This window comes from Streptomyces sp. NBRC 110028 (assembly GCF_001417735.1).
GTDB lineage: Bacteria > Actinomycetota > Actinomycetes > Streptomycetales > Streptomycetaceae > Streptomyces.
Map to the genome: position 1 here is coordinate 57,672 of NZ_BBUZ01000030.1, position 205,525 is coordinate 263,196.

175 protein-coding genes and 9 pseudogenes (1 of these 184 running past the window's edge) are annotated in these 205,525 nt (G+C 72.4%); 87 read left to right on the forward strand and 97 right to left on the reverse strand.

All coding sequences use genetic code 11. The features are described 5' to 3' along the window. Together ASC60_RS22155 and ASC60_RS22160 are read right to left on the reverse strand one after the other, a co-directional pair. On the reverse strand, positions 1-485 hold the start of the coding sequence (locus tag ASC60_RS22155; RefSeq protein WP_055553667.1) for an ABC transporter substrate-binding protein. The gene continues 1,030 nt to the left of window position 1, outside the view; only the first 485 of its 1,515 coding nucleotides appear in the window; its start codon is at positions 483-485; its stop codon lies beyond the left edge, outside the window. A gap of 5 nt (positions 486-490) precedes the next feature. Then, a complete protein-coding gene (locus ASC60_RS22160) occupies positions 491-1,564 on the reverse strand; it encodes an isocitrate/isopropylmalate dehydrogenase family protein (RefSeq protein ID WP_055553669.1) in 1,074 nt (357 codons plus the stop codon). A 123-nt stretch (positions 1,565-1,687) separates the two neighbouring features. Here ASC60_RS22160 and ASC60_RS22165 point away from each other — a divergent pair, with 123 nt between their 5' ends. Together ASC60_RS22165 and ASC60_RS22170 are read left to right on the forward strand one after the other, a co-directional pair. Next, positions 1,688-3,151 (forward strand): amidase, encoded by a 1,464-nt coding sequence (locus tag ASC60_RS22165; RefSeq protein ID WP_063787183.1) that lies wholly within the window; start codon positions 1,688-1,690, stop codon positions 3,149-3,151. Next, on the forward strand, positions 3,148-3,915 hold the full coding sequence (locus tag ASC60_RS22170; protein ID WP_055553671.1) for a FadR/GntR family transcriptional regulator: 768 nt from the start codon (positions 3,148-3,150) through the stop codon (positions 3,913-3,915). The genes ASC60_RS22165 and ASC60_RS22170 overlap by 4 nt, the downstream gene beginning before the upstream one ends. A 27-nt stretch (positions 3,916-3,942) precedes the next feature. Here ASC60_RS22170 and ASC60_RS22175 read toward each other — a convergent pair whose 3' ends face one another. Beyond that, on the reverse strand, positions 3,943-4,404 hold the full coding sequence (locus ASC60_RS22175) for an Lrp/AsnC family transcriptional regulator (protein WP_055553673.1): 462 nt from the start codon (positions 4,402-4,404) through the stop codon (positions 3,943-3,945). Between the two features lie 141 nt (positions 4,405-4,545). Here ASC60_RS22175 and ASC60_RS22180 point away from each other — a divergent pair, with 141 nt between their 5' ends. Further along, on the forward strand, positions 4,546-4,788 hold the full coding sequence (locus tag ASC60_RS22180) for an ACT domain-containing protein (RefSeq protein WP_055553675.1): 243 nt from the start codon (positions 4,546-4,548) through the stop codon (positions 4,786-4,788). 79 nt (positions 4,789-4,867) lie between these two features. Here the strand turns inward: ASC60_RS22180 and ASC60_RS22185 are convergent, their stop codons facing one another. From ASC60_RS22185 to ASC60_RS22200, 4 genes are all read right to left on the reverse strand, one after another. Further along, on the reverse strand, positions 4,868-5,419 hold the full coding sequence (locus tag ASC60_RS22185) for a hypothetical protein (RefSeq protein WP_055553962.1): 552 nt from the start codon (positions 5,417-5,419) through the stop codon (positions 4,868-4,870). 118 nt (positions 5,420-5,537) lie between these two features. Further along, the gene (locus tag ASC60_RS22190) at positions 5,538-6,095 is read right to left on the reverse strand and encodes a DoxX family protein (protein ID WP_234357074.1); all 558 of its coding nucleotides are present in this window, start codon (positions 6,093-6,095) and stop codon (positions 5,538-5,540) included. Between the two features lie 107 nt (positions 6,096-6,202). Continuing rightward, the gene (locus ASC60_RS22195; protein WP_063787184.1) at positions 6,203-7,528 is read right to left on the reverse strand and encodes an MFS transporter; all 1,326 of its coding nucleotides are present in this window, start codon (positions 7,526-7,528) and stop codon (positions 6,203-6,205) included. Positions 7,529-7,647: 119 nt separating this feature from the next. After that, positions 7,648-8,154 carry a metallophosphoesterase gene (locus tag ASC60_RS22200; RefSeq protein ID WP_055553677.1) on the reverse strand — a complete coding sequence of 169 codons (507 nt, stop codon included), beginning with the start codon at positions 8,152-8,154 and terminating at the stop codon, positions 7,648-7,650. 55 nt (positions 8,155-8,209) lie between these two features. Here ASC60_RS22200 and ASC60_RS39510 point away from each other — a divergent pair. Beyond that, positions 8,210-8,335: pseudogene (locus tag ASC60_RS39510) on the forward strand (DUF1348 family protein); the annotation flags it as partial. 82 nt (positions 8,336-8,417) lie between these two features. Next, entirely contained in the window at positions 8,418-8,978 is a 561-nt protein-coding gene (locus tag ASC60_RS22205) for a tyrosine-type recombinase/integrase (protein ID WP_055553680.1), read from the forward strand. Between the two features lie 51 nt (positions 8,979-9,029). On the opposite strand, the gene ASC60_RS22210 is transcribed toward ASC60_RS22205, so the two are convergent. The 5 genes from ASC60_RS22210 to manD form a co-directional block, all read right to left on the reverse strand. Next, the gene (locus tag ASC60_RS22210) at positions 9,030-12,548 is read right to left on the reverse strand and encodes a phosphodiester glycosidase family protein (RefSeq protein WP_055553682.1); all 3,519 of its coding nucleotides are present in this window, start codon (positions 12,546-12,548) and stop codon (positions 9,030-9,032) included. A gap of 140 nt (positions 12,549-12,688) precedes the next feature. Next, positions 12,689-13,096 (reverse strand): YchJ family protein, encoded by a 408-nt coding sequence (locus ASC60_RS22215; protein ID WP_055553683.1) that lies wholly within the window; start codon positions 13,094-13,096, stop codon positions 12,689-12,691. 47 nt (positions 13,097-13,143) lie between these two features. After that, complete coding sequence (locus ASC60_RS22220) at positions 13,144-14,538, reverse strand: MFS transporter (protein WP_079038544.1); 1,395 nt, start codon at positions 14,536-14,538, stop codon at positions 13,144-13,146. Positions 14,539-14,582: 44 nt separating this feature from the next. Continuing rightward, positions 14,583-16,007: a mannitol dehydrogenase family protein gene (locus tag ASC60_RS22225; RefSeq protein WP_055553685.1), complete on the reverse strand. Its 1,425-nt coding sequence runs from the start codon at positions 16,005-16,007 to the stop codon at positions 14,583-14,585. After that, positions 16,004-17,221: a D-mannonate dehydratase ManD gene (gene manD / locus ASC60_RS22230; RefSeq protein ID WP_055553687.1), complete on the reverse strand. Its 1,218-nt coding sequence runs from the start codon at positions 17,219-17,221 to the stop codon at positions 16,004-16,006. Before manD ends, ASC60_RS22225 begins: the two co-directional genes overlap by 4 nt. A gap of 106 nt (positions 17,222-17,327) precedes the next feature. Here manD and ASC60_RS22235 point away from each other — a divergent pair, with 106 nt between their 5' ends. After that, entirely contained in the window at positions 17,328-18,083 is a 756-nt protein-coding gene (locus ASC60_RS22235; protein WP_055553688.1) for a GntR family transcriptional regulator, read from the forward strand. A gap of 53 nt (positions 18,084-18,136) precedes the next feature. Here the strand turns inward: ASC60_RS22235 and ASC60_RS42290 are convergent, their stop codons facing one another. The 3 genes and pseudogenes from ASC60_RS42290 to ASC60_RS22250 form a co-directional block, all read right to left on the reverse strand. Then, a complete protein-coding gene (locus ASC60_RS42290) occupies positions 18,137-19,327 on the reverse strand; it encodes an alpha-L-arabinofuranosidase C-terminal domain-containing protein (RefSeq protein WP_267892817.1) in 1,191 nt (396 codons plus the stop codon). Positions 19,328-19,393: 66 nt separating this feature from the next. Beyond that, positions 19,394-20,354, reverse strand: a pseudogene (locus ASC60_RS42295) (molybdopterin-dependent oxidoreductase); the annotation flags it as partial. Positions 20,355-20,458: 104 nt separating this feature from the next. Then, positions 20,459-21,055, reverse strand: a complete 597-nt coding sequence (locus ASC60_RS22250) for a DUF4291 domain-containing protein (RefSeq protein ID WP_055553967.1) — start codon at positions 21,053-21,055, stop codon at positions 20,459-20,461. Between the two features lie 121 nt (positions 21,056-21,176). Between ASC60_RS22250 and ASC60_RS22255 the strand changes: the two genes are divergently transcribed. After that, a complete protein-coding gene (locus ASC60_RS22255; protein WP_055553690.1) occupies positions 21,177-21,905 on the forward strand; it encodes a DUF429 domain-containing protein in 729 nt (242 codons plus the stop codon). An 84-nt stretch (positions 21,906-21,989) separates the two neighbouring features. Here ASC60_RS22255 and ASC60_RS22260 read toward each other — a convergent pair whose 3' ends face one another. Then, entirely contained in the window at positions 21,990-23,165 is a 1,176-nt protein-coding gene (locus tag ASC60_RS22260; protein WP_055553692.1) for a transglycosylase family protein, read from the reverse strand. 1,443 nt (positions 23,166-24,608) lie between these two features. Continuing rightward, positions 24,609-25,607, reverse strand: a complete 999-nt coding sequence (locus ASC60_RS22265; protein ID WP_055553694.1) for an Lrp/AsnC family transcriptional regulator — start codon at positions 25,605-25,607, stop codon at positions 24,609-24,611. Positions 25,608-25,744: 137 nt separating this feature from the next. On the opposite strand from ASC60_RS22265, the gene ASC60_RS22270 reads away from it, so the two are divergent. Beyond that, entirely contained in the window at positions 25,745-27,343 is a 1,599-nt protein-coding gene (locus ASC60_RS22270) for an AbgT family transporter (protein WP_234357075.1), read from the forward strand. Between the two features lie 32 nt (positions 27,344-27,375). Continuing rightward, positions 27,376-28,530 carry a M20 family metallopeptidase gene (locus ASC60_RS22275; RefSeq protein ID WP_055553695.1) on the forward strand — a complete coding sequence of 385 codons (1,155 nt, stop codon included), beginning with the start codon at positions 27,376-27,378 and terminating at the stop codon, positions 28,528-28,530. Between the two features lie 80 nt (positions 28,531-28,610). Here ASC60_RS22275 and ASC60_RS22280 read toward each other — a convergent pair whose 3' ends face one another. From ASC60_RS22280 to ASC60_RS22295, 4 genes are all read right to left on the reverse strand, one after another. Then, a complete protein-coding gene (locus tag ASC60_RS22280) occupies positions 28,611-28,847 on the reverse strand; it encodes a DUF397 domain-containing protein (protein ID WP_055553697.1) in 237 nt (78 codons plus the stop codon). 5 nt (positions 28,848-28,852) lie between these two features. Next, positions 28,853-29,713 carry a helix-turn-helix transcriptional regulator gene (locus ASC60_RS22285; protein WP_055553699.1) on the reverse strand — a complete coding sequence of 287 codons (861 nt, stop codon included), beginning with the start codon at positions 29,711-29,713 and terminating at the stop codon, positions 28,853-28,855. A gap of 291 nt (positions 29,714-30,004) precedes the next feature. Further along, positions 30,005-32,167, reverse strand: a complete 2,163-nt coding sequence (locus ASC60_RS44105; RefSeq protein ID WP_370592953.1) for a histidinol-phosphate transaminase — start codon at positions 32,165-32,167, stop codon at positions 30,005-30,007. 213 nt (positions 32,168-32,380) lie between these two features. Further along, positions 32,381-34,684 (reverse strand): LuxR C-terminal-related transcriptional regulator, encoded by a 2,304-nt coding sequence (locus ASC60_RS22295; RefSeq protein ID WP_079038545.1) that lies wholly within the window; start codon positions 34,682-34,684, stop codon positions 32,381-32,383. Positions 34,685-35,027: 343 nt separating this feature from the next. On the opposite strand from ASC60_RS22295, the gene ASC60_RS22300 reads away from it, so the two are divergent. The 5 genes from ASC60_RS22300 to ASC60_RS22320 all read left to right on the forward strand — a co-directional run bounded on the left by ASC60_RS22300 (position 35,028) and on the right by ASC60_RS22320 (position 45,020). Next, complete coding sequence (locus ASC60_RS22300; protein WP_009720665.1) at positions 35,028-35,222, forward strand: DUF5999 family protein; 195 nt, start codon at positions 35,028-35,030, stop codon at positions 35,220-35,222. 287 nt (positions 35,223-35,509) lie between these two features. After that, entirely contained in the window at positions 35,510-38,377 is a 2,868-nt protein-coding gene (locus ASC60_RS22305) for a LuxR family transcriptional regulator (RefSeq protein ID WP_055553972.1), read from the forward strand. Positions 38,378-38,435: 58 nt separating this feature from the next. After that, a complete protein-coding gene (locus ASC60_RS22310) occupies positions 38,436-41,192 on the forward strand; it encodes a LuxR family transcriptional regulator (RefSeq protein WP_063787186.1) in 2,757 nt (918 codons plus the stop codon). Next, positions 41,182-43,995 (forward strand): AAA family ATPase, encoded by a 2,814-nt coding sequence (locus tag ASC60_RS22315; protein WP_055553708.1) that lies wholly within the window; start codon positions 41,182-41,184, stop codon positions 43,993-43,995. Before ASC60_RS22310 ends, ASC60_RS22315 begins: the two co-directional genes overlap by 11 nt. 416 nt (positions 43,996-44,411) lie before the next feature. After that, positions 44,412-45,020 (forward strand): helix-turn-helix transcriptional regulator, encoded by a 609-nt coding sequence (locus ASC60_RS22320; protein WP_055553974.1) that lies wholly within the window; start codon positions 44,412-44,414, stop codon positions 45,018-45,020. A 97-nt stretch (positions 45,021-45,117) separates the two neighbouring features. Here ASC60_RS22320 and ASC60_RS22325 read toward each other — a convergent pair whose 3' ends face one another. Beyond that, a complete protein-coding gene (locus ASC60_RS22325) occupies positions 45,118-46,737 on the reverse strand; it encodes a PucR family transcriptional regulator (protein ID WP_055553976.1) in 1,620 nt (539 codons plus the stop codon). Between the two features lie 190 nt (positions 46,738-46,927). Between ASC60_RS22325 and ASC60_RS22330 the strand changes: the two genes are divergently transcribed. The 3 genes from ASC60_RS22330 to ASC60_RS22340 all read left to right on the forward strand — a co-directional run bounded on the left by ASC60_RS22330 (position 46,928) and on the right by ASC60_RS22340 (position 51,354). Further along, entirely contained in the window at positions 46,928-48,190 is a 1,263-nt protein-coding gene (locus tag ASC60_RS22330) for an aspartate aminotransferase family protein (RefSeq protein WP_055553709.1), read from the forward strand. An 80-nt stretch (positions 48,191-48,270) separates the two neighbouring features. After that, the gene (locus ASC60_RS22335) at positions 48,271-49,752 is read left to right on the forward strand and encodes an NAD-dependent succinate-semialdehyde dehydrogenase (RefSeq protein WP_234357076.1); all 1,482 of its coding nucleotides are present in this window, start codon (positions 48,271-48,273) and stop codon (positions 49,750-49,752) included. Between the two features lie 303 nt (positions 49,753-50,055). Then, positions 50,056-51,354, forward strand: a complete 1,299-nt coding sequence (locus tag ASC60_RS22340; RefSeq protein WP_055553711.1) for a CAP domain-containing protein — start codon at positions 50,056-50,058, stop codon at positions 51,352-51,354. 15 nt (positions 51,355-51,369) lie between these two features. Here ASC60_RS22340 and ASC60_RS43055 read toward each other — a convergent pair whose 3' ends face one another. Further along, on the reverse strand, positions 51,370-52,104 hold the full coding sequence (locus tag ASC60_RS43055) for a peptidoglycan-binding protein (protein WP_234357077.1): 735 nt from the start codon (positions 52,102-52,104) through the stop codon (positions 51,370-51,372). Positions 52,105-52,286: 182 nt separating this feature from the next. On the opposite strand from ASC60_RS43055, the gene ASC60_RS22350 reads away from it, so the two are divergent. Then, entirely contained in the window at positions 52,287-53,528 is a 1,242-nt protein-coding gene (locus tag ASC60_RS22350) for an FAD-dependent oxidoreductase (protein WP_055553713.1), read from the forward strand. A gap of 104 nt (positions 53,529-53,632) precedes the next feature. Here ASC60_RS22350 and ASC60_RS22355 read toward each other — a convergent pair whose 3' ends face one another. Both ASC60_RS22355 and ASC60_RS22360 read right to left on the reverse strand, forming a co-directional pair. Further along, positions 53,633-55,153, reverse strand: coding sequence for an amino acid permease (locus ASC60_RS22355; RefSeq protein ID WP_055553715.1), 1,521 nt, complete (start codon positions 55,151-55,153; stop codon positions 53,633-53,635). Positions 55,154-55,236: 83 nt separating this feature from the next. Continuing rightward, complete coding sequence (locus ASC60_RS22360) at positions 55,237-56,244, reverse strand: hypothetical protein (protein ID WP_055553716.1); 1,008 nt, start codon at positions 56,242-56,244, stop codon at positions 55,237-55,239. Between the two features lie 299 nt (positions 56,245-56,543). Between ASC60_RS22360 and ASC60_RS22365 the strand changes: the two genes are divergently transcribed. Genes ASC60_RS22365 through ASC60_RS22375 form a run of 3 tightly spaced genes read left to right on the forward strand, consistent with a single transcriptional unit; the run spans position 56,544 to position 60,740 of the window. Then, positions 56,544-58,019, forward strand: coding sequence for an FGGY family carbohydrate kinase (locus ASC60_RS22365; protein ID WP_055553718.1), 1,476 nt, complete (start codon positions 56,544-56,546; stop codon positions 58,017-58,019). Positions 58,020-58,050: 31 nt separating this feature from the next. Further along, a complete protein-coding gene (locus tag ASC60_RS22370; RefSeq protein WP_055553720.1) occupies positions 58,051-59,490 on the forward strand; it encodes an NAD(P)/FAD-dependent oxidoreductase in 1,440 nt (479 codons plus the stop codon). Next, on the forward strand, positions 59,487-60,740 hold the full coding sequence (locus ASC60_RS22375) for an NAD(P)/FAD-dependent oxidoreductase (protein WP_055553721.1): 1,254 nt from the start codon (positions 59,487-59,489) through the stop codon (positions 60,738-60,740). Before ASC60_RS22370 ends, ASC60_RS22375 begins: the two co-directional genes overlap by 4 nt. A gap of 30 nt (positions 60,741-60,770) precedes the next feature. On the opposite strand, the gene ASC60_RS22380 is transcribed toward ASC60_RS22375, so the two are convergent. Continuing rightward, positions 60,771-61,145 carry an RNA-binding S4 domain-containing protein gene (locus ASC60_RS22380; RefSeq protein WP_055553723.1) on the reverse strand — a complete coding sequence of 125 codons (375 nt, stop codon included), beginning with the start codon at positions 61,143-61,145 and terminating at the stop codon, positions 60,771-60,773. Positions 61,146-61,175: 30 nt separating this feature from the next. On the opposite strand from ASC60_RS22380, the gene lpdA reads away from it, so the two are divergent. Continuing rightward, positions 61,176-62,576 (forward strand): dihydrolipoyl dehydrogenase, encoded by a 1,401-nt coding sequence (lpdA, locus tag ASC60_RS22385; protein WP_055553725.1) that lies wholly within the window; start codon positions 61,176-61,178, stop codon positions 62,574-62,576. Between the two features lie 87 nt (positions 62,577-62,663). Here lpdA and ASC60_RS22390 read toward each other — a convergent pair whose 3' ends face one another. The 9 genes from ASC60_RS22390 to ASC60_RS22430 all read right to left on the reverse strand — a co-directional run bounded on the left by ASC60_RS22390 (position 62,664) and on the right by ASC60_RS22430 (position 75,010). Further along, the gene (locus ASC60_RS22390) at positions 62,664-65,276 is read right to left on the reverse strand and encodes a hypothetical protein (protein ID WP_055553727.1); all 2,613 of its coding nucleotides are present in this window, start codon (positions 65,274-65,276) and stop codon (positions 62,664-62,666) included. A 72-nt stretch (positions 65,277-65,348) separates the two neighbouring features. Continuing rightward, complete coding sequence (locus ASC60_RS22395; RefSeq protein ID WP_107097141.1) at positions 65,349-67,109, reverse strand: ATP-binding protein; 1,761 nt, start codon at positions 67,107-67,109, stop codon at positions 65,349-65,351. Between the two features lie 231 nt (positions 67,110-67,340). Then, entirely contained in the window at positions 67,341-68,765 is a 1,425-nt protein-coding gene (locus ASC60_RS22400; protein ID WP_199831028.1) for a hypothetical protein, read from the reverse strand. Positions 68,766-68,953: 188 nt separating this feature from the next. Then, on the reverse strand, positions 68,954-69,934 hold the full coding sequence (locus ASC60_RS22405; RefSeq protein WP_055553733.1) for an MBL fold metallo-hydrolase: 981 nt from the start codon (positions 69,932-69,934) through the stop codon (positions 68,954-68,956). A gap of 69 nt (positions 69,935-70,003) precedes the next feature. Beyond that, positions 70,004-71,518: a glutamate synthase subunit beta gene (locus tag ASC60_RS22410; RefSeq protein ID WP_055553735.1), complete on the reverse strand. Its 1,515-nt coding sequence runs from the start codon at positions 71,516-71,518 to the stop codon at positions 70,004-70,006. 36 nt (positions 71,519-71,554) lie between these two features. Further along, entirely contained in the window at positions 71,555-72,613 is a 1,059-nt protein-coding gene (locus ASC60_RS22415; RefSeq protein WP_055553738.1) for a nitronate monooxygenase family protein, read from the reverse strand. After that, positions 72,613-73,347: a CoA-transferase subunit beta gene (locus ASC60_RS22420; protein WP_055553740.1), complete on the reverse strand. Its 735-nt coding sequence runs from the start codon at positions 73,345-73,347 to the stop codon at positions 72,613-72,615. The genes ASC60_RS22415 and ASC60_RS22420 overlap by 1 nt, the downstream gene beginning before the upstream one ends. After that, positions 73,344-74,213, reverse strand: a complete 870-nt coding sequence (locus ASC60_RS22425) for a CoA transferase subunit A (protein WP_370592954.1) — start codon at positions 74,211-74,213, stop codon at positions 73,344-73,346. Before ASC60_RS22425 ends, ASC60_RS22420 begins: the two co-directional genes overlap by 4 nt. Then, positions 74,210-75,010: an enoyl-CoA hydratase family protein gene (locus ASC60_RS22430; RefSeq protein ID WP_055553742.1), complete on the reverse strand. Its 801-nt coding sequence runs from the start codon at positions 75,008-75,010 to the stop codon at positions 74,210-74,212. Before ASC60_RS22430 ends, ASC60_RS22425 begins: the two co-directional genes overlap by 4 nt. 86 nt (positions 75,011-75,096) lie before the next feature. On the opposite strand from ASC60_RS22430, the gene ASC60_RS22435 reads away from it, so the two are divergent. Together ASC60_RS22435 and ASC60_RS22440 are read left to right on the forward strand one after the other, a co-directional pair. After that, the gene (locus ASC60_RS22435; protein WP_055553744.1) at positions 75,097-75,903 is read left to right on the forward strand and encodes an SDR family oxidoreductase; all 807 of its coding nucleotides are present in this window, start codon (positions 75,097-75,099) and stop codon (positions 75,901-75,903) included. Continuing rightward, positions 75,900-76,814 carry an SDR family oxidoreductase gene (locus ASC60_RS22440; RefSeq protein ID WP_055553746.1) on the forward strand — a complete coding sequence of 305 codons (915 nt, stop codon included), beginning with the start codon at positions 75,900-75,902 and terminating at the stop codon, positions 76,812-76,814. Before ASC60_RS22435 ends, ASC60_RS22440 begins: the two co-directional genes overlap by 4 nt. 12 nt (positions 76,815-76,826) lie before the next feature. Here ASC60_RS22440 and ASC60_RS22445 read toward each other — a convergent pair whose 3' ends face one another. The 6 genes from ASC60_RS22445 to egtA form a co-directional block, all read right to left on the reverse strand. Continuing rightward, on the reverse strand, positions 76,827-77,900 hold the full coding sequence (locus ASC60_RS22445; protein WP_063787187.1) for a GDSL-type esterase/lipase family protein: 1,074 nt from the start codon (positions 77,898-77,900) through the stop codon (positions 76,827-76,829). A gap of 52 nt (positions 77,901-77,952) precedes the next feature. Continuing rightward, on the reverse strand, positions 77,953-79,155 hold the full coding sequence (locus ASC60_RS22450; protein ID WP_055553748.1) for a transglycosylase family protein: 1,203 nt from the start codon (positions 79,153-79,155) through the stop codon (positions 77,953-77,955). 242 nt (positions 79,156-79,397) lie between these two features. Further along, positions 79,398-80,363 carry an L-histidine N(alpha)-methyltransferase gene (egtD, locus tag ASC60_RS22455; protein WP_055553750.1) on the reverse strand — a complete coding sequence of 322 codons (966 nt, stop codon included), beginning with the start codon at positions 80,361-80,363 and terminating at the stop codon, positions 79,398-79,400. Then, complete coding sequence (gene egtC / locus ASC60_RS22460; protein ID WP_055553752.1) at positions 80,360-81,115, reverse strand: ergothioneine biosynthesis protein EgtC; 756 nt, start codon at positions 81,113-81,115, stop codon at positions 80,360-80,362. Before egtC ends, egtD begins: the two co-directional genes overlap by 4 nt. A gap of 66 nt (positions 81,116-81,181) precedes the next feature. After that, positions 81,182-82,516, reverse strand: coding sequence for an ergothioneine biosynthesis protein EgtB (egtB, locus tag ASC60_RS22465; RefSeq protein ID WP_055553753.1), 1,335 nt, complete (start codon positions 82,514-82,516; stop codon positions 81,182-81,184). Further along, positions 82,513-83,799 (reverse strand): ergothioneine biosynthesis glutamate--cysteine ligase EgtA, encoded by a 1,287-nt coding sequence (egtA, locus tag ASC60_RS22470; protein ID WP_055553755.1) that lies wholly within the window; start codon positions 83,797-83,799, stop codon positions 82,513-82,515. Before egtA ends, egtB begins: the two co-directional genes overlap by 4 nt. Positions 83,800-84,045: 246 nt before the next feature. Between egtA and ASC60_RS22475 the strand changes: the two genes are divergently transcribed. The 4 genes from ASC60_RS22475 (at position 84,046) to ASC60_RS22490 (ending at position 87,768) form a co-directional block, all read left to right on the forward strand. Further along, on the forward strand, positions 84,046-85,050 hold the full coding sequence (locus ASC60_RS22475) for an NADPH:quinone oxidoreductase family protein (RefSeq protein WP_055553757.1): 1,005 nt from the start codon (positions 84,046-84,048) through the stop codon (positions 85,048-85,050). Then, on the forward strand, positions 85,047-86,258 hold the full coding sequence (locus ASC60_RS22480; RefSeq protein WP_055553759.1) for an acyl-CoA dehydrogenase family protein: 1,212 nt from the start codon (positions 85,047-85,049) through the stop codon (positions 86,256-86,258). Before ASC60_RS22475 ends, ASC60_RS22480 begins: the two co-directional genes overlap by 4 nt. After that, on the forward strand, positions 86,255-87,391 hold the full coding sequence (locus tag ASC60_RS22485; protein ID WP_055553761.1) for an acyl-CoA dehydrogenase family protein: 1,137 nt from the start codon (positions 86,255-86,257) through the stop codon (positions 87,389-87,391). Before ASC60_RS22480 ends, ASC60_RS22485 begins: the two co-directional genes overlap by 4 nt. Before the next feature lie 182 nt (positions 87,392-87,573). Next, positions 87,574-87,768 carry a hypothetical protein gene (locus tag ASC60_RS22490; RefSeq protein ID WP_009720740.1) on the forward strand — a complete coding sequence of 65 codons (195 nt, stop codon included), beginning with the start codon at positions 87,574-87,576 and terminating at the stop codon, positions 87,766-87,768. A gap of 31 nt (positions 87,769-87,799) precedes the next feature. Here ASC60_RS22490 and ASC60_RS22495 read toward each other — a convergent pair whose 3' ends face one another. Together ASC60_RS22495 and ASC60_RS22500 are read right to left on the reverse strand one after the other, a co-directional pair. Further along, positions 87,800-89,188: a family 2B encapsulin nanocompartment shell protein gene (locus ASC60_RS22495; RefSeq protein ID WP_055553763.1), complete on the reverse strand. Its 1,389-nt coding sequence runs from the start codon at positions 89,186-89,188 to the stop codon at positions 87,800-87,802. 83 nt (positions 89,189-89,271) lie between these two features. Then, positions 89,272-90,684, reverse strand: coding sequence for a family 2B encapsulin nanocompartment shell protein (locus ASC60_RS22500; RefSeq protein WP_055553765.1), 1,413 nt, complete (start codon positions 90,682-90,684; stop codon positions 89,272-89,274). A gap of 462 nt (positions 90,685-91,146) precedes the next feature. Here ASC60_RS22500 and ASC60_RS22505 point away from each other — a divergent pair, with 462 nt between their 5' ends. Further along, on the forward strand, positions 91,147-92,007 hold the full coding sequence (locus ASC60_RS22505) for a phosphatidylinositol-specific phospholipase C/glycerophosphodiester phosphodiesterase family protein (protein WP_055553767.1): 861 nt from the start codon (positions 91,147-91,149) through the stop codon (positions 92,005-92,007). 88 nt (positions 92,008-92,095) lie between these two features. Further along, complete coding sequence (locus ASC60_RS22510; RefSeq protein ID WP_370592955.1) at positions 92,096-92,584, forward strand: N-acetyltransferase family protein; 489 nt, start codon at positions 92,096-92,098, stop codon at positions 92,582-92,584. Here ASC60_RS22510 and ASC60_RS22515 read toward each other — a convergent pair. Together ASC60_RS22515 and xylB are read right to left on the reverse strand one after the other, a co-directional pair. Then, entirely contained in the window at positions 92,565-93,812 is a 1,248-nt protein-coding gene (locus ASC60_RS22515; RefSeq protein ID WP_055553770.1) for an ROK family transcriptional regulator, read from the reverse strand. The two genes, ASC60_RS22510 and ASC60_RS22515, sit on opposite strands and share 20 nt — an antisense overlap. 75 nt (positions 93,813-93,887) lie before the next feature. Next, complete coding sequence (gene xylB, locus ASC60_RS22520; RefSeq protein WP_055553771.1) at positions 93,888-95,345, reverse strand: xylulokinase; 1,458 nt, start codon at positions 95,343-95,345, stop codon at positions 93,888-93,890. Between the two features lie 125 nt (positions 95,346-95,470). Here xylB and xylA point away from each other — a divergent pair, with 125 nt between their 5' ends. After that, on the forward strand, positions 95,471-96,643 hold the full coding sequence (xylA, locus tag ASC60_RS22525; protein ID WP_055553774.1) for a xylose isomerase: 1,173 nt from the start codon (positions 95,471-95,473) through the stop codon (positions 96,641-96,643). Positions 96,644-96,774: 131 nt separating this feature from the next. On the opposite strand, the gene ASC60_RS22530 is transcribed toward xylA, so the two are convergent. Together ASC60_RS22530 and ASC60_RS22535 are read right to left on the reverse strand one after the other, a co-directional pair. Next, positions 96,775-97,872, reverse strand: coding sequence for a pectinesterase family protein (locus tag ASC60_RS22530; RefSeq protein WP_055553777.1), 1,098 nt, complete (start codon positions 97,870-97,872; stop codon positions 96,775-96,777). A gap of 132 nt (positions 97,873-98,004) precedes the next feature. Beyond that, positions 98,005-98,784, reverse strand: a pseudogene (locus ASC60_RS22535) (SWF or SNF family helicase); the annotation flags it as partial. A 6-nt stretch (positions 98,785-98,790) separates the two neighbouring features. Between ASC60_RS22535 and ASC60_RS41740 the strand changes: the two are divergent. Both ASC60_RS41740 and ASC60_RS22540 read left to right on the forward strand, forming a co-directional pair. Further along, complete coding sequence (locus ASC60_RS41740) at positions 98,791-99,258, forward strand: hypothetical protein (RefSeq protein WP_159043299.1); 468 nt, start codon at positions 98,791-98,793, stop codon at positions 99,256-99,258. Positions 99,259-99,286: 28 nt separating this feature from the next. Then, a complete protein-coding gene (locus ASC60_RS22540) occupies positions 99,287-100,219 on the forward strand; it encodes a hypothetical protein (protein ID WP_055553780.1) in 933 nt (310 codons plus the stop codon). On the opposite strand, the gene ASC60_RS22545 is transcribed toward ASC60_RS22540, so the two are convergent. Both ASC60_RS22545 and ASC60_RS22550 read right to left on the reverse strand, forming a co-directional pair. Next, a complete protein-coding gene (locus ASC60_RS22545) occupies positions 100,209-100,421 on the reverse strand; it encodes a hypothetical protein (RefSeq protein ID WP_055553782.1) in 213 nt (70 codons plus the stop codon). The two genes, ASC60_RS22540 and ASC60_RS22545, sit on opposite strands and share 11 nt — an antisense overlap. A 241-nt stretch (positions 100,422-100,662) precedes the next feature. Beyond that, a complete protein-coding gene (locus tag ASC60_RS22550) occupies positions 100,663-101,247 on the reverse strand; it encodes an ABATE domain-containing protein (protein WP_055553783.1) in 585 nt (194 codons plus the stop codon). 165 nt (positions 101,248-101,412) lie between these two features. Between ASC60_RS22550 and ASC60_RS22555 the strand changes: the two genes are divergently transcribed. Both ASC60_RS22555 and ASC60_RS22560 read left to right on the forward strand, forming a co-directional pair. Further along, positions 101,413-102,744 (forward strand): MFS transporter, encoded by a 1,332-nt coding sequence (locus tag ASC60_RS22555; RefSeq protein WP_234357079.1) that lies wholly within the window; start codon positions 101,413-101,415, stop codon positions 102,742-102,744. Between the two features lie 52 nt (positions 102,745-102,796). Beyond that, on the forward strand, positions 102,797-103,918 hold the full coding sequence (locus ASC60_RS22560; protein WP_055553787.1) for an epoxide hydrolase family protein: 1,122 nt from the start codon (positions 102,797-102,799) through the stop codon (positions 103,916-103,918). A 259-nt stretch (positions 103,919-104,177) separates the two neighbouring features. Here the strand turns inward: ASC60_RS22560 and ASC60_RS40925 are convergent, their stop codons facing one another. The 4 genes and pseudogenes from ASC60_RS40925 to ASC60_RS22580 all read right to left on the reverse strand — a co-directional run. Beyond that, positions 104,178-104,537 (reverse strand): DUF4158 domain-containing protein, encoded by a 360-nt coding sequence (locus ASC60_RS40925; RefSeq protein ID WP_063787188.1) that lies wholly within the window; start codon positions 104,535-104,537, stop codon positions 104,178-104,180. Positions 104,538-104,823: 286 nt separating this feature from the next. Continuing rightward, the gene (locus ASC60_RS22570) at positions 104,824-105,561 is read right to left on the reverse strand and encodes a dienelactone hydrolase family protein (protein ID WP_055553789.1); all 738 of its coding nucleotides are present in this window, start codon (positions 105,559-105,561) and stop codon (positions 104,824-104,826) included. 206 nt (positions 105,562-105,767) lie between these two features. After that, the gene (locus ASC60_RS22575) at positions 105,768-107,795 is read right to left on the reverse strand and encodes an AAA family ATPase (protein WP_055553791.1); all 2,028 of its coding nucleotides are present in this window, start codon (positions 107,793-107,795) and stop codon (positions 105,768-105,770) included. A gap of 407 nt (positions 107,796-108,202) precedes the next feature. Then, positions 108,203-109,255, reverse strand: a pseudogene (locus ASC60_RS22580) (SNF2 helicase-associated domain-containing protein); the annotation flags it as partial. A gap of 143 nt (positions 109,256-109,398) precedes the next feature. Here ASC60_RS22580 and ASC60_RS22585 point away from each other — a divergent pair. Beyond that, positions 109,399-109,581, forward strand: a complete 183-nt coding sequence (locus tag ASC60_RS22585; RefSeq protein ID WP_055553795.1) for a hypothetical protein — start codon at positions 109,399-109,401, stop codon at positions 109,579-109,581. 203 nt (positions 109,582-109,784) lie between these two features. Here ASC60_RS22585 and ASC60_RS22590 read toward each other — a convergent pair whose 3' ends face one another. The 3 genes from ASC60_RS22590 to ASC60_RS22600 all read right to left on the reverse strand — a co-directional run bounded on the left by ASC60_RS22590 (position 109,785) and on the right by ASC60_RS22600 (position 111,913). Beyond that, positions 109,785-110,573: a hypothetical protein gene (locus ASC60_RS22590; protein WP_055553797.1), complete on the reverse strand. Its 789-nt coding sequence runs from the start codon at positions 110,571-110,573 to the stop codon at positions 109,785-109,787. 85 nt (positions 110,574-110,658) lie between these two features. Further along, positions 110,659-111,195: a PadR family transcriptional regulator gene (locus ASC60_RS22595; RefSeq protein ID WP_055553799.1), complete on the reverse strand. Its 537-nt coding sequence runs from the start codon at positions 111,193-111,195 to the stop codon at positions 110,659-110,661. Positions 111,196-111,286: 91 nt separating this feature from the next. Next, on the reverse strand, positions 111,287-111,913 hold the full coding sequence (locus ASC60_RS22600) for a class I SAM-dependent methyltransferase (protein ID WP_055553800.1): 627 nt from the start codon (positions 111,911-111,913) through the stop codon (positions 111,287-111,289). Between the two features lie 226 nt (positions 111,914-112,139). On the opposite strand from ASC60_RS22600, the gene ASC60_RS22605 reads away from it, so the two are divergent. After that, the gene (locus ASC60_RS22605) at positions 112,140-112,589 is read left to right on the forward strand and encodes a roadblock/LC7 domain-containing protein (RefSeq protein ID WP_079038546.1); all 450 of its coding nucleotides are present in this window, start codon (positions 112,140-112,142) and stop codon (positions 112,587-112,589) included. Positions 112,590-112,685: 96 nt separating this feature from the next. Further along, a complete protein-coding gene (locus ASC60_RS22610) occupies positions 112,686-113,876 on the forward strand; it encodes an alcohol dehydrogenase catalytic domain-containing protein (protein ID WP_055553802.1) in 1,191 nt (396 codons plus the stop codon). A gap of 225 nt (positions 113,877-114,101) precedes the next feature. On the opposite strand, the gene ASC60_RS22615 is transcribed toward ASC60_RS22610, so the two are convergent. Further along, positions 114,102-114,530 carry a PPOX class F420-dependent oxidoreductase gene (locus ASC60_RS22615; RefSeq protein ID WP_055553803.1) on the reverse strand — a complete coding sequence of 143 codons (429 nt, stop codon included), beginning with the start codon at positions 114,528-114,530 and terminating at the stop codon, positions 114,102-114,104. 119 nt (positions 114,531-114,649) lie between these two features. Here ASC60_RS22615 and ASC60_RS22620 point away from each other — a divergent pair, with 119 nt between their 5' ends. Beyond that, entirely contained in the window at positions 114,650-115,054 is a 405-nt protein-coding gene (locus ASC60_RS22620; protein WP_055553804.1) for a roadblock/LC7 domain-containing protein, read from the forward strand. Positions 115,055-115,193: 139 nt separating this feature from the next. After that, a complete protein-coding gene (locus ASC60_RS22625) occupies positions 115,194-116,159 on the forward strand; it encodes a DUF6397 family protein (RefSeq protein WP_063787189.1) in 966 nt (321 codons plus the stop codon). A gap of 28 nt (positions 116,160-116,187) precedes the next feature. On the opposite strand, the gene ASC60_RS22630 is transcribed toward ASC60_RS22625, so the two are convergent. Beyond that, a complete protein-coding gene (locus tag ASC60_RS22630; RefSeq protein WP_055553805.1) occupies positions 116,188-117,078 on the reverse strand; it encodes an acyl-CoA thioesterase II in 891 nt (296 codons plus the stop codon). 52 nt (positions 117,079-117,130) lie between these two features. After that, positions 117,131-119,644 (reverse strand): RNA helicase, encoded by a 2,514-nt coding sequence (locus tag ASC60_RS22635; RefSeq protein ID WP_055553806.1) that lies wholly within the window; start codon positions 119,642-119,644, stop codon positions 117,131-117,133. A 136-nt stretch (positions 119,645-119,780) separates the two neighbouring features. On the opposite strand from ASC60_RS22635, the gene ASC60_RS22640 reads away from it, so the two are divergent. Then, positions 119,781-120,572 carry a metal-dependent hydrolase gene (locus tag ASC60_RS22640; protein ID WP_055553807.1) on the forward strand — a complete coding sequence of 264 codons (792 nt, stop codon included), beginning with the start codon at positions 119,781-119,783 and terminating at the stop codon, positions 120,570-120,572. Positions 120,573-120,658: 86 nt separating this feature from the next. Here the strand turns inward: ASC60_RS22640 and ASC60_RS22645 are convergent, their stop codons facing one another. Both ASC60_RS22645 and ASC60_RS22650 read right to left on the reverse strand, forming a co-directional pair. Continuing rightward, positions 120,659-122,440, reverse strand: a complete 1,782-nt coding sequence (locus ASC60_RS22645) for an ABC transporter ATP-binding protein (protein ID WP_055553808.1) — start codon at positions 122,438-122,440, stop codon at positions 120,659-120,661. Then, entirely contained in the window at positions 122,437-124,344 is a 1,908-nt protein-coding gene (locus tag ASC60_RS22650) for an ABC transporter ATP-binding protein (protein ID WP_055553809.1), read from the reverse strand. Before ASC60_RS22650 ends, ASC60_RS22645 begins: the two co-directional genes overlap by 4 nt. Positions 124,345-124,490: 146 nt before the next feature. Here ASC60_RS22650 and ASC60_RS22655 point away from each other — a divergent pair, with 146 nt between their 5' ends. Then, on the forward strand, positions 124,491-125,237 hold the full coding sequence (locus ASC60_RS22655; RefSeq protein WP_370592956.1) for a L,D-transpeptidase family protein: 747 nt from the start codon (positions 124,491-124,493) through the stop codon (positions 125,235-125,237). Positions 125,238-125,271: 34 nt separating this feature from the next. Here ASC60_RS22655 and ASC60_RS22660 read toward each other — a convergent pair whose 3' ends face one another. Further along, positions 125,272-125,709: a MarR family winged helix-turn-helix transcriptional regulator gene (locus ASC60_RS22660; protein WP_055553811.1), complete on the reverse strand. Its 438-nt coding sequence runs from the start codon at positions 125,707-125,709 to the stop codon at positions 125,272-125,274. Between the two features lie 92 nt (positions 125,710-125,801). On the opposite strand from ASC60_RS22660, the gene ASC60_RS22665 reads away from it, so the two are divergent. After that, positions 125,802-127,622 carry an ABC transporter ATP-binding protein gene (locus ASC60_RS22665; protein ID WP_055553813.1) on the forward strand — a complete coding sequence of 607 codons (1,821 nt, stop codon included), beginning with the start codon at positions 125,802-125,804 and terminating at the stop codon, positions 127,620-127,622. Between the two features lie 29 nt (positions 127,623-127,651). Here the strand turns inward: ASC60_RS22665 and ASC60_RS22670 are convergent, their stop codons facing one another. The 10 genes and pseudogenes from ASC60_RS22670 to ASC60_RS22715 form a co-directional block, all read right to left on the reverse strand. Then, a complete protein-coding gene (locus tag ASC60_RS22670) occupies positions 127,652-128,791 on the reverse strand; it encodes a CaiB/BaiF CoA-transferase family protein (RefSeq protein ID WP_055553815.1) in 1,140 nt (379 codons plus the stop codon). Positions 128,792-128,888: 97 nt separating this feature from the next. Beyond that, the gene (locus ASC60_RS22675; RefSeq protein ID WP_055553816.1) at positions 128,889-129,857 is read right to left on the reverse strand and encodes an alpha/beta fold hydrolase; all 969 of its coding nucleotides are present in this window, start codon (positions 129,855-129,857) and stop codon (positions 128,889-128,891) included. A gap of 112 nt (positions 129,858-129,969) precedes the next feature. Continuing rightward, positions 129,970-131,013 (reverse strand): LacI family DNA-binding transcriptional regulator, encoded by a 1,044-nt coding sequence (locus tag ASC60_RS22680; protein ID WP_055553818.1) that lies wholly within the window; start codon positions 131,011-131,013, stop codon positions 129,970-129,972. 141 nt (positions 131,014-131,154) lie between these two features. After that, positions 131,155-132,009, reverse strand: a complete 855-nt coding sequence (locus ASC60_RS22685) for a hypothetical protein (protein ID WP_055553820.1) — start codon at positions 132,007-132,009, stop codon at positions 131,155-131,157. Positions 132,010-132,162: 153 nt separating this feature from the next. Then, entirely contained in the window at positions 132,163-132,945 is a 783-nt protein-coding gene (locus tag ASC60_RS22690; protein WP_055553822.1) for an amino acid ABC transporter ATP-binding protein, read from the reverse strand. A gap of 6 nt (positions 132,946-132,951) precedes the next feature. Continuing rightward, positions 132,952-133,731 (reverse strand): amino acid ABC transporter permease, encoded by a 780-nt coding sequence (locus ASC60_RS22695; RefSeq protein WP_199831029.1) that lies wholly within the window; start codon positions 133,729-133,731, stop codon positions 132,952-132,954. 9 nt (positions 133,732-133,740) lie between these two features. Then, positions 133,741-134,535, reverse strand: a complete 795-nt coding sequence (locus ASC60_RS22700; RefSeq protein ID WP_055553825.1) for an ABC transporter substrate-binding protein — start codon at positions 134,533-134,535, stop codon at positions 133,741-133,743. Positions 134,536-134,682: 147 nt separating this feature from the next. Next, entirely contained in the window at positions 134,683-134,928 is a 246-nt protein-coding gene (locus tag ASC60_RS22705) for a hypothetical protein (RefSeq protein ID WP_055553828.1), read from the reverse strand. 94 nt (positions 134,929-135,022) lie between these two features. After that, positions 135,023-136,945 carry a glycoside hydrolase family 127 protein gene (locus ASC60_RS22710; protein WP_055553830.1) on the reverse strand — a complete coding sequence of 641 codons (1,923 nt, stop codon included), beginning with the start codon at positions 136,943-136,945 and terminating at the stop codon, positions 135,023-135,025. A 147-nt stretch (positions 136,946-137,092) separates the two neighbouring features. After that, a pseudogene (locus tag ASC60_RS22715) lies at positions 137,093-138,188 on the reverse strand (MerR family transcriptional regulator). Positions 138,189-138,444: 256 nt separating this feature from the next. Between ASC60_RS22715 and ASC60_RS22720 the strand changes: the two are divergent. The 5 genes from ASC60_RS22720 to ASC60_RS22740 all read left to right on the forward strand — a co-directional run bounded on the left by ASC60_RS22720 (position 138,445) and on the right by ASC60_RS22740 (position 146,700). Further along, a complete protein-coding gene (locus ASC60_RS22720; RefSeq protein WP_055553832.1) occupies positions 138,445-139,476 on the forward strand; it encodes a hypothetical protein in 1,032 nt (343 codons plus the stop codon). 139 nt (positions 139,477-139,615) lie between these two features. Further along, positions 139,616-141,523 carry a family 43 glycosylhydrolase gene (locus tag ASC60_RS44110; protein WP_370592957.1) on the forward strand — a complete coding sequence of 636 codons (1,908 nt, stop codon included), beginning with the start codon at positions 139,616-139,618 and terminating at the stop codon, positions 141,521-141,523. After that, positions 141,523-142,953, forward strand: coding sequence for an RICIN domain-containing protein (locus tag ASC60_RS22730; RefSeq protein WP_055553836.1), 1,431 nt, complete (start codon positions 141,523-141,525; stop codon positions 142,951-142,953). The genes ASC60_RS44110 and ASC60_RS22730 overlap by 1 nt, the downstream gene beginning before the upstream one ends. Positions 142,954-143,075: 122 nt before the next feature. After that, positions 143,076-145,625 (forward strand): beta-L-arabinofuranosidase domain-containing protein, encoded by a 2,550-nt coding sequence (locus ASC60_RS22735; RefSeq protein ID WP_055553838.1) that lies wholly within the window; start codon positions 143,076-143,078, stop codon positions 145,623-145,625. Positions 145,626-145,692: 67 nt separating this feature from the next. Continuing rightward, positions 145,693-146,700 carry an aldo/keto reductase gene (locus tag ASC60_RS22740; protein ID WP_055553840.1) on the forward strand — a complete coding sequence of 336 codons (1,008 nt, stop codon included), beginning with the start codon at positions 145,693-145,695 and terminating at the stop codon, positions 146,698-146,700. Positions 146,701-146,757: 57 nt separating this feature from the next. Here the strand turns inward: ASC60_RS22740 and ASC60_RS22745 are convergent, their stop codons facing one another. The 3 genes from ASC60_RS22745 to ASC60_RS22755 are packed head-to-tail and all read right to left on the reverse strand — an operon-like array spanning position 146,758 to position 150,475. After that, positions 146,758-147,525, reverse strand: coding sequence for an enoyl-CoA hydratase-related protein (locus tag ASC60_RS22745; protein ID WP_055553842.1), 768 nt, complete (start codon positions 147,523-147,525; stop codon positions 146,758-146,760). Between the two features lie 26 nt (positions 147,526-147,551). Continuing rightward, positions 147,552-148,871, reverse strand: coding sequence for a hypothetical protein (locus ASC60_RS22750; RefSeq protein WP_055553843.1), 1,320 nt, complete (start codon positions 148,869-148,871; stop codon positions 147,552-147,554). Then, on the reverse strand, positions 148,868-150,475 hold the full coding sequence (locus ASC60_RS22755) for an amino acid adenylation domain-containing protein (RefSeq protein ID WP_055553991.1): 1,608 nt from the start codon (positions 150,473-150,475) through the stop codon (positions 148,868-148,870). The genes ASC60_RS22750 and ASC60_RS22755 overlap by 4 nt, the downstream gene beginning before the upstream one ends. Before the next feature lie 495 nt (positions 150,476-150,970). Here ASC60_RS22755 and ASC60_RS22760 point away from each other — a divergent pair, with 495 nt between their 5' ends. Beyond that, positions 150,971-152,005 (forward strand): GTP-binding protein, encoded by a 1,035-nt coding sequence (locus ASC60_RS22760; RefSeq protein WP_055553845.1) that lies wholly within the window; start codon positions 150,971-150,973, stop codon positions 152,003-152,005. A 10-nt stretch (positions 152,006-152,015) separates the two neighbouring features. Here ASC60_RS22760 and ASC60_RS22765 read toward each other — a convergent pair. Then, positions 152,016-152,705: pseudogene (locus ASC60_RS22765) on the reverse strand (IS5 family transposase); the annotation flags it as partial. A 15-nt stretch (positions 152,706-152,720) separates the two neighbouring features. Next, positions 152,721-153,248: a DapH/DapD/GlmU-related protein gene (locus ASC60_RS22770; RefSeq protein WP_055553995.1), complete on the reverse strand. Its 528-nt coding sequence runs from the start codon at positions 153,246-153,248 to the stop codon at positions 152,721-152,723. A 114-nt stretch (positions 153,249-153,362) separates the two neighbouring features. On the opposite strand from ASC60_RS22770, the gene ASC60_RS22775 reads away from it, so the two are divergent. From ASC60_RS22775 to ASC60_RS22785, 3 genes are all read left to right on the forward strand, one after another. Then, positions 153,363-154,292 (forward strand): LysR family transcriptional regulator, encoded by a 930-nt coding sequence (locus tag ASC60_RS22775; RefSeq protein WP_055553847.1) that lies wholly within the window; start codon positions 153,363-153,365, stop codon positions 154,290-154,292. A 181-nt stretch (positions 154,293-154,473) separates the two neighbouring features. Beyond that, positions 154,474-155,880, forward strand: coding sequence for an FG-GAP and VCBS repeat-containing protein (locus ASC60_RS22780; RefSeq protein WP_234357080.1), 1,407 nt, complete (start codon positions 154,474-154,476; stop codon positions 155,878-155,880). A gap of 187 nt (positions 155,881-156,067) precedes the next feature. Continuing rightward, a complete protein-coding gene (locus tag ASC60_RS22785) occupies positions 156,068-157,924 on the forward strand; it encodes a cellulase family glycosylhydrolase (protein WP_234357081.1) in 1,857 nt (618 codons plus the stop codon). An 18-nt stretch (positions 157,925-157,942) separates the two neighbouring features. On the opposite strand, the gene ASC60_RS22790 is transcribed toward ASC60_RS22785, so the two are convergent. Further along, positions 157,943-158,926: an aldo/keto reductase gene (locus ASC60_RS22790; protein WP_055553851.1), complete on the reverse strand. Its 984-nt coding sequence runs from the start codon at positions 158,924-158,926 to the stop codon at positions 157,943-157,945. Between the two features lie 206 nt (positions 158,927-159,132). Here ASC60_RS22790 and ASC60_RS22795 point away from each other — a divergent pair, with 206 nt between their 5' ends. The 3 genes from ASC60_RS22795 to ASC60_RS22805 are packed head-to-tail and all read left to right on the forward strand — an operon-like array spanning position 159,133 to position 160,797. Beyond that, on the forward strand, positions 159,133-160,140 hold the full coding sequence (locus tag ASC60_RS22795) for a carbon-nitrogen hydrolase family protein (RefSeq protein ID WP_055553853.1): 1,008 nt from the start codon (positions 159,133-159,135) through the stop codon (positions 160,138-160,140). Between the two features lie 46 nt (positions 160,141-160,186). Then, positions 160,187-160,420, forward strand: a complete 234-nt coding sequence (locus ASC60_RS22800) for a hypothetical protein (protein WP_055553855.1) — start codon at positions 160,187-160,189, stop codon at positions 160,418-160,420. A gap of 2 nt (positions 160,421-160,422) precedes the next feature. Continuing rightward, complete coding sequence (locus ASC60_RS22805) at positions 160,423-160,797, forward strand: hypothetical protein (protein WP_055553857.1); 375 nt, start codon at positions 160,423-160,425, stop codon at positions 160,795-160,797. Between the two features lie 15 nt (positions 160,798-160,812). Here ASC60_RS22805 and ASC60_RS22810 read toward each other — a convergent pair whose 3' ends face one another. Together ASC60_RS22810 and ASC60_RS22815 are read right to left on the reverse strand one after the other, a co-directional pair. Then, positions 160,813-161,334 carry a MarR family transcriptional regulator gene (locus tag ASC60_RS22810; RefSeq protein WP_079038549.1) on the reverse strand — a complete coding sequence of 174 codons (522 nt, stop codon included), beginning with the start codon at positions 161,332-161,334 and terminating at the stop codon, positions 160,813-160,815. Positions 161,335-161,400: 66 nt separating this feature from the next. After that, positions 161,401-162,660 carry a beta-propeller fold lactonase family protein gene (locus ASC60_RS22815; RefSeq protein WP_063787190.1) on the reverse strand — a complete coding sequence of 420 codons (1,260 nt, stop codon included), beginning with the start codon at positions 162,658-162,660 and terminating at the stop codon, positions 161,401-161,403. A 17-nt stretch (positions 162,661-162,677) separates the two neighbouring features. Here ASC60_RS22815 and ASC60_RS43070 point away from each other — a divergent pair, with 17 nt between their 5' ends. The 4 genes from ASC60_RS43070 (at position 162,678) to ASC60_RS22835 (ending at position 167,233) form a co-directional block, all read left to right on the forward strand. Next, a complete protein-coding gene (locus tag ASC60_RS43070) occupies positions 162,678-163,004 on the forward strand; it encodes a hypothetical protein (protein ID WP_234357082.1) in 327 nt (108 codons plus the stop codon). Positions 163,005-163,079: 75 nt separating this feature from the next. Further along, on the forward strand, positions 163,080-163,823 hold the full coding sequence (locus ASC60_RS22825; protein ID WP_055553863.1) for an HAD family phosphatase: 744 nt from the start codon (positions 163,080-163,082) through the stop codon (positions 163,821-163,823). Continuing rightward, a complete protein-coding gene (locus ASC60_RS22830; RefSeq protein ID WP_055553865.1) occupies positions 163,820-166,165 on the forward strand; it encodes a glycoside hydrolase family 65 protein in 2,346 nt (781 codons plus the stop codon). The genes ASC60_RS22825 and ASC60_RS22830 overlap by 4 nt, the downstream gene beginning before the upstream one ends. Before the next feature lie 15 nt (positions 166,166-166,180). Continuing rightward, entirely contained in the window at positions 166,181-167,233 is a 1,053-nt protein-coding gene (locus tag ASC60_RS22835) for a PHP domain-containing protein (protein ID WP_199831023.1), read from the forward strand. A 12-nt stretch (positions 167,234-167,245) separates the two neighbouring features. On the opposite strand, the gene ASC60_RS22840 is transcribed toward ASC60_RS22835, so the two are convergent. From ASC60_RS22840 to ASC60_RS43080, 3 genes are all read right to left on the reverse strand, one after another. Further along, positions 167,246-167,818 (reverse strand): YceI family protein, encoded by a 573-nt coding sequence (locus ASC60_RS22840; protein WP_055553867.1) that lies wholly within the window; start codon positions 167,816-167,818, stop codon positions 167,246-167,248. 123 nt (positions 167,819-167,941) lie between these two features. Further along, a complete protein-coding gene (locus ASC60_RS43075; RefSeq protein ID WP_234357083.1) occupies positions 167,942-168,109 on the reverse strand; it encodes a hypothetical protein in 168 nt (55 codons plus the stop codon). Further along, positions 168,106-168,300: a glycoside hydrolase family 97 C-terminal domain-containing protein gene (locus tag ASC60_RS43080; protein ID WP_055553869.1), complete on the reverse strand. Its 195-nt coding sequence runs from the start codon at positions 168,298-168,300 to the stop codon at positions 168,106-168,108. Before ASC60_RS43080 ends, ASC60_RS43075 begins: the two co-directional genes overlap by 4 nt. Before the next feature lie 98 nt (positions 168,301-168,398). Here ASC60_RS43080 and ASC60_RS42300 point away from each other — a divergent pair, with 98 nt between their 5' ends. Beyond that, complete coding sequence (locus tag ASC60_RS42300; protein WP_199831024.1) at positions 168,399-168,566, forward strand: hypothetical protein; 168 nt, start codon at positions 168,399-168,401, stop codon at positions 168,564-168,566. A gap of 1 nt (position 168,567) precedes the next feature. Here ASC60_RS42300 and ASC60_RS22850 read toward each other — a convergent pair. From ASC60_RS22850 to ASC60_RS22865, 4 genes and pseudogenes are all read right to left on the reverse strand, one after another. Beyond that, positions 168,568-169,051, reverse strand: a pseudogene (locus ASC60_RS22850) (nuclear transport factor 2 family protein). 48 nt (positions 169,052-169,099) lie between these two features. Further along, positions 169,100-169,387 (reverse strand): hypothetical protein, encoded by a 288-nt coding sequence (locus ASC60_RS22855; protein ID WP_055553871.1) that lies wholly within the window; start codon positions 169,385-169,387, stop codon positions 169,100-169,102. A gap of 70 nt (positions 169,388-169,457) precedes the next feature. Beyond that, positions 169,458-170,156: a response regulator transcription factor gene (locus ASC60_RS22860; protein ID WP_055553873.1), complete on the reverse strand. Its 699-nt coding sequence runs from the start codon at positions 170,154-170,156 to the stop codon at positions 169,458-169,460. Beyond that, on the reverse strand, positions 170,153-171,406 hold the full coding sequence (locus ASC60_RS22865) for a sensor histidine kinase (protein ID WP_063787192.1): 1,254 nt from the start codon (positions 171,404-171,406) through the stop codon (positions 170,153-170,155). Before ASC60_RS22865 ends, ASC60_RS22860 begins: the two co-directional genes overlap by 4 nt. A gap of 220 nt (positions 171,407-171,626) precedes the next feature. Here ASC60_RS22865 and ASC60_RS22870 point away from each other — a divergent pair, with 220 nt between their 5' ends. Next, a complete protein-coding gene (locus tag ASC60_RS22870; RefSeq protein WP_234357084.1) occupies positions 171,627-172,430 on the forward strand; it encodes a CPBP family intramembrane glutamic endopeptidase in 804 nt (267 codons plus the stop codon). A 161-nt stretch (positions 172,431-172,591) separates the two neighbouring features. Here the strand turns inward: ASC60_RS22870 and ASC60_RS22875 are convergent, their stop codons facing one another. The 4 genes from ASC60_RS22875 to ASC60_RS22890 form a co-directional block, all read right to left on the reverse strand. Then, the gene (locus ASC60_RS22875; protein WP_055554004.1) at positions 172,592-173,410 is read right to left on the reverse strand and encodes a class I SAM-dependent methyltransferase; all 819 of its coding nucleotides are present in this window, start codon (positions 173,408-173,410) and stop codon (positions 172,592-172,594) included. Between the two features lie 199 nt (positions 173,411-173,609). After that, a complete protein-coding gene (locus tag ASC60_RS22880; protein WP_055553877.1) occupies positions 173,610-174,806 on the reverse strand; it encodes a globin domain-containing protein in 1,197 nt (398 codons plus the stop codon). Positions 174,807-174,917: 111 nt separating this feature from the next. Continuing rightward, positions 174,918-175,367, reverse strand: coding sequence for an Rrf2 family transcriptional regulator (locus tag ASC60_RS22885; protein WP_055553879.1), 450 nt, complete (start codon positions 175,365-175,367; stop codon positions 174,918-174,920). Between the two features lie 36 nt (positions 175,368-175,403). Continuing rightward, a complete protein-coding gene (locus ASC60_RS22890; protein WP_199831025.1) occupies positions 175,404-176,621 on the reverse strand; it encodes an AI-2E family transporter in 1,218 nt (405 codons plus the stop codon). Positions 176,622-176,934: 313 nt separating this feature from the next. Between ASC60_RS22890 and ASC60_RS22895 the strand changes: the two genes are divergently transcribed. The 3 genes from ASC60_RS22895 to ASC60_RS22905 all read left to right on the forward strand — a co-directional run bounded on the left by ASC60_RS22895 (position 176,935) and on the right by ASC60_RS22905 (position 179,664). Further along, complete coding sequence (locus tag ASC60_RS22895; RefSeq protein WP_055553881.1) at positions 176,935-178,137, forward strand: cysteine desulfurase-like protein; 1,203 nt, start codon at positions 176,935-176,937, stop codon at positions 178,135-178,137. 136 nt (positions 178,138-178,273) lie between these two features. Next, on the forward strand, positions 178,274-178,813 hold the full coding sequence (locus tag ASC60_RS22900) for a hypothetical protein (protein ID WP_055553883.1): 540 nt from the start codon (positions 178,274-178,276) through the stop codon (positions 178,811-178,813). Between the two features lie 140 nt (positions 178,814-178,953). Next, positions 178,954-179,664: a TetR/AcrR family transcriptional regulator gene (locus ASC60_RS22905; protein WP_159043300.1), complete on the forward strand. Its 711-nt coding sequence runs from the start codon at positions 178,954-178,956 to the stop codon at positions 179,662-179,664. Between the two features lie 58 nt (positions 179,665-179,722). Here the strand turns inward: ASC60_RS22905 and ASC60_RS22910 are convergent, their stop codons facing one another. Beyond that, positions 179,723-180,829, reverse strand: coding sequence for an amidase domain-containing protein (locus ASC60_RS22910; protein WP_055553886.1), 1,107 nt, complete (start codon positions 180,827-180,829; stop codon positions 179,723-179,725). Between the two features lie 320 nt (positions 180,830-181,149). Here ASC60_RS22910 and ASC60_RS22915 point away from each other — a divergent pair, with 320 nt between their 5' ends. The 4 genes from ASC60_RS22915 to ASC60_RS22925 all read left to right on the forward strand — a co-directional run bounded on the left by ASC60_RS22915 (position 181,150) and on the right by ASC60_RS22925 (position 184,717). Beyond that, a complete protein-coding gene (locus ASC60_RS22915) occupies positions 181,150-182,169 on the forward strand; it encodes a glutathione S-transferase family protein (RefSeq protein WP_055553888.1) in 1,020 nt (339 codons plus the stop codon). 22 nt (positions 182,170-182,191) lie between these two features. After that, positions 182,192-182,338: a hypothetical protein gene (locus ASC60_RS41745; RefSeq protein WP_159043301.1), complete on the forward strand. Its 147-nt coding sequence runs from the start codon at positions 182,192-182,194 to the stop codon at positions 182,336-182,338. A gap of 187 nt (positions 182,339-182,525) precedes the next feature. Beyond that, entirely contained in the window at positions 182,526-183,245 is a 720-nt protein-coding gene (locus ASC60_RS22920) for an SDR family NAD(P)-dependent oxidoreductase (protein ID WP_234357085.1), read from the forward strand. A gap of 170 nt (positions 183,246-183,415) precedes the next feature. Continuing rightward, positions 183,416-184,717, forward strand: a complete 1,302-nt coding sequence (locus ASC60_RS22925; RefSeq protein ID WP_055553892.1) for an MFS transporter — start codon at positions 183,416-183,418, stop codon at positions 184,715-184,717. 80 nt (positions 184,718-184,797) lie between these two features. Here ASC60_RS22925 and ASC60_RS22930 read toward each other — a convergent pair whose 3' ends face one another. Together ASC60_RS22930 and ASC60_RS22935 are read right to left on the reverse strand one after the other, a co-directional pair. Next, positions 184,798-185,550 carry an SDR family oxidoreductase gene (locus ASC60_RS22930; protein ID WP_055553895.1) on the reverse strand — a complete coding sequence of 251 codons (753 nt, stop codon included), beginning with the start codon at positions 185,548-185,550 and terminating at the stop codon, positions 184,798-184,800. 76 nt (positions 185,551-185,626) lie between these two features. Then, on the reverse strand, positions 185,627-186,667 hold the full coding sequence (locus ASC60_RS22935) for an NAD(P)-dependent alcohol dehydrogenase (RefSeq protein WP_055553896.1): 1,041 nt from the start codon (positions 186,665-186,667) through the stop codon (positions 185,627-185,629). 187 nt (positions 186,668-186,854) lie between these two features. Between ASC60_RS22935 and ASC60_RS22940 the strand changes: the two genes are divergently transcribed. From ASC60_RS22940 to ASC60_RS43085, 18 genes and pseudogenes are all read left to right on the forward strand, one after another. Continuing rightward, entirely contained in the window at positions 186,855-187,994 is a 1,140-nt protein-coding gene (locus ASC60_RS22940) for an acyl-CoA dehydrogenase family protein (RefSeq protein WP_055553898.1), read from the forward strand. A 93-nt stretch (positions 187,995-188,087) separates the two neighbouring features. Beyond that, complete coding sequence (locus ASC60_RS22945) at positions 188,088-188,876, forward strand: enoyl-CoA hydratase/isomerase family protein (protein WP_055553900.1); 789 nt, start codon at positions 188,088-188,090, stop codon at positions 188,874-188,876. Between the two features lie 5 nt (positions 188,877-188,881). Beyond that, positions 188,882-189,262: a Zn-ribbon domain-containing OB-fold protein gene (locus tag ASC60_RS22950; RefSeq protein ID WP_055554007.1), complete on the forward strand. Its 381-nt coding sequence runs from the start codon at positions 188,882-188,884 to the stop codon at positions 189,260-189,262. After that, the gene (locus ASC60_RS22955) at positions 189,259-190,404 is read left to right on the forward strand and encodes a thiolase family protein (RefSeq protein WP_055553902.1); all 1,146 of its coding nucleotides are present in this window, start codon (positions 189,259-189,261) and stop codon (positions 190,402-190,404) included. The genes ASC60_RS22950 and ASC60_RS22955 overlap by 4 nt, the downstream gene beginning before the upstream one ends. Positions 190,405-190,446: 42 nt before the next feature. After that, positions 190,447-191,649 (forward strand): acyl-CoA dehydrogenase family protein, encoded by a 1,203-nt coding sequence (locus tag ASC60_RS22960; protein ID WP_055553904.1) that lies wholly within the window; start codon positions 190,447-190,449, stop codon positions 191,647-191,649. Continuing rightward, positions 191,646-192,620 carry a phosphotransferase family protein gene (locus tag ASC60_RS22965; protein ID WP_055553906.1) on the forward strand — a complete coding sequence of 325 codons (975 nt, stop codon included), beginning with the start codon at positions 191,646-191,648 and terminating at the stop codon, positions 192,618-192,620. Before ASC60_RS22960 ends, ASC60_RS22965 begins: the two co-directional genes overlap by 4 nt. Positions 192,621-192,645: 25 nt before the next feature. Next, the gene (locus ASC60_RS22970) at positions 192,646-193,878 is read left to right on the forward strand and encodes an acyl-CoA dehydrogenase family protein (RefSeq protein WP_055553908.1); all 1,233 of its coding nucleotides are present in this window, start codon (positions 192,646-192,648) and stop codon (positions 193,876-193,878) included. Further along, positions 193,875-194,651 carry an SDR family oxidoreductase gene (locus ASC60_RS22975; RefSeq protein WP_055553910.1) on the forward strand — a complete coding sequence of 259 codons (777 nt, stop codon included), beginning with the start codon at positions 193,875-193,877 and terminating at the stop codon, positions 194,649-194,651. The genes ASC60_RS22970 and ASC60_RS22975 overlap by 4 nt, the downstream gene beginning before the upstream one ends. Then, on the forward strand, positions 194,648-195,427 hold the full coding sequence (locus tag ASC60_RS22980) for an SDR family NAD(P)-dependent oxidoreductase (RefSeq protein WP_055553912.1): 780 nt from the start codon (positions 194,648-194,650) through the stop codon (positions 195,425-195,427). Before ASC60_RS22975 ends, ASC60_RS22980 begins: the two co-directional genes overlap by 4 nt. After that, positions 195,424-196,215, forward strand: coding sequence for an enoyl-CoA hydratase/isomerase family protein (locus ASC60_RS22985; RefSeq protein ID WP_234357086.1), 792 nt, complete (start codon positions 195,424-195,426; stop codon positions 196,213-196,215). Before ASC60_RS22980 ends, ASC60_RS22985 begins: the two co-directional genes overlap by 4 nt. Before the next feature lie 23 nt (positions 196,216-196,238). Continuing rightward, positions 196,239-197,387 (forward strand): acetyl-CoA C-acetyltransferase, encoded by a 1,149-nt coding sequence (locus ASC60_RS22990; RefSeq protein WP_055553916.1) that lies wholly within the window; start codon positions 196,239-196,241, stop codon positions 197,385-197,387. 111 nt (positions 197,388-197,498) lie between these two features. Further along, a complete protein-coding gene (locus ASC60_RS22995) occupies positions 197,499-198,119 on the forward strand; it encodes a TetR/AcrR family transcriptional regulator (RefSeq protein WP_055553917.1) in 621 nt (206 codons plus the stop codon). Between the two features lie 243 nt (positions 198,120-198,362). Then, positions 198,363-198,719 carry a nuclear transport factor 2 family protein gene (locus ASC60_RS23000; RefSeq protein ID WP_055553919.1) on the forward strand — a complete coding sequence of 119 codons (357 nt, stop codon included), beginning with the start codon at positions 198,363-198,365 and terminating at the stop codon, positions 198,717-198,719. Then, entirely contained in the window at positions 198,716-199,093 is a 378-nt protein-coding gene (locus tag ASC60_RS23005; RefSeq protein ID WP_055553921.1) for a hypothetical protein, read from the forward strand. Before ASC60_RS23000 ends, ASC60_RS23005 begins: the two co-directional genes overlap by 4 nt. A gap of 43 nt (positions 199,094-199,136) precedes the next feature. After that, positions 199,137-199,457, forward strand: coding sequence for an EthD family reductase (locus tag ASC60_RS23010; RefSeq protein WP_055553923.1), 321 nt, complete (start codon positions 199,137-199,139; stop codon positions 199,455-199,457). Between the two features lie 50 nt (positions 199,458-199,507). Beyond that, positions 199,508-201,025, forward strand: a complete 1,518-nt coding sequence (locus ASC60_RS23015; RefSeq protein ID WP_055553925.1) for a class I adenylate-forming enzyme family protein — start codon at positions 199,508-199,510, stop codon at positions 201,023-201,025. Positions 201,026-201,106: 81 nt separating this feature from the next. Continuing rightward, positions 201,107-202,147 (forward strand): MBL fold metallo-hydrolase, encoded by a 1,041-nt coding sequence (locus ASC60_RS23020; protein WP_055553927.1) that lies wholly within the window; start codon positions 201,107-201,109, stop codon positions 202,145-202,147. Between the two features lie 67 nt (positions 202,148-202,214). After that, positions 202,215-202,397, forward strand: a pseudogene (locus ASC60_RS43085) (serine/threonine protein kinase); the annotation flags it as partial. Between the two features lie 351 nt (positions 202,398-202,748). Here the strand turns inward: ASC60_RS43085 and ASC60_RS39535 are convergent. Beyond that, positions 202,749-202,961 (reverse strand): annotated as a pseudogene (locus ASC60_RS39535) (serine/threonine protein kinase); the annotation flags it as partial. 165 nt (positions 202,962-203,126) lie between these two features. Further along, the gene (locus tag ASC60_RS23030; protein ID WP_055553930.1) at positions 203,127-204,221 is read right to left on the reverse strand and encodes a non-reducing end alpha-L-arabinofuranosidase family hydrolase; all 1,095 of its coding nucleotides are present in this window, start codon (positions 204,219-204,221) and stop codon (positions 203,127-203,129) included. A gap of 445 nt (positions 204,222-204,666) precedes the next feature. On the opposite strand from ASC60_RS23030, the gene ASC60_RS23035 reads away from it, so the two are divergent. Next, positions 204,667-205,185, forward strand: a complete 519-nt coding sequence (locus ASC60_RS23035; RefSeq protein ID WP_055553932.1) for a hypothetical protein — start codon at positions 204,667-204,669, stop codon at positions 205,183-205,185. A gap of 13 nt (positions 205,186-205,198) precedes the next feature. On the opposite strand, the gene ASC60_RS23040 is transcribed toward ASC60_RS23035, so the two are convergent. Then, the coding region (locus tag ASC60_RS23040) for a bacterial transcriptional activator domain-containing protein (protein ID WP_199831026.1) at positions 205,199-205,525 on the reverse strand (327 nt) is incomplete at its 5' end.

The following is a 205,525-nucleotide window of genomic DNA, read 5'->3' on the forward strand; positions in this document are numbered from 1 at the left end:
CTCGGCCTCTTCAGGGTGACCTTGAGTTCAGTGGGCGACACCGCCCGCGCCGAGTCCACGACATCCATCTGGGTCTTCTGCACCAGCGTCCAGTCGGTCTTGACGCGTTCGATGGAGAACCTGGCGTCCTCGGCGCTGAACCGTGCGCCGTTGCTGAACGTGGCGTTCTTCACCAGGTGGAACGTGTACGTCCTGCGGTCCTTGGACAGGCTCCAGGACGTGGCCAGTTGGGGCCGGATCTTCCCGGACTGGTCCAGCTTCACCAGGTTCTCGTAGACATTGTTCAGCAGTGCCTGCGGAATGGCGGCACCTTCGGTCTTGGTGAAGTCGAAGTTGGCCGGCTCGGCGGTGAGGCCGATGTTCAGGGAGTTCTTCCCCGCGCTGCCGGTTGCCGTGGATCCGGCGGAGCAGGCTGCCAGCGGCAGGCATGCGAGCGTGGCCGCTATCGCCCCGGGGCGCCGCGCCAGCCGCTTGTGAAGTCTCATCCGTGCTACTCCTGGCCTTCCATCGCGTGCAGAACGGCTGTTGCGACGTCCGCCGTGGTGGCGTTGCCACCGAGGTCGGCCGTGTGATGCCTGGTGTCTCGCAAGGTGTCCGCCACCGCCTCCCGGATGCGGCGCGCCGCGGTGGTGTGCCCGAGGTCGTCGAGCAGCATCGCGCCGGAGAGCATGCAGGCCACCGGATTCGCCACGCCCTTCCCGGCGATGTCGGGCGCGGAGCCGTGGACCGGTTCGTAGATGCCCGGCACATCCGCGCCCGGAAGGACGTTGGCGCTGGGAGCCATGCCCATACCGCCGGCGAGCACCGCGGCGAGATCGGAGAGGATGTCGCCGAACAGGTTGCTCGCGAGCAGCACGTCGAGGGAGCGCGGCGCCTGGATCATACGGGCGGCCATCGCGTCGACCAGCACGGTTTCCAGCTCGACGTGCGGATACTGCTCGCCGACCTCGCGCACCACCCGGTCCCACAGCGGATAGCCGTAACGCATCGCGTTGGACTTGGTCACCAGGCACAGGCGGCCCGACCGCCGGCCGGCCAGGCCGAACGCCTGGTGCGCGGCCCGCTCGATGACCCGGCGGGAGTGCACGGCGACCTCGATGCCGAGGTCGTGTCCGCTGCCGGCGTGGGCCACCCCGCCGGCGCCGGCGTATTCGCCCTCGGTGTTCTCGCGCACGATCACCAGGTCCACGCCATCGGTGTCGCGCACCTTGGTGGGGACGCCGGGGAACGCGCGCACCGGGCGCAGGTTCACGGCGAGGTCGAGCTGCTGCCGCAGGCCGATGATCAGGCCCCAGACCAGTTCGTGCTCGGGCACGTCGGGCCGTCCGACGGCGCCGAACAGCACGGCGTCCGCCTTCTTGACCTGGTCGGCCGCGTCGGCCGGCATCGCCGCGCCCTGCCGGAGGAACCGCTCGCCTCCCCAGTCCAGCGGGGTCACATCGAGCCGGTGGCCGTCGGCCTCCAGGGCGGCCCGGATCGCGGGCACGGTCGCCGCGACGACCTCCGGGCCGATTCCGTCGCCCGGAATGACCGCGAGCGTGACGACTGTGGTGTCCCGCGTCATCGACGCCACCTTCCGCTATGACTGGCCTGACCAGTAAGCTCACTTGTCAGGTACCGTCGCGACTGAAGCTGTTCCTGTCAAGGGTTCGAACGCCCCGGGTATCGCGACCGAAGGAGAGTGCGGGTGCTCACGGAACAGAACCTTGCCGCCATACCGGCCGTCGAGATGGTCGCCGGATTCGCCGACCGCACGCTGTCGCCGGTCGAGGTGCACGACGCCGTCCAGTCGGTGATCGAGGCGCGGGAGGGTGTGCTCAACGCGTTCTGGGTGCGCGATCCGGACGAGTCCCGCAAGGCGGCCCAGGCCAGCGAGGCCCGATGGGCCGCGGGCGAACCGCTCGGGCTCATCGACGGCGTGCCGGTGACCCTGAAGGAGAACGTCGCCCGCAGGGGCGTGCCCATGCCCTCGGGCAACGCGGGCACCGAGCCGGCCCTCCCCGAGGCGGACGCGCCCATCACCGCGCGGGTCCTCGAATCCGGCGGGGTGATCCTCGGCTCGACCGTGATGCCGGACTGGGGCATGCTCTCCTCCGGGGTCTCCAGCCGCCACGGCATCTCGCGCAGCCCCTGGAACCCCGACTGGACCACCGGCGGGTCCAGCTCCGGCGCGGGGGCGGCGGCCGCCGGGGGATACGGCCCGCTCCACGTCGGCACCGACATCGGAGGGTCGATCCGGCTGCCGGGCACCTGGCTGGGCCTCGCCACGCTCAAGCCCAGCTACGGGCGGATCCCGCTGGACGCCCCGTACCTGGGGCGCGCGGCCGGTCCCCTGACCCGCACCGTGGCGGACGCGGCCCTGTTCATGCGGGTCCTGAGCCAGCCGGATCCCCGGGACTGGTCGAGCCTGCCGCCGCAGGACATCGACTGGCCGGCGCTGGACGGTGAGGTGCGCGGACTGCGGGTGGGGGTCCACCTGGAGGCGGGCTGCGGGGAGCCGTGCGACGCCGAGATCCTGGCCGCGGTGAACCACGCGGCCGAGGTCTTCGAGGCGGCGGGGGCCGTCGTGGAGCCCGTCGAGCGGTTCATGACCCAAGACCTCCTGGACGACCTGGACCTGTTCTGGCGGGTGCGGTCCTGGAACGACTTCCGCGAGCTGGCCCCCGAGGCCCGGATGCGCGTCCACCCCCACATCATCCGATGGTGTCAGGGCGGCGCGGACATCCCCGGCACGAAGGTCCTCCAGTGCTACCAGCAGATCATGCGCATCCAGGCGCGGACCGTGGCGGCGACGCTCCCCTACGATCTGGTGCTCTCGCCGGTGGCCCCGGTGGCGGCGTTCCCCGCCGAGCGGCCCATGCCGTTCCCGGGGGACGCGAAGACCATGGCCCACATCGGCTTCACCGCGCCGTACAACATGTCGGGACAGCCCGCGGCCACCGTCAACTGCGGTTTCACAACCGACCGCCGGCCCATCGGGGTGCAGATCTCGGGCCGCCGTTTCGATGATCTCGGCGTCCTGCGGGCGGCGGCATGGTACGAACGGAACCGGCCTGCCGACGCGATCCCGCGCTGGCCGGATCACGCCCTCGGGGCGCCCACGGGGAAGAAGAAGACGACATCGACCACGCCCGAAGGGGAGAAGCCTTGAGCGACGGGGCACAGTTCCGGCAGGTCTCGCCGGTACGGCTCTACCAGCGCATCGTCGAGCAGATCGAACAGGCGATCGCGCGAGGTGACCTGAAGCCCGGTCAGCGGCTGCCGAGCGAGCGGGTGTTGGTGACACAGTTCGGGGCGAGCCGGCCCACCGTGCGGGAGGCCCTGCGCGTACTGGAGAGCAACGGCCTCGTCCGCTCGCGCCCGGGGGACCCCCACGGCCCGGAGATCCTGCCGTTCTCACCGGCCGGGCTGACCAAGGAGATGACCCGGCTCGTCCAGTTCGAGAACATGTCGATGGCCGAGCTGATCTCGTTCCGCATGATCCTCGACGGGTCGGCGAGCCTGCTGGCGGCCCGGCTGCGCTCCGAGGAGGAGCTGTCCGCCATGGAACGGACGCTCGCCGTCATGTCGGACGCGATCGAGACCGGGTACGAGGAGTTCAGCAAGGCGGACATCGCCTTCCACGAGGCGGTGGCCGTGGCCAGCCGCAACTCCCTCATCGAGGTCTGCAACCAGGTGGTCCGGGGCGCCGTCCTCACCCTGATCTCGGACAAGGTCGTCCACGCGCACAACAGCACGGCGCTCATGCGCGAGTCGCTCCAGCACCACCAGGAGGTGCTGGAGGCGATCCGGCAGGGGGACGGCCCGGCGGCGGCCCGCATCTCGCGGCGCAAGCTCTACGAGTACTACGCCGTCTACGTCCCCGAGGACGAGCGGGAGCCGCTGCTCGCGCTCATGGACGACGAAGAGGCCTGAGCGGTCCCGCGCCGTGCCCTGACCCGCTCAGGGCACGGGCGTGCCGCGTTGCCAGGAGTCGATGACGATCAGCGTCTTCGTCTGCAGCACACCGGCGCCCTTACGGCGCAGCCGGTTGACCACCTTCTGCAGGTCGTCGACGCTGTCGACGTGCAGCCGGACGAGTGCGTCCACATCGCCGGTGAGCGTCAGCACCTCGTCGACCTCCGGCAGCGTCGACGCGAACTCCACGATGTCGTGGATGTCCGTGTCGCCCGTGAAACGCAGCTCGGTGACCGCCTGGAGGCCCTGGCCGAGCTTGGCCTGATCCGTGGTGACCGTGTAGCCGGTGATGACCCCCGACTCCTCCAGGCGCGCGATGCGCCGCCGGACCGGCGCCGGGGAGAGCCGCACCAGGCGTGCGATGTCGCGAACGGTGCGCCGCCCGTCGGCTCGCAACAACTCCAGGATCCGCAGATCGACCGAGTCGAGATGTACGGGTGCCGACATGCCGCAAGTGTAAGCGGCGCTTGCCGCAACGGTCACTCCCCGCCCCGGTGGACTTCCCGCAAAGAGCGTCCGTCCATCGCTGTGCGCACTTTTGTTGTGCGCGTGTTGTGCCCGGCCCGGCCCCCTTGAAACCGTGTCCTCATGCCAGCCGCACCACACTCCGCAACGCTCCTGCGCCTCGATGTCGCCGCCGTGCCCCTGGCGGTGGCCCGGGTCGCCTCGATCCTGGCGCATCGCCGGTTCGACGTGCTCACCATGGACGTCGCCGCGCCCGTCGACGGGCTGCGGAGGATCACCATCGAGGTGGACACGGCGGACGAGACCAGGGTGCGGCAGCTCGTCGATTTCCTGAACCGGTCGCTCGACGTCGTCAAGGTCGTCTGAGGGGCGGCTGCCGTATGCGTGAGGGTGCCGTCCCGGCGCGGACGGCACCCTCACGCATACGGCGGCTACGCCGTGGTGCTCATCTCGGCATCTCGGTGGCCGTGCCGTTCAGCGACCCCGGGCCGTGCCCGGTGCCGTTCACCGGGCCGGTGGCCCGGGCGGGGCGTTCCAGGATTCCGCGGTCGCCGGGCGGAGTGTCCGCGGCGGTGGCGCCGGGCGGCGGACCGGAGGCCTCGGTGCCGCTCTGCGAGCCGCCCTGACCGGCCCCGCCGTGCGTGGCCCCGTTCTGACCGCCGTTGGGGGAGGGGGCGGAACCGTTGATCTTGTCGATGGCCTGGCGGGCCTGTTCGCCGGGGGAGCGGGGCGCGGGCTGCGCCGAGGGGGCCGGCGTGGGCGCGGGCTGGTTCCGCTCCAGCTGGGGCGGCTTGGTGTGGGTCGCGCCCATGGCCTGGGTGCGCAGCCGGTGGCTGACCGCCTCGTCCAGGCTCACCGGCCGGTGCGTCTGGGCGGCCAGCCGCCCGGCCTCCTGACCCAGTGCGGACACCACGTCCCACGGCAGATGGAGCACCAGACGGACTTCGGCATCCCCGTCCGGAAGGGCTTGGATGGGAGGAGTGAACCGTTCACTCATGAGCTGGTCCTCCATAGGGTTCTTCGCGTCCGCGCCCCGCCTGCCAGGGCGCGTACAGAGCCATACGGACAACCGCCGCGCCCCGTTCACCGGAAGCCGGACGGATCGGGGCGCCGCGTCAGGTGCGCAGCAGGATCGTGACCGTCGCCAGGATCGCCGCGAGGACGAGCGCTGCCACACCGTAGCCGATCCGCTGCGACCGCAGGCCCGGAATGAGCGCGTCGACGGCGATCCGGCCCGACCCGGTCAGCGCGAGCCCGGCCGCGCAGACGCCGATGAGCAGCGGAAGCTCGAATCCACCGAAGAGTCCGAGTTTCCAGGTGGCGGCGACCGCGTTGGCCATCGTGCCCGCCACGGCGGCTCCGGCCAGCGGCGTGAGCAGCCCCACGGCGAGCCCCAGCCCGCCCAGGGTTTCGACGAGCCCCGCGCAGACGGCCATCGCCCGGGGTGCCGGGTAGCCGAAGTGGGCGAATTCCACCGCGGTCCGGGAGATCCCGAGCCCGTCCCACCAGCCGAACAGATGCTGCGCCCCTCGCGCGGCGACGATCAGCCCGACCCCGAGCCGCACCACCAGCAGGCCGACGTCATGGGCGCGCAGGACGCCCGGCGCGCTCCTGGGGGAGGCGTGGACGGGCGTACCCATCGGGGGAGTGTTCTCGTCGCCGTAGTACGACATGGCGCCCTCGTCGGGTCGGGGTTCGGTGCGCGGCCACCGAGCCGGATAAGGGATATGGGCCTTATATTCACTTTGCCGTCATCACGCCATGGCTTCAATCGGTGCGCTCACCGGAGGCGCGTCAGGCCGCGGCGCGCCCCGGCGGCGAGCGGCAGGGCGGTGGCCAGACAGCTCACACCGGCCAGGGTCAGGGACGTCCCGGGGGCGGGAGCGCACAGGGCCACACCGAGACCGGCCGCGGTCGTGATGGCCGTCTTGGTCACGCCGGACGCCTCGCCCGCCAGCTCCGGGCCCGCGGCCGCCTGGGTGGCGATGAGCGTCAGCGCACCGGCCACCCCGAGCGCGGCCCCGCAGCCCGTGGCCACCAGCACATAGCCCGTCAGCGAGGTCGCCGCCTGCGCCGCGCACAGCCCCGCCCCGCCCAGGCCCAGACATCCGGCCATCGCCCCGACCGCCCTCGCCGGACCGATCCGCCCGGCCAGCGGACCGGCCACGGACATCGCCACGGCGGGGGCGAGGAAGGCCGCCCCGGCGGCCGCCGCCGACAGCCGCCACGGCCCCTGCAGTGACATCGGCACCACGAAGAGGAACACCACGGTCGCGGCATTGGCCACCGCGCCCGCCGCCGTGAGCGCCACGAAGGGCCGGTTGCGCAGGAGGGCCGGGCTCACCAGCGGGCTCGGTGCCGCCCGTTCGCACCGCAGAAAGACCATGAACAGGCCGGCGGCCAGGGTCAGGGCGGCGGCCGTACGGCCCGACGCCCAGCCCCACACCGGCCCGCGGCCGATGCCCGCCGCGAGCGCCGTCACCGCCGCGGTCGCCGCGACCAGGCCCCTCCCGTCCACCGGGCGCGGCGTGCCGGAGTCCCGGGGCTCCGCCGCCCGCGCCGCGCAGCCCGCCGCGAGCGCGGCGACCGGCACATTGAGCCAGAACACCGCACGCCAGGACACGGCCTCGGTCAGCACCCCGCCCACGAACGGGCCGCACGCCGTCGCGACACCCCCGACGCCCATCGCCCACCCCAGGGCCCGCCCGCGCAGCGCGGGCGGATAGGTGTGCGTCAGCAGGGCGAGCCCCACCGGCATGGCCAGCGCGCCGCCCGCTCCCTGGACGACCCGGGCGCCCACCAGCACCGGCAGCGAGGGGCTGAGCGCGCACACCAGCGAGGCGCCCCCGAACACGGCGAGGCCCGCCGTCAGCAGCGCGCGCCGCCCCAGCACATCGCCCAGCCGCCCGGCGCCCAGCATCAGCGAGGCCGCCGCCAGCAGATAGCCGCTGACCACCCACGACAGCCCGCCGCCGGTCCCCAGATCCCGGCCGATCCGGGGCAGCGCCGGGTTCAGCGCGAAGGCGTCCAGCTGGACGCAGAACATGGCCAGCGACACGGCGGCCAGCGCCGGGCGCCGTACGGAAGCAGCGCTCCGTACCGTCATCGGTAACTCCTCATCAGCACCACGGAAGGGGGACGGGACAGGGGCTGATGAAAGAAGTGAGAACTCGACGGGAGGTGAGGGGAACGGGCGGACGGGTCACGCCCGGGGGAACGGCGGCTTCAGCGGCGGGGCGGCAGCCGGTGCAGCTCCACGGCGGTCAGCCGCCCGGCCTCGATCGTGGCCGTCAGATACGTACAGTACGGCTGCCGGCGCCGGTCGGTGGGGGAGCCGGGGTTGAGCAGCCGGAGCCGCCCGTCGGCCGATGTGGAGTCCCACGGGATGTGGCTGTGGCCGAACACCAGCACGTCCAGCTCCGGGAACCGCTCCGCGCAGCGCCGCTCACGCCCTTGGGCCGCGCCTGTCTCGTGCACCACCCCGAGGCGCAGCCCGCCCAGCTCCGCGTACGCCACCTCCGGCAGCCGCGACCGCAGTTCGGGCCCGTCGTTGTTGCCGTACACGCCGATCAGCCGGTGCGAGCGCGCCTCCAGCAGATCGAGGGTGGCGGTGTCGACCCAGTCGCCCGCGTGGATGACCACATCGGCGCGGGCCACCTGGTCCAGCAGCTCCCTGGGCAGTTCCTTGGCCCGGCGAGGGAGATGGGTGTCCGACATCAGCAGGAGACGCACGCGTCGACCGTACCGTGTGGATCGGCGTCCATTGACCGTCGCACAGGGAGAGAATGTGACCGAGCGCCCGCCGCTTCCGCCGTTCACCCGGGAAACCGCGATCCAGAAGGTCCGTCAGGCGGAGGACGCCTGGAATTCCCGCGACCCCGAAAGGGCGGCCCTGGCCTGCTCCGTCGACTCCCGGGGTCTGAGCGATCCGGGGTTGTGAGCCGCCCGATGACATAAATAATGTGCCAAGCGGACGATCGGAAGAGGGTGACGGTGTGACGGCGCGAGCGGGCGGGACGGCTGAGACGGCGAAGGACCGGTATCCGCGTCCGGTGGTGTCGGCCGCGGAGGCGGAGTGGGTCTGGCGGCTGCTGTCGGTGCAGGCCCTGGAGAACGGGGCGAAGCCGGAGACGGTGCGGCTCGCGGTGATCGTGGGCCTGGCCCGGGCCAGCGGCGCCCGCTACGGCGGTCTGCTGCGCTGCACCATGTCCTCGCTCGACCTGGACGCGGGATGGGTGACCATCGAACACGGCAAGCACCGGATCCCCCGGCGGCACGGTCTGGACGCGGGGACGATCCTGGTCCTGCGCCGCTGGCTGCTGGTGCGCGAGGAACTGTGCACCGAACTGGAGGGATCCGTCCCGGACGCGCTGCTGCTCACGGTGCACCACACCCATGACAACGGGGTGACCGTCGCCGCCGGGCTGCCCATCACCCGGCAGGGGCTGGTGCTCTCGTGGCGCCGCTTCGTCCACCGTACGAACGCCCGGTACGCCGCGCGCCGTCCGCCGCTGCCGACCCGCTTCGAACAGGTCCGCCGGGTCTGGGACACCTGATGCCGCTGGTGGGGGGCGGGGCCACGGCGGACCCCGCCCCCACCGGCCCGTTCACGCCGCGGGAGCCTCGTCCCTGGCCGCCGCCGTGACCGAGAAGCGCGCCCGCGCCGTCGCACCGTTCACGGTCACCGTGAGGGTCGCCGTACCCGGGCGCAGCGCGGTGATCTTGCCGGTCGCCGGGTCGAACGCGGCGACATAGCGGGCCGGGGGCCGGGCGTGGGTCACGTCGCCGACGTAGACGCGCGGCGAACCGGTCCAGTCCGCGCTGAGCGGCCAGCCGACCGGCACCGTGCGGGCATCGAAGCCCTCGCCCTGGATCACCGACGCCGTGACGTCCGCGTCCTGCCCGGTGCGCACCTCGGCCGGCGCGGTGACCGTCAGCCCGTCCACATGGGCCCGGGTCTGCACCGACACCCAGTCGGGCCCGCCCCTCCACGGGGCGTGGCGCGCCGCCGCCCGCTGCCGGGGCGAGACGGGATCGACGCCCACCATCGACCAGCCGGTGAAGCCGCCCCGCGCGGCCGGAGTGGCCGGGTTCTTGCCCGCGTTGCCGTTGATCAGATACGGGACGCCGTCCACCCGCGAGGCGTGGAAGGTGCCCACATGGCCGCCGATGAACGCGGCGCCCTTGCCCGTCGTACGGCGGAAGTCGGCCAGCCAGTTCTCCAGCAGCGCGGCCTCCTTGCGGTCGCCGAGCCGACTGCCCTGCTGCGGGGTGGGATCACGCGGCGGGACGTGCTCGATCACCATGACCGAGCCGATGGCGGGATCGGCGGCGGCCGCGTCCAGCCGCTCGCGCAACTCCTTGATCTGGTCGAAGCCGCCGCCCCGGAGCCGCAGACTCGATGTGTCGAGGGTGATGAAGCGGGTGCCCCGGTGGTCGAACGCGCGGTGCGCGGGGCCGAATTCGGCCGTGAAGTTCTCGATCGAGCCGCCCATCACCTCGTGGTTGCCCGGTACGTAGGTCCAGGGCACGTCATCGCCCAGCTCCTCCGTCAGCACCCGGCGGGCGAAAGCGAGATCGGCGGGTGACCCCTCGTCGACCAGGTCGCCGTTGATGACCAGGAAGTCGGGCTTCGCCGCCTTGATCTCGCGCAGGGTGCGGCGGGCCCGGGCCACGATCGGACTGTCCGGGGCGCGGGCCACGAACTGGGCGTCCGACATCACCGCGAACCGCCAGTCCCGGCCCTCGGTGCGCGCGGCCGTGGCGATGAGCGGATCGGGGCGTACGTCCTCCTTCGGCAGATCGACGGCGGGCGGCACCCGCGCGGTGAGGTCGTCGAGGGTGACACCGCCGGTGTACTGGCGGCCGGCGGCCGTCTCCGCGAGGTAGAAGCGGCTCACCTTCAGCGGATACGCGATCCCGGCCGGAACCTCGAAGTCGACATGTCGCCAGCCGGTCCAGGTGATGTACGGGCCGCGCAGCAACTGGTCCGAGCCCGCGGCGTCCTTGAGGTGGAGGGTGGGCCACGCCCCCTTGCCGTCGCCCTTGATCCACAGGCCGAACGACTGCGGCTGGCCGTCCACCGCGATCGGCTCCGGCGGGGTGACATAGGCGGCGCGGGTGGCGGTGGACTGGCCGAAGTCGTAGGTCAGCTCCAGTCCGGTGCCGCTGCGGCCGTCGGGCGTGGCCCGCGCCGAGCCGGAGGCGCGGGCCTGGCTGAACGTCCACCGCCCGGCGTCGTCGAAGGACGCCTCCGGCTGGTCGGTCAGGCCCACGGTGACGGCGAGCACGGTGACGGCGCCGCCGACCGCGACCTCGACCTGCCCCGCGGCCCGGTCGCCGCGGGCCTTGACGGTGAAGTTCCCGGTCGCCGGTTCCGGGGCGATGTCGAACAGCGCGTGGTCGTAACTCAGCCGGACGTCGGACGGCTCGATGGGTGCGCTGGTGCCGTGCGCGTCCAGGCCGACGATCCCGAAACGGCCGGTGGCCCCGGCGCCGGCGAGCCCGATCAGCCGGCTGGTGGGCCGGATCCGGTCCAGCTCGTCCAGCACGCTCAGCCGGAGCGAGCCACGGGCGGTCCCGCGCCGGGCGACGACCGCCGTGCCGCCGCCGTGGCGCGCGGTGAACGTACCGTCGGCGCCGACCCGGCCGACCCGGGGGTCGGCCGTCTGCCAGTGCGGCGCGCCCTCGGCCGGGCCGTAGGTCTCGTCGTAGCCCGCGGCGGTGAGACGGCGGGTCAGCCCCGGGAACACCCGCTCCGGGTGGCCGCCCCGGACCGGATCGACGGTGGGCGCGTCGGCCGCGCCGGTCGCCGTCTCCACCCAGAAGCCCCGGAGCCGGCCGCTGCCGTCGGGGGCGGTGAAGGCGAGCCCGTTGGGCACGGGCCGCTCGCTGCCGTCGGACGGGCTGTTCTCCACCCGGCCCGTGTCGCTGCCGGGTTCGCGCGCCAGAAGCGTGGAGGAGCCGCCCCCGTCGAGGTTGAGCGCGCTGTAGGAGCCCGCGTCCTTCATCATCCGGCCCAGCTCGGTCAGGGTGACCCCGCCGCTGTCCGCCTGCCGTCCGTCCACGGTGAGGACCTGCATCGTCCGCCCGTCCCGGGAGAAGCCGACGGCGGTGCGCGGCGCCGCGGTGTTGTTGCCCTCGCCCTCGTGGCCGACCGGTGCGCCGTCCACGACGAGGAGTTCACGGCCGCTGACCGCCGTGCGCGGGGTGTCGCCGCTGTCGGTACGGGGCCGGTACTCCCACGACACCGCGTCCCCGACCGCCAGCCGGCCGAGGGCGTCCGCCCCGGCGTCGCGGCCGACCAGCACGGTGGCCCCCTCCGGGATCGCCCCCTTGCCGGGCGCTGTGGCCGCCGCGGTGACCTTGCCGTCCGCGACCGTGACCTCGGCGGCGCGCCGCGCCCCGTCCACGGTCTGCGCCCGGTCCGCCTCGCCCCACCGGGCGTTGTACGCGCCGATGCCGCCCGCCGGGACGTCGGCGGCGTTGATCGCCGCGAGCGGACGCCGACCGTCCGGGAGGGTCAGCGTGCCGTCGAAGTACAGCTGGAGGATGCGCCCCGCGGCGTCCGGACCGATGCCGACCGCGTTGCCGGAGCCGGACGCGGCGGAGTTGACGATGCGGCCGTCGCCGATGCCCGTGCCCTCGGGGGCGCCGGTCTGGTTGATGTCGAAGAAGTCGCCGTTGATCGCGGCGACCGTGCGGCGCCCCGGCCCGGCGTCGTGTTCCTGGGCCAGTTGGGAGACGGGCTCGCGCCGGGAGACCTTGTCCGGGTGCAGATAGTCGACCTTCGTCGCGCCGGTGAGGTCCACCGACAGCGCGTCGGCGCGCAGCCACTTGTCCGACTCCAGCCGGTCGTACGAGGTCAGCCGCACCCCCGGGGCCACCGGCCGCGACGAGCCGGCGGTCCGGATGCCGTCGCCGTCGGCGATCGACCGCGCGCCGGGAGCGGGGTTGACGGCGGCCGGCGGGGCGACCGGCCGCAGCATCTCCGACGAGGAGCGGGGGAGGGGTTCGGGCGCCGGGGCCGGGGTGCCCTCGGCGGCGGCCTGGTCTACGGCACCCAGCACGAGGGCACAGGCGGCGGCCAGCGCCGCCACGGGTCTGGTGAACGCGACAGGGGGCATGGCAACTCCATGGGGCCATGGGACGCGCGTGGTTCCCACGCACAGCGCCCCAGCATCGCCATGGAGGTGACGGCGCGCCAGAAGGCGTGGGCGACATCATGGAGAACAAACGCCGTTCGGCCGCCGCCGATGGGGGCGCGTCAGGGCAGGGACACCCCGTCCACGTACACCCACGCGCCCCCTTCACGGGTGAAGCGGCTGTTCTCGTGCTGCTCGCCCGTGCGCCCACCGTCCACGTAGTGCGCGCGGAACTCCACCGTGCCCGTCGAATGGAACGCGCTGCCGTCCGTCGTCCCGAGGATCTCCAGCCGCACCCACCGCGGCCCCGGGTCGAGTTCGAGCCGGGGCGGCCGGGTCGTCGAGTGCCAGCTGCGGAGCAGATACGCCTCGTCCCCTACCGCGAAGGCGCTGTACCGGGACCGCATCAGCTGCTCGGCCGTGGCCGCCCCGGCCTCCCCCCGGTGCAGGCGGCCGCAGCAGTCGGCGTACGGCGCGGGCAGTCCGCAGGGGCAGGTCACGGGGGCGGTACGGCGCGTGCGTCGGGACATGGACCCATTGTGACGTCCTCGGCGGAGCCCTCGGCGACGGCCCGGGCTCAGGCGGCGGACATCCGCAGGGGTTCGACCCGCTTGATGACCAGGCCGTAGGTGAGGGCGCCGACCACGCACAGCGCGCCGGACAGCATCAGCGGGGCGACGAACGAGTGGTTGAAGAAGCCCAGCAGCAGTCCGGTGGTGGTCGAGCCGAGCACACCGGCCAGGTTGGACGCGAAGTTCTGGATGCCGCCGAGCGAGGCCACATGGCGCGGGGTGGGCGCGACGTCGGCGGGCAGGCTGGCCACCGAGGCGGCGGAGAAGGCGAGGCTGGCGTAGCTGACGGACAGCAGCGTCAGGGCCCACATGGCGCTGGGGACGAGCACGGCGAAGGCGATGACGGAGGAGAAGAGCATTCCGCACACCAGGCAGGTCTTACGGGCCCGGGTCACCGACCAGCCGCGGCGCAGCAGGGTGTCGCTGGTCCAGCCGCCGAGCAGACTGCCGCCGATGGCGACGACGCCGGGCAGGGCGCCGTAGAAGCCGAGCTTCAGCAGGTCGAAGCCGCGGGCGTCGACGAGGTAGCTGGGGAACCAGGTGATGAAGAAGTAGATGACGTAGTTGAGGCAGAAGAAGCCGATCATCATGCCCCAGACCGTGCGATACCGGAACAGATCCCGCCAGCGCACCGCGGGCTCTTCCGGCGCCGTGTCCTCGGGCCCCTCGGCCGTGTCCTCGGCGGAGGCCTCCTCCAGCCGGGCGCCGCCCGCCGCGACGTAGGCGCGCTCCTCGGCGCTGATCCCGCCGGCCGCCGAGGGCTCCCGGTACGCCTTCAGCCACAGCGCGACCCACAGCAGGGCGACCGCGCCGGTGACCCAGAACGCCATCCGCCAGCCCTGCCAGGCGATCAGCGCGGTCACCACCGGGGCGGCGACCGCGGTACCGGCCCGGGCGCCGTTGTCCCAGACGCTGTTGGCCAGCGCCCGTTCGCGGACCGGGAACCAGCGGGAGACGGACTTGGCGCACGAGGGGTACGCCGGTGCCTCGCCCGCGCCGAGCGCCAGCCGCGCGACGAGCAGGCTGCCGATGCCCCGGACGAATCCGGTGGCGATGGTGACCACCGACCAGATCAGCCCGCCGATCGCGAGCATCTTCTTCTCGCCGTACCGGTCGATCAGCGCCCCGGCGGGCAGCTGGCCCAGCGCGTAGGTCACGAAGAACATGCTGAGGATGACGCCCTGCCACTCGGGGCCGATGTGCAGGTCATCGGTCATGTAGGGCAGGGAGATGGAGATGGTGGCGCGGTCGACGTAGTTGACGGTCATGCCGAGGAAGCAGAGGAAGACCATCAGCCAGCGGGTGTTGTGCCGCAGGCCGCGCGGGCGCGGTGGCGCGGTGGCGGACTCGTCCTGGGACGGCGGGCCGGTGGGGGTGGTGGCGACTCTGGGGGTCTTCAAGGCGGCTCTCCTTTGAAGGTCCTTCGAAGGGGTGGTACGTGAGGTCAGCGCGTCCGGGCGCCGGAGGGCAGCTCCGCCGCCACGGAGGCGATCAGGGAGGTGTCGTCCGCCAGGTCCCCGGCGCCCAGCAGGCTCAGCAGACGGCGGAGGGCGTCGCGCGGGGGCCGGGCGTCCCAGGCCCGGCGCAGCGCTTCGGCCTCGGGGTCGTCCAGGGGGCCGTCGCGGGTGACGCGGGCCCAGGCGGCGAGGGCCGAGACCAGTTCCGGGGTGTCCCGTCCGGCGGCGCGCAACTCGCGCAGCGGGGCCAGCCACCGTTCGGGGATCTTGCAAGATCCGTCCATGGCGATCTGCCGGATCCGGTGGTGCATGGCGGGGTTGGCGAAGCGGACGACGAGGCTGTCGATGTACCCGGCCAGGTCCAGGCCCTCGGCCGGCGGCAGGCTCTGCGCCGCCTCCGCGCAGTAGGCGCGCACGGCCGCCTCGCCCCAGGGCGTGGCGAGGACGTCGGCCACGGTCTCGCAGCCCTCGGCGAGGCCGCGGTAGGCCAGAGCCGAGTGCGCGCCGTTGAGCAGCCGGAGCTTGGCGGACTGGTACGGGGCCACATCGGCGACGAACCGGGCGCCCGCCTCCTCCCAGCGCGGGCGGTCGGTGGCGAAGATGTCCTGCAGCACCCACTGGGTGAACGGTTCGCCGGTCACCGCGCCCTCGTCCGCCACGCCGAGCGCACGGGCCGCGGTCTCGCGGTCGGCGTCGGTGGTGGCGGGCACGATGCGGTCGACGACGGTGGCGGGGAAGGCCACCGAACCGGTCATCCAGTCCAGGAGGCGATCGCGCTCGTCCCACGCGCTCGCCGCCACGAAGTCCCGTACCAGCCGCCGCAGGACCGCGCCGTTGCCCGCCATGTTGTCGCAGGACACCACCGACAGCGGCGCACCGTTCGCCCGCAGCCGGGCGCGCAGCCCCGCGGCGAGCCGCCCGACGACGGTCGCGGGGGCGGCGCCTTCGAGGTCGGCCCGTACGAGCGGGTCCTCCAGCGCCAGACCGCCGCCGGCCGGGTCGCGCCGGTAGCCCTTCTCGGTGACGGTGAGGGTCACCACGGTGACGTCCGCCGAGGCCAGGAGCCCGATCAGCCGGGCGCTGTCGTCTGCGGCGTGCAGCACCTCGGTCACCGCGCCGACCACGCCGGTGGCCGGGCCCTCGGGCCGCCGCTCGGTGAACGAGTACAGCCCGTCCTGCGGGCGCAGCGCGTCCACCACCGCACGGCTGCGCTGGGTGACCCCGGCGATGCCCCATCCGCCGCCGTGCGCCGCCTCGGCGGTCTGGGTGGCGAGCGCCTGGTGGGCGCGGTGGAAGGCGCCGATGCCCAGGTGCACGATCCGCGGGCGCAGCGCGCGCGGATCGACCGGCGGGCGCAGGTCGGCCGGCACGGCGGGCAGGGTGGCCAGGGACAGCCGCTGTGTCGCGCTCACCAGTCGTGCACCGACCCGTCGGTACGGCGGCTCACCGGCAGGTACTTCGGGTCGTACGGGAAGCGGGCGGCCGCCTCCTCGTCCAGTTCGATGCCGAGGCCGGGTGCCTCGGAGGGGTGCAGCGCGCCGTCGCGCAGCTCGTACGTCGGCCGGAACACCTCATGGGTGAGCGGATCGTGCGCCATGTACTCCTGGATGCCGAAGTTGGGCACGGTGACGTCCAGATGGACGGCGGCGGCCATGCTCACCGGCGACAGGTCGGTGGCGCCGTGCGAACCGGTGCGCACCTGGTACAGCTCGGCGAGGTGGAAGATCCGCCGCAGATGGGTGATGCCACCGGCGTGCACGACCGAGGCGCGGATGTAGTCGATGAGCCGTTCGGTGATGAGCTGCTGGCAGTCCCAGATGGAGTTGAACACCTCGCCGACCGCGATCGGGGTGGTCGTCGACTGGCGGATCTGCCGGAAGGAGTCCTGGAGTTCGGCGGGGGTGGGGTCCTCCATCCAGAACAGCCGCAGGTCCTCCACGTCGCGGCCGAGCCGCCCCGCCTCGGTGGGGCTGAGCCGGTGGTGCACATCGTGCAGCAGGTGGAATCCGAATCCGAAGCGCTCGCGGACCGCCTCCAGATAGCGCGGCGCGAAGTCCAGGTACGCCTCGGTCGACCACGGCTGCTCCTCGGGGAGGGCGCCGGTGGCGGGCTCGTAGACCGTGGCGACCGTGCCGTGGCGGATGCCGTAGGTCCCGGGTGAACCGGGGACGGCCGCCTGGGCGCGGATCGCGCGGTAGCCCATCTCCTGGAACTGGGCGACGTCGTCCAGCAGCTCGGGGATGTCGCCGCCGCTGGCGTGGCCGTAGACCATGGCCCCGTCGCGGGCCTTGCCGCCCAGCAGGTCGTACACCGGCATCCCGGCGACCTTGCCCTTGATGTCCCACAGCGCGGTGTCGACCGCCGAGATCGCGGTCATGGTCACCGGGCCGCGGCGCCAGTACGCCCCTTTGTAGAGGTACTGCCACATGTCCTCGATGCGGGCGGGGTCGCGGCCGATCAGCAGCGGTACGAGATGGTCCTCCAGATAGGAGGCGACCGCCAGCTCGCGCCCGTTGAGCGTCGCGTCACCGAGACCGGTCACACCGTCGGACGTGGTCACCTTCAGGGTCACGAAGTTGCGACCGGGAGAGGTGACGATGACCGTCGCCTCCGTGATCGTGGCCATGCGTGTCTGCTCCTCACTGCGCCGGCTCCGGGGTGGAGCCCGGGCTGCTGGTCGGCTACCATACAAGTACGTCAGCGAGTTCGGTCAAGGGTTCGGAAGGGGTCGGATGGCATCGGCGGAGGGACTGAACGCGGCACGCTCCCGGGGGCGCAACACCCGGCAGCTCGTCCACGAGGTGCTGCGCGCGCGCATCGTCGGCCTGGAGCTGGCCCCCGGCTCGGCCGTATCGGAGAACGACCTCGCGGCCGAGCTGGGGGTCAGCCGCACCCCGGTCCGCGAGAGCCTGATCCTCCTCGCCGACGAGGGGCTGGTCGACATCTATCCGCAGATGGGGACGTTCATCTCGCGCATCCGTGAGCGCGATGTGGCCTCCGCCCAGTTCATCCGGGAGGCCCTGGAGTGCGCGGCGCTGCGCGACGCCGTCGGCAGGGCCACCACGCGCGACGTGGCGGAGCTGCGGGTGCTGCTCATCGCGCAGGAGGAAGCCGACGCGCGGTCCGACATGGCGGGCTTCTTCCAGCTGGACGAGCAGTTCCACCAGCGGTTGATGGCGGTGAGCGGACACGGCTCGGCATGGCCGGTGGTCAGCCAGGCCAAGGCCCAGCTGGACCGGGCCCGCCGTCTCTCGCTGCCCATGACCCAGCAGATGTCGCTGCTCATCGGCCAGCACCGGGAGGTGGTCGACCTGCTGGAGGGGGGCGATCTGGAGCGGGCCGACGGGGCGCTGCGCTCGCATCTGCGGCTGGTCTTCAGCGATGTGGAGAAGATCCGCGCCAAGCACCCGGAGCTGTTCAGCGACCAGGACGCCCCGCTCAAACCGCGCCGCGACAGCGCCCGGCGCGCCGCCGCCCGCGAGGACTGAGCGCATGACAGCGGGGCGGGCCCGTGGTGGGCCCGCCCCGTGACCTGCTCGTATCAGCGCTTGGTCTTGATCCTCATGAACGTGACCGAGTCCGCCGGGAAGGTGTACGTGAAGGTGTTCGCCACCCCGTCCAGCTTCGACCGGACCGGTGTGACCGGCTGCTCGGAAGCGGTGTTGACCGCGTCCGGCGCGCCCTGGAGCGTGGTCAGCCGCGCCGTCCGCGCCACCGTGCCCCCGCCCAGGTCGATACGGGTGCGGGCGGCCGCGCTCTGTGCGTTGACGACCTTGACGATCAGCTCACCGGTGGCCTTGTCCCGCGTCACCACGTGGCGGAACGGCTCGGCCACCTTGTCGTCGGTGAAGCCGCCCCACTTCTTGCCGTCCAGGTACCGCGTCACCTGACGGCCGCGCACCTCGACGCGGGCGTCGTAGGCGCGCCCGGTCTCGATCTTCGTGCCGTCCTCGGTCATCGTCTGCTTGGCCCCGCCGACGGCCTTCTCCACGGCGGAGCGGGTGTTGCCCCAGCCGCCGAGGTTCCACCAGGAGTAGTTGCCGGTGTCCTTGACCCCGAAGGCGATGAGGAAGCCCTCCTTGCCGGACTTCTTCGTCGCCTTCACCCGCAGGTCGTAGTCGCGCCACGCCTTGTCGCCCGCCGTGACCATGGGGTTCTCGGCGGCGGTGTCGGACTGGACGTACGCACCGTCCCGGACCGTCCACGAGCCGGTGCCGGTGCCGGTGGCCTTGGTCCACTGCCCGTCATCGCCCGAGAAGTCGTCGCTGAGCAGCGTCGAACCGTCCGCGGCGGTCACCTTGACGTCGTCGTACGCCGCGCTCGTGGCCCACGTCGACAGGCCCACCGCGCCGCTGATCGGCTCGTTCGGGGCGGGGGTGGCGGACGCCCTGCTCGGCACCACCTCGTCACCGACGTTGTTCATGAACAGCTTCTGCGACTCGTAACTGGTCGAGCCCCAGGAGGAGGAGTTGTCGAACCAGATCATGTCGGGCCGCCACTGCACCGCGTTCTCGTTCGCCAGCAGCGGCGCGTACGACGCCAGCTCGACCACGTCGGCGTTGCGCTCCAGGCCCGTCATGTACGCCGCTTCGGTGAGCGAGTTGTACCACTTGTTGTCCTGCGAGGCGTACTCACCGAGGAACACCTTCGGGCCCGAGCGGTCGTAGGTGTCGTAGCGCTGGTTGTTCTCCAGGAACCACTGCGGGCTGTTGTAGTAGTGCTCGTCGACCATGTCGACGCCCGCCGCCCGGTTCAGCGCCCAGGCGCGGTCGAAGGTCTGCCCGCTGTCGTCGGGACAGAGACCGGAGAAGATGCCGGCGAGATCCTCGGTGGCGCGGAATTCCTCCCCGACGAGGGTCGCGGCGTTGGTGTACTCCAGCACGTATTCGCGGAAGTCCAGCTCGTTGGACAGGACGTGGTTGATGACGCCGCCGAGGAAGCCGATGTCGGAGCCCGCCCGGATCGGTACGTGCAGATCGGCCAGCGCGCTGGTGCGGGTGAAGCGCGGATCCACGTGGATGACCTTGGCGCCCCGGGCCTTGGCCTCCATCACCCACTGGAAACCCACGGGATGGGCCTCGGCGAAGTTGGAGCCCTCGATGACGATGCAGTCGCAGTGCTGCAGGTCCTGCAGAAAGGTGGTGGCGCCGCCGCGGCCGAAGGAGGTGCCGAGCCCGGCGACGGTGGAGCTGTGGCAGACCCGGGCCTGGTTCTCCACCTGGACCACACCGAGGGCCGTGAACCGCTTCTTGATGAGGTAGTTCTCCTCGTTGTCCAAGGTGGCGCCGCCGAGGCTGGCCGGCCCCAGGGTGCGGTTGACGCGGATGCCGTCCTGCTCCCACTGCCAGGTTTCGCGGCGGGTGCGGATGACCCGTTCGGTGACCATGTCCAGCGCGGTGTCCAGGTCCAGCGGCTCCCAATCCGTGCCGTACGGACGGCGGTAGAGCACCTGGTGGCGGCGGGACTCACCGGTGGTCAGCTGGAGGTGGCCGACCCCTTGGGCACAACCGGCCACGGCTGATGGGTGAGTCGGGGTCGCCCTCGATCTGCACCACCCGGCCGTCCTTGACGTACACGTTCTGGGCGCAGCCCACCGCGCAGTAGGGGCACACCGACTTCACCACCCGGTCCGCGGTGGCGGTGCGGGGCCGCAGCTCACGGGTGGCGGCCGAGGCGGCGGCGGCTCCGCGGCCGAGCGGATCGGTTCCGGTCAGCTGCCGGTAGACGGGCCACTCCTGGACCCAGGTACGCACGCCCATCGCCTGTCCTTCCCACCGCCCGGACCCACTGGCATGGCCGGGTACGGCGCATGGGTTCCCGTCGCGACGGTTTTCACGCCCCGCCTGCCGCCGAGATGCGTCCGCTACGCGACCCGAAGGTGGGAGAGAAGATCATCGGCCGCCGGGTAGGGGCGCTCCTCGGGCAGACGCCCGGCCGCCGCGTCGAGGTCTCCCGCCCGGACGAGGGCATGGACCTCGCGGGCCAGCGGCGTGACATCGGTGATGGACACCGTCCACTCGTCCGCGTACCGGCGGGCCGCCTCGCCCGCCAGGCCGAGCTGGAGGGAGCGGTACGGCAGCGGCCGCAGGTGGAGGTCGCGTTCCGGGTCCCACTGGACCCGGGTGGGGGACCGGTGCAGCCGGCGCTTCCAGGCCGCCTGGTCGGGGTGGAGGCCGCGTACGTAATGGGAGAGGCAGGCGTTGCGCAGCGCCCAGACGAAGCCCTCGTGGGTGATCTCGACGGCCAGGACCGTCTCCTGGCCCTCCTTCAGCCCCCAGCCGCAGCGGTACATCATCCACAGGAACGACGGTTTGATCCAGGTCATCCGGTCCCGCTTCCAGGCGGCGGGGAACCGGCCGTCGCGGGCCGCGGGCAGGCCGATGTGCGGGCCGTACGCCTGGTAGACGGTGACCGTGGTGGAGGTGTGCTGTGCGCGGATCTGGTGTGACGGGTGTTCCATGACCAGCAAGCGTGGCGGGGCGGGCGGTGTCCGGCCACCGGATTTCCCGGCGGGCGTGCCTGGCCGGCCGACGGCGGCCGCACCACCCTACGGTCGTCAGCGACTGTGTACGGTGGGCCCCATGTCCGACGCGTCGCGCCACCCCGAGCCGTTCCGCCACCCGGTTCCGTGCCCGGCCGTCGTCGGGGTGGACGCCTGCCGCTCCGGCTGGGTCGCGGTGACCCTGCGCGGTGGCGCGTTCGCCGGTGCCGAGACGGCCGGCGGGCTGAGCGATCTGCTGGCCCGGGTGGGGGACGTGGCCGTGGTCGCGGTCGACATGCCGCTGGGGCTGCCGCGGTCCGGGCGGCGCCGTGCGGAGGAGCTGGCCGCCGAGCGGCTGGGGGCGCACCGCTCGCGGGTCTTCCCGGTGCCGCCGCGGGAGGTCTGGGAGCAGCCCGGCTACGACGCGGCGAACGCCTGCTGCCGCCGGCTGACCGGCGCCGGGCTGAGCCGCCAGTCGTGGGGGCTGGCGGCGAAGCTGCGCGAGGCCAACGCCTGCCGGGACGGTGGCGACCACCGGCTCCACGAGGTCCATCCCGAGGTCTCCTTCGCCGCCATGCGGGATGACGCGCCGGTCGCCTGGAGCAAGAAGGGCTGGAACGGCCAGGCCGTACGCCGCCGTCTGCTCGAAGGCCAGGGCATCGTCCTGCCCGACGACCTCGGCCCGGCCGGGCGGGTGCCGTCCGACGATGTGCTGGACGCCGCGGCGGCGGCCTGGAGCGCACACCGCGTCGCGCTCGGCACGGCCATGAGCCTGCCCGCCCCGCCCGAGGTGTCCGACACGGGGCTTCCCATCGCCATCTGGTACTGACCACGCCCTCGGTGAAAGACGGCGGGAGGCCGCCCGAGCCGTGCCTCGGGCGACCCCCCTTTCCCCCACCCCCGGAAATGGTCCTCAGGCACCGATGCCGTACGGGCGCAGATGGTCCAGCGGGTCGACGTCCGACCCGTAGCGCGAGGTGGTGCGCACCTCGAAGTGCAGATGCGGACCGGTGGTGTTGCCGGTGTTGCCGGACCGGGCGATCCGGCGGCCCGCCTCGACGGTCTGCCCGCTGCGCACCGTCAGCGCCGACAGGTGCGCGTACTGGGTGTACAGCCCCTCGGCGTGGCGGATGATCACCTGGCAGCCGAAGGCACCGGCCCAGCCCGCGGCCACCACGGTGCCCGGGGCGACCGCGTGCACCGGGGTCCCGACGGGCACCGCGTAGTCCACGCCGGTGTGGTGGCCGCTCGCCCAGCGCGGGCCGCGCACCCCGTACGCCGCCGTGATCGGGCCGCTGACCGGCGCCACGAGCCGATGGGCCGCGGACTTCCGCGCGGCGGACCGCCGGGCGGTGTGGCGGGCGGCGGCGGCCGCGCGCTGGGCGGCGGCCCGGTGGGGCTGCCGCGTGACCGGGCGGGCCTTGCCCGAGGCCAGGGTGAGCCGCTGTCCCGGGTGGATCAGGTCCGGATTGGCGCCGATGGTCCGGCGGTTGGCGTGGTACAGCGCCTTCCAGCCGCCGCTGACGGAGCCGCGGGTCGCGATGCCGGACAACGTGTCGCCGCCGCGCACCGTGTACGACCCGGACCCGGCCGCTCGCCGGGGGCTGTGTTTACCGGATGGCTTGACCGTGCGCTTCGGCTGGTGCTTGGCGGGCGGCTTGGCGCTGCGCGTGGCGCCGCGGTTCGCCGCCCCGGCGGCGGGCGGGCCGGACCGGGACAGCCGGCCACGCACCGAGCAGACCGGCCAGGCGCCCGGGCCCTGGGCGCGGAGCACCGCCTCGGCCACGGCGATCTGCTGGCCCTTGGTGGCGAGGTCGGCCCGCTGGGCGTACCGGGTGCCGCCGTACGCGGCCCAGGTGTGCTGCGAGAACTGCAGCCCGCCGTAGTAGCCGTTGCCCGTGTTGATGCGCCAGTTGCCGCCGCTCTCACATGCGGCGACCTTGTCCCAGCTGCCGACCGGGGCCGCCTGGGCGGCCCCGGCGTTGAGGAACGGCAGGACGATACCGACGCTGCCCACGGTCAGGACCGCGCACAGCGGGGAGACCCGGCTGGGCGATGCGGGGCGGCGGTGACTTCCTCGTACGGCCATGAGGCTGGTTCCTCTCCACAACGGCTCTCGACGTCGCCCCCGGAGGTCCCGGCGGGCTGTACGAGTACCGCAGCCGGGGGCGGCCGGTCACAAGGCGCAGGGGTGGTCACGGGCCGCCGCGCGCTCCCGGGATCCGCCCCCCGGTCGGGTGACGCTCCATCAGCTGTGCGAGGCAAGGCGCGTGGAGGGCCGGGGGGCGCACGGACAGGCCCGGGGCTGACGGGACGGCCGGGGCACGCGGCCCGAGATCACTTTCCGCCGCCTGCCGCGTGCGGACCCCCGGCGGCGGAAAATGATTCGTCGGGCGGCCCCCCCGATGGGACGTCGCTTTTCCGGCGGATCGGTTTCCTGTTGGGCCAACGGCCGATCATCTTCGCGAGGGCGGCCGAATTCCGTGCCGGGGAGCGTCGGTTCGGCCCGGACCGGTCCATGGGCGGTCCAATGCGGGGGAGCGCGGCCGTTGGGCGCGCCGGGCGGATCTTGTGGTGCGGTAATGCGCCCGCCACCGGGCCAAGATCGGTTTCTTGGCGGTACGGGGGGCCGGACGAGGAACAGCGCGTACCGGCCCGGGTCCATCACCGGGCCCGGCGAAAGCGGTGAAGGGCGGGAGAAGGGATATGGAGGCAGGGCCGATGAAGCCGGCGAAGAGGGGAGGACGGCAATACGGGAGGAGAACGGCGGTCGCGGCGAACCCGGGACCAGGCCCCGCTGCCGGGGTGCCGGGACGGCCGCGGGGGAGGGGCCCGTGGACATCGGCCTCGACGTCGTCCTGGGAGCCGGCCCGGACATCGACCGGGCACCGCGGCTGCCCATCGGCGCGGGATACGGTACGCGGCGGCCGAAGAACCCCCGGCCGTAACGGCCCAGGCACTCGCCCGGCTTTGCTCCGGCCGGTTCCGGTGCCGGACAACCCGACACTTCACAAGCGGACTTGACGCGACCCTTGCCGAATCTCCCGCCGCTCATCGCCTCCCGGACGGCCCGCGTACCGCTCCGGTTCTCCGAAAAGCGAGCTGTCCCGAGGCGCCCGGGAACTGGCGGAGAATCACGCGGCCTCTGTATAGCGGGAAGCGCGCGGACAGGCATACCATTGTCTTACATCGACTTCATCACGGTAGATCGCTCGCAGGAGCGGTTCCGAATAGTCACCTCTTGGCCCCGGATCGCCAGGAGCCCCCGCGACGCCGACGCCGTCATTTCCGTACGGCATCGCCCGCCGCGTCGGGGGAATCGGTCGCGCGGCGGTCCGTAACCCAGGATGTGCGGCGCGCCTACGGCGTGTGCGGGTCGTCACCGCCCGTGCGCCGTCGGCCTTCTGGCGTATCCGCCGCTGGTCCATGCCGCTGGACGTCCGGCCGGGGGCGCACGCCGCCGCGGGGCGTGCCCTCGGACGCCGGTCGGCCCCCTCGGCCCTCGGCCCCAGGCGCCGCTGGTTCTCGGGCGTCAGTCCGCGACGACGAGCCGTCCGTCCTCGCGGCCGATCCAGTAGCGGCGCAGCACGTCGAGCATCACGGACACCTCGCAGGCGGTGATGCCGGGGAGCGCGGCCAGGTCGTGGGTGAGGAAGGCGGCCAGCCCCTCCTCGTCGCGGAACACCCCGTGGTGGATCACCGATGAGGTGCCCGCGACGATCGACACGTACCGTGCGGAGGGATGCCGGGCGAGGGCATCGGCCACCTGCTGGATGGCTCCGGGGGCCGCGTGCAGTTCGACCACCACCTCCAGTGCGTACCCCAGCAGCGCGGGCTCGATTTCCACTCGGGGCCGTACGAGCCCGCGCCGCAGGAGCGACTGGGTGAGCCGGTAGGCGGTGGAGCGGTTGATGCCGAGCGCGCGGGCCACTTCGGCGGCGCTGGCCCGCCCGTCGTGGCGCAGCAGTTCGACCGCGCCCAGCTCCTCGGCGCTGAAGCCGGCCGCGGTGGCGGGTTCGTCCAGCGGATCGGCCACCTCGCCCAGCGCCCGCAACTGGTCCTCGCCGAGCCTGCGCAACCGCCAGGAGTCGGACTTGGCCGAGGCCCGCAGCACCAGTTCGGTGTGGGCCGACCGGACGCCGGGGACGGTCGGGATCCGGTGCATCAGCAGCTCCCGCGCCCCGGTGCGGCGCGTGGCGTGCAGGGAACAGTAGACGTCGGCGCGTCCCGTGGTCGTCGCCACGAACGGGATCTCGGGTAGTTCGGCGAGCCGGCGGGCCACCTGCCGTGCCTGCCCCGGGACGGTCGCCACCCAGATGTGCATGGGGTTGCCCTCGGCCAGCATCGGCCATTCCACCTGCCCGATCACCCGCAGCAGCCGCTCGTCCGCGAGCCGGGCGAGCCGCCGGCCGACCGTGCTGGCCGAGCTGCCGAGCACATCGGCGAGCGCGCTGAGCGGGGCCCGCGGGGCCATCTGGAGGGCGGCCACCAGGTCGAGGTCCGCGTCGTCCAGGGGAGAGGTCTCGGACATGGGCCGACTCTATCGTGCGATTGGTGCGCTATCGGTGAATCATTCTTGCGTTACAAGTCTTTTACTTGCCTCATTCCGCCAGAGCCCTCTCTAATGGGCGACCACGCTTGCGTCATCTGACGAAGGAAGTGCGGCCGGTGAGCTCGAACGACACCACGACCACGCCCGACAACACACCACCCGGAACGCCACCCGGGGCGCCCACGGAGGGATCCGCGGCGCTGTCCGGTCTGCTCCGGGTGCTCGGCGCCATCGAACGGGCGGGCAACAAACTGCCCCATCCCTTCTGGCTGTTCGCCATCCTCAGCGCGCTGCTGGCGGTGGTGAGCTGGGGACTGGCCGCCGCGGACGTGTCCGTGAACAACCCGGCCGACGGCAAGTCCGTGGTCGTACGCAGCCTGATCTCGGTCGACGGCATCCGGTCGGCGATCACCGATGCGATCACCAACTACGCCACCTTCCCGCCGCTGGGCACCATCCTGGTGGTGATGCTCGGGGTCGCCGTCGCCGACAAGTCGGGGATGCTCACGGCGATGCTGCGGGCCGGGGTCTCCCGGGTGCCGGCGCGCTGGATGACGTTCGCGCTGGCCTTCACCGCGATGGTCGCCCACATCGCCTCCGACGCCGCCTATGTGGTGCTCGTCCCCCTCGGCGGCCTGGCCTTCCGCGCGGTCGGACGCAGCCCGGTCCTCGGCATCGTGGTCGCCTTCGTGGGGGTGTCCGCCGGATACGACGCGAGCCCGCTGATCACGCCGATGGACGCCGTGCTCTCCGGGCTGACCACGGCGGCCGCGCACACGGTCGACCCCGGATACACCGTCACCCCGCTGTCGAACTACTTCTTCTCCATCGCCTCCTCCGTGGTCCTGGCCTCCGTCATCACCCTCGTCACCGAAAAGGTGCTGGCCCGCCAGGTGGCGGCGCTGCCGCCCGAAACCGAGAAGGCCGACGCCGGCGCCGACCCGGTCGCGCTGGACCTGCGTCCCGAGGAGCGGCGCGGACTGCGCCGCAGCGGAGTGGTCTTCCTGCTCTTCCTCGCGGCGATCGTGGTGGCCATGATCCCCACCGGGTCACCGCTGCGCGGTGAGGGCGGCAGCATCGTCGAGTCGCCGGTGCTCTCCGGCATCGCCGTGGTGCTCGGAGTGCTCTTCGCGCTCCTCGGCACGGTGTACGGGCGGGCCGCGGGCACCGTACGCGGCAGCCGCGACATCCCCGACTTCATGGCGCAGGGCATGCGGGAGATGGCCCCGATCCTGGTGCTGTTCTTCGCCATCTCCCAGTTCCTCGCCTACTTCAAGTGGACGGGCGTGGGCCAGGTGCTCGCCATCCGGGGCGCGGACCTCCTCAAGGACCTCGGGGTGACCGGGCCGGTCGCGTTCCTGGGCATCGTGCTGGTGTGCACGGTCATCAACCTGGCGATGACCAGCGGATCGGCCATGTGGGCGCTGGTCTCCCCGGTGTTCGTCCCGATGCTGATGTTCCTGGACGTCCCGCCGGAGGCCACCCAGGCGATCTATCGCATCGCCGACTCCTGCACCAACGCCATCACCCCGATGAGCGCCTACTTCGTGATGGCGCTCGGCTTCCTCCAGCGCTACCGGCGCTCCGCGGGCATCGGCACCCTCGCCTCACTGACCCTGCCGCTGTCCGTGGCCATGCTGGTGACCTGGACCCTGCTGTTCTACGCCTGGTGGGCGCTGGGCATCCCGCTCGGCCCCGGCGCACCCGTCCGCTGAGCCACCGAACCCCCCTCCCGGAAGGACTCTTGATGACGCTCTCCGACATCGCCGCCGCGACGGAGCGGGCACTGCCCGAGATGACCGAAGACCTGCGGACACTGGTGGAACTGGAGACGCCGAGCGACGACAAGCAGCTGCTGAACGCCGGGCTCGCCGCGATCCGCGGCTGGCTGGTGGCGCGGCTCGGCGAGCCGGACGAAGCCGAGCGCCACGACTGCGGCCCGCACGGCGACGTGCTGGCCGTCACCTACCGCGGCACCGCGCCCGGCACCGCGTTGCTGCTGTGCCACTACGACACGGTGTGGCCCGCCGGAACGCTCACCGAGTGGCCCTTCGATGTGGCCGACGGCAAGGCGAGCGGACCGGGCGTCTTCGACATGAAGACCGGTCTGGTGCAGGCCGTATGGGCGCTGCGGCTGCTGCGCGAGCTGAACCTGCCGCATCCGGCCGTCCGGCTGCTGCTCAACGGGGACGAGGAGATCGGCAGCCCGGCCTCCCGGCCGCACATCGAGCGGCTGAGCGAGGGCGTCCTCGCCACCCTGGTGTTCGAGGCGGCGCAGAACGGGGCGCTCAAGACCTCGCGCAAGGGCGTCGGGCTGTTCGACGTGACCGCGCACGGCGTCGAGTCGCACGCGGGGCTCGACCCGCTGGCGGGAGCCAGCGCGATCCACGCCCTGGCCGAGGTCGTCCCGCACATCACCGCCCTCGGCGCCCCGGAGCGGGGCACCACCGTGAACGTGGGGCTGATCAGCGGCGGCACCGGCCGCAACGTGGTCGCCGCCCAGGCGCGCTGCGGCATCGACATCCGGATCACCGAACCCGCCGAGATGGCCCGCCTCGACGCCGCATTCGGCGCCCTCGCCCCCTCCGACCCACGGGTGCGGCTGACCGTCAGCGGCGAATGGAACCGGCCGCCGATGGTTCCGAACGAGCCGTCCCGGCAGCTGTTCAAGCAGGCCCACGCCATCGCGGCCGAACTGGGCTGGCAACTGGAGGAGACCGCGGTCGGCGGCGCGAGCGACGGCAACTTCGTCTCCGCGCTCGGCCGCCCGGTCCTCGACGGCCTCGGAGCCCTCGGCTCCGGCGCCCATGCCCGCCATGAACACACCCTGCTCGACGCCGTCCCGGCCCGCACCGCACTCGCCGTGGGGCTGCTGCGCTCCCTGGCGTCCGACGCCTCGTAGGGCAAGGCCGCGCACACGCCGCCGCCCGCCGCCGTGATGGTCACACCCGGCGGCGGGCGGTCGGTTCATGAGAGCGGCGTTCAGGACACCAGGAAGTCGGCCTTGCCCTCCTTGGCGCCCTCGATGAACGCGGTGATCTCGTTGCGGGTGTAGATGAGCGCCGGACCGTCCGGATCCTTGGACTGACGGATCGCGACCCGGCCGTCGTCCAGCTTCATGACCTCGACGCAGTTGCCGCCGTTGCCACCGCTCCACGGCTTGCGCCAGCCTTCGGTGCCGAGGTCGGTGGCGCGCATGCCGTTGTAGATGCGATCCATGAAGATCAGAGCTCCTTGCGGAAATCGTGGAGGATTTCCTTTGTGCGTCGTGCGGTTGCCGCCTGGGCCGCCATGCGGTCCATGGCCTCCAGGTGCGAGGCCACCTCGATGCGTTCATCGAGGTAGACGGCGCCGGTGAGGTACTCGACGTAGACCATGTCCGGCAGTTCGGGAACAGCGAAGCGAAAGAGGACGAAGGGCCCGTAGGTGCCCGGATGGTGGCCGGAGGCGAACTCCGAGATCTGCAGCGTCACATGCCGCATCTCGGTGCTCTCCAGCAGCCGGTCCACCTGTCTGCGCATGACCGCGGGCTCGCCGACGGGTCTGCGCAGCACGGTCTCGTCCATCACCACCCACAGCCGTGGCGCCTCCGGGCGGTTCAGCAGGGACTGCCGCTCCATGCGCAGCGCGACATGCCGCTCGGCCTCCTTGGGCCCGGCCCTGCCGATGGAGCCGGTCTGCATGACGGCGCGGGCGTAGTCCTCGGTCTGGAGCAGGCCGGGGACGAAGTGCGGCTCGTACGCCCGGATCATCTCGGCCGCGCCCTCCAGGCTGACGTGCACGCTGAACCAGTCCGGCAGGATGTCGTGGAACCGCTGCCACCAGCCGGGCCGGTTGGCCTCCTCGGTGAGGGCGATGAACGCCTCCAGCTCCGCGCCGACGACCCCGTAGGCGTCCAGCAGCATCCGCACATAGGGCACCTTGAGGGCGACCTCGGCGGTCTCCATGCGGCGGACGGTGGCCGGGGCGACCCGGAGCACCTGCGCGGCCTGTTCGCGCTTGAACCCCGCCTTCTCACGCAGCTCCTGCAGGCGCTTCCCGAGGACGACCTGGCCCACGGTCGGAGCCGACCGCGGTTCGCTCACCTTGCTACCTCCCCTGCCCCCGTGGCTGATGCGAGCAGTCTGCCACGTCCAGTGCGGCCCGGACACACTGCACAGGCAACTCTGCACAATTCAGAGTGCTCTTTGCCGAGTATGCCCGGCCATCGGGACAGTTGCTTCATGACAGCCCCGTCGGAGAGAACGGGACTCAAGCGACGCGGGATCGTGCCGTCTCAGCCGGACGTCGGCGTCAAGTGGCTCTCAGGGCCATCGCCGTCCGCGCGGTGGGCCGGGGTCTCCCCGGCCCGGCCGCGCGAGGGGCGGCGTGCCGGATCATGACGTGCCGTCGTCCGTCTGCAGATACGCGGCCGGACGCGGGTAGCGCATCAGCGCCGGACCGGAGCCGTCCGGGTCCTTGTCGGCGTCGGCGGGCCGGGCGGGCCGGGCGGACCGGGCCGGGGCGGCGGCCCTCAGCTCGGCGGGGTCGTAGTCGATGACCTGGGTCTGCTCCGCGGGGGCCGGCTCCGGCACGGGGTTCGACTCGGGCCGGTAGAGCGGGATCTGGTCGAGCGCGGTCTGCTCGGCGGAGGTGAGCCCCTGGGCGTACCCGGCCGTCGCGCCCTGGGCCGGAGCCTGCGGCTGGACGACCGGGATCTGACCGGTCTGGGCCTGCGCCATCTGCATCTGCGGGCTCTGCATCTGACCGCCTTGCATCTGACCGCCTTGCATCTGGCCGCCCTGCATCTGCGGGACCTGCGCCTGCGGGGTCTGCATCTGCGGGGTCTGGGCCATCTGCATGTACGACGGCTGGCTCGGCGCCGCCTGGGGCTGCGGCGCCGGGGCCTGCTGCATCTGCCCCATCTGGGGCTGTTGCATCGCCGCCTGCTGCATCTGCATCTGTGTCTGCCCCATCTGCGGGGCCTGCTGCATCGGCTGCATCTGCTGGGGCATCTGCGCTTGCGCCGGCGCCTGGTACAGGGGCGTCTGGACCGGGGGAGTGGCGACGTACGCGGGTGCCAGCTCGGCGGGCGGTTGCGACGTCGACTGCCCGGACGACCCCGACTGCCCGTACGGGTCGGACTGCCCGTACCCGTCCGACGCCACGCCCTGCGGCGCGGGCAGGGCGTTCGCCGAGTACAGCTGCTGCTGCGGTATCTGCTGCATCTGCAGGATCTGCTGCATCTGCTGCGGCGTCTGCTGGATCGGCGGCTGGGGTTCGGGGGCGGCGGCCGGGGCCGCGGCCAGCTGCGGCATCTGCTGGTACTGGTAGTCCAGCTGCTGGGCCGGGGCGGAGGAGAGCGGCGCCTGAAGGTCCCAGCCGCGCTGCTGCTCGTAGCTGACCTGGGGGGCGTAGTAGGAGGTCCCGTAGAGCACCGTGCTCAGTCCGGTCAGCAGCCGCTGCACATCCGGCTGGGAGCGCACCACCAGCCGCATGAACTGGCTGCTGCTGCCCAGCTTGTTGCCGCATTCGCGCACCAGGACACCGTGCTGGGTGAGGAGCTGGTCCCGTACCCAGGCGCCGTCCGTGCCGCCGGGCAGCTTGACGAAGACGAAGTTGCCCTGGGAGGGGAAGACCGTCATCCCGGGCAGCCCGGCCAGCTGGGTGGTCATCTCCTGCCGGTCGCGGCTGAGCATGCGCAGGCTCTGCACGTACTCCTGCCGGTACCGCTTGAGCATGAAGACGATGACCTCGGCGAAGGAGTTCAGATTCCACTTCGGCAGCCGGGAGCGGATCTGCAGGGCCAGCGCCGGATTGGCGACGAGATAGCCGAAGCGGACGCCGTGCAGTCCGAAGCTCTTGCCGAGGCTGCGCAGCACGATGACGTTGGGCCGCAGGATCGCCTCGTCCACGACGCTCGGATAGGCCTCGGCGTCGGCGAACTCCAGGAAGGATTCGTCGATCACCACCAGGTCCAGATCGGAGAGCGCGTCCATGAGGCCGATGACGGCCTGGCGGGAGAGCAGCCCGCCGTCGGGGTTGTTGGGATTGCAGATGACGGCGACCCGCGATCCCCGGGACCGGACGAATTGGACGAACGCCTGCGGGTCGAGCTGGAATCCGCTCATTTCCGGGAGCTGGAACATGTCGACCCGCTTGCCGGTCTCCATCGGCTGGTCGGTCCACCGGCCGAAGGTCGGAATCGGCACCGCGAGGCTTTCCTTCACCAGCAGGTGGTCGATCCAGGTGATCAGCTCGGTCGAGCCGTTGCCCATCGCCATGGTCTGCGGCTGAAGGCCCAGCACATCGGCGAGTTCGGCGGTGATGGTGTCCGCGGAACTCGGGTAGTACGTGAGGATCTCCCGCAGCCTGACCGCCATCACGGCGAACATGGCGGGGGTGGGGAAGTACGGATTGCAGGGGATGCAGAAGTCCACAAGCTCCTGTCCGCCACCCGTGATCCCGGCGCGGTTGAGCGCGAAGAAAGACGGGCTGTGGGCGGTGCCACGGAAGAGTTCCATGGCATCACCGGAATTGCCGACTGCGGCAACAGTCACGGCGGGACCTCCTCGGTCGCGTGGGTCGTGCAATCACGACCGTTGCGGCTCGTCCCTCGAGCCTGACGCATGATCCCAAAAACGTGGGGGACCTGAGGATTTTCGTGGTGTGTGAGCGAAACCGAGGGACAGGTGTGGCCTGATCGAATAAAATTCCGCCCCTCGCTCATCCTGTCGTCCGCTCTTGGCGGCGGGGCGGTGGCGGTCGGAGCGTCAGACGGGATCGTCCGGCGGACGCTCGCCGTCGGTGAGGGCGGCCCGGTCCTGGTGCGCTACCCACACAGCTACCTGAGCACGCGAGTTGAAACCAAGTTTGCTCAGAATGTGCTCAATATGGCCCTCGGCGGTGCGCTGTGCTATGACCAGTGTCGCGGCGATCTCCTTGTTGCTGAGCCCTCGCGCGACCAGCTGGGCGATCTCGGTTTCCCGGGGCGTCAGCGGCGACGGCCGCTCGGGCACGGAGGTCTCCCCGGTGGGCAGTTCGTCCTCCAGGGCGTAACGCAGCGCCTCGTCGTAACGGAGCCGGGCACCCTGTTTGACGGCCGCGTTGTACGCCGGTCTGCCCAGCGCCCGGGCCACGTCCGCCTCGCACTCGTCGTGGTAGTGGACCAGGTGGCCGTAGCCGGACAGCGAGGCGCCGATCGACTGCCAGACGGTCCGTACGACGCCCAGCAGCCGCGCCGACCGCCGGTAGTCCCGGTCGGTGGCGGCGATCCAGGCCAGCACCTCCAGGTTGACCCCGACGCCGAGGGGGTCGTCGAGCGAGCGGTTGAAGGTCAGGCTGTCCTTCTCCAGGGCGGCCGCGCGGGCGGTGTCGCCCTGGCGCCACACCTCGACGCCGAGCGCCATCATCGTGTACGCCCGGTGCCAGCCCTCGCCGTAGGCGTCGCACACCTCCAGCGACTCCTCGCCCAGCGCGATGGCGCGCGACGAGTCGCCGATGAAGGAGTGGGCCAGGGAGAGCCGGATGAGGGCCAGCGTGAGCCCGACCGGATCGCCGGTGGCCCGGTGGCGGGCCACCGCCTCCTCGTAGAGGACGATCGCCGTCGAGGCGTCGCCCCGGTACATGGCGACCATGCCGGAGTAGAGCGCCGCGTACGCCAGGACCGGGGCCAGGCCGAGCCGTTCGCCGATGGCCCGGCTCTCCGCCAGCATGGCCGCGGCCGCCTTGGTGTCGGACTGGATGATGGCCAGCCAGCTGTTGGTCCACAGCGCGCGGGCCCGTGCCTCCGTCGGCTCCGGGCAGGCGGCGAGCCCCTCGTCCAGCCAGCGCCGCCCCTCGCCGAGGTAGTAACTGGTGATCCAGTGGTAGAGGAGGTCGGCCGCGATCCCCAGACCACAGCTGGTCTCCTCCGGCTCGGCGAAGCTGGACTCCAGGGCGCTGCGCAGATTGGCGTGCTCCAGCTGGAGCCGGGTGAACCACTGCACCTGGGCCGGGCCGAACAGCGCGGCGCGCGCGTCGGCGGCCAGCCGCCGGTAGTAGTCGCGGTGCCGCCGCAGCCGGTCGGGCTCCTCCCCGGAGGCGGCGAGCCGTTCCCGGCCGTACTGGCGCAGCGTGTCCAGCATCCGGTAGCGCACCGTGGTGTCGTGCTCCTCCCGGAGCAGCACCGACTTGTCCACCAGCTCGGCCACCAGGTCCAGGACGTCCTCGCGGTCGATGCCGTCGCCCGAGCAGACCGCCTCGGCCGCGTCAAGATCCAGGCTTCCGGCGAAGACCGAGACCCGGGCCCACAGCAGCCGCTCCGGCTCGGTGCACAGCTCATGGCTCCAGTCGATCAGCGCCCGCAGCGTCTGGTGGCGGGGGAGCACCGACCGGGAGCCGGTGGTCAGCAGCCGGAAGCGGTCGTCGAGGCGGTCCAGCAGCTGCTGGACGGACAGGGCGCGCAGCCGTACGGCCGCCAGCTCGATCCCGAGCGGTATGCCGTCCAGCCGCCGGCACACCCGCTCCACGGCGTCCCGGTTGCTCTCGGTGACGGCGAAGCCCGGCAGGATCGCCCCGGCCCGTTCGACGAACAGCCGCACCCCGTCGCACTGGGCCAGCGCCGCGGTGGACAGCCGCGGCCCGGCCGCGTGGGGCAGTGCCAGCGCCGGGACGGCCAGGGTCTGCTCACCGGCGGTGCCCAGCGCCTGACGGCTGGTGGCCAGGATCCGCAGCCGGGGCGCCGCCCGCAGGAGCCGGTCGGCGAGCAGCGCGCAGCCCTGGACCAGATGCTCGCAGTTGTCCAGGATGATCAGCGCCTGCTTGTCGCGCAGATGGTCGACGAGGACGTCCAGCGGCGGCCGGGCGGACTGATCCCGGACCTCCAGGGCCTCGGCCACGCTCTGGGCGAGCAGATCCGGGGTTTCCAGGGCGGCCAGTTCGACCAGCCAGACCCCGTCGGCGAACGCCCGGCGGGCGTCCTCGGCGATCCGCAGCGCCAGCCGGGTCTTGCCGACCCCGCCCACTCCGGTCAGGGTCACCAGCCGGGACACGGACAGCATCCGCTTGGCCTCGGCCACCTCGTGCCGACGCCCCACGAAAGTCGTCACCTCGGCCGGCAACCGGCCTGTCTGCCGTCCGGTCGGGGTGCCCGTTGCCACCGCACCCATCGATGCCTCGCACCAGCTCGGGCGGGCGGTGTCCCCCGCTCGTCCCGAACGGTTACTGTCCAGGCTATGCCCGAGGGGCGGCCCTCGCAGCTCCCTCGCGGGCGCCACCGAGGGTGAGAGGCGGTCGCCCAGGGTGATCGCGATGCCGGTGGGGCAGGTCAGGTAGCCATCCGGGGAGTTCTCCCCTCCTCCCGGGGCGGCCCGCCGTTCCATGCTGGTGACCTCGTGAAGAGTTCCGCCGGGTCCTCGGCGGAAAGATCGAAGGTTCGCCATGTGCCTCCACCAGCCCCCTTGTCCTCCCGCCGACGCACCTGATCACGATTCGGCGCGTCTGGTGGCCTCCCACCCCGAGCAGGGGTGGAGCCTGCTCTGCAATGGAGTGGTGATCTTCGCGGACACGGGGGAACTGCTCCCCGACGGGCGCGTCATCCCGGCGCCCCGCGCCTGCCCCGACCAGGCGGGATGAAGGCCGACGAAGGGAGATGCCATAGCCGACTCCACGCCTCGTACCCACACGGTGATACGAAACGGCCCGGGACGGCAAAGGTGAACGCCCTCACCACACCTTCCGCTTCCCGGGCCTCCGTGTCTGTCGCCTCCGCATACCTTCGCGATCGACATTGATCGCCAGGATGCTGTTCGTGTAGCCTAATGATCGATTCGAGCAGCTTATTTATGCGGAATTCCATACCATCGGGGGGTGCGAGGGGGACCACTGTGCTGGACCGGGCCAACGATTCCGGTTTACCCAGCATGCTGGTCGGCCGCACCGATGAGCTGACCGTGCTGGCCAGCCACGCAGAGGCCGCATGCGCCGGGCGTTCCAGTCTGGTGGTGCTCTCCGGGCCCGCCGGAATCGGCAAGACCAGCCTGCTGCGCGCCTTCCTCGACAGCGACACCTGCCGGAAGATGACCGTCCTGCACGGCACCTGCGGCCAGGTCGTGGCCGGCTCCGGCTACGGCGGCGTACGGGCCCTCTTCGGCCCGCTCGGGCTGACCGCCGACGACGTGCACGACTCCCCGCTGCTCCAGGGCAGCGCCCGCCGCGCCCTGCCCGCGCTCGCCCCCAGCCCCGGTGAGGAGGAACCGGCCTCGCCGGCGACCTCCTACCCGGTGCTCCACGGGCTCTACTGGCTCGCGGTGAACCTCATGACCCAGGGCCCGCTCGTCCTCGTCCTCGACGACGCGCACTGGTGCGACGAACGCTCGCTGCGCTGGATCGACTTCCTGCTGCGGCGCGCCGACCACCTGCCACTTCTCGTGGTGCTCGCCCAGCGCACCGAGGCGGAGCCCGTCGCGCCCGCCGTGCTGGACGACATCGTCGCCCAGCCCCGCTCCTCGGCGATCCGGCTCGGCCCGCTGACCGACGCCGACGTGGCCGAGATGGCCCGGCGGACCTTCCCCGCCCCCGTCGCACCGTCCTTCGCCGAGCGCGCCGCCGCCGTCTGCGGCGGCAACCCCCTCACCGTCACCCGGCTGCTGCACCAGCTGCGGGCCAAGGGGGCGCGGCCGGACGACACGGGGATCCGTGAGATCGCCGAGGTCGGCCAGTACGTGGTCGCCCAGTCGGTGCACGACCTGTTCGCGCGCCGGCCGGGCTGGGTGCGGGACGTGGCCACCGCGATCGCGGTGCTCGGCGAGGAGGAGCCGGAGCACATCGGCGCCCTCGCCGGGGTGCCCGCCGCCCGCGTCGAGGAGGCCGTGACGCTGCTGCGCGGCGCCGAGGTGGTGGCGCCGGACCGCCCCGACCTGGCACACGACGTGGTGCGCTCGGCCGTGCTCGATGCCGCCGGGGCCGACGCGCTGGCCGGCCTGCGCGCACGGGCCGCCCAACTGCTCAGCGACATCGGCCGCCCCGCCGAAGAGGTCGCGGGCCAGGTGCTGCTGGTGCCCGGCACCACCGAGCCGTGGATGCGCGGGGTGCTGCGCGAGGCGGCCGTCCAGGCCGGGACCCGCGGCGCGCCCGAGGCCGCCGCCCGCTATCTGCGCCGGGTCCTGGAGGCCGAGCCCGACAGCGTGTCCGCCCACGTCCAGCTGGCCGGGGCGCTCGCCGAGACCCAACCGGCGGAGGCGATCGGGCTCCTGAAGGACGCCCTCGATCTCACCACCGACGTACGGGCCAAGGCGCCGATCGCCGTCCAGCTCGGCATGACCTGCCTGACGGTGCAGCAGTCACCGGCCGCCGTACGGACGCTCGGCGGCGTGCTGGACGCGCTGGAGGCCGAGCTGGGGCCCGGCCCCGAACCCCGCGACCGTGAACTGCTCACCCTCGTCCGGTCCGCGCTGCTGATCAGCGGCTGCGACGAGAAGGCGACCATCACCACGGTCCGGGAGCGGTTCGCGCGGCTGGCCGAACCGGCCGGGGACACCCCGGCACAGCGGCAGCTGCTGGCCATGATGACCGTGCTCAGCGCGATGGAGGGCACCTCGGCGGAGCGTACGGTGCGGCAGGCCCGCCGCGCCCTCCACCCCTCGGGGGTCGCCCTCGGCAACTGGTCGCTGCTCTTCTCCGCGTTCACCCTGAGCCTCGCCGACGAGGTCGGGGACGCGATGGAGGCGCTGGACCGCTCCCTGCGGTACGGCCAGGAGAACGCCGCGGTGTGGAGTTACGTCCTCAGCCTCTCCACCCGGGCCCTGGTGCTGCGTGACCTCGGCGCGATCCCGGACGCGCTGGCCGACGCCCAGACCGCCGTGGAGATCGTCGGCCACGAGCGCTGGGGCAGCCATATGACGATGCCCCAGATCGCCCTGGCCACCGTTCTGATCGACCGCGGCGAGCCCGAACGCGCCGAAGAGTTGCTGGGCCAGGTCACCCGGCCGAACCTGGACGGGTTCGTCATGGAGTACCACTGGTACCTGATGGCCCGCGCCCGGGCCCGCTGGGCGCTCGGCGACGGCCGCACCGCGCTGCGGCTGCTGCTCGACTGCGGCTCGTCCCTGGAGGAGACCGGGTTCGCCAATCCGTGCTTCATCCCCTGGTGGGCCGAGGCGGCCTTGGTCTACGCCGCCGAGAAACGGGCCGACGAGGCCCGGGACATCGTCGACCACGGAACCGAACTCGCCCGCCGCTGGGGCACCCCGCGCGCCCTCGGACTCGCCGCGCTCGCCCGCGGCGTGACCACCCGCGGGGAGACCGGCATCGGCCTGCTCACCGAAGCCGTCGCGCGGTTGGCAGCCTCACCCGCCCGCGCCGAGCACGCCCGGGCCGAATTCATGCTCGGCACATCCCTGCTGGACGCCGGGGACTCCCGCGGCGCCCGCGAACACCTGCGGACCTCGGCCGACCTCGCCCAGAGCTGCGGCGCGCTGGCGCTCGCCAAGAGCGCCCGGCGGCGGCTGGTCGCCGCGGGCGGCCGGATGCGCGAGATCACCGCCTCCCCGGTGGACCTGCTCACCGGCACCGAGCGCAAGGTGGCCACCCTCGCCGCGGCCGGGGCGGGCAACCGGGACATCGCCCAGTCGCTCTTCGTCACGGTACGCACCGTCGAGACGCATCTCACCAGCGTCTACCGGAAGCTGGGGCTGACTCAGCGGGCCGAACTGGCCTCGGTGCTGCGCACGCCGAGCGTCCCGCACCCACAGGCTCCGGCGTGGGTGTCCGCGGCGCGTGGCCGTCTTTGAAGGCGACGTCCCGGCGCTTCTCCGCACTCCGAATAAGTGCTCGACATATAGTCGTTCCATGCAGCTCAACGGGCTTCCGTTCCCCGGGCGGGAACGAGAGCAGGCGGTGCTGACGTCGTTCATCACCGAGCTGGCGGCGGGGCGCCCGGCCGTCGTCACCGTGTCCGGCGGTCCCGGCTCCGGCCGGGGCCCGCTGCTGCGCTGGACGGCCCGGCTCGCCGAGGAACGCGGGCTGCGCACCCTGACCGCCCGGGCCACTCCCGGCGAGAGCGAACTGCGGTACGGCGTGGTGGAACAGCTCCTGACGACACTGGACGGGATCAGCGACCGCACCCTCGCGGCCCTGGCCGAACCGGGCCGGGACAGCGGACTGCCCGGCCTGGCCGAACTGCTGCGCAGTGCCCACCACCGGCCGACGCTGCTCGTCGTCGAAGGGGTGGAATGGCTGGACCCGGCTTCACGGCGCTGGTTCGACGCCCTGGTGCGGCGGCTGCCGGGGAAACCGCTCGCGCTGCTGTCGAGCGGCAGCGGTGTCAGCCACCACGGATGGTGCGGCGCCTCCGCCCTCCCCGGCCCGGTCCCCACCCGGCAGCTCGCGCTGTCCGCGTTCACCGTGCGGGAGGTCGCCACCCTGATCGCCGCGGTCTGCGGACGGCCCGGCGAGGAAGCGTTCACCGGGGCGGCCTGCGAGATCGGCGCCGGCAACCCCATGGTGCTCCACGAGGCGCTGGGCCAGTTCACCGCCAGCGGACTCGAACCGGTCGCCGGACGGATCCCGGAGCTGCGCGCGCTCATCGAGGCCATCCGCGGTGAGTACGTCGTCCGCGCCCTCAGCGGACTGTCCGACACCGCCGTCGCCGTCGTGCGCGCCCTGGCCGTCTGCGGCGAACTTCTCCAGCTGCCCCTGCTGTACGCACTCGCCGGACCTCACGCGGCGAGCGAACCCGGCCTGGGCGCGGCGCTGGAGGCCAGCGGTCTCGCCACCACCTCCGGTACCGGGCTGCGGCTGTGCTGCCCGGAGGTACGGAACTGGATCCTGGAGGACATGTCCGGCGACGAACGGGCCGAACTCCACGCCCGGGCCGCCGAACTCGCCCACCGGGCGGCCGTACCGGACGAGGACGTCGCCCGGCTGCTGCTCGCCGCCCGCCCGCTCGGCGAACCCTGGGTCGTCCCCGTGCTGCGCCGCACCGCCACCGCCGCCCTGCGGGCCGCCCGCCCCGGCCACGCCATCGCCTGCCTGTCCCGCGCCCTTCAGGAGCCGCTGGACCTGGACGGGCGCGCCCAACTCGGCCTGGAACTGGCCGCCATCGAGGTGCTCGGCGCGCCCGAGGCGAGCGACCGGCGGCTGACCGAGATCATCCGCTCCGGCACCGGCGCGTCCGCCCGGGACCGGGTGCGCGCCGCCGACCTCGGCCTCACCCGCGGCGGTGTGGAGACCCTGCGGTCGGCCGTGGCGAGCGCGCTGCCCACGGCCCGCGACGGCGAGCGGGAGGCCCTGGCCGGGCTGTTCCGGCTCACCGAACCGTGCCGCGACGACGACGCCGACCTGCTGCTGCCCGAGATCCCCGCGCTGCCCGCCCGCCCCACCGACCCGGCGCAGGCCGCCGCCCGCGCCCGTCAACTCGCCTTCCTGGGCGAGGACCTGCCCACCGCCAGGGAGCTGGCCCGGCGCGCCTTCACCGACGAGCCCGGCACCGACGCGCTGATCCTGCCCCGGCTCACGGCCGGCCGGATCCTGCTCCTGACCGACGACCTGGACGAGGCCGAGGCCCGGCTGGACGCCCTCCACCTCGACCTGCGGCGGCGCCACGCCCGGGCCGCCGCCGGGCTGGTGCTGGCCATCCGGGGTGAACTGAACCTGCGGCGCGGCCGGCTCGACGCCGCCGAACGGGACACCGCCGCCGCCGGGCGGGCGTTGCCCCACGCCCACTGGCATCCGTACCACGCCCCCTATCTGACCGCGCTGCGGATCACCGTCGCCCTGGACGGCGGCCACGCCGACCAGGCCAGGGAGCTGGCCGCCGCGCCCGCCCCGGCCGAGGCCCCGGACGGCGCGTCCTTCGCCCATCTGCTCTTCGCCAGGGCGACGGTGGCCTTCCGGGACGGTCGGCACGCCGAGGCCGTGGAGCTGTTCCTCGGCTGTGGCAGACGGCTGCTGCGCCGCGGCCGGGCGAACCCCGCCCTGATCCCGTGGCGTTCCATGGCCGCCGCCGCGTGCCACGCGCTCGGGGACCACGAGGAGGCGCAGCGGCTGAGCCAGGAGGAGATCACACTGGCCCGGCGGTGGGGAGCGTCCAGCACCCTGGGCCTGGCTCAGCTGGGTGCCGGGCGGGTGGCCCACGAGACCCGGGACCGCCGGCTCCGCGAGGCCGTGCAGACCCTGCGCCCCACCCCGGCCCGGCTCGCCTACGCCAATGCGCTGATCGACCTGGCCACCACCGAACTGGACGCGGGGAACCCGCAGGCCGCCGCCCCCCTGGTGGCCGAGCTGTTCACATTCACCACCACCCACCGCCCCTCCAGCAGGCTCACCGCGCGGGTGCGCGCCCTCGCCGAACGGCTGGGACAGCCCGCGGCGTCCGGGCTCGGCCCGCACCCCGCCTGGGCGACGCTGACCGAACCCGAGCGGCGCACCGCCACCCTCGCCGGACTCGGCCACGGCAACCGGGAGATCGCCGAGATGCTGTCGGTGACCCGGCGCACGGTCGAGCTGCGGCTCAGCGGCGCGTACCGGAAGCTGCGGATCGCGGGGCGCGCGGAACTCCACGCGCTGGTCCGGGCGACGGAGGGATACGGCACCGATGTTGCTTGAGCGGGACGCCGAGGTGGCACAGGTGCGGGAGGCCCTGAGCGCCGCCGCCGCGGGCACCTCGTCGCTGCTTCTGCTCACCGGACCGCTCGGCATCGGCCGGACCGCGCTGCTGCAGCGGCTGTCCCTGCTGGCGGGGGAGGACGTCCGTGTCCTGCGCGCCAACGCCGCCCCGATGGAGCAGGACTTCGCCCTGGGCGTGGTCCGCCAGCTCTTCGACAGCCTGCTGACCGGCGACCCGTCCGAGACGTGCGAACGCCGGCTGCGGGAACACGGCGCATCCGCCCGCATGCTCCTCACCGACGACGCCCTGCCGCTGGACGAGCACGGCTTCGTCGCCCTGTCCGAGCCGGTGCTGAACGGACTGCGCTCCCTGCTGGCCGACGTCGGCGCCGACAAACCGCTGCTGATCCTGGTGGACGACCTCCAGTGGGCCGACGCCCCCTCGCTGCGCTGGCTCGCCTACCTCGTCAAACGGCTGCACGGGCTGCGCGCCGTACTCGTCTGTGCCCTGCGCGACGGCGACCCGGGGGGCCGGCAGGTGACGCTGCGCGAGATCACGGACTCCGCACAGCGGGTGCTGCGCCCCGCGCCGCTGTCCCCCGGGGCCGTGGGGGAGATGGTCCTCGGCCAGTTCGGCGAGCCGGGCGACGAGGAGTTCGCCCGCGCCTGCCACGAGATCTCCGCGGGCAACCCCCTCTTCCTGAGGTCGGTCCTGGCGGCCCTCGCGGTCGAGAGCCACCGCCCCACCGCCGGACACGCCGAGGCGGCCCGCCGCCAGCGCCCCTCCCAGCTGCGCGAGCGGCTGGCCCGCTGCATGCGCACCCAGCCGCCGCCGGTACGGGACCTGGCCGCCGCGATCGCCACCCTCGGCGACCAGGGCGGCGAACCCGAACTCATATCCCTGCTGGCGGGCCTGGACCCGATCGGCTTCGGGGCCGCGCTGCGCACCCTCGGCCAACTCGGCCTGCTGACGGCAGAGCGGGAGCCGCGCTTCCGGCACCGCGTGGTGCAGGACGCCGTCGAGTCCTCGATGACCGTCGCCGAGCGCGAGCGCCTGCACGACACCGCCGCGGCCCTCCTCTACCGCAACGGCTCCCCTGCCGAATCGGTCGCCGCCCAGCTGATGGCCGTCACCGCCTCACAGCACCCCTGGGCGGTCGAGGTGCTGCGGACCGCCGCCGACACCGCGCTGCGCCGGGGCGCGCCGGACGCCGCCACCCGGTATCTGCGGCGCGCGCTGCTGGACGCCACGCTGTCCGGTGAGAGCCGCGGGCGGCTGCTGATCGACCTGGCCACCGCGGAGCGCGGATTCGACCCGGCCGCGTGCGAACGCCACATCTCCCAGGCGATACCCCTGCTCCCCACACCACGGCACCGGGCCGCCGCGGCCCTGCGGATCTCCCCGACCGTCGTCGGCGTGCCGCCGCCCGCGGTCGTCGACCTGTTCCACCAGGTCGCCGAGGATCTGGGCCCCGCGTCCGCCCTGGAGGGCTCGGCGCGCGACGTGGCGCTGCGGCTGGAGGCGCGGCTGCGGTACGCCGAGTACGAGGACCCGGCAGGGCTGGCCGCGTCGGTGGAGCGGCTGTCGGCGCTGGGCGACGCGCCCCCGCTCGGCTCGACCGCCGAACGCGAGCTGGCCGCCGTACTGCTCGACGCCGCGATGCTCACGACCCGGCGGTCGGCGGCCGAGGTCGCCCGGCTCGCGGGCAGTGTCCTGGAGCGGGAACCGGCCACCGCGGACCGGTCCCACTCACCGCTGCCGCTGGTGGCGGTCGCGCTGGTCGCCGCCGACTCGGTACGGGGCATCAACTCCTGGCCCGCGCCCGAACAGCACTCCCCAGGGCAGGACGTCACGACCGTCGACGCGCTCGTCCACGCCGAGCAGGCGCTGATGCTGGTCGCGCGGGGCCGGGCGGCCCGGGCCCGGGAGCCCGCCGAGCGCGCGATGCGGCTGGCCGGCGCGCACTGGCCGGAGGCCGGGATGCTCGCCACCGTCGCCCTCACCGGCGTCGCCCTGGAGCTCGACGACCCCGAACTGGTCGAAGGGCTGCTCGACGATGCCGGGCGGCGCCGGTCCGCCAACCTCGCGCTCACCGCCTCACTCCAGCTCCTCAAGGCGTCCCAGGACGAGCGGCACGGCCGCTGGGCCAGCGCGCTGGACACCCTGCTGGCCTGCGGCCGGCAGCTGGAGGCGGCGGGCTGGCGCAACCCCGTCCTCTTCCGGTGGCGGCCCTGGGCAGCCGCCCTCCAGCACCGCATCGGGGACTCCCGCGCGGCGCTGGCGCTCGCCGAGGAGGAGCACGCCCGGGCCGAGGCCTGGGGCGCGCCCGTCGCGCTGGGCCGCGCCCTGCGGCTCAAGGGCCGGCTGCACGACGGCGCCCGGGGAACGAACCTGCTGCGCGAATCGGCCGACGTGCTGCGCGCGTCGGCCAATGAACTCGAACTCGCGCGCTCGCTCGTACTGCTGGCCCGGCGGATGGACGGCGGCGCCGAGGCGGCGGCCCTGCTGAGGGAGGCCAAAGCCCTCGCCGCGGCCTGCGGCGCGCCCTGGCTGGTCGAACGCGCCGAGCAGGGGCGCGGTACGCCCGCCCCACGGCCGGAGGCCGCGCTGACCCGTACCGAACGCACCGTGGTCTCCCTGGCCGGCGGCGGGCTCACCAACCAGGAGATCGCCGACCGGCTCGGCGTCACCTCCCGCGCGGTCGAGAAGCACCTCACCCACGCCTACCGCAAGCTGGACATCTCCGGCCGTCGCCAGCTGATGGAGATCCTGCCCCGCCTGGATTCGGAAATCCTGCGTTAACGGCGCTAATTCAACGAGTGTCCAACCGGCCTCGGCCGGGCTTCCCGCATGCCCGCGCGCCGGCCGGGGGACCGTTCGATCCGGGCAAGTTTCCCGGCTCACCGAACCCACCGAACCGACCACCGAAACCCCGGGGTGCGGACCGAACCTCCGGGGTGCGGTACCACAGGATTGGGTGACGCGCCCCCTGTTGACGTTGACTCATGCATGAGGATCTCCCTAGTCTCCATTCTGTAAGGAGTGTTCGAATTGAATAGCCGCGGTTTTCCTGCCCGGGTATTCGCATCCGGTCCTTCGCGCCCGGTCATTGATAAACAGGAAGGGATGGCAGTCCCTTGGCAGTTTCCGCACTCGCAGATTCAGCTCGGCCAACCCCCCATGATCTTGAATGTGCTCAGATCGAGCAGGCGGATCTTCTGTGCCAGTTCGACCAGCCCGGGGCCTGCGTCGTCTGCCTCGACCCGTCCCTGACGGTCCAGCAGGCGAATCGGGAGTTCTTCCGGCAGTTCGGCGACGACTCCTCCTCGAGCGTCTGCGGCCGTGACTTCTGCGACCTGGCACACCCCAGCGCGAGGCAGGCGCTGCACCGGCAGCTCTCCCGGCTGGCCGACGGCACCTGCCACCGGTTCGCCGGCCATGTGATCGTCGTCGGATCCCAGGGCACCGCCTTCACCTGCGCGCTCAGCGCCGTCGCCGTACGCGAGGGCACCTCGCACGTCGCCTCGCTGCTGCTGGTGCTGCGGCCCGTGGCGGGCGGCCAGGACCTGGACATGGTGACCAGCCGCAAGAAGATCCTCAGCGAAATCGAGGCGCGCATTCTGGAAGGAATCGCGGCCGGGCTCTCCACCGTTCCGCTGGCCTCCCGGCTTTATCTCAGCCGACAGGGCGTCGAATACCATGTGACGCGTCTGCTCCGTAAGCTGCGGGTTCCCAACCGGGCGGCCCTGGTCTCCCGCGCCTATTCCGTGGGCGTTCTCAGGGTGGGTTCCTGGCCGCCGAAGGTCGTCGACGATTTTGTGAAGTGATCCGCGCGATTTTGTGAAGTGATCCGCTGGGCGGTGACGCGGTAGATGCGGCGGCGCTCGGTTCGCACAGGGCCGAGGAGGGCCGCGCGTCACCGCGTCACGAGGGGCCCGAGCCGCGGGCGAGGCGCAGCACGCTGAACGCGGTGAGCGCCACATGCAACTGGGTGCGCTGCTCACCCGACTCCAGATCGCAGCCGAGCACCCGCTCGATCGCGTGCAGCCGCTGATAGAACGCCTGCCGTGACAGGTTCGCGCGCTTGGCGGCCACCGTCTTGTTGCCCGCCGCGTCCAGATAGGCGTGCAGGGTCGTCACCAGATCGGTGCCATGCCGCTCGTCGTGCTGCACCAGCCGGCCGAGCTGCCGTTCCACGTACTCCTGCACCCGCACATCGCCGCGCAGCGCGTACAGCAACTGCCGCAAGCCGATATCGCTCAGTTCATGGAACGGCTTGTCCGGCGTTCCCGGAACGGCGGCGTCCGCGACCCGCGCCGCCTGCTGGAAGGAGCGCGCGGTCTGCGACAGATCCGACACCTCGGAGCCCACGCTCACGACCGCGTCCGGATCGGACTCCCGTACGGTACGGCTCAGCCGCTCCACCAACGGCCGCCAGGGAGTGGCCGGGTGGAACGCCAGCAGGACGCCCAGGTGATCGCCGGGCACCACGCCGATCAGCACCGCGGCGCCGGCCGCGGCCATCTCCTCGGTCAGCCGCTCCTCCAGCTCCCCGGACTCCTCGCCGCCGGGCCCCCGGTCCAGGGTGACGAGCACGACGATCAGCCGCCGCCCCATGACCCGCATGCCCAGCGCCTCGGCCCGCGTCCGCGCCTCCCCGGCCGAGCGGCAGCGCTGCTCGACCAGGTCCAGCAGCAGTGTGCGCTGCGCGCGCCGCTCCCACCGGGTGTGCTGGGTCAGCCGGGCGATGGTCAGGGCCGTGGCCGTACGCTCCAGGACCATCGCGTGCTCGGGACCCACCGCCGGGACGCCCGCGGCATCCGGCAGCATGACCAGCCGCCCCCAGCGCTCGCCCCGGTACTCCACGGCCGTCACCAGCCAGTTCTCCGGACCGCGCAGTTCGGTGCGGTCGGGGGAGGGCGTGGCGCGGGACCGCCGCTCCCATTCGGCCAGCACCCCCTCGACGCCCTGGCCCGGCGGCCCGCAGATCACGGCCCGGTGGACCAGGTTCTCCAGCACCACCGGATGGCCGCTCAGCTCGGCGGCCATGCCCACCACCTCGTCCGGCTCGGCGCCGCGCAGGGTCAGCGCGGTGAAGGTGTCATGGACGTCCTGGGCCCGGCGCAGGGTCTCGATCTGATTGCCGATGATCATCGAGTGGACGATCTGGGTGACCTCCACGAAGTTCACGTTCCGCGACAGCAGGACCAGCGGGAAATCCCGGGCCCGGCAGGCGCTCACCAGCTCCGACGGCGGCTCGTGATACCGCCGGACCAGCTCGATGACCAGGCCCGCGGCGCCGATGTCGGCCAGCTCCTCCACATACCGGCGCACCAGCGCCGGGTCCTCCGGCAGGGGCATTCCGGTGGTGAGGACCAGTTCCCCGCCCTTGAGGAAGGAGGCCGGGTCGAGCAGTTCGGTGATGTGCACCCAGCGGACCGGACGGGACAGCTGATCATGGCCGGATACCACCTCCGGCCGCCCGGCGGCCAGCACCGGCAGCCGCAGCGCGTCGTCGAGGGTGAGCGGAGCGGAGCCGTTCATGCCGGTCACTCTGGCATCGCCTTGACAAAGTGTCCACCCGGTCCCGGTTGACAGAACGTCCATCCCGATCACCGGCCCGCGACACAATGATCATTGTCTTCGGCCGGTCCGCTCCCGCACGCTCGAAGCAGTCCCGAAGAAGTCCCGAAGCAGTCCGGTCACCGCCGTTCCGTGGGTGTTGGGAGAGATCATGACCAATCTGTCGCCGCAGCTCCGCCAAGCCACTCCGGTGGTCGCCGTCCGCGGGGAGGGCGCCTACCTCCATGGCGAGGACGGACGCCGCTATCTGGACTTCACCGCGGGCATCGGCGTCACCAGCACCGGACACTGCCACCCGCGGGTCGTCGCCGCCGCCCAGGAGCAGGTCGGCACCCTCATCCACGGTCAGTACACGACCGTCATGCACCAGCCGCTGCAGCGGCTGACCGCCAAGCTCGGCGAAGTGCTGCCCGAGGGTCTGGACAGTCTGTTCTTCACCAACTCCGGCAGCGAGGCCGTGGAGTCCGCGCTGCGCCTGGCCCGCCAGGCCACCGGGCGGCCGAACGTCCTGGTCTGCCACGGCGGCTTCCACGGCCGCACCGTCGCCGCCGCGTCCATGACCACCTCCGGGACCCGCTTCCGCTCCGGCTTCTCGCCCCTGATGAGCGGCGTCGTGGTGACCCCGTTCCCCACCGCCTACCGGTACGGCTGGGACGAGGAGACCGCGACCCGGTTCGCGCTGAAGGAGCTGGACTACGTCCTGCAGACCATCTCCTCGCCCGACGACACCGCGGCGATCATCGTCGAGCCGGTGCTGGGCGAGGGCGGCTACGTGCCCGCCACCGAGGGCTTCCTGCAGGGGCTGCGGGAGCGGGCCGACCGCCATGGCTTCCTGCTCATCCTGGACGAGGTACAGACCGGCGTCGGCCGCACCGGCCGCTTCTGGGGCCATGACCACTTCGGCATCCGCCCCGACATCCTGGTCACCGCCAAGGGCCTGGCCAGTGGCTTCCCGCTGTCCGGCATCGCCGCCTCCGAGGAACTGATGGCCAAGGCCTGGCCCGGCTCGCAGGGCGGCACCTACGGCGCCAACGCGGTGGCCTGCGCCGCGGCCGCGGCCACCCTCGATGTCGTACGGGACGAGAACCTCGTCGCCAACGCCGACGCCATGGGCGCTCGGCTGCGCGCCGGTCTGGAGGACATCGCCGCGAAGACCCCCGCCATCGGCGACGTCCGCGGCCTCGGCCTCATGCTGGCCAGCGAGTTCGTCACCGAGGACGGCGAACCCGACCCGGCGACCGCGTCCCGCGTGCAGCGCGCCGCCGTCGACGAGGGACTGCTGCTGCTCCTGTGCGGAGCCTGGAACCATGTGGTCCGGATGATCCCCGCGCTGGTCGTCGACGAAGCGGCGATCGACGAGGGGCTGCGCGCCTGGTCCGCCGCCGTGAGCGCCGGGACCGCCGGTACCTCCTGACGTTCGCCCTGTCACCCCCGGGAACCCCGGCCGCCGCCCGCCGTCCACGCGGGCGGCGGCCACAGAAGGAGATTGCCGCTATGTCTGCCCTGCCCACCGCTTCGTTCCCCGCAGCGGACGATGTCCTCGCGACGGTGTCCAAGAAGCTGTACATCGCCGGGTCCTGGTCCGACGCGGCCGGCGGCCGGACCATGCCGGTCGACGACCCGGCCACCGGCGAGGTGCTGTGCGAAGTCGCCGACGCGAGCCCCGCCGACGGACAGCGCGCGCTCGACGCCGCCCTGGACGCCCAGGAGAAATGGGCCGCCACCGCGCCCCGCGCCCGCAGCGAGATCCTGCGCCGCGCCTACGAACTCATCATGGAGCGCGCCGACGCGCTCGCCGCCCTGATGACGGCCGAGATGGGAAAGCCGCTGGCCGAGGCGCGCGGTGAGGCCGCGTACGCCGCCGAGTTCTTCCGCTGGTTCTCCGAGGAGGCCGTCCGCATCGACGGCGGATACGCCACCATGCCCGACGGCAAGAACCGCATGCTGCTCATGCGCCGCCCCGTCGGCCCCTGTCTCCTCGTCACCCCGTGGAACTTCCCGCTGGCCATGGGCACCCGCAAGATCGGCCCGGCGATCGCCGCCGGCTGCACCATGGTGCTCAAGCCCGCCCCGCAGACGCCGCTGTCCTCGCTCGCCCTCGCGGGCATCCTGGAGGAGGCCGGGCTGCCCGCCGGGGTGCTCAACGTCGTCACCACCTCCCGGGCCGGCGAGGTCGTCGAACCGCTGCTGACCGGCGGCCACATCCGCAAGCTGTCCTTCACCGGCTCCACCCAGGTCGGCCGCGTCCTGCTCGGCCAGTGCGCGCCCGCCGTGGTCCGCACCTCCATGGAACTCGGCGGCAACGCCCCCTTCATCGTCTTCGACGACGCCGACCTCGACGTCGCGGTCGAGGGCGCCATGACCGCCAAGATGCGCAACATGGGCGAGGCGTGCACCGCCGCCAACCGCTTCTTCGTCCACTCCTCCGTCGCCGCCGAGTTCGCCGACCGCCTCGCCCGCCGCATGGGCGCCCTCGACGTCGGCCCCGGCAGCCGCCCCGGCGTCGAGGTGGGCCCGCTGATCGACCGGGCGGGCCGCACCAAGGTCGAGGAACTGGTCGCCGACGCCGTCGCGCGCGGAGCCGAGGTTCTGGTCGGTGGCAGCACTCCCGAAGGCCCCGGCTGCTTCTACCCCCCGACCGTGCTCACCGGCGTGTCCCCCGCCAGCCGTCTCATGGAGACCGAGATCTTCGGCCCGGTCGCCGCCATCCTCACCTTCGAGGACGAGGACGAAGTCGTCGCCACCGCCAACAGCACCGAATGGGGCCTGGTGGGCTACGTCTTCACCCAGGACCTCAACCGTTCGCTGCGGGTGAGCGAGCGGCTGGAAGTCGGCATGGTCGGCCTCAACACCGGCCTGGTCTCCAACCCGGCCGCCCCGTTCGGCGGCGTCAAACAGTCCGGCCTCGGCCGCGAGGGCGGCCGCGTCGGGATCGACGAGTTCCTGGAGTACAAGTACATCGCCACCCCGGCGTGATGGGGCAGGGCCCCTTCCCCACCCGGCACCCGCCGGGCCCGGGGGGCGGGGCTCCTGCGGTCTCAGCCGGCCCGTGGCCGCCGGGCCCCCTCCGGTTCCGGTTCCTGCGCGTGGGGCGCCTCTCCGCGCCGGTGTTCTGGGCCGGGCGCACGCCTTGCGGCCCGTCCGGCGCTTGAGGACCGGGGCCGGGGCGGAGCCCCGGTTGCGGGGAGGGGGCGGGTAGGGGAGAAAGCCCCAGCCGGGAACCGCCACCGCGGGCGGGCCGTTGGCCTGGTGGATCCGCGGTGCGCAAGGAGGGGACCCATGGCCGAGCTGGTGCCCGGCGGCAACCAACCGCTGCCGGACGGCACGCTGACCATCCGCGTCCCGGGCCCCTTCGACCTGTCCGCGCTGATCACCGGCGATGACGGAAAGGTGGCGGGCGACGGCGACTTCGTCTTCTTCAACCAGCCCACCGCCCCCGGTATCCGAGTCGACGCGGGCACCATCACCGTGCGGCCCGGACAGCTGCGCCCCGGCGCGAGCCGGGTCACCGTCGTCGTCAGCCCCGCCGACCCCGGCACCCCGCTCGGCCGGCTGCCTCCGCCCGTCATGAGCGTCACCGGAAGCGGCGGGGCCCCGCCGGCCCGGTTCGCCCCGCCGAGACCCGGGGCCGAGACGGTGGTGCTGCTCGCCGAGATCTACCGGCGCGGCACCCGGTGGAAGGTGCGGGCGATCGGCCAGGGGTACGCGGACGGGCTGGCCGGGGTGGCGCGCGACTTCGGCGTCGACGTCGCGGACGACGGCACCACGGACGACCCGGCGGCGCCGGAGCCCCCACCGCCCGGCGGTGACGGGATCCTGGGGCTCGTCAACGCCGCCCGGTCACGGCACGGCGTACCACCCGTGGCCCTCGACCCGCGGCTCACCCGGGCCGCCGAGGCCCACGCGGCTGCCATGGCCGCCCAGGGCGCGCTCGGTTCGCAGGGCCCTGACGGGACGTCGCTCTTCCACCGGATCGCGGTCAGTGGCTACGCCCCGCTCACGGTCGCCGAGCACCTGGTCTCCGGGCCGCGCACCCCGGGCGCGTTCGTGGACTACTGCCTGTCCGGTGAGGAGCGCCGCGGCCCGTTCCGGGACCCGGCGGTCACCCATGTGGGCATCGGCCGGGCATCCGGCGCCGGAGACGTGTTCTGGACGGCGGTATGGGCGCGGCCCTTCACCGCGGACGGTCTGCGGCGCCTCGCGTCGGAGGTGATCGCGCTCACCAACGCCGAGCGCGCCGCCGCCCGGCTGGCGCCGCTGGCCCCCGACCCGCGGCTGACGGTGGCCGCGCAGGCGCACAGCGACGACATGGTCGCCCGCGACTTCTACGACCACATCAGCCCCGAGGGCCGCCGGCCCTGGGACCGGGCCGCCACCGCCGGGGCCACCCACCCCGGCATCGGCGAGAACATCGCGTGCGGGCAGCGCGGCCCGGCGGAGGTGGTCCGTGGCTGGATGGACAGCCCCGGCCACCGCGCCAACATCCTCAAGCCCGGCTTCACGCACATAGGCGTCGGCTACGCCACCGGCGGCCGCGCCGGCACGTACTGGACCCAGGTCTTCGGCGCGAGCCGGTAGCCGCCCGGGGAGCCGTCAGGTGACGGTGCCGGTACGGGACTCCAGGTCGCGCCGCGTGGCGTCGCCGTACACCCCGTCCTCGTCGCCGCGGATCCCGTACCACAGCTGGAATCGGGCCACGGCCTCGGTGAGTGTCCGGTCGTACCGGCCGTTGACCTGTCCGTCCCGGTAGACGTCGGGAATCTTCAGCAGACGGGTCTGGAGCTCGGAGACCTGCGGACCGCTGTCGCCCTGGCTCAGCACCCCGGCCTGGTCGCCCGGCGGTGCCGGGACCGCGGTGGTGGGGGCGGCGGACGCGGCCGGCGGGCGGCCGGTGTCGGACGCCGTGGGGCCGCCGCCCGGTGCGGCGGCGTTGATGACCGCGCCGCCGGGGAGGAGCAGTACGAGGGTGAGGGCGAGGGCGACGCCCAGCCCGACTCCCGCGACGATCAGCACGGCGGTCCGGGGATGGCGCCGTACCGTCGCGGGCGGGGGAGCGGCGGGCTCGGTCGGCGGGCCGACCGCGCCCCAGGAGTCGGACGCCGGGACGCGGGCATCCATCTCCTGGGTCTCGTCCTCGGCGAGCCGGTGTGCCTCCGGGGGGAGCGCATCGCCCGTTTCGCCCGGAGGCCGGAACAGATCCAGGTCCTCCATCCATTCCTCCACCGGCCCGTCCGCGTCCTCACCGCCCCCCGCCCCCGGACGGAAGATCGCGGTCGGCTCGATCACGTGACGCCCGCCGGTCCGGTCGGGATCGGTTTCGGCTGCCATACAGACCTCCTTGTGCCCCACGCCGTTCAGCGGGGGATACGGACGGAAGTCCGGGAAGACTCAAGCCGATCGCCATCCGGTGATCGCGGGGCCGTGACGTTCACCCGACTGCCGCGCCCGGTGCCGGGAGTCCGGAGGGAAGCGATACGGAACGGCCCCGGAACCCCGAAGGGAGCACATCGATGGAGCGGACCACATGTTGCGTGGTGGGCGGCGGTCCCGCCGGGATGGTCCTCGCCCTGCTGCTGGCCCGGGCGGGCGTGGACGTCACCGTCCTGGAGAAACACGGGGACTTCCTGCGCGACTTCCGCGGCGACACCGTGCATCCCAGCACCCTGGCGCTGCTGGAGGACCTGGGCCTGGCCGAGCGGTTCGCCGCGCTGCCGCAGCGTCATGTGCACTCCGTCCAGCTGCCGATCGGCCCGGACGGCGAGCTGTTCACCGTCGGCGATCTGAGCGCGCTGCCGGGCCCGTACAACTACGTCGCGATGGTGCCGCAGTGGGATCTGCTGAACCTGCTGGCGGACGAGGCCGGGAAGGAGCCGTCGTTCCGGCTGCGGATGAACACCGAGGCCACCTCCTTCCTCCAGGAGCGCGGCCGGATCACCGGGGTGCGCTACCGCACCGCCGACGGCGGCACCGGTGAGCTGCGGGCCACCCTCACCGTGGCCTGCGACGGCCGCGGCTCGCTGGCCCGCCGGCTGCCCGAGCTGGGACTGCGGGAGTTCTCCTGCCCGATGGACGCCTGGTGGTTCCGGCTGCCGCGGCACGAGGGCGATCCCAGGGGGCTGGTGGGCAACACCGGCGACCGCTTCCTGACCGCCATGATCGACCGCGGTGAGTACTGGCAGTGCGCCGTGCTGATCCCCAAGGGAGCCGACGCCACCCGGCGCGCCGGTGGTCTGGACCGGTTCCAGGCCGCGTTCGCGGCCGCCACCCCGTGGATGGGCGATCGCGAGCCGGAGCTGCGCTCCTGGGACGAGGTGAAGCTGCTGGACGTACGGCTGGACCGGCTGCGCCGCTGGCACCGCCCCGGGCTGCTGTGCATCGGCGACGCGGCGCACGCCATGTCGCCCGTCTTCGGCATCGGCATCAACCTCGCCGTCGAGGACGCCGTCGCCGCCGCCCGGCATCTGGCCGGACCGCTGCGCGAGGGCACCGTGGGCCTGCACGACGTCCGCGCCGTCCAGCGCCGCCGCTGGCCCACCGCCGCGGGCACCCAGGCGCTCCAGCGGATCGCCCACGCCCGGGTCATCGCGCCACTGCTCGCGGGGCGGTCACCGCTCGGCGACGGCAGGAGGCCGCTGCGGCTGGCGGAGGTGCTGACCCGTGCGCCCTGGCTCAAGCGGGCCCCGGCGTACTTCCTCGCGTACGGCGCGAAGCGCGAGCGGCCCCCGGTCTCCTCGCTGCTGCGCGGGGAGTGAGGGCGCGCACGACGGCCGGGCCGGGTGCGCGGATTCGTTTCCGCGCACCCGGCCCCGCGGGTCTCGCGGCTCGGAGGAGAGCCCGTCTCGGACGATGCCCCGTCTCAGACGATGCCCTCGGCGATCTCGGCCTCCTCACGGGCGGAGCCATAGGCGGAGGGCGTGTTGTACGAACGGCGGGCGACGAACCACCAGACGGTGGCCAGGACCAGCACCGCGGCCAGCGCGATCGACGCGTAGTTCATCGAATCGACCGTCACCGGGCTGGACTGCGGCAGGCAGAACAGCACCGTCACCAGCGCCACCCACACCACCGCCACCCAGCCGATCGGCTTGCTCCAGCGACCCAGGTGCCACGGCCCCTTGGTGAACCGGTCCCCGGCGCGCAGCCGCAGGAAGACGGGGATCGCATAGGCGGGGGTGATGCCGATGACGTTGATGGCCGTCACCGCGCCGTACGCGGTCTCCGAGTACAGGGACGGCAGGGCCAGCAGGCACGCCACCGCGACCGACAGCCACACCGCGAGCACCGGGGTCTGGGTGCGGCTGCTGACCCGCCGCCACAGCCGGGAGCCCGGCAGCGCGCCGTCCCGGCTGAACGCGAACACCATCCGGCTGGCCGCCGCCACCTCCGCGTTCCCGCAGAACAGCTGCGCGATGATGACGATCAGCAGCATGGCCGTGGCGCCACCGGTGCCGAGGGCGTCGATGAGGATCTGCGCGGGCGGCACCCCGGTGGCGCTCTTCTGCGTCCCGGCGTAGTCCTGGATGGCGAAGGTCAGCCCCGCCAGCAGCACGAACCCGGCCACCCAGGACACCCAGATGGCGCGGACGATGCCACGGGCGGCGGACACGGAGGCGTTGGACGTCTCCTCGGACAGATGCGCCGACGCGTCGTATCCGGAGAAGGTGTACTGGGCGAGCAACAGGCCGATGGCGGCCACATAGAGGGGATTCGACCAGCCGGTGTTGTTGACGAACTCGGTGAACACGAATTCCGGGGACTGGTGGTGGGACGGAATGATCGCCAGCGCGCCGACGATGACCGCGACTCCCGCCAAGTGCCACCACACACTGACCGAGTTGAGCAGACTGACCAGGCGCACTCCGAAAAGATTCAGTATGGCATGCAACAACAGAATGCAGACGAAGATAACCATGGTCGACTGTGGGGTGGGGGTGAACCCCCACTGCAAATTGAGGAGGGCGCCGGTGAATTGGGCCGCGCCGTAGTCGATACCGGCGATCGCGCCCAGCAGTCCCAGCAGGTTCAGCCAGCCGGTGTACCAGCCCCAGGCGCGGCCGCCGAGCCGGTCGGCCATGTAGTAAAGGGCGCCGGAGGTCGGATAGGCGCTGGTGACCTCCGCCAGCGCCAGGCCCACACACAGCACGAACAGCCCGACGCCGGTCCAGCCCCACAGCATGACCGAGGGACCGCCGGTGTCCAGCCCGAACCCGTACAGGGTCATGCAGCCGGACAGAATGGAAATGACCGAGAAGCTGATCGCGAAATTACCGAAGCTCCCCATCCGGCGGGCCAGCACCGGCTGGTATCCCAGCTCGCGCAGCCGTTGTTCTTCATCCTGCTGTGGTGTCGAAACGGAACGGGACCGGGGTGTGGACATGACATACCTCCGAAAGGGGAAACGGGGCGGTCGGCAGAGGTCGGAAGGATGGGGAAAAGGGATCAGCCGGGGGAAGGGACGGCTCAGCCGCCGTAGCCGGGTCTGTTTCCGCGGGCGCCCGCGAGACAGCGGGCCCGGGCGCGCAGGAACATGTCCTCGGCCTGCGCGCGGTCATTCGCGTCGGATGTGCGATAGGCCCAGGGGAGCGGGGTGAAATACGGTCCCAGCGCCTCGAAGACCCGGGCCGCCTCGGTGAATCGCAGCGCGCCCCACAGCGCGTGCGCCAGATGGTTGAGATCCAGCAGCGAGCTGGTCTCCGGGTCCGCGTGGTCGAACCAGAGGCGCAGCGCCTTGTCGGCGTCGCGCGCCGCGTCCTCGGTGGCCCAGTGCAGGTCCAGCGCCTTCTCGTAGCCCCGCTCCTCGCGGTACCGCTCGACGTGGACGTACAGCGGCAGCACATGCAGCGGGGAGCCCTCGGGCGCCCCCGAGACCACCCACTGAACGAAGTTGACCGCCTCGGCCAGCGAACCGCCCGCCCGCCGCGCGTACACGAACTGCAGCATGCGGTGGTACGCCTCGCGGTTGTGCGGATCGCGCCGGTCGGCCTCCGCCAGCAGCCCCCACGGACCGGGGAACAGCAACGGCCCCGGCGGGTCCGTGCGGTGGTCCGGAAGCCGCTGCTCCTTGTCGAGCTGGGCCAGCGCCAGCTGGCACACCCAGGGCACCGGGTCGGCCGGGGAGTTGTGCGCGGCCAGCTGGCAGGACTCCCACGCCTCCCGCCACAGCTCGCGGGTGCGCCGGTGCCCCTCGCGGTGGGCGCGCATGGTTCGCTCCACCACCACCCGGCCGTACATCACCAGCGCGGCGACGCTGTGCGGCTCCTCGGCGCGCCACGCCTCGACCACATTGGACCCGGCCGCCACCGCGGCCAGCACCTGCGTGCGCTGCGTCCACTGGGCCCAGGTCGGTGTCGCCGCCAGCAGGTCGCGCATGGATATCCACCGGCCCGTACGAACGTCCTGCACCGCGATGCGCAGTCCGCTGTCGTAACCCGCGGGGTGGTAGACGGGACGCAACACTTCCTCGGGCATCGGATGACTTTCGGACGGAGCGTGAGGTACCGGGCGTGACGGATTCCAGGGCCTGACGAGTGGATGTCCGGGATCCTATAGCCATCCCGTCATGACTCAAGGGGGCCAGGGTCCGCATCCGGCGCGCCCGCGGAACGGGTGTCCGGCAACCGAACACCGGACATGGGCTCTTGACGCGGCCTCGCCGCTGCACCACGCTTTCAGCCACGATCTCCCCTGCCACGGAGACGATCCCACCGAAGTACGTCCCGCCGAAGAACCCCCCACACGAAGAACGACCGCCCACCGAAGAACCGGACATGCTGCCTGCAGAGCGTCCCCACCGCACACCGGCCGGCCCCGCGACCGGAGCGGTGCTCGCCGTCGACCAAGGCACCTCGGGCACCAAGGCGCTGGTCCTTTGCCCGGAGCGCGGTGTGCTCGGCTCCGCCGAGGTGCCTGTGCACACGCGCCACCTCGCCGGCGGGCTGGTCGAGGCCGACCCCGCCGCACTCCTGGCGTCCGTCGTCGACGCCGGACGCCAGGCCCTCGCGCGGGCCGGTGAGCCGGTCGTGGCGGTCGGCCTCGCCAACCAGGGCGAGACGGTGCTGGTGTGGGATCCCGCGACCGGCGCCCCGCTGACCGACGCCCTGGTGTGGCAGGACCGGCGGGCCCAAACGGTGTGTGCGGACCTCGACGAACACGCCGACACCCTGCGCGAGATCACCGGACTGCCCCTCGACCCGTACTTCGCGGCGCCCAAAATGGCCTGGCTGCGCCGCCACCGGACCCGCGAGGGCGTCGTCACCACCAGCGATGTCTGGCTGATCCACCAGCTCACCGGCGCGTTCGTCACCGACGCGGCCACCGCCGGGCGCACCGGGCTGCTCGACCTCGACCGCGTCGCATGGTCCCCGGAGGCGCTGGCGGTCTACGGACTGACGGGCGAGCAGATGCCCAGGGTCGTCGACGCGGACACCATCGCCGGAACCACCACCGCCTTCGGGGGCGAGATCCCGCTCACCGGCCTCCTCGTCGACCAGCAGGCCGCCCTGCTGGCCCAGAGCGTCACCGAGCCCGGCGCCGCCAAATGCACCTACGGAACCGGCGCCTTCCTGCTCGCCCAGACCGGCTCCCGGCCCCGCCGCGGCACCAGCGGCCTGGTGAGCTGCGTGGCCTGGCGGCTCGGCGGGAAGACCAGCTACTGCCTCGACGGACAGGTGTACACCGCCGCCTCCGCCGTACGCTGGCTCACCGGCCTGGGCGTGATCGGCGGACCCCAGGACCTCGACCCGGTGGGCGGCTCCGTCCCGGACACCGGGGGAGTGACCTTCGTACCGGCGCTCGCCGGACTCGCCGCACCCTGGTGGCGCGGCGACCTCCGGGGCTCGGTGACCGGCCTCGGCCTCGACACCACCGCCGGCCACCTGGTGCGCGCCCTGTGCGAGGGCATCGCCGCGCAGGTGACCGAGATCGCCGACGCGGCCGCCGCCGACCTGGGCGCACCGCTCACCACCCTCCGGGCCGACGGGGGGCTCACCCGCTCCGCGCTGCTCATGCAGGCCCAGGCCGACCTGCTGCAACTGCCCGTCGAGGTGTCCGCCCTGCCCGATGTCACCGCCCTCGGCGTGGGCGCCGTCGCCCGGCTGGGACTCGACCCGGGCCTGCCGCTCGCGCAGGCCGTCCCGGAGTGGAAACCGGCCGCCGTCTACACACCCCGGATCAGCGCGGACCAGGCCGCCGAGCGCCGGGCCGGTTTCCGTTCGGCCGTGGCCACGCTGCTGACCCACCCCTGAGCAACCGCGACAAGGAGCCAAGGAACCCAGCATGACCGTAACGACCACGGGTGACCTCCCCGGCGAGGTCTACGACGTGGCCATCATCGGCGCCGGGGTGGTCGGCACCGCCATCGCCCGCGAACTCGCCGCGCATCCGCTGCGCATCGCCCTCGTGGAGGCCTCCGACGACGTCGGCGACGGCACCTCCAAGGCCAACACCGCGATCCTGCACACCGGTTTCGACGCCGCTCCCGGCACCCTGGAGGCCGGTCTGGTGCGCGAGGGCTACCGGCGGCTGAACACCTACGCCGCCGAGGCCGGCATCCCGGTCGAACCGCTCGGTGCCCTGCTCGTCGCCTGGGACTCCGAACAGCTCGCCGCCCTGCCCGCCCTCGCGGAGAAGGCCGTACGCAACGACTGCCACGACACCCGGATCCTCGACGCGGACGAGGTGTACGCGCGCGAACCGCGTCTGGGGCCCGGCGCGCTCGGCGCCCTCGAAGTCCCCGGCGAGAGCATCATCTGCCCCTGGACCACCACCCTCGCCTACGCCACCCAGGCGGTGGACGCCGGAGCCGACCTGCACCTCAACTGCACCGCGGGAGCCATCGCCACGGGCGGCGCACACGGCCACCACGAGATCGCCACCAGCCGCGGCCCGCTGCGCGCCCGCTACCTGGTCAACGCCGCCGGACTGTACTCGGACGAGATCGACCGGCGGCTCGGCCACACCGAGTTCAGCGTCACCCCACGGCGCGGCCAGCTCATCGTCTTCGACAAGTTCGCCCGCGGCCTGGTCAGCCACATCCTGCTGCCGGTGCCCACGGCACGCGGCAAGGGCGTGCTGGTGGCGCCCACCGTGTACGGCAACGTCATGCTCGGCCCCACCGCCGAGGACCTCGACGACAAGCACGCCACCGGTTCCTCCGCCGCCGGGCTGGCCCTGCTCCGCGACAAGGGCGCCCGGATCATGCCCGAGCTGCTGGAGGAGGAGGTCACCGCGGTCTACGCGGGGCTGCGCGCCGCCACCGAACACGCCGACTTCCAGATCCGCGCCCACCCCGAGCAGCGTTACGTGGCCGTGGGCGGTATCCGCTCCACCGGGCTGACCGCCTCGATGGCCATCGCCGCACACGTCCGGGACCTGCTCACCCGCTGCGGCCTCGACCCGGGCCCCGCGCAGGAACGCGAACCACCCCGGATGCCGAACATCGGCGAGGCGTTCCCGCGCCCCTACCAGCGCGCCGACCTCATCGCCGCCGACCCCGCGTACGGCACGGTCGTCTGCCACTGCGAGCGCGTCACCCGGGGTGAGATCCGCGACGCGCTGCGGGCCACCGTGCCCCCGGGGTCGCTCGACGGACTGCGGCGCCGCACCCGCGCGCTGGGCGGCCGCTGCCAGGGCTTCTACTGCGGAGCCGCCGTACGGGCCCAGTTCGACGAGGCACGCGCCACCCCCGCCGCCGCACCCGTCGAGGCCCGCCGATGAACGCCACCGACCGCACCCACCGCACCGTGGACGTCCTGGTCATCGGCGCCGGACCCGCCGGACTCGCCGTCGCCACCCGGCTGGCCGGGGCCGGAGTGGACACCGTCGAGGTCATCGACCGCGAGCAGCACGCCGGAGGCATCCCGCGCCACTGCCATCACACCGGATTCGGGCCGCGCGATCTGCGCCGGCTGCTCAGCGGCCCGGAGTACGCCCGCCGCCACATCGCCGCCGCGCTGCGCGCCGGTGCGGTCCTGCGCACCGGCGTCACCGCCACTGGATGGGCCGGGCCGCGCACCGTGGACCTCACCGCGCCGACCGGGCTGGAGCGCGTCACCGCCAGGGCCGTGGTCCTGGCCACCGGCGCCCGCGAACGCCCGCGCAGCGCACGGCTGGTGCCCGGCACCCGGCCCGCGGGCGTCTACACCACCGGGCAGTTGCAGCAAGCCGTCCATGTGCACCACCAGAGCATCGGCCGCCGCGCGGTCGTCGTGGGCGCCGAACGCGTCGGCTACTCCGCGGTCGACACCCTCCACCGCGCCGGGGTCGAGGTCGCCGCCATGGTCACCGGCCTGCCCCGCCACCAGACCCATCCGGCGCGCCACCTCGCCGCCCGGCTGCGCCACGGTGTTCCGCTGCTCACCGACACCACCGTGACCGGGCTGACCGGCCGCGGCCGGCTGACGGGCGTCCGCGTGGGGCACCGGGACGGCCGGAGCGCGACCATCGGCTGTGACACCGTGGTGTTCACCGGCGACTGGATCCCCGACCACGAACTGGCCCGCGGCGCCGGGATCCCCCTCGACCCCGGCACCCGGGGGCCGGAGACCGACGCCGGGTTCCGTACCCGCGAACCCGGGGTCTTCGCCGTGGGCAATCTGCTGCACCCCGTCGAGACGGCCGCCACCGCCGCGCTGGACGGCCGGTTCGCCGCCGGCCCGGTGCTGCGCCATCTGGCCGGCGAGCCGTGGCCGGGGGCCCCGCTGCCGGTCCGGACCGAGGCGCCCCTGCGGTGGGTGGCGCCGGGCCGGATCGCCCCGGACGGCCCGCCCCCGCCGCACAGCCGCTTCATCCTGCGCACCGCGGCGTTCCTCACCCGGCCGGTGCTCGTGGTCCGCCAGGACGGTCGTACGCTGCACCGGCAGCGCGTCCCGCACACCGTGGCGCCGGGCCGCCCGCTGCATCTGTCCGCCGGCTGGATCGCCCGGGCCGACGCGCACGGCGGCCCGGTACGGATCCGCGTGGAGTGACCGGGGCGGCCGGTGGCGCGGGCCCCGGTGTCACAGCCCGCGCAGCCGCTCCAGCTCACGCCGGTCGCGCTTGGTGGGGCGGCCCGCGCCACGGTCCCGCAGCCCGATGGGCACGGTCTGCTCGCGCGGCGGCGGAGGCGGGCTGTTGTCCACGTAAGCCTCGGCCGCCACGGCCGCCCCGACCCGCTTGCGCACGATCCGCGACACCACCACGACCCGGTCCCGCCCCGCGTGGCGCAGCCGCACCTCGTCACCCGGCCGCACCGCCTGGGCGGGCTTGACGCGCTCACCGTTGACGCGGACGTGCCCGGCCCGGCAGGCCGAGGCGGCGAGCGAACGCGTCTTGGTGAGCCGCACGGACCAGATCCAGCTGTCGACCCGAACGGACCCCTCGTCTGAAGCCATACTCCGACTCTAATGTCTAAGGTGCGACGCATGAGCGCACATTTTGACGTCGTGGTCCTGGGGGCGGGGTCGGGCGGCTATGTGGCGGCGATCCGCGCCGCACAGCTGGGCTTGCGCACGGCCGTCGTCGAGGAGCGGTTCTGGGGCGGGGTCTGCCTGAACGTGGGATGCATCCCGTCCAAGGCGCTGCTGCGCAACGCCGAGCTGGCCCATCTGCTCACCCATGAGGCGCACACCTTCGGCATCCGGGTGAACGGCGAACTGAGCCTGGACTACCGGGCGGCCTACGAACGCAGCCGGAAGGTGGCGGACGGCCGGGTCAAAGGCATCCACTACCTGATGAAGAAGAACCAGATCACGCAGTACGACGGGCGGGGCGTCTTCACCGACCGCCACACCCTGCGGGTCACGCTCGCCGACGGCCGGACGGAGGCCGTCTCCTTCGACCACTGCGTCATCGCGACCGGAGCCACCGCCAACCTGCTGCCCGGCACCTCGCGCGGCGAGCGGGTGGTCACCTACGAGGAGCAGATCCTCGCCCCCGACCTGCCCGGCAGCGTCCTGATCGCGGGCGCGGGCGCCATCGGCGTGGAGTTCGCGTACATCATGCACAGCTACGGGGTGCAGGTGACGCTCGTGGAGTTCCTGGACCGGATCGTCCCCCTGGAGGACGAGGACGTCTCCGCCGAGCTGACCCGCCGCTACCGCAGGCTCGGCATCAACATCCTCACCTCCACCCGCGTCGAGGCGATCAACGACGCGGGCCCCGCCGTCAAGGTCATGGTGACCACGGGCGGCCAGCGCCAGACCCTGCAGGCCGGGCGGGTGCTCCAGGCGATCGGCTTCCGGCCGCGGGTGGAGGGGTACGGGCTGGAGCGCGCCGGGGTCCGGCTGACCGACCGGGGCGCCATCGACGTCGACGGCCGGTGCCGCACCAGCGTGCCCCACATCTTCGCGGTCGGCGACGTGACCGCCAAGCTGATGCTCGCCCATGCCGCCGAGGCCATGGGCATCGTCGCGGCGGAGACCATCGGCGGCGCGGAAACCATGGAACTCGACTACGTGATGATTCCCCGGGCGACGTTCTGCCAGCCGCAGATCGCCAGCTTCGGCTGGACCGAGGCCCAGGCGCGCGAACGCGGCTTCGACGTCAAGGTGGCCACGTTCCCGTTCACCGCCAACGGCAAGGCCCACGGCCTCGGCGACCCCGGCGGCTTCGTGAAGCTCATCAGCGACGGCCGCCACGGTGAACTGCTCGGCGGCCACCTGATCGGCCCCGAGGTCACCGAACTCCTGCCGGAACTGACCCTCGCTCAAGCGTGGGACCTGACGGTCCACGAGCTGGCCCGCAACATCCACGCCCACCCCACCCTGAGCGAGGCGGTGAAGGAGGCCCTGCACGGCCTCGCCGGACACATGGTCAATCTGTGAGCCGAGCGGTGAGGCGCGTGCGGGCCGGAGCCGGTCACCGGCAGGAGCTGGAGTCCGACCGGGCCGAGCAGGATCTCCCGCAGGCGCTCAGCTGACGATGGCGGCCGCCGTGGACAGCAGCTCGGGGAAGGTGCCGGTGAAGTCGGGCAGCAGCCGCAGCGCCAGCGCCCACGCCTCCGGATCCTCGCCCAGATGGGTGGTGGCCAGCTCCAGGACCTTGCGGCTCGCGGCGAGCCCCGCCGGGTCCGGCCCGTCCTGCCGCGCGCGGTTGTGGCGGTACGCCAGATAGGCGGCCGCGTCCCCGGCGGGCCTCGCCTCGTACAGCACGTCCAGCGGGGTCAGCGTGCCGAGGCCGACCGCCTTGTCCAGCCAGTCGTTCCGGCGGTGGGGCGGTGGCGGCAGCGGATGGTGGCGCACCAGGTCCAGGGGGTCCGGCCGCGGCCCGGTGGACTTGTGCGGATGCGCGTGGTGCTCCAGCCGCAGCGCCGCCACACCGCCCGCGGTGCGCAACCCCTCCGGGCAGTCGTCTGCCTCGGCGAGCACCACCAGCAGGGCGTCCGGGAGCGGATCGCGCTCATGCTCCCGGGCCAGCTCCGCCCAGGGCAGCCCCGGCCCGGCCTCCTCGGCCAGCCGCTCCAGCGCCGGTGTGACCAGGTCACGGGTGGCGCCCTGGGCGCGCAGGAACGCCACCCGGCCCGCGGGCCCCCGGGAGCGGTCCAGCTCCGCGCGCAGCACGGCCGGACCGTCCGCCGCCTCCAGCGCGCTCCGGACGATCTCATGGGTCGCCTTCGGCAGCGGATGCTTGCGGCTGCGGCGCTCGGGGAACTCGGTCTCCTCCAGCAGCCCTCGCACCTCCTCGGCACCGTGCCGCTCCCAGACCCGGACCAGCAGACGCAGCTGCCCGGCGAGCGTATGCAGCTTGATCTTGCCCAGCAGGAGGCGGGCCAGCCGCGGATCGCCCGAGTCGCAGATCGGCAGCAGCCAGTGCCGGCGCCCGCTGAGCCGTATGTGCTCGATCAGTTCATCGGTGATCGGCAGCGGCTCCGCATCCGGCGTCCCGTCCGCTTCCGGTGCGGCGCCGAACCGGCGGCCCGCGAGGACGCCCCGGCGCTGCTCGTCGGTGAGCGCCGTGTACACATACAGATTGGTGTTGATCTCGGGCTCGTCGTGGGCCAGCAGTTCCTCGATCTTGTCCGCGGGCAGCTCCCAGTCGGAGGCGGCACAGGCCAGCACCGACGTGCCGTGGAGGTTCACCAACTGGTCGCGCAGGGCGGACGACGGCTGGTGGAAGACCAGCAGATGCTGGACGCCGCGCCGGTCCAGATGGGGCGCCAGGGCCGTCTGCACCTCCTCGGTGGCCTGGAGGAACAGCTGGAGGAACACCCCGCGGAGCCCGTCCGGGCGCTTCACCGGATACTCGGCCTTCAGCGGCCTCGGCCAGGTCTTGCCGCGGTGCTTGGCCTGCTGCTCGACTGCGGCGGCGACCAGCTCCGTGCTCGACCCGGTGAACCGGGGGAGCAGTGAATACAGCGCGCGCCAGGCCGCGAAGCCCCCGCCCAGCGGCTCCAGCAGCGCGGCCACCGCCGGGCCGAGCGGCTCCGTGCCGTACGGCAGCGAGGCCAGGACCCGGGACGCGGGCCGCACCTCGGCCAGGACGCGGTCCACCGGGAACGCGCCCTCCCGGATGCCGCGCCGCAGCAGCCGTGCCAGACGGTCGTGGTGGTAGCCGTCCTTCCAGTCGGTCTCGGTGAGCAGGCGCCAGGGCAGCGGGGAGGTGGCCGGGAGGGGGTCGGAGGACCTTCGGTACATGGCCAGCACCAGCTCGTCCGGGCAGTCCGGGCGGGACGCCAGCAGCAGCAGGGCTCGCCCGGAGAAGGGCTCCCGCTTCTCCTCGGCCAGCAGCAGCTCCCAGTCCACGGCGTCCAGCGAGGGATTCGCCATCCCGTAGGTGAGCTCGCGAAGCCGCCGCACCAGCTCATCACCGGCGGGTGCCGCCTCGACCGCCTCGGGCTCCGCGGCCGCCTCCTCACCGACGGAAGCCGCCTCGACGGCCGCCTCCAGCACGGCGGCCGGGTCCTGCGCCACCTCCACCCGGCGCACCACCTCCACCACCGCCGGGTGCACTGCGGGCAGTTCGGCCAGGGCGGCCACCTCGGCCACCCCACCGTGGGTGAGCGCCGCGCGGCAGGCCCTCAGCTGCTGCGACACGTCCAGCGATGTGCCGATCTTCTCGAGCACATGCCGCACCACCTCGGGGAAGGGCGCTTCCAGCGCCGGGAGCAGGTCGTACGACGCGGTGGCGGACAGCAGGAAGTCCACCAGACCGCCCGGGGCGCGCCAGCCGGGGTCGGCCGGGTGCGCGGCCGCCGCGCTGAGCACCGTGCGCCGTAGGTGCTGCCGCCATGTGCCGGACAGCGGCTCGGTGTAGAGCGTGCGGGCCAGGCCGGGGTCGGCCAACTCGGCGAGCCGGAGCATTTCGGCCTGCCGCTCGGCCCCGGCACGCGCCCCGGCCAGGGCCTCCAGCAGCTCCCGGTCGCCGGAGGCGAACACCTCGCCCACCAGATGCGCGGGCAGCCGCTCCCGGGACCGGAGCAGGCTCAGGGTCTCCTGCCGGAGCCGGGGCATCAGCGCCGAGGAGAGGGAGGGGCCGGCCACCTGGAAGGCCGCGGACACCAGGGTGTCCCGTTCGTACGTCACCACGCGGGTGCGCTCCGTTCGTCGTTCGGCCCCGCTGTCCGAGCGGGGGAGGGGAGGGAAGAGGGCGGGGCGGGCTCATCCGGCGCCGGACAGCTCCGTCATCCGGGCCAGTGCGCCGATCCAGAACCGCTGCCGCTCCGGCGACTGGCCCACCATGTGGGCGGCGCGCAGCTTGGGCGGCATATGGCGCAGCAGCCGGGCGACCACCTCGGCGTTCCGCTGGAGCTGGGACACCTCGGCGTTGGCGAGCGCCTGGTGCACCAGATCGGTGTCATGGGTCCCCTCGTCCGACGTTTCGGACGCGGCCGCCAGCCGGGCCTCCCAGTGGTCCGCGTCGCGCGCTATCTCCCGCAGGCCGATCACCCGCTGCTCGGCGCGCTCGGCGAGCCGCGCCTCCAGTTTGGCCAGCGGCACCGGCGCGTACTCGCCGTCGCCCAGATAGATCAGCCCCGTCTCCAGCGGCTGCCCGGCGTGGTGCAGCTTGATCAGCCGCTCCAGGGTGCGCTTGGTGATCCAGTCCCGGCCCTCGTCGTCGATGTCGCTCTTCCACCACTCCAGAACCGTCTCGGCCACTTCGCCGTAGGTGCCGATCAGCCATTCGTTGGCCGGGATGTCCTGCGGGCTCACCTCGTAGCTCACCGTGAAACGGCTGGCCTGGGCCACGTTGTTGCTGCTGACCAGCAGCTTGCGGCCGAGGTGGTACGGCGGGTTCTGCAGCGCCACCTGGGCGCGCAGTCCCGGGATCGGCCGCCCGGCCAGCGACCACTCCTGGGTGATCTCCATCAGCTTGGCGAACGTGGCCTTGTCCTTGGGGCGGTTGTACTCGTCCCAGATGATCACCTTCGGGTCGGGGTCCATCAACGCGCGGCTGAACAGGGTGTCCAGCGTGCCGTCCGGAGTGGGGATCGGCACGCACAGGTCCTCCACGTTGGTCACCGGCAGCGAGAAGTACACCGGATCGCTTCCGCTCTCCTCGCGGACCACCGCCTTGGTGATCTCCGTCTTGCCGCAGCCGGGCGGGCCCTGGAGCAGCACCGCCCAGTTCTCCCGGACCGCCGTGCGCAGGATGCTCCGCACCGGGTCGGGGATGGTGGCGGGGTTGGGGAGGCCCAGGGCGCCTGCGATGGCGTCGAGAAGCTCGGCGGTGCGGTCGGGCCCGGGCGAGCCGTCGGCCCCGCGGTCGCGCAGCCGCAGCCGCACCCCGCCCACCAGTGGCAGCCCCCAGGACAGCGGAAACCCGGCGCGGGCACAGTCCAGGACGTGCTGGAGGGTGCGCGGGGAGAGCAGCGAGCGCAGATACGGGGGGAGCCCGGCCCAGATCTGGAACACCCCGGTCAGGTCCCAGTCCTCGTACCGCTCGGCCAGTGTGGACCGCCAGGCGGTGTCATTGGCCGTGATCCGCAGGGTGACCATGCGGTCCAGGACGGCCAGATCGCCGCGCCGGGCGCTGGTCTCGGCCAGAGACTCGTTGTCCGCGAGGAAGACCCCGACACAGCCGAGCGCGCGCAGATCGTGTTCGCCCAGCGTCCAGTTGCAGGCGATCTGCATCAGCTGGGACTGGATGGTCTCCCCGGCCTGCAGCGAGTCGTCGATGAGCAGCACGAAGGGCACACCCGGCGTGAGCTGACGCATGATCAGCTGAGTGAGCACCAGCTCACCGGTGCGGTCGTCCCGCACCGGCGCGTTCACCAGCAGATCGTCGGGGGTGAGATTGGCCGCCGGGACCAGGATCACCTCGGTGCCCGGATGAGCCCGCGGGATGTAGGACAGAAACGTCGAGGTCTTGCCGATCCCGTGCTCACCGAAGACCTGGCCGGTCTGCCGCATCGCGATCATGGCGCTGATGAACTGCTCCAGCCGGGCCCCGGCCCGCCGGCCGCCCTCCCCGGCGGCCGGCTCCTGCCGCCCGACGGCCGCGTCCCTCGTGGCCGGCGCCGTCGTGACCACACCCGCGCCCGCACTCGTGTCCACCCTGCTCACGGTGACTGATCCCCCGTTACCCGTGTCGTTCGTTCGTTCGTGTCGCGCGCCCCGCCCCTCGGCGGAGACGGTTTCCCGGCCCCCGGCTCAGCTGTCGCCGGTGACCACCCGGTGGCAGGCCATCGGCGGGTCGTGCCGCTCCGGCCAGTCGTCGCCGCCGTCCGTGATCAGCCAGATCCACCGGTCGGGCTGGGCCGGGGTCACCGCGGGGGCGTGGCCGTCGGTGACCATGATCACCGCGTCGGCGCGCTGCTCGAACCGGTGGCCGTCCACCGCCCGCCGCCCCTCCACATAGTCCACGACCTGCTGGAAGTCGGTGCCCCCGCCGCCGTGCACCCGCTCGCCGGGGACGAACGGCATCAGCGCGCCGTCGAAGCTCAGCCAGTGGCTCTCGACTCCCTCGGCGCGGCCCACCAGCGTGGTGATCCAGTCGATCACCGGCTGGGGCATCGACCCCGAGGTGTCCAGCGCGATGACCACGACCTTGGTGCGCTCCGGGCCCCGCCGCGCCAGCATCGGATCGTGCCCGAGCGCCAGCAGCACCGCCCCCTGCTTCTTCGGGTAGATCAGTCGCTCTCCCTCGCGCAGTGCGGAGGCGAGGGTGTCGGACAGCCAGCGCCGCCACCACTCCACCCGCCGGGTCCGCTGTGTCTCCCCGCGCAGCGCGCCCAGCCCCATCCGCCCCCACAACTTCTCCAGCCGCTTGCCGCCGCCGGTGGTGCGGTCCGCGAGGGCCAGCAGCTCGTCCCGGGCGAGCCCTTCGCCGCGCAGCGCGCCGCGCGTCACCTCGGCCAGCGTCTCCTCGACGGCCGAGGCCACGGCCTCCGCGTCCATCGGCAGCCGGTGCCTCGCCCCGTCCCCCTCGCCGTCCCCGCCGGGGCTCATGTGGACGCACAGGGCCGGCGGCACGGGAGGGGTGCGCATCCGCTTCAGCTCCCCGTAGATCCTCAGGTCGGTCTCGGTGAAGTCCCGGTAGGACAGCGGCTCGAAGCCCTGCTCGCACAGATCGGCCACATACCGCCGGTGCACCTCGTACGGATCGACGCCCACCGGCTCCCGGCGGGTGCCGCCCGCGCCGTCCGGCACCGCACGGGTCGGCAGGCCGCCCTGCGCCAGCCGGACCAACGCCACATGGTTGATCGCGACTTCGGCCGCCAGGTCGAAGACCGGGTCGGCGCGCAGCTCCTCGTCCACGTACAGATGGCGGTGAATCAGATGGCGCGCCTCGTGGAACAGGACGAACCGCACTCCGCTCGGCCCGATCGCGACGAAGAACTCCGGGTTGTACAGCAGCAGACAGCTGCCGTCCCCCGTGGCCACCACCGCCGCCGTGTCCACCGCCGTGGTGGAGATCTGGTGGTGGCACTTGGCGTACAGCCACGAGGACACCACGCTGTCCTTGACCCCGAAGTCCAGCAGCGCCGCCTCCTTGAGCCTGCGGCCCTCCTCGGCCACCGCCGGATCGTCGGGCCGGCAGGCCAGCAGCGCCCGGCGGTCGGCCAGGTCGATCACCCGCCGGCCCGGCGCGTGCCGGCTTTCCCCCGCTGCCTGTGCCACTGCCTTCCCTCCGCTCCGACCCGCACGGGAGCGTAACCCGTCGCCGCGAGCGGCCGGTTGCCGCCCACACCGAAAACGGTATCCGCCGGGTACGACAACGCGGCCGGGAAGCGCACGCGGCCACCGCGCGCTCAGTCGCCCGCTCAGCCCTGGCGCAGGTCCCAGGCCACCTGGGCGACATCGGCGATCATGGCGACGATGTCCGGCCGGTCCTCCCCGCCGTTCAGATGGCGGTACTCGGTGCCCACCGTGATCACCATGCGCTCGGGCAGCCCCGGCAGCGGGTGGACGTTCTCGGCGATGATCTTGCGGGCGGCCTCCAGCGCGGGGACCCCGGCCGTGTGCAACTGCCGCGCCCGGTCCCGGATGTGCTCCAGATAGCCGATGTGGCCGCGGACGCCCTCCCGGTCCAGCACCGGCCCATGGCCGGGGACGATAATCTCCGCCCCGGTGGCCAGCACCCGCTCACAGGCGGCGATCACACTGTCCAGTGGACCGGCCCAGTGCACCGCGTGGTCGCCGGGGTCCCGGGGGCTGGAGGCGAAGATGACATCGCCGGTGAACGCCACCTTCTGCCGCGGCAGATACGCGAGGAGATCGCCGGTGGTGTGCGCGGCGGGCAGCGCGGTCAGCTGCACCGGCACCTGCCCGATCCGCAGGTCCAGCTCGCCCGTGAAGGTCGTCGTGGGCTCGACGACCTCGGTGTCGGCCCAGTCGAAGCGTCCGAAGTGGCTCTGGAGATACCACCCGAGCGGCGTCGCCGGGTCGCTGCCGCGCACCATGGCGTGCAACTGCTGCGGAGCCGGTTCGTACTCGATGTGGCCGAGCGCCTCGCGGGTGGCCACGATGTCGGCGCCGCGCACGACCTCCGCGCCCCACAGATGGTCACCGTTGGCATGGGTGACGATCACTCGCCCGATCCGGCCTCCCTCGGGCATCAGCGACCGGCTGCGGTCCAGGAAGTCCCGGGCCATGTGCCGGTCGTAGGGGGTGTCGATCCAGGCGGCGGCGCCATCGGGGGACACGATCAGCCCACAGTTGGCGAGCCCCCATCCGGCGCTGGGCGTGGGAGACCACAGGTGCACACCGTCGGCGAGGTGGTGGAGCGGCGCTTGCGCATTCATGCTCGCACAGTACTCATGGAGAGCCGGACGTTCACTCGCACCCGGCCCGGCCCGGGCCCGGTGCGAGGCTCAGGCCGTCATGGGCCGGTCCGCCGGTCCGACCGGGGCCGGGAGGGCGGTCTCGCCGGTCAGATAGCGGTCCACCGCGGCCGCCGCCGAGCGGCCCTCGGCGATCGCCCACACGATCAGCGACTGCCCCCGTCCCGCGTCACCGGCCACGAAGACGCCGTCCCGGCCGGTTCCGAAATCGGCGCCGCGGGCGATGGTGCCGCGCGCGTCCAGCTCCAGACCGAGCTGGCCCAACAGTCCGCCGTCCCGCTCCGGACCGCGGAAACCGAGCGCGAGCAGCACCAGATCGGCCCGCAGCACCCGCTCACCGCGTCCGTCCCCGGGCGCCACCGCCCGGCCCTCCCCTTCCGCCTCGACCAGGCGCAGCGCCCGGACCCTGCCGTGCGGCCGCCCCGGGCCCGGCGCGTCGCCCTCGAAGCGGACGGTGGTGGCCGAGAACACCCGGGCGTCCACATCCGCCTCCGGGGAGGCCGCCAGTTCCCGCGCCTCCTCGTGCGCGGCGGACATCCGGTAGATCTTGGGGTACGTGGGCCAGGGCTCGCCCTCCGCCCGCTCGTCACCGGGCCGGGGGTGGATGTCCAGCTGGGTCACCGAGGCCGCGCCCTGCCGCAGCACCGTGCCCAGACAGTCCGCGCCGGTGTCCCCGCCGCCGACGATGACGACGTGCTTGCCCTCCGCGGTGATCGGCGGCCGGTCGTAGTCGCCCTCCTGGACCCGGTTGGCCAGCGGCAGGTACTCCATCGCCTGGTGGATTCCGGCCAGCTCCCGGCCCGGCACCGGCAGTTCGCGCCAGGCCCGCGCGCCCACCGCTATCACCAGCGCGTCATAGCGCGCCCTCAGCTCCGCGGCGTCCACATCGGTGCCCACGCCCACGCCGGTGCGGAACTTGGTGCCCTCCGCGCGCATCTGCCGCAGGCGCCGGTCCAGATGGTGCTTCTCCATCTTGAACGAGGGGATGCCGTACCGCAGCAGCCCGCCCACCCGGTCGTCCCGCTCGTACACCGCCACCGTGTGCCCCGCGCGGGTCAGCTGCTGGGCGGCGGCCAGCCCCGCGGGGCCCGAGCCGATCACCGCCACGGTCCGCCCCGACAGCCGCTCCGGTGGCTTGGGGACCGCGTAGCCGCTCTCCCAGGCCCGGTCGGCGATGGCGACCTCGACGTTCTTGATGGTCACCGCGGGCTGGTTGATCGCCAGCACACACGCACTCTCGCAGGGCGCCGGGCACAGCCGTCCGGTGAACTCGGGAAAGTTGTTGGTCGCGTGCAGCCGCTCGCCCGCCCGCCGCCAGTCGTCGCGGGACACCAGGTCGTTCCAGTCGGGGATGAGGTTCCCCAGCGGGCAGCCGTCGTGGCAGAACGGGATCCCGCAGTCCATGCAGCGGTCCGCCTGCGCGGCGACGATCGGCAGCAGGCCGCCCGGTACGTACACCTCGTCCCAGTCACGCACCCGCTCGTCCACCGGACGGCGCGGCGGGAGGCGGCGTGGTGTGGTGAGAAAGCCCTTCGGATCGGCCATGACCTCCTCCAGTGCCCGTGTCCGGTCTGGCCGCTTTCACCCCACTGTACGGCCGCCGGGCATCCGGTCCAGGGCCGCGGCGGCCTCGGCCATGATCCGCTCCACCAGTTCCGCGCACGACGGCAGATCGTCGATCACCCCCGCCACCTGCCCGGAGGCCATCACCCCGGTGTCGGTGCGGCCGTCCACCATCGACGCCTTCAGCAGCATCGGGGTGTTGGCGGCCAGCAGCACCTGGCTCCAGGAGAGCCCCTTGCCCCGCCGCATCGCCCGGCCGTCGCGCACCATGCGCGCCCAGCCCAGCCCGGACAGCCGCCGGAAGGCCGCGGCGTGGCGCACGGCGCGCACGAGCGCGGCGGCGCGCCCGGAGCGTTCGAGGGAGGCGACCAGTTCGCTGCGGAGCATCCGGTGGGGGAGCCCGTCCACCGCGGTGGTGACCGCGACGTCCGAGGCGGCGGCCGCCAGATAGCGCGCCTTCACCGCGGCCGGCACGGTGCTGTCGGAGGTCAGCAGGAAGCGGGTGCCCATGGCGATCCCGGCCGCCCCGTACGCGAGCGCCGCCACCAGCCCGCGCCCGTCGTGGAAGCCGCCCGCGGCCACCACGGGGATGTCCACCGCGTCCACGACCTGGGGGAGCAGCACCGTGGTCGCCACCTCGCCGGTGTGCCCGCCGCCCTCGCCGCCCTGCACCACCACCGCGTCCGCGCCCCAGCCCGCCACCTTCTCGGCGTGCCGCCGGGCGCCCACGGAGGGGATGACCACCACACCCGCGTCCTTCAGCCGGGAGATCAGCTCCGGTTTCGGCGCCAGCGCGAAGGACGCCACCCGCACACCCTCCTCGACGATGATCCGCACCCGTTCCCCGGCGTCCCCCGCGTCGGCCCGCAGATTGACCCCGAAGGGCGCCTCGGTGCGGGACGCCACCTCCCGCACCGCCGACCGCAGCCGCTCCGGGGACATGGTGGCGGAGGCGAGGATGCCCAGCGCCCCGGCGTTCGCGGCCGCCGAGACCAGCCGGGGGCCCGCCACCCACCCCATGCCCGTCTGGACGATCGGATACCGGACGCCGACGAGCCGGGTCAGCGCGGTGTCCATCAGGGCCGTACCTCCCGCTCGCGCAGCCCCGCCGGATCGATGACCTCCCGGATCAGCCGCAGCTCCTCGGCGGTCGGCTCCCGGGTGGCGGGAACGCCGTCGGCCACGGCGAGCGGGAAACCGGTCGCCTCCCGTACCCGCTCGGCGGACACGCCCGGGTGGAGGGAGCGCACCCGCATGGTGCGCCCGGGCGTCTCGAAGTCGAGCACCGCGAGGTCGGTCACCACGCGGGGGATGCGGTGGAAGCGGGTCGCGGCGGGACCGGCGGCCGCGGCCCGGTCGTAGCCGACGCCGCACACCATGTCGACGCGCTCGACGAAGACGCGCGGGGAGTGCCGGGGCACCCAGTAACTCGTCGGATTGTTGAGGGTGTTGACGGGCGCCCCGCGCACCCCCAGCAGCTGCCGCCGGGGCCGCTTCCAGTCGCCGACGCAGGAGATGTTCTGGTTGCCGTAAGGGTCGAGCTGGCTCGCGCCCATCATCACATGGCGCTTGCCGCCCATGACCAGCCCGAGGTGGCGGCGGTACGGCAGCCAGCCCTCCACGGTCTCGTCATCGGTGCCGGTCAGCAGCGCCTCGCCGTCGGTGAGCAGCAGCTCCGGCGCGAAGGTGAGCCGCGCGAGCCGGGCGCCGAGCCGCGGTATGACGCCCATCGGGGCGGCCAGCACCTCCCCGTCGCCCCGCCAGGCCTCGGCGCAGGCCAGCACGCAGTACTCGGCCCGGGTGACGGTCATACGTCCTCGCCCTCCTTCGCGTACGCCGCGACCGCGGCCTGGTACGTGTCCTCGTCCCCGGCCAGGAACCGCCGGGTGAACGCCTGCCACGCCGCCGGGTCGGCGGCGGCCTTCGCGTACGCGCGCTGGAACGCCTCGTCCCGGCCGTAGTCCGGGGCGCACGAGGTGAAGTGCGCGCCGTGCGGGGTCTCGATCACGCCGGCCACCGCATGGCGCCCCACCAGCAGCGTCTGCGGACCGGCCGCCGCCAGGAACCCGGAGGCGGAGACGACGCGTTCACAGGAGAGATACGCCTGCTCGGCCGCCTCGCAGAACAGGTCGTCGAAGTACGGATCGGGGCCCAGATACTGGCCGTTGCCCTGCGCGTCGGCCCGGTTGAGGTGGACGAGCGCGACGTCCAGCCGCAGCGCGGGCACCGCCACCAGCTCCTCGCCGTCCTCGTACGGCGAGACCACCGTCCGCAGCAAGGGGTTGACCGTCATCACGTCCGATCCGAGCCCCGCCCGGATCGGCAGGAAGGGCAGCCGGTGCACGGCCGCGGTCAGCCCCCACAGGAACATCGCCTCGTCCAGCTCCACCAGCTCGAAGTCCGCGCGCTCGCGCGCCGCCCGGAAGTGCGGCTCCAGCGGAATCGAGTCCAGTGTGGCGAAGGCCGTGACCAGCTTGCGGATCTTCCCGGCGGCGGCCAGCAGCCCGACGTCCGGCCCGCCGTACGAGACCACGGTCAGGTCGCGGACGTCCGAGCGCAGCAACGCGCGCACCAGGGCCATCGGCTTGCGCCGGGAGCCCCAGCCGCCGATGCCGACCGTCATGCCGCTCTCGATCCGGCCGACGGCCTCCTCCGCGCTCATCCGCTTGTCGCTCACCGCCGCTCACCTCCGCCGGACCGGGATCCTCCGCCGGACCGGGATCCGCTTCCCGCCCCGCCCGAGACGAACGCGTCCCGGTGCTGGTCGGAAAGCCCCGCGAGATTCGCCTCGAAGGTGAAGCCCTGCTCGTAGCGGTAGCTGCGGTGGACGTCGACCGGGTCGATGCCGTTGATGGCCGCCTTGGCGAGCCGCAGCAGCGCGCCGTCCTTGGCGGCGATCTCCCGGGCCAGCTCCAGCGCGGCCTCCCGCAGCGCGGCGCGCGGCACCACCCGCCACACCGAGCCGTGCCGGTGCAACTCCTCGGCGGTCGCGGTGCGCGAGGTGTAGTACAGCGCGCGCATCAGATGCTGGGGGACGAGCCGGGCCAGATGGGTGGCCGCGCCCAGCGCTCCCCGGTCCAGCTCCGGCAGCCCGAACGTCGCGTCCCCGGCCGCCACGATCGCGTCCGCGTTGCCCGCCAGACCGATACCGCCGCCGAGACAGAAGCCGTGCACGGCGGCGACGACCGGGACCGGGCAGTCGTAGACGGCCGCGAACGCCGCGTGGCAGCCGTGGTTGGCGCCGATGAGCGCCTGGTGCCCCTCGGTGCGCTGCATCTCCTTGATGTCCACCCCCGCGTTGAACCCCCGCCCCTCGGCGGCCAGGACCACGCAGCGCACCCCCGGGTCGGCGCCCGCGGCGCGCAGCGCGTCGGCCAGCTCGTACCAGCCGCGCACGGGAAGGGCGTTGACCGGTGGGAAGTCCACGGTGACGACGGCGACGCCCGCTTCGGGGGCGGAGGTGGAGACACCCATGAGCAGATCCGCTACCTTTCCACCAAACGTTTGTTAGGTTTGAAGGTAGCAGCGCCCGGCGCACAGCGGGAGGGTGAGAAGGGGCCATGGCCGTCTCCATCGACCTGTCCGGCCGCGTCGCCGTCGTCACCGGCGGCACCCGCGGCGTCGGCGCGGGCATCACCCGGGCCCTGCTCGCGGCGGGCGCCGAGGTCGCTGTCTGCGCCCGCCGCCCACCGGACCACCCGGTCACGGCCGCCGGGCGCACGGCCCGCTTCCGGCCGCTGGACGTGCGGGACCCGGCAGCCGTCCCGGACTTCTTCGCCTGGGTGCGCGAGACGTACGGCCGCCTGGACGTCCTGGTCAACAACGCCGGAGGCAGTCCGTACGGGCTGTTCGCCGACTCCGGCCCGCGCCGCGCCGCACGGATCGTCGAACTGAACCTGACCGCCCCGATGACGGTCGCCCTCGGTGCCCACGAGGTGATGCGCGATCAGGACGGCGGCGGATCGATGGTGATGATCGGCAGCGTCAGCGGCACCCGCCCCTCGCCGGGCACGGCCGCCTACGGAGCCGCCAAGGCGGGCCTGGACAACCTCGCCCGCACCCTCGCCGTGGAATGGGCCCCCGCGATCCGGGTCAACACCCTGGTCCTCGGCATGGTCCACACCGAACTCGCGCCTCTGCACTACGGCGACGCCACCGGTGTGGCCGCCGTGTCCCGCACCGTGCCGCTGGGCCGCCTCGCCGCCCCGGCGGAGGCCGGTGACGCGTGCGTCTTCCTCGCCTCGGACCTCGCGGCCTACATCACCGGCGCGAGCCTGGCCGTCCACGGCGGCGGAGAGCGCCCGGCGTTCCTGGCGGCGGCGCAGCCGCCGGCCGACGCACCATCCGCAGAAGGAGGAGCAGGATGACAGGCATCTGCACCGGACGCGTCGCCGTCGTCACCGGTGCCGGCCGCGGCCTCGGCCGGGCGCACGCGCTCGCCTTCGCCGCCGAGGGCGCCCGGCTCGTCGTGAACGATCTCGGCGTCGGGCCGGACGGCGCCGGGGAGTCCTCGGGCCCCGCCCAGGAGGTGGTCGAGGAGATCCGGGCCCACGGCGGCCGGGCCGTGGCCCACGCGGGCGACATCGCCACCGCCGACGGCGCGGCCTCCCTCGTGGCCACCGCCCTCGACGCCTACGGGCGGCTCGACACCCTCGTCAACAACGCCGGATTCCTCCGCGACCGCATGCTCGTCAACCTCGGCGAGGACGACTGGGACGCCGTGATCCGCGTCCACCTCAAGGGGCACTTCCTGCCCCTCAAACACGCCGCGGCGCACTGGCGCGCCGAGGCGAAGGCGGGCCGCACCCCCACCGCGCGGGTGATCAACACCAGCTCCGGGGCCGGACTGCTGGGGAGCGTCGGGCAGGGCAACTACGCGGCCGCCAAGGCCGGGATCGTCGGCCTCACCCTCGTCGCCGCCGCCGAGCTGGGCCGCTACGGGATCCAGGTCAACGCCGTCGCCCCGGCGGCCCGCACCCGCATGACGGAGTCGGCCTTCGCCGAGACCATGGCGGCCCCCGACGAGCCCGGCGCGTTCGACGCGATGGCGCCCGGCAACGTCTCCCCGCTCGTCGTCTGGCTCGGCTCCGCCGCCTGCGCCGGGGTCACCGGACGGGTCTTCGAGGCCGAGGCCGGGCGGATCACCGTCATGGAGGGCTGGCGGCCCGGGCCGACCGCCGACAAGGGCGCCCGCTGGACCCCGGCCGAGGCAGGCGAGGCCGCGGCGACACTGCTCGCCGGTGCCCGGCCGCCGGGGCCGGTGTACGGGGCCTCCTGACGCGCCCGCGCCTCAGGGCACGCATCCGGCGCGCCGCAGCACCGTCAGAAACCGGGAGGCGAAGACCGGGTGACCATCGGCCGAGGGGTGCAGCCGGTCCAGCCCCTCCGGCTCCAGCAGCAGCCGCGCGCAGCTGGGCCCGAACACCTGCGGACCGTGGACGTAAGTCAGGTTCTTGTCGCCGTGGTCGCGCAGCAGCGCCACGGCCCGCCGTATGTGCGCCCGGCACTCGCGCATCGTCATCCCCGACGGCCCGGGCACCTCCTCCCGCTCGGGCGCGGTGATGGTCGACATCACGGCGAACGGGGTGTCGGGGTGCCCCTCCCGTACGGTGCGCACGAAGCCGACGAGCGCCGAGGCGAGCGCGTCGCGGTTGTGACTGCCGAGCGCCTGGATGTTGATGCCGACGCAGACGGTGAGCAGCTCGGCCGGAAGGTCCCGCATCAGCCGCGCCGTCATCGGCTGGAGGCAGCAGGCCGCCCCGAGGGCCAGCGAGGTCAGGTCCCAGCCGGCGCGGCGCGCCACCAGGGCGGCCCAGGTACGACTCGGCGACGCGGCCCCGCGCCCCTGCGAGATGGAGCTGCCGAAGTGGACCCAGCGCGGCCGCCGCTCCGCGCTGCCGCGGCTCTCGGGCTCGACGGCCGAACCTGCCTCCAGGGTCAGCCCCCGCAGCCGGAACTGGTGGTAGTACGGCAGCCACAGCTCGACCGCCGTCATGCGCCCCGGCAGCCCCTCGATCCGGACCTCCGCGTCCCCGCCGTGCGTCTCCAGAGGGGCCGTGGCCGTCCGCCGCCCGTCGCACACCACGTCGAGCCGGGCCCGCTCCTCGGGTCCGTTCAGCTGCGGCGGCGGATCGGCCTGGTAGCGGCAGACGAGCGAGGAGCTGTCGGTGCGCAGGGTCACCCGCACCCCGGACGGCATCGCGGCCCGCCCCAGTCCGCCCTCGGGGAGGTACAGCGCGGCGTCCTCGTACGGCAGCCGCCAGGGCGCGGTCCATCCGGGGCCGCGCTGGAGGGACACCGCGCCCCGGTAGGTCAGGCGCGGATCGTCGTCACCGATGTCGAGCGGGGCGGGCCGGTCATGCATGACAGGGAGTCTGGCACGCCCCACCGACACCACAGGCAGCAGCGAACCCGGCTCAGATGCTGATGCCGTGGGCGCGCAGATAGCTCAGCGGGTCGATGTCCGATCCGTAGGCGGGCCCGGTGCGCACCTCGAAGTGCAGATGCGGGCCGGTGGTGTTCCCGGTCGAGCCCGAACGGCCGATCTGCTGGCCGACGTTGACGCCCTGTCCGGCCCGCACCGACAGCTGGGACAGGTGCGCGTACTGGCTGTACTTGCCGTCCGGGTGCCGGATGACCACCTCGTAGCCGTACGCGTCCGCCCAGCCCGCCGAGACCACCTGGCCCGTGGCCATGGCCTTCACCGAGGTGCCGACCCCCACGGGGAAGTCGATGCCGGTGTGATGGCCGCTCGACCAGCTGGACCCGGACGCCCGGTACGAGGTGGTGGGGCTGACGCCGCTCACCGGGGCGGTGAAACCGGTGGCGGCGGCGGGCTTCGCGGCGGACTTGCCCGAGCGCCGCTCGGCGTGGTGAGCCTTGGCCTTCGCCTTGGCCTGGGCTCTGGGCTTGGCCTGGGCCTTCGCTTCGGGCTCGGCCTTCGGCGCGGCCGTGGCCCCGCTCAGGGAGAGCTTCTGGCCGGGGAAGATCAGGTCGGGGTCGGAGCCCACCGTCGCGCGGTTGTTCTCGTAGAGCGCCTGCCAGCCGCCGCGCACATCCTGCGTGTCGGCGATCCGGGACAGGGTGTCGCCGTCCACGACCACATACGGGCCGGACTTCGTGGTCGCGTTGCCCGGCAGGCTGGTGGGCGTCGGCTTGCTGTGCCGCACCCGCTCGGCGGTGCTCGCACTCTCCTTGGCCACCGTCTTGACGATCTTCGGGGCGCTCTGCGGCACGGCGCCGCCCTGCGCCAGACCGGCCTTCCCCGAGCACACCGGCCAGGCCCGCGGCCCCTGGGCGTCGAGCACCTTCTCGGCGACGGCGATCTGCTGGTCCTTGGTGGCCAGATCGGCCCGCGCCGCGTAGGCGGTGCCGCCGTACGCCTCCCAGGTGCTCTGGGTGAACTGCAACCCGCCGTAGAAGCCGTTCCCGCTGTTGATGTCCCAGTTGTTCGTGGACTCGCACTGGGCGACCTTGTCCCAGGTCTGGCTGGAGGCGGCGTTCGCGCCCGCGGCGGCGACGAGGGGAAGTGCGATGCCGGCGCCGCCCGCCGTGACGCTCAGCGAGGCACGGGAGATGCGGTTGGGCTTGTAACGGCGGTGGCGTCCCCGTAAGGGCATGGACGGCTCCTTCTCCTGCTGCCTGTGAGGTGCTGCCCGTGAGGCGGGCTGCCGAAGCGGGCCAAACATAAGGGGCCCGATTTGGCCACAACAAGAGGGAGTTCACCCCGGAAAAGGGCCACAGCGCGCTGTGCTGCGGCCCTCTTCCGATGGTGTGATGTGCATCACATGATTTCGGTCGGTGGTTCAAGTGGAACACAGGGTGACGGGCAGGTGAGGCCGTGTCACATCGGTTCCACCTGTCACACCCGTACCGCCAGCGACAGCGCGAAGCGGCCCTCGGCGTCGGTCCACCAGCGCCGTGACTCCAGCCCCGCGGCCGCCAGTTCGGCGCGCACCTTCTCCTCCCGGAACTTCGCGGACACCTCGGTACGGACCTCCTCCCCGGCCGCGAAGGACACCGCCAGATCCAGCGCGGGGATCTTCACGGTGAGGTCCTTGCGCGCCCGCAGCCGCATCTCGATCCACTCCCGCCCGGCGTCCCACACCGCCACATGGTCGAAGTCCGCGGGGTCCAGCTCGGCGCCCAGTTCGCGGTCCAGCACCCTGAGCACGTTCTTGTTGAACTCCGCGGTGACGCCCTGCGCGTCGTCGTACGCGGCGACGAGCGTGGCCTCGTCCTTGACCAGGTCGGTGCCCAGCAGCAGCGCGTCACCCGGCGCCAGCAGGGCGCTCACCGAGGCCAGGAACTCCGCCCGCTCGGGCGGCAGCAGATTGCCGATCGTGCCGCCCAGGAACGCCAGCAGGCGCGGCCCCGGGATGTCGTCGGGCAGCGTGAGCCCGCCGAGGAAGTCGGCGACCAGCGCGTGCACGGTCAGCTCCGGATGCTCGGCGAGCAGGGCGTGCCCGGCCGCTTCCAGGGCGCTCTCGCTGACATCCACCGGAACGTAGACGTGCAGATCCGGCAGCGCCTCGATCAGATGACGGGTCTTCTCGGAGGACCCGGAGCCCAGTTCGATCAGGGTCCGGGCGCCGGTGGCGTCCGCGATCTCCGCCGCGCGCGCGATCAGGATCTCCCGCTCCGCGCGCGTCGGGTAGTACTCGGGCAGCCGGGTGATCTCCTCGAAGAGTTCGCTGCCGCGGGCGTCGTAGAACCACTTCGGCGGCAGCTGTTTGGGGGTTCGGGTCAGCCCCTCGGCGACATCGGTGCGCAGGGCCGCGGCCGTGGCGTCGGCGGGCAGGGTGCGGGTGACGGTGAAGGGGCTCACGCGGAACCCTCCTTGAGTGCGGTGAGGAGTACATCGGTGCGGGTGGCGGTGAGCAGCGTGCGGTCGGGGACCTCGGTCCACTGCGGATCGTCGTCGTACGGCTCGGAGGCGACCACGACCGCGCTGTCCGGGCCGGTCAGGTACCACAGCGTGTCGCCCCAGGCGGTGGCGGCGATCGTCTCGCCGTCCATGAGCAGCAGGTTGAGCCGCGAACCGGGGGCGGCGGCGGCCACCGCCTCGGTGGTCCGGGCCAGCGCCTCGCCCGGCTCGTGGCCCAGCCGCAACGCGTGCAGCGTCAGCGCCCAGACCAGCGCCGAGTCGCAGCGCGCCTCCAGACCGAGCAGATCGGCGGGCGGCAGGGACGTGGCGAGCCCCGCGAGCGTGTGCGGCCAGCCGCGGACGGCCCCGTTGTGGCTGAACAGCCAGGCGCCGGAGGCGAAGGGCGAGGCGCCCGCCTCGCCGTCGGCGCTCGCCTCGGTGGCGTCCCGCACCGCCCCCATCAGCGCCTCGGCGCGTACCACCCGGGCGAGATCGGCGAACGACAGATCGCCCCAGACGGGCCCGGCGCGCCGGTAGCGCGCGGGCACCGGGTCGCCCGGGGCGTACCAGCCGACGCCGAACCCGTCGGCGTTGACGGTGCCGTGCGCCTGCCGCCGCGGCGCCCAGGACTGGGTGAACAGGCTGTGCTCCGGCGCGATGACGACCTCGCCGATGGGCCTCTCGGGCCCCAGGTACGCCAGATGCCTACACACCGGCGCCCCCGGTGAGCCCCCGCGTACCCGCCGCCCGCCGTCGCGTTCCGGCGCGCCGGCGCGCGCTCATGAGGCCTCCGCCGGGGACGCGTCGCGGGCGGTGCGGAAGCCCGAGAAGATCTGGCGACGGATCGGCAGGTCCCAGTTGCGGAACGTGCCGCGGCAGGCGACCGCGTCCACGGCGAAGGAGCCGCCGCGCAGCACCTTGTACGCGGGCCCGAAGAAGACCTGTGAGTACTCGGGGTAGGGGAAGACGGTGAAGCCCGGGTAGGGCAGGAAATCGCTCGACGTCCACTCCCACACGTCCCCGATCAGCTGCCGTACGCCCAGCGGGGAGGCGCCCCGCGGATAGCTGCCCGCCGGCGCGGGCCGCAGATGGCGCTGGCCCAGGTTGGCGTGGTCGGGGGTGGGGTCCGTGTCGCCCCAGGGGTAGCGCCGGGACCGGCCGCTGCCGGGGTCGTGGCGGGCGGCCTTCTCCCACTCCTCCTCGGTGGGCAGCCGGCGCCCGGCCCAGCGGGCGTAGGCATCCGCCTCGTACCAGCTCACATGGACCACCGGCTCCTTCGGCGGCACCGGCTCGGTCACCCCGAAGCGCCGGCGCAGCCACTGGCCGCCCTCGCGCCGCCAGAACAGCGGGGCGTCCAAGGCCTGCTCCTGCACGTGGGCCCAGCCCTCGGCGGTCCACCAGCGCCGCTCGGTGTAGCCGCCGTCGGCGATGAAGTGCGCGTACGCGCCGTTGGTCACCGGGGTGGTGTCGATGAAGAACGGCGGCACCAGCCGGTGGTGGGCTGGGCGCTCGTTGTCCAGCGCCCAGGGCTCGGACGAGGTGCCCATGGTGAACGGGCCGCCGGGGACCAGCACCTCGTCCGGCAGGGCGCCGCCGGAGGTGTCGGGCGGCGGCGGGGCGGTGAGGGCGGCCGGGCCGCGGCGCAGCTGATGGGTGATGAGCATCGTCTCGTCGTGCTGCTGCTCATGCTGCGCGATCATGCCGAAGGCGAAGGCCGCGTCGACGAGCGGGGCACCGCGCAGCTCGCTGCGCTCCAGGACGTCGAGCACCCGGTCGCGGACGTCCGCGACATAGCCGCGGGCCTCGGCGGGCGCCAGCAGCGGCAGCGTGGGGCGCGTCGCGCGCGGATGCTCGAACGCGTCGTACACCGAGTCGATCTCGGGGCGCAGGGCGTCCTGGCCGCCGACGGCGCGCAGCAGCCACTGCTCCTCCTGGTTGCCGATGTGCGCCAGGTCCCAGACCAGCGGCGACATCAGCGGGGAGTGCTGGGCGGTGAGGTCGTGTTCGTCCACGCAGGTGGTGAGGGTGTGGGTACGGTCGCGCGCGGTACGCAGAACCGATTCGGCGCGCTGCCGCAGCGTCTCGGGGTCGAATGCGGGGCCGGAAGCGGTCATGACCGTTCCTCCTTCCCGGGAAGGGGGGCGAGCAGATCGTCGGCCGGGCATCGGCCGCGGGCGACATACCGGTCGGCGAAGGCGGCGACGGCGGATACGACGGCGGGAGAGGCCCCGATCCGGGGCAGCGCCTCCAGCGCCGCGGCGAAGCAGGCCACGGCGGCGGCGCGCAGCTCGGGGTCGGTCAGGGCTTCACGGGTCGCCGTCATCCACAGCGGGTTGCGGGGCGCGGGCCGGGCGCCCGCCGTCTCGGCGAGCGGTTTCACCACGCGGTAGACGGTCTCCGCGGCCTGGGGGTCGTCGAAGAGCGCCACGGTCACGGCGAGCGGCACGATCCATCCGTCGTCGCCGCTCTGCGCGTCGATCATGCGCAGTTCGAGATGGCCGCGCGGGCGGACGGGCGGGAAGAGGGTCGAGACATGGAAGTCGAGATCGTCCTGGGTGGGCGGCCGCGGCAGGCCGGTCCGGGCCCACTGACGGAGGGTGAGGCCGTCCGGTACCGCCCAACGCGTGCCGTCGTCCCGGATGGCCATCACGGGCGCGTCCAGCACGTACCCGGTCCAGGCGGCGCGCGGATCCCCGCCGTCGGGCGGGGCGAGCGTGCGCCCGGGGTCCATCGCCGCCCACAGCGCCTGCCGGGTGGACCGGAAGCCGGTCGGGCGGCCCTCGCGCAGCGGAGAGTTGGCGAACGCGGCGGTCAGCACCGCCCCCAGCAGATGGGCCAGCCGCCAGCGCCGCCCGAGGCCCAGCGGACCGGGCTCCTCGTGCCCGGCGTCCACGCAGACCTGCACGGAGGCGGTGTTGCACATCATGGAGCGCCCCGCAGGCCCCCGGCGGTTGAAATAGGTCTCCATGGACTCGTAGCGGGGTGTGGTGAGGATCCTGCGCGGCGGGCGCCAGGGGTCGTGTCCATGCCCGGCGATGCCGAGGCCCAGCTCGGCGAGGAGCGAGCGGACGAGGACCAGATCGGCGGCTGCGGACTCCACGCACGCGGTGAGGGAGTCGGCCGGGAGGGAGCTGAGCTCCAGCTGACCGCCGGGTTCGAAGGTGAGCGCGGACGTGAGGCGCAGTCCGCGCAGCGCGGTGACCGCGGCTTCCAGCCGGGCCGCCTCGACGGGTCGTGCGGGGTCGTGCGGGTCGTACATGAGCCATTCGAGCTCGACGCCGATGCGTCGCGGGGGACCGGTCTTGAAACAGATGCCGTGGAGCCTGGCCTCCATCTCGGCCTCGTCGATCGCCTTGCTGTCGGGCACAGTCGTCATCTCCCGTCCCGTTCCGGCCATCGGATCGCTGTGATACGAACCGATATGTCGGCGCCCACTCTTGTCTCTCGAGGTCCCGGGCTCAAGGGTGCCTCCAGAGTTGCACAAGAGTTCACCGGGCGCCGGGCGGGGAAGGCAGGATGGCTGAAGCCTCCGTACGAGCCGGTTCCCCTGTTCGTACCGACTGGTTAGTATGTGCGCCCCGAGGCGTTACAGTGCCCCGACGCGCTACCGCGCCCCCTACCGAAAGCTTCTGGAGGCCACCGGATGCAGGCATGGCGAGTGCACGACAATGGCGAGCCGCGTGAGGTGATGCGCCTCGACGACGTGCCGGATCCGGTGGCCGGTCCCGGGGAACTGCTCCTGCGGGTCCGCGCCGTCGACGTCAACTTCCCGGACGCCCTGCTGTGCCGCGGCCACTACCAGGTGCGGCCGCCGCTGCCGTTCACCCCGGGCGTCGAGCTGTGCGGCGAGATCGCCGCCGTCGGCGAGGGGGCGCGGGGCGAGGTGGGCGCGCGCGTCCTGGCCACCCCCACGCTCCCCGCGGGCGGTTTCGCCGAATACGTGACCGTCGACGCGGCCACCGTGCTGCCCGCGCCCGACGCACTGGACGACGCCCAGGCCGCGGCCCTGCACATCGGCTACCAGACGGGCTGGTTCGGCCTGCACCGCCGGGCCGGGCTGCGGGCCGGTGACACGCTGCTGGTGCACGCCGCCGCGGGCGGCGTCGGCAGTGCCGCCGTCCAGCTCGGCAAGGCGGCCGGGGCGCGGGTGATCGGCGTCGTCGGCGGCGAGGACAAGGCCCGGGTCGCCCGCGACCTGGGCTGCGACGTGGTGCTCGACCGGCGCGCCGACGACATCGTGGCCGGGGTCAAGGAGGCCACCGGCGGCCGCGGCGCCGACATCGTCTACGACCCGGTCGGCGGCGACGCCTTCGCCCAGTCCGTCAAATGCATCGCCTTCGAGGGCCGCATCGTGGTGGTCGGCTTCGCCAGTGGCGTCGTCCCGCAGGCCGCCCTCAACCACGCCCTGGTCAAGAACTACGCCATCCTCGGCCTCCACTGGGGCCTCTACAACACCTACGACCCGGCCGCGATCCGCGCCTGCCACGACGAGCTGACCAAGCTCGCCGCCCAGGGCGCCATCAAGCCGCTGGTCAGCGAGCGAGTGCCGATGGCAGGGGCCGCGGACGCCGTCCAGCGCGTCGCCGACGGGGTGACCACCGGCCGCCTCGTGGTCGTCCCCGGACAGCCCGAGGTGGGCGCCCGATGAGCACTCCCGGGAAGGCCGCCGCACAGGACACCACGGCCGACGGGCTGCGGCGCCGCACCCGCGCGCTCCTCGAGGCCCACCCGCCCGCCACCACCGACCGCCTGGACTTCCTGCGGGCCCGCTTCGACGCCGGACTCGCCTGGGTGCACTACCCGGTGGGGCTGGGCGGCCTCGACGCGCCCCGCTCGCTCCAGGCCGTCGTGGACGCCGAACTCGAGGCCGCCGGGGCACCCGACAACGACCCCCGCCGCATCGGCATCGGCCTCGGCATGGCCGCGCCCACCATCCTCGGCTTCGGCACCGAGGAGCAGCGGCAGCGGCTGCTGCGCCCGCTGTGGACCGGCGAGGAGGTGTGGTGCCAGCTGTTCAGCGAGCCCGGCGCCGGCTCCGACCTCGCCGCGCTCGCCACCCGGGCGGTGCGCGACGGCGACGACTGGGTGGTCGACGGGCAGAAGGTCTGGACGTCCAGCGCCCACCTCGCCCGCTGGGCCATCCTCATCGCCCGCACCGACCCCGGCCTGCCCAAGCACCGCGGCATCAGCTACTTCGTCTGCGATATGACCGACCCCGGTGTCGAGGTCCGGCCGCTGCGCCAGATCACCGGCGAGGCCGAGTTCAACGAGGTCTTCCTGACCGGCGTACGCATCCCCGACAGCCGCCGCCTCGGCGAGATCGGCGAGGGCTGGCGGGTCGCCCAGACCACCCTGATGAACGAGCGCGTCGCCATCGGCGGCGGCCGCGTACCCCGCGAGGGCGGCATGATCGGCCTGGTCTCCGGGACCTGGCGCGACCGCCCCGAACTGCGCACCCACGATCTGCACCAGCGGCTGCTGCGGCTGTGGGTGGACGCCGAGGCCGCCCGGCTCGCGGGCGAGCGGCTGGGCCAGCAGCTCGCCGTCGGCCAGCCCGGCCCCGAGGGCTCGGCCATGAAGCTCGCCTTCGCCCGGCTCAACCAGGAGCTGAGCGCCCTGGAGGTCGAACTGCTGGGGGAGGAGGGCCTGCTCTACGACGACTGGACGCTGCGCCGCCCCGAACTCGTCGACTTCACCGGACGCGAGGCCGGCTACCGCTATCTGCGCGCCAAGGGCAACTCCATCGAGGGCGGCACCTCCGAGGTCCTGCTCAACATCATCGCCGAACGCGTCCTGGGCCTGCCGCCCGAGCCGCGGACCGACAAGGACGTCCCCTGGAAGGAACTGCCCCGATGAGCACCCCGGACCTGCTCTACACCGAGGCCGAGGACGATCTGCGCGCGGCCGTGCGGTCGCTGCTCGCCGACCGCTGCCCGCCCGGTGCCGTGCTGTCCGAGGCCGAGAGCGGCCGGGCGCACGACCTGGGGCTGTGGCGCTCGCTGGGCACCGAGATGGGCACGGCGGGGCTGCTCGTGCCCGACAAGCTCGGCGGGCAGGGCGCCACCGCGCGCGAGGCGGCGGTCGTGATGGAGGAGATGGGCCGGGCCTGCGCCCCCGTGCCGTACCTCACCAGCGCCGTCCTCGCGGTCGGCGCCGTGCTGGGCTGCGACACCGGCGAGGCCGCCGTGGCACGGCTGCTCGGCGGCCTCGCCGAAGGCCGCACGGTCGGCGCGCTGGCGGTTCCGGCGGCCACCACGCCCGGCAACGGCGCCCCGGACGCGACCGTGCGGGCGGACGCCGACGGGACGCTCAGCGGACGGATCCCCCATGTCGCGGGCGCGGCGGGCGCCGATGTGCTGCTCGTCCCCGCCGACGGACCGGACGGATACGGCCTGTACGCCGTGGAGACCACGGAGGCCAGCGTCTCCGTGGAGCCCCTGACCTCGCTCGACCTCACCCGCCCCATCGCCGCGGTGACCCTCACCGGCGCCCCCGCGCGCCGGCTGGCCGGGCCCGACCGCGCGCGGGCCGCCGTCGTACGGGCGCTGCTGACCGGCGCCGGACTGCTCGCCTCCGAGCAGCTGGGCGTGGCCGAGTGGTGTCTGGCCGAGACCGTCCGCCACACCAAGGAGCGCCATCAGTTCGGCCGCCCCATCGGGTCGTTCCAGGCGCTCAAGCACCGGATGGCGGCGCTCTGGCTGGAGCTGGTCTCGGCCCGCGCCGCCGCCCGGCACGCCGCCGACGCGCTGGCCGCCGACAGCCCGGACATCCCGGTCGCGGTGGCCGTGGCGCAGGCGTACTGCGGGCAGGCGGCCGTGCACGCGGCGGAGGAGTGCGTGCAGCTGCACGGCGGCATCGGCATGACCTGGGAGCACCCGGCGCACCTCTACCTCAAGCGGGCCAAGAGCGCCGAGACCCTGCTCGGCACCCCCGGCCGCCACCGCCAGGCGCTCGCCGCCCTGGTGGACCTCCCGGCCCCCACCGGCTGACCGGCCGGTGCCCGGTGAGTCCGCCCCACCAGGGGCCGGACTCACCGGGCACCAGCGGCATCCGGACGTCGAACGGGAAATCGGCACCCGTGTGGAGTACCCGCTTTGAGTGGATTCAGGACGATTCTGGGCCACACTGACGGCCGGATCCCGATCCCCTGAAGCGGCCCAGGAGGCTCCCCATGGCCATTTCGATCTCCGTGGTCCTGCTCCTGCTGATCCTGGCGGTGGTCTTCCTGCGCAGCGGCGGGCTGCGCGTCTCGCATGCCCTGGTCTGCGTCACCCTGGGCTTCTACCTGGCGAGCAGCAGTATCGCCCCGACCATCTCCGAGGGACTGTCCGCGACCGCGGACGTGGTCAGCAGCGTCCGCCCCTGACCGGCGCCCGCGGCCGCGGTACGGTCACCGCTCAGCGGCCGATCTCGACGTCCTCCAGCACGCCCAGGGCGTCGGGCACGAGAACCGCCGCCGAGTAGTAGGCGCTCACCAGATACGACGTCACGGCCTGGTCGTTGATGCCCATGAACCGCACGTTGAGACTGGGCTCGTACTCGTCCGGGATGCCCGTCTGGTGCAGACCGATGACGCCCTGGCTTTCTTCCCCGGTGCGCATCGCGAGGATCGAACTGGTGCCGGACTCGCTCACCGGGATCTTGTTGCAGGGCAGCAGCGGCACCCCGCGCCAGGCGCGCACCGCGACCCCCGCCACCTCGGCGCCCTGCGGATACAGCCCCCGGCTGCTGCACTCGCGGCCGAAGGCGGCGATGGTGCGCGGATGCGCCAGCAGATACTGCGTCTTGCGGCGGCGGGACAGCAACTCGTCCAGATCGTCCGGGGTGGGCGGACCGCTGCGGGTGTGGATGCGCTGGGAGAGGGCCGCGTTGTGCAGCAGACCGAACTCCTTGTTGTTGACCAGCTCGTGCTCCTGACGCTCGCGCAGCGCCTGGATGGTCAGCCGGAGCTGCTCCTCGGTCTGGTTCATCGGCTCGTTGTAGAGGTCGGCGACGCGGGTGTGGACGCGCAGAATGGTCTGAGCGACGCTCAGCTCGTACTCCCGCGGCTTCAGCTCGTACTCCGGATACGTCCCCGGCAGCGTCGGCTCCCCGGTGTGGCCGGAGGTGACCGCGATATCGGCCTCACCCTTCCGGTTCTGCGCGGGCGCGCTCCGCTCGGACGCCTCCCGGAGGTGGCCGCGCAGCGCCTCGGACCGGTCGGCGGCCTCCTGGAAGACCCGGCGGGGGAGGGTGAGCACCGTGGTCCGGGTGACGGCCCGCGCGGTGAACTCCCAGGTGCCCTCAGGTCCGGTCAGCACCGAGTCGCCGAAGAACTCCCCGTCGGCCAGCAGCCCCAGCGCCGTGCCCTCGTCGTACGCCCCGGGCGCGATCTGCCGGACCTTGCCGTGGGCGATGAGGAACACCTGGTCGGCCGGGCGCCCCGCCTCGACCAGCACATCGCCGGGCGCGTACTCCCGCTGCACGCAGCCGTCCGCCAGCGCCTCCAGCACCGCGGCGTCGCCGAAGCCGCGCAGCGTCGGCAGCTCACCCAGCTCGGGCGGGATCACCCGCACCTCGGATCCGGTGCTGATGAACTCGATCCGCCCGTCCCCGACCGTGTAGCTGAGCCGCCGGTTCACCCGGTACGTACCGGCCGACACCTGGACCCACGGCAGCACGCGCAGCAGCCACCGGGAGGAGACGGCCTGCATCTGCGGCACGGACTTGGTCGTGGTCGCCAGATTCCGGGCGGCGGCCGTTCCCAGACTCTGCGGCTGCTCACCGGACTCCACGGAGGTGGTCATCTGTGTTCATCACCCATTTCGGTAGATGTAGGGGCGTTACGGGAAGGCCATTCGGGCGGCCGATGGCGTGGCCGCCGGGCCGTTCAGAGTCCGATTTCCACGTTCTCCAGGATTCCGAGCGCGTCCGGTACCAGGACGGCCGCGGAATAGTAGGCGCTGACGAGGTAGGAGATGATGGCCTGGTCGTTGATTCCCATGAACCGGACGGAAAGGCTCGGCTGGTATTCATCCGGAATTCCGGTCCGGTGGAGGCCGATGACGCCCTGGTTCTCCTCGCCGGTGCGCAGCGCCAGGATCGAGGTGACCCCGCTGCCGGCCACCGGGATCTTGTCGCACGGGAAGATGGGCACCCCGCGCCAGGCCGGCACCGCGTGCCCGTCCACCTCCGCGTGCTGGGGCACGACGCCCCGGCTGTTCAGCTCCCGGCCGATGGCCGCGATGGCCCGCGGATGGGCCAGGATCAGCCCCGGGTCCTTCCAGACGGTGGCCAGCAGCGCGTCGAGGTCGTCGGGGGTGGGCGGGCCGCCGCGGGTGTGGATGCGCTGGGAGAGGTCGGCGTTGTGCAGCAGGCCGATCTCGGGGTTGTTGACGAGCTCGTGCTCCTGACGCTCGCGCAGCGCCTCGATGGTCAGCCGGAGCTGCTGCTCGACCTGGTCCATCGGCTCGTTGTAGAGGTCGGCGACGCGGGTGTGGACGCGCAGGACCGTCTGGGCCACGCTCAGCTCGTACTCCCGCGGCGACAGCTCGTACTCCGGATACGTCCCCGGCAGGGCCGGTTCGCCCACGTGCCCCGAGGTCAGCTCGATGGCCGCCTCACCGTGCTCGTTCTGCGCGGTCACCGGCGCCGAGCGCACCGCCTCCACATGCGCCCGCAAGCGCCGGGACCGGTCCAGCTGCTCCTCGAACTCCTGCCGGGACAGGGTCAGCGCCGTACAGGAGGTGATGGCCTTGACCGTGATGCCCCAGGTGCCGGGCTCGGCGGCGGCCAGCTCCCGCTCGCCGAAGTGGTCGCCGCCGGCGGCCGAGCCGACCACCGAGGGCTCGTCGAACGCCCCCTCGGCCAGCTTGTCGACCTTGCCGTGGGCGAGCAGGACCAGCTCGTCGGCCGGGTGACCGGCCTCCACCAGCAGCTCTCCGGGGGCGAACTCGCGCTGGGTGAAGCGGTCCGCCAGCGCCTCCAGCACGGCGGTGTCCTCGAAGGAGCGCAGCAGCGGCAGCTCGCGCAGCTCGACGGGGATGACGCGCACCGATGATCCGGTGGTGGTGAACTCCACCCGCCCGTCGCCGAGCGTGTGCGACGCCCGGCGGTTCACCCGGTACGAGCCACCCGGCACCTGCACCCACGGCAGCATGCGCAGCAGCCACCGCGAGGTGATGCCCTGCATCTGCGGCACGGACTTTGTCGTCGTCGCCAGATTCCGTGCCGCCTCCGTACCCAGACTGGTGGGCGGCTGCGGATTGCCGAGAGCGGAACCTGATTCAACGGACGTCGTCATCGTGAATGCTCACCCATCCCTGATACGGACTTGAAGAGATATTCCGCTCGATCGAGCAACTGCCAAGCTAGCAGCGGAGTTTGGGCGGTGCATTCACTCAAAAGAGTGCGTCATCAGGGGTTTGCAGAATTTAGTGGCGGGTGAATGCTCCGCATCCATTCGGGGCGGCCGTTCGGCCGACGGGGCGAGCGAGACGCCCGGGTCCGGTGTGCGACACCCGGCGCGATGACGGCGCTTGGGGCGAAGCGCGGCGCGCGGGCGTCGGTGCGCGCCGACGCCCGGTCTCGTCCCCCCGGACGTCGCCCCCGCCGCCCGGATCACGGGAACGCCGTGGAAATGGCCGGGGACCACCTGCGGAACTCTTCGCACGCCCCTGCCCACGGGGCCCGCCGCCCCCCGATACTCACTGGCGTCCGAACGCGCACATCCGGCACCACGCCGGAACGAGAGCCGGGAGGCCCCATGGTCCGCCGTACACGCCGCGCCTTTGTCGTCACCCTCGGAGCCGCACTCGCCGGCGGCACCGCCGCCCCGGCGTTCGCGGACTCGACCGGCCCCAGGCCCAAGCCGCCGCTGGCCAGAGCCCACGCGCACAACGACTACGAGCACCCGCATCCGCTCGCCGACGCCCTGTCGCACGGATTCGGCAGCGTAGAGGCCGACATCTGGCTGGTGGACGGCCAGTTGCTGATCGCCCACGACGCGACCGAACTCGACCCCGCCCGCACGCTGGAATCCCTCTACCTCGACCCGCTGTTCCACCGCGTCACCGCCAACGGCGGCCGGGTCTACCGCGGCTACGACCTCTCGCTGCAACTGCTGATCGACATCAAGACCCCCGGCGAGGCCACCTACCTCGAACTCACCAAGCGGCTGCGCCGCTACAGCCGGATGCTCAGCACGGCCTACGGCGGTGTCGGCGGCCGGGTGCGGCGCGGCGCGGTGACCGCCGTCATATCGGGCGACCGCGGAGCACGCGCCCCCATGGAGGCCGAGAAGGTGCGCCACGCCTTCTACGACGGACGGCTGGAGGACATGGGTACCGGCGCGCCGGCCTCCTTCATCCCGCTCGTCAGCGCCGACTGGACGAAGACCTTCACCTGGCAGGGCGTCGGCCCGATGCCGACGGAGGAGCGGGAGAAGCTGTACCGGATCACCGTCGCAGCCCGCGCGGCCCGGCAGAAGGTGCGCTTCTGGGCCACCCCCGACCTGGCCGGCCCGGCGCGCGACGCCGTCTGGCGCGAGCTGCTGGCCGCGCACGTCGACTACCTCAACACCGATGACCTGGCGGCTCTGGAGGACTTCCTGCGCGGCGCTCACTGACGCGGCGCGGGGCTCCCGGCGGACGGGCCCGGCGGACGCGCGGAAATCGGTTCGCGAAACGCCGGCCCGCTCCGCCATGCTGGCCGTCATGCTCATCAGGACCGCCACCTCCGAGGACTGGCCCGCGATCTGGCCCTTCCTGCACCGCATCGTCGCCGCGGGCGAGACCTACACCTATCCGCGCGACCTGGACGAGGGCCGGGCGCGCGAGATCTGGATGCTGACGCCCCCGGGCCGCACCGTCGTCGCCACCGACGCCGACGGCGCGGTGCTCGGCTCGGCCAAGATGAATCCCAACCAGATGGGGCCCGGCGCGCACGTGGCGGGCGCCAGTTTCATGGTGGCGCCCGAGAGCGCCGGGCGCGGCGTCGGCCGCGCCCTCGGCGAACACGTCCTGGAGTGGGCGCGCGCCGAGGGCTACCAGGCGATGCAGTTCAACGCCGTGGTGGAGGCCAACTCCCGGGCGGTCGCGCTGTGGCGCTCACTCGGATTCGAGGTGGTGGGCACCGTCCCCAAGGCGTTCCACCATCCGGCGGAGGGCTACGTCGGGCTGCACATCATGCATCGCTTCCTGTGACCGCTGCCGCCTCCCTGAGCCCCGCCGGATCGTCGAGGACGGCCTGCACCACGGAGTGCGCCGCGCCGAGCAGCGGACCGTCGGAACCCAGCCGCGAGACCGTCACCGCGCCCTGGCCGGAGCGTGCCGGGTCCGCGACCCGCAGCGCCAACTCCCGCTCCATGGCGGGCAACAGCCAGGGCGCGAGCGGGGTCAGCGCGCCCCCGAGCACCACCGTGCGCGGGTCGAGGAGGTTCACGGCCCCGGCCAGCGCGATGCCGAGCGCCTCGCCCGCGCCGCGCAGCGCGCGCCGCACCCGGCGGTCGCCGCCCGCCGCCCGCTCGGCCAGCAGGGCGATCCGGCCGCCGGGCCCGGGGTGCTGGGCGGCGGCCTGTTCGGGGGACAGGCCGCTCGCCCGCAGCACCGCCTCCTCGCCCGCGTAACTCTCCAGACAGCCGCGCCCGCCGCACGCGCACGCGGGCCCTTCGGGCCGCACCGGCACATGGCCCAGCTCGCCCGCGAAGCCGTGCGTGCCGCGCAGCAGCCGCCCGTCGAGCACGACCGCGGCGCCGATGCCGATCTCGGCCGAGACATGGACGAAGTCGCGGGGCGCCGGGTCATGGCCGCCGCGCCACAGCTCGGCGAGCGCCCCGAGGTTGGCCTCGTTGTCGACCGTCAGCGGCAGCCCCGGCAGCGCGGCGCGCAGGGCGGGGCCGATGTCCACGCCCTCCCAGCCGAGATTGGGCGCGCGCACCACCAGCGACGACTCGCGCGCCACCAGGCCGGGCACCGCCACCGCGAGCCCGGCCGGCCGCAGCCCCTCGCGCGACGCCTCCGCCGCCACCAGCCGGACCAGCTCGGCGAGCCGGGCGAGCGCCGGGCCCGCGGCACGGTCCCGGTTCGCCGACGCCACCTCCGTACGGGCCCGCACCCGGCCGCCCAGGTCCACCGCGCAGACGGCCAGATGGTCCACGCCTATCTCCGCGCCGATCCCGGCCGGACCGCGCTCGTTGAGCTGCAGCGCGCTGCCGGGGCGGCCGACCGTGCCGGGCCGGGACGGGCCCAGCTCGACCAGCAGCCCGTCCCGGATCAGCTCGTCCACCAGCGTGGAGACCGCGGCCCGGGTCAGCCCCACCCGGGTCGCGACGGACGCGCGGGAGAGCGGCCCGTGCGCGGCCACGGCGTGCAGCACGAGGGAGAGGTTGCGGCGGCGCATCGCCTGCTGGGTGTTGGGCAGTGGCGCTGCCACCGGTCGTCTCCTCTCCTACGGGCCGTCTCGCAGGGTCCGTCTCGCAGGGTCCGTCTCGTATGGTCCCACCGGCGTTCAGGCCCGGCGCAGCAGCCCGTCCGCGTCGGACAGCACCCGCGAGACGCGCTCCCGCGCCTCCTCGTCGCGCTCCACCGCCTCGTACGACGGCCCCTCCGCGGTCGCCCAGCGGCGCGCCACCGCCGCCGGGTCCTCACCCAGCGCCAGCCCCGCGGCCTGGGCGGCGGCGCCGAGGGCGACCAGTTCCTGCGCCCGCGGCACCTGGACGGGGCGGCCGCTCAGCCGCCGCACCGTCTCCCGCCAGGCCGTGCCCTTGGCGCCGCCGCCGATGAGCAGCAGCGGCGTATCGGGGGCCGCGTCCGCGTCCAGCACCTGGTCGAGCGCGGTCAGCAGGGCGAAGACGGCGCCGTCGTAGGCGGCCTGGAGGAGCTGGCCCGGCCCGGTGTCGTGGCGCAACCCGTGCAGCAGCCCGGAGGCATGGGGCAGGTGCGGGGTGCGCTCACCGTCCAGGAACGGCAGCAGCACGACCGAGCCGCCCGGCTCCACCGCCTCCCGGTCCCGGCCCAGCAGCGCCGCGACCTTGTCGACCGCGAGCGTGCAGTTCAGGGTGCAGGCCAGCGGAAGCCAGGCCTCGCGGGTGTCGGCGAACCCGGCGACCACCCCCGTGGGGTCCGCGGGCCGGTGTTCGGAGACCGCGTACACGGTGCCGGAGGTGCCGAGGCTGAGCACGGGCTGCCCCGGGCGCAGCCCGAGCCCGAGGGCCGCGGCCATGTTGTCGCCGGTTCCGGTGGCCACCAGGGCGCCGGTGGGCAGCGGCAGGTCCGGCAGGTCCCGTACGGTCCCGGCCGCCTCGCCGTGGCGCAGGACGCGCGGCAGCAGGGTGGGGGAGAGCCCGACCCGGCCGAGGATCTCCTCGTCGTACGCCTCGGCGCCGGACGCCCACCAGCCGGTGCCCGAGGCGTCGCCGCGGTCGGTCGTGCCGTATCCGGTGAGCCGTTCGGTGAGGTAGTCGTGGGGGAGCCGGACGGCGGCGGTGGCGCGGACCGCCTCCGGCTCGTTGTCCCTGAGCCAGGCCCATTTGGTGACGGTGAACGATGTCGCGGGCACGCTGCCGATCCGCTCCGCCCACGCCTTGGGGCCGCCCAGCTCCTCGATCAGCCGGTCGCGCTGCGGCGCCGAGCGCACATCGTTCCACAACAGCGCGGGGCGTACCGGACGGCCGGAGGAGTCCAGCGTCACCAGCCCGTGCTGCTGCCCTCCGATGGAGACCGCGGCCGCCTGCCGGGCGTGCGGACCGCACTGGCGCAGCGCCTCCGCCAGCGCCTCCCACCACGCTTCAGGATCGCTCTCCTTGCCCTCGCCGCCGACTCCGCCGCCCACGACGTGCGGACCCTGGCCGCGTGCGACGACCCGGCCGGTCGCGGCGTCGACGACCAGCGCCTTGGTCGACTGCGTGGAGCTGTCCACGCCGACGACCAGCGGTCCTTCCGGCACGGGTACGGCTGCTGCTGCCATCTCGCGCTCTCCCTTGCGTCCCTGTGTGCTGCGACGAGTCTTGTCCGGCCCTGAGCGGGGCTTCCCCGGAATGCTCGCGCATACTAATTTGTAAAGCGCCATGACGAAATAGGCGAGGAGCCGCGATGAGCTACAACCCCACCCCCGAGGACCGGTTCACCTTCGGCCTGTGGACGGTCGGCTGGCAGGGCCGGGACCCGTTCGGGGACGCCACCCGCCCGGCGCTCGACCCCGTCGAGTCCGTCACCCGTCTCGCCGAACTCGGCGCGTACGGCGTCACCTTCCACGACGACGACCTCATCCCCTTCGGCGCCTCCGAGACCGAGCGCGAGTCGCACATCAAGCGCTTCCGGCAGGCCCTGGACGCCACCGGCATGACCGTGCCCATGGCGACCACCAACCTCTTCACCCATCCGGTCTTCAAGGACGGCGCCTTCACCGCCAACGACCGGGACGTCCGCCGCTACGCCCTCCGCAAGACCCTGCGCAACATCGACCTCGCGGTCGAGCTGGGCGCGAAGACCTATGTGGCCTGGGGCGGCCGCGAGGGCTCGGAGTCCGGCGGCGCCAAGGACGTGCGCGCCGCGCTCGACCGGATGAAGGAGGCCTTCGACCTGCTCGGCGCGTACGTCACCGAGCAGGGCTACGATCTGCGCTTCGCCATCGAGCCCAAGCCCAACGAGCCGCGCGGCGACATCCTGCTGCCCACCGTCGGCCACGCGCTCGCCTTCATCGAGCGGCTGGAGCGGCCCGAGCTGTACGGGGTGAACCCCGAGGTCGGCCACGAGCAGATGGCCGGGCTGAACTTCCCGCACGGCATCGCCCAGGCGCTGTGGGCGGGCAAGCTCTTCCACATCGACCTCAACGGTCAGTCCGGCATCAAGTACGACCAGGACCTGCGGTTCGGGGCGGGCGATCTGCGGGCCGCCTTCTGGCTCGTCGACCTGCTGGAGACGGCGGGCTACGAGGGACCGCGCCACTTCGACTTCAAGCCGCCGCGTACCGAGGACGTCGCGGGCGTGTGGGCGTCGGCCGCAGGCTGCATGCGCAACTACCTGATCCTCAAGGAGCGCGCGGCCGCCTTCCGCGCCGACCCGGAGGTCCAGGAGGCGCTGCGCGCCTCGCGCCTGGACGAGCTGGCCCGGCCCACCCTGGAGGAGGGCGAGACCCCGGCCGCGCTCCTCGCCGACCGCACGGCCTTCGAGGAGTTCGACGTCGAGGCCGCCGCCCAGCGGGGCATGGCCTTCGAGCGCCTGGACCAGCTCGCCATGGACCATCTGCTGGCCGCGCGCGGCTGACCGTGATCGGCCGCCGGTCCCGCCCCCCGACGGGACCGGCGGCCGAAGTTCACCGGACCGGCCGGACTTCACCGGACCGGCTCAGCCCGGCGGCTCCGGCCGGACCCGCCGGACCCGCCGGACCCGCCGGATCAGGACGGCTGCCAGCCGGCGAGCCAGTCCGCGATCTCGTAGTCGGCGGCCTGGGCGTCGGTCAGCTGCGGCCGGTCGCCGCTCGCCGAACCGGAACCGGCGCCCGTGTTCTTGTACTCCGCGAAGCGGTCGTCCTTCCAGGAGAAGCCGCTCATGTCCGTCCACGGCGTGGTTTTGACCGCCGCCGACAGGCTCGTGTTGCGGACGACCGCCTGCGGGTCGAGGCTCGCGTCCCCGCCCGCGTGCCACGGGCGGCCGAGGTAGAACGACCGGTTGCCGACGTCCCCGCCGATGGTGCTGTCGATGAACAGGAAGCCCTTCTTCCCGGCGGCCGTCGAGGGCGCCGCCACATAGCCGCCGGAGCTGCCGTCGTAGCGCTTGACGAGCCGGATCGTCGACTTGTTGACAACGGCGGAGGCGCGGCCGAAGACGAAGTCGACATTGCCCTGGATCACGGAGTTGTTGACGTACACCCGGCCGGTCGTGGCCTTGCTCGCGGAGTCGAGCAGCAGGGTGTCCTGGTCGCCGACCGCGCCGATGTCGTCCAGCACGATCTTGTCCGCCGCGGTGCGCAGCGCGACCGCCTGCTTGTCGGTGATGCTGGTGTTGGCCTCGTTGAAGTCGTTCACGAACTGCAGATGGCGCGCCTGGAAGTCGTCCGCCTCGACGGCGACGGTCGCGCTGCCGCTGGTGCCGTAGGTTCCGCCGCCGGGCTTCGGGGTGCCGGAGGCGTTGTTGTAGACGATGGTCACGTCACCCTTGTTGCCGGTGCTGCCCACCAGCCGGATGTGCGGTTTGTTGGAGGGGATCTTCACGGTCTCCCGGTAGGTGCCGGGCTTGACGGAGATGGTGACCGCGGAGGAGTTGTTCGCCGGGACCGCGTTGACCGCCGCCTGGACGGTCGTGTACTGACCGCTGCCGTCCTTGGCGACGACGAGGGTCGCCGCCGCGGCGGATTCGGCCGCATGGGCCCGGCCGCCGTCGCCGAACCATCCGGTGGCCGGAGCGGCGATCAGCGCGGCGCCGGTGGCGAGGGCCAGGGGGCCGATGAGCGGACCGGGGCGGCGGCGCCGGGAGCGCGGACGCGATGGGAGCATGGGGGATCTCCGTCCCGTGGAGGGTTGTGCGGGGGGTGTTCTGACGCCCTACGGTTGCCACGCCCCCGCGAAAGGTTGCCGCCCCGCCGCCGCGTCCGCGCCGGGGTACCGGCGGCCCGGCCCGGTGCCACGTCAGTCCACGGCGAGCATCGCCAGTGCGGCCTCCGGATCCTGGGACGGCGGACCGGCGGGCCACCAGCGCCCTCGGTCCTTGCGGTACGGCCACCAGCGCCCGTCACGCCCGTAGCGCACCTGGGCATCGGTGCCCACCGCCGTCCAGCGGTTGCCCGCCGCGCGCAGCCGGGGCGCCCGCTCGCCTTCCTCCCAGGCGGCGGCGAGCTGGGCGCGGGCGCGCGCCAGGGCCTCGGCGTCCGGCGTCCACTCCTCCTCCAGCACCGTGAGCGCGGCGGTCCCGCCGTGCTCCCAGGCCCGTACGGCGCGGTCCAGATCCAGGCGGTCGCGCCCGCAGCCCGCCGCGAGCCGGGCGGCGACCGCGGCCGGGGGAACGGCGGCGGTCAGCCGCACCGTGTCCTGCCACTCCGTCAGCGCGGCCGGGACGGGGGTCGCGGCATGGCCGGGGGCCAGTGCCTCGGCCAGCAGCCGCCGGGCGCGTACGGCGGCGTCCGCCGCGAGGAACTCCAGCGCGGCCACGTTCAGCCCGGGCGCCGGGTCCGTACCACCGGTGAGCGCCGGGGGACGGCCGGGCGTGGCGACGGCCGGTGGGGGAGCGGGCAGCGGGCACGCGCCGGGCGCGGCGAACGCCGCTCGAGCCGGTACGCCCTCAGGGGCCGCGGCGGGTGTCTCCTCCCCGGCCTGCGGGGCGTGCCGGGCGGCGTGCGCCTCGCTGCGCACCTGGAGTTCGTCCAGCAGCTCCCGCTCCCCGCGGCCGCGCAGCAGCAGATACGGGCCCTGCGCCTGGTGGACGACCTGGCCGACGACATCAGCACCGCCCACGAGGAGACTGTCCGCCTCAACCAGGCGGCCCTCACACAGCCCAGCACCCCTGAGGGCCGGAAGTCCCTGCGCACCTGTCTCACCGCGCACCTCGTCACCCGACGTCCGCTGCCCTCGACCCGTCAGAACGGGAAGACCGCTCTGGCCCGGCAGTACATCGCCGGTGTCACCGGCGCTTCCCTCAAGCAGGTCGCACTGGCCTACCGGGACCGCGGACTCGGCGCCCTGGTCGCCGCCGATCCTGGTCCCTGCCCGCTGGACGTCACGGCCACAGGGCGGATCGCCGGCCGCCCCTGGCGCTCGCGCATCGACTACACCGAAACCAGCGAACTCCTGCGGCACCTGATCACGGCCGTGTTCATCGTCTGCGCGTACCTGGCCGGCGCCCGCACTCAGGGAAGTGCTCGCGATGGGCTCGGGCTGCTGTCCTGATTCCGAAGACGGGCAAGGACGGCACCTCATGCGCATCCAGCCCGGAGACATCGACGAATCTCTCGACGACGATGACGAGCTGGACGACGATCTTGACGGCGAGCCGCATCTGCTGATCCGCAGCAGGCACTTCAAGACCGCCACCGACCCGGACACCGGCACCTACTCTCCCGGCGGCGCCGAACGAGCTGTCCCCTGGGTCGCCATCGCCCCAGTCGTCAACGCGATCAGAGTCCTCAAAGCGATCAGAGTCCTCGAGCGACTCGTCCCCGAGGGTGACCTGCTCTTCGGTGCTTCCGTCCACAACCGGACCCACCCCAACACACGGACGGGCTCGCTGATCGTCGACACCATCCGGACTCGGATCGAGGACTTCGTGACCTGGGCCACCGCGGAAGCCGACGCTCACGACCTCCCAGGAGAAGTGATCCCACCCGACCCGCACGGCAAGATCGGACTCGGACGCTTCCGCCGAAGCCTTGCCTGGCACATCGCACGCCGACCAGGAGGACTGGTCGCCCTCGCCATCCCGTACGGGCACATGCGCACCATGCTGAACACCGAGGAGTCGGGCCGCTACGGCAGCCGCAGCCGCTCAGGCATTCACCAGCTCGTCGACGTCGAGACCGCGCTGGCCACCGCTGACGCCGCCGCCGACCTGGCTGAGCGATTCGGGGCCGGTGAGGGTATCTCCGGTCCCGCGGTCCGCCGCGCTCTCCTCCAAGCCACCACCGGCCCCATGTTCCAAGGCGGCCTGGTCAAACGAGACTTCCCCGTCAAACACACACTGGCCCGCCGCCACCTGGCCCGGGACGGCAGCGTGCTCTACGACAACCCCCGAGCCCTCCTGCTCTGCCTGTTCAGGAGCGACAGAGCCCCCTGCCAGGGGGACGGCCGACTCTCCGAGCCCATCCTTGACCGCTGCGTCCCGAACTGCGGAAACATCGACATCACGGCATGAGCCCGGCACCCGACGAACGCGACCGCATGCGCGCCGCCATGGACCGCATCCTTGACGGCACCCCTGAACGCAGATCGACGTAGGCGCCGTAGTCGATCACCCAGACGTCGAAGCGCTCGCCGGGCTGATCTTGCGCTGAGTAGCCGCGGCGAACGATGTGCAGGACTCGGGCGTCGAAGAGCGCGAATTGTCGATGAGCCATTTCGGGAGTCGGTCCGGCTCGGGATACGCGCGGAGAGCACGCGCCTTGTCGGACTGATACCAGGCTCGCGCTGCGTCCTGGACGATCGGAACGCAGATCTTGCGGTCTCGGGCCTGCATTGCCGCTTTCGCAGCGATGTAGATCGCATCGCGAGGAACGCCCTCGGAGGCCCGAACGAGTTCGTCGAAGGCGGGCTCGGACGAAACCCCGGAGCCGGCCTGGCAGGGTCAGGTGCCGGCGCTCAACGTGGGCTGCGCCGGCTCCGGTAGGCCGCGACGCTGGCCCGGTGTGCGCAGGTTCGGGTGCAGTACTGCTTCGAGCCGTTGCGCGAGAGGTCCACGAAAGTGGCCCGGCAGGTCGGCCCGGCACATACGCCGAGACGAGCGGGACCGAGCGTGGCGATCACGGAGGCCAGTGCGCTGAGCGTAGTCGCGGCAAGGTGCGCCGAGCAGCGGTCGGTGTCGGAGGTCACCTCGGTCCACCAGCGGTCGTCCTCGTGGCGCAGTACCGGAGTGGCGCGGCTGCGACGCAGACCGTCGTTGATCAGAGCCGCAGCTTCGACCGCGTCCGCGTTCGCCCGTTCGAGCACCTCACGCACCGTCTCGCGCAACGCGCGGACTTCCGCCAGGTCGGCGCGGGTGAGATGCCGCGGACCGGTCCCTTGGTTCGCGGCCGAACTCGGAGGCGCAGCCGCGGGATGGTCGTCAAGGAAGTCCCGGAGTTGCTCCACGGTCTCGAGCGCGTCCTCTCCCTTGATCGGCCTCAAGGTGTTGGCCAGGTCGACGGCCGTCTGGACCACCAATGGGCTGTAATACGCATGCTGCATTTGACGTATCTCCTCACTGCTCCGTAATGTTACACCCAAAGGAGTCTTGGCATGTCACAACATACCCGGCAGGGGACGACGCCGCAGACGATCCCGTCTGGAGGGGCCCCGGCACCGGAGCGAACCGACGCCCCGGATGGGCGTCGGCTGGGGCTGACTTTGGGGATGCTGGTGCTGCCGATGTACGTGGCACTGGGAGCGCCGTCGGTGGCCCTGCCGGCCATCGGCCGCGCACTCGCGGTGCCGTTCGGGGCCACCGCATGGATTCTCGCCGCGTGGTCGCTGACCTCCGCGCTCGCGATGCCGGTCGCGGGTCGGCTGCTGGTCCGCTGGAGCCCCTTCCAGGTCCTCGTCGCCGGGGTCGTGGCGCTCGCCGCGGGCTCCGCGCTCGCCGGAGCCGGGCCGGCACTGTCCGTCGTGATCGTCGGCCGACTGATCGGCGGCGCCGGGGCGGGCGCGACCGTGATCGCCGTCTTTGCCGCGGCCACCGCCCTTCCCGGGCGGCAACGGATCCGCGCCCTGGGAATCATCGCGGCCGCCAGCGCGACGGCGTCGGGGTGCGGGACACTGTTGGGCGGGGCGGTGACCGCATGGCTCGGGTGGCGTGCCGTGCTCGCGATCCCGGTCCTCGCGCTGCCCCTCCTGCTGGCCGCATTGCCGAGTAGGCGCGCGCTGACGCGGAGCGGTAGCGGCGAGCGAAACGGCTCGACCGGGCGACTCGATATCGTCGGCGCGGCCGTGCTATCGGTACTCGCCGGCTCCTTGATCACGTTGCTGCAGGCACACTCGGTCGGCCTGCCCGCTCCGGTCACGCTCGTCGTGGCTGCCACCGGGGCGCTCGCCGCCGGGGGACTGTGGTGGCGCGTGCGAAGCACGCCCGAGGGGTTCGTGCCCCGGCGGGTGATCGCGGCCCGCGGCTTCCTGGCGGCCGGGCTCATCGGCGGGACCGTCTTCGCCGGCTACTACGGGGTGCTGTTCCGCGCCCCGTCCCTGATCGAGCAGGCCACGGGCGGTGGCCCCCTGGAAGCCGGCGTGCTCTTGGTCCCGGCCGCCGCCTGCTCGGTGCTGGCCGGGCGGCTGGTCGGCGCTTTGACCGACCGGTTCACCGGCTGGCAGGTGTCGGCCGGGCTTGCGGCACTCACCGTCGTCGGTGTGCTCGTCGTCGCGGTCTTCAATGGGCCGATCCCAATTGTCGTCGGCACGGCGTTGACCGTGTGCGGGTTCGCCAACGCCCAAGCCGTACTGGTGAGCCTCGCGCCGGACCTGGTCGCCGCGGACGACCGCGACACCGCACAGGGCCTGCTCAACTTCATGAACGCCCTGGGTGGCGGGATCGGTCCGGCCGCTGTCGCGGGTCTGTCCGGCATCGTGCCGGTGCCGGCGGCCCTCGCTGTGCTCGCGGCACTCCCCCTGGCCGGACTCGTGCTCAGCCTGACCCGGCGCCCTACCGCCGACCGCCGCCCCCAACCCGACGCCACGCGTGGGAGCCCGCGATGACGGTCCACCTGCATCTGATCCGATAACGCCTTGACCAGTAAGGAGCCTTGCCATGTCCGCCGAGCCATTCGAGGTCGGCATCACCGAAGCCGAGATCGCGGACCTGCGTGAACGATTGCGACGGACACGGTGGCCCGAGCGCGAGCCGGTGGACGACTGGTCACAGGGTTTGCCACTGGCGTATGCGCAGGAGCTTTGCCGCAGCTGGGCCGAGGACTACGACTTCGGGTTCGCCGAGCGGCTGAACGTGTTCCCGCAGTACCGCGACACGATCGACGGGCTGGGCATCCACTTCCTGCACGTCCGCTCGCCGGAGCCGGACGCGTTCCCGCTCGTGCTCACGCACGGGTGGCCGGGTTCGGTGCTCGAGTTCCTGGAGGTCCTCGGCCCGCTCACCGACCCGCGCGCGCACGGCGGTGCCCCGGCGGACGCGTTCCACGTGGTCGCGCCGTCGTTGCCCGGGTACGGCTGGAGTGACAAGCCGTCGACGACCGGGTGGGGCATCACTCGCACCGCGCGCGCCTGGGACACGTTGATGGTCTCGCTGGGTTACGAACGGTACGGCGCGCAGGGCGGTGACTGGGGTTCGGCGGTGTCCGCGGTGCTGGGCGAGGTGGCGCCCGAGCGGGTCGCCGGCGTGCACCTGAACCTGGGATCCGTGGCGGCGGGCACGTTCGACGACCCGACGCCCGCGGAGGTGGCGAATCTCGAGGCCGAGAAGGAGATGCAGCGCACCGGCCGGGGGTACTCGGCGATCCAGGCGACCCGGCCGCAGACGCTCGGCTACGGCCTCACCGACTCCCCGGCGGGGCAGGCCGCCTGGATCGCCGAGAAGTTCTGGGCGTGGACGGACAACGACGGCCATCCCGAGGATGCGTTGTCGCGGCAGACGATCCTCGACGAGATCTCGGTCTATTGGTTCACCGCGTCGGCCACGTCGTCGGCACGCCTGTACTGGGAGAGCTTCGCCAACTTCCGAGACAAGGTGACCGCGCCATCCGGGCTGTCGGTCTACCCGTGCGACATAACCCGCCCGTCGAGGCGGGAGGCCGAGCTGCGGTTCACCGACCTGCGCTGGTTCGAGGAGCTGCCGCATGGTGGCCACTTCGCCGCGCTGGAGCAGCCGGAGTCGCTGGTCAAGCAGGTGCGCGGGTTCTTCCGCCTGTTCCGCTGACTGTCCGTGCCACCCCCTGGGAAGCCCGCGCCCAGGGGATGGTCCTGTCCGTCCCCCGGGTTACCGGCAAATCACGTTGGCGGTGCAATGGGCGAACGTTGTCCGGCTCGACGGCGCACGAATTCGCTTCGAGGTTCCTCTTGGAGGCGTCAGCCGCTTCGAGGTCCCGGGTGCGGAGGCGGGGCCGCCCATTCAGCACTTCGACGTGACGACCGATAGCAAGGGAGCGCGGCCTCTCCCTCGCTGACGGCGGCTCGGCTCAGTCCTCGGCCCCGTCGTCCTCTGCTGCGTCCGGGTCCCGGAAGGGGCGCAGGCCCTGGCCGGGGCGGCGGTGATGTTGAACAGGTAGCGGCCCAGAAAGTTGATGTGCCAGTCCTTCACGCCGGGACGACGGCCGCCTTGCCGCTGGACGTGCGCGGTCCTGCTGGGCCACGTACTCCACCGCGGCGGCGGGGACCTCCCCGGCCGACTCCGGGAACCGGGCCTCCACCTCGAAGAACTTCAGCAGCAGCGCGAACCCGAGCCGGGTCGCCCCGGACTTGTTCCGCACCCGCTTCATGTCATCTTCGAGTAACGTCCAGACCTCGATCAGGTCCTCCGGCTCCCAGTCCTGCCGCACTGCCCCGCCCTCCCGCCGACATCACTCGTTCAGCTCAACGAGATGACCGACGGTGGGAAACGACAACTCCGTCGGTCTCAGTCTGCAGGGACCCGGTAGCCGGCTCCCTCGTTGGACGACGCACGCCGGAAGGCAGGACATCAGGCTGAGAAGCTGTGAATGAACCGCCTTTACGTCTCCGCGATCGAGTATCTGCCCGAATGCCATTCGGCTGTGCGGACTTGAGGGGGAGGGAACTGTCAGCGCCCGACGCCGACCAGGCCTGGCGCCAGCATGTTTACCTGGGTCATACCCCCAGGTTCTCTGTCACGGGCAGGCACTCGGCGAGCAGGTCGACGACGTCGCGCCAGGCTCGCTGCGCGTGCTGTGGGTGGTAGCCGACGCCGGGGACCACGGGGTGGCCGACCGGCGGGTGGTGGAAGGCGTGCAAGGCGCCGCCGTAGACCGTGAGGCGCCAGTCGACGCCCGCCGCCTGCATCTCAGCGGTGAACGCGTTCCGTTGCGCGGGCGCCATGATGGGGTCCTCTGACCCGACCCCGGCCCACACCGGGCAGCGAATGCGCGCCGCTTCGCCCGGTCGGCCCGTGGTCAGTGCGTTGACTGTCCCGATCGCGCGCAGGCTGACGCCGCCGCGCCCGAGTTCCAGCCCGACGGCGCCCCCGGTGCCGTAGCCGACGGCGGCTATCCGGTCGGGGTCGGTCCGCGGTTCGGTGCGCAACACGTCGAGCGCCGCATGGCCGATGCCTCTCATCCGGTCGGGATCAGCGAGCAGCGGCATGCAACGGGCCAGCATCTCCTCGGGGTCACCCAAATAGCGCCCGCCGTGAAGGTCGAAGGCCAGCGCTACATATCCCAGCTCGGCGAGAGCATCGGCCCGGCGGCGCTCGACGTCGCTGAGCCCCACGCCCTCCGGCCCGAGCAGCACCGCGGGCCGACGGTCGACACCGGCCGGGAGCGCGAGGTGCCCGAGCATCGTCAAACCGTCGGCCGGATACTCGACCGTACGCGTCGTAATCATTGTCATGTGACTGGACTGTAGTGATCGTCGAGTTCGGTCCGGCCGGTGTTCTGCCGCTGGCAGAACACCGGCCGGGTATTCCTCTGACTGGCCCTCGCAGCGGGATTCTGAGAAACGCTGCAGGCAAATGACAGCTCCAAGGATCGGCGTCCTCGACGAGCAATAGCGAGCGGCACTTGTGCGCCCGCGGCGACCACGCGGGCGCCGCGCCATCATGCGGGCTGGGTGGTGATGGTGCACAGGCGCTTGGTGGCCCGGGTCAGGGCCACGTACAGGTCCCTCTCCCCGCCGGGGCGGGCCGTGATGATCTCCTCGGGGTTCAGGACGACGACCCCGTCGAACTCGAGGCCACGTGCTTCGGACGCGGGCACGATGCGTGCGTGGTCGGTGATGCCGTGAGCCGTCAACTGGCTCACCCGGGTGTCCGCGCAGATCACTCCCAGGAGTTCGTCCGGCTGCGCGGTGCTCTGGGCGCGCAGTTCCTCCACGACGGCGGTGACCAGCCCGTCCCCATGTGTGGTCACGGTGCGCGGGCTCTCACCGCTGCGCAGTGACCGTGTGGGCCGCTGGTCCGGAGCGATCCGCGCGAGCAGGTCCCGGACGCTCTCCAGGATCTCCTGCGTGGTGCGGTAACTGACCGTCAGGTCGTGCAGTCTGAACCGCGTCCCGACATGCGGGCTCAGGGCTTCCTTCCAGTCGCGTGCCGTCGTGGCCGGGCCCGACTGGGCGAAGTCACCCACCAGCGTCATCGCCCTCGCCGGGCAGCGGCGGACGATCATCCGCCACTGCATGGCGGTCAGTTCCTGCGCCTCGTCGACGACGACGTGCCCGTACGTCCGCTCGGGCGGGCCGTCGACCAGGCTCGCTGCCTCGTCCAGCAACGGCACGTCCGCATCGGTCCACGGGGCCTCCGGGGCACGCAGGAGAAGGGACCGCTCCTGCGGGGTCAGGGTCGGCAGGCGCTCGGCCAGGGCGTCGGCATCCGTCAGCAGTGCCTTCACGAGGTCGCCGGGTACCAGCCTCGGCCACAGCGCCTCGACCGCCCGGTCGACACCGGCGTCGTCGAGAAGATCGGCCCCGATGGCGTCCAGGTCCAGCTCGTGGACCGGACCCGGGTCGGCGGCGCCCTCGGCACGGCATTGGGCGACCCCCGTGAACCGGTCGAGGTTCAGGCCCGTCATCTGCTCGGCATCGGCGTCGATCTGCTCCAGGAGGTCGCCCATGTCCCGTTGCATCGCGTCGGTGACGGCGTCGACCAGGAGTTCCTTGAACGCCTGGCGCGCGGGGTTGTGGCCGGATGCGGCCGCCAGGGCGGCGGCGCGTGCAGTGGCGACCTCCTTCTCCGACAGGTGGACCAGTTCCTGCCCGACCCGGACGGTGAAGTCACCGGCGGGGGCCTGGTGGTCTCGCAGCAGGCCGGCCAGGGCGTTGGCGAGGTCCAGGCCGCCCTTGAGGCGCGCCGTGTCGAACGGGTCCACCGCGTCCGGGGACATTCCGGCCAGTTCCTGACAGGTCGCCAGATCGACGTCGTTCTCCCCGAGCGAGGGAAGGACCTGGGAGATGTAGTCGAGGAAACGGGCGTTGGGGCCCACCACAAGGACACCTTCCTCCGCGGCGCGCGGAAACGCGTACAGGACGTAGGCCGCCCGGTGCAGGGCGACCACCGTCTTGCCGGTGCCGGGCCCGCCCTGCACCACGGTCACCCCGCGGTGGGCGGATCGGACGATCTCGTCCTGCTCGGCCTGCAGCGTCGCGACCGCCGCGTGCATCCTGCCCGTACGCCGTGCCGACAGAGCCTCGGTCAACGGGCCGTCCCCCACGACGTCTTCGTCGGTCGGGGCGGTCCCGTCGAGCAGTTCGTCGCTCACCGAGACGACCGTGCGCTCCTCGAGGCGCAGGTGCCGGCGCCGCCGCAGATCCATCGGGTGGACCGGTGTCGCCTCGTAGAAGGGCCGCGCCGCGTTCGCGCGCCAGTCCACGAGCAGCGGCAGTTCGTCCTCCTCCGTGTGCAGTCCGATCCGCCCGATGCGCAGGGCCGTGCCGTCCGTCCAGTCGATGCGCCCGAAGACCAGCCCCTTCTCGGCGCCTTCCAGCCGGCCGATCTCCTTGGTCAGACGGTCGGCGGCGATCTCTCTCTCGTACGCCTCGCCGGCGCCGTCCGCCGGGGCCTTCAGCACACTCGCCCGGTTCGCTCGTGCCTCGGAAAGCCGCTCGGTGAGCAGCTCATACAATGAGGACACGTAACCTTGCTCCGATTCAACCGCACGCACGGCAGAATCATTTGTCTTTGACAACAAGGGGCTCCTTCGATTCGAGCCGCACCATACGGCCAAAGTTCCCTAAAGGTAAGTCTTGACTTACTTTTTGCGTCTATGTCCTTACGGCTGACCGCACTTCGTGTCATGCGTTCCGTCGTTTCCCTTGAATGCCGGTGATATTTTGCCGTGCACGGGAAAGGCAGTGAATCCACGGGAAAGGTTCGTGGTCGCGTCACAGGCCGGGACGGGGCTGGCCTGCATTCCACATGCGGAAACCGGCGGCCGCGGTGATCCGGTTGTGCGACGCGGCGAGTTGGGCGATGTTCCCGCCGTCGTGTGCGGCCCGGATGCCGGACCTCAACGATTCAACATGCTGACTTGACAGGGAAGATCAGGGTGATGGTCTTGCCGAGCCCCATGTCGTCCGCGAGACAGCCGCCGAGGCCGAGCGAGGTCATCCGGACCAGCCAGTCCAGGCCCCGGAGCTGGTAGTCGCGCAGCGTGGCGGCGAGGGCCGCGGGCTGGGCGACGGGCGGCTCGCCGCCGTCCTCCCCGGGCCGGGGCTCCCCGGGCCGGGCGAGGCGGTCGCGCAGCGCGGCCAGCCAGCCGGTGGCCCGCACCTCGACCTCGGCGCCGTCGGCCTCCGCACGGCCGGTGAGGACGGCGCCGAGCGCGCCGACGGGGGCGAGCTCGCGGTCCTGACGGTCGCGGGCGCGCCGCGCCGACTCGGGGTCCAGGACCACCCACTGATCGCGCAGCCGCACCACCGGGCGACCGGCCTCGGCGAGCCGGTCCAGCTCCTCCCTGGTCAGCTCCTGGTCGCCGACGGCGAACCGCCAGCGGAAGCGGAGCAGCGCGTCGGCGGAGAGGAACGAGGACATCCGGGGCCCCTGGGCCCTCTCGGGACCGTCCGCTTGGTCCGCCTCATGGGAGTCGTCCGGGCCGACGACGGCGCGCGCGGTGAGCCCGCGCACCAGCTCCTTGGGCCAGTGCACCTTCACCCCTGCGGCGTCCAGCGCGCCGGTCGCCGGGCCCAGCAACTCGGTGACCTCCTCGTCGGCGAGGTCGACCGCCTCGGGCACGGCGGCGGCACCCCAGAAGGCCGTCGCGGGGTCGGCACCTGCCCGGTCCGGCGGCTCTCCGCCCGGCCGCGCGGCGGCCCGCGCCCGGGCCCGGGTGAGGACGGGCAGCGTGTCGGGCAGGGACAGTACCCGCGCTCGTACGGCGCGGGTGCGGACTCCTGCGGAGTCGTCCGGGACGACGACGGTCAGTTCCTCTGCGGAGCCGGACGGCCTGCCGGGCGGCGGCCCGTCCGGCCGCCAGAAGGCGACGCGCCCGGCGCGCGAGGGGTCGGCGCGCGAGGGGTCGGCGGGCAGGAAAACGGCGGTGGAGCGGCAGAGTTCGGCGATCTCGGAGGGGGTGGTCGCGGAGGGTGGGGTCACGGCTCTGACGCATTCCTCAAATTTGACTACTGCGGTGGGCGGCCGAGAGTACAGGACGCCGGGGCGGATGTGGAACCGGCGGCCGCCGGTGTCCGTTGTGAGGAGTGAATACGGCTATGGGCCGGGTTAAGGAGGCGGGTGCGATGTCCACGCGCGCGAAGGTCGCCGCCGGGGGTGTGGTGGCCGGTGTGATCCTGCTGTGGCTGCTGCCCTTCTGGGCCGCGCTGCTCGTGATGGTCGGTGTGCCGGTGGCCGCCTATCTGCTGCTGGACCCCTCGCAGCGGCGCAGGCTGCGCGGGGTCTCCCGCAAGCAACTGGGGCGCTGACCCCCGGGTCCCTGGGCGCCTGGGGCCCTGGGTCCCGGCGCCCGGGCGCGGCCATAGAGCCGCCGGCCGGGTCCGGGAGCGGGGGCGACGCGCGCCCGGGAGTGACCGCGCAACACCGATCGCGGATCGTCCCGGCTCCCGGCCCCCGGCCGGTCACGGACGTCCGCCCGCAGCGGCCGGCCGCTGCCCCGCGCCGGTCCCGCTCAGTGCGGTCGTACGGCCAGCTCGTCCAGCGCCGTCAGCAGCCCCGGCAGCTGCGGACCGCGGCCGACCGGCAGCACCTCGCCCGGCGCCTCGTCCAGCAGCACGAACGCGATGTCGTCGGTCCGCGCCACCATGCTCCAGCCCGGCCCGTCAGCCCGCAGCGTCCGCGCGTCACCCCCGGCGAACGCGGACCGGATCCGGCCCAGCGGCGGAGGCTTGTCCAGATAGCCGCGTGCCTCCTCCAGGACGCGCCGCACGCCCCCGTGCGGCTTCTCGCCCGGGGCCACGAACGTCACCTCGCCGTCCACCTGTTCGCGCCAGATAGCCCACTGGAGCGCGATCTCGTCCGCGCCGAGCCGCCGCTGCGGCGGGCCCCACCGCCCGGAGTCCGGCGGTGCGAGCGGCGGCCTGCCCCCGGGCCGCGCGTCGGGCGCGGGGTCGTGCGGCGCGGGCACTCCCGGAGCGGCCACCGCCACCGCGAGCGGCCAGCCGGGCAGGGAGGCGACCACGGTCCGGTCGTCGAGCGCCAGCTCGTACTCCATGCCGCAGTCCCAGGTCGCGATGGCGCACGCCACGAGCGACACATCGTCGGTGACCACCGTCCAGCGGGCGCCCTGGACGTCCTGCCCCAGCACCAGGCCGTAGCCCGGCTCGTACGGCTCCAGCCCGAGCGCGGCGCACGCCTCGGGGTAGTCGTCGCCGAGCACGCTCGGGAACTGTGCGGGCGTCAGCAGCACGGCGGTCAGCACATACAGCGCGTCCTCGCCCGACTCCTCCGTGGCGGACACGGCAGCCTCCTCTTGCGGTTCTTCGTCCGGCGCACCCTAACCAGCCGGTAGGTGCGGCGTCGAGACTTCGTACCGTGGCCGGCCGTCAGCTCCCGTCCCCGGCCCGCAGCGCGTCCAGGGTGCGCCGCAGCCATGACAGTTCCGCCTGTCCGGCGGCGCGCGCGATGGTGAGGACGCCCCGCCGGAAGGGATCCTCCACCTCCTCGGCCCGCAGCGGCCGGTCACCCTCGTAGAAGAGGCGGGAGGGGCGGCGCAGATGGGCCAGCCGGCGTTCGAGCACGGCCGACTGCCGCGCCGGGTCGTCCAGGTGCCGCAGGAACGACAGCAGGGTGAACCAGCGGTTCTCGTCCGTGATGTCGCCCTCGGCCGGATCCGCGAGACGGTGGCGCAGCTCGGCGCGGCCCTCGGCCGTCAGGGTCAGGACGTGCCGGGGAGCGGCGCCCGTGCCCGGCCGGGTCTCCCGGGCCAGCAGGCCCGCGTTCTCCAGCCGCTTGATCGCCGGGTAGAGGGTGCTCTCGGCCACCGGCTTGACGTGCCCGGTCAGCGCGGTGATGCGGTGGCGCAGCTCGTAGCCGTGCAGCGGCGCGTCGTGGAGGAAGCCGAGGATGGCGAGTTCGAGCATGCCCGCATTGTGGCGTACCGATGTGCGCCTCGACGGTGTGGTGTGTCCATGACCATACGGGGCGATCGTCAGCCGGGATGCGGCCCGCTCGTCAGCCCTGACGGACCGCGAGGGCCAGATAGCGCGTGTCCTCGTCCGTGTACGCCTCCAGCCGCCAGCCGCAGCGGGCCAGCAGCGGCCGCAGGTTGGGCTCGGCCCGCAGATCATCGGGGCTGGGCGGCCGGCCGTGGCGGGCGGCGAGCGCGGCGCGCCCCACCGGGTGGAACAGCGCGATCGACCCGTGGGGCCGCACCACTCGGGCCAGCTCGCGCAGCCCGGTTCCGGGGTCGGCGAAATGCGAGATCAGCCCGGCGGCGAAGACCGCGTCGAGACAGCCGTCGCGCAGCGGCAGCCCGGCGACATCGGCGAGGGCGAGCATCCCGTCCCGGTCCCGCCCGGCGCGTACGGCCGCCGCCAGCATGGCGGGCGTGAGGTCGAAGCCCAGCACGGTCCCGCGGGAGCCGACCGCGGCGCGCAGCGCGGGCAGGGCGCGGCCGGTGCCGCAGCCCGCGTCGAGCACCGCGTCCCCGGCGCGCAGGCCGAGTTCGGCGACGGCGGCGGCATAGGCGGGGCCGTCGTCGGGGAAGCGGCTGTCCCAGTCGGCCGCCCGGGGCGTGAAGAAGTCCCTCACGTCGGCCGTGCTGTCTCGGTGGTTTCCATGGACGCGGTCATCGCGCATGAGGGGCTCCTCGGGTCGCCGTCCTGAGAACAGATCGGCTGAGAACAGATCGGTCTAGGAACAGATTCGGGCATCGAGCAATCATTCAGAAATCTGTCTCTGCCAAATTCCAACAGGTTCGTAATGCGCCCCCCAATGCGCCCCCTTGCTGGCTACGGTTCCTGGCCTATGGGGGACCCCGAGCGCGCCGCCCGCTCCCGGCGCGCGCCGACCGAGGGAGACCGTCATGATCAAGCGCCGCGCAGCCGCCGTCCGCTCCTCGGCCGGCCTCGGCCGGGGCCCACTCGACGCGGGCCTGTTCGACGCGGGCCTGCTCGACCGGATCCTGGACGACGGGGCCGCCCGCGCCGCCGGTGTCCGCCATGCCGTGCTGCTTTCCCAGGATGGGGCCACCCTCAGCGCCTCCCGCGGGCTCTCCCGCCGGGACGCGGCACATCTGGCCGAGGTCGCCTCCGGTTTCCACGGCCTGGCCAGGAACGCGGGGCGCCGTGGGCGGCCCGCCCGGGTGCGCGGGACGATGGTCGAGATGGAGAGCGGCACCCTCTTCGTCGCGGCGGTGGGGGAGGGCGCCTGCCTGGTCGTGCTGAGCGCCGCGGGCGCCGATGCGGTCACGACCGCCGGTGAGACGGCCCGGCTCGTGGAGCGGGTCGGCGCGTATCTGCGCGCCCTCGGCTGACCGCGGAATGCCAGGTTCCGCCGCTTCGGCCGTTCTCCGCCGGGTACTCGGGACGCCATGCCGAGACGGCCGACGGCCAGGCGAAAGGACACGGCGATGCGAGCGGTGACCTGGCAGGGCAAACGCGATGTGCGCGTGGAGACGGTGCCCGACCCCATCCTCAAGGAACCGACGGACGCGATCGTACGGATCACCACCACCGGACTGTGCGGGTCCGACCTTCATCTGTACGAGGTGCTCACGCCCTTCATGACCCCCGGCGACATCATCGGCCATGAGCCGATGGGGATCGTCGAGGAGACCGGTCCGGAGGTGACCGGCCTCCGGCCCGGCGACCGGGTGGTCGTCCCGTTCCAGATCGCCTGCGGATCCTGCTGGATGTGCGGCTCCGGCCTGCCCACCCAGTGCGAGACCACGCAGGTGATCGAGTACGGCATGGGGGCGGAGATCTTCGGCTACAGCAAGCTGTACGGGGCGGTGCCGGGCGCCCAGGCGGAGTACCTGAGGGTGCCGCAGGCCCATTACGGTCCGATCAAGGTGCCCGAGGGGCCGCCGGACGACCGCTTCGTCTATCTCTCCGACGTCCTGCCCACGGCCTGGCAGGCGGTCGAGTACGCGGCCGTCCCGAGGGAGGGCGCGGTGTGCGTGCTGGGCCTCGGCCCCATCGGGGCCATGGCCTGCCGGGTCGCGAGGCACCGGGGAGCCGGGCGGGTGATCGGCGTGGACCTGGTGCCCGAGCGGCTGCGGCGGTCCCGCGCCGACGGCGTCGAGACGTTCGACCTGAACGACTTCGACGGCCAGGACGACCTGGTCGAGGCCGTGCTCTCGGCGGGCGGGGGCCGCGGCCCGGACTCGGTCATCGACGCGGTGGGTACGGAGGCCCACGGCAGCCCGGTCGGGCGGACCGCACAGCGGGCCGCCGGGATACTGCCGCGGGAATGGGGCGCGAAGCTCACGGCCAGGGCCGGTGTCGACCGGCTGGCGGCGCTCCGGCTGGCCATCGCGCTGGTGCGGCGCGGTGGCACGGTGTCCCTCAGCGGTATCTACGGCGGGATGGCCGACCCGCTGCCGCTGATGATCATGTTCGACAAGCAGATCCAGCTACGGATGGGGCAGGCGAACGTCCGCCGCTGGGCCGATGACATCCTGCCGCTGCTGACGGACGAGGACCCGCTCGGCGTCGACGGCTTCGCCACCCACCGCCTGCCGCTGGCGGACGCACCCCATGCCTATGAGATGTTCCAGCAGAAGCAGGACGGTGCGGTAAAGGTCGTGATGCGACCGTGAGCGATTGATTTCGGCCGAATCAGCCCGCTCGGCCGAATCGGCCCACTCGGTCCGCGCCGGGGCTAGTGCCGCGTCAGCCAAGGTTCACCCCGCTCGCCGCCCTGGCACGGCCATCTGCGGCGTTGCCGAATCGACCGAGTAGGCCCACTACGAGGCCGATCCGGCGCCTTGCATCTGACCGCACCAGGACGCCTCGCTACCGGGCAAACCTTGGCTGACGCGGCACTAGTCGGCGATATCGGCGAGGGCGATGACCTTGTCGATGTGGACCCGTACCAGCAGCTCGCCGGGGACACCGTTGCGGGCCCCGAACTGTTCGGCGAGGTCATCGCCCACATAGCGGGCGGCGATCCGGGTGGCCCACTCCCGTACATCTTCCAGGTCGTCGCTGAGTTCGGCCCGGCCCCGCACCGTGACGAAGGAGAACGGGGGCCGCTCGTCGTCCACGCAGAGGCTGACCCGGGGGTCGCGGGCCAGGTTTCGCCCTTTGACCGTGTCCTGCCCGGTGTTGAAGACCAGGTCGTCCCCGTCGAGCAGGAACCAGATGGGCGCGAGATGCGGGCTTCCATCGGCCCGTACGGTCGCGAGTTTGCCGGTACGGGTGCCCTCGGAGAGGAACTTCTGCCACTGATCCCTCGACATGTTCTGTGCCATGTCCCCATCTTGCGTCAATCAGCGCGGAACGGCCGGAGGGGTCGGCAGGGCGGGTTGCCCAGACGGCGGCAGTGAGAAAGGCTGGCACGCAGCTGAAGGGGAATCGGGGAGGAACGCCAATGGCACTCAGCAAGGGCCTCGACTGGTTACTGGACGACCTGACCCAGCGGATCGCGCAGGTGCGGCACGTGCTGGTGCTGTCGAACGACGGCCTGGTGACGGGGGCGAGCGCGACGCTCGAACGCCAGGACGCCGAGCACCTGGCGGCGGTCGCCTCCGGGCTGCACAGCCTCGCCAAGGGGTCCGGCAACCACTTCCGGACGGGCCGGGTGCGGCAGACCATGGTCGAGTTCGAGGAGGGTGTCCTCTTCGTGATGGCCGCGGGTGACGGCAGTTGCCTGTGTGTCCTCAGCGGTCCGGACGCCGATGTCGGGCAGGTCGCCTACGAGATGACGCTGCTGGTGAACAGGGTGGGGGAGCACCTGGGAGTCGAGGCCCGGCAGGAGAGCGGCGCCCCGAGCTGAAGCCGGGAGGCGGGAGCCGGGGGAAACGGGGCCGGGAGGTTGTCCACAGGCGGTTGTCCACAGGCCTGACGGACCGTCGTGCCGCGACGCTATCGTCGTCACTGTCAGTGATTGACGGATCGCGGGGGAGGACTTCGGCATGGCAGTGGTGCGAGCGGAGCAGGAAGCAACGGGAGCGCGGGTAGTACCGGGGGCGCGGGAAGCACGGGGGACGCAGGAGGCGCGGAAGCACCGGAAGCCGTCGGGCCCGGCCGGACCGGGACAGCCGACGGGCGTCGCGTTCCGCACCGCGGCCCGGATGCTGGGCCTCATGCCGCGCGAATTCGAGCTGGCCGAGCAGCTGGGGGAGGTGCGCACCATCTCCACCCCTGCGGGGCGGCGGGTGGCGCGGGAGGAGCTGGCACGGTTGACGGGAGCCGAGGGGTTCCCGGAGGCGCTGCGCGCCAGGCTGCGGGTGGTCGGCACGGCGGAGGGGGCCGAGCTGCTGGGTATCAGCCCGGGCCGGCTCACCCGCCTGGCCCGCGGCGGTTTCTTCGCCCCGGCCCGGTTCTACGTCAACCGGTACCGGCGGGTGGTGTGGCTCTATCTGGCGACAGAGCTGGAGGAGTTCGCCGCCCGTGAGCCGGGCCTGCTGACCGGCCGCACTCCACCGGGGCTGAGCGCGTCGCTGGCCGCCGGAGCGGACGCCCGGGCCGAGGAGTGGCGCAAGCGGCGGATCGAGCAGTTGCTCTCCCGGACGCGGGACCCCTGGAAGCGCGCCGGAGTGCTGTCCGCGGTGCTGGACCCCGACGAACTGGCGCGGGCTGTCACCGATCCGCACGATCGGGACCATGTGCGGGAGCTTCGCCCCGCGCTCGTCCCGGTGCGCCCCGCCGCGGCCTCGGCGCGCAAGGTGATCGACCGGGTGCAGACGGCGGACGGGCCCCAGGAGATCCTGCGGTATCGCGTGGCGCTCGCCGATGCCGTGCGGGAGGCGCGCCGGGTCCGCCCCGCACCACGGCCGGACGCCGCGGTGGCACCGCTTCCCGCTTGTCGCACCCGGCCGCCGGGCCGTCCCGCGGGGCGGCCGCGCGGCCTGTGGCGCAGGCTGGTCGGCAAGCGCTGAACCACGGCTCGGCGCGCCGTCCTGAGCCTCAGCCGCTCTCCGTGGGCTTCGGCGCCGGAGCCAGCGGGCGGAACAGGCCCTCCTGGACGACGGAGACCAGCAGGTGGCCCGCGCGGTCGTAGATCCGGCCGCGCGCGAGTCCCCGGCCGCCGGTGGCGACGGGTGACTCCTGGTCGTAGAGGAACCACTCATCGGTGCGGAAAGGCCGGTGGAACCACATGGCGTGATCCAGCGAGGCCATGTCGAAGCCGCGCCGGCCCCACAGCGGCTCGATCGGCATCCGCACGGCGTCCAGCAGCATCATGTCGCTCGCGTAGGTGAGCGCGCAGGTGTGGACGAGCGGGTCGTCCCCGAGCGGTCCGACCGCGCGCATCCACACCGCGCTGCGCGGTTCCGCTTCCCTCAGCTCCTCCTCGGTCCAGCGCAGCCGCTCGACGTACCGGATGTCGAAGGGCTGGCGGCGCTCCATCCGCGCCAGCGACTCGGGGAGGGTCCCCAAGTGCTCCCGGATCTCATCGGAGAGCTTCGGCAGACTCTCCGGCTCAGGTACCCCGGGCATCGGCAGCTGCTGTTCGATGCCCGGCTCCGGACGGTGGAAGGAGGCCGTCAAAGTGAAGATCGTCCGACCCTGCTGGACGGCGACGACCCGGCGGGTGGTGAAGGACCGTCCGTCCCGGACCCGCTCCACCTGGTACACGATGGGCACACCCGGCCGCCCCGGGCGCAGGAAGTACGCGTGCAGCGAGTGCACCGGGCGGTCCGCCTCGGTGGTGCGCCCGGCGGCCACCAGCGCCTGCCCCGCCACCTGCCCGCCGAACACCCTCTGCAGCGACTCGTCGGGGCTCAGCCCACGGAAGATGTCCACCTCGATCCGTTCCAGGTCGAGCAGATCGACCAGACGTTCGGCGGGATTGGTCATCGTCGGTGCTCCTTCGCTGAGGTGGTTCGGGGGCCGGTCGGCGGCCGGGCGGCTACAGCTGGCCCACGTCGGTGACCCGGACCACGGCGCGGCCCTCCTCGTCCGAGGCGGCCAGGTCGACCTCGGCCGAGATGCCCCAGTCGTGGTCGCCGTTCGGGTCGTCGAAGGTCTGCCGCACCCGCCACAGGCCGTGCTCGGGCTCCTCCTCGATCAGCAGCAGCTTCGGGCCGCGGGCCTGCGGGCCGGTGCCCAGCTCGTCGTACTCCTCCCAGTAGGCGTCCAGCGCGTCCGCCCAGGCGTCCTCGTCCCAGCCGGACTCGGCGTCCATCTCGCCCAGCTCCGCCACCTTGTCGAGCGCGGCCAGCTCGACCCGGCGGAACATCGCGTTGCGCACCAGCACGCGGAAGGCGCGGGCGTTCGCGGTGACCGGCCGGACCTGGTCGGCACGTTCCTGCGCCTCCTCGGCGGACTCCTCCTCCGGGTTGGCGAGCTGTTCCCACTCGTCCAGAAGACTGGAGTCGACCTGCCGGACCATCTCGCCGAGCCAGGCGATGATGTCCTCGAAGTCGTCCGACTTCAGATCGTCCGGCACCGTGTGGTCCAGCGCCTTGTAGGCGCCGGCCAGGTAGCGCAGCACGATGCCCTCGGTCCGCGCCAGGTCGTAGAGCGCGGTGAACTCGGTGAAGGTCATCGCCCGCTCGTACATGTCGCGGATCACCGACTTGGGCGACAGCGGGTGGTCGCCGACCCAGGGGTGGCTCTTGCGGTAGAGGCCGTAGGCGTGGAAGAGCAGCTCTTCCAGCGGCTTGGGGTAGGAGACGTCCTGGAGCCGCTCCATGCGCTCCTCGTACTCGATCCCGTCCGCCTTCATCGCGGCGACCGCCTCGCCCCGCGCCTTGTTCTGCTGGGCCGCCAGGATCTGCCGCGGGTCGTCCAGCGTCGATTCCACCACCGAGACCATGTCCAGGGCGTAGGACGGGGATTCGGGGTCCAGCAGCTCGAACGCGGCGAGCGCGAAGGTGGACAGCGGCTGGTTGAGCGCGAAGTCCTGCTGCAGGTCCACCGTCAGCCGGACCTGCCGCCCCTCCGCGTCGGGGGCCTCCAGCTGCTCCACGATCCCGCCGTCCAGCAGCGAGCGGTAGATCGCGATCGCCCTGCGGATGTGGCGGAGCTGGTTCTTGCGCGGCTCATGGTTGTCCTCGAGGAGGCGGCGCATCGCCTGGAAGGCGTTGCCCGGGCGCGCGATGACCGACAGCAGCATCGCATGGGTGACCCGGAACCGGGAGGTGAGCGGCTCGGGGTCGGAGGCGATGAGCTTTTCGAAGGTGTTCTGGCCCCAGCTGACGAAGCCCTCCGGTGCCTTCTTGCGGACCACCTTGCGGCGCTTCTTGGGGTCGTCCCCCGCCTTCGCGAGCGCCTTCTCGTTCTCGACGACATGCTCGGGCGCCTGCGCCACCACGAACCCGGCGGTGTCGAACCCGGCCCGCCCGGCCCGGCCCGCGATCTGGTGGAACTCCCGCGCCCGCAGCGTCCGCACCCGCTGGCCGTCGTACTTCGTCAGCGCGGTGAACAGCACGGTCCGGATCGGTACGTTGACGCCCACCCCGAGCGTGTCCGTACCGCAGATGACCTTCAGCAGCCCGGCCTGGGCCAGCTTCTCCACCAGCCGCCGGTACTTCGGCAGCATCCCCGCGTGATGCACCCCGATTCCGTGCCGGACATAGCGGGAGAGGTTCCGGCCGAACTTGGTGGTGAAGCGGAAATTGCCGATCAGAGAGGCGATCTCGTCCTTCTCCGCCCGGGTGCACATGTTGATGCTCATCAGCGCCTGCGCCCGTTCGACCGCCGCGGCCTGGGTGAAGTGCACGATGTAGACGGGGGCTTGCCGGGTCTCCAGCAGCTCGGTGAGCGTCTCGGTGAGCGGCGTCGTGCGGTATTCGTAGCTCAGCGGCACCGGCCGGGTCGCCGACCGCACGACCGCGGTGGACCGCCCGGTGCGCCGGTTCAGATCCTCCTCGAACCGCGTCACATCACCGAGCGTCGCCGACATCAGGACGAACTGCGCCTGCGGCAGTTCCAGCAGCGGGATCTGCCACGCCCAGCCCCGGTCCGGCTCCGCATAGAAGTGGAACTCGTCCATCACCACCTGGCCGATATCGGCGTTTCGGCCGTCCCGCAGGGCGATGGACGCCAGCACCTCGGCCGTACAGCAGATGACGGGCGCGTCCGCGTTCACCGACGCGTCCCCGGTGAGCATCCCGACGTTCTCGGTGCCGAAGATCTTGCACAGCTCGAAGAACTTCTCCGAGACCAGGGCCTTGATCGGCGCGGTGTAGAAGGTGACCTCGTCCCGGGCCAGCGCGGCGAAGTGGGCGCCCGCGGCCACCAGGCTCTTTCCCGATCCGGTGGGCGTCGACAAGATGACGTTCGCCCCGGACACCACCTCGATCAGCGCTTCCTCCTGGGCGGGATAGAGCGAGATGCCCCGCTCCTCGACCCAGGTCGAGAACCTCTCGAAGAGAGTGTCGGGGTCGGCTTCGCTCGGCAGCTGATCGATAAGAGTCACGGACCCATACTGCCTGGTTTCCCCGGCGGGGCGGGAACCGGCTGTGCGGACGAAGATCGTCCGTCGCTAGGGTGTGGTGAGCCAATGCAAGCAACTCCCGCACCACAGCGGGCAAGAACAGGGGCGGGGTACGACCATGATGGGACCGGCGCATTCGCTGTCCGGAGCGGCTGCCTGGCTGGGGGTGGGCGCCGCGGCCGCCGCGGCCGGCCACGAGATGCCCTGGCCGGTGCTCGTCGTAGGCGCGCTGATCTGCGCCGGAGCGGCGCTCGCCCCGGACCTCGACCACAAGGCGGCGACCATATCCCGCGCCTTCGGGCCGGTGTCGCGGGTGCTGTGCGAAGTGATCGACAAGCTGTCGTACGCGGTCTACAAGTCGACCCGGAAACCGGGCGACCCCCGCCGCTCGGGCGGTCACCGCACCCTGACCCACACCTGGGTCTGGGCCGTCCTCATCGGTGCCGGGGCCTCGGTGCTCGCCGTGGCCGGTGGCCGCTGGGCGGTGCTCGGCATCCTCTTCGTCCACATGGTGCTGGCCGTCGAGGGGCTGTTGTGGCGCGCGGCGCGGGTCTCCAGCGACATCCTGGTGTGGCTGCTCGGCGCCACCAGCGCCTGGATACTCGCCGAGATCCTGAACAAGCCGGGCAACGGGGCGGACTGGCTGTTCACCGCACCGGGCCAGGAATACCTGTGGCTCGGGCTGCCGATCGTCCTCGGTGCCCTCGTTCACGACATCGGCGACGCCCTCACCGTCTCCGGCTGCCCGATCCTGTGGCCCATACCGATCGGCCGCAAGCGCTGGTATCCGATCGGACCGCCGGAGGCCATGCGCTTCCGGGCCGGGAGCTGGGTCGAGCTGAAGGTGCTGATGCCCGTCTTCATGATGCTCGGCGGACTCGGCGGGCTGGGCGCCCTCGGCATCATCTGAGCCGCGGGCCTGGCCGCGGCACCGCGGCGGCTCCGGTCCGGGCGATGCCGGTACCGGGACCGCCGGGCGGCCGTCGCCCCCGGGCGTCACTGGTGCCAGGAGCGCCACAGCGCCGCGTAGGCGCCGTCGGCCGCCACCAGCTCGTCGTGGCTGCCCAGCTCGCTGATCCGGCCCGCCTCGACCACCGCGATCACATCCGCGTCATGAGCGGTGTGCAGCCGGTGCGCGATGGCGACCACCGTCCGGCCCTTCAGCACGTGGCCCAGCGACCGTTCCAGATGGCGGGCCGCCCGCGGGTCCAGCAGCGAGGTGGCCTCGTCCAGCACCAGGGTGTGCGGATCGGCGAGCACCAGCCGGGCCAGCGCGATCTGCTGCGCCTGCGCCGGGGTCAGCGCCAGTCCGCCCGACCCGACCTCCGTGTCCAGGCCCTCCTTCAGCGCCCGCGCCCAGCCGTCCGCGTCCACCGCGGCAAGCGCCGCCCACAGCTCGGCATCCCCTGCGGAGGTCCGGGCCAGCAGCAGATTGTCGCGCAGCGAGCCCACGAACACATGGTGCTCCTGGTTGACCAGGGCGACATGGGTGCGCACCTGCTCGGCGGGCATCCGCGCCAGCTCCGCGTCGCCCAGGGTCACCCGGCCGGTCCGCGGGCCGTAGATCCCCGCCAGCAGCCGGCCCAGCGTGGACTTGCCCGCGCCGGACGGGCCCACCAGCGCCAGCCGCGTCCCCGGCGGCACCGTCATGGACACCTCGTGCAGCACATCGCTGCCCTCCCGGTAGCCGAACCGCACATCGTCCGCCCGCACCTCACGGCCGATGGGCGTGGCCCCGGCGTCGGCCGGGCCCTGCTCGATCTCCCGCACCCCCACCAGCCGGGCCAGCGACACCTGCGCGACCTGCAGCTCGTCGTACCAGCGCAGGATCAGCCCGATCGGCTCGACCAGCATCTGCGACAGCAGTGCCCCCGTCGTCAGCTCGCCGACCGACATCCAGCCCCGCATCACACAGAAGCCGCCGATCATCAGCACCGAGCCGGTGATCAGCGTGTAGCTCACATTGATCACGGGGAAGAGCACCGAGCGCAGCCAGAGCGTGTAGCGCTCCCACGCCGTCCACTGCTTGATCCGCAGCTCGGACTGGGCGATCCGCCGGTCGCCCAGCCGGTGGGCCTCGATGGTCCGGCCGGCGTCCACGCTCTCGGTCAGGGACGCGGCCACCGCCGCGTACCCGGCCGCTTCCGAGCGATAGGCGCTCGGCGCCCGCCTGAAGTACCAGCGGCAGCCGATCACCAGCACCGGCAGCGCCACCAGCACCGCGAGCCCCAGCGGCGGAGCCGTCACGGTCAGCGCGCCCAGCAGCAGGCCCGTCCAGACCACGCCGATGGACAGCTGCGGCACGGCCTCGCGCATCGCGTTCGCCAGCCGGTCGATGTCGGTGGTGATCCGGGACAGCAGATCACCGGTCCCGGCCCGCTCCAGCACACCCGGCGGCAGCCCCACCGACCGTACGAGGAAGTCCTCGCGCAGATCGGCCAGCATCTGCTCGCCCAGCACCGCACCGCGCAGCCGCACCATCCGCACGAACACGGTCTGCACCACGAGCGCCACCGCGAACAGCGCGACGGTGCGCCCGATATGGAGGTCGTCCTTGCCCTGCGACAGGTCCTCGACCACACCGCCCAGCAGCTGAGGGCCGACCATCGAGGCGATCACGGCGGTGGCGTTCACCGCCATCAGCCCGATGAAGGCCTTCCGATGCCGCCGCAGCAGCTCGCGCACATAGTCCCGCACCGTGGCGGCCCTGCCGACCGGCAGTGTCGTCGCCGACTCCGGCGCGGCCGGGTCATGGACGGGTGGTGCCACGCCGATCATGCCGACTCCTCGATCTGTTGCTCGACTCGTTCCAGCCCCGCGAGGCCGTCGCGGCCGTCGTCCCGCTCCCGGCCGTCGTCCGGCTCCCGGGTGACCACCGCCCGGTACGCGGGATCGGTGCTCAGCAGCTCGCGGTGGCTGCCCACCCCCGCCGCCACGCCGTCGTGCACGAACACCACCCGGTCGGCCTGGTCGAGCAGCAGCGGGCTGGAGGTGAACACGACCGTGGTCCGGTCCGTCCGGAGCCGCTTCAGCCCCTCCCCGATACGTGCCTCGGTGTGCGAGTCCACGGCGGACGTCGGTTCGTCCAGCACCAGCACCTCCGGGTCGGTCACCAGAGAGCGGGCCAGCGCCAGCCGCTGGCGCTGGCCGCCCGACAGCGAGCGGCCGCGTTCGGTGATCCGGGCGCCCATCGGGTCCCCGTCGCCGGAGTCGGCCACCGAGGCCTGCTCCAGCGCCTCCAGCACATCACCGCACTGCGCCGCCTCCAGGGCCTCCCGCGCCGTGACCGTGCCCGACCGCGGCACATCCAGCAGCTCGGTGAGCGTGCCCGACAGCAGCACCGGGTCCTTGTCCTGGACGAGTACCGCGGCCCGCGCGGTGGCCAGCGGCACCTCGTCCAGCGCGACCCCGCCCAGCAGCGCCGAGGGAGCGCTGCGACCGTCACCGGACTCCGCGCCGCCCCCGGAGCCGGCACCGTCCCCGGATTGCGCACCGTCCTCGGTGGGGTGGCCGCCGAGCCGGTCCGCCATCCGCCCCGCCGCGTCCGGATCCCCGCACACCACCGCGGTCAGCTGCCCGCTCGGGGCCAGCATCCCGGTGGCCGGGTCGTACAGATCACCGGTCGGCGGCTTTCCGCCGGACCCGGCAGCGGGCCCCGCCGCCCGCGCGTCCTCGGCCTCGGCCGACGGGCGCCGCAGCGCCAGCACCCGCGCCACTCGCCGCGCCGAGGGGCGGGAGAAGGAGTACGCCATCGCGATCTCCTCGAAGTGCCGCAACGGAAACAGCAGAAACGTCACGGCGCTGTAGACGGTGACCAGCTCGCCCACCGTGATCCGCCCGCTCCCGGCCAGCACGGCCCCGTACCAGACGACCCCGATCAGCAGCATCCCCGGCAGCGCGACCTGCACCGCCGCGATCAGCGACCACATCCGGGCGCTGCGCACCGCCGCGGCCCGCACCTCCTGGGAGACCGTCCGGTAGCGGCTCAGGAACAGGTCCTCGCCGCCGATACCGCGCAGCACGCGCAGCCCGGCCACGGTGTCCGACGCCAGCTCGGTCGCCCGGCCCGCCTTCTCCCGCTGCTCATCGGCCCGGCGCGCGGCCCGCGGCAGCAGCGGCAGCACCGAGAGCGCCAGCGCGGGCACGCCGAGTGCCACCACCGCGCCGAGCGCGGGCTGGTAGATCACCAGCGCCACGCACACCCCGACGGTCGTGAGGGCGGCCGCGGTGAAGCGGGACAGGGCCTCCACGAACCAGCCGATCTTCTCGACGTCGCCGGTGGACACGGCGACGACCTCGCCCGCCGCCACCCGCCGGGTCAGCGCCGCACCCAGCTCGACCGTCTTACGGGCCAGCAGCTGCTGGACCCGGGCCGCCGCCGTGATCCAGTTGGTGACCGCCGCCCGGTGCAGCATGGCGTCACCGAGCGCGGTGAGCACGGTGAGCCCCACCATCAGCGCCCCGGCCAGGGCGAGCCGCGAACCGGAGCGGTCGACGACCGCCTGCACGCCGTAGCCGATCGCCAGAGGGAAGGACACCAGGGCCGCCATGTGCAGCAGCCCCCACAGGGCGGCCCTGATCTGCCCGCCCAGCTGGTTCCGGCCCAGCCAGACGAGGAACCGGGTACCTGACCGTACGTCGGGCAAGCCGGGGTCGGGATACGGAAGATCGCGAATGCGCATGGCGTTCCTGGGTGAGTTGCGGCGGCCGGAAAGGCAAAGAGACGTGAAAGGTTGGCTCTTCACGGCTGCGAATTTCAACTGGTTTTCCCACCGAGGTCCGGAACACGCCAATCCCGCGCGCGCCGGGTCCGCGCCGGAGTGGGACGATGGGGCACATGCGAATTTCCGGCGTGATGTCCATGCGTACGGCGGTCGTGACCGCCGCTGCCCTTGCCCTGCTCACCGCCTGCGGCGGAGGCGGGGACAGCGGAGGCGACAAGGGCGGTGGCCAGGGAAAGCAGGCGATGCGCGGTAAGGGCCCGGCGTCGGATCCCACCCGGATCCCGGAGGTGGGCAACGCCCTCCAGGCCAAAATCCCGGGAAATTCACGGCAGGTCGTCGCGGTCTACGGCAAGGGAGTGAACTCCGCCGACGCGACCGTGGTGCTGTACACCAAGGACGGCAAGGACTGGAAGCGCACCCGTAGTTGGGCCGCGCACAACGGCAAGCGCGGCTGGACGACGGGTCATCACGAGGGCGACAAGCGCACCCCGGTCGGTGTCTACACGCTCAGCGACGCGGGCGGAGTGCTCCCGGACCCCGGCGCCCGCCTGCCGTACACCGAAACGGCCGCCTTCGCCGCTCCCCACTCCTGGCCCAAGTCGCACTGGACGGACTTCGACTACGTCATCGCCATCGACTACAACCGGGTCAAGGGCACCTCGCCCCTCGATCCGTCCCGGCCCGAGGGGCAGCGCAAGGGCGGGAGCATCTGGCTGCACATGGACCACGGCAGCGGTACGTCGGCCTGTGTGAGCCTGCCCAAGTCCGGTATGGAGTATCTGCTGCGGAACCTCGACCCCAAGCGGCACCCGGTGGTGGTGATGGGGGACAAGGCGCATCTGGCCGCCTGATCCCGGGCGCGGCGAACCGCTCCAGGCCCCCGTGTCAGCAGCGGCTGCCGGGGGGACCGGAGAGGGTGTCGAGCAGGCCGCCCAGGGTGTCACGCTCCTGAGCGTTCAGCGGGGCCAGGACGTCCTCGGCGGCCGCCCGGCGCGCGTCGCGCAGGGCACGCAGCGTCGACTGGCCGGCCTCGGTCAGCTCGATCCGCACCACCCGGCGGTTGGACTGATCCGGCGCGCGGCGCACCGAGCCGTGCGCCTCCAGCGCGTCCACCAGCGAGGTCACCGCGCGCGGAACCACCTCCAGGCGCTCCGCGAGGTCCGCCATCCGCGGCGGCCCGTCGTGGTGTGCCACGGTGCGCAGCAGCCGGGCCTGGGCGGGGGTGATGCCCAGCGGCTCCATATGGTGCTTCTGGGCACGCTGCAGTCGGCGGGTCAGGCGCAGCAGTTGCTCCGCGAGGCCGGATGTCTCGGAGATGGGCATGATCGCAGTCTATCGGACCCCGTTCATTGTGAGTGTAGGTAACAGTGAGCTATGCTCGGAAAGTCCGTGGCGCCTGCCATCAGAAGGAGCCCATGCATCACGACACACCGCCATCGACCCCCTCCGGCCCCGAACCGGAGCGGCCCGCGCAAGTGCGGCGCATCCTCCGGCTCTTCCGCCCCTACCGTGGCCGGCTCGCCCTGGTCGGCCTGCTGGTCGGTGCCTCCGCGCTGGTCTCGGTCGCCTCGCCGTTCCTGCTCCGCGAGATCCTCGACGACGCCATCCCCGGGCGGCGCACCGGTCTGCTGACCCTGCTCGCCCTCGGCATGATCGCCGCCGCTGTCGTCAACAGCGTCTTCGGCGTCCTGCAGACCCTCATCTCCACCACCGTCGGCCAGCGCGTCATGCACGACCTGCGCGCCGCCGTCTACGACCGGCTGCAGCGCATGCCGCTCGCCTTCTTCACCCGCACCCGCACCGGCGAGGTGCAGTCGCGGATCGCCAATGACATCGGCGGCATGCAGGCCACCGTCACCTCCACCGCCACCTCGCTGGTCTCCAACCTCACCAGCGTCGTGGCCACGGTCGTCGCCATGCTCGCCCTCGACTGGCGGCTGACCGTCGTCTCGCTGCTCCTGCTGCCGCTGTTCGTCTGGATCAGCCGCCGGGTCGGCAACGAGCGCAAGAAGATCACCTCGAAGCGCCAGAAGCAGATGGCGGCCATGTCCGCGATGGTCACCGAGTCCCTGTCGGTGAGCGGCATCCTGCTCGGCCGCACCATGGGCCGCTCCGATTCGCTGACCCAGGAGTTCACCCGGGAGTCCGAGCGCCTGGTCGGCCTCGAGGTGCGGGCTAGCATGGCCGGCCGCTGGCGGATGTCCACCATCGGCGTCGTGATGGCCGCCATGCCCGCCGTCATCTACTGGGCCGCCGGAATCGCCCTCCAGGCCGGGGGCCCGGCCGTCTCCATCGGCACCCTGGTCGCCTTCGTCTCGCTGCAGCAGGGGCTGTTCCGTCCCACCGTCAGCCTGCTGTCCACCGGGGTGGAGATGCAGACCTCCCTCGCGCTCTTCGCCCGCATCTTCGAATATCTCGACCTGCCGATCGACATCACCGAGCCCGCCCGGCCGGTGCGGCTGGAGACGGTGCGCGGCGAAGTCCGTTTCGACGGCGTCGACTTCGACTACGACGCCCAGGACCCGGCCTCGCCGCAAGGCACCCTGCGCGCTATCGACCTGACCGTCCCGGCGGGCGGCAGCCTGGCCGTCGTCGGCTCGACCGGCTCCGGCAAGACGACCCTCAGCTATCTGGTGCCCCGGTTGTACGACGTGACCGGCGGCCGGGTGCTGATCGACGGCGTCGACGTGCGGGACCTCGACTTCGACAGTCTCGCCCGCGCGGTCGGCGTCGTCTCCCAGGAGACCTATCTCTTCCACGCCTCGATCGCCGACAACCTGCGGTTCGCCAAGCCCGACGCGACCCACGCGGAGATCGTCGCGGCGGCCGCGGCCGCCCAGATCCACGACCACATCGCTGCCCTCCCCGACGGCTACGACACCCTGGTGGGGGAGCGGGGGTACCGCTTCTCCGGCGGTGAGAAGCAGCGGCTGGCCATAGCGCGGACGATCCTGCGCGACCCGCCCGTCCTCATCCTCGACGAGGCCACCAGCGCCCTGGACACCCGCACCGAGCAGGCCGTGCAGAAGGCCATCGACGGCCTCGCGGTCGGCCGCACCACCATCACCATCGCCCACCGGCTCTCCACCGTGCGCGACGCCGACCGGATCGTCGTCCTCGACGGCGGCCGCATCGCCGAGCAGGGCACCCATGAGGAACTCCTCGCCCAGGACGGCCGCTACGCCGCCCTGGTGCGGCGCGACGCCCAGCTGTCACCCGTCGCCCCCGCCGCATAACCCCCGGCGCACAACGCCGCACCGGGGCGTCAGGAGAACTCGGCCCGCACCGCCTCCGTGTGCTCGCCCAGCGCGGGCACCGGCCGCAGCGCCGCCTGACGCCCCGCCACCTCGACCGGCGGCAGCAGACCACGCAGCGGCCCGACGGGCGAGCCGAACTCACCCCAGCGCTCCCGGGCGGCCAGCTGCGGATGATCGGCCAGCCCCGCGACATCCCGCAGCCGGGCGTTGGCGATGCCCGCCGCGTCCAGCAGGCCCACCAGACCGTCGGCCGTATGGCCCGCGAAGGACCGCTCCAGCTCGGCCGTCAGCTCCTCGTCGTGCGTGCGGCGCAGCGGATTGTCGGCGAAGCGCGCGTCGCGGACCAGCTCCGGGTGGCCCACGACGCGTTCGCACAGGGCGATCCACTCGCGGTCGTTCTGCACGCTCAGAAACACCTGGGCGCCGTCGCCGCAGACGTAGGCCCCGTACGGGGAGATCGACGGATGGCGGGCCCCGCTGCGCACCACCCCGCTCCCGCCGTAGGCCTGCGCGAAGTACGGATGCCCCATCCACTCGCCCAGCGCGTCGAGGAGGCTGACGCTCAGGTCCGTCCCCGCGCCGGTGCGCTCCCGCTCGTACAGCGCGGTCAGGATGCCGGTGTACGCGTACATCCCGCCCGCGATATCGGCGATCGAGATGCCGGGGCGGGCGGGCTCCTCGGGGCTGCCGGTGATCGACAGCAACCCCGCTTCGCACTGGACGAGCAGGTCGTACGCCTTCTTGTCCCGGTACGGCCCGCGGTCGCCGTACCCGGTGATCGCGCAGTTGATCAGGCGCGGATGCCCGGCCCGCAGCGTGTCCGCCGAGAGCCCGAGCCGCTCCACCGCCCCGGGCGCGAGGTTGTGCACGAACACGTCGGCGCGGGCCAGGAGGGTGTCGAGCAGGGCCCGGTCGGCGTCGTCCTTCACATCGAGGACGACGCTCTCCTTGCCGCGGTTGATCCAGACGAAGTACGCCGACATGCCCTTGACCTCACGGTCGTACTCCCGGGCGAAGTCGCCCCGCCCCGGCCGCTCCACCTTGATGACCCGCGCGCCGAGGTCGGCGAGCTGGCGGGTGGCGAACGGGGCGGCGACGGCCTGTTCGAGGGCGACGACGGTGATGCCGTCCAGGGGCTGTGCGGGCATGGGCGACTCCTTCGATCCGGATAGCCCCTGTCTTCCCCCCGGTGAGCGGCCGCCGAACACCGCTCACCGCGCCGGATTCGGCCGGCCGGCTTCCGGCTCAGCCGAGCAGCTTCCGCAGGTAGGCGATCTGCTCGGCCTGCTGGTGGGTGCCCCCGCCCTCATGGCCGTTGAAGGACCACACCTTCAGCTCCTTCTCGCCCGCGTAGTGGTGGTACGCGGCGAAGCCGCACGAGGTCGGCGTGATCTCGTCGCGCAGGGCGGTCGAGAAGAGTGCGGGCGCGGTGGCCCGGGCCGCGAAGTTGAGACCGTCGAAATGGTCGAGGGTGGCGAAGACCCGCTCGGTGAGATCGCGCTGACCGGCACAGAAGCGGGCCAGTTCACCGTACGGATCGGCGTCGGTGATCTCGACGGCCCGCCGGATGTGCGTCATGAACGGCACGTCCACCAGCGCCGCCGTCAGGTCCGGCACCAGTGCGGCCGCCGCCAGGGCCATGCCACCGCCCTGGCTGCCGCCGCTCACGACGATCCGCTCCGGGTCGACCAGCGGATGCGTGCGGGCGGCCTCCACCGCGCGCACGGCGTCGGTGTACAGCCGCCGGTAGTAGTAGTCGTCCGGGGAGAGGATGCCCTGGGTCATCTTCCCCGGCGCCTCGGGGCCGGTGCCGCCGGCCGGATCGGGGGTGGCGCCGGGGGAGTGCTGGGCCCAGCCCTGGCCCCGGGTGTCCATGACGAAGACCGCGTAGCCCACCGACGGCCACAGCAGCCAGTTGTGCGGCAGACCCCGGCCGCCGTTGTAGCCGATGTACTGCACCACGCACGGCAGCGGGCCCGCGGCCTCGCGCGGGGCCAGCAGCCAGCCGCGTATCCGGTGCCCGCCGAAACCGGAGAACTCGACGTCGTAGGTGTGCAGCCGGGCCAGGCCCGCGTCGGTCCCGGTGAAGACCGCGTCCAGCTCCGTGGCGCGGGACTCGGCGAGGGTGCGCTCCCAGAACGCGTCGAAGCCATCCGGCTCGGGCAGCGGGGGCCGGTACGTGCGCAGCTGGTCCAGGGGCATATCGACGAACACGGGGCGAAGACCTCCGGAGAATCGGTACGGCGATGGCCGGGGACAAAACGTGGTAGGAGCAGGCTCGGACGTCAAGGTCGTTCGGACATCCGATCAGCGTTCGACTTCTCGGTCAAGAGGAATGACGCGCCGGGGGAGCGGTACTGGAACGGACGATCAGCCGGGTGGACAGCTCGGTCCGCATCCCCTCCGGGACCTCACCCGCCCTCAGCCGCAGCAGGATGCGCAGCGCCGTCGCCGCCATCTCCGACAGCGGCTGACGGACCGTGGTGAGCGCCGGTGTCGTCCAGCGGGCCTGCGGCAGATCGTCGAAGCCCACCACGCTGACGTCCTCCGGCACCCGCAACCCCCGCTCCCGCAGCGCCCGGTAGGCGCCGAGCGCCATCGGGTCGGAGCACACGAACACCGCCGTCGGCGGCTCGGGCAGTTCCAGCAGCTCCGTCATCCGCTGGTACGCGCCGGCCTCCCGGAAGTCGCCGTAGCGCACGTACGCGAGCGGCACCCGCAGCCCGGCCGCGGCCATCGCCGAGCGGAACCCGGCCACCCGCGCACCGCTGCACACCTTCCGCCGGTACCCGCCGATCACCGCGATCCGCCGGTGCCCCAGCGCGAGCAGATGCTCGGTCGCGCTCACCCCGCCCTGCCAGTCGGCGGCGCCCACGGACGGCACGCCCGGCGGCGGCACCGGCCCGGGGTCGATCAGCACGAACGGAATCCGGTGCTCATCGAGCCAGGCGTACTGGGCGGGCGTCAGCTCCGCGAGATGGAACAGCACCCCGGAGCTGCCCCGGTCGCACAGCTTGTCCAGCCAGCCCCGCTCGGGCCGCCCGTCGCGGGTGCGCGGCAGCCCCGCCGACACCACCACCTCCAGCCCCGCGTCGTGCGCAGCGGCCTCCACCCCGTGCAGCACCGCCCCCGACCACGCGCCGTCCAGCGAACGCACCACCAGATCGACCAGGGCGGGCGGCCGGGGCGCCTCCAGGCGCGGTTTGCGGACGTACCCCAGACGGTCCAGGACCTCGCTGACCCGGCGACGCGTGTCGGGCGCCACATCCTCGCGGCCGTTGACCACCTTCGAAGCGGTCGGCACCGAAACCCCTGCCTCGCGGGCGACGACCGCCAGCGTCGGACCCGTCGACCCCGGGGAACGCGCCATCGAGATACCCCTTCCCGAACCCGCCCAAGCGCGATACCGACCGGGCAGAAACCGGTTACTACAGTAAGGCCGCCTCAACTCGGACGGGAAGACCCGGGAATTGAGGCGGCGGCACCGCGCCGACGCGTCAGCCGGTCACGGTCACAAGCCGTAGCGGTTCTTCAGGTGGCGCCAGAAGTCCCGGTACATCCACTTGTCGAATTCGGTGATGTGGTCGGCGGTTCCCGCCTGCATGAGGAAACCGCCCACCCCGGTCGGGGTCCAGTCGTAGAAGTCGTCCAGACCGTAGGTGTGCCCGATCTCGTGCAGCAGGATGTGGATGTTGTCCTGGTTCAGCGCGCCCAGCATGTACTCACTGCCGATGCGCTGCCCCCAGTCACCGCCCGCGCCGCCGCCGAAGCCCTTGGTCAGCCACAGCGACTGGTCGTAGTGGCGCGCCGCGCCACCGGGGCACTTGGAGTAGTTGCCGTCCTGGTGGAAGAAGCGGCCGCAGTCCGGGGAGCACTGCGGGGCGCCGGCGCCGTCCAGACCGGTGTAGATGTCGACCGAGTTGTCACTCCACTGCAGCGTGGAGCGGTTCTTGACCGCCCAGCCGACGACCTTGACCGGAACCTCCTTGTACGGGAAGTTCTCGAATCCCGCGACCGAGTCGATCCACTTCTTCGACTGTCGCCCCAGCGCCGCCTGGATCTGGTCGCGCATCTGCGCCGTGACCGGCTGGTCGGATTCCCAGCGGACGCAGTAGTTCAGGCTGCCCTTGTTGGCCATCACCTGATCCCAGCCGTAGTTCTTGAAGCCGTACAGGTCGGGATAGGTGGACTCGACGTGCCTCCAGACCTCGTTCAGCGGCTGGACGAGATTGCTCGGCGGATTCCAGGTGTCCGACGCGCCCGTCCCGGCGGCGTCGGCGGGTGCGGTGAATCCGATGAGGGACAGCGCCCCGGCCGCCGCGGCGGTCAGGAGCGCGCGTAATCCGCGGAATCTTCGTACGGGCATGGCGGCTCTCTTCCGTGTGGGGAACGGGAGCGGGCGGCGCGCCCCCGGGGAGTGGCCGTACGGGGACGCCGCCCGCACCCTCCAGTGGGCCCCGCGGTCCGGAAGGTTGCCGCACCCTGCCGAATGCGCGCCGACTGACAAACCGCCGTGCGCTCAGCGGCCGCTGCGGGCGTCCCGCGAGCCGTCGTCCGGGACCACCCGGGCCGCGGCCGGGTCCAGCACCCGGGTGAGGAACGCCCGGGTCCGCGGATGCCGTGGTGCGGCCACCACCTGCTCCGGGCCGCCCTCCTCCACGATCACTCCGTCGTCCATGAACACCACCCGGTCGGCGACCTCCCGCGCGAAGCTCATCTCATGGGTGACGACCAGCATCGTCATCCCCTCGTCGGCCAGCGCCCGCATCACGGCGAGCACATCCCCCACCAGTTCGGGGTCGAGGGCCGAGGTCGGCTCGTCGAACAGCATCAGCTCCGGATCCATCGCCAGCGCCCGCGCGATCGCCACCCGCTGCTGCTGCCCGCCCGACAGTTGCGCCGGATAGGCGGCCTCCTTGCCGGTCAGGCCCACCCGGCGCAGCGTGTCCCGGCCGATCCGCACCGCCTCGGCCTTGTCGCGGCGCAGTACCCGCCGCTGCGCGATGGTCAGGTTCTCCAGCGCGGTCAGATGGGGGAAGAGGTTGAACGCCTGGAACACCATGCCGATCCGCCGCCGCACCCGGTCGATGTCCACGTCCGGGTCGGTGACCTCGGCCCCGCCCACGGTCACCGAGCCCGCCGTCGGCTCCTCCAGCAGGTTCACACAGCGCAGCAGGGTCGACTTGCCGGAGCCGGACGGCCCGATGACACAGACCACCTCGCCCCACTCCACGGCGAGGTCGATGCCCTTCAGCACCTCCAGCGCGCCGAAGGACTTGCGCAGCTCCCGGATCCGGATCACGGGTCCTCACCTCGCCTTCGCGGTACGGGCCTCCAGCCACCGGACCAGCTGGCCCAGTGGAACGGTGATGAGCAGGTAGCACAGCCCGGCGACCAGGATCGGGGTGAGACTGCGGTGCTGATTGAGCGCGTCCCGGCCGAACTTGGACAGTTCGTACTGATCCAGGGAGAGCCCGAGCAGATAGACCAGGGACGAGTCCTTGGTCAGCAGGATCAGTTCGTTGGTCAGCGGCGGCAGCACGATCCGGAACGCCTGCGGAATGATGATGGAGACCATGGCCCGGCCGTGGGACATGCCGAGCGAACGCGCCGCCTCCATCTGCCCCTTGGGAACGGCCCGGATGCCCGCGCGGATCGTCTCCGCCATGTAGGCGGCCCCGACCAGGCCGAGCGCCAGCATGACGGTGACATAGCGGTCCAGCGCCACTTGGAAGGCGAGCGGCACCCCGAAGCCGAGCGCGATGAACACCAGCAGCGCCGGGACGCCGCGGAAGAACTCGATGTACGCCACCGCCAGCCACCGGTACGGCGGCACCCGCGACAGCCGCATCAGCGCGAGCACCAGCCCGGCCACGAGCCCGAACCCGAAGCCGAGCAGGGTGTAGACGACGGTGTTGACCAGGGCGGTGGTGATGATGTCGGGGAACAGGGACCGGGCGACGCCCGCGTCGAAGAACGCGCGGCGCAGTTCACCCCAGTCCGCGGCCAGGACGACGGTGAGAGTTACGGCGGCGAGCACCGCGTACTGCACCGCCCGTATCGCCCGCGTCCGCTGCCGACGGGTCATGGTCACAGCTCACTTCCTGGGCGCGGTGCCGAACCACTTCCGGTAGATCGCGTTGTAGCGGCCGTCCCCCCTCGCGGCCTCGAGCACCTGGTTGATCTTCTTGCGCAGCGCGTCGTTGCCGGTGCGTACGGCGATGCCGTACTTCTCCCCGGTGCTGAACTCGGCCGTCACCTCGGTGTCCGGGTTGTCCTTGACGAAGTCGTACAGCACCCCGTTGTCGTTGATGCCCGCCGCGACCTGTCCGGTCTTGACCGCGGAGACCAGCAGTCCGAGGTCCTCGAACTGGACCAGGGTGGCGCCCACGGCCCGCTTCTGGGCGTAGGCCTCCCCGGTGGTGCCCTGCTGGACCGCCAGCCGCTTGCCCTTGAGGTCGCCGAGGTTCCGGTAGGGCTTGCCCTTCCGGGTGAGCAGCGCCTGGGTGGCGTCGAAGTAGGGGCGGGAGAAGTCCAGGTTCTTCTCGCGGACGGCGTTGATCGTCATCCCGGCCGCGGCGACATCGCAGGTGCGGGTGTTGAGGTCCTCACCGGACTGGATGCCCTCGAAGGGCGTGTCCACGATCTCCTGCTTCACCTTCAGCTCCGAGGCGACGAGATCGACCAGATCCACGTCGAAGCCGACGATCTTCTTGCCCTGCCGGGACTGGAAGGGCGGATAGGGAAGATGAGTGCAGGTGGTCAGCTTGCCGGACGTCACCAGGCTGATGCCCGGGCCGCCGGAGTCCGACGGTTTTGTGCTGGTACAGCCGATGAGCAGGGCGGCAGCGGCGGCAATGGCTATGACGGGCGGCGCGGAGCGAGCGGACACGGCACCTCCGGGACATGGTCGGCGAACGACCCCACGGGACACGTGATCAGGACGTCGGCCCGCATCCTGCCACTCTCCGTGCCGCCGTGACCCCGCCACGTGCGTTGCGAGCGCGTAACGGCTGGGGAGCCCGCCCCGGCCGGGAAGCTACCGGCGGCGCCTGCGGCGCCTGCTGAAGAACCAGCCGGCCGGCGGCTCGTCCGCCCGCCAGGGCTGGGGCTCGGGCGCCCCGCGCCGCCGCCAGCGCGCGGTCAGCACGCGCGTGCGCGCGGCGGGCTCGGTCACCTCGGCGCCCCGGACGAAGTCCTCGTCGAGAACGACGTCGTCCCAGTCGTCCCGGTTCCGGTCCCGGTCGTCCGCCTCGTCCCCCCGGTCTGTGGAGCCGGTGCTCAAGGGGCACCTCCCGTCCGCCGGTGTGCCGCTCGGGCACGAAAGCGTGTTCCTGGAGCGAGGAACGTGCGGGACGCCCGCCGAGTTCCGGTGGGTGCTACGCGGGGATCCAGACGCGCATCGCCCCGGGCTCCCGGTTCGCCCAGGCGTAATAGGGGATCGCGGTGACGCGCACCGGGTCGTCCGCTCCACCGCTGCCGCCCCCGGCGTCCGGGTACGGCCACCAGTTGTCGGACGGGACCGCCCGGCGCAGCACCCGGGCCATGATCACGGTCACTCCGCCCAGCAGCCGCGGCCGGTGCTCGGGGACCAGCTCGGTGTCCGTGTCGAGTGTGATGCCGTCCAGCCGCAGCCCGGCGCGCTGATCCGGCTGCTCCAGGCAGTACACCAGCGGTCCGTGCTCGATCGCGGCGCAGCCGCGCACCGCGTCCATCCGTGGGTCGGGGCGGGTCAGCCGCGGCGTCAGCGGCAGCGTCAGGACCACGGTCTCGCCCGGCCGCCAGCGGCGCCGCAGCCGCAGCCAGCCCCGTTCCGCGCGCTCCGTCACCGTCTCGCCGCCGACCGTCGCCTCGTACCGGTCGGCCCAGTGCGGAATGCGCAGCGACAGCGTCCAGTCGGCTTGCGCGGGAGCCTCGTCCACGACCACCGCGATCCGGCCTTCCCACGGGTAGCCGGTGCCCACCCGCACCGTTCCGCCGCCCGCCGCGTACACCCCCGAGGCGTACTGGTGCAGCTGCAGGCCCCCGGCGTCGCCGCTCGCCATGTAATGCGGCAGCGAGGCCAGCAGCCGCATCGCATTGGGCGGGCAGCAGGCGCAGCGGAACCATGGTGTCCGCCGCGCCTCCTGGTCGCTGTGCGACTCCGTACGGCCGTCCCGGACCTGGAGCGGATTCACGTAGAGCCAGCGCTCGCCGTCCAGGGAGACGCCGGAGGCGAAGCCGTTGAACAGGGTCCGCTCGATCAGATCGCTGTAGCGGGCGTCCCCCGTGAGCAGTGCCATCCGCCAGCTGAACTGGATCGAGGCGATGGCGGCGCAGGTCTCCGCGTACGCCCTGTCCGGCGGGAGTTCGTACCGGTCGCCGAAGGACTCCAGGTCGTGCCGCGAGCCCACCCCGCCCGTCAGATAGGTCTTGGTGGCGGCCATGTCCTCCCACAGCCGCACCAGCGCCTCCCGCAGCCCCCGGTCGCCGGTCTCGGCCACCAGGTCCGCGGCCCCGGCCAGCAGATACAGCTGGCGGACCGCGTGTCCGGCGACCGCCGTCGCGTCCCGCACCGGGACGTGGTCCTGCCAGTAGGGCGCCCCGGGACGCGGCCCCGTCGCCCCGCCGTCGCCCAGGGTTCCCGCACCGCGCCGGTCCACGAAATACCCGGCGAGATCGAGGTAGCGCCGCTCGCCGGTCTCCCGGTACAGCTCGACCAGCGCCGTCTCGATCTCCGGGTGCCCGCACACCGCGTCCACCGCCTTGCCCGGGCCGAAGACCGCGTCGAGGTGATCGGCGCACCGCACCGCCACATCGAGCAGCCCGTCCTCGCCGGTGGCCCGCCGGTGCGCGACGGAGGCCTGGAGGAGATGGCCCGCGCAGTACAGCTCGTGCCCCCAGTGCGGCTCGCTCCACCGCCGGGCGCCCGGCCGGGCCTGGTAATACGTCTGCAGATAGCCATCCGCGTCCTGAGCGTCCGACACCAGGGCCGCCAGCCGCGCCACCTGCCCGGCCAGTTCGCCGGCGGCCGGCCCGCCGGGCTCGTCGGCGAGCTGCCAGGACGCGGCCTCCAGCCACTTGTGCACATCGGAGTCCTGGAACGGGAAGTCCCCCGTGAACCCCTCCTCCGCCGTCCCCGCGGCGGCCCGCAGATTGGCCAGGTTGCCCGCCTCCTCCAGTCTCCCCGGCCCTTGCGGAACACTGACCTCGGCGTTGATCCGCCGCTTGGCGGCCCAGAACCCTCCGGTGATCCGGGCCGTGGCGGGCGGCCGGAGAGCGGTGTGCGCGTCGTGCGTGAGCCGGATCGGTCCTGTGGACATCTGCCTACCCCTTACCCCGTACGTTCCGTGGCGGCCATGCCTTTCACGACGTGGCGAGCCGCGCGCGCCATGTGGCCCATTCCACTGCACTTCGGCGCCGGAGTCAGGAGGGGAGACGCGGGTTGCGTGCGAGGAGGCGACGGAACGTCAGGCGGCGGACGGCTCCGCGCCGTCCACCACATGGGCCACACCGCACGTGACGTTGTCGGGCCCGCCCGCGCGGTTGGCGAGGGCGATGAGTTCGAGCGCGGCCTCGCCCGGATCGGCCACCGAGCCCAGCACACGCCGGATCTCCTCCGCGGCCACCACCCCGCTGAGCCCGTCCGAGCACAGCAGATACCGGTCGCCCGCCAGGGCGTCCCGCAGCGCCAGGTCGGGCTCGAACGCCGACCCGCCGCCCACGGCCCGCAGCAGCAGCGCCCGCTGGGGGTGGGACGCGGCCTCCGCCAGGGTGATGCGCCCCTCGTCGATCAGTGACTGCACCACGGTGCACCACGGTGTGGTCGTGGGTGATCTGGAACAGCTCGCCGTCGCGCAGCAGATACGCCCGCGAATCGCCGATGTGCACCAGGCCCAGCCGTGACCCCGACCACACCATCGCGGTCAGCGTCGTCCCGACGTCGCGCAGCGCGGGGTCGGACGCGGCCAGCTCGCACACCGAGGTGTGCGCCCGACGCGCCGCGTCCTCCAGGGCGCTCAGCAGTTCGGCCCCCGGAACCTCGGCCTCCAGCGGCTTGAGCGCCTCGATCGCCGCCTCGCTCGCATGGCGGCCGCCGCCGAAGCCGTCGGCGACGGCGAGCAGACGCGGACCGGCGTACCCGGCGTCCTCGTTGCTCGTCCGGACCGAGCCCCGGTCGGAGAGCACGGCGTAGCGGATTCCCGGGGAGCTGGGAGAAGAAGACATGGTGACGTCCTTTCCGGACAACTGCGCGACGAGGAAGGCGGCCAGGTCACGCCGGGCCGCCGTATCGGCCTCGACCTGCGCCCAGTACGCGCGGACCTCCCGCGCCGCCGCGCCCGGATCCAGCTCGCACACGGTACGGATCCGGGCCAGCGGCATCCCGAGCCGACGCAGCCAGGCCACCAGCCGGGCCCGCTCCAGCTGCGCCGGGTCGTAGAGGCGGTAGCCGGAGTGCGGGTCGACACGGGCCGGCGGCAGCAGCCCGAGTTCGTCGTACAGGCGCAGCGCTTTGGGGGACAGCCTCGATGCCTTCGCGAACGCGCCGATCGTCAGCAGTCCCATGCCCGCCCTCCTCGCGCCGGGCACCTCGCCCGGCCACCACGATGCTGGAGCTTCCCCCTCGGAGAAGGTCAACCAACGCCAATCAAGACCAACGAAGACCATCTATGGGCCATATTCAAAACCACATACCTCCCTCATTTATATTTATCAGTCATATACTTTCATTCGGTCTTCTTCAGGTATTCGTTGTGCTTGGCACGGGAAATGACGGGGCATCCGCACAGACTCGTGGCAGCCACGAGGCGAGGGAGGACCCATGTCCGTTTCCACCACACCCGGAACCGTGTGGGGCACCTGGATCAATCTGCAAGGCGGCATCCACTCCGAGCCCGCGCCGGTGGCCCAGGCCGACGACCGGATCCAAGTCTTCATCAGGGGCGGTTCGAACGTCCTCTGGAGCAGACTCGAGACCCGCGACGGGGAGTGGGGTCCCTGGCAGCAGTACCCGGGCGTGTCCGTCGACGGCATCCCCGCTCCGATCCGCGGGAAGGACGGAAAGGTGCGGGTCTTCTACCGCACCCCGGGCAACAACCTGGAGGTCATCACCCAGACCTCCATCAACTCCGGGTACGGCACGCCCCAGATCCTGGCCACCGGCATCGGGGACGATCCCGCCGCGGCGCTCGGCGCCGACGGCCGCATCTACGTGTTCTTCCCCGGCGCCGACAACGCCCTGTGGTTCCTGCGCAACCAGGACCTGCAGTACGAGACGTACACCACCGCGACCTCGCTGGGCGGCGGCATCTTCGCCACACCGTCGCCCATCCTCGACGGGGGAGGGCGGATCGTGGTGGCGGTCAAGGGCAGCGGCGAAACCCTCTACACCATCCAGCAGGCAACCGAGAACTCCGCCACCTGGGAGGGCTTCTCGCTCAACGCCTCCAACGTGACCAGCCGCCCCTCGGCGTGCCTGGACGCGGCCGGGCGGGTGCAGATCTTCTACCGGAGTTCGGACGGCTCCGTCCGGCGCGTCGGACAGACCGACGACTACGACTCGTTCAACGCGCCCGTGAGCCTGGGCGCCCAGATCGTGTGGCGGCCCACCTGCGGCCTGGGCCAGGACGGCCGGATCAACGTGTTCATCAAGGCCACCGACAACGCCCTGTGGGTCGCCGTCCAGACCACGGAGAACGGCACCGCCTACACCGGCTTCCAGTCCCTCGGCGGGGTCATCGGCTCCGCCGGCATCAGCGTCCCCATCGCCAACGAGGAGAACCTGCTCTACGTGTTCCTGCAGGGCAACGGGACCGCCAGAGACCTCTGGCTGCAGCGCCAGACGTTCGTCTGAGCGGCGCCCTTCGGGGGCTCCACGGTTTTCGAAACTTTCGCACCTGCCTCAGGGGCTGTCGGAAGTCATCAGAACCTTTAATCTCCGAACAAATTCGATCAACGAGCGGGTTGATCAACGGAGAGCCAGGAGCCCCCACATGCCCACAGCAGGAGAGCGACGATCGAGCCGCAGCGACGGACAGCCCAGCCGGCGACTGGTCCTGATGGGAGCCCTGGCCCTGGGAGCTGCCGCGGGAACCCCCGGCCTCGCCGAGGCCGCCGCCCCCACCGCGCGGGAGACGGCCGCCGGGGCCGCCCGGTACGCCAATCCGCTGGTCCGCAACCGTGCCGACCCGCACATCTTCAAGCACACCGACGGCTACTACTACTTCACCGCCACCGCCCCGGAGTACGACCGCATCATCCTGCGCCGTTCCAGAACCCTGGGGGGCCTGGCCACCGCGTCGGAGTCGGTGATCTGGAAGAAGCACGGCAGCGGGGACATGGGCGCCCACATCTGGGCCCCGGAGATCCACTTCATCGACGGCAAGTGGTACGTCTACTTCGCGTCCGCGCCCGCAGACGACGTCTGGAAGATCCGGATGTGGGTGCTGGAGAACGCGAGCGCCAACCCGTTCGCCGGGACCTGGACCGAGAAGGGGCGCATCGCCACCCCCATCGACTCCTTCTCCCTGGACGCCTCCACCTTCGTCCACCGGGGCACCCGCTATCTGATCTGGGCCCAGAGCAACCCGGACGTCGGCAACAACTCCAGCATCTACATCGCCAAGATGTCCAACCCCTGGACCATTACCGGGCCACAGGTGGAGATCTCCCGCCCGACCTACGACTGGGAGACCCGCGGCTACAAGGTCAACGAGGGCCCGTCCGTCCTCCAGAAGAACGGCCGGCTCTTCCTCACCTACTCCGCCAGCGCCACCGACGCCAACTACTGCATGGGGCTGCTCACCGCCTCCGCGGACAGCGACCCGCTGGTCGCCGCCTCCTGGAAGAAGAGTCCGCAGCCGGTCTTCACCAGCAACGACACCACCAAGCAGTACGGGCCGGGCCACAACTCCTTCACCGTCGCCGAGGACGGCCGCACCGATGTCCTCGTCTACCACGCCCGCCAGTACAAGGACATCACCGGCGACCCGCTGGGCGACCCCAACCGGCACACCCGGGTCCAGACGCTCGGCTGGAAGGCCGACGGCACCCCGGACTTCGGTATCCCCGTGGCCGACGGCCCCGCACCAAAGATCAGGGCCACCACCCGCTACACCATGACGGCCTTCACCAACAGCAGCGAATCCAACCTGTACGTGTACGACTCGCCGGACGCGCTCACGTACACGCTGCTCAAGGGGCCGGCGTACACCCCGCCCGCGGAGCTGATCCGCGACCCCAGCATCATCAAGCACACCGACGGCTACTACTACATCGTCTACACCACCAACTGGACCGGGAACACGATCGGTTTCGCGCGCAGCCGCGACCGCGTCAACTGGAGCTTCGTGCGCAACCACACGCTGCCGCTGGCCGGTCTCGAGCGCGCCTGGGCGCCCGAGTTCTTCGTCGACGCCGACGGCAGCGTCAACATCATCGTGTCGCTGGACACCACCGACACCCCCGATGACATCTTCCGGCCGCATCTGCTCACCGCCACAGGCGCCTCGCTGTCGTCCTGGACCACCCCGAAGCCGCTCACCGGCCTGGACAAGGCGAACTACATCGATACCTTCGTGGTCCGCCACGGTGGTCAGTACCACGCTTTCACCAAGCAGGAGACGACGAAGTACATCGAGCACGCCACCGCCACCAGCCTCGGCGGTCCCTACACCCTGCGCGGCACCGGCGACTGGGCGGGCTGGGGCAGCTGGCGCGAGGGTCCGGCGCTGGTCCCGCTGGACAACGGTGGGTGGCGGATCTTCTTCGACGGCTACGCCGAGAAGAAGTACTACTACAGCGACAGCCTCGACGGTTTCCGCACCTGGACCCCCATCCGGGAGCTGCCCCGGCTCTCCGGCTTCGCCCGCCACTTCACCGTCCTCAAGGAGAGCGTGTGATGCGCGGACGCCTGTGGGCCCTCGTCGTGGCCACCCTCCTCGGGCTGTCGGCCCCGCTGGCGGGCGCCGGTACGGCGCAGGCGGCCCCCGCCACCATCGTCAACGCCACGCAGTTCACGACCACATCGGGCGAGGCGCTGCACGCGCACGGCGGCGGAGTCATCAAAGTCGGCGCGTACTACTACTGGTTCGGTGAGAACCGCAACGCGGACAACACCTTCCGCTACGTGTCCGCCTACCGCTCCACGGACCTGAAGACCTGGGAGTTCCGCCGCCACGTCCTCACCCAGACCACGGATCCCGAGCTGGCCACCGCCAACATCGAGCGGCCCAAGGTCCTCTACAACGAGCGGACCAAGCGGTTCGTGATGTGGATGCACAAGGAGAACGGCAGCGACTACAGCGAGGCGCGCGCCGCCGTCGCCACCTCCGCCACCGTCGACGGCGACTACACCTGGCGGGGCAGCTTCCGCCCGCTGGACCAGCACATGTCGCGCGACATCACGTTGTTCGAGGACAGCGACGGCACCGGCTACATGATCTCAGCCGCCCGGGAGAACTACGACCTGCAGATCTACCGGCTGACCGACGACTACACCGGTGTGGCGAGCCTGGTGGCCAACCCCTGGCCCGGTGGCCACCGCGAGGCCCCGGCACTCTTCAAACGCGGCAACGTGTACTTCATGCTGACCTCCGGCGCCACCGGCTGGAACCCCAACCAGCAGCAGTACGCCACCGCCACCAGTCCGGCCGGCCCCTGGAGCGCGATGCGCGACGTGGGCGACGCCACCGCCTACGGTTCGCAGACCGCCTATGTCCTGCCGGTGCAGGGCACCCGGACCACCTCGTATCTGTACCTGGGCGACCGCTGGGGCAACTCCTTCGGCGGCAAGGTCAACGACTCGCGCTACGTCTGGCTGCCGCTGGCCTTCCCCACCGCGACCACCATGACCATGGACTGGTACCCGCAGCTGACCATCGACGCCGCCCAGGGCACCGTGACCGGCTCCGGCGGTCCGTACACCACGCTGAAGGCCCGGCACAGCGGCAAGTGTGCCGATGTCGTCTCCGCCGCGCAGACCGATGGCGCCGCGGTCGTGCAGTACACCTGCAACGGCGGCGGCAACCAGCTGTTCTGGTCCAGGAGCGCGGGCGGCGGATACGTCCAGCTGGTCGCCCGGCACAGCTCCCAGTGCCTGACCGTGGCCGGCGGCTCCACCGCCGACGGCGCGGCCGTCGTCCAGTCGGCCTGCGGCACGGGCGCGAACCAGCAGTGGCAGGCCACGGACACCGGCGGCGGATACGTCCGGCTCGCCGCCCGTTCCAGCGGCAAGTGCCTGGACGTGGCCGACGGGTCCACGGCGGACAAGGCCGCCCTCATCCAGTGGAGTTGCACGGGCGGCACCAACCAGCAGTGGCAGCGCGGCTGACCGTCCGCACCCTTGTCGGCCCTTCCCGTTCGGAGCTGTTGACATCCCCGGACGTGCCGGTAGCTTCACGTGCGCACGATGTCGGACGTTGTTCGTAATTTCGAACCTCCGTGAGGGAAGTCATGAACGAACCAGTCGACAGACGGCACTTCATCGCCGCCACCGCCTCGGGGGCCGCCGCCGTGATGCTCACCGCCGCGGCGGGCGGCACCGCGGCGGCGGCCGCGCCCGGCGCCGCCCCGCCCGCCGCGCCGCGGGGGGCCCGGGCGCTGACCAGCGTCCGCCCCTTCCCGCTCACCGCCGTGACCCTGCTGTCCGGCGCCTTCAAGGACAACCAGTCCCGCAACACCGCCTATCTGCGCTTCGTCGACATCGACCGGCTGCTGCACACCTTCCGGCTCAACGTCGGCATCGCCAGCGGCGCCCGGCCCTGCGGCGGCTGGGAGAGCCCCACCACCGAACTGCGCGGCCACAGCACCGGCCACCTGCTGTCCGGCCTCGCCCTGACCTACGCCAACACCGGCGACGCCGCACTGCTCGACATGAGCCGCAAACTGGTCGCCGCGCTCGCCGCCTGCCAGGCCAAATCCCCGGCCGCCGGCTACGGAACGGGCTATCTGTCGGCATTCCCGGAGAACTTCTTCGACCGGCTGGAGGCCGGCAGCGGCGTCTGGGCCCCGTACTACACCATCCACAAGATCATGGCCGGGCTCGTGGACCAGTACCGGCTCGCGGGCAGCGACCAGGCCCTGGAGACCGTGCTGCGCCAGGCCGCCTGGGTCGACACGCGCACCGGGAGGCTCGGCTACGACCAGATGCAGCGCGTCCTGGAGACCGAGTACGGCGGCATGAACGACGTCCTGGCCGATCTGCACGCGATCACCGGCGACGGCCGGTGGCTGAAGGTCGCCGAGCGCTTCACCCACGCCCGCGTCTTCGACCCGCTCGCCCGGAACGAGGACCGGCTCGCCGGACTCCACGCCAACACCCAGATCCCCAAGATGGTCGGCGCCCTGCGCTTGTGGGAAGAAGGGCTGGACAGCCGCTATCGCACCATCGGCGAGAACTTCTGGAAGATCGTCACCGATCACCACACGTACGTCATCGGCGGCAACAGCAACGGCGAGGCCTTCCACGAACCGGACGCCATCGCCGCCCAGCTCAGCGGCAACTGCTGCGAGAACTGCAACAGCTACAACATGCTCAAGCTCACCCGGCTGATCCACTTCCACGCGCCCGAGCGCACCGACCTGCTCGACTACTACGAGCGCACCCTGTTCAACCAGATGCTCGGCGAACAGGACCCCGACTCGGCCCACGGCTTCAACATCTACTACACGGGCCTCGCCCCCGGCTCCTTCAAACAGCAGCCGTCCTTCATGGGCCCCGACCCGAACCAGTACTCCACCGACTACGACAACTTCTCCTGCGACCACGGCAGCGGCATGGAAACCCACGCCAAGTTCGCCGACACCATCTACACCCGCGGCGACCGCAGCCTCCTGGTGAACCTCTTCATCCCCTCCGAGGTGCGCTGGCAGGAGAAGGGCATCACCTGGCGCCAGACCACCGGCTTCCCCGACCAGCAGACCACCACCCTCACCGTCGCCTCCGGCGCCGCCTCCCTGGAACTGCGGGTGCGGATCCCCTCCTGGGCGTCCGGGGCCCGCGCCACGCTCAACGGTGCCGCCCTCCCCGACCAGCCGAAACCCGGCAGTTGGCTGATCATCGACCGGCAGTGGACGGCCGGCGACCGGGTCGAGGTGACCCTGCCGATGAAGCTGCGGCTCGACCCCACCCCCGACGACCCCGACATCCAGGCCGTGCTGTACGGGCCCGTGGTGCTGGCCGGGGCGTACGGCGACCGCACCGGCATGGCCCTGCCGCGCCTCGAGCCGGACTCGGTGGTCCAGCAGGCCACCAGCCCGATGCGCTTCACCGCCACCGCGGACGGGCAGAGGGTCACCCTGCTGCCCGTGGCCAGTGTCCACCACCAGCACTACAACGTGTACTGGCTGAGCGGCCGGCCGCCCACCCCACCGCCCGCCTTCGCCGCCTGGTACCGCTTCGACGAGACCTCCGGCACCACCGCCGCCGACGCCACCGGCCGCGGCAAGACCGCGCGGCTCACCGGCGGCGCCACCTGGACCACCGGCAGGTCCGGCAGCGCCGTCACGCTGAACGGCACCGACGGATACCTGACCCTCGCCGACGACCTCCTCGCGGGCGCCACCGCGTACACGCTGGCCACCTGGGTCCGGCTGGACGGCACCCCCGCCCAGTGGACCCGGATCTTCGACATCGGCACCGGCGTCACCGCCAACATGTTCCTCACCCCGGTCGCCGACTCCGGCAAGCTGCGCTTCGCCATCACCGCGGGCGGAGGCGGCGCGGAGCAGCGCATCGAGGCCGCGCCACTGCCCACCGGCCAGTGGACCCATATCGCCGTCGCCTACGGCGGCGGCACCGCCGTGCTCTACGTCGGCGGGCGCGAGGCCGGGCGCAACACCCGCGTCACCGTCGAACCCGCCGACTTCGGCAACCACATCCGTGCCGCCTACCTCGGCAAGTCGCAATACCCCGACCCCTACCTCAGGGCCGCGTTCGACGACTTCCGCGTGTACGGCAGGACACTCAGCGCGAATGAGGTCGCCACGCTCGCCGAAAGCTGACAAGCTCGGCCGGGCGGGCCACGGCCCGCCCGCCCCCTACCGACCGGCATGGACAAGGACGACGTACATGGCCCACTTCGCGGCGGAGAACCGCTACGACTCCATGCAGTACCAGCGCTGCGGGCGCAGCGGTGTGCTGCTGCCGAAGGTCTCGCTCGGCCTGTGGCACAACTTCGGTGACACCCACCCGCTCGAGACCCAGCGCGCCGTGCTCCGCCGCGCCTTCGACCTCGGCGTCACCCACATCGACCTGGCCAACAACTACGGGCCGCCCCCCGGCAGCGCCGAGACCAACTTCGGCGCGGTCTTCGCCCAGGACTTCCGCCCCTACCGCGACGAGCTGTTCATCGCGAGCAAGGCCGGATACCTGATGTGGCCCGGGCCGTACGGCGAGTGGGGCTCGCGCAAGTACCTGCTGGCCAGCCTCGATCAGTCGCTGACCCGCACGGGCCTGGACTACGTCGATGTGTTCTACTCCCACCGCTTCGACCCGGACACCCCGCTCGAAGAGACGATGGGGGCGCTCGACAGCGCCGTACGGCAGGGCAAGGCCCTCTACGCCGGGCTGTCGAACTACCCGCCGGAGGCCATCGCGGAGGCGGCCGCGATCCTCAAGGATCTGCGCACCCCGTACCTGATCAACCAGCATCCGTACTCGATGCTCCAGCGCGGGGTCGAGGGCGGGGTGCTGGAGGCCTCCGCCGCGGCCGGCGCCGGTGTCATCGCCTTCTCGCCGCTCGCCCAGGGCCAGCTCACCGACCGCTATCTCAACGGTGTGCCCGCCGACTCCCGCATGGCGCTCGGCCACTCCCTCAAGCGCGACGCGCTCACCGAGGAGCGCCTCGCGCTGCTGCACGCCCTCAACAAGATCGCCGGCGAGCGCGGCCAGACCCTCGCCCAGCTGGCGCTGGCCTGGGTGCTGCGGGATCCGCGGGTGGTGTCCGTGCTGATCGGCGCGAGCAGCGTCGCCCAGCTGGAGCAGAACGTCGCGGTCCTTGACTCGCCCGGCTTCAGCGACGCCGAGCTGGCCGAGATCGACCGCCTCTCCGCCGAGGCGGGCGTCGACATCCCCTGATCAACCGCGGTGTCCCCGCTCCCGGAACCGGGAGCGGGGACACCGCGCGCCCTTGTGTCAGCGGCCGGTGAAGCGCGGAGCGCGCTTCTCACGGAACGCGGCCATCCCCTCGGACTGGTCCTCGGTGGCGAACAGCGCGTGGAAGGCGCGCCGTTCGAACAGCATCCCCTCGCGCAGCCCCACCTCCAGCGCCCGCTCCACCGCCTCGCGCGCCGCCATGACGGCCGGTGTGCCGTACGAGGCGACGGTCGCGGCCACCGCCGCCGCCTCAGCCATCAGCCGGTCGTCCGGGACCACCCGGGAGACCAGCCCGGCGCGCTCCGCCTCCTGCGCGCCCATCGTGCGCCCGGTCAGGATCAGGTCCATCGCCTTGGCCTTTCCGACCAGTTTCGTCAGCCGCTGAGTGCCGCCGATGCCCGGGATCACGCCCAGTTTGATCTCCGGCTGACCGAAGGTGGCCGATTCGGCGGCCAGGATGATGTCGCACATCATCGCCAGCTCACAGCCGCCGCCCAGCGCGTAGCCGGACACCGCCGCGATCTTGGGGGTGCGCAGCGCGGCGAAGGCGTCCCAGCCCGCGAAGTAGTCCTCGGCGAACATCTCGACGGACGTCCTGGGCTCCATCTCCTTGATGTCGGCGCCCGCCGCGAACGCCCGCTCGGAGCCGCGGATCACGAAGCAGCCGGTCCCCGGATCGCGGTCCAGCGGCCGCAGCGCCTCGACCAGTTCGGCCAACAGCCCGCCGCTGAGCGCGTTGAGCACCTCCGGGCGGTGCAGGGTCACGGTGACGACGCGTTCATGTCGCTCGATCTTGATGAAGTTCACGGTGTCTCCCTCGGGGGTGGGCGGTTCTACGAGTCCCAGATGGCGCCGTACGCGGGGATCCCGCGGCACTCCAGGCCGTGGACCACCTGCCAGGTGAGCTTCTTGTTGGAGATGCAGATGACGGCCTCCGCCTCGAAGTCCGCGTACGCGGCGTGGGCGAGCCGGACCATGTCGGGCTTGCCGTGTTCGGAGGTGTCCCAGATGAGCGCGTCGGGCTGGACGGCCAGGATCTCCTCCACCAGGGCGTCGCCGTAGGTCGTACGGGGGGCGCGGGTCGCCCACACCAGCCGCGCCGGGACCTGCTGGGCCAGCAGATGGGGGAGGCAGGGGCCGATGCCGCTGCCGGTGGCCACGTAGACCACCTTGCGGAACAGTGTCTCGATGTTGGCCACGCCCGCGGTGGTGATGCCCTTCACCCACACCCGGGACGGCGCGTCGTCGATGAATTTCCCGGTCCAGTCCCCGGCGCGGGAGATGGTGAGCCGGAACCCCGCCTCGCCGGGCGCGGGCACATTGGCGAACGAGTGCCATTCCCGCAGCGGGCTGCGGCTGATCGCGGTCGAGGATCCGGCGAAGGGCGTCACCCCGTGGTTGAAACGGGCGAGCGCCACATGCGCGGAGGGGCGTTCGACGGCCACCGCCACCCGGCGCAGCCGCAGCCATGGCAGCGCCACACCGAAGGTGACCACGGCCAGCACCCAGACGCCCGGCGCCGTCAGCAGCCGCCCGGCGGCGGACCCGCCGCCGGGCCCGTCGAGGGTGGTCAGCACGGTCTGCGCCCAGAAGAGCCCGAGTGCCGCCCAGCCGCCGAAGCGGTGCGTCCTCTCGAAGCGGTCGTGGAACCGCGCCCGGAAGGGCGGCAGCGCGGTGGCCGTGATCCCCAGCAGCAGCACGACCAGGGCGTACGAGACGGTGAGCGTCGCGGCCGGGGCGGCGTGCCGGGTCAGCGAGCCCACCAGGGCGAGGAACCAGAGCGTGCCCGCCAGGGCCCCGCCGACGTGCACCCCGCCGAAGTGGTAGACCTTCGCCAGCGCCCACCGGATCCTCAGCGGCCAGCTGACGGGCGGCGCGGTGGCGATGCGGAAGAGCAGATTGATGACGTACTGCTGACGGATGACGATGGCGACCGCGAAGTTGACGAGCGCCGCGTCGGAGAGTGTACGAGGCGGCAGTCCCTCGCCCGAACGGGACAGCACGAAGCCCAGGTTGACCGCGAGGACCAGGGCGATGAGGCGGTTGTAGTGCATCAGACGCGGATGCTTCAGCAGCCCGCGCAGCCCCGGCGTCCGGGGCGGCAGCGGCGGCTGCGCGGCGCGCGGCGGCGCTTGGGCGCGGGGTGTGGTCATGACGCCACCCCACCGGCCGTGCGGCGCTCGGCGGCCAGCCGTAGCAGGGCCGCCTTGTCGACCTTGCCGCGGCTGGTGAGCGGCAGCACCGGCAGGGTGTGGACGGCCACCGGCACGCAGTAGTAGGGCAGGGCCCGGGCCACGGCCCGCAGCGCCGCCTCGGGATCGACCCGCAGCGGGGCGGCGAAGGACACCAGACTGCGGTCGTCCAGCTTGAGGGTCACCGCGCGGACGCAGCCGGGGACCGCCTCGAGGACGGCCGACACCGAGTCCAACTCGACCCGGAAGCCCCGCACCTTGACCTGGTCGTCGGTGCGGCCCAGATGCTCCAGCTCGCCGTCGGGCGTCCAGCGGCCCAGGTCGCGGGTGCGGAACATCAGCCGCCCGCCGCCGAGGAACGGATCGGGCGCGTACCGTTCCGCGGTGAGCCGCGGATTGCGCAGATAGCCCGCCGACACGCAGTCGCCGCCCGCCCACATCTCGCCGGTCTCGCCGATGGCGCACGGGCGACGCTCGGCGTCCAGGACGTACACCGTGTTGTTGGGTGTCGGCCCTCCGATGGTCAACCGCAGCGCCGCCGGGTCATGGCGCTGCATGGTGTTGACGATGGTGGTCTCGGTCGGCCCGCACGCGTTGTAGAAGGCGCAGACCCGGGCCCAGCGGTCCGCGAGCGAGCGCGGACACGGCTCCCCGGCGACGGCCGCCACCTTGATCCGTCCGCACAGCTCCGGGTCGACCGCGCTGAGCACGGTCGGGGTCGCGATGACCACGTCCACCCGGCGTACCGTGGCGGCGATGTCGGCGCCGCGGATGACGAGGGTGGCGCCGTGGCTCAGAGCGCCGAGGATCTCCCACGCGGCCATGTCGAAGGCCACATTGAGGATCTGGGACACCCGCAGCCCGGGCCGCATCCTCAAGTCCCCCGGCTCGGTGAGCAGGAGGTTGCACACGTTGCGATGGGTGACGGTGACCCCGTTGGGCGCTCCCGTGGTGCCGGAGGTGAAGAGCACGTAGCAGCCGTCGTCCGGCGTCACGGGCCGGGCGGGCACGAAGGGCCGTCCGCTCTCCTCACCGTCGAAGGGTTCGTCCATCGCGGTGTCGAGCGGGATGACGATGTGGCCGGGCGGCACCGGTATTCGGTCCGCGTAGCCGGACGTCGTCAGGATCACCCGGGTCGATGCCGTGCGGATGACATGGCCGAGCTGCGCCTCGGGCGCCAGCCCCACGTCCTGCGGCACATAGGCCGCGCCCGCCTTCAGGGTGGCCAGCAGGCCGACGAGCAGGGGGAGGGAGCGCCGGACGAACAGCGCGACGTGGTCTCCGGGGCGTACGCCCAGCCGGGCGAGCCGGGCCGCGAGCCGTCCGGCCTGCCGGTCCAGCTCCCCGTAGGTGATCGTCTCGCCGAGGTGCTCGGCCGCGACGGCGAGCGGAGAAGCGGCGGCGTGCCGCTCGATGGCCTGGTGGATCAGGGAACAGGGCGGCGTGGCCACCGGCCCCTGGCCGTATCGCTGGAACAGCCGCCGGTCCGTGCCGGACAGGTGCCGAAGGGGGCCGGCGGGCCAGTCCGGGGCTGCGCCCGGAAGCCTGCTGGGTTGTTGACGCATGGTGTGTATCCGCATATGTCGCCCACTCTCGTTCGACAAGTCGGTCATCGTTCGGCTGATGGAGCCGGGTGCGGGCACAAGGGGCCCAGGTACGGGTGAAGGGTGAGAAGTGATGTGCCGTATGAGGTGCGAAGGCGCACTTCGGCGAAAGGATCAGGACACCGGCGACCCGGTCACCAGCACATCGTGTGGCATGTGGTGATCAGCCGTCTCGCTTGTTCGAGAGCTTAAGGACCTGTGCGGCGCGCATGGAAGACGGGCGATGGGCGCAAGTTGGCCAGGATCCCACTAGAGTGCGCCCGCGCGGAAAGGTACGCCTTGTGGCCTTGATGGCGACCTGGTAATGACCGAAGCGGGGCGGCGCCACCGAAACTGACAGCGCATCAGCCCGCCCGTCGATGGCCGAGATCCGCCCCGGATGATCCGGGCGGCCCGTCCCGATAGCATGAACGGCCCGCCCGTACCGCCCACGCACCGCCGCACGGAGACAGAACCTTGGCCACACAACGGATCCCGGTCCTTCTCATCACGGGTTTCCTGGGTTCCGGAAAAACCACGATGCTCAACCATCTGATGCGCGACAGCGTGGACACCCGGATCGGGGTCATCGTCAACGACTTCGGCAGCATCAACATCGACGCCATGGCCGTCGCCGGACAGGTCGACTCGATGATCCCCATCGAGAACGGCTGTCTGTGCTGCGCCGCGGACGCCTCCGAAATGGACGAGATGCTCGACCGGCTCACCGACCCGGAGCTGCGCATCGACATCATCGTGATCGAGGCGAGCGGCCTGGCCGAACCCCAGAGCATGATCCGTACGCTGCTGTCCAGCGGCAATGAGCGCATTCGCTACGGGGGTCTGGTGGAGGTCGTGGACGCCGCGGAGTTCGCGAGCACCCGCGACCGCCATCCCGAGCTGGACCGCCATGTGCGCGACGCCGACCTGATCGTGCTCAACAAGACCGACCGGGTGGGGGAGGACGAGCGGCGGCGCGTCCTGGAAACCGTCGCCGAGATCGCCCCGGGGCTGCCCGTCCTCACCGCCGAGCACGGCCGCGTCGACCCCGGGCTGCTCTTCGACCACGAGCCCCGGGACACTCCCGAAGAGCGCTTCCGGCAGCTGTCGTTCGCCGATGTGTGCGCCGAGGACCACGACCACGACCGCCATCTCCACGCCGCGTACCAGAGCGTCGAATTCACCTCGGCCGAGCCGCTGGACCCGCGCCGCTTCATGGCATTCCTCGACGCCCGGCCCGCGGGCCTCTACCGCCTCAAGGGCTTCGTCCACTTCGCGGGCGACGACCCGCGGTCCACATACGGACTGCACGCCGTCGGCGCGTACCTCCGGTTCCAGCCGGTGCCCCGGGAGCGCGGGGAACCCCGCACCACCCAACTGGTGATGATCGGCGCCGGCATCGACGCCGACACCCTCACCAAGCGGCTGACCGACTGCGTCGCGACCCGCCCGGAGGAGGTGGACGAGCGGCACATGATGGGAGTGCTGCGCTACGTGGACCAAGCGGACTAAGGCGTGTCCGTTACATGTGCGCCCGGACCAGCACTGTGGCGAGGACTGCGGCCGAGCGGTCGACGATCGCGAGCTTGTCGAATCTCGTGGCCAGGCCCCGCCATTGCTTGAGCAGGGCGAAGGGCCGCTCGACCACGTTGCGGTTCTTGTAGGCCACCGGATCGAGCTTCGGCGGACGCCCGCCTGCTGAACCGCGGTGGCGACGGTGCGCCTGCTGGTCACGCCGTTCAGGGATGACCGCGGTGATCCCGCGGGCCTTGAGCACCCCTCGGATCGCGCGAGAGGAGTATGCCTTGTCCCCGAGCAGCATGGTCGGGGTCGTGCGCGGGCGGCCTGCTCCGGCCTTGGAGACTCGCAGGTCGCCCAGCGGCAACGGCAGGGACCGGCCGTCGTGTGCCTGCCCGGGCGTCACGGCGACGGCCAGCGGTCTGCCTTGACCGTCCACGGCGTGATGGATCTTCGTGGTCAGCCCGCCGCGGGAACGACCGATCGCGTGCCCAGCGGGCTCTCGGCGGCTGTCGAGGCCCTGCCCTCGGGCTGCGGCCCGGCACTCCTCGGGGCGGCGGGTGTTGGTGGCGTGCTGGTGGGCCCGGCTGATGGTGGAGTCCACCGCGACCCGTCAGTCGATCAACTCGTCATCTGCGCGGGCGAGCAGGACGCCGAGCACGCGGTCCCAGGTCCCGTCGGCGGCGCCGGGCCGGCGGCCCGGCCGGGCTCAGTCAATCGTCTTGATCACCCGGGCGGGCACTCCCGCGACCGCGGTGCCGCCAGGGACATCATGAGTGACCACCGCACCGGCAGCGACCACCGCACCGGCGCCGATGGTCACCCCTTGCGTGATCACGGCAGCCGTCCCGATCCAGACGTCGTCCTCGATGACGATCGGGGCGAAGGAGAGGTACTCGCGGCGCTCGGCCAGGGGCAGTGGATGGCCTCCGGTGATGAGGCTGACCTTAGGGGCGATCATGACGCCGTTCCCGATACGGATGCCTCCCTTGTCCATGAAGGTACATCCCTGGTTGACGAAGACGTTTTCCCCGAACGTCGTGTTCAGCCCGTTCTCGGTGAAGAACGGCGGGTAGATCACCACCGACTCCGGCAGCGGGCCGCCGAACACAACAGAAAGTAGTTCCGCGCGACCTTCGCTGTCGCTGAATGGAAGCACGTTCAGTCGAGACGTCGCATCGGTCACCTCCACGATCCGCTCCACATGACGCGCGAACTCAGACGTCTGGACATACATGACCTGCTCTGTGCGGGTAGACATGTGCTGATCTCACCACCGCGCAGAACACTTGATCAAACAACCCTGCACCGCACCAGACACAACCAATGGTTGTGGAAGTAGGGTGGAAGCGTGGATGTTGAAGCACTGCGGACGTTCGTTGCCGTCGCCGAGACCGGCCAGTTCCAGGGCGCGGCCGACGAGCTGGGGATCAGCCAGCAGGCGGTCTCCAAGCGGATTGCGGCCCTGGAGAGGCACATCGAGGTCACGCTCCTGGTGCGGACGTCCCGAGGCTCCCGGCTGAGCCTGGACGGGCGGGTCTTCTTGCCGCACGCCAAGAAAGTCCTGACGGTCATCGAGCAGGCCGAGCGGGCCGTGCGCCCCGGAAGCCGTCCCTTGCGCGTCGATGTCCTCAATCGGCGCATCTCCCCGGCCCAGGCCGTCTATCGGTTTTACCGCTCCCACCCCGAGACGGACCTGGACGCGGTCACGCTGAGCAACGAGAATGCCGCCCAGGCCGTCCAGGCGGTGCTCGAAGGGACCGTCGACGCGTCCTTCCGTGCCCTGCCGGCAGACCAGGTCCCGGCCGGGATCAGCGCCGAACGACTTCTGGACGTACCCCTGGAGCTCCTGGTCGGGCCCGGCCACCCGCTGGCTGACGTGCCCTGGGCCAGTCCTGCGGACCTGGGCGGTCACCGCATCTGGATCCCCGGGATCAGGCCGAGCACGGAGTGGGCGGCGTTCTACCAGGCACTGTCCGAGGCCTTCGGCCTGAGCATCGACGCGCTCGGCCCCAACTTCGGTGACGAGGCCCTGATGGACGCTCTGGCCGACTCGGCCTCGCTGGCCACCCTCGTCGGCAGCGGGGACCGGTACCTGTGGCCCCAGACCCACGACCTACGGCGCATCCCGTTGCACGACCCGACCCCGGTCTACCCGCACGTGCTGCTGTTCCGCAGCGGAGACCAGCACCCAACGCTGACCGCGCTACGCGACCACCTGCGCACCGCGGGCCCGCGAACCCCGCATGACGCGTGGGCACCGGACTGGGTGGCCCGCTGACCAGAAGACCGAATCAACAGACACGGCCTAGTGGATTCCCTGTCCTTGGGTGCGCAACCCTTTGGCAACTCCAGCTGTCTCGGTGGGTGTACATGAGGTAAACGCTCACCAACGAGCTGGAGGATATGTGCGGCCCCGTTCCCTTTCCACCGTCGCGCGCTGCGCCACGGTGGTCGCGCTTGTGACCACCCCCGCCTTACTCGCCGCCCCCTCGGCGGGCGCCGCCGAGGCCCGCGCCACCGCCGCGGCTTCCGCGCCGCGGGCCGACTTCAACAAGGACGGTTACGCCGACCTCGCCATCTCCGCGCCGGCCGGCACCGTGGACGGCAAGGCCAAGGCCGGCTATGTCGCCGTCGTCTACGGATCGGCCTCGGGCGCGGACACCGCCCACCGGCAGATCATCAGCCAGGCCACCGCGGGCGTTCCCGGTGACCCCGACGCCTCGGCGTACTTCGGAAGCCGGACGGTCGCCCGCGACCTGGACGGCGACGGCTACACCGACCTGGCGATCGAGGTCGGCGACAGGCCGGCCGTCACCGTCCTGTGGGGCTCGGCGAACGGACTCACCGGCGGCACCCAGCTGCCCGAGGGCGACGGCGACAACTTCGGCTCCAGCATCATCGCCGGTGGTGACTTCAACGGCGACGGCCACGCCGACCTGGTCGATCAGGTCATCGTCAACAAGGGCTCGGACTTCGACGAGCGGACCGGGCTGCGCGTCCGGTTCGGCCCGTTCGACCGCGCGGGCGAAGCGGCGGGCAGCGCCACCGTCAACACCGACAAGATCGACCGGCCGACCAGCCTGACCGCGGGCGACCTCAACGGCGACGGCAAGGACGAGCTGGTCAGTACCCACGCCTTCGAGGAGATGTCCGAGGCCACCTTCGTCTGGAAGGGCGGCACGGACGGGCTCGGGAAGACGCCCACCAGGCTCACCGACGCCGCCACCACCGCCATCGGTGATGTCGACAAGGACGGCTACGGCGACCTGATCGTGCGCACCGTCCCCGACAACGTCGTCGAGGAACTGCCGTCCGACCACGGCACGCTCAAGGTGTTCTACGGCACCGCGTCGGGGCCGAGCACCACCCGCACCAAGACCATCGACCAGAACACCGCCGGGGTGCCGGGCGTCAACGAGGACGGCGACCAGTTCGGCTACTCGCTCAGCGCCGACGACGTCAACGGCGACGGCTACGCGGATGTCGCGGTCGGCATCCCGTACGAGGACCTGGAGGCCGGCCAGAAGGACGCGGGCAGCGTCGTCCAGCTGTACGGCGGCTCGGGCGGGCTGTCCGGCACCGGTGCCCAGGCGTTCACCCAGGACACCGCCGGGGTCCCCGGCGTCGCGGAGGCGGGCGACCGCTTCGGCGCGGCGGTGGGGCTCGCCGACACGAACGGCGACGGTGCGGCGGACCTCGCCGCCGGTGCGCCCGACGAGGACGGCGCCCACGCCACCAGCGGTGCCGCCTGGGTGCTGCGCGGCAAGCCGGCCGGGCTCACGACCGACGGCATCGTCTCCTTCGGGCCCGACACGCTCGGCGCGCCGGAAGCGGGCGCGGCCCTGGGGGCCGGTTTCTCGCGGTAACCACACCCCCGCGACAGTCGCGGACGCCGAACGATCCGCTGTGCGCCACTAGTTGACGATCCTTCATGTCTACTGGACGGTAGTGTCCATGGCGACGCATGCGACGCGAGGCACCGCGACTTCGAGGCTACGGAACGGCCGACCCAGAGCGGGTCGTACAGGGCTGCTCGGGGCGGCCGTTCTGCTGGTGGCCGCGGTCGCGGCCCCGGGCACCCCGGCGGCCGCCGCCGAGACGCCCTGGTTCGACGGACGGGCCGCGGACGAGGTGACCACGGACGGGGCCCGGTTCGCCGACGGCCACGGCCGCGAGGTCGTGCTCCGCGGCTTCAACGTCTCCGGCGAGACCAAACTGGAGGAGAACGACGGTCTCCCCTTCGCCGATGTCGCCGACGCCCGGAAGTCCGCCGCCGCGATGCGGACCCTCACCGGGGCGAACTCGGTCCGCTTCCTGCTCTCCTGGGCCCACGCCGAACCCCGGCCCGGCGAGGTGGACACCGGCTACCTGGAGCAGGCCACCGCCCAGATGAGGGCCTTCCTCGATGCCGGAATCCGCGTCTTCCCCGACTTCCACCAGGACCTCTACTCCGGCCACCTCTTCGACAAGGACAGCTGGTACAGCGGCGACGGCGCCCCGAAATGGGTCGTCGACGCGGGCGGCTACGGCAAGGAGTCCTGCGGCCTCTGCGCCCACTGGGGCCAGAACATCACCCAGAACCAGGCCGTCATGAAGGCCACCCGCGACTTCTGGCACAACCGCGCGCTGACCACCAGCGCCGGGACCGTGCGCGTCCAGGACGCCTTCCTCGCCACCGCCGAGAAGACCATGTCCTACCTCGCCCAGCACCTCTCCGTCGACGCGTTCGCCCGCGTCACCGGATTCGACCCGCTCAACGAGCCCTACGCGGGCGTCTACGACGACGGCGAGAAGAGCCGCACCTGGGAGAAGAACGTGCTGTGGCCGTTCTACGAGAAGTTCCGCGCGCGCATGGACGCCGCGGGCTGGCGGGACAAACCCGCCTTCGTGGAGCCCAACATGTTCTGGAACTCCAACCTGGACTTCCAGCGCCAGGAGGGCGGGCTGCTCGACGCGGGGAAGCCCGGCTCCCGCTACGTCTTCAACACCCACTACTACGACCAGAAGGCCATCTCCGGCATCTTCATGCCCGGCAAGGCCGCCGACGGCCAGTACTCGACCGACTTCGGCGCCGTCCGCGACCGCGCCACCGCCCTGGGCGTCCCGGCCGTCATGAGCGAGTTCGGCCATCCGCTCACCGGCTTCACCTCCGACAAGGCACCCACCGTCCTCAAAGGCATGTACCAGGCGCTGGACTCCCGCCTCCCCGGCGCCACCTGGTGGACCAGGCCCGCCGCCTCCGGCCCCGCCCTCTCCTCCACCCAGTGGCAGTGGGACCTCTACAACGGCCGCCACCACGAGGCGATGAACGGCAACACCGCGAAGATCCTCACCGAAGGCGACGCCTGGAACGACGAGGACCTCTCCGCCGTACGCCTCGACGACTCCGGCAACGCCCGGCTGCGCCAGGACGCCCGGCTGCTCGACCGCCTCTACCCGCGTGCCGTGGCGGGCCGCACGCTCGCGTTCACCTTCGAGGACCGCTCACGCGACGGCGGTACCACCCTCAGCTGGGACCGCGTCCCCAGCTCACTCCCGGGCGTCGCGCGACTCACCGGCTCCGGCCGCTACGGCCTGCTGGTGTGGCGCTCCGACGGCCGCACCGACGCCCCCACCGAACTGCACCTGCCCCGCGACTTCGACCCCGCCACCACCACCGTCGTCTCCGACCTGGGCACCGTCACCGGCCCGCCCGCGTACACCGCCCAGGGGCACACCGCCGACCACCCCATCGCCACCGCGGCCGAGCCCGGCGGCGCCGACGCCCGCCGTCTGGTGCTCTCCGCGCCCGAAGACACCGGCACCCTGCACTACGCCCTCGTCGCCGACGGCACCGCAGTCCCCTCGGCGGAACTGCGCGCCGCCGCCCAGCGGGAACTGACCCGATGGGCGGCGGACAGCGGCTTCTGAGGCCCTGGCGGCGCCTCGTCACCAGCGGTGGTGCACCTGCGCACGGATCCGCCGGTCGTACAGCTCGCCGATGGCGTCCAGGGTGGGCCGTGGCAGCGGCGGCAGCGCCGCCGCCGCCGCGTTCGCCCGCGCCTGCTCGGGGGAGCGCGCGCCGGGGATGACCGAGGTGACCCCCGGCTGCTGGACGATCCACCGCAGCGCCGTCTGTGCGGGCGTGGCGCCCTCCGGCGCCAGCTTCCCGAACTCCACCGCCGCCTCGACACCCTCCTCGAAGTCCACTCCCGAGAAGGTCTCGCCCTGGTCGAACATCTCGCCGTGCCGGTTGTAGGCGCGGTGGTCGTCGTCGGCGAACAGCGTGTCCTTGGTGTACCTGCCCGACAGCAGACCGGACGCCAGCGGCACCCGCGCGATGATTCCCACCCCGGCCTCCGCGGCCGCCGGAACCACCCTCTCCAGCGGCTTCAGCCGGAACGGGTTGAGGATGATCTGCACACTCGCCGTTCCCGGCCGGGCGATCGCCGTCAGCGCCTCCTCACACGTCTCCACGCTGACCCCGTACGCCGCCACCCGCCCCTCGTCCACCAGCGTGTCCAGCGCGTCGAACACCGCGTCGGTGGCGTACACCGAGGACGGCGGGCAGTGCAACTGCACCAGATCGAGCGTGTCCACGCCCAGATTGGTACGCGAACGGTCGGTCCACGCACGGAAGTTGTCCAGCGTGTACTCCTCCGCGACCTGCGGCACCCGCCGCCCCATCTTGGTGGCCACGAAGATCCCGGCGTCCGGCCGGTCCCGCAGAAAGCGCCCGATGAGCTGCTCGCTGCGCCCGTCCCCGTACACATCGGCGGTGTCGAAGAACGTCACCCCCGACTCGACGGCCGCCTCCAGTACGGCCAGGGCGTCCGCCTCGCTGACATCGCCCCAGCCCGCGCCCAGCTGCCAGGTCCCCAGCCCGACGACGGAGACCTCGCGGCCGGTCCGGCCGCACACCCGCTGCTCCATGGTCACGCTCTCCTCACGCGATCTCCTGTGATGCGGCTCACCGTACCCGCACCGGCCGAAAACCGTTCCGTCGCCCTGTCGGCCCCTCGCGGGCGGCCCCGGCGCCGGGTAACCTGGCGGGCATGCTGTGACGCCCGCCCCGCGCCCGGGGCCCACCGGCCACTCCTTCGCCTCCGTTCCCACAGCCGACGAAGGAGAAAACAGCCATGACCATCCTGACCGTCGCCCTGCTCCAGCTCGCCCCTCCCGGCCGCGACCCGCGGGCGAACCTCGCCATCGGTGACGCCGCCTGCCGCCGGGCCAAGGTCCTCGGCGCGGACATCGCGCTCTTCCCCGAGATGTGGAGCAGCGGCTACCGCCCGGCCGCCGCCGACCTGCCCGTCGACGACGTCTACCGCCACCCCCGGCGGTGGGACGGCGCGCCACCCGCACCGCCGCTGCCCGCGCACGAGGCCATATGGGGCGACGAGGCGATCACCCGCGACGGGCCCTTCGTGGCCCACTTCCGCGAGCTGGCGGCCGAGCTCGACATGGCCATCGCGCTCACCTATCTGGAGAGGTGGGACGGGCCGCCGCGCAACACCGTCTCCCTCATCGACCGCCACGGCCGCCTCGCCCTCACCTACGCCAAGGTGCACACCTGCGCCTTCGACGTGTCCGAGGCCGTCCTCACCCCGGGGGAGGGCTTCGAGGTGTGCGCCCTGGACACCGCGGCGGGCGAGGTCATGACGGGGGCGATGATCTGCTACGACCGGGAGTTCCCGGAGAGCGCCCGCGCCCTGATGCTCGCCGGAGCGGAACTCATCCTCACCCCGAACGCCTGCGATCTGGAGATCAACCGGCTCGGCCAGTTCCGGGCCCGCGCGTACGAGAACATGACCGCCCTGGCCATGGCCAACTACGCGGGCCCCGGCTGGGGGCACTCCATCGCCTTCGACGGCATCTCCTTCGCCGACGGGCGCTCCCGGGACATGCTCGTGATCGAGGCGGGTGAGGCCGAGGGGGTCTACCCGGCGGTCTTCGACCTCGACGCGCTCCGCGACCACCGGCGCCACGAAACCTGGGGCAACGCGTTCCGGCGCCCCGCCGCGTACCGCGCCCTGACGAGCCATGAGGTGCGCGAGCCGTTCGTACGAGTGGACCGCGACGGTGCCCGGCCGCCCAGCGCGGACACTCCCCAACGGTTGTCAAGTACCTACAAAAACATCATGTGAGCTGCGGCGATTGCTGTCGGGGTACCGGCCGAGTAGGGTATTTCGCATGTCAGCACTCAACGTGGAATTCAGCGATCGGGAACTTGAGGACCTCCGCCAGATCGCCAAGGAACGCGGGACGACGATGAAGGCCCTCGTCCGCGAGGCGACCGTCGCCGACATCGCCCGCCACCGCGCTCTGCAGGAAGGCGCCGAGGTCTTCCGCCGCTTCTTCGCGGACAACGCGGACGCCTTCGCGGACGCGTTCCCGGAGGACGAACACCGCGGACAGGCCGCCTGACGATGCCGCCGCTTCATATCGACGTCCCGTGGCTGCTCCAGCGCCATGAGGAGGTCCTGCCCGAACAGCCGGCCATCTCCGACTTCTCGGGGCTGGTCGCCGCCGTGGCCCGCCACCGCGTCGACCCGCCGCGCCTGGGCGTCGATCCCGACCCGGCGTGGCGGGCCGCGGCGCTGCTGCACACGCTCGCCATGCTCAGGCCGCTCCCGGCGAGCAACGCGCGCTTCGCCAGCGCGACCGCCGTGGCCTATATGCACGCGTCCGGCGAGGGCATCGACCCGCCCTACGGCGCGCTGATCGACCTGGTCCGCGACATCCTGTCCAGCAAGGCGGACGTCTTCGACGCGGCGGGCCGCATCCGCTCCTGGCGCATCTGACCGCCGCGTTTCCGCTTAAGGGAGCGGAAGCCCCCGGTGGCCCGCTGTCCGCCGCGCGCCTGTCGCCAGCCGCTGGAGGGCGGGGGCGGCGGCACGGACGGCGGTGGCGAGTGCCTGTTCGTCCTCGGGCGGCAGGGTGGCGAGCAGTCCGGCCAGCCGGGCGGTGCGGTCGCGGCGCCGTTCGGCGAGCAGGGCGCGCCCGCCGTCGGTGACGGCCACGAGCACCACGCGCCCGTCGCGCGGATCGTCGACCCGGGTCACCAGGTCCTGCCGCTCCAGCCGCTGGATCAGCTGGGTCATCGAGGGCTGGCTGACGCCCTCGTCGGCGGCGAGTGCGGTGAGCCGGGCCGGCCCCTCCCGGTCCAGGCGGCCGAGCGTGGAGGCGGCGGTGAAGCTGATGTCCCGGGTGGTCAGATGACGCACCGCGAGAAGCGCCAGCCGCTCCAGCGCCTCCGCGACCTCCTCGCGGGCCTCGGTGACCTCGGTGACCTCGGTGTCCGGGATTTCCGGCGAGCCGGACTGATGCGTGTACTCCACACGTACATGTGTATCACGGTCTGTACAGGCGGGCTGTGCACCGGGCGCCGGGCGACTTTGCCGGGCTCAGCGGAAGATGCCGGTGTGGCCGAGGGAGTAGCGGCCCGGCTGTGGATAGACGGCGAGTCCGTGCGGACCGCCGCCCACCGGGATCCGCGCGCGGAGCCGCCCGGTGCGGGTGTCGATCGCGTACACCTCGCCGTTGTAGCGGCCCGAGAGCCACAGCACCTTGCCGTCGGAGGACACCCCGCCCATGTCGGGGCTGGTGATGCCGGGCAGCCGCCAGCGGCCGGTGAGCTTGCCGGTCCTGAAGGACAGCAGGGAGATCGTGCCCTCGCCGCGGTTGGAGATGTAGAGGGTGCGGGAGTCCCGGCTGACGTAGAGGCCATGGGTGCCCTTGCCGGTGGGCAGCAGCCGGGGGCGGCCGAAGGTGTCCCCGTTCAGCACCCACACCCCGTTCGCCACCATGTCGGCGACGTACCAGGTCTTCCCGTCCGGCGAGATCTTGACGTCCTGCGGCATGGCCCCCGCGAGCGGCAGCCGCTGCTCGGCCACCACCTTCATCCGGGCCGTGTCCACCTTCAGCAGCTGTCCCGAGAACTCGCAACTGACGATGAAGTAGCGCCCGTCGGGGGAGAAGTCCGCGTGGTTGACACCGAAGCACGTCACCGGGACCGACTTCACCACCCGCATGGTGTGCGCGTCCCGGAACACCAGCGCCCGGTCCTTGGAGGCCATCACCACGGCATGCTTGCCGTCCGGGGTGAAGTAGAGGTTGTACGGATCGTGGACGTCCACCGGGCGGCCCACCCGGCCGGTCGCGGGATCGATCGGGGTGAGGCTGTTGCCGAGGTCGTTGTTGACCCACAGGGTCTTCAGATCCCATGAGGGCACCACGTGCTGCGGCTGGTGGCCGACCCGGACGGTGCGCACCACCTTGTACGTCTTCGGGTCGATCACGCTCACCGTGTCCGACAGCGTGTTGGGCACGTACACCCGCGACGGAAAGCCCTTCACCGCCCGCGACAACGCGCCCGGCCGGTCCGCCGCGTACAGGTCGTGCGGGTCGAGCGGCGGCGGCATGCCCGGCAGCAGACGCGCCCGCGCCGCCTTCCCGGCCGCGGACCGCACCCCGGCCGAGTGGTGCGGCGCCGCTGGCTTCCGCGGAGGGGAGGCGTGCTCGGAGGAGGAGGCACACGCCGGGACCACCCCGCAGCACAGCAGCAGCGCCGCGACCACGCGCGGCGCGACGCGGCGGCGGCCCGGGGAAGGCCGTGTCGCAGGCCCCGGTGTCGTGCGGCTCGGGCGGCGGGTCGGGCTGGCCACGGAAAGGTCCTCCTACGGTGAGGGGGCGCGGCCGTGCCGGACTGCGGTGGGGCCGTCGGCCCCAGATTGTCACCGCCCCCGCCCACCGGCATCCGCCCACGTCCAAGCAGGTGAGCGGCGTACCGCCGGTGGCCGACGACGCGCCCGGACGGCCGCGTGGGATCGCGCCCGGCTGCGGGACCACGGCGGTGGAGGCGTTCACCACGGCCGTCGACCGGCTGCTGACCGGCGCCCGGGAGGGCGTGCCCGACCCCTGCGACGCGCGGTCCGGCCGCGAGGTGGTCGCCGTGCCGGAGGCCGCCGACCGCTCCCGCCGCGAGGGCCGCACCGCCGTACCGGGCTGAGGCTTTCTCCGCGACCGCCGCCGGTCGCCGAAGACCGCGCCGCATATTCCGGCGGACGCTGGGGAACCGGAAGCCATGACCAAGCTCTGCCTGCCGGCGGGCATCCGGGCCTGCCTGTTCGACCTCGACGGGGTACTGACCCGGACCGCCGTGGTGCACGCGGCGGCGTGGAAGCAGATGTTCGACGAGTTCCTGCGACGCCGCGACGGGCCCTCCTTCCGCCCCTTCGACAAGACCACCGACTACGACGAGTACGTCGACGGCCGCCCGCGCGCCGACGGCGTACGCACCTTCCTGGCCTCCCGGGACATCGACCTCCCCGAGGGCAGCGCGGACGACCCGCCCGACAAGGACACCGTCCAGGGGCTCGGCAACCGGAAGAACATCCTCGTCCTGGAGAAGATCCGGGAGGACGGTGTCGAGGCGTACCCCGGATCGGTGCGGTTCGCCGAGGCCGTGCGCGCCGCCGGGCTGCGTACCGCGGTCGTCTCCTCCAGCGCCAACTGCCGCGACGTGCTGATCGCCGCCGGTATCGAGCATCTCTTCGAGGTGCGGATCGACGGCGTGGTCGCCGCCGAGCGCGGGCTCCCGGGCAAGCCGAACCCGGACACCTTCCTGGAGGCCGGCCGGGAACTGGGCGCCGAGCCCGCCGAGGCGGCCGTCTTCGAGGACGCCCTGGCGGGCATGGAGGCGGGCCGCGCCGGCCGCTTCGGCTGCGTCGTCGGAGTGGACCGGGCCGGCCAGGCCGACGCGCTGCGCGAACACGGCGCCGACATCGTCGTCAAGGATCTCGCCGAGCTGCTGGAGGGCCCCTCGTGATCACCGATTCCTCGTACGCCGTCGATCCCTGGCAGCTGCGCGAGACCGTGCTCCGCCTCGATCTGCTGCCGCAGAGCGAGTCCGTGTTCGCGCTCTCCAACGGCCACGTCGGCTGGCGCGCCAACCTCGACGAGGGCGAGCCGCACGGACTGCCCGGCTCCTACCTCAACGGTGTGCACGAGCTGCGCCCGCTGCCGTACGCGGAGGCCGGTTACGGCTATCCCGAAGCCGGCCAGACCATGATCAACGTCACCAACGGCAAGGTCATCCGGCTGCTGGTGGACGACGAGCCCTTCGACCTGCGCTACGGGCGGCTCCGCTCCCACGAGCGCGTGCTCGACCTGCGGGCCGGCCTGCTGCACCGCACCTGCGAATGGACCTCCCCCTCGGGAACCAGCGTGCGGGTCCGCTCGACCCGGCTGGTCTCCCTCACCCAGCGGTCCATCGCCGCGATCGCCTACGAGGTCGAGGCGCTGGACGCCGAGATCCGGGTCGTCGTCCAGTCCGAACTGGTCGCCAACGAGCAGCTGCCGGAGCGCGGCGGGGATCCCCGGGTCGCCTCCGCGCTGGAGAGCCCGCTGGAGCCGGAGGAGCACGCCGCCGTCGACAAGCGGCTGCGGCTGATCCACTGCACCAAGGCCAGCCGGCTGCGGGTCGGCGCCGCCGCCGACCACCTGATCACCGGGCCGCCGCCCACCCGTCACGTCAGTGAAAGCGCCGACGACGTCGCCCGCCTCACCGTCACCTCGGTCCTCAAGCCGGGCGAGAAGCTACGGCTGGACAAGCTGGTCGCCTACGGCTGGTCCGGCACCCGCTCACTGCCCGCCGTACGCGACCAGGTGGAGGCGGCGCTCGCCGGAGCCGCCTCCACCGGCTGGGAGGGCCTGGTCGAACAGCAGCGCGCCTGGCTGGAGGACTTCTGGGCCCGCGCCGACGTCGAGGTCGAGGGCGACGCCGAGATCCAGCAGGCCGTACGGTTCGGCATCTTCCACGTCCTGCAGGCCGGCGCGCGCGCCGAGGAACGCGCCATCCCCGCCAAGGGCCTCACCGGTTCCGGCTACGACGGGCACTCCTTCTGGGACGCCGACACCTTCGTCCTGCAACTGCTGACCTACACCTTCCCCGAGGCGGTCGCCCAGGCGCTGCGCTGGCGCCAGTCCACCCTGCCCGCCGCCCGGGAGCGGGCGCGTCAGCTGGGCCACGAAGGGGCCGCGTTCCCCTGGCGCACCATCGACGGCTCCGAGTGCTCCGCCTACTGGCCGGCCGGCACGGCCGCCTTCCACATCAACGCCGATGTGGCCGACGCCGTGGTGCGCTACGTCGCCGCCACCGGCGACGAGGAGTTCGAACGCGAGACCGGGGTGGAGATCCTGGTGGAGACCGCCAGGCTGTGGCGCTCCCTGGGCCATCACGACCACCACGGCCGCTTCCACATCGACGGGGTGACCGGCCCGGACGAGTACAGCGCCATCGCGGACGACAACGTCTACACCAACCTCATGGCCCAGTCGAACCTGCGCGCCGCGGCGGACGTCGTGGAGCGCCACCCGGACAAGGGCTCGGCGCTGGGCGCCGATGACGAGGAGGCGGCGACCTGGCGGGACGCGGCCGAGGCCATGGCCGTCCCGTACAACAAGACGCTGGGCGTCCATGAGCAGTCCGCCGACTTCACCGACCACCAGGAGTGGGACTTCCAGAACACCCACCCCAGCCAGTACCCCCTCATGCTCCACTTCCCCTACTTCGACCTGTACCGCAAACAGGTGGTCAAACAGGCCGACCTGGTGCTGGCCATGTATCTGCGTGGCGAGTGCTTCACCGACGAGGAGAAGGCCCGCAACTTCGCCTACTACGAGCATCTGACTGTCCGGGACTCCTCCCTGTCCGCCTGTGCCCAGGCGGTGATGGCCGCCGAGGTCGGCCATCTGCGCCTCGCCTACGACTATCTGGGCGAGGCGGCCCTGATGGACCTGCGGGACCTGGAGCACAACACCCGCGACGGCCTGCACATCGCCTCACTGGCGGGCACCTGGATGGCGCTGGTCGCCGGGTTCGGCGGGATGCGGTACCGCGAGGGCAGCCTGTGCTTCTCGCCCAAGCTGCCGGAGAAGCTGGCCCGGCTGGCCTTCAGCGTGCAGGTGCTGGGACGGCGGCTGCGGGTGGAGATCACCGACCTCACCGCCACCTACACCCTGGTCGAGGGCGCCCCGCTGGAGATCCAGCACTACGGCCGGCCCATCACCGTCTCCGACAAGTCGCCCCAGACCTGCGACGTGCCCGAGCAGACCGCCCGGCCCGAGCCCCGGCAGCCCCCGGGCCGCCGCCCGGACCGGCGCGCCTGAGGCACCGCGAGGACAATGGAGGGCGTGGTGGACCCGCTGACGGCTCTGGACCGGATCGCGTTCCTGCTGGAGCGCGAGCAGGCACCCACGTACCGTGTCCGCGCCTTCCGTACCGCGCAGGCGGTGCTCGCCGGGCTGCCCGCGGAAGAGGTGGAGCGACGGGTGGCGGCGGGCACCCTCGCCTCGCTCAAGGGCCTCGGCCCCAAGACCTCACAGGTGGTCAAGGAGGCGCTCAAGGGGGAGGTGCCCGGCTATCTGCGGAAGCTGGAAGCCGGCCCCGGGGAGCACGGGGCCGGGGAGCACGGGGCCGGGGCCGCCGCGGACGAGCTGCGGGCCGCGCTGCGCGGCGACTGCCATCTGCATTCAGACTGGTCCGACGGCGGTTCCCCGATCGAGCTGATGGCCCGTACGGCCGCCCGGCTGGGGCATGACTGGGCGGTGCTGACGGACCATTCCCCACGGCTGACCGTCGCCCGGGGACTCTCGGCGGACCGGCTGCGCGAGCAGCTGGACGTGGTGGCGGCGCTCAACGAGACGCTGACGCCGTTCCGGCTGCTGACCGGGATCGAGGTCGACATCCTGGCCGACGGCTCGCTGGACCAGGAGCCCGAACTGCTGGACCGGCTGGACCTGGTGGTGGCCTCCGTCCACTCCAAGCTGCGGATGGACGCCCGCCCGATGACCCGCCGGATGGTGACCGCGGTCAGCGATCCGCTCGTCGATGTGCTGGGGCACTGCACGGGGCGGCTGCTGGGCGGCAAGCGGCCCGAGTCGGCGTTCGACGCCGCCGAGGTCTTCGCGGCCTGCGCGGAGTCGGGCACCGCCGTGGAGATCAACTGCAGACCGGAGCGGCTGGACCCGCCGCGGCGGCTGCTCCGGGAGGCGGTCCGGGCGGGGACGTTCTTCTCGGTCGACACCGACGCCCACGCACCCGGCCAGCTCGACTGGCAGATCAACGGATGCACCCGGGCGGTGGAATGCGGCGTGCCGAAGGAGCGGATCGTCAACACCTGGACGGCCCGGCAGCTGGGGGAGTGGACCCGCACCCGCAGACCTCCGGGCCGTTAGCGGTTCCGTCGCTCAGGAACGCGGGCCCGAGGGGTCGAGCACGGCCTCCACGTCGATGGTGATATCGACCAGGTCGCTCACCACGACCCCGCCCCGGTCCACCGCGTCGTTCCAGGACACCCCGAAGTCATGCCGGTTGACCCGGCCCGTGGCGAGGAAGCCCGCCCGCTGCCTCGGCCCCAGGTCCTGGTCGCCCTCCCACCAGGGTGTGCCCCACTGCCCCAGATAGGCCACGTGCAGCGGCACCCTGCGGGTGACACCGCGCACGGTGAGGTCGCCCGTGACCTCGAACTCGGTTTCGCTCAGCTGGGTGACGCCCGTGCTGGTGAACGTCCACATCGGGTGGTGCGCGACGTCGAAGAAGTCCGCGCTGCGCAGATGGGCGTCCCGCTGCGGCTGCCCCGTGTACACCTGGGTCGCGTCGATGGTCGCCTCGATCCGGGCGTCCTCCGGCTTGTCGGGATCCACCTCGATCGACCCCTGAATATTTTTGAACTGCCCGCGCACGTACGTGACCATCATGTGCCTGGCCTTGAATTCGGCGCCCGTGTGGCCGGGCTCGAAGAACCATCTGGTGATCGCCATATCCGCTTCCTGACGTGTGATCCGCTCGGTCGCCCTGGAACGATCATGCGTCAGATGCGCGGGATCCGCCGCTCCGCGCGCCCGCGCCGGATCCGGCGCGGGCATGTGCCTCAAGGTGTGCGGTCAGGACCGGTCGCATCTGGTGAGGCCGGGCCGCCGGCGGCAGGCGATCGCGGCGAATCCGCCGTCCTTCACCACCGGGACGGACGCGGTGTCCCCGCCGCGCACCACCCTCGGCTCGCGCACCAGGCCGTCCGCTCCGTCGAGGACGAGGTCGACCAGCCACTTCACCCGCCCAGCCGCAGTGCCACGGCGGCGGTGTGCGCGTCGCCGGTGAAGGTGCCGCCGATGAACCAGCGCCCGCCCTTCGCCCGCGCGAGCACCGCGCTCTCCCCGGGTCGCCCCACCGGCAGCCGGGTGTCGTCCCAGGAGGCGGGTACCTGCTCCAGGAAGCGACGGGCCCGGGGACCGCCTCGGGACACCTGAAGGTCAGCGCGCCCGAGGCCGCTGTCCGTCGCGTGGGATCCTGATACCCGGCCAATGGTCGGGCAGAGACTCCGGCGAGAGAGGGACATCGACGATGAGCGAGACAGACCCCCGGCAGCCCTCGGCCCCCGCCCCCGCCGAACCTGAGGGCGGGGACGCCGCCTGCTGGCTGGACCGCGTCTGCGCCGCGTGCGGCGCCCTCCAGGACATCACTCCCTTCGAGCACTGCCGGCGCTGCGGCGCGGAAGCGGAGGACCGCTGACTCACGTCCGCTCCGCGCCCCCGAGCCGCTCCGTAGCCCCGCCGAAGGCCAGATGCGTGGTTCGCGAGGCCAGCAGCCACCGCCCCTCCACCCGGCGGAGCGCGTCCTCGTAGTGCCCCACATCGACCGGCGGCCGCGACGGGACGATGCCGCCGCGATAGCCGTCGACCCGGTACGTCGCGAAATACGACGTCGCACCGGCCGTCGTCGCGTAAGTCCACCGTGACCAGGACGTTCGAACACACCCGGCGCGACAGCCGGTCCACCGGCCGCGACGCGAAATACTCCCACAGCGCGTCCCGCCCCCGCACCAGCCGATCCCCGGCGGGCCACTCCCACGTCCCGTCGGCGGTGAACAACTCCGCCACCGTGCCCGGTTCCCCCAGATCGAGCCGCCACAGGAACTCCACGATCAGCCGCTCACAAGCCCGCTCGGCGAGCAGCCGCTCCATCGGATCGAGGATTTCGCTCTCCACTTCCGTCATCTCCACCATCTCCTCACGGTACGAGGCGCCACCGGCGAACGGCGGCGATTAACACGGGCCCTCGATCGCACCGATGTCGGGGGCGCCGTGGTAGAGCGGAGTGCCCCGGTAGTCGCGGCCGCCGTTGCCGGGGGTGGGGACGCCGGAGTCGAGCAGAGGGGAGCTTGGCCGGGGAGCGAAGGCCAGGCCGGTGCGCAGCCGCGGGCCGCTGGTGGGAGTGCCGTACGGGCCCGACACGTCCGGGGTGACGAACAGCGGGTCGCCGGTGCGGGCGTGTGCGTCCGTGGCGGGCGTCGGCCGGGTCTGACGGAGCGTCGTCCAGAGGTCATCACGCAATAGAAAGCGCTGTCATAAGTGGTGTCAAGGCGTCTGCCACACAGGTGACTTGATGATTGAAACCGCTTTCTTACCTTCGTGGCACGAGCCCCGCTTCGAAGGCCAGGATCACCGCCTGGGTCCGGTTCCCGGCGCCCAGCTTGGTCAGCACATTGCCCACATGCGTCTTGACGGTCTCCGGACTCACCGTCAGCGCCCCCGCGATCTGCTGGTTCGTCAGCCCCTCCGCCATCAGCTGAAGGATCTCCGCCTCCCGCCGGGTGAGCGCCGCCACCCGCTCCGCGGCCTCCCGCCGCACCGGACGTCCGGTGGTCAGACGGGCGACGGCTTCGGGGAAGAGGACCGAATCCCCGCTGGCCACCAGCCGGATGGCATGGGCGATCTGCTGGACCGGGGCCCGCTTGCGGATGAACCCGCTGGCCCCGGCCTCCAGGGCGTCGTAGACATACTCGTCGTTCTCGAAGGTGGTGATCACGATGATCTTCGGCGGCTCCGCCGACGCGGCCCGCAGCCGCCGCGTGGCCTCGATGCCGTTGACGGTGGGCATCCGCACATCCATCAGCACCACATCGGGCCGCGACGCGTCCACCAGCGGCAGCACTTCGGACCCGTCGGCGGCCTCGCCGACCACGGTGAGATCGGGCTGCGCGGACAGCAGGGTCCGCAGTCCGGTGCGGGTGAGTTCCTCGTCGTCCACGATGAGCACGCGCACCGCACGGCCGGCACTCCTGGCCCCGTCCGGCGCCCCACCGGCGTTCACGGTGGTCATCGCGCGGCCCCCAGCGGCAGCCGCGCCACCAGCCGCCACCGGGCGCATCCGCCCCCGGGGCCGTCCACCGGCCCGGCGGACACCTCACCGTTCAGCAGCCGTACCCGGTCGGCGATCCCGGCCAGCCCCCGACGCGGCCGCCCGCCCCGGCGGAAGCGCGCCCCGCCGCCCACCGGCTTGACGAGTTCCACCTCCAGCAGGCCGTCGCGGGCGGCGACCCGCAGCGTGATGCCCGCCTCGGCGCCGTGCCGCAGCGCGTTGGTCAGCCCCTCCTGGACGATGCGGTACGCCTCGCGCGACACGGTCGCCGGGACGCGGTCCAGGGCGCCCTCGGTCGTCATCTCCAGCACCGCGCCCGCCCGGCGCACCGACTCAGCGAGCGTGCCGAGATCGGCGAGGGTGCGCGCGGGAGCGGTGGACGCGTGCTGGTCCCGCAGGACTCCGAGGACATGGTCGAGGTCGTCCATCGCCGCGCGGGCCGTCTCCTCGATGGTGTTCAGGGCGCGCCGGGCCGCCGCCGGATCACGCTCCAGCAGTTCGCTCGCCACCGCCGCCTGGATGGTGGAGGCGGTCAGCGTATGCCCGATGGAGTCGTGCAGCTCCCGCGCCAGCCGGTTGCGCCCGGCCAGCAGGCGCGCCCGCTCCTCGGCGGCGGCCGCCCGCTCGGCGGGCCGGTGGTCGAGGAGGACCGGAGCCAGCAGCCGGAGCCCCGCCGCGGCGGCCGCGGTCACGTACGCGGCCAGCAGCAGACACAGGGCGGTGACGACGGGGCACCACGCCCCCGTCACGCCCGCCCGCACGGTGACGTGGCCCCTGAGGACGGCGACCCGGCCCCCGCCGTCCAGCCATACGGCCGGAAAGATGACGGCGGCGAAGGCAAGCGCCCCGGTCACCGCCGTCGCCGCCACGCCCACCGCCGCGTGCGGCACCAGCCAGGCCGCCGTCCGCGCCCGGTTGGCCCACCGGGACCGGGGCGACGCGGCGGCCGGGGCGGGCAGTTCGGTGCCGAGCCACCGATTGGCCAGCGTGACGCATCCGCGGCGCGCCGCGTGCGGACCGCCCATGACAGCGATCACCACGACGAGCGCGAGCGTGACGCCCGCGATACGGCCGGGCAGCGGCCACCCGGGCGGCGCCGACACCACCACCGCCACCACCAGCGGCGGCACACTCAGTGCCGCTCCGAGAAACGCGTAAGCCCAACCCCGATAGGTGGCGCCATCGAAAAGCGGGCGCATCAGTGTGCGCATGGCCCGCACGCTACCGGCGGCCCGGAGCGCACCGCCTCCCCCGAAAGAGCCAGCCGCCCTCCCGATGCCGGGGGACGGGGAATTCACCCTCGGCAGCGATGCGTCCGCACGCCGCCGGACGGCAGCCTGATCCAGCTCTCTTCCGCGGCCTTCCGCGCCGACCCGTCATCACTCACGAAAGGCATGCGCGTCGATGTCATCGAAAACCAGAGGAATTGTGGTGTACCTCGCCCTGTCCTGCGCCGGAACCTGGCTGTGGCTGTTCGTGGCGTACACAGCCATGGGACTGTCCGCACTGCATCCCCTGCTGCAGCTCCCGGCCTTCTGCGTACCCGGCATCGCGGCGTTCGTCGTACGGCGCTGGGTCACCCGGGAGGGATTCGCCGACGCGGGGCTCCGGCTCCGGCTGAAGTCCGCCTGGCGCTACTACCTCCTCGCCTGGTTGGGCCCGTTGGCGTTCGCCGCCGTGACCATGGCGCTCGCGGCCGCGCTGGGTGTGTGGCGCCCGGACCTCAGCCCGCTGGACGAGATCGCGGACGGTGTCCCGGGCTGGGCGGCGCTGTGCGCCCTGATGCTCGCGATGCCGCTCCTCACCCCGCTGTACTGGGGTGAGGAGTTCGGCTGGACCAGCTATCTCCGGCCGCGGCTCTTCGGCGGAAGAATGGCGCCATCGATGATCGTCACCGGGCTCATCTGGGCGTCCTGGCACTTTCCGCTGGCCTTCATCGGCTATGTCGAATTCCCGCATCTCTTGCTGGGGCTGCTGGTGTGGACCCTCAGCTTCCAGTGCCAGGAGGTCATTCTCGCCTGGCTCTTCATACGCAGCGGCACGATATGGACCGCGAGCCTGGCCCACGCGGGAAACAACATGGTGCTCTTCCTGCTCACCGGCCAGCTGCTCGGCAGCGGGGACGACGGTCTCGGAACGGTCGCCGTCACCGTCCTGACCACGATCCCGCTCGCGGGGCTCAGCCTGTGGATCGCCCGGCGTCCCCTCCGCGCGGTGGCGCCATCCATGAGCTAGTGCCGCGTCAGCCAAGGTTCACCCCGCTCGCCGCCCTGGCACGGTCATCTGCGGCGTTGCCGAATCGACCGAGTAGGCCCCACTACGAGGCCGATCCGGCGCCTTGCATCTGACCGCACCAGGACGCCTTGCTACCGGGCGAACTTTGACTGACGCGGGCACTAGAAGCGGTAGCGCAGAATGCGGCCCACGTCCTTGAAGCCGGGCAGACGCGCCATCACCTTCATGCTCATCCTGCCCGCGGTGGGCATCGCCTCCATCCCCGGCATGTCGACGCTGCGCACCGAGTCCATCAAGGTCAGCCCGTCGTGCCAGCTCTCGATCTCACGCGGATCGTCCAATCCCCAGTGCAGCGTCGCGCCCGCGTTGCGCACCGCCGGAACCAACTTCTGGAGCCGGATGCCCAGGGACCCGTAGACGTCGAAGAGCAGCTGACCGCCGGGGAACCGGTCGGTGATCCGCTGGATGAGGCGCTTGCCCTCCTCCTTGCGCAGATACATCGTCAGGCCCTCGAAGACGGCCACGGTCGGCCGGTCGTCGGGCACCTCGCGCAGCCACGCCTCCTCGGTCACCGAGGAGGCGATCATCTCGTAGGCGCCCGAAGGCCGCGGGAGCAGTTGCTCGCGCAGCTCGATGACGTCGGGGTAGTCGACGTCCAGCCAGCGCACCGACGGCGACGGGTCGAGCCGGTGGACCCGGGTGTCCAGCCCGCACGCCAGGTGCAGCACGGTCGCCTTCTGGTGCTCGGCCAGGAACGCGGCGGTCCAGTCGTCGAGCTGTTTGGCCCGCAGCGCGATGCCGACCGCGGTGGTCTCCGTCATGCCCGTCTTGGCGAAGTCGTAGGCGACGCGCTCCACCGCCTCCTGGGCCGTATGGTCGCCCAGGACGGAGTGCGGAGAGCGGCTGTCCACCGCCCTGCCGTACAGCGTGGCGAGCATCGTCTCCTGGGTGCCGCTGAGAGTGATCTTTTCGCGATCCATGGTTCCTCGGTCGGGTGCGGTGATACCGGCGGCCATGTCCGGCATTCATCCGGGATGGGCGGAATCCGTGCTGCGTACCGTGCCACGAGTACCCGGACCGAGGCGACCGCACCCTGGGCCATTCGTGTCCTTCACGCCGCGATCCGGGGCCCGGCGGTCGCCGGGGACGGCCGGAAAGCGGCGGTCGGGTGAGCCGGGGTCAGTCCTGGGCGAGCCACAGGTCGGGGCCGAAGACCTCGTAGTGGATGGCGGACGGCCGTACACCGCGCTCCAGCAGCTGGGTCCGCACCGACCGCATGAACCCCAGTGGTCCGCAGAGGTAGGCGTGGACGCCGTCGGGGATCTCGACGTCCGACAGGTCCACCCGGCCGGTGCGCTCGGCCGGCCGGCCGTCCCCCGGCCGCTCGTACCAGAGGTGCGCGGAGCCCTGGGCGAGCTTGGTGACCAGCCGCTCCTGGTCGGCGCGCAGCGCGTGGTCGTCGGGGGAGCGGTCGGCGTGGACCGCGATGACCGGGGCCTGGTGCCCCCGGTCGACCAGGTCCTCCAGCATGGCGACGATCGGTGTGCAGCCGATACCGGCCGACGCCAGCAGCAGGGGTGCGTCCGTGGCGTCGAGCACGAGGTCGCCGTACGGGGCGGACACGCTGATCACATCGCCCTCCCGGAGGTGCTCGTGCAGATGACCCGAGACCTCGCCGTCCGGCCCCTTGCCGCCGCGCACATGCTTGACGGTGATGGAGCGCACCGACGCACCGGGCGGGTTGGTCAGGCTGTACTGACGGATCTGGCGCGCCCCGTCGGCCAGTTCGACCTGGACCGAGACGTACTGGCCCGCCTTGAAGGCCGGTGCCGGGCGGCCGTCCGCGGGCCGCAGCCGGAAGGTGACGACGTCCGCGGTCTCCCGGACCCGCTCGGTCACCTCCCACGGCCGCCAGGTCCCGCCCGCCAGCACGCCCTGCTCGGCGTACAGCCGCCGCTCGATCTCGATGAGGGCATTGGCCATCAGCCAGTAGACCTCGTCCCAGGCGGCCACCACGTCCTCGGTGACCGCGTCACCGAGGACCTCCGTGATCGCGGCCGACAGGTGGCGGTGCACCAGCGGGTACTGAGCGGGGCTCACCCCGAGCGAGGCGTGCTTGTGCGCGATCCGGGTCAGCATCGCGTCGGGGCGGACACCGGGGTGCTCCACCAGCGAGGTGGCGAACGCGGCGACGGCGCCGGCGAGGGCCTGCCGCTGGATTCCGGCGGCCTGGTTCCCCCGGTTGAACATGTGCCGCAGCAGCTCCGGGTGGGCCTCGAAGAGCTTCCGGTAGAACAGGTCGGTGATGGACCCGATGGCCGCGCCGACGGCGGGCAGGGTGGCGCGGACGGTGTCAGCGGACTTCTGGGAGAGCATCACCGGCTCCTAAGCGGTACATGAGATTCGTATTCAACGGCGCGAAGAAACCCGACGCGGTGAGCGCCGGCGCACGGGCGGGGGAGGGTCGGCCCGGTGTCCCCGGAGGGTTCACCGGTCCGCCTCGGGGCCCTGTCCGACCAGTCCGAGCAGGACGGGCCCGGTGGGGGAGCCGACCAGATCGGTGACCGTCAGCGGGTCGAGCGAGGAGAAGAACGCCTCCTGCGCCTGCCGCAGCGCCATCCGCAGCCGGCAGCCCTGCCGGAGCGGGCACGGGGTGTCGCCTTCGCAGTCGACCACCTCGGCGGGCCCTTCGAGCTCCCGGACCAGTTGGCCGACCGACGCGGTGCGGCCCGCCCCGGTGAGCGCCAGCCCGCCGCCGCGCCCCCGTCGCGTCTCGATGAGGCCGAGGTGCTGCAGCCGGGCGGCCACCTTCGCCAAGTGGCTGTACGGCACCCGCATCTCCCCGGCGATCTGCCGCGCGGTGCACGGCTCGGCCCCGGTGACCGCCAGTCGCATGATGGCCCGGAGGGCCAGGTCGGTCGATTTCGTCAGCCGCATGACACCAGATTAGATAATGCGAATCTCAGATGCAATTTATCGGGGCGGGGTCCGCAGCGCACGGGTCACCGACCAGGCCACGGACACCATGGGCACGGCCACGATCGCGCCGACCACCCCGGCCACGATGCTTCCGGCGATCACCGAGATCGCCACCACCACCGGGTGCAGCCGCACCGCCCAGCTCATCACCAGCGGATGCAGCACATGCCCCTCGAACTGCCCGGCCACGACGACGAGCGCGAGCACCACCGCCGCGATGACCGGCCCCCGCCCGGCCAGGGCCACCACCGTGGCCACGGCCAGCGCGATCGGCGAGCCGATCAGCGGGATGAAGGTGGCGAAGAAGACCAGCAGGGTCAGCGGCAGCGCCAGCGGCACCCGCAGCAGCAGCAGGACCAGGCCGACCAGCGTCGCGTTGGCCGCCGCCACCAGGATGATCCCCCGGGTGTACCCCGCGAAGGTGCTCCAGGCCGCCCGGCCCGCCCGGTCCCACGGGGAGCGGGCCGCCTCCGGGAGCTGCTCGCGGAACCACCGCCACATCCCGTCACCGGAATGCACGAAGAACAGCGAGCAGAACAGCCCCAGCACCGCCGCGGTCAGCGCCTCCACGATCCGGCCCGCGCTGCTGAGCGCGCTGCTGATGAGGGTGGCGCGATGGGCCGACACAAAGGTGCTGATCCTGTTGTGCAGCCCGGTCAGCGTACGGTGCCGGAAATGGAACGGCGGCCCCTCCAGCCACTGCGTGATCCGGCCGATCCCGCCGCGGAACTCGCCCACGAGCCGTCCCGCCTCACCCGCCGCCGCACTGCCCACCAGCGCCAGCAGCCCCAGCACCGCCAGCAGACTGCCGAACACCGCCAGCGCCACCGCGAGCGGCCGGGGCAGCCCGCGCGCCAGCACATCGGCCAGCGGCCGCAGCAGCGCCGTGCCCACCAGCGCCAGGAACACCGCGACCGCCACCAGCTGAAAACGGCCCAGCACGGTGAACGCCAGATAGACCGTCACCCCGACGGCCAACAGCCGCCATGCGTACGCGGCGGCGAGCCGCACCCCGGGATGCACCCGATCACTCGCCCCGTCCGCACCGGCCCCCCGGGGCCCCGCCGACATCGGCGCCACGGCTCGCAGCGCCCGGCGCGGACGGCTGCCGAGCGCCGCGTACCGCGCCCGCCCGCCGCGCCGGATCCCCGGACGCCGTCCGCCCTCCCCTTTCCGCGCCCGCTCCGGCGGAGGGGGAGACTCGCTGCTCACGCCGGTGCCACCACCCTCCGCGCCCCGGTCCCGCGCCCGGTCCCGCGCTCCGGTTCCGTGCGGCGGAATGGGGGGGCGACCATTCTTCCCGTTATGTGTCCGATGGGATGATTCAAGCAGGGTGGCCGGGCACGCGCCTGATCACGCCTCCGCCCGGCGAAGCCGACCACGGCCGCCACGGGCCCCTCGAAGCCCCCTCCCGCGGGCCGGCGGGAGCTGTGGCGCTGTTCCCCGCAGCCCTGGCGAACTCCATAATCGATCACCACGGTGCCTCATCCGCCGACCGCCCTCCGCACCGCAGCAAGGAGTTGCCGTGACGTACGACATCACCGCCATCCGCGCGCAGTTTCCCGCGCTGAAGGCCGGTTCGGCCCACTTCGACGGCCCCGGCGGTACGCAGACCCCCGTCCCCGTCATCGAGGCCATCACCGACGCGCTGGCCCATCCGCTGGCCAACCGGGGCCGGACCACGGCGGGGGAGCGCAACGCCGAGGCGATCGTCGCGGCGGCCCGGCAGGCGATGGCCGACCTGCTCGGCGCGGACCCCACCGCGGTCGTCTTCGGCCGCAGCGCCACCCAACTGGCCTACGACTTCTCCCGTACGCTCGCCACGACCTGGTCGCCGGGCGACGAGATCGTGGTCACCCGACTGGACCACGACTCCAACATCCGCCCCTGGATCCAGGCCGCCGACCGGGCCGGGGCCACCGTGCGCTGGGCCGACTTCGACCCGGCGACGGGCGAGCTGACCCCGGACGACATCAGCGCCGTCCTGGGCGAGCGCACCCGGCTGGTCGCCGTCACCGCCGCCTCCAACCTCATCGGCACCCGCCCGGCCATACCGGAGATCGCCCGCCGCGCCCACCGCGCCGGGGCGCTGCTGTACGTCGACGGCGTGCACTACACCGCCCACTCCCTCGTCGACCTCGACCGGCTCGGGGCGGACTTCTACACCTGCTCCCCGTACAAGTTCCTCGGCCCCCACCTCGGCGTCCTGGCGAGCCGCCCCGAACTCCTGGAAACCCTGCGCCCCGACAAGCTGCTCCCCTCCACCAACGCCATCCCCGAGCGGTTCGAGCTGGGCACCCTGCCGTACGAATTCCTCGCCGGGACCCGCGCCGCGGTCGACTTCCTCGCCGGACTGGACCCGCGGGCGCGCGGCAGCCGCCGCGAACGCCTGGCATCGGCGTACGCGGCCCTCGAAGAACACGAGGACGCGCTGCGGCTGCGCATCGACAAGGGGCTGGCCGCCCTCGACCCGATCACGGTCCACTCCCGCGCCGCGGACCGCACCCCCACCCTGCTGCTGACCATCGACGGCCGCGACACCACCGACGCCTACGGCTACCTGGCCCGCCGCGGTGTGGACGCACCGTCCGGATCCTTCTACGCCATCGAGACCTCCCGCAGGCTGGGCCTCGGCGACACCGGCGGGCTCCGCGTCGGCCTGGCCCCCTACACCAGCACCGAGGACGTGGACCGGCTGCTGGAGGGACTGTCGGGCTTTCTGTCGTGAGCCACGTGCTCAGCGCGGGGCGTGACCGCCGTCGGTGTCGCCATCGACGCTGCCGGGTGCCACCGGCTCGCCCCGCACCCGCCGGTGCCCCGGATAACGCATCGCGCCGGCGGCCCGCGGCTGACACCCTCCCTCCATGGAACACGCCGAGGTACTCGTCATCGGAGGACGCGCGGGCGTCGGCAAGACGACGGTCGGCTGGGAGGTATCAGCGCAGCTGCGCGCCGCGTCCGTGCCTCACGCGATCCTGGAGGGAGACTTCATGGCACAGGTCCACCCGGCCCCCGAGGGCGATCCGCACCGCACGAAGATCGCCGAACGCAACCTGACGGCCGTCTGGGCCCACTACGCCGAACTCGGCCACCGGCGGCTGGTGTACACGAACACCGTGAGCGTGCTGCCCGCGACCACGGACATGATCGAGCGTGCCACCGGGCCCGGCGCCCGGATCGTCCGCGTCCTCCTCACGGCCTCGGACGCCACGGCGGAGGAGCGGCTGACGGGCCGGGAACTCGGCTCGGAGCTGGAGCGTGAACTGCGGGGCAGCGCCCGCAAGGCCCGCCTCCTGGACGAGCAGGCCCCCGCGGACACCCTGCGCGTGGCCACCGACGGGCGGCTGGTGGTGGACATCGCGCGCGAGCTGGTGACCGCCACCGGCTGGACCGGCGGCGCGTAGCGGTAGCGGCGTCGCCGCCCGCCCCTCGGCCGCCGAGGCCCGTACGCGACCGTCGGTTCGGAGCCCACCGCCCGGCTAGGCTCAGCCGTGCGGCATGGTCCACGGCATGCGGTACGCACACGGAGGGAAGGCGCGGGAGCGTGAGGGACGGTCAGGAATCCATACGGTCGAAGCCCGCGATGCGCGCCGACGCCCGCCGTAACCAGCAGCGCATCCTGGACGCGGCCCGCGCGATGTTCAGCGAGCACGGCACCGCCGCGCCCCTGGACGACATCGCCCGCCGTGCCGGCGTCAGCATCGCGACGCTCTACCGCCGCTTCCCCGACCGCGCCGCGCTCTGCCGTCAGGTGGCCGTCGAGGGCTACGAAACCGTGCTGGCCGAAGCGCTGGCCGCCCAGGAGGTGGCCGAAGGGGGCGGCCCGGACGCCCCGCTGCGGGCCGTCGAACGCTTCCTGACCGGCGTGGTCGAGCAGCGCTCCCGCCTGGTCCTCCCGCTGTTCGGCGGCCCGGCCTTCCACGACGAGGAGGCCACCGCCCTGCGTCACCGCATCACCGGATCCCTGGAGGCGGTGCTCGCCCTCGGCCGGGAGTGCGGCGCGGTGCGCGAGGACGTCAACCCCATCGACGTGCTGATGGCCGCGGCCCTGATCAGCAGACCCCTGCCCAACACCCCGCCCGAGTGGCTCGACATCACCGCCCGCCGCCACATCGCCGTCCACCTCGACGGCCTCCGCCCCGGCGCCGGCCATCACCTCCGCGGCCCGGGCCCCGGCCATCCGGAACCGGAGCACGCCTTCAGCCGCGAAACACCGGCCGCGGCGGAGAGCGCCCCCACCGGACACCGCGCGTGACAACGGGCCGTGGCCCCCGCCCGGAGGACGGAGGCCACGGCCGGCGGAGCGCTCCCGGTCAGGTGCGGTAGGCGTAGTACAGGGAGTTCGGGTTGGAGGCGATGATGCTCGCCACCGACTTCCGGTACGTGTTGACCGAGTGGTACGTCATGTACGGCACACCGCTGGAGGAGCGGTACGTGACCATCATGGTGTGGTCCTTGGACCCGTCCCGGTCGAAGTCCATCTGCATGACGTCCCCGACACCCATGTCGTACACGTTCCCCAGGTTGGTCGCGCGCTTGGCGTCCAGCGTGAACCACGACCACTCGTTGGCGCCCACCCAGGACGTCGCCTGGGTGGAGGTGTCGTACCACCAGGTGCGGTAGTCCTGCCCGTCACCCGGCGCGTGCTTCCACCCGCCCGCCTTCAGGGCCTGGCTGATGAAGTTGGTGCAGTCCCCACCGGCCTCGTTGAACTTCCGGTAGGCCGGGTTGTAGTTGCTCCAGTACTTCTCCGCGTACGCGGCCATCGCCGCGTAGTCGTACGCGCCCGCCGGCTTGGCCGTCGACCGGGACGGCTTCGTCGTGGACGCGGGAGTCGCGCTGGGCAGGGCCGCCGCCTTCACCGCCACCGTGGCCGGCTCGTTGATGGCCCGGGGCCCGTCGTCGGTGGGCCTGATGCCCGTCAGCTCCCACTTCCCGCCGGTCCCGGCGGTGAAGCTCAGCTCGTGGTGCGCCTGGAAGCTGGTCGTCGCGGGCTCGTCCCCGCGGATCTTCTTGTACGTCAGCGTGGTGGTCTCCGTGGCCTGGACGATCGCCCGCCCGCTCGCGACGCGGGTCTTGCCCACGGTGACCTTGGTGTCGGCTTTCGTGTACGCCTCGCCCAGGGCCGCCAGCCGCGCCTTGCGGGTCCGCAGCGTGGACAGCGCCGTGTTCTCGGTCCGCGTCAGACCGGCCGACAGCCGCGCCTTCTTGGTGGCCGGTGCCGCCGTACGCCGCGCCTGCTGCCCGTCCAGCAGTGCCGCCGTACGCTCGGTGAGCACCGCGTCGGCCAACTGCCCGAAGGACGTGGTGGTCGCTCCGTCCACCACACCTGTCTGCGCCGCACTCGCGGCCGAAGCGGGCAGTGCCACGGCCGACAACGCCACCGTCAGTGCCGCCCCGGCAGCGGATCTGAAGGTCATCGATTTCACTGTGTTTTCCCCTCCGCATCCCGGGCCGGATCGACCCGGGGGGTCGGATCCTTGCACAAGCGCCGCCTCTTTGGTGATTTTGTGCTCAGATCGCGAAGTGGTGTCCACGCGTTCTCCACCTGCGGCATAATGCGGATTTTCTTTGGCCCGGCCCGGCCGGGCTGCCGCGCGGCGCCTCGTCCTTCCCGCCGAAGTGTCCTGGATCGTGCTGTGTCGCATGTCTCGCCGGTTTGGAGCAGGGTAGGAGGTGAGCCGAGTCGTACACATGTCGGGCGGACACAGCCACGCCGCACGCTTCGGGAGGTACCGAATTGAGCACCGGTGGACCGGAGACACCCCGGGAAAAGAAGGAATTCACCCGATCCGGGCCGCACTTTTCCGACCGCATCACGGCCGACAGCCGGGACGGCTGGCCGGTCGAGGCCGGGCGCTACCGGCTGGTCGTCAGCCGGGCCTGCCCCTGGGCCAGCCGGGCACTGGTCTCGCGGCGGCTGCTCGGCCTGGAATCGGCCCTTTCACTGGCGGTCGCGGACCCCATCCAGGACGAGCGGAGCTGGCGTTTCACCCTGGACGCAGGGGAGCGGGACCCGGTGCTGGGCATCGCGTTCCTCAGCGAGGCGTACGACGCCCGTGAGAAGGAGTACCCCGGTGGTGTGAGCGTGCCCGCGATCGTCGACATCCCCAGCGGGAAGCTGGTCACCAACGACTTCCACACCCTCACCCTCGACCTCGCCACCCAGTGGACCGCCCTGCACCGGCAGGGGGCGCCGGACCTGTACCCGCGGGAGCATCGCGAGGAGATCGACGAGGTGATGGAGGCGGTCTTCCTCGACGTGAACAACGGCGTCTACCGGGCCGGTTTCGCCAACCACCAGGAAACGTACGACGACGCCTTCCGGCGTCTCTTCGCCCGGCTGGACTGGCTGTCGGAGCGTCTGGCCACGCGGCGGTACCTGGTCGGCGAGACCATCACCGAGGCCGACATCCGGCTGTTCACCACGCTGGTGCGCTTCGACGCGGTCTATCACGGCCACTTCAAGTGCAACCGCAACAAGCTGAGCGAGGACCGGGTGCTGTGGGGGTACGTACGCGACCTCTTCCAGACGCCCGGATTCGGCGACACGGTGGACTTCGACCACATCAAGCGGCACTACTACCAGGTGCACACCGAGGTGAACCCCAAGCGCCTCGTCCCCCTGGGCCCCGATCTCTCCGGCTGGTCGACCCCGCACGGGCGGGAGGAACTGGGCGGGCGCCCCTTCGGCGACGGCACCCCGCCCGGTCCGGTGCCGCCCGGTGAGGCGATCCCGGAGGTCGGCCGCGCCCACTGAACTGAAGGGGCTTCCACAGCGGGTGGCGGACATCAGGGCCGACGGTGTCCGACCCGGCGGCGAGGAGTCCTGGCGGCGGCTCCCCGTTCTCCGCCAGGACCCGGGCCCGGTCGTCGATGCGCACGCCGTGGAAGGGAAGGTGATGGCCGGCGCCGTCTCGATGACGTAGTACGGCGGTTCGTCCAGCGACAGCGGGTCCAGCTCCCGGCCGGGTGCCATGGTGAGCCCCGCTGCCGCGCGCCCGTTGAACCGCCGGACGCCGTCGCGGACGGAAGTCGCCCCGGTACCCCCGCTCCTCGGGCAGGGGTGTGCCGGTCGGCACGAGGTGGCCGTGGAAGCCCGCGTCCGCGTGGCCGGTGGCCCGCCGGCTGGCCGCCGAGGGGGCCCGGGCCGTGGTCCTGGCCGATGTCGACGGCGCGAGCGCGGCGGCCGTCGCGACGGACGTGCCGGCCGGCAGGGCGGTCGCGGTCGATGTGGCGGACGCCGCAGCGGTCGACCGCGCCGTCGAGGAGGTGCTGCGGCGGCACGGCGGGCTCGACCTGGTGGTGCACGCGGCGGGGGTCGACGATCCGTGGGCCAAGCAGCGCATCGCGGACGCCGTCGCGGAGGGCCGCGTACCCGAGGTGACCGACGCGCTCGGCGATGGGGTCTGGCGGCGCGTCATGCGGATCAACCTCGACGGCACCTTCCATGTGCTGCGCGCCTCGGTGCGGGCCATGCGGCCGGCGAAGGCGGGCGCCATCGTCGTGATCGGCTCGTCGTCGGCCTTCGACACCCCGGTCGGCTACCCCCACTACGCCGCGTCCAAGGCGGGGGTGCACGCCCTGTGCCAGGCCGTGGCCAAGGAGGTCATCCCCTCCGGCATCCGGGTGAACGTGGTCGCGCCGGGACCGACCGAGACGGGCATGGCCGCGCGCACGCCGGAGGTGCCGCGTACGGGGTTCGCCGATCCGCGGGTGCGCCCGTACGCGACCCCCGAGGAGATCGCCGACATCGCCCTGTTCCTGGCCGGCGACGCCGCGGTGAACCTGGTCGGCGCGGTGCTGCTCGCCAACGGCGGCCGGTTCACCGCCTGAGACCTGCACCCTGAATCCAGTTCAGGTCACTGCTCGCCGCTCCCGCCGTCACCTCCCGGATCCATCCGAGAAATCCGCTCCCGAGGCTAGCTGTACTGAGTTCAGTTCTGTAGCGTCCCGGGCGTCGGCAAGGAACGGGATTCGTTTCCGTTCGGAAGGAGAGCCGGATCATGAGCACCACTGAGCAGCCCGCCCCGCCGGGGGCGGAGTCAGCGTCCTACGCCCCCCGCACGGTGCGCCGTGCGATGCTCGCCGGAAGCATCGGCACCCTCATCGAATACTACGATTTCAGCGTTTACGGATATCTCGCCGTGGTGATCGCCCCGCAGTTCTTCCCGGGCGACGATCCGGCGGCCTCGGTGCTGGCGGCGCTCGCGGTGCTGGCCACGGGCCTGGTGGTGCGGCCGCTGGGCGGTATCTTCTTCGGACGCCTCGGCGACCGGTGGGGCCGCCGCAAGGCCCTGGTTTCCTCCGTGCTGTGCATGGGGGTGGCCAGCAGCGTCACGGGATTGCTGCCGACCTACGACCAGATCGGTGTGCTCGCCGCGGTGCTGCTGTTCATCACCCGGCTGATGCAGGGCATCTCCTCGGGCGGCGAGTCGGTCGGCGCCTACACCTACATCTACGAGTCGGCGCCACCACGGCGCAGGGCGTTCCTCGGTGCCGTCACACCCATCGGGTCCAACCTCGGCTTCATGTTCGCGGCCGCCACGGCCGGGGCGATCTCCGCGCTCACCACCACCGACCAGATGGCCGCCTGGGGGTGGCGGCTGCCGTTCCTGATGGCCGTCCCCCTCACCCTGGTCTGCCTGTGGGCCCGGCTGCGGATCGAGGACACCCCGGAATTCGAGGAGGCGGCGCGGCGCGCCGACATCCCCACCGCGCCGGTCCGTGAGGTGCTGTCCACCCACCGCACCGCGCTGCTGCAGTCCATCGGCCTGGCCATGGCCCAGGGCGGCGCCATCTTCGTCGGGCTGACGTACATCGGCATCTACCTGACCTCGAACCTGGGCTACGACCCCACGCTGGTGTTCTGGATGACCGCCGGGGTCGTGCTCATCACCGTGCTGCTCATGGTGCCGGCCGGGTGGCTCGCCGCCCGGTTCGGCTGCCGTCGCGTCCTGCTGGCCGGGCTGCTGGGCTTCCTGGTGATGGCCTACCCCGCAATGATGCTCATGGGGCGGCACAGCCTGGCCATGGCGGGCCTGGCCTATCTGCTGTTCATGCTGAGCAGCGCGTTCGTGCAGGTCCCGGCGGCCAGCCTGTGGCCGCGTCTGTTCGAACGCCGGGTCCGGTACACCGGTATGGCGATCGGGTACAACATCGGTACCGTCCTGGCGGGCGGTACGGCTCCCTACATCGCGGCCTTCCTGGTCCAGCGGACGGGGAACCTGCTCTCCCCGGCGTTCTTCGTGATGGCGGTCTGCCTGGTCGGGCTCGCCGCCCTCTTCACCGTCCGCAAGGACGTTTAAGGTCCTGCCCGGCGGATCTTCGCGGACCTGCGAAGGTCCGCCGCACAGGACCTACAGGCGTGGGCGGCGGCGGTCACCGGTCAGGCTTCGTCCGCCGTGCGGGCGTGGCCGACATGGCCGATGGTCTGGCCGCCGTCGACGGGGAACTCCCCGCCCGTGGTGTAGGAGGCGTCGTCACTGGCGAGGAAGAGCACCATGCGGCTGACCTCGTCGGGCTCGCCGATGCGGGGCACGGGCTGCTGGGTGAACAGCTCGGGTGAGGCGCTCTCGCCCATGGGCGTCCGGATGACGCCCGGGTGGACGGAGTTGATGCGTACCCCCGAGCCCGCCATGTCCAGCGCGGCGGCCTTGGTCATCCCCCGCACCCCCCACTTGCTCGCCACATAGCCGATGCCGTCGGCGAACCCCATGAGGCCGGCGGCCGAGGAGATGTTCACGACCGCCCCGCGGCCACGGGCGCGCATGCCGGGCAGGACGGTGTGCATGCCGAGGAAGGCGCCCACCAGATTGACGTCGAGGATCCGGCGGAAGTGCTCGGGCGACTGCTCCTCCACGCCGCCGAAGTGAATGATCCCGGCGTTGTTGACCAGGATGTCCACGGGGCCGAGGGTGTCCTCGACCGCGCGGACCACGGATCGCCACCCCGCCTCGTCGGTGATGTCGAGGTGGCAGTACCGCGCGTGGGGGAGTTCGCCTGCCAGGGCCTCTCCCTCCTCGTCCAGCAGGTCACAGACGGCGACCCGGGCCCCTTCCGCGGCCAGCCCGCGGACATGTGCTGCGCCCATGCCCCGGGCCCCGCCGGTGACGATCGCGACCTTTCCGCCGAAGCGCATACGGGCTCCCCTTCCGTGTCCGTTCCGCATCCATGAATTCCCCGAGCAAGAGTGATCGGGCGGCCTGTGGGCGTGATCAGTCGGGCACCAGCACGGCCCGGCCCCGCACCTGGCCCCGCCGGAGCCGGTCGATCGCCTCCGGCGCGGCGGACAGCGGGAACCGCTCCGTCTCGACCGGCAGTGCTCCCGAACCCGCCAGCGCGACCACTTCGGCGAGCTGGGGGCGGGGGCCCCAGAAGGGCAGCGAGAGCCTGAACCCGGGCGGCTGGGTGCCCGGCTTGGAGACCGTCAGACCGCCGCCTCCGCTGCCGACGAGCGCGAGTTCACCACCGGGCCGCAGGATGCCGGTGGCCAGTTCCAGCGTCTCCGCGGTGCCGACGAAGTCGAGCACCGCATCCGCTCCCGCGCCGCCGCCGCGCGCCCTGAGCACCCGGGCGGTGTCCGCCCGCATCAGGGTGCCGAAGTCCGCGCCGGAACGGTCCGCGAGGGCCAGGGCTTCCTCCCGGACGTCGACCGCCAGCACCCGGCTCGCCGTGGTCGCGCGGAGGATCCGCACCGCCAGGTGGCCGAGCCCGCCGATGCCGATGACGACGGTGGTGCTGCCCTCCCCGAGCGTGTGCCGAAGCCCGGCCACGGCGTGGTACGAGGTCAGACCGGCGTCGGAGAGCGGGGCCGCCTGTTCGGCCGTCAGATCGCCGGCCGGCACCAGATGGCGGGCGGAGGGGACGAGCGTGTACCCGGCCATTCCACCGTCCCGGCCCAGGCCGGCGCCGTGCCAGTGGAGAGTGCCACGCCGGTCGCAGTAGTTGTCCCAGCCCACGGCGCACCGGCCACAGGTGCCGCACCCCCACGGCCCGTAGAGCACCACGCGCTCGCCCACCCGCACGCCTTCGGCGTCCGGTCCCAGGGCCGCGACCAGCCCGGCGACCTCATGGCCGAGCGTGAACGGCAGCCGGTAGGGGAGCGCCCCCGCGGCCGCGTCGATGACGTGCAGATCGGAGTGGCACAGCCCGGTGGCCTCGACTCGCAGCAGGACTTCCGCGCCGTGGGGCACGGGCTGCTCGACGTCGATCAATGCCGGGGGGTCGCCCCACGCGGTCAGCCGCAGTGCCCTCATCGTCACCGTCCCAGGTCTTGTCGGGCCGCGGCCGCCACGGTAACAGAGGTGAAGTAAGTTCAATAGTCGATGCGAGGGTATGGCCGGTCCGTGCGGGGTCTTGCCGGGGTGAGGCTCCCTGTCTACGGTCATGAATTGAGTTCAATTCTCGAATGTGATCCCGTCGTACGAACACGGTGGAGCCCCCATGAACCCTCGCCACCCCGAGATCGCCCCCCAGCTCCTGTCCGAAACGGACGAACAGCGGCAGCTGCGTACCGTCCTGCGGGACCTCTGCGCCGAGGCGAGCGGTCCGGAGGAGGTCCGTGAACATCTGGCCGCACCGCGCGGATACGACGAAGCCCTCTGGGCCCGGCTCGCGGGCGAGATCGGTGTCCACGGGCTGGCCGTCCCGGAGGAGTACGGCGGGTCGGGCTTCACGTTCGCCGAGCTGGCCGTCGTCCTGGAGGAAACCGGACGGGCCCTGTGCTGTGCGCCGCTGCTGTCCACGGTGGTCCTGGCCGCGCACGCCCTGCTGTACAGCGGCGACCGCGCGGCATGCGAGCGCTATCTGCCCCCGATCGCCGACGGCACGCTCACCGCGACCGTGGCCGGGTTCGGTGACGACGCGCCCGCGGTCACCGCCGAGCGGGGGAGCGCCGGATGGGTGCTGCGCGGGCGGGCGGATTTCGTGCTCGACGGCGCCGGCGCGGATCTGCTCCTGGTGCGGGCCGGAACCCCCGGCGGACCCCGGCTGTTCGCCTGTGAACCGGCCCCCGGCACCTGCCGGCGCACGCCACGCCGCGTCCTGGACGAGACGCGCCGCCAGGCGCTGCTGGAGTTCCGGGGCGCGCCCGCCACCTCCGTGGGCACGGCGGAGGGCGCCGAGGCCACGGTCGCGGCGACCCTGGACGCCGGACGGGCCGCGCTCGCGGCCGAACAGGTCGGCGGCAGCGCCCACGCGCTGGACGTCACGGTCGAATTCGCCGCCCAGCGCCACCAGTTCGGACGGCCCATCGGCTCCTTCCAGGCCGTCAAGCACCGGCTGGCCGATGTGCTGGTCGCGCTGGAGGCGGCGCGCTCGGCATCCGCGTACGCCACGGCCTGCGCCGCCGTCGCCCCGCCGCAGCTGCCGGTGGCCGCGTGTGCCGCCGCCGTGGTCTGCTCCGAGACCTTCCGCCTGGCCACGGCCGAGTACGTCCAGTTGCACGGCGGCATCGGCTTCACCTGGGAGCACCCGGCCCATCTGTATGTGCGCCGCGCCCGCGGTGGCGAGGCGCTGTTCGGTACGGCGGACCGGCATCGGACCCGGCTCGCCGCACTGGTTCTTGAATCCCGTTCGAGTTGATCGACGTCTGCTCGTCCCGATCAAGGGGTTGACAGGGCGGCTCCCTGCTCCCAGAGTTGTAGTGAATTCAGTTCAGTTTAGAGGGGTGAGGGTATGACCGTGGAAGACGAGATCCAGTTCGAGCGTGACGGCCACGTCGCCCGGGTGTGGCTCAACCGCCCGTGGAAGAAGAACTGCGTCACCGTGCCGATCCTGGACCGGCTCGACGAGATCATCACCGAGGTCGACGAGGACCCCGAGCTGCGGGTCCTGGTGGTCCGCGGCCGTGGCGGCACCTTCTGCTCGGGCTTCGACCTGGACAGCCTGAAGGCCGAGTACGTCGGCAAGTCCAACGCGATCGACGTGGCGGTGAAGTCCGCGAAGGTGTGCGATCGCCTCTACTCGATGAAGACCCCCTCGGTCGCGGTCCTGGAGGGCCACGTCACCGCCGGCGGCTTCGAGATCATGATCTCCTGCGACTTCGCCATCGCCGCGGACGACGCCAAGATCGGGGACTTCCACATCCGCCGCGCGCTGTTCGGCGGCGCGGGCCCGATCTACCGGGTGCCGCGCATGATCGGCATCCGCAAGACCAAGGAGCTGATGCTCACCGGCAAGCTCCTGTCCGGCGTCGAGGCCGCCGAGTTCGGGCTCATCAACAAGTCCGCGCCGGCCGATGAACTGGACGCGACGGTCGAGGACTTCATCGGGGACCTCACCGACAAGAGCCCCTTCACCATGTGGCTCACGAAGATGACGATCGACCGCAGCCTGGACGCCGACACCCAGTCGCTGATGGTGATGGAGCATCTCGCCGTGGGCGTGGCGCTCAACTCCGAGGACGCCAACGAGGGCGTGTCGGCGTTCCTGGAGAAGCGTGACCCCAAGTGGCAGGGGCGCTGATCCGGATGGCCGCCCCACCGCGGAGTCCGGACGCCGGGCTCCAGGGCTCGCGCTGCTCCGGCTGCGCGGTGACGGTCTATCCCGCGGAGGACGCGTGCCCGCGCTGCGGGGGCTCCGCCGACCCGGCGGCCCTCCAGGGCACGGGCACGCTGTGGACCTGGACGGTGCAGCGGTACGCCCCCAAGTCGCCGCCCTACCAGGCCCCGCCCGGGGGCTTCGCGCCGTTCGCGCTCGGCTACGTCGAACTGGCGGAGGGCGTGCGGGTGGCCGCCGTCCTCGACGTCGACGACCTCGACGCCCTCCACATCGGCATGCCCCTCACCCTGACCGCGGACCCCGGGGTCCCGCGGGCCAGGCCCATCACCCCCGGCGAGGAGGGATCATGAGCACCGACGTCCTGGTCTGCGGCGCCGGGCGCACCCCCTTCGGCCGGTCCGAGGCGACCGGCCGGCAACTGGCCGTGGGCGCGGTGAACGCCGCGCTGGCGGACGCCGGAATCCCGTGGTCGCGCGTGCGGGCCGCGTTCGGCGGCAGCGACAGCGCGGGCCTCGCCGACACCCTGGTGGCCCAACTCGGCCTGACCGGGCTGCCGTTCATCAATGTCAAGAACGGCTGCGCCACCGGCGGCAGCGCGCTGATCTCCGCCGTGAACGCGATCCGCTCCGGCATGGCGGATGTCGTCCTGGCCGTCGGTTTCGACAAGCATCCGCGCGGCGCCTTCGACCCAAGACCCGAGGACTGGGGCCTGGGAGCGGAATACGGCAGCGACGGGCTGATGGTGACCACCCAGTTCTTCGGCATGAAGATCCAGCGCTATATGCACGACCACGGGATCACCCCGAGGACCCTCGCGCTGGTCGCCGAGAAGGCGTACCGCAACGGTGCCCTGACCCCCGGGGCATGGCGCCGCAAGCCGGTGTCCGCCGAGGAGATCCTCGGCTCCGGCATGGTCAGCGACCCCCTCACCCGCTACATGTTCTGCTCCCCCGGAGCGGGCGCGGCCGCGCTGGTGCTGTGCTCCCCCAAGGCCGCCCGCACCATGGACGGCTCGCCGGTCACCCTGCGCTCGGCGGCGGTGCGCACCCGGCGCTTCGGCTCGTTCGAAGTGTTCAGCCCGTGGATCCCCGCGGGCGAGCTGACCAGTGTCAGCCGCGACGCCTCGGCCACCGCCTTCGAGGAGGCCGGGCTCGGCCCCCGCGACGTCGATGTCTGCCAGCTCCAGGACACCGAGAGCGGCGCTGAGGTCATGCACATCGCCGAGTGCGGATTCTGCGCGGACGGCGAGCAGGAGCGGCTGATCGCCTCCGGTGCCACCGGCATCGGCGGGGCGCTGCCGGTCAACACCGACGGCGGCTGCATCGCCAACGGCGAACCCATCGGAGCCTCGGGACTGCGCCAGGTCTACGAAATCGTCCAGCAACTGCGCGGACGAGCCGGAGAACGCCAGGTCCCGGGCCCTCCCCGGGTCGGCTTCACCCATGTGTACGGAGCCCCCGGCGTCAGCGCCTGCACGGTGCTGTCCCGCTGAACGCCCCGCCGATCGGAGGTGGAGAAGGAAGTGGCAGAAGAGATGAGCGGCATCCCGGAACACGAGGAGTTCCGCACTGGGGCCCGGCAGTGGCTCCGCACGGTCGCCCGGCCCCGCGCCGCCGACGGGGAGTGGGGCAGCGGCTCCGACTCCGTCGCCGTGTTCGAGAACTGGACCGAGGAGCAGGAGCGCGAGCACACCGCCCGCGTCCAGGAGTGGGAGCGCATCCGCTACGACCAGGGGTGGTCCGCGCTCACCTGGGAGGAGTCGTACGGGGGCCGGGGCCTGCCCGCGTACTACGAGCAGCTCTACCGCGCCGAGGAAGCGGCCTTCGACGTGCCCCAGCGCCCCGAGATCTTCCCGGTGACGCAGGCGCTCGTCGCCCCCGCGATCGCCATCTGGGGCACCGAGGAGCAGAAGCGGCGCTGGCTGCGGCCCATGCTGCGCACCGACGAACTGGCCTGCCAGCTGTTCTCGGAGACCGAGGCCGGATCCGACCTCGCCGCGGTGCGCACCAGGGCGGTGCGCGACGGCGATGATTGGGTGCTGACCGGGCACAAGGTGTGGACCTCCGGAGCCCGTGTCGCCACCTGGGGCGTCGCGGTGTGCCGCACCGATCCGGACGTGCGTAAACACGCCGGCATCACCGTCTTCCTGGTGCGCATGGACGCGCCCGGCGTCACGGTGCGGCCCATCCGGCAGATGACGGGTGGCTCCAGCTTCAACGAGGTCTACCTCGACGGGGTGACCGTGCCCGACACCGACCGGCTCGGTCCGGTCGGCGAGGGCTGGCGGGTCACGCTCAGCGTGCTGGCCGCCGAGCGGCTCGACTCCGGCAGCCTCGGCCTCGACAACGCCGACCGGGCGCTGGACCTCGCCGCGCACCTGCCCCGCCCCCTCACCGGCGGCGAACAGCAGCGGGCCGCCGACCTCCACATCCGCACCCTCGTCCAGCGGCTCATCGGACTGCGGGTGACCGCCGCCCTCGTCGCCGGACGCGAACCCGGCGCGGAGGCCTCCGTCGGCAAGCTGTACGCCACCGAGACCATGCGCCGCACCAGCGACCTGGTGTCCGAGCTGCTGGGGCCGAGCCTGGTGGCGGACACGGGGGAGTGGGGCACGTACGCCTGGACGGAACATCTGCTCGGCGCCCCCGGCTACAGCATCGCGGGCGGCACCGACGAGATCCAGCGCACCATCCTCGCCGAACGCGTCCTCGGCCTGCCCAAGGAGCCCGCCCGATGAGCACCGCCACGAAGGGGCCCGAGCTGGCCGCCCGGGTCCGCGACCGGCTCGCCCGCCACCACCCGGGCGCGGCGATCGGCGAGCTGGCCGTACTGCCGGGCGGCCACTCGGGGCTGACCTACTCGGTCACCGCGGGGGAGGCCCGGTACGTCGTCAAGGCGGTGCCGCCCGGGCAGCGGCCCGTCGGACGCAACGACGTCCTGCGCCAGGCCCGGGTGCTGGGCGCGCTGGCCGGGTCCACGGTGCCGGTGCCGGGCGTCGTGGCGGTCGACGACACCGAACCCGCCTGGTTCGCCATGGACTTCGCACTCGGAGAGGCCATCGAGCCGGTCCTCGACGAGCACCGGATGCCCGCCGCGACCGCCCGCGCCCGGATGCTGGAGATCGCCTCCGTCCTGCGGCGGCTGCACACCACCGATGTGCACACACCCGGGCTCGACGCGCCCGAACCGCTCGACGCCGCCGGCGAGCTGGAACGATGGAGCCGCACCCTGCGTGCCGTTCCCATCGAACTGCGGCCCGGCGGGGAGGAGTTGCTGGCACGCCTCGCCGATGGCGTACCACGCGGCCTCCCGCCGGTGCTGCTGCACGGGGACTTCCGGCTCGGCAATGTGCTGTGCGTGGACGAACGCGCCGTGGCCGTCGTGGACTGGGAGATCTGGAGCGTCGGTGACCCGCGGATCGACCTCGGCTGGTTCCTGCTCTTCGCCGACCACCGCAACTTCCCCCGGCTGGGGCACCCGGTGCCCGGCCTGCCCGGTGAGACCGACCTCCTGGACACCTACCGCGACGGCCGGCCCGCCCTGCCCGCGATGGACTGGTTCCGGGCGCTCGGCCGCATGAAGATGGCCGCGATCATGGGCCACAACCTGCGCCGCCACCGCGAGGGCAAGCACCACGACCCGGACCAGGAGCGCCTGCCGCCCACCATCGCCGCGATGATCCGCACCGCACGCGACATCCTCGGCTGATCCGGCCCACCGAACAGGAGCCATCGTGGATTTCGGATTCTCGCCCCGTGCGAGTGAACTCTCGGACCGCATGCGGTCCTTCATGGAGGAGCACGTCTTCCCCGCGGAAGCGGTGTACGACCGGCAGATCGCCGAAGCGGACGACCCGCACGCGCTGCCGCCGGTCATGGCCGAGCTGAAGGAGAAGGCCCGCGCCGAGGGCCTGTGGAACCTCTTCATGGCACACGGCGACTGGGGCGCGGGCCTGAGCAACCTCGACTACGCGCCACTCGCCGAGCTGGCCGGCCGCTCCATCATCGGCCCCGAGGTGTTCAACTGTTCGGCGCCCGACACCGGCAACATGGAACTCCTCGCCCTCTACGGCACCCCCGAGCAGCAGGACCGCTGGCTGCGCCCGCTGCTCGACGCCGAGATCCGCTCGTGCTTCGCCATGACCGAGCCGGAAGTGGCCAGCTCCGACGCACGCAACATCCGCACCCGCATCACCCGCGACGGCGACCATTACGTCGTCAACGGCCGCAAGTGGTACACCTCCGGGATCCTCGACCCCGACTGCGAGCTGATCATCCTGATGGGCAAGACGGATCCGCGGGCGCCCACCTACCGGCAGCAGAGCATGCTGCTCGTCCCCCGGGACACCCCGGGCGTCACCGTCCTGCGCGACCTGCCGATGTTCGGCTACACCGACCGGCTCGGACACGGCGATGTGCTCTTCGAGGACGTCCGTGTACCGGTGGCGAACATCCTCGGCGGCGAGGGCGAGGGCTTCGCGCTCGCTCAGGGACGGCTCGGACCTGGGCGGATGCACTACGCGATGCGCGCCGTGGGGTTCGCCGAGCGCGCCCTGCAGCTGATGTGCGAGCGCGTCACCGTACGCATCGCCTTCGGTGGGCCCCTCGCCGACCGGGGCGTGGTCCGGGAGTGGATCGCCCGCAGCCGCATCGACATCGAGCAGGTGCGCCTCCTGGTCCTCAAATCGGCCTGGCTCATGGACACCGTCGGCAACGCCGCCGCCCGCATGGAGGTCGCCGCCATCAAGGTCGCGGCGCTGGAGGTGGCCCACAAGGTGGTCGACCGCGCGGTGCAGGCACACGGCGCCGCGGGCGTCAGCGACGACACCGTACTGGCCCGGCTGTACGCCATCACCCGGGCGCTGCGCATCGCCGACGGCCCCGACGAGGTACATCTGCGCACCGTGGCCCGCCAGGAACTCGCGCCATACAAGAAGAAGACCGACCGGACGACGGGGGCGGCATGAGCGACAACAGGCTCGACGGCAAGGTGGCCGTCATCACCGGCGGATCCCGTGGCATCGGCCTCGGCATCGCCACCGCCTACCGGGCGGCCGGAGCACATGTGGTGATCGCGGCCCGCAAAGCGGCCGGACTCGCCGGGGCCCGTGAGGAACTGCAGCGCGTGAAGGGCGACGGCGACATCCACACCGTGGTCGCCAACGCCGGTGAACCCGAGCAGGCGGAAGCCTGCGTCGAGGAGACCATCTCCCGCTTCGGCCGCCTCGACGTCCTCGTCAACAACGCGGCCACCAACCCGTACCACGGCGATCTGCTCGACCTGGACCTGCCGCGCGCGGAGAAGACCGTCCGCGTCAACCAGTACGGCATGATCGCCTGGACCCGGTACGCCTGGCGGGCCTGGATGGCCGAGCGCGGGGGAGCGGTGGTCAACATCTCCTCCGTCGGCGGGCTCGTCGTCGATCCGCACATCGGCTACTACAACGCCACCAAGGCCGCCATGCTGCACATGACCCGGCAGCTCGCCTACGAACTCGGGCCGCGCGCCCGCGTCAACGCCATCGCCCCCGGACTGATCAAGACCGAGCTGGCGCGGGCGGTGTGGGAGGTCCGTGAGCCGATCCTCACCGCCAAACTGCCGTTGCGGCGCCTCGGCACGGTGGAGGACGTGGCCCACGCGGCCCTGTTCCTGGCCTCCGACGCCTCCTCCTGGATGACCGGCCAGACCCTGGTGCTCGACGGCGGGGCGACCGCCCTGCCGATCGGGGTGGACGGATGAACGCGCCCCGACCCGCGGCGGAGCTGTTCTCCCTCCGGGGCAGGACTGCCCTGGTCACCGGCGCCTCCGCCGGGCTCGGCGCACGCTTCGCCGCCGTCCTCGCACAAGCGGGCGCCACCGTGTTCGCCGCCGCCCGGCGCCTGGACCGGCTGAAGGAACTCGCCGACTCCGATCCGCGCATCCACCCCGTCGCCTGTGACGTCTCACAGGAGGCGGACCGTACGCGGCTGGTCGACACCGCGCGTGCCGCCACCGGCCGCGTCGACATCCTGGTCAACAATGCCGCCGCCTCCGGCGAGACCCGCGCCGAGGACGAATCCCCGGACGCCTTCGCCGAAGTCCTCGGCGTCAACCTCACCGCGCCCTTCCACCTGGCACGTCTCGTGGCCGAGGCCCCCACCGAGGACGGCGCGCCCGGCCGGAGCGTCATCAACATCTCCTCCATCCTCGGCCTGGTGACCGCCGCCCCGCTCGGCGGCGCGAGCTACTCGGCGTCCAAGGCCGGACTGATCGGGCTGACCCGTGAACTGGCCGGACAGTGGGGCCCGGGCGGAACCCGCGTCAACGCGCTCGCCCCCGGCTGGTTCCGCACCGAGATGACCGCGGACCTCTTCGCCGACGAGCGCTCCAGCCGCTGGGTCGAGCGCAACACCCTGCTGCGGCGCGGCGGCGAGGGCCAGGAACTCGACGGCGCGCTGCTGTTCCTCGCCTCGGACGCCTCCTCGTACTGCACCGGGCAGATCCTGACCGTCGACGGCGGATGGACCGCGCGATGACCGTCGCCATCGCCATCGACGACGGTCTGGCCCACCTCACCCTGCGCCGCGGCGAGGCGGGCAACGCCATCGGCCTGGACATGGCACGCGGACTGCGGGACGCGGCACGCATCTGCGCGGCGGAGGGCGTACGGGCCGTGCTGCTGACCGGAGAGGGGAAGTCCTTCTGCGTCGGGGGCGACCTCAGGGAGTTCTCCCGGCTCTCCGGCGCGGCACTGGAGGAACACCTCACCGCGGTGACCGACGCGCTCCACGAGGCGCTGCGCACGTTCGCGGCGGGCGACGCGCCCGTGGTGGCCGCCGTCCAGGGCGCCGTCGCGGGCGCGGGCCTCGGCCTGGCCGCGTCCGCCGATGTGACCCTCGCCGCCGACACCGCCTCCTTCACCGCCGCCTACACCGGCATCGGCTATACACCCGACGCCGGGGTCAGCTGGTTCCTGCCCCGCCTCATCGGCCCCAAGCGCGCCCTCGACCTGCTGCTGACCAACCGCCGCGTCGCCGCGGCCGAAGCCGCGGACATCGGGCTGGTGACCGGTGTCGTCGCCCCCGCCGAGCTGGCCACGGAGGCGGCGCGCACGGCCGAGGCGCTGCGCCGCGGACCCACCGCCGCCTTCGGCGCCACCCGCCGTCTCGTCGCCGACGGTCTGACCGCCGACCTCGGCCCGCACCTGGACCGGGAGGCCCGCGCGATCGCCGCCGCGGCCGCCTCCGGCACCGGCCGGGAGGGCGTCGCCGCCTTCCTGGGCAAGCGGGCACCCGACTTCACCCGCGCCGCCCCCAGCACCTGAGCCCTCAACCCATGGAGCCCGCCATGTCCGAAGCGTTCATCGTCGGAGCCGTCCGCACCCCCGTCGGCCGCCGCAAGGGCGCGCTCAGCGGGGTGCACCCCGCCGACCTCGGCGCTCATGTGCTGCGCGCCCTGCTGGAACGCACCGGCGCCGACCCGGGCGCCGTCGACGACGTGTACTTCGGGTGCGTCGGCCAGATCGGTGCCCAGACCGGCAACGTCGCCCGCACCGCCTGGCTGTCCGCGGGGCTGCCGCAGCACGTGCCCGGCACCACCATCGACCGTCAGTGCGGTTCCTCCCAGCAGGCCGTGCACTTCGCGGCTCAGGCGGTCGGCTCCGGCGCCGCCGACCTGGTGGTCGCCGGCGGAGTGGAGGTGATGAGCCTGGTGCCCATCGCCAGCCCCATGTACGTCGGGGAGCAGGCCGGCCTGGGCAGCCCGTACGCGGGGAACGGCTGGCGCGAACGCTTCGGCGACCAGGAGGTCTCACAGTTCCGCGGGGCCGAACTGATCGCCGAGAAGTGGGGCATCTCCCGCACGGACATGGAGGAGTACGCGCTCACCAGCCACCAGCGGGCCGTCGCCGCCCAGGCCGGCGGCGTCTTCGACGACGAGATCACCCCGGCCTTCGGCCTCACCACCGACGAGGGCCCGCGTGCCGACACCACCCTTGCGAAGATGGCGGGGCTCCAGCCACTCGCCGAGGACGGTCGCCTGACCGCCGCCGTTTCCAGCCAGATCTCCGACGGCGCCGCCGCCCTGCTGATCGCCTCGCAGGACGCGGTGCGCCGCCACGGTCTGACCCCGCTCGCCCGCGTGCACACCATGGCCGTCGTCGGCTCCGATCCGATCCACATGCTGACCGGCCCGATCCCCGCCACCGAGAAGGTTCTGGACCGGGCCGGACTGCCGCTCGGCGCGATCGATCTGGTCGAGATCAACGAGGCCTTCGCCTCCGTCGTCCTGGCCTGGCGGAAGGAGACCGGCGCCGCCCCGGATCGGGTCAACGCCTTCGGCGGTGCGATCGCGCTCGGCCATCCGCTCGGCGCCACCGGGGCCCGGCTCATGACGACGCTCGTCCACCAGCTGCGCAGGACCGGGGGGCGCTACGGCCTGCAGACGATGTGCGAGGGCGGCGGCATGGCGAACGCGACCGTGCTGGAGCGCCTTTGACGCACACCGGGCCCAGGCGGGCCGGATCAGCCCGCGCCGATTGGCAACTGAGTTCAGCTTGGGGCTACTCTCGGGTACCGACGAGGTGGACGGCGGCCAGGAGACGGGGTCATGGCGACAAGGGTTGAACCGGAAGCGGGACCGAGGTCCAAGCGCGCCGCCATTCTGGCGGCCGCCGTCGGCTGCTTCGGCGAGACGGGCTTCGAGGCCACCAAGTGGTCCACCGTGGCCGAGCGGGTCGGCATCGGGCAGACGGCCCTGTACCACTACTTCGAGTCCAAGACCCACTGTCTGCTCACCATCATGAGGCTGGAGCTCCAGCGGTCCCACGACAAGTTCACGGAGGCGACCGAGGGCGTCACGGACCCGGTCGAGGCCCTCCGGGCGGCCGTACGAGCGGCGTACGAGGTCTCCGACCACGAGGTTCTGCAGATGCGCATCCTGCACAACCACATGGACCTGCTCTCCGGCCCGCGCAAGTCCAAGCGCGAGGAGGCCGAGCGCGTCGAGGCCCGGCAGCTGGTCCAGCTCGTCGAGCGGGACTGGACGAACCTGCTGGTGCGGGGCATGTCCCAGGGCGTGTTCCCGCTTCGGGACGCACAGCTGCTGGGCGCGGGCGTGCTCGGCCTGATCGTCAGTGTCTGGCGCTGGTACCGGCCCTCGGGCCCCACTCCGCTGTCGGAGATCAGCGAGCTGATCGAGGGTGCCTGCGTGCGGATGGTCGCCATGTGACGCGCTGAGCGACCCTGCGGCTCCCGCCCCCGGTGGACCTCCGCCGGGGGCTTCGCCATGCCCGCCGCCGGTGCTCGCCGCCGGCGGCCGCCGCCCGTGCCGTGTCCGCGCCGAAGGCGCAGGATGGTCTCGCACGGACTCTTGTCAGCCGTGTTTCGGCGGGCTTACGATTCAAACTGAATTGAACTTGACTCAATTTGATCAGACCCCTCGATGAGCGCCCGCCGACTGAAAGGGCCCCTCATGGTGTTGCGCGCGTATCTGGCCGGTATGGACAGCAGGCATCCGGAACGGACGCTCGACCTGCTGGAATCCGATTTCCGGTTCCTCATCGCCCTGCCGGGGAAGGAGATCACCGGCACATCCAAGGAAGACTTCGCCGCGTACATCGCCGGCCGCAACCCCGTGGACCGGACCCATGAAGTCCTGCGCCACAGCCGGGACGGCGACCTGGAGACCGTGTACGGAGTGGTGACCGAGGGCGGCCGGTACACCGGCTCCTTCCACTCGGGCGCGGTGATCACACCGGGCGGACTCATAGCCCGTTACCAGGCCTTTTTCACCACCTCCTTCCAGCTGATCGACTGGGGCCGGGCATGACGGACACCCCGGACGAGGCACCCTTCCTCACCGCGTGGTTCGCCATCCTCGACGGGGACGAACCCGCCAGGATCCTGGACCTGATCAGCGACGACTTCTCGCTGTCCATCCTGTTCTCCACCGGCGGCGGCGACGCCACCGACTTCGCGGGGGGCCGCGCCGCCCTGATCGGCTACCTCGAACAGCGCGAGAAGGGCACCCGCACCCACCACCGGCTGGCCGCCACCACGCTCGGCCGGGACGAGTTCTTCCTGGGCGAGGTGCGGCGCGCGGGCGTCCCCGAGGCGAGCTTCGTCGCCGCCGGGCGGGTGAACCGCGACGGGCGGCTGCAGCGCCTGCTGATCGGGCGCTCGTCCGAGATCCGCTTCACCTGACCGAAGTCCGTCCGACCCACCGACCCCGTGCGGAGGACCCGTTATGTACAACCTCGTCCTGCTGGCATCCCGGCCCCCGGAGTGGACACACGAGCGGTTCATCACGTGGTGGCGCGGCGACCACGCCGAGCTGACCCGCCGCCTGCCCGGACTGCGCAGCTGGCGGCACACCGAGATCGACGCCGCCCTGGAGCCGCGCTCCGAGGGCTGGGACGGCATCTCCGTCCTCGGCTTCGACTCCCCCGAGGACCTGAAGGCGGCGCTCGCGAGCCCCGAGTGGGCCGCCGCCGTCGCCCAGGTGGGCGACATGAAGGGCCGCCGCATCGCGGTCATGGGGCACGAGGCGGAGATGTTCGCCGCCTGAGCGATCCGGCCCGACCAGACGGAGTTCGGCACAGCGCGACGAGGGACACAATGCGACAGGTAGTGCGGGAGTTCCAACGGCAGGCCGCCGAGGCCGACTTCACCGCCGTCATCGACGACACCGGCAGCCATACGGCCCGGCAGCTCCTGGAGGAGGCCACCCGGCTGGCCGGAGCACTCTCGGCGGGCACGGCCGACGGAGCCGTCGGCACCGTCATGATCCAGGCGGACAACTCATGGCGCACGGTCGCCGCCACCCTCGCCGCGGGCCTCAGCGGCGGGGACGGCGGGGTCATCGCGCTGGTCAACCGGCACACCACCCGGGCCGAATTCGCCACCGCCTGGGAGGACATCCGCCCGGACGCCGTCGTCGCCGAACCCTCGGCGATCGACGAATGGGCGGTGCCCGAACGGCTGCCGGGCCCGGCGCGCACCGTGCTCGACGGCTGGACGTGCCTGGCCACGCCGCACCAGCGCGAGGTGTCCCGGTGGTCGGGCGGCGTCCTGATCGGCCTGACCTCCGGATCGACCGGGCGGCCCAAAGGCGTCGTACAGTCCGAAGCGGCCCTGCGCTACGCCGCCACGACCACCATCGACGTCAACGGCCTGTCGCCGGGCGACGCCGTCGCCGCGATCGTGCCGCTGTCGTCGACGGCCGCGTACTGCTTCGGCGTCTACCTCGCCCTTCTGCTGCGCGGGCCGCTCGTCCTGACGGGGAAGTGGGACAGGGCCCTGGCGCTGCGGCGGATGGCCGACACCGGTGTCCGCTGGACCATGTGCGTACCGACCATGGCGTTGCAGATGGGCGACGAGGCGGCCGGCTCCGGCATCCTCCGGGGCGTCCGGTCGATCACTGTCGGCGGCGGGCCCATGGACCGCGCGGCCCTGGCCCGGGCCGAACGGTCCCTGGGCACCCGGATCCTGCGGGTCTTCGGCATGTCCGAATGCCTCGGCCACACCTCGCCGAGCCCCGAGGACCCCGAGGAGATCCGGCTCGGCAGGGACGGCCGCCCCTTCCCGGGCACGGACGTGCGCGCGGTCACCCCCGACGGTCAGGTGGCGGGCCCCGGCGTGACCGGCCGGGCGCAGGTGCGCGGCCCCTCCCTCTTCCTCGGCTACGCCGGAGACGGCCGGGCCGTCCCCCCGGCGCTGACGGAGGACGGCTATCTGCCCACCGGCGATCTGCTGATCGTCCACGAGGACGGCACCCTCACCATCATGGGCCGCGAGAAGGACATCATCATCCGGGGCGGCCGCAACATCGACATCACCGAGATCGAGCGCGCGGTCGCCGGACACCCGCGGGTGGCCCGGGCGTGTGTGGTGCCGGTCCCCGACGACATCCTCGGCGAACGCGTGGCGCTGCTCGTCGTCACCACGGACGACCGGCCCCTCGACCTGGCCGAGGTGACCGGCCACCTGGACAACATCGGACTGTCCAAGACCAAGTGGCCCGAATACGTGTACGGTACCGACGAGTTGCCCCAGACGAAGGTCGGCAAGCTCGACCGGGGCGGCGCCCGGGACCTGGCCGCCAGAATGCGTGCCCGCGAGGCCGACCGGCCCTGACGAGACCACGTACGCACGCGTGAGCGCGTGCCACCTGGGCAGGCCATCCGGCGTGATCCAGGCAGTACACCGAGGAGGACCATGACAGCGCGGTTCGACCAGGGCCCGTGGGCGGCGGCCGGCGTCCAGACCGTACAGCCCGGGGTGCACCGCGTACCCCTGCCGCTGCCCAACGACGGCCTGCACGCCGTGAACGTCTACCTCCTGGAGGACCTGGACGACGACGGCGGCCTCGTCATGATCGACGGAGGCTGGGCGATCCCCGAGGCGCGCAAGACGCTCGAGGAGGCGCTGGCCGCCATCGACCGCGACCCCGGCGACATCAGCCACATCCTGGTCACCCACATCCACCGCGACCACTACACCCACGCCGTGGAGCTGCGCCGGCTGCTGGGCTCACGCGTCTACCTCGGCGCGGGGGAGCGCCCGGGGCTGGAGATGCTCGACCGGCTGCGCAGCGACCAGCCCGTCGGCTCGCTGCGCACCCTGCGCGCGGCGGGGGCCGGGGAACTCGCCGACCGCATCGAGGGGATGGACCATGGCGGCTACGACCCGAGCGTGTGGGAGGCCCCCGACCGCTGGCTCGGCGCCGAAACCCTCCGCTTCGGCGACCGCGAGCTGCGCGTCGTCCCCACCCCCGGGCACACCAAGGGCCATGTGGTCTTCCTGGACGAGCGGCGCGGCCTGCTGTTCTCCGGGGACCACGTCCTGCCGCACATCACCCCCTCCATCGGCTTCGAACTGGCCGAACCGGGCGGCCGTCCGCTCGCCGACTACCTCGACTCGCTGCGGCTGATGACCCGCTACGCCGACGCCCGACTGCTGCCCGCGCACGGTCCGGTCACCGACAGCGCCCACAGCCGGGTCGCCGAACTGCTCGGCCACCACGACGACCGGCTGGCCGGGAGCCTGACCGCGCTGGGCGAGGACACGCTCGACGCCCACGCGGTGGCGCGGCGGCTCACCTGGACGCGCCGGGCCGTGCCGTTCGGGAGCCTGAACGCCTTCAACCAGATGCTCGCGGTCAATGAGACCGCCGCGCACCTGGATGTCCTCGTGCTCCGCGAGAAGGTGGCGGTGGCGTTCGCCGACGGCGTGAACCAGTACACGCGCGTGCGGTGATGGCCCCTGCTCAGTGGGTGCGCAGGCCTTCCTTCACCGTGTCGAAGACGGGACGGTAGGGGACGTGTACCAGCGACTGCGCCTGGACCGCACCACCTTCCGGGGACAGTCGGCGGCGATCTGGGAGTGCACGTTCGCCGGCGGAGTGCGCACGTTCCGCGCCATCGACCTCGGCTTCGGACGGGAGGGCGACAAGGAGTACGACGTCTACCTCTCGGCGCCCGACGAGAAGTGGGACACCAGATGGTAGCCATGGGGCACGGGCGGGGGAGTGGCGGCGGGGGCCTTCGCCTTCCCGCCGCCGGTGCTGCCCGCCGCCGTCCGGCCACAGATGCAAGGCGCCGGCCACCGCCACGGTTGCGAGCGCCGCGACCGTGGCGCTCCCCATGACACGACGCCGCTTACGACGGCTGCCGCCGGTCGGCCCGGGCGCGGCCCCGGTCCCGGACGGCGGCGGGGTGGAGGCCGCGGGGTTGCTCGCGGCCGCGTCCGGGGCGTCCTGCCGCGTCTCCGCGGGCTCCTCCGCCGCCACGGCCCGCAGCCGCCGCTCCGTCTCCTCCGCCGACGGCCGCTCGCCGGGCTCCCTGGCCAGCAGCGCCTCGATCGGGGCGGCGCTGCGCGCCTCGCGGCGGGCGCGCTCGTACAGCGTGGAGACCTCGTCGTCGGAGAGGTGGTGCGGGGCGTGCAGCCGCTTGAGCGCCACCTGGCGGCCCAGCACATCGTCCTCGGCCCGCCACACCGTGCTCATGCCGCCGCTGCCGATCCGCTGGGTCAGCCGGTACCGCCCCGCGACCAGCCGCCCCTTGTCCGACACCGCATCCCTTTTCGTTCTTCCCCGCCCGTGCCCGATGTGCCCGGCACGATAACCGGCGCGAGGCGCACGCCCTCCACGGGCCCTCCCCGCGTGGCGGGCGCTGTCCTCGCACATGGCGATGACGACTCGGGCGGACGGAAGGGTTCCGCCTCCGCGGATGATGCCTCAGCAGGTGGTGTTGGTCTGGGTCAGCAGTCCCAGGCGCCAGGGGAGCTGGGAGTAGTCGCCGCTCGCCGAGGGGTTCATGCCCTGGTAGAGGAATTGGAGACGGCAGGGGTTGATGGTCATGGTCTGGTCGTTACCGGTCCGGATGAGTTCGCCGTGGCTGATGTCGCGCGTCCAGGCGCCCGCGGGGAAGGTGACGTTGTTGCTGCGGGCGAAGGGGTTGGACTCGGTGGCGGCCAGCGGCTGCCACTGGCCGGTGAGGCCCTGGGCGGTGAAGGAGCGGTAGTAGCGCCTGCCGTCGCTGCCGATGGCCTCCATCATCAGCAGATAGGTTCCGGTCCCCTGCACCCGGTAGACCGCCCCACCCTCGAACAGGGCGAACGTGGAGTCCTGGAAGACGAGTTGGGTGTTGCGGAAGCCGCCCGGGAACTCCCCGACGCTGGTCTCCGAGCGGAACACATGGCCGTTGTCATCCGCTGAGAAGAGATAGCACATGGCGCTGTCGCAGATGACCCAGTAGTCCAGCGTGCCCGAGCCCGCCGCGTTGTCGAAGGTCCTGGGCGCCGACCAGCTCCGCGGGTCGCCGGGGTCGGTGCTGGTGGAGTAGGACGGCGGACCGGTCTGGTACACGAGGTACCACAGGCGCTTGGGCGCGAAGTAGAGGACCTGGGGCGCCGCCGCGTACCGGTTGCCGATGTTGGGGTTGGTGTCCAGATACGTCAGCGGCGCCGAACCCGCCTGCGACCAGTCGGTGAAGCTGGTGTAGGCCATGCTCCAGGCGCCCTGGGTGTTGGCGGTCGTCATGAAGACATGCCACTTGCCGCCCGCCTGCACCACGGTCGGGTCCTTGACCGAGACGACGGGATGGGCGGCGTCGGGTTGGGGCGCGATCAGCGGACCGCTGGAGGACCACTGGAAGCTGCCCGGCAACTGCGCGGAGGATGTTTCGCCTGCCCGGGCGTTGGTGGCAACGTCGTGCGGGGCCAGCGCGGAGGACGGCTCGGCGGGGATGGCGAACAGCGACATCGCCAGACCCAGCAGGAGCACCGCGGCCGCGCGAAGGGCGCGCGGGCGGTGGTGTCGTCCTGGAAGCATGAGGGGCTCCAAGGGGCGTCGGGGCCCGCCGCACGAACACCGGGAGCGCCCCTGACGGATCCGGAACGGCGGCGCGTGGGGAGGGCCTTACCGGAACGGATGGTGCGGGTGCGTGTGCTGTCGTGCCCGGTTCGCGTACGGCTCGGTGTGCGGCACACCAACCGGTCCGATCCCGTCCCGTTCGTGATGTCGAACGCCGGTCGGGCTCTCGGATGACATGGATGATAGGGGGCTCACGAAGCGCGTCAATACCTCGCGCATCACCGGCGCCCGGAACCGCGCGCCGGTGGAATGCGCTCTGTCGGGGTGGGGCCCGGCCGGGCAGGCTGGCTCCGCCGGGCCTGTGGAGACCGGCCGGGGACGGACGAAGGGGCGTGGGGCGCGTGAGAGGGCAAGCCGTCGAGGACGTGCGCGGAGCCGGTGCCGCCGGCGGGAACGGACGCTGATGGCGGGCGGAGAGCGGGGCGGCCTGTGGGGCCGGCTGGTGGACGCGTTACGCGGGCACGAGCGCGGACGCTCCCCGGAGGAGGGGGAGGTCTGGACGTACAGCCCGCCCGGTGCCCCGGCCGGTTACCGGCAACTACGGGTGTGCCGGGTGCCGGACGGGGACGACTTCGCCCGGCTCACCTGGCAGGTGTGCGACGAGTGCCGGAGGGGCCTGGTGCGGAAGATCCGGGTCGACGACCGATGGCAGCGCCGGGGTTACGGGAGCCGCATGATGACGCGGGCCCTGCGCGACTGCGCGACGTACTCCTGGACGACCACCAAGCAGTCGGAGTTCGGCGAGAGCTTCTTCACGGCGCTCGCGGCCGCCACCGGCATCGAGTTCAGCCCCGAGTCCCGGGCCTGCGACCATATGCGGGCCGCGCGGGGCGCCGCCCGCGGTGAGTTCAGGAGGGAGCCCCCGCAACCGTACGACAGCCCTGGTGAGCCCCGTTGGACTCACCAGGACGGGCTGGGCTGAGCCGTCGGCCGGGCTACCGTCCGCCCGCTCCTTCGACCAGCACATCGCTCGCCGGGCGCCGGACGACGAGGCGCCGGGGCTTCCGGGGCGCCGCTCCCTCGGCATCGGACGGATGAGGCGGATGAGACGGATGAGAGGGGACCAGGTCTCTCAGTGCCTGGGAGGGCTCGAGCCCCAGCTCCTCGTGCAGCACCCGGCGGCACTGCTCGAACTGCCGCAGCGCCGCGCCTCGGTTGCCGGCGGCGAGATGCGCGGTGATCAGCACGCGATGCGCGCTCTCTCGCAGGGGTTCCGAGCGGACCGCTGCGAGCCCGGACGCGACGGCCTCACCGTGGCGGCC

Excerpts from the sequence above, each read along its gene's own strand:
- ASC60_RS22695 (WP_199831029.1), bottom strand. The coding sequence starts at position 133,731 with ATGACCCGTCGGCAGCGGACGCGGGCGATACGGGCGGTGCAGTACGCG.
- ASC60_RS22190 (WP_234357074.1), bottom strand. The coding sequence starts at position 6,095 with ATGTCGTACTACGGCGACGAGAACACTCCCCCGATGGGTACGCCCGTC.
- ASC60_RS22650 (WP_055553809.1), bottom strand. The coding sequence starts at position 124,344 with ATGCGCATTCGCGATCTTCCGTATCCCGACCCCGGCTTGCCCGACGTA.
- ASC60_RS22195 (WP_063787184.1), bottom strand. The coding sequence starts at position 7,528 with ATGACGGTACGGAGCGCTGCTTCCGTACGGCGCCCGGCGCTGGCCGCC.
- ASC60_RS22840 (WP_055553867.1), bottom strand. The coding sequence starts at position 167,818 with ATGGCGATCACCAGATGGTTCTTCGAGCCCGGCCACACGGGCGCCGAA.
- ASC60_RS22335 (WP_234357076.1), top strand. The coding sequence starts at position 48,271 with ATGTCTGCCCTGCCCACCGCTTCGTTCCCCGCAGCGGACGATGTCCTC.
- ASC60_RS22530 (WP_055553777.1), bottom strand. The coding sequence starts at position 97,872 with ATGCTCCCATCGCGTCCGCGCTCCCGGCGCCGCCGCCCCGGTCCGCTC.
- ASC60_RS22330 (WP_055553709.1), top strand. The coding sequence starts at position 46,928 with ATGACCAATCTGTCGCCGCAGCTCCGCCAAGCCACTCCGGTGGTCGCC.
- ASC60_RS22940 (WP_055553898.1), top strand. The coding sequence starts at position 186,855 with ATGAACCCTCGCCACCCCGAGATCGCCCCCCAGCTCCTGTCCGAAACG.
- ASC60_RS22310 (WP_063787186.1), top strand. The coding sequence starts at position 38,436 with ATGCAGCTCAACGGGCTTCCGTTCCCCGGGCGGGAACGAGAGCAGGCG.
- ASC60_RS22185 (WP_055553962.1), bottom strand. The coding sequence starts at position 5,419 with ATGAGTGAACGGTTCACTCCTCCCATCCAAGCCCTTCCGGACGGGGAT.
- xylA (WP_055553774.1), top strand. The coding sequence starts at position 95,471 with ATGAGCTACAACCCCACCCCCGAGGACCGGTTCACCTTCGGCCTGTGG.
- ASC60_RS22985 (WP_234357086.1), top strand. The coding sequence starts at position 195,424 with ATGACCGTCGCCATCGCCATCGACGACGGTCTGGCCCACCTCACCCTG.
- ASC60_RS22340 (WP_055553711.1), top strand. The coding sequence starts at position 50,056 with ATGGCCGAGCTGGTGCCCGGCGGCAACCAACCGCTGCCGGACGGCACG.
- ASC60_RS22420 (WP_055553740.1), bottom strand. The coding sequence starts at position 73,347 with ATGACCGTCACCCGGGCCGAGTACTGCGTGCTGGCCTGCGCCGAGGCC.
- ASC60_RS22935 (WP_055553896.1), bottom strand. The coding sequence starts at position 186,667 with ATGAGGGCACTGCGGCTGACCGCGTGGGGCGACCCCCCGGCATTGATC.
- xylB (WP_055553771.1), bottom strand. The coding sequence starts at position 95,345 with ATGGCAGCAGCAGCCGTACCCGTGCCGGAAGGACCGCTGGTCGTCGGC.
- ASC60_RS22600 (WP_055553800.1), bottom strand. The coding sequence starts at position 111,913 with ATGCGCGATGACCGCGTCCATGGAAACCACCGAGACAGCACGGCCGAC.
- ASC60_RS22510 (WP_370592955.1), top strand. The coding sequence starts at position 92,096 with ATGCTCATCAGGACCGCCACCTCCGAGGACTGGCCCGCGATCTGGCCC.
- ASC60_RS42300 (WP_199831024.1), top strand. The coding sequence starts at position 168,399 with ATGAGCGAGACAGACCCCCGGCAGCCCTCGGCCCCCGCCCCCGCCGAA.
- ASC60_RS22360 (WP_055553716.1), bottom strand. The coding sequence starts at position 56,244 with ATGCCCGAGGAAGTGTTGCGTCCCGTCTACCACCCCGCGGGTTACGAC.
- ASC60_RS22710 (WP_055553830.1), bottom strand. The coding sequence starts at position 136,945 with ATGTCCACAGGACCGATCCGGCTCACGCACGACGCGCACACCGCTCTC.
- ASC60_RS22275 (WP_055553695.1), top strand. The coding sequence starts at position 27,376 with ATGACGCTCTCCGACATCGCCGCCGCGACGGAGCGGGCACTGCCCGAG.
- egtA (WP_055553755.1), bottom strand. The coding sequence starts at position 83,799 with ATGGCCGGAACGGGACGGGAGATGACGACTGTGCCCGACAGCAAGGCG.
- ASC60_RS22370 (WP_055553720.1), top strand. The coding sequence starts at position 58,051 with ATGACCGTAACGACCACGGGTGACCTCCCCGGCGAGGTCTACGACGTG.
- ASC60_RS22660 (WP_055553811.1), bottom strand. The coding sequence starts at position 125,709 with ATGCCCATCTCCGAGACATCCGGCCTCGCGGAGCAACTGCTGCGCCTG.
- ASC60_RS23020 (WP_055553927.1), top strand. The coding sequence starts at position 201,107 with ATGACAGCGCGGTTCGACCAGGGCCCGTGGGCGGCGGCCGGCGTCCAG.
- ASC60_RS22965 (WP_055553906.1), top strand. The coding sequence starts at position 191,646 with ATGAGCACCGCCACGAAGGGGCCCGAGCTGGCCGCCCGGGTCCGCGAC.
- ASC60_RS22210 (WP_055553682.1), bottom strand. The coding sequence starts at position 12,548 with ATGCCCCCTGTCGCGTTCACCAGACCCGTGGCGGCGCTGGCCGCCGCC.
- ASC60_RS22490 (WP_009720740.1), top strand. The coding sequence starts at position 87,574 with ATGGCCATTTCGATCTCCGTGGTCCTGCTCCTGCTGATCCTGGCGGTG.
- ASC60_RS22160 (WP_055553669.1), bottom strand. The coding sequence starts at position 1,564 with ATGACGCGGGACACCACAGTCGTCACGCTCGCGGTCATTCCGGGCGAC.
- ASC60_RS22265 (WP_055553694.1), bottom strand. The coding sequence starts at position 25,607 with ATGTCCGAGACCTCTCCCCTGGACGACGCGGACCTCGACCTGGTGGCC.
- ASC60_RS22950 (WP_055554007.1), top strand. The coding sequence starts at position 188,882 with ATGGCCGCCCCACCGCGGAGTCCGGACGCCGGGCTCCAGGGCTCGCGC.
- ASC60_RS22805 (WP_055553857.1), top strand. The coding sequence starts at position 160,423 with ATGCCGCCGCTTCATATCGACGTCCCGTGGCTGCTCCAGCGCCATGAG.
- ASC60_RS23035 (WP_055553932.1), top strand. The coding sequence starts at position 204,667 with ATGGCGGGCGGAGAGCGGGGCGGCCTGTGGGGCCGGCTGGTGGACGCG.
- ASC60_RS22595 (WP_055553799.1), bottom strand. The coding sequence starts at position 111,195 with ATGCTCGAACTCGCCATCCTCGGCTTCCTCCACGACGCGCCGCTGCAC.
- ASC60_RS22415 (WP_055553738.1), bottom strand. The coding sequence starts at position 72,613 with ATGGACACCGCGCTGACCCGGCTCGTCGGCGTCCGGTATCCGATCGTC.
- manD (WP_055553687.1), bottom strand. The coding sequence starts at position 17,221 with ATGGCCACGATCACGGAGGCGACGGTCATCGTCACCTCTCCCGGTCGC.
- ASC60_RS22500 (WP_055553765.1), bottom strand. The coding sequence starts at position 90,684 with ATGACGACGTCCGTTGAATCAGGTTCCGCTCTCGGCAATCCGCAGCCG.
- ASC60_RS22610 (WP_055553802.1), top strand. The coding sequence starts at position 112,686 with ATGCGAGCGGTGACCTGGCAGGGCAAACGCGATGTGCGCGTGGAGACG.
- ASC60_RS22875 (WP_055554004.1), bottom strand. The coding sequence starts at position 173,410 with ATGGATCGCGAAAAGATCACTCTCAGCGGCACCCAGGAGACGATGCTC.
- ASC60_RS22960 (WP_055553904.1), top strand. The coding sequence starts at position 190,447 with ATGAGCGGCATCCCGGAACACGAGGAGTTCCGCACTGGGGCCCGGCAG.
- ASC60_RS22945 (WP_055553900.1), top strand. The coding sequence starts at position 188,088 with ATGACCGTGGAAGACGAGATCCAGTTCGAGCGTGACGGCCACGTCGCC.
- ASC60_RS22215 (WP_055553683.1), bottom strand. The coding sequence starts at position 13,096 with ATGTCCCGACGCACGCGCCGTACCGCCCCCGTGACCTGCCCCTGCGGA.
- ASC60_RS22900 (WP_055553883.1), top strand. The coding sequence starts at position 178,274 with ATGGAACACGCCGAGGTACTCGTCATCGGAGGACGCGCGGGCGTCGGC.
- ASC60_RS22355 (WP_055553715.1), bottom strand. The coding sequence starts at position 55,153 with ATGTCCACACCCCGGTCCCGTTCCGTTTCGACACCACAGCAGGATGAA.
- ASC60_RS22640 (WP_055553807.1), top strand. The coding sequence starts at position 119,781 with ATGATGGGACCGGCGCATTCGCTGTCCGGAGCGGCTGCCTGGCTGGGG.
- ASC60_RS22350 (WP_055553713.1), top strand. The coding sequence starts at position 52,287 with ATGGAGCGGACCACATGTTGCGTGGTGGGCGGCGGTCCCGCCGGGATG.
- ASC60_RS23010 (WP_055553923.1), top strand. The coding sequence starts at position 199,137 with ATGTACAACCTCGTCCTGCTGGCATCCCGGCCCCCGGAGTGGACACAC.
- ASC60_RS22550 (WP_055553783.1), bottom strand. The coding sequence starts at position 101,247 with ATGCAGCATGCGTATTACAGCCCATTGGTGGTCCAGACGGCCGTCGAC.
- ASC60_RS22255 (WP_055553690.1), top strand. The coding sequence starts at position 21,177 with ATGTCCGACGCGTCGCGCCACCCCGAGCCGTTCCGCCACCCGGTTCCG.
- ASC60_RS22975 (WP_055553910.1), top strand. The coding sequence starts at position 193,875 with ATGAGCGACAACAGGCTCGACGGCAAGGTGGCCGTCATCACCGGCGGA.
- ASC60_RS22300 (WP_009720665.1), top strand. The coding sequence starts at position 35,028 with ATGTGCCTCCACCAGCCCCCTTGTCCTCCCGCCGACGCACCTGATCAC.
- ASC60_RS22495 (WP_055553763.1), bottom strand. The coding sequence starts at position 89,188 with ATGACCACCTCCGTGGAGTCCGGTGAGCAGCCGCAGAGTCTGGGAACG.
- ASC60_RS22685 (WP_055553820.1), bottom strand. The coding sequence starts at position 132,009 with ATGCCCGTACGAAGATTCCGCGGATTACGCGCGCTCCTGACCGCCGCG.
- ASC60_RS22750 (WP_055553843.1), bottom strand. The coding sequence starts at position 148,871 with ATGACCACACCCCGCGCCCAAGCGCCGCCGCGCGCCGCGCAGCCGCCG.
- ASC60_RS22645 (WP_055553808.1), bottom strand. The coding sequence starts at position 122,440 with ATGATCGGCGTGGCACCACCCGTCCATGACCCGGCCGCGCCGGAGTCG.
- ASC60_RS22615 (WP_055553803.1), bottom strand. The coding sequence starts at position 114,530 with ATGGCACAGAACATGTCGAGGGATCAGTGGCAGAAGTTCCTCTCCGAG.
- ASC60_RS22880 (WP_055553877.1), bottom strand. The coding sequence starts at position 174,806 with ATGCTCTCCCAGAAGTCCGCTGACACCGTCCGCGCCACCCTGCCCGCC.
- ASC60_RS22910 (WP_055553886.1), bottom strand. The coding sequence starts at position 180,829 with ATGACCTTCAGATCCGCTGCCGGGGCGGCACTGACGGTGGCGTTGTCG.
- ASC60_RS22235 (WP_055553688.1), top strand. The coding sequence starts at position 17,328 with ATGGCATCGGCGGAGGGACTGAACGCGGCACGCTCCCGGGGGCGCAAC.
- ASC60_RS22405 (WP_055553733.1), bottom strand. The coding sequence starts at position 69,934 with ATGAATGCGCAAGCGCCGCTCCACCACCTCGCCGACGGTGTGCACCTG.
- ASC60_RS22570 (WP_055553789.1), bottom strand. The coding sequence starts at position 105,561 with ATGACAATGATTACGACGCGTACGGTCGAGTATCCGGCCGACGGTTTG.
- ASC60_RS22770 (WP_055553995.1), bottom strand. The coding sequence starts at position 153,248 with ATGTATGTCCAGACGTCTGAGTTCGCGCGTCATGTGGAGCGGATCGTG.
- ASC60_RS22605 (WP_079038546.1), top strand. The coding sequence starts at position 112,140 with ATGATCAAGCGCCGCGCAGCCGCCGTCCGCTCCTCGGCCGGCCTCGGC.
- ASC60_RS22280 (WP_055553697.1), bottom strand. The coding sequence starts at position 28,847 with ATGGATCGCATCTACAACGGCATGCGCGCCACCGACCTCGGCACCGAA.
- ASC60_RS22430 (WP_055553742.1), bottom strand. The coding sequence starts at position 75,010 with ATGGGTGTCTCCACCTCCGCCCCCGAAGCGGGCGTCGCCGTCGTCACC.
- ASC60_RS22555 (WP_234357079.1), top strand. The coding sequence starts at position 101,413 with ATGCTGGTGCTGCCGATGTACGTGGCACTGGGAGCGCCGTCGGTGGCC.
- ASC60_RS22655 (WP_370592956.1), top strand. The coding sequence starts at position 124,491 with ATGGGGCACATGCGAATTTCCGGCGTGATGTCCATGCGTACGGCGGTC.
- ASC60_RS22175 (WP_055553673.1), bottom strand. The coding sequence starts at position 4,404 with ATGTCGGCACCCGTACATCTCGACTCGGTCGATCTGCGGATCCTGGAG.
- ASC60_RS23000 (WP_055553919.1), top strand. The coding sequence starts at position 198,363 with ATGGTGTTGCGCGCGTATCTGGCCGGTATGGACAGCAGGCATCCGGAA.
- ASC60_RS22755 (WP_055553991.1), bottom strand. The coding sequence starts at position 150,475 with ATGCGTCAACAACCCAGCAGGCTTCCGGGCGCAGCCCCGGACTGGCCC.
- ASC60_RS23015 (WP_055553925.1), top strand. The coding sequence starts at position 199,508 with ATGCGACAGGTAGTGCGGGAGTTCCAACGGCAGGCCGCCGAGGCCGAC.
- ASC60_RS22545 (WP_055553782.1), bottom strand. The coding sequence starts at position 100,421 with ATGGCTCATCGACAATTCGCGCTCTTCGACGCCCGAGTCCTGCACATC.
- ASC60_RS22435 (WP_055553744.1), top strand. The coding sequence starts at position 75,097 with ATGGCCGTCTCCATCGACCTGTCCGGCCGCGTCGCCGTCGTCACCGGC.
- ASC60_RS22735 (WP_055553838.1), top strand. The coding sequence starts at position 143,076 with ATGAACGAACCAGTCGACAGACGGCACTTCATCGCCGCCACCGCCTCG.
- ASC60_RS44110 (WP_370592957.1), top strand. The coding sequence starts at position 139,616 with ATGCCCACAGCAGGAGAGCGACGATCGAGCCGCAGCGACGGACAGCCC.
- ASC60_RS22980 (WP_055553912.1), top strand. The coding sequence starts at position 194,648 with ATGAACGCGCCCCGACCCGCGGCGGAGCTGTTCTCCCTCCGGGGCAGG.
- ASC60_RS22680 (WP_055553818.1), bottom strand. The coding sequence starts at position 131,013 with ATGGCGCGTTCCCCGGGGTCGACGGGTCCGACGCTGGCGGTCGTCGCC.
- ASC60_RS22560 (WP_055553787.1), top strand. The coding sequence starts at position 102,797 with ATGTCCGCCGAGCCATTCGAGGTCGGCATCACCGAAGCCGAGATCGCG.
- ASC60_RS22315 (WP_055553708.1), top strand. The coding sequence starts at position 41,182 with ATGTTGCTTGAGCGGGACGCCGAGGTGGCACAGGTGCGGGAGGCCCTG.
- ASC60_RS22475 (WP_055553757.1), top strand. The coding sequence starts at position 84,046 with ATGCAGGCATGGCGAGTGCACGACAATGGCGAGCCGCGTGAGGTGATG.
- ASC60_RS22395 (WP_107097141.1), bottom strand. The coding sequence starts at position 67,109 with ATGATCGCGATGCGGCAGACCGGCCAGGTCTTCGGTGAGCACGGGATC.
- ASC60_RS22740 (WP_055553840.1), top strand. The coding sequence starts at position 145,693 with ATGGCCCACTTCGCGGCGGAGAACCGCTACGACTCCATGCAGTACCAG.
- ASC60_RS22250 (WP_055553967.1), bottom strand. The coding sequence starts at position 21,055 with ATGGAACACCCGTCACACCAGATCCGCGCACAGCACACCTCCACCACG.
- ASC60_RS22375 (WP_055553721.1), top strand. The coding sequence starts at position 59,487 with ATGAACGCCACCGACCGCACCCACCGCACCGTGGACGTCCTGGTCATC.
- ASC60_RS22365 (WP_055553718.1), top strand. The coding sequence starts at position 56,544 with ATGCTGCCTGCAGAGCGTCCCCACCGCACACCGGCCGGCCCCGCGACC.
- ASC60_RS42290 (WP_267892817.1), bottom strand. The coding sequence starts at position 19,327 with ATGGTCGACGAGCACTACTACAACAGCCCGCAGTGGTTCCTGGAGAAC.
- ASC60_RS22720 (WP_055553832.1), top strand. The coding sequence starts at position 138,445 with ATGTCCGTTTCCACCACACCCGGAACCGTGTGGGGCACCTGGATCAAT.
- ASC60_RS22800 (WP_055553855.1), top strand. The coding sequence starts at position 160,187 with ATGTCAGCACTCAACGTGGAATTCAGCGATCGGGAACTTGAGGACCTC.
- ASC60_RS22620 (WP_055553804.1), top strand. The coding sequence starts at position 114,650 with ATGGCACTCAGCAAGGGCCTCGACTGGTTACTGGACGACCTGACCCAG.
- ASC60_RS22380 (WP_055553723.1), bottom strand. The coding sequence starts at position 61,145 with ATGGCTTCAGACGAGGGGTCCGTTCGGGTCGACAGCTGGATCTGGTCC.
- ASC60_RS22670 (WP_055553815.1), bottom strand. The coding sequence starts at position 128,791 with ATGCCCGCACAGCCCCTGGACGGCATCACCGTCGTCGCCCTCGAACAG.
- egtB (WP_055553753.1), bottom strand. The coding sequence starts at position 82,516 with ATGACCGCTTCCGGCCCCGCATTCGACCCCGAGACGCTGCGGCAGCGC.
- ASC60_RS22505 (WP_055553767.1), top strand. The coding sequence starts at position 91,147 with ATGGTCCGCCGTACACGCCGCGCCTTTGTCGTCACCCTCGGAGCCGCA.
- ASC60_RS22325 (WP_055553976.1), bottom strand. The coding sequence starts at position 46,737 with ATGAACGGCTCCGCTCCGCTCACCCTCGACGACGCGCTGCGGCTGCCG.
- ASC60_RS22865 (WP_063787192.1), bottom strand. The coding sequence starts at position 171,406 with ATGCGCACACTGATGCGCCCGCTTTTCGATGGCGCCACCTATCGGGGT.
- ASC60_RS22790 (WP_055553851.1), bottom strand. The coding sequence starts at position 158,926 with ATGGAGCAGCGGGTGTGCGGCCGGACCGGCCGCGAGGTCTCCGTCGTC.
- ASC60_RS22835 (WP_199831023.1), top strand. The coding sequence starts at position 166,181 with ATGGAGGGCGTGGTGGACCCGCTGACGGCTCTGGACCGGATCGCGTTC.
- ASC60_RS23030 (WP_055553930.1), bottom strand. The coding sequence starts at position 204,221 with ATGCTTCCAGGACGACACCACCGCCCGCGCGCCCTTCGCGCGGCCGCG.
- ASC60_RS22305 (WP_055553972.1), top strand. The coding sequence starts at position 35,510 with ATGCTGGTCGGCCGCACCGATGAGCTGACCGTGCTGGCCAGCCACGCA.
- ASC60_RS22485 (WP_055553761.1), top strand. The coding sequence starts at position 86,255 with ATGAGCACCCCGGACCTGCTCTACACCGAGGCCGAGGACGATCTGCGC.
- ASC60_RS22995 (WP_055553917.1), top strand. The coding sequence starts at position 197,499 with ATGGCGACAAGGGTTGAACCGGAAGCGGGACCGAGGTCCAAGCGCGCC.
- ASC60_RS22885 (WP_055553879.1), bottom strand. The coding sequence starts at position 175,367 with ATGCGGCTGACGAAATCGACCGACCTGGCCCTCCGGGCCATCATGCGA.
- ASC60_RS22625 (WP_063787189.1), top strand. The coding sequence starts at position 115,194 with ATGGCAGTGGTGCGAGCGGAGCAGGAAGCAACGGGAGCGCGGGTAGTA.
- ASC60_RS22585 (WP_055553795.1), top strand. The coding sequence starts at position 109,399 with ATGTCCACGCGCGCGAAGGTCGCCGCCGGGGGTGTGGTGGCCGGTGTG.
- ASC60_RS22450 (WP_055553748.1), bottom strand. The coding sequence starts at position 79,155 with ATGCCCTTACGGGGACGCCACCGCCGTTACAAGCCCAACCGCATCTCC.
- ASC60_RS22410 (WP_055553735.1), bottom strand. The coding sequence starts at position 71,518 with ATGGCCGATCCGAAGGGCTTTCTCACCACACCACGCCGCCTCCCGCCG.
- ASC60_RS22440 (WP_055553746.1), top strand. The coding sequence starts at position 75,900 with ATGACAGGCATCTGCACCGGACGCGTCGCCGTCGTCACCGGTGCCGGC.
- ASC60_RS22540 (WP_055553780.1), top strand. The coding sequence starts at position 99,287 with ATGCGCATCCAGCCCGGAGACATCGACGAATCTCTCGACGACGATGAC.
- ASC60_RS22930 (WP_055553895.1), bottom strand. The coding sequence starts at position 185,550 with ATGCGCTTCGGCGGAAAGGTCGCGATCGTCACCGGCGGGGCCCGGGGC.
- lpdA (WP_055553725.1), top strand. The coding sequence starts at position 61,176 with ATGAGCGCACATTTTGACGTCGTGGTCCTGGGGGCGGGGTCGGGCGGC.
- ASC60_RS43055 (WP_234357077.1), bottom strand. The coding sequence starts at position 52,104 with ATGGCAGCCGAAACCGATCCCGACCGGACCGGCGGGCGTCACGTGATC.
- ASC60_RS22825 (WP_055553863.1), top strand. The coding sequence starts at position 163,080 with ATGACCAAGCTCTGCCTGCCGGCGGGCATCCGGGCCTGCCTGTTCGAC.
- ASC60_RS22730 (WP_055553836.1), top strand. The coding sequence starts at position 141,523 with ATGCGCGGACGCCTGTGGGCCCTCGTCGTGGCCACCCTCCTCGGGCTG.
- ASC60_RS22990 (WP_055553916.1), top strand. The coding sequence starts at position 196,239 with ATGTCCGAAGCGTTCATCGTCGGAGCCGTCCGCACCCCCGTCGGCCGC.
- ASC60_RS22925 (WP_055553892.1), top strand. The coding sequence starts at position 183,416 with ATGAGCACCACTGAGCAGCCCGCCCCGCCGGGGGCGGAGTCAGCGTCC.
- ASC60_RS23005 (WP_055553921.1), top strand. The coding sequence starts at position 198,716 with ATGACGGACACCCCGGACGAGGCACCCTTCCTCACCGCGTGGTTCGCC.
- ASC60_RS22630 (WP_055553805.1), bottom strand. The coding sequence starts at position 117,078 with ATGACCAATCCCGCCGAACGTCTGGTCGATCTGCTCGACCTGGAACGG.
- ASC60_RS22445 (WP_063787187.1), bottom strand. The coding sequence starts at position 77,900 with ATGCATGACCGGCCCGCCCCGCTCGACATCGGTGACGACGATCCGCGC.
- ASC60_RS22860 (WP_055553873.1), bottom strand. The coding sequence starts at position 170,156 with ATGACCACCGTGAACGCCGGTGGGGCGCCGGACGGGGCCAGGAGTGCC.
- ASC60_RS22795 (WP_055553853.1), top strand. The coding sequence starts at position 159,133 with ATGACCATCCTGACCGTCGCCCTGCTCCAGCTCGCCCCTCCCGGCCGC.
- ASC60_RS22955 (WP_055553902.1), top strand. The coding sequence starts at position 189,259 with ATGAGCACCGACGTCCTGGTCTGCGGCGCCGGGCGCACCCCCTTCGGC.
- ASC60_RS22665 (WP_055553813.1), top strand. The coding sequence starts at position 125,802 with ATGCATCACGACACACCGCCATCGACCCCCTCCGGCCCCGAACCGGAG.
- ASC60_RS22260 (WP_055553692.1), bottom strand. The coding sequence starts at position 23,165 with ATGGCCGTACGAGGAAGTCACCGCCGCCCCGCATCGCCCAGCCGGGTC.
- ASC60_RS22480 (WP_055553759.1), top strand. The coding sequence starts at position 85,047 with ATGAGCACTCCCGGGAAGGCCGCCGCACAGGACACCACGGCCGACGGG.
- ASC60_RS22180 (WP_055553675.1), top strand. The coding sequence starts at position 4,546 with ATGCCAGCCGCACCACACTCCGCAACGCTCCTGCGCCTCGATGTCGCC.